Raw genomic sequence first — 230,686 nt, forward strand, 5'->3', positions numbered from 1 at the left:
TCTCCACCGGCAATCCGGTGCTCCAGGACGCGCTGCTGAAGAATCTCGGCAGTTGGTTCGCGGAAAGCGGGAACGGTGGATTCAGGGAGTTGCTCGGCGGGATTTCCACGAACAGCGGCAAGGACAACCTGCTCTCCGGCTACTGCCTGAAACTGGCCGAGAAGGATCCCGAAGCCGCGGTGAAGGACTTCATCGCGCTGCAACGGAAGGCCGCCGATTTCAGCGAGCTGTCCAACATCGTGCGCCGGATGCCGGATGACGCTCCATTCGAGAAAGTCTCCGCACTGCTGCCAGGGGACAACAAGTCGATCGCGAAGGGCATCCGCATGGTGATGTTCGAGAAGTGGGCGGGCCATGCCCCGGAGAGCGCCGCCGCCTTCATCCTCGCGACGAAGGAGATCTCGCCCTCCCAGATGGAGGTCGTGGTGGCGAAGTGGATCGAGAAGTCCAAGGAGAAGGCCTACGCCTGGGTGGACGCCGCGGAGCCTTCCCCGGCGCGGGACTATGCGACGAAGGCCTTCATCCTCTACACCGCGAAGACCGATCCGAAGACCGCCTGGTCCGGCTGCGGGAACGTGGAGGACGCCGCCATTCGTGCCGAGGCGCAGAAGGCCGTCCTCGAAAAGTGGAAGAAGTCCGATCCTGCCGCCGCACAGGCCGCGCAGAAACAACTCCAAGCCGCCCAAGTGCCTCCGGCAGCGCCCGCCGCTCCGGCCGTCCCCGCAAAATAGATTTCGCCCGATGAGCTGGACCGATATTTTCCCCGTCCTGGATGACGACATGGTGGCGGAGTGCCAGGAGGGCATGACCGCCGAGGAACGCCGCGAGTTCGACACGTGGTTCGGCGTGAAGGAGATTTACCGCGCGCCCCGTGAGACCACGGTGCCGGAGGGCGGCCTCCCGCACGTGGTCAGTGCCACGCTGTTCTGGAAGCACGTGAATGCCGCCGATCCGGATCTCCCGACTCCCACCCGCGAGCTGGTGGTGGACGCGAAACGGCTGGGCCTGGTGAAGCGCTTCTCGCCGTGGGAAAGCTACATCGAGCCGCTGCAGGTCCACAGCCCCGCGGCGATGGAACTTCACCCGGACGTGCGCTTCCGGCTCTATCTGGCTGCGGACCTGGATTTCCTGATCCCGGACCTGAACGGGCTGGGCTGGGACGTGTATCTCATGGAGAGCCCCTCGCTGCGCTACAGCCCAGGCGGGTTCTGGCGTTTCCTGGCGCTGGAGGACGAGGGCACGCTGGTGACCGTGATCGACACGGACCGGATGAACGAGGTGTCCAACGAGATCGGCCGCACGCGGGCGATGGCGGACATGGGCCTGGGCCTCTGGCGCGTGCCCGGCTACTACAATTCCAGTTTGCAGAAGCAGGTGCGCTACCGCCCGATCCTGGGCGGCCACTTCGGCGCCCGCGGCGGCTATCCGGTGAAGGCGATGATCGAGGCCTTCATCTGGCACTCGCGCCGTGAAACCCTGCGGAAGACCGCGTTCATCCCGGGGCTGGGCGAGCGCCCGATCCAGTTCGCGCAGTGGCCGTCCTACGGTTTCGACGAGTGGTTCCAGCTCGCCGCGCTCTATCCGCGCCTGGTGTTCTCCGGAACGTGGACGTTCATTCCCGCGGACTGCCGCTCGCTCCTGCTGCCGGTGGACATCGAGTACGCGATGTGGGCCCACTCCGGCAGCGAGATCACCTATTGCTGAACGGACTTTCCCGCCGCTTCCGGCCCATCCGCCATGATTGAAATGTCGTCTCCCTCCGAATCCATGTCCGCGCCCCGGCCGGATGCCGCGGAGCTTGTCAACGGCCTGTGGATCGGCGGGGACCTGCCGCCGCTGGCGGTCCTGACGATCCGCTCCTACCAGGACCACGGATTCACCTTCCGGTTGTTCACCTATGGTGCGGTCACGAACGTGCCAGAGGGCACGATCGTGGGGGACGCGTCCACCATCCTCGCGGAGGAAGACCTCTACACGCATGCGAATGGCAGCCTGTCCCCGGCGGCGGATTGGTTCCGCTACCGGCTGCTGGCGAGGGAAGGGGGCATCTGGACGGACATGGACGTGGCCTGCCTGCGCCCGTTCGAGTTGCCCGATGTCTGGTTCGCGTTCCAAAGCAGCGATGTCGCCGCCGTGGGTCTGGTGAAATTCCCCGCCGGTCACAAGGTGCCGGTGTGGCTGGAGAAACTGGCGGAAGATCCGGCGGCGGCGATGCCCTGGGACTCCCCGGCGGAGACCGCCGCGAAACAGGCGCTGCTGGCCTCCACTCCGGACGTGGTCCGCAGGCGGATCGAGGTGAAATGGGGCATCGCCGGGCCAAGTGCCTTCACCCGTGCCGTCGGCCACTTCGGCCTCTGGGACACCGGGGCGGACGCGAAATGGATCTACCCGGTCCACTACACCATCTGGCGGCATGCGTTCAATGGACGGATCGGCACGGATGATCCGGTGCTCGCCGGGGCCTACGGGGTCCACCTGTGGGGAGAAATGCTGCGCCGCGATCCGGATGCCTTCGAGAACATGGATTCCCGCAGCCTGGTGGCCACGCTTCTGAAGCGCCACCGCTGCCCCGGCTTCGAAGCGCCACCGCCGCCACGGATTCTGGTGGGCATCTGCAGCGCCCGGAAGTATGGCGACAAGCGGCAGGCGGTGCGGGACACCTGGATGTCCCGCCCCATGCCCGGCATTGAATGTCTCTTCTTCGTCGGTCGAGGTGAGGAGCCGGTCGAAAGCGGGCCGGACCTGGTGGTCGTGGATGCGGACGATGGCTATGAGGCCTTGCCGGAAAAGGTGCTCGGTTTCTTCGACGAGGCGCTGAAGCACCGCGAGTTCGATTGGCTCTTCAAGTGCGATGATGACACCTACCTGGCCCTCGATCGCCTCGGCGAGCTGGTCGATGGCGAACACGACTTCGTCGGCAATGAGTTCCTCGAACGCCGTGGTTCGCCAAGCGGCGGGGCCGGCTACCTGCTGTCGCGCGAACTTGTCCAGAAGCTGTCGGACGACACGGGTCTCGCGCTCTCCGGTCCCGAGGATGTGATCATCGGCGAGGCCGCGATGGGCTATGGCGCCAAGGCGCGGGCCACGACCCGGCTGTGCTGGAACCGGGAGCGCTATCCGCAGCCGAAGAACGACGTCATCACCTCACACTGGTGCTCGCCGGAGCGGCTCGACGCCATCCACCAGTTCCTGCACGGCTCGCCGGAGCGGGAGTTCCAGGTTTTCCACCGCCATTGGAACGACCACCTCGCGCTGTACGAAAACGGATTCTTCAACCGCCTGCGCAGCGGCTGCGGCGGACGCTGGCGGGAAGACGAGCCCGGTCACCTTGTGCTCGAATGGTTCCAGTGGCCCGCGGAACGCGTGACCAGGTCGGGCCAGGGCTACCGCAATGAGGCGATGTATCTCCATCCGATGCGTGGGCAGCGGACGAATCGGGACGCATCCGGCACCGGGGTGCGAAAAATCGACCTGCGGAGCCTGCCGGTGGTCGTGACCTCCGGATGGCGGTTCGAGCAGCGTCGTGAGGAGATCGCCTCGATGCTGGCGGATCACGGTTTTCAGCCGCCGCGTTTCTTCACCTCCGAACTGCGCGCCGGCGCGGGTCGGAACTGGTCCTCGATCACCTTCAACCACCTCGCCGCGGTCAGCAGCCAGCCGCCGCCGTTCATCCTCCTGGAGGACGATGCCCGTCCGACCCGATGGTTTGGCAGCGTCATCGAGGTGCCGGAGGACGCCAGCGCCGTGTGGCTCGGTGTCACGGAATATGGCATGGACGGCACGGTGCCGAAGGCGGGGGCCGCGAGATTGACGGGGCATCCACGCTGTCCCCGTGTCGAGAACATGCTGGGCACCCACGCGATTCTTTTCCTCGACACGGACTTCACCGAAGCCGTCCGGGACGAGTTGCTGCAAACGCTCCGCACCTCGCCGCAGACTCCCCACGACCGGATCACGGCGGCCATGCAGGAACGGTGGAACGTTCACGGAGTGAATCCTCCCTTGTTCTTTCAGGATGACGGGCACGTCCCGTGCGTGACGAACGCGGAGCTGGAGGTCGTGCCATGATCGACGGCCGCATCCCGATCCACTGGTGCTGGGTCCAGGGCGCGGAGGTTCTTCCAGAAACCTTCCGGAAGAACCTGGCTGCCTGGCGCGCGATCCTGCCTGAGGATTTCGTCCTCGTGGGCTGGGATCACCGGAGCGGCTCGGCGGCGTTTCCCTTTTACGCGGAGCACGCGGACCGGATGAGCCACCCTGCGATGCGGGCGGATCTGATCCTGCTGCATGCCCAGGTCCACCTCGGCGGGCTGGTGATCGGCACCGACATGCGGCCGAACCGCGGGGCACCCTTGTTCGAGCGCATGCGCCGCGGGAGTGGTTTCCTGGTGAAGGATCGCCGCGGGCATTTCTACAACGGCATGTCCTACGCGCCGCGGCCGTGGGAGCCGCCATTCGCCGAAATCCTCCAGCAGATTCTGATGGCTCCGGAGCGTTTCACGGAGCCCTACGTCCCGGGAGCCACCGGGCCGATGCGCTGGACCTCGATCCTCGGCGGAATGGACCACGGGCTGGACGTGCTTTCTGAAACCGATGTCTGGACGCGTTCCTATTGGGAGTCCGCGGGAGCCCGCCCCGATGCCTGGGTGGACCCGGGCTTCGCCGCGTCCCACGATGAGAGCCTGAATCCCCGGCCCTGACGCCACTTTCCACACACCATCATTCCATACCCCATCGCCCTTATGAATCTACCACTCGCGATCCTCAGCCCTGTTGAAATCGGTCTTATCCTGGTCGTCCTGCTGCTGCTCTTCGGAGCCAAGAAGCTCCCGGACCTGGCCCGTGGCATGGGCCGCAGCCTCACGGAGTTTCACAAAGGCAAGGAAGAAGGGGAGGCCGAAGTGTCCAAGGCTGGTTCCGACAAGGAATCCTGAACCACCGCCGTGTCCCGGAAAGGCCGGGACGCGTAAAAGCCCGGCCTTTGGATGAGGCCGCCAGCTCGCGTGGGCGGCGGCACCGATGGCGGAGATTGCTGGGCGGGAGCGCCGGGCGGGTGTCATATCGGGCAGGGGCACAGCGATGCCCCATGTCTTTTCGTGGCCGTGGGCATGGAGTGCCAACACGGCCATTCCGGGGGCTTTGTCCCGGCAAGGGTGGATCACCCGCTTGCCGACAAAAGGGGAGGTTCGGACGGAAAATCCGGAATGTCTTGAAAACCAGCAGGGTTTGTGATGTGAATGGCACGCTTGGCTTCATCGTTTCACGGTCCATCGCCGTGGCTTTGGAGGCAGGTCTCACCCCCAACGGCATGCCCCCCTCATGCTTTCGCCCCGCATCCTCGCCCTCGTGGCGGGGGTGACCGCCCATGTCATGGGCGGCCAGCTCCCGTCCGGTTCTCCTTACATTGAATCCTCCGGCATCGCCCAAGGGCAGGCGGAGGACTACCACGCCTTGCGTCCCTCCATCAGCGGAGGAACCTGGGCGGAAGCGAACAGTGGCCTGGCCTCCCCGGCGGGAGGCGCGTTCCTGCGCGTCGCCGAGGCGCGGAAGGCCGCGGCCACCTGGCAGGCGGGCGCGGCGGTGGATTACAAGATCCGCATCGCCACGCCCGGCGTCTACCGGCTGTGGCTGCGGTGGTCCGGCACGAACACCAGCTCGGACGCGCTCTACGCCGGCATCGTGGAGCTGGCGGACGGCAGCGGCGGCAGGCCGGACTACTATGAAGATAGTGGCCACACGGCCTCCAGCTTCGCCAATCCCGGCTGGGATGGCCACGGCCAGGCGGAGGCGGCGGTGACGAACGCGGCGCAGAACCCGATGCTCTTCACGCTCGGGGCAGGGGACATCACCTTGCGGGTGGTGTGCCGGGAGGACGGCGTGGCGCTGGATGAATGGCGGCTCCAGCTCGCGGTGCTGCCGCCGCCTGGCGGCAACGGGCTGGCGGGAAACCTCGCGGTCATCGGGCTGGAGGATTTCAGTTATCCGGACGGCGCGCTCGCCGGGAAGAACGGCGGCCAGTTCTTCGATGTCGACGTCTCCGCGGCCAATGAACCCTTCATCGGCCACGATGGCACGCGGTCCGCCTGGCTCAAGGCCACCGGTGCGCCGGCCATCCAGGCGGGGCGGCTGGTGACGAACAACGGCAGCATCCGGCGGCCGTTCAACGGCCCGTCCACCGGCAAGGGCAGCGAGGAGGAGGCCGGGACCATCGCGTCCGGAAGCGCGGCGAATGTCTTCTATTTCCGCGTGCGGATGAACCGGTCCACGAAAGCGACGTGGAGCGGCGTCAGCGCCTGCGCGCTGGGCACGGAGAAGATCCTCTTCGGCGTGCCGAAGTCGATGCAGGCCACCAACACCCTCGGCATCGAGGAAACCGGGGCGGGCAGCAGCACCGGCATCGTGACCGTTCCGGACGCAACCGACCACGATCTGGTGGGAAAATACGATGCTTCCAGTAGGCTGGCGACGTTGTGGCTGGACCCCGACTTCTCCCAGCCGGAGCAGGCGAACATCCCCGTGGTCGTCCGCACCATCGGGGCGTCCCTTTCCATCACCTCCCTGAAGATCGGCTCCGGCGGCCAGGCGACTTGGGACAACCTGCGGGTCACCACGGTGTGGAACGCGCTTTCGGACGGCGAGCCCGAGGCCCGCGGCGACCTTCTCGCGATGCACCGCGGCCAGAAGGTGAAGCTCGATGTGCTGGCGAACGACCTCGGGGCTTTCAATGCCCAGGGCGTGACGATCCTTTCTCGACCCTCCGCCGGGGCCGCCACGGTGCAGGAGGATGGTACGGTGCTCTACGTCCACAATGGCGGACCGGCGGGTCCAGATGCCTTCACCTACCGCGCGCCATCGCTGGTGCCGGGTGTGTTTTCGGACGCGCAGGTCACGCTGGACATCACCGAGACCCTGCGGGTGGCCAGCCCCACGATCACCATTCCCACGGAGCCGCCAAGCGCCGCCTACGCGGTGGTGCCTGCCTTCACGGGGGTGTCGTTTTACCATCCGGTGTCGCTCATGCGCGTGCCGGGGGATGCCCGACGGTTGTTCGTGGCGGAGCGGGGCGGCCGCATCTGGCTGATCCCGGACGTGACCGCCACTTCTCCCGCGCGCCAGCTCTATCTCGACGTGGCCGCGGCGCTGAACGGTCGCGCGAACGAGCAGTTCGACGAAGGCATCCTCGAAACCGGGGTGAAGAGCATCGCCCTTCATCCGGACTTCCTTCGAAACGGCCGGATTTTCGTCACCTACTGCCCGCTGGTCGGCGGAGTGAAACAGGTGCGGATGTCGTCGTTCCAATCCACCGCGGGCAACCTGTGGGCCGGCGATCCGGCTTCGGAAAAGGTTTTCCTGACCCAGAACAACGACGGCCACAACGACCACAACATCGACTGCCTCGCCTTCGGTCCGGACGGCTACCTGTATCTTTCCTGCGGCGACCAGGGACCGCAGTATGACGGCAGCAACAACAGCCAGCTCATCGACAAGAATCTCTGGTCCGGCATTTTCCGCTTCGACGTGGACCGGAAACCCGGCTCGGTCGAGCCGAACGCGCATCCCTCCGTCGCCATCGATCCCGCCACCGGCAAGGCGCGCTACGCCATTCCCCCGGACAATCCCTTCATCGGCGCCACCTCGTTCAATGGCAAGGCGGTCAACCCGGCTTCGGTCCGCACCGAGTTCTACGCCCTGGGGTTTCGCAATCCCTGGCGGATGAGCTTCGACAGTGTCACCGGCGAGCTGTGGATGGGGGATGTCGGCCAAGACACCATTGAGGAGGTGAATCGGATCGTGAAGGGCGGCAACTACCAGTGGGGTTTCAAGGAAGGCCTGCTCGATGGGCCGAAGACCGCGCCTGCGGGGGGCGGTGGGATCCCTCCCGTTTACTACTATTACCATGGTAGCGGCACCTTCCAGGGGAACTCGATCACCGGCGGCTACTTCCTCCATGGCGGCCGCTACCCGCAGCTCGAGGGCCGCTACATCTTCGCGGACTACGTGTCCGGCCACATCTGGACCCTGAAACAGAACGCCGGGGCCGCGCCCACCGTCGAGCGCATCGCGGGCAAGAGCGGGCTCGCGTGCTTCGAGGCGGATCCCTCGAACGGCGACGTGCTGATGCTGAGTTTCGACGACGGGCAGATCCACCGCCTGAAGCAGACGCCGGACGCCACCACGTTTCCCGACCGCCTGAGCAAGACCGGCCTCTTCGCCGAGCTCACCGGGCTTTCGCCCAATCCCGGCATCCTGCCGTATGAGGTGAACCTCACGTTCTGGTCAGACCACGCGCGGAAGCGCCGCTGGTTCTCGCTGCCGGATGGCGTCACATCCGCGGGTTTCCAGGCCGAGGGGCCATGGACGTTCCCGACCGGAGCCGTGTGGGTGAAGCACTTCGACATGGACCTCGTCCGCGGCGATCCCTCCACCGCCAAGCGCTTGGAGACCCGCGTGTTGGTGAAGACCGCGGCCGGGGCCTACGGCGTCTCCTACCAATGGAATGACGCCGGCACGGAGGCTTTCCTCGTGCCGGATGGCGGGGCTTCCATTCCGCTCCAGATCAACGATGGCGGGGTGATCCGCGCGCAGACGTGGTCGATTCCCAGCCGTGGCCAATGCGTCACCTGCCATTCCCCGGTGGCCGGGAACGTGCTGTCGTTCAATACCCGTCAGCTCAACCACTCGGGCGAGATCGCGGGGCTCCAAGGGAACTTCCTCACCCTCCTGGACGCCGGCGGCTTCATCGATCCGATATCGCCGGGCACCTATCCCCGGCACTATGCGCCAGCGGAATCGGCCTACTCGCTGGAACTCCGCGCCCGCTCGTGGCTGGCGGTGAACTGCTCCTATTGCCACCAGCCGGGCGGCAGCGGCGCGGGCTTGTTCGATCTCAGGGCGGCCACCGATCTTTTCCAGACCGGCATCCTCGATGGCATCGTGAGCGGCGTGGCCTCCGATCCGGCGGACCGCCTGATCGTGCGTGGCGACCCCGTGCATTCGGTGATCCTTTCCCGGATGGGCGGGACGAATGGCTACGGCCGCATGCCGCCGCTCGCCACCTCGGTGGTCGATCAGGCCGGTCTGGATGTGGTCCGCGATTGGATCCTCCAGGAGCTGCCCACGCGCCAGTCGTTCGCGGAGTGGAGCGGTGGCGAAGAGGAGGGGCTCGTGACCCGATCCGTTTCGTCCGGCAGCGACGAGCACCGGTTCGCGTTCCTCACCCACGGCGATCCACGAAACCCGGCCGTGCGTTGGAATGCTTCGCTTGCCGCGCACGGTGCGGGCCTGCGGCTCAGTTGGCCGAACCTGCCGGATCGGTCGATCCGGGCGTGGGTCTCAAGCGACCTGAAACACTGGGAGCCGTGGGACGTTCCGGGCAACGATGGCATCCCCAGGGCTGGCACCGGACCCAGGGTGTTCGAGGTGTCGGCTGCCGATGGTGCGCGTTTCTTCCGCTGCACCATCGAGGAATGAACTCACTGCCCCAGCGTGCGCGCGGGTGCCGGGGCCGGCACGCGGTTGTTCGCCGCGTTCTGGCGCCGCTCGGCGCGGTATTTCGAGGCCGATTGCCCCATGTGGCGCAGGAAGTGGCGGGCGAAGTCGCTGTGGTCGTAGAAGCCGGACTCCAGCGCGATGTCGGTGATCGGGAGATTGGTGCGGGCCAGCAGCTCGCAGGCCTCGATCACCCGCATGCGGATCAGATACTCGCGCGGGGTGGTCTGGAAGGTGGAGCGGAACTTGCGCTCGAATTGACGTACCGAGAGACCGGCCATCGAGGCGAGCCGCGGCACGTCGAGCTTGTCGCGGAAGTTCTCCTTCAAATGGTCCGCCACGGTGGCGAGTTCGAGGTAGGGCTGGATCGCCGCGCGCTGGGCCTCGATGCTGCGCACCGTGCCGCAGACCCCGCACACCTTGCCGTTGAGGTCGTAGAGCGGGAGCTTGTCCGTCACATACCACTCCGGCTTCCCGTCGGAGTTGGGGAACAGCTCGATGATGCCGAGGATCGGCTTGCCGCTCTCCATCACGCGCTCGTCGTCGCGGTGGTACTTGGCGGCGAGGCGCGGCGGGAAAATGCGTTCATCGGTGATGCCGATGATTTCCTCCTCGCTGTGGAAGCCGCAGCGGCTGACGAACGCCGGATTCCCGGCCATGAGACGGCAGTCCCGATCCTTCGCGAAGAACAGGGTGCCGGGAAGATGGTCGAACAGAAGCCGGAATTGGCCCGGGGGCAATTGCCGGAGCCACGATTGGCGCGAGTGGTCTGCGTCCATGCGGCGTAATCATACAGCAAAATGGTCCTCCTTTGCAATCGAATAGAGTTAGGGATGTTCTCCGATTGGGCTCTTTCCTAACGAAATCGGGGTGTTTCGAGACAACAAAGGCGTAAAAAGCCCACGAATGCGCCCGGCATGAAAAGTTTTTATCAAAAACGCCTGTGTCGTAAACATACACTATTTGGGCGAGTCGCTACAAGCGGTTTGCTTCCAGTTGTGGCAAGTTCACGTCAGTTTCTATGCAACCGACTTTTGGCGCCAGCACTTGGCTTTGGACTTCGCCCTTCGACTCCAAGCAAACCGATCTCATCGAATCGATCGCGGCCCTTGGCTTCGGCGCGGTGGAGCTACCGATCGAAGATCCCTCAATCGTCGATCCGAAGGCGCTTGCGCCGGTGATCAAGGCCACCGGCCTGAAGGTCCACGTCTGCGGTGCCTTCGGCCCCGGCCGTGACCTCACCGATCCGGACGCGGCGGTGCGGAAGTCGACCCGCGGCTACCTTTCCTCCCTCATGGACATCGCCGAGGGCCTCGGCGCGGAATTCGTGGCCGGGCCGATGTATTCCCGCGTCGGCAAGGCCCGCCAGCTCCCGGTCGAGGAGCGCCAGCGCGAGTGGGACCTCGCCGCCTCCGAACTCCTGATCGTGGCGAAGGAAGCGGGCGATCGCGGCTTGGCCCTGGCGATCGAGCCGATCAACCGCTTCGAAACCGACCTCGTCAACAACACCGCCGATGCCGTCCGCCTGGTGCGTGACATCAACCATCCGGCCGCGAAGGTGATGATCGACAGCTTCCACATGACCATCGAGGAGGCCGACCTCGGCGCCGCGATCCGCCTCGCGGGCGAGGATCTCATCCACGTCCAGGTCAGCGAGAACCACCGCGGCGTGACCGGCACCGGCCTCACCCACTGGACATCGTTCCGCGACGCCTTGCGCGAAATCCGCTATACTGGTTCAGTTGTCATCGAATCCTTTACCCCCGACAACCGCGACCTCGCCGGCGCGGTGTGCATCTGGAAGCGCTTCACCGCGGACCAGAACGAGTTCGCGTCCCGCGGCCTGTCCTTCCTCCAAACGCTCTTTGCTCATCCGTAACCACAACCAAACCACCTCCATGTCCGGAATCAACATTGCCATCGTGGGCCTCGGCTTCGGCGCCGAGTTCATCCCGATCTATCAGCGCCACAAGGACGCGAACATGTATGCCATCTGTCAGCGGACACAGTCCAAGCTGGACGAGGTGGGGGACAAGTTCGGCATCGAACACCGCTACACCAGCTACGAAGAACTGCTCGAGGACCCGAACGTCCACGCGGTCCACATCAATTCCCCGATCCCCGACCACGCCGCCCAGACGATCAAGGCGCTGAAGGCCGGAAAGCACGTCGCGTGCACCGTGCCGATGGCGACCAGCGTCGAGGACTGCCGCACCATCGTCGAGCTGGTGAAGGAAACCGGCCTCAAGTACATGATGATGGAAACCGTGGTCTACGCCCGCGAGTTCCTGTTCATGAAGGAGCTCTACGACAAGGGCGAGCTGGGCAAGGTCCAGTTCATCAAGGCCTCCCACCAGCAGGACATGGACGGCTGGCCGGGCTACTGGCCGGGTCTCCCGCCGATGCACTACGCCACCCACTGCGTGGGCCCGGTGCTCGGCCTGACCCGCGGTGAGGCGGAGTACGTCTCCTGCTTCGGCTCCGGCACCATCCGTGAGGAGATGCACTCCTGCTACGGCTCGCCGTTCGCCGTGGAGACCTGCCACATCAAGTTCAAGGACAGCGATCTTTCCGCCCAGGTCTACCGCTCGCTCTTCGACGTCGCCCGCCAGTACCGCGAGTCCATCGAGGTCTACGGCTCAAAGAAGTCGGTCGAATGGCCGCTCATCGAACACGAGCCGCTGGTGATGCACACCGCCAAGCTGCCGGAGCCGGAGATCCCGTCCCGCGTCGAGACCCCGGACTTCGCCCACTACCTGCCGGAGGAAATCCAGCTCTTCACGAAGGGCGGCGTCTACGGTGGCGACACCGGCGAGGATCACCTCTCCTTCACCCAGGGCGCCGGCCACGGTGGTTCCCACCCGCACCTCGTCCACCAGTTCGTGAACATGCTGAAGACCGCGAAGGATGCCTATCCGAACGCCATCGAAAGCGCGAACATCACCTGCACCGGCATCCTCGCGCACGAGTCCGCCCTCAAGGGCGGCGAGCTCATCCGCCTGCCGGAGTGGTCCTTCCGCCCGGCCTCCAAGGAGTCCCGCCCGGTCCGCGACCTGCAAACCGTTTCCTGAAGCGCGGTTACTCGTTGGAATCTCCGGCCGGTTTGAGTTCCCGGCCGAAGAGTTCCGCGAGATCGACGGCGATCGTGTGGTGGAGTTCCACCGCCGGTCGCCGTCCTGCTTTGGCGAGGCGGGGGATGGGTGAGAGGAAGATGCGGTCGCTGAAGGACTCGTGGCGGGTGCCATTGAGGATGTGGCGCTGGCTGCCGGCTTCCTTCATGCATTCCCGGATCAAGGCGTCGGAGCGCCGGATGAGCCGTCGCTCCGGAGTTTCATCCGGGCCCGGGGGGTGGAGGAGCCAGGCGGGCATCTCGTCATCGAGAAACAGGAAGGCTCCGAGCGGCGCTTCCGTGCCGAGGAAGAAGCCGTCCTCGTCCGCGCCCGCGTGGAACCACGGATCGCGCGCGCAGAGGCGCAGCGCGGTGGTGCCGCCGAAGGAGAAGCCGAACACACCCACGCGATCGAGCGTCAGGTGGCCTTTCCATTCCGGAATGATGTCCGCGATCAGCCGTTGTTTGACCCGCGCGAGGTCCCGTTCCCGGCTGGCGAGATAACCATCCGCCCTCGCTTCGAAATCCACCGCCGCCTCGTTCGTGGAAAGATCCGGAATGGAGGGCAGGGTGCCGGGTGTGATCGTGCCATCAGGATGGCGGACGCGGGAGGCTTGGCCCGGATGATCCACCGCGATCACCACGAAACCGCGGCTCGCCAGGTCCTCCACCTGGGCCACGTTTTCCGCGCGGTGGCCCATCCACGCGTGTTCGTAGAAGACCACCGGATAGCGGGCCTGCCGGGTGGAAAGGACCGCCTCGTTCCATGCGCGCGATTTCGCTCCAGCCAGCCGGTGGAAGGGAAACGCGGGTGCCAGCGCCGGGTCGGGGAGCCAGGGCGCGAACGCGGGATGCGGGCCCCCGTCGTCCGATGGGTACCACACTTGCAGCATCAGGGCGGGAGTATCCTTGTCCCCGGGGATTTCGAGTGTCCGTGTTCCGACTCCGTGGGGGCCGGGCAAAGGAGGGGCCGCGGGTTCCGGAAACAACCAGCACGCGGCCGAGCTCCCGGCGATCAGGCAAATAGCCGCTGCCACGGCGGGTGGGCGTTTCCATCGTAGCGTGAGCGCCACGGCGAGCAGCGCGGGAAGCAGGAACCAAGTGGCCGTGCCGGTGACCATCACCGCCAGCAGGATCAAGGCTCCGGCGAACGACCGGAGGCGCGCGTATCGCAACCCCGGAGCAATGGAGACCGCGGCAGCCACGCAGGCGGACCATTCGGGCCAAGGAACGTTCACGATCGAAAGATGCCGGGAGGGCGTGCTGGCGGCAATGGCAAACGGGAAGGGCGTGTTTCCTTGCTGCGGGTTGACCCGTTTCGCGGTAGCGGCACGGCGTTCGGTCAAAAATTCAGGCTTCATCCGCTGCGGGCTAGAACTGGCGGAGCGGGGACGTAGGGTTTCCCCGTTAACCGTTTGTTTTCATGAAGATCCGTCCATACCTGCTCGCCGCGCTGGCGGCCTTGTCTCCCGTCGCCCGTGCGGCGGATGCCCCCGATTCCCCGCCCGCGCCTGCCGCCGCCAAGCTCCCGGGCCTGCCGTGGCACATGGTGAACCTCTGGTGGAATACCAAGGGTGAGGTCGCCGATTTCTCGGAGTTCTCCGTGGACATCGACATTTCCACGGACATTCCCGCGGAGAAATACAACCTCTACATCTCGCCCTTCTTCGGCGCGATCAATGGCTCCTCGATCTACGGCGGCATCCAGACCAACTGCAACGGCTGGGACGCGATGAAGCCCGACAACCACAAGCGCCTCCACGGCGGCCACGGCTTCATCTTCTCGCGCTGGAGTGAAAAACCGGATCTCACGCTTGCCGACGTGCGCGCCACGCCCGGCGGCTTCGTCGAGGCGGCGGGCTACGAGGGTAACTTCGTGTCCGGCCGCCGCCCGTATCCATGGACCGCGGGCAAGTACACGTTCTCGCTGCGCCGCATGGACACCCAGGTCACCGATGGCAAGCCCTACACCTGGGTCGGGGCCTTCGTCCACGAGCACGCCACCGGCAAGGACATCTTCGTCAACGCGCTGCGGTTCCCCGGCGACAAGCTCGTGCACAATGGCAAGAGCGCCGCGTTCCTGGAGTTCTACTCCACCGAGAAACTCCACGGCCCGCCCGACATCGCCACCCTCCCGCCACTCGAGGTGAAGTTCTCCAACCTCCGCTTCAATGGCGGCCCGGCCGATCTCACCAAGGTCGATGCCGCTTTCATCCGAAAGGCGATGAAGCGCTCGGACAACCTCGATGCGCCGATCTCGCCGAACCTGGTGCGAGTGTCCGCCTCCGAGGATGGCCGGGAGATCACCTGCAAGCTCCAGAACCAGGTGTTCGCGGACAGCGAGGAGCCGAACCGCACGCTCTGGAAGCTCCAGAAGTGACGCGCGCCTGACTGCTTCTTTCGATCCAGCCGCCGGGCCGTCCGGCGGCTTTTTCGTGTTAGAGACTCATGGATAACGGTTTCTAACAAACCGGGGGATGCAATATGCACGCCGGATGTATGTTAGATTTCACCGCGCGGCTATTGACAGATAGCGGGAGTTTATTAAATGGTCTTAATTATAAACAGCGGCTAACGGATTCGCTCCGCCTCCGGCCGCTCCCCCTGAAGCAATGGATTTGCCGCGGTTTTCCGCGTTCGCGTGCTCTCCCCCCAAGGAATCGGCCGGAACGCCATGGAAGCCGCCGCAGGCGTTGTCTCGCACCTACCCCGCAAGGAACGTTCACGATGATATCCCCTAAACGAAATACCCTGTTGTCCCTGGCCGCGGGACTCTTGTCCGTCGGTTTCGCACAGACGGCGATCGCGGCCGTCGGGCCGGAGATTCGGGTCACCGGCAGCTCGGTGACGATCAATAACAACGACATCACCCCGTCTTCCACGGATGGCACCGATTTCGGTTCGGTGGCGTTGGGCAGTTCCGCCCAGACGCGGGTGTTCTACATCTACAATGAAGGCACCCAGCCGCTGAGCATCTCCTCGCTCACGGTCACCGGTGCGGCCTTCGCTCTCACCATTTCGTCCTCCAGCACCGTGCCTGCGGGTGGTGCCTCCAGCTTCGAGGTCAGCTACCAGCCCACCGCGGCCGGGCTCCAGACGGGCTCCGTGACCATCGGCAACAACGACTCCGACGAGAACCCCACCACGTTCTCGATCCAGGGCTTCGGCCTCGCGCCGCAGGTCAGCGTGGCGGGGAAGGGGATCACCATCGCCAACAACGACACCACCCCGTCCACCGATGACAACACCGACTTCGGTTCGCTCACGGTGGGCAGCGACATGTCGCGCTCGTTCTCGATCCACAACAACGGCGACGCTCCGTTGAACGTCAGCAACGTCCAGGTCACCGGCACCGGTTTCTCGCTGGATGGCGGGTTCGCGGGAGCGATCCAGCCCGGCGGCACCCAGAGCTTCGGCGTGCGGTACGCGCCGCTCGCCGCCGGCACCACCACCGGCACGGTCACCGTTTCCACGAACGATCCCAACGTGGCGAACTACACCTTCCAGGTGAAAGGCCTCGCCACCCAGCCGGAGATCGACATCCAGGGCAACAGCCTCTCGGTCGCCAGCGGTGACAGCACTCCGTCCGCGGGTGATGGTACCTTGTTCTCCACGATTTCCAACGGCTTCCCCGGCGGTGTGTCCCACTTCACCGTGAGGAACACCGGCAACGGCAACCTGCTGTTGAAAGGCATCACCCTTTCGGACAGCACCAACTTCAGTGCCGATTTCACCGGCAGCCCGGCCCCGATCGTGGCACCCGGCGGCACCGCCGAGCTGAACGTCCGCTACGTTCCGAAGTCGGCCGGCACCCACACCTCCACCGTCACGATCCAGAACAACGACTTGGACGAGGGCAACTACGTCTTCACCGTGCAGGGTACCACGCTCGGGTCCTCGATGGACTTCGGCGGCATCACCAACGGCGACAACACTCCCGACCCCTCGGACAAGACCGGCTTCGGCAATGTCATCGTCGGCGGCCCCTCGAAGACGAACAACTTCGTGGTGTCCAACGCCGGCCCCGGCGTCCTGCTCATCACCTCCGTCGATGTCAGCCCGAACACCCACTTCACCTTCCCCGGCACGGTGCCGATGACGGTGCCGGCGGGCAGCACGCTGCAGGTGCCGATCGTGTTCTCGCCCCAGGCGATGGGCCTCCACACCGCCGTGGTCACCGTCCACACCAATGACACCGCCCACGAGCCCTTCACCTTCACGGTGAATGGCACCGGCCTCCAGCGCAGCCTCGCCATCGGCGCGGCGGGCAATGTGGTGGCCAATGGCGACGCCACTCCCTCCGCCCTGGATGGCACCGACTACGGCTCGATCGCCGTGGATGGCAGCCAGCTCGACCACACCTGGCCGCTGCGCAATACCGGCAACGTCCCGCTCACCATCTCGTCCGTCACCTCCAGCCTCCCCGGCGACTTCAGCATCGTGGCCCCGTACCCGGGAGCCATCGACGGCGGCAGCTCCACGAACCTGATCGTGCGTTTCAATCCCTCCGCCATCGGTGTCCGCACCGCGGTGATCACGGTGGTGAGCGATGATCCGTCCTCGCCCTACACCTTCACCGTCACCGGCCGCGGTGCCCCGCGCATCGGCCAGCCGATCGATGACCCGATCGGCCCGGTCATCACCGAGTGCCCGTGGGATCCGTCCATCGCGGGGGATTTCACCGGCACCATCATCGAGGACGATGGCCACGGCAACCCGGGCGACACCATCCGCGGCGGCTTCGACAGCTTCAAGCTGAACTCCGATGGCACCTTCACCGCGAAGGGCAATGTCGACGGCCTCGACATCACCCTGAAGGGCAAGCTCAACCCGGATGGTTCCTACGATGGAACGACGAAGCTCTCCGACGGCAGCACCGCCGTGGTGAAGTTCCGCCTCTACCAGGGCAGCGACGGCTCGAACCGCATCATCGGCACGCTCGTCCACAACAACGAGACGCTCCACATCGACGTGATCCGCTCCGGCGCGGTGGCTCTCCCGGCCTCGCTCACCGGTCCCTACACGATGGTGATCCCGGGCAATGACGCGGCCCCGCCGACCGAGCCGCATGGCGATGGCGTGGGCTTCCTCACCGTCCGCATCGATGGCTCCGTGCGCTGCCAGTACATCATGGGGGATGGTTCCACCACCACCCGTTCCAGCAAGATCAGCCCGCGCTACGTCTGGCAGTACCAGTTCCCGATCTACAATGGCGGTTGGAAGAAGGGCTACGTCGCCGGCCGCATGGTCTTCCGCGATGTGCCGGGTGTCAGCGACTTCGATGGCAAGGTGTTCTGGAAGAAGTATGCCTCCAGCAACAGCCAGGACTACTACCCGGGCGGCTTCGCCGTGGAGCGCAACTGTGTCGGCGCGAAGTACACGCCCCCGGCCAAGGGCAGCTCCGCCATGCCGGGCCTCGCCTCGGGCGCGGACAACGCCGAGTTCAAGATCGGTGCCGCCGCTGAAGGCGTTCCCGCCCAGTCGTTGTTCTTCACCTGGAACAAGGACGATACCATCAAGTCCGGCAACAGCCCGAAGGTCGCGCTGCGCGTGGTCCGTAGCACGGGCAGCGTCTCGGGCACCTACACCGATGCCATCAGCCGCTCGAAGGTCCGCGTCTACGGCGCGATCCTCCAGAAACAGCAGCTTGTCGGCGGTCTCTTCAAGGGCTATCAGATCACCGGCTTCGTGACGATCGCGCCGAAGTCGAACTGATTCTTTTTTCCGAGTGTCCCGTTCCCGGTTCACCATCCTTCTCGCGACGGCGCTGTTGATCGGCGCCGTCGTTTTGTTGTCGCGTGGCTTCAAGAAACCGGACGTGCGGAACCCCGCGCCGGGGGAGCCGCCGAAGACCGTGTCGGTATCACCGCGTGGCTCCCACGCCGCTGGCAGCCCGGAAGGACCCGCTGTCCGCGATTCGCGTCCCACCCCGGCGGCCACCCGGGATCAGATCAGCGGCTGGATCGCCGATGACTCGCTGTCCACCGAGGAGGCGGCCACGAAGCTGTGGGGCGTGTTCGCCGACCGCCGCCAAACCACGGCAGTCCGGCAGGAGGCCATGGCCCATGCGCTCAATCTCACCACGGACAAGCGTCTGGTCGCCGATTTCATCCCGCTCTACGCGCAAGCCGATCTTTGGAACGGTGAGCTCGGGGAAGCGGCCCTGGATGAGCTCTACAACCGTGGCAAGGGGGCCAAGCTCGCGGCCGGTGCCGCCCTGCTGCCCCATGCGGGCGGGGAGTTCCGCGAGCACCTGCGGGACCTACTGAGGTTCGAGCTGGATGAGCCGGAGGCCGACGATGCCAAGCTGATCCAGGCGGCGCAGAACAAGCTTTCGGGCAAGGCGGCTCCGGAGACGGAGTGAGATCCGGGCGGCGGGTGGCCCCCGGTCGGTTTCCAAAGAAATCAATCGGGGAATCGATTCGTCACAAAAAGGGAATGGATTTGTATTCCCATTTTGGGACGGATCGCTAGCTCTGGTCGATGGTCATTGCATCGCCTACCTGGTTCAACATCAGCGGTATCCGCTGTTTGATATTGTGGTTTTCCCTCCTTTTATGTGACTTGCAGGCCCAGACAGGCGGTCTGAATGCGCCACAAGCGGTAGGGGCTTATTTCAACGGGACCTTTCCCACCACCTCCCCCGGCTCGGCCACGGGATGGACGACGGCGAACGCCTTCCCCAACCTCACTTTCGTCGATCCGCTGTGGATGACGGAGATTCCCGGCACCAGCAACTTCCTGCTGGTGGGCAAGGACGGCCGCCTCTGGCGCTTCGCGAACAATCCCGCCGTGACCCAGGCCCAGGTGGTGCTGGCGCTCGATTGGTCGACGAAGACCCAGACCTCGGAGGACCAGGGATTCTACAGCCTGGCCTTCCATCCCCAGTTCGGCCAGGCCGGGTCGCCGAACGCGAACTACGCCTACGTCTGCTACAACCACAAGCCGGCCCTCACCGGCGCGGACCTCGACCATTCCTACTGGCGCGTCTCCCGCTTCACCTGGCTGCCCGCCAGCGGCACCTTCGATGCGAACAGCGAGTATGTGCTCATCAACCAGTTCGACCCGGACCGCTGGCACAATGGCGGCGCGATGTTCTTCGATGGCGCGGGCTTCCTCAACATCACCTGCGGCGACGGCGGCGACAGCATCGGCCTGTCCCAGGCGCTGGCGAACACCCAGAAGATCGACGGCGGCTTTTTCAGCGGCGTCTTCCGCATTGACGTGAACAACGACCCGGCGAAATCCCACGCCATCCGCCGCCAGCCGACCAACCACGCCTACAAGCCGGCTGCATGGCCAAACAGCTCGACCCAGGGCTACGGCATCCCGAATGACAACCCGTGGCTCGATCCCGCGGGCAGCGTGCTGGAGGAATACAACTCCATCGGCCTGCGCAGCCCGCATGCCGCCCACTACGATGCCGCCACCGGCGATGTCTGGATCGGTGACGTGGGCGAGGGCAACCGGGAGGAGATCACCGTGCTGCCGAAGGCCGGCAACGCGCAGTGGGGCTTCAAGGAAGGCACCGCCACCGGCCCGGGCACCAAACCGGCCAACGTCATCGGCATCGAGGTCGCGCCGTTCTACGATTACGGTCGTACCATCGGCTCGTGCGTGATCGGCGGCATGCGCTACCGCGGCACGAAGTGGAACTCCTTCCTCGGCGGCAAGGTGCTCTTCGGCGACCACGTCCGCGGCATGATCTGGAGCGCCACGCCGGGCGTGGGCGGAGCCGCTCCGGTGATCGAGCAGATCATCACCGGCTTCCACACCGGCACCAAGGCGGGGCTCGCCAACTTCTGCACTGACAGCACCGGCGAGATCTACCTGATGGACATCAACGGCACCAACCAGACCGGCGGCGTGATCCGCAAGCTGGTGGTGCAGGGGGCCTCCGTGGAGCCGCCCGCGCTGCTGTCGCAGACCGGCGTGTTCACGAACCTGTCCACGCTCGCCACCGCGCCCGGGTTCGTGCCCTTCGACGTGAACACCCCGCTGTGGTCGGATGGCGCGCACAAGCAGCGCTGGATCATGCTGCCGAACGATGGTTCCCACGACACCGCCGCGGAGAAGATCACCTTCAGCGAGAAGGGAAACTGGGTGTTTCCGGCGGGTACCGTGTTGATGAAGCACTTCGAGATCCCGCTCGATGAACGGAACCCGTCCGTGACCCGGCGTCTGGAGACCCGCTTCATCGTCTGCATCGCCGGTGGCGGGAAATACGGCCTGACCTACCGCTGGAACGCCGCGGGGACCGATGCCCAGCTCCTCACCACCGGCGATTCGCTGGACTACGATGTGACCCTGCTCGATGGCACCACCGTGCAGCGCCACTGGGACTTCCCCTCGCGGTCGGACTGTCTGCTGTGCCACAACACCGCTGCCGGTCAGGCACTCGGTTTCCGCACCCACCAGCTCAACCGCGACTACACCTACCCCGCCACCGGTCGCACCGCGAACCAGCTCACGACCTTCAACGCGCTGGCGATGTTCGACCGCACCCTCACAGTGGACGAGTTGAAGAATTTCCTGAGTTCGCGGGCGATCGAGGATGAAACCGCGCCCATCGAGCACCGCGTCCGCTCGTATCTCGATGCGAACTGCTCGCACTGCCACCAGCCCGGCGGGCTGGTCGATTACTTCGACGCCCGCCTGGTGACCCCGCTGAACACCCAGGGGCTGATGGACGCCGTCATCCAGGGGCATTTCACCGAACTGGGATCGAACGGCCGCTACCTGAAACCCGGTGATCCCGGCCTCTCCGCCGTGCATCTCCGCATGTCCCACGTCGGCGATGGCACCGCGATGCCGCCGCTGGCGAAGAACGTGGTGGACCAGACGGCGGTCGAACTGGTGGAGGACTACCTCGCGGGCACCACCGTCGCTGAGTTCCAGAACCAGGTCCTGCGCCAGGCCCGCTACCTGCGCCTCACTTCGACCGCCGAGGTCAATGGCAACGCGTGGACGTCCGTGGGCGAGCTTTCCATCCTCGATGACAAGGGTGTGGCCATGCCCACCAACCAGCTCTCGGTGGCCGCCGTCGACAGCGAGGAGACGGTGGATGAAACCGCCCCGGCCACCCGTGCCATCGATGGCGACGTCAACACGTTCTGGCACACCGGCTACGGCACCGGCGGGATCGCCGCGCTGCCCCACTACATCACCATCGACATGGGGCTGGTCCGTCCGCTCGGCGGCTTCGTTTACGTGCCGCGTCAGGGCAACCAGAACGGCCGGATCAAGGACTACCAGGTCCACACCAGCACCGACGGGGTGAACTGGACGCTTCTTACCTCCGGCACCTGGCCGAACTCGACGGCGACCTTCCGCTACGATGCGCTCGCCGGAGCCCGCGCCGCCCGCTGTGGCGTCGCCGGTCCCACCGGCTTCGTGACCGGGGCCTTCGAAACGACGATCACCTTCGACATGGACGTCACCGATTTCACCACCGCGGACGTGCAGGTCACCGGCGGCTCGTTGCTCGCCCTGCGCGGCAAGGGCCACTACTACGTCGCCACGATTTCGCCGACCTCTCCCGTGGTCTCCGTGTCCGTGCCGCAGAACGCGGTGAGCCCGAAGGGGCTCGGCAGCACGGCCTCAGCCACGCTCCAGGTGTCGTTCCACGACATCCAGCCGCCATTGCCAAGCTTCACCAATGTCCCGGCCAGCGTGAACGGACCGTTCCAGATCGGTCTGACCTTCAATGAAGCGGTGACCGGGCTCACCGCCGCGGATTTCCTGATCACGAATGGCACGCTCGATGGCATCACCCCGAGCGGGATCAACTGGCTACTCTCCATCACTCCGGGATCGATCGGGTCGGTGGGCATCGAGCTGCGTTCCGGTGCGGTGGTGGACGCCGCGGCGAATGTGATGGGCACGGGGATCGCCACCTCCGTTTCCTACGCGCCCTACATCCTCGCCCGCGAGGCGGAGGCCGGCACGCTCTCCGGCGGCTTCGTGCAGGTCGCGGATGCCACCACCAGCGGCGGGGCCTACATCTGGGTCCCGCAGGACAGCCGCGCCGGAGTGCTGACGCTGAACACGGCGATGAAGGCGGAGTACACCTTCGTCGTGCCGCGCGCCGGCCAATACCGCGTGCGTGGTCTCGCCCGCTCCGATGACCAGAGCAGCGATTCGTTCTACATCGGCTTCGATGGCGCGACGCCGTCCGATTGGCACACCAACCAGACCGCAGGGCAGGTGGGGGCGCTCCAATTCTACTGGGACGTCGCCAACAGCTCGCGCCAGCCGCTCACCAATCCCACGCTCTTCACCCTCACCGCGGGCAGCCACATCCTCCAGATTTACGGCCGGGATGATGGCACGCGCCTCGACCGCCTCGAACTCCAGCCCGTGCGCCCGCTGCCCACCTGGTCCGGACCCGCGGTGGCTTCGGGCGGGGTATTCAATGTCAACCTGACCTTCACCGAATCGGTGACCGGCCTCACCGCCTCGGACATCACCATCTCCGGCGGCACCGTCCAGTCGGTGACCGGCAGCGGGGCCACCTACATCGTCGCGGTCAATCCCACCAGCTCCCTGGTGACGCTCGGCCTGCCAGCGGACACCGTGGCCAGCGCTACCGGCAGTGGCAATGACGCCGCGGACAGCTTCAACGTGCTTTACCGCACGGCCTTCGAACAGTGGGCCTTCAGCGGCAATGTCGACGGTTCGCCCGCCGGTCGCCTCGGCGACGAGGATCAGGACGGCGTGCCGAAGCTCATGGAATTCGGCTTCAACCTTAATCCGGCGAAGTCCGACCGCACGGGCTACGATCCGGTGAACTCGCCCGTTTCCGGCCTGCCGCGCATGATCGTGAACCCGGAATCGGGCGGGAAGCGACTATGGTTGCAGTACCTGCGTCGGAAGAACGTGCCGGGGCTGACCTACGAACCGCAGTTCGGTTCGTCCCTGAGCGACTTCACCGCCGCGGGCGGCACGCCGACCGTCGAGAGCCTCGATGCCGATTGGGAGCGCGTCAGCATTCCGGACACCGCTCCCGCCGGCTCCGCCAGCCGCTTCGGCCGCGTGAAAATCACGCTCAGCCCGTGAAGTAGCGCGAGGCTCCCGCCTTGCGTGCTGGGGAAATTCGCGCAGTCCTTCACACCTCCAGTCCATCCATGAGTGACCGGTGATTCGAAAGAGGGAGGAAGAGTCGCATCCGGCTCTTCCTCTTCTCTGATCACTATTCACTGATGACTGATCACTCCAAAATGGCCTGACTTCGTGGAGGAGTCGGTAACCTTCACCGCGTCTGCCCCTCGCCGCGGATGCGGTACTGGTAGCTCGTCAGCTCGCGCAGGCCCATCGGGCCGCGGGCGTGGAGCTTGTCGGTGGAGATGCCGATTTCCGCGCCGAACCCGAACTCGCCGCCATCCGCGAAGCGCGTGGAGACGTTGTGGAAGACGCAGGCGGAATCCACCTCGCTCAGGAAACGTTCCGCCGTGGCGTGGTCCGCGGTCACGATGCAGTCGCTGTGATGCGAACCGTATTCGTTGATGTGGGCCACGGCTTCTTGGAGAGAGGCCACTACTTTGATCGAGAGGATCAGGTCGAGATACTCGGTGCTCCAGTCCTCCTGGGTTGCGTGGATCACGTCGATGATCGCCGCGGTGCGGGCATCGCCGCGCAGCTCCACGCCCTTGGCGCGGAGGGCCTCGGCGACTTTCGGCAGGAAGGTGGGCGCGACGGCTTCGTGGACCAGCAGGGTCTCCAGCGCGTTGCACACGCCGGGCTTGTGGGTCTTGCCGTTCACCGTGAGGTCCACCGCCATGTCGAAGTCCGCGGCGGGATCCACGTAGAGGTGGCAGATGCCGTCGTAGTGCTTGATCACCGGCATGCGTGCCAGCGAGACCACCGTTTCGATCAGGCCCTTTCCTCCGCGGGGGATGATCAGGTCCAGCCACTTGTCCATCCCGGCAAGGATGCCGACGCTCTCGCGGTCGGTGAAGGGAATGAGCTGGATCGCGTGCTCGGGCAGGCCCGCGTGTTCGCCACCGGCCTGGAGCGCGTTGGCGATCGCCTGGTTCGAGTGGATCGCCTCGCTTCCACCGCGGAGGATGGTCGCGTTGCCGGTCTTGAAGCACAGCACCGCCGCGTCCGCGGTCACGTTCGGGCGGCTTTCGTAAATGATGCCGATGGTGCCGATGGGCACGCGGATCTGCTCGATGCGGATGCCGTTCGGGCGGCTCCAGGAATCGAGCACCTGGCCGACCGGATCGGGCAGGGAGGCCACCTGATCGATGCCCGCGGCCATCGCCTCGATGCGCGCGTCATCGAGCTTCAGACGGTCGAGCATGGCCTTGGACAGGCCCTTGGCCTCACCGGCCTCCAGATCGAGGGCGTTCGCCGCGATCAACTGCGGCGCGCGCAGGCGCAGCTCCCCGGCCATCGCGTGGAGGATGCGGTTCTTCGCTTCCGATGGCAGTTGGGACAAGCGGTGCGCGGCGGCACGGGCTTGCTGGCCCATCTGGTGGATCGTCTGGCGGAGCGCTTCGGACATGGCGGCAGTAAACGGCGGATTTGGAAAATGCCAACCCCGGATCCGGGGTGGGGGAGGAGGGGTCAGAGCTTCGGCGCGAAGCGGGTGGACAGGCCGGTGCCCGCGAGGATCGCGGCCAAGCGCTCGGGATGACGCCCGTGGGCGATGTGGGTTTCGATGCCGTTTTCCACCGCATGGCGCACCGCGGTGAGCTTCGAGGCCATGCCGCCGATCGAGAATTTCCCGCGGTCATCGCGCACGTGGCCCAGCACCTGGTCGATGTCCGCCACCTCCGGCACCAACTCGTTGGTCTGGGGATCGAGCAGGCCGTCCACGCTGGTGAGCAGCACCAGGCGCTTCGCTCCGGCCAGCACCGACACGCGGGCGGAAAGCATGTCGTTGTCGCCGAATTTCAGTTCCTCGACCGCCACCGAGTCGTTCTCGTTGATGATCGGCAGGATGCGCTTCTCGGCCAGTAGGCGGCGCAGCGTGTCGGACACGTAGGCCGCGCGTTCCGGCGTGGAAAGGTCCCCGGCGGTCAGCAGCACCTGGGCGACGGTGATGTCGAAGTTCGCGAACAGGCTGCCATACACGTGCATCAACCGCGCCTGGCCCACGGCCGCGCAGGCCTGGCGGGTGGCCGTGTCGGACGGGTAGGCGTCCAGTCCCAGCGAGGACACGCCGGAGCCGACGGCTCCGGAGGACACCAGCAGGCAACGGTGGCCGGCATCGATCAATCCGGCGATGCCAGCGACGAAGTGGACGAGCTGCGCGCGGTCGAGTGTGCCATCGGACGATTTCGTCAGCACGCCGGTGCCGGCCTTGAGAACGGTGAGGTCAGGAAGCAGGGAGGACATGGCAATGGGAGAGGGTGTCATTTCGCGTGTTGCAGCGCCTCGCTCACGGCGGGGAAGATCTGCTTCTTGCGGCTGACCACGCCGGGGGCGTCGAAGAGCGTTTCATCCACCGGGGCGAAGGGCAGCTTCGCGAGGATGTCCGGATCCCCGGCGGCGAGGATGATGCTGTGGTGGCGGGAAACGTCCGTCACCGCGAGCACGGCGAGGTTGTAGCCATGCCGGGCCACGAGCTGGCGCAGCGCGGTTTCCACCTCCTCGCGGCGCGGGCCGAAGCCGTGCAGGCCGCGCTCCTCCACTTGGGAGATGCTGACCTTGTGGCCGTCGTCGGTGAATTCCTTGCGGTCCGCGTTGAGGATCTCCCCGGCGGTGCCGGTGGCGATCAGCGAACCGACGGCGAAGAACTGCTCGGTGAAGGATTCCGCCTCGATGCCCGCGATCTCCGAAAGCCACTTCAGCATCTCGCGGTCGAGATCGGTGGTGGTCGGGCCGGTCAGGCAGAGGGTGTCGGAGATGATGCCCGCGCTCAGGCACATCGCCACGCCCGGCTCGGGGGCGAGACCGCGGTGCACGAACTTGCGGGCCACCAGCGTGGAGGTGGAGCCCACCGGCTCGTTGAGGTAACGGATCGGCTCGCGCGACACCAGGTCGCCCGCCAGGCGGTGGTGGTCGATGACCTCCACGACCTCCGCTTCCTCCACGCCATTCACGGCCTGGGCGTATTCGTTGTGGTCCACCAGCGCCACGCGCAGGCGCGGCGGGTCCACGAGGTCGGACTTCGAGATCACGCCCGTCATTGTGCCCTCGCGGGGATCGATCACCGGGAACAGGTCCTGGTCCTCGGAGGCGAGGCGCTTCCGCAGGCGGGACATGGGTTCCGAGGGAGCCACCGTGATGAACTTGGTTTCCATCACGTGGCGCACCGTGCGGGAGCACCGGACCAGCGTGGAGCAGCTCGCCGTGTCGTGGTGGCAGGTCAGGACCACCACACCCTTTTCGGCGGCCAGCTTGGTCAGCGAGGCGTCGATCGGGTTGTCACCGGTCACCAGCAGCGCGCGGGCTCCGGCTTCGATGGCGTAACGCTGGACGATCGGGCGGTCGCCGCAGATCACCAGCATGCGGCCGATCCGGCCATCCTTGGCCGCGCTTTTGAGACGGGCATTGACCGAGTTCTGCGAGGATGCGCCGACCAGCAGGATGATGTCCTCCTCGTCCTCGCCGGTGATCGGGGCACCCAGCGATTCCGCGCCGAGCGTGTCCGCGATCTTCAGCAGGGAGGCCCGCACCGTGCGGAAGGCCATCTCTTGGGACTCGTTCGGCAGCAGCAGTTCGAGCAGGTCGATGTAGCGCAGGATGCCGTGGACATGGCCGGTGGCGTCCGTCACCGGCACGCAGCGCACGCCGCTGGAAAGCATCCGGCGGTAGGCGATGAGGAAGGTGTCGGAAAGGTCCGCCTGGATCACCTCGCGGCGGCAGATCATCCCGGCCGTGGTGCGCACGTCGGTGACCAGCTCCGGGGCCTCCATGCCGGCTTTCTCCAACACCCAGGCCGTGCGCTGGGGCACGTCGCCGCAACGCGCGGCAGTCGCGTCCTCCTCGCCGGTGGCACGCAGCAGGGCGGCGTGGCCGATGGCGGAGCAGATCGCGTCCGTGTCGGGATTCTTGTGGCCGATCACATAGAACGGCAGGCGGGTACGGTCGAACATATCAGCAGCAATGAACAAACGAATGGAAACCCCTCACATGCGCTCCGGCACCTTGATCCCGAGCAGGCCGAGACCGGTGGAGAGCACGCGGGAGGTCAGGTCGCACAAGGCGAGGCGGCTGGAGCGGGTAGGCTCATCCGCCTTCAGCACCGGGCAGGCTTCGAAGAACGAGTGGAACGCGCGCGCCAGCTCGAGCAGGTAGTTCGCCAGCAGGTTCGGGCGATGGTCGTCGACCACCGTCGGCAACACTTCCGCGAAACGCACCAGCAGGCGGGCGAGGTGAATCTCCGCGTCTTCGCCCAGCACGATGGAGGCCGCGGCCGCATCGAACGGGCCTTCCAGCTTGCGGAAGATCGAGCGGATGCGGACGTGGCTGTACTGGAGATACGGGGCGGTGTCGCCCTGGAGCGCGAGCATGCGGTCCCAGGAGAAGACGTAGTCGGTGAGGCGGTGCTGCGAGAGCTCCGCGAACTTCACCGCGCCGATGCCGACGGTTTCCGCGATCTGAGCCGCTTCCTCGCCCTGGAGGTCCGGGTTCTTCTCGGCGATCGCCTTGGCGGCGCGCTCGACGGCTTCCTCGAGCACGTCGATGAGCTGCACGTTGTCGCCCGAGCGGGTCTTCATCACCTTGCGGTCCTCGCCGAGGATCGAGCCGAAGGCCACGTGGCGGTAGTCGTGCTTCTTGCCCCAGCGTTCGGCGGCGTCGAAGATCTGGCGGAAGTGCAGCGACTGCGGCACGCCCACGACGTACCAGACATGGTCGGCCTTCCAGGTGTCGACGCGATATTCCAGCGTCGCGAGGTCGGTGGTGGCGTAGAGGAAACCGCCGTCCGCCTTGCGGATGATCGCCGGGTTGTCCGTCCAGCCATCCTCTTTGTGGACGCGGAAGGGGTCCTGCTCGTCCGGCACGTTGCCCGAGGCGAAAATGCAGGTCGCGCCATCGCTCACGCGGGCGATGCCCTTTTCCACGAACTCGTCGACGAGGCCGCCCAGGCGGTCGTTGTAGAAACTCTCGCCCAGCCAGTGGTCGAAGGTGACGTCGAGGCGGTCGTAGATCTTCTGGAGACCCTGCTTGGAGACCTCGATGCAGCGGTGCCAGATCGCCTGGTTCTCCTCGTCACCGGCCTGGAGCTTCACCAGTTCCAGCTTGCAGGCATCGAGCACGGCGGGATCGGCCTTGGTCATGGCGTTCACCTCGCGGTAAACGCGCAGCAGCTCGGCGATCGGGTCGGTCACGATCGCGGTGTTGTCCAGCAGGTGCTTCCACCCGTAGATGATCATGCCGAACTGGGTGCCCCAGTCGCCGATGTGGTTGTCGGTGATGACATTGAAGCCCAGGAAGCGGGCGATGCGGGAAAGCGCGTCACCGATGATGGTGGAGCGGATGTGGCCCACGTGCATCGGCTTCGCCACGTTCGGCGCGGAGAAGTCGACCACCACCGTGCGGCCCGCGCCGACGTCCGGCACGCCCAGCTTGGCATCGCCCAGCAGGCGGGTGACCGCCGCGGCATAGGCCTCCGGCAGGATGCGGAAATTCAGGAAACCGGGGCCGGCGATCTCGGCGGTGGCCAGTCCGGCCAGGTCCACGCGGTCGATGATCTCCTGGGCCAGCGCGCGCGGGTTCGTCTTGCGCTGCTTGGCCAGCACCATCGCGGCATTCGACTGGTAATCGCCGAAGCGGAGGTCGGTGGCGGCGGTGACGGGCGTGGCGGCGGCCTCGCCGATCACGGCGGCGACGGCGGCGGAGAGGCGGGATTCGAGGTCCTGCTGGAAGGTCATGGCGGTGGAACGCGCGGCGTATCAGTTGCCTGGCGCGGCCACACGGGACGATTTTGGATCGAGAATGGCGAGTATTTCCTCGCGTGAATCCGCGGCGGCGATCTGGCGGCGGATTTCGCCGTTGGTGAACATCTTCGCGATCGCCGCGAGCGTCCGCAGGTGGAGGTGATACTCCTTCCGCGGCACGATGAAGAGGAACACGAAGTGGACCGGAGCCCCGTCCAAGGCTTCGAAATCGATGCCCTCCTTCGAGCGGCCCAGCACCGCGATCACCCGGTCGATGTTGTCCGAGAAGGCGTGGGGAATGGCCACTCCGGCGCCGATGCCGGTGCTCACCAGCTCCTCCCGCACCTTCAGCGAGGCCAGAGCCTCCTCATGCAGCGGGCCATCCAGCATCCCGATGTCCCGCAGGTGGTCCACCAGCTCCACGATCGAGGGCCAGTGCCCATCCGCCCTCATTTCGGGCAGGATTTGATCGGTGGAGATGAGCTGGCTCAATTTCATGAACGAGGAGGAGAAGACGCGATGATGCGTTTGGGAGGTCGGCGATTACCGATGTGATCCAGCCTTGGCAAGCGGATTCGCGGGGCGGGAAGGATGCCTTGTTTGCTGGAGCTTTGCAACTTGCCGCATCATGGCTGCCTCCGGTAGCGTTGCGACATGGTTCGTACCGCTTGCCGTTTCCTCGCCGTGGTGTCCGCATGCACCGTGTTGACCCAATGTGGTGGCCCGATGGGCACCGGCAACATGGGCGGTCCCACCCCCGCCGAACGCTCCGCGAAGATCGCCGCCGAACCGACCGGGGACTTCTATTACGGCCGCCGCTACTACGTCCACAAGACCCGCTTCTGGGGCTACCTGCGCAAGCCTCACGACTCCTGGAGCCGCGCCAAGCTGGTCGTCTTCCAGGAAGCCGTGAAGACCAATCCGGACCGCCTGCCGGAGAATGGCCCGGACGGTCAGCGCTACGGCTTCGACAACAACTACGACTATCGCATCCGTGGCAGCTACACCGGCCGCCAGGTGTATGAGCCGAACAGCAACCAGTTCCTGCCGGAATTCCGCCTCACCGGCTACGAGGTGGTCGACCGCAATCCCGGCTGGCTGTTCCGCCCGGATGACCGTTACGAGCCCACCCGGATCACGCTCGTTCCGCGCTGATTCCTAGCAGCTTCCCTTCCGAGCTTCCTCCCCCCCCCATGGAAATCCGCTCCTTCCCCCGCCAACCACGCGACAATCCGGAGAACGGTCCCGCGGGGAATGCCGAAGCCCGGCCGTATGCGGTGCCCGATGGTCCCCGGACCCGGGTCCGCAGTCGCCGTCGCGTCAAGCGGGAGAATCGCCGCAAACTCCTGCTTCTGAGAACCATCGTGCTGGTCGCCCTGGCCGGGGTAGTCCTGGTGGGGGTGATCGGGGTCGGCATCCTCAAGGAAAAAGAGGCGGGCGGAGAGGGGTGGAAGGACCCCGATGCGGCGTTTCGCGGCCTTCATGCCGCCGGGACCAAAATGGAGATCCCGGTACCCACCAGCGAGGAGGCGGAAGCCTTGGTCCGCAAGGTGCTCGCGATGCGCTCGGCGGACGAATTCCAAGGGCATGTCCGCCTCCGCGGCATGAGCGAGGCCGAGGCCGTGGAGTTTCTCACCACCCTTCCCGAGCGGGAAGGAAAGATCCGCAGCCTGCTCTGGCAGGGTTCCCAGAACGCCAATGGCCTCCAGATCGAAGGGGTGGTGGTGCAGTTCGCCAAGGAGGGGCGTCCGCTCCGGATGGCCTTGCTTACGCCGGATGGCGCCGGGCATTGGCAGCTCGATCTCGCGTCATTTGCCTGGCACAATGACGTCGATTGGCAGGATTTTTACGACGGGCGCGCCCGTGTGGCGGACTATCGCCTGTTGGTGGCCAAGGATTCCTACTACAATGGCGGCTACGCCGATGAAAAGGCGTGGAGTTGCTACGGCATCAGCCATCCCGGCTCGGATCTGGTGATGATGGCCTACTGCCCGCGAAGCGGAGCGGAGGATGTCTCCCTGCACCGAATCCTGAAGGACAAGAAAGGATCGCGTGTGACCCTGCGCTTGGAGCGGACGGGTGATGGAAACAACCGCCAAGCCGAAATCCGTTCGGTGCTGGCGGAGGACTGGGTGGTCACGGACGCCCCGTTCGACGGGAGCTCCCGGTTGGGAGTCCCGTCGTCCGGTGAATGACGGGGGGCGGAATCAACCGCCGTAGGAGGACTCCACGCGGGAGGCCACGTCGCGGTAGCCGTAGTCGACCTCGTAGATCTGCTTGAAGCATTCCAAGGCGGCGACCTTGTCGCCCATGTCGGCGTGGATCACGCCCTTTTCGTAGAGGACTTCCTTCTTGGTGTTGTCCATCGCGTGCAGGTCGGCGAGCGCGTCGCTGAGCTGCTTGATGGAAAGGTCGAACATGTTCTTCGCCTTGAACGTGCGGCCCAGCAGCAGCAGCACCTTGGTGCGGATGTGCGGGTTGCGGGTCGCCTGCTGGAGGTGCGGGATCGCGCCGGTGTAGTCGCCGGCGTTGTAGAGCGCCTGGCCGAGGTCGAAGCGGAGCTGCGGGTCGGTCGGATTCTGGTCCACGCGGCGCTTGGTCTCCTCCACCTGTTCGGCGAGGCGGGCGGCCTTCCGTTCCTGGAGCTGGGCCTGGAGATCGGCATTGTCCGGATCGAGGGCCGCGGCGTCCTCAAGGGCGCGCATGTGGGCCTCGTTGGCCCGGTCGTTCATCTGGGAAGCCTTGTTCTGGAGCGCCACGTCACCGTTGCTCAGGGTGTGGGCCCAGGAGTAGAAGGCGTGGGCGTTGGCCCAGTCTTCAAGCTGCTCGTAAACGCCAGCCAGTTCCTTGACGGTGCCGAGGTGGTTGGTGTCCTCGTTGTACTTCAGGATGATCTTGTCGCGGCGCTCCTCGAGCTGGTCGCGGGTCAGGCCGGTGCGGGAGGCCTTCTCCATTTCCTCGAACTGGGCCTGGTCGCGCATCAGGTCCCGCATGTTCGAATTTTCGTCCCACTTCGCCTTCTGCATGGACGCCTGGGCGGCGCAATCCTTCGCGCCCTTCACCGCCTCGGAGTCGGTGGGGGCGATCTTGAGGATGTCGGTGTACACCTCGCCGGCCTGCTGCGGCATGTTCCGGGTCAAATAGTGCTGGGCCAGCTTGTGGAGCAGCTTCGGGGTCTCGGGCGGGCCCTTGCGCACGGTTTCCAGCGCGAAGGCCGCGCTGTCCGGCATTTCCAGCTTCATGAAGCATTCGAACAGCAGGTCGTTCGCACCTTCGTTGAACGGATCCTTCTCGAGTTCCTTCTCCAGCAGGACGATGGTGCCGGCCGGATCCTTTTTCACGCCGCCGGAGTACTTCATCGCGCTGAAGCCGCCGCCGCCGAAAAGGCCGCCCTTTTTCTTGGCACCGCCGGTGTTCTGGATCTCGACCTTGCGGAGCACCTTGCGGCCATCGAGGAATTCCGGCAGGTCCTTGAGGATCGCCTGCAGGATGCTGATCGCGTAGGGAAGGTTCTGGGTTTGGATGGCGCTAAGGGCTCGCAGCCAGAGGGCTTTCTGGCTCTGCGGGAGATCCTTTTCAGTGATTTCAGGCATGGCTGGCGTGTGGGATTTAAGAAGGGTTTTCTCCGGATGGCGCTGCTCCGCGTCTCCGGTGCCGGAAAATGAGACGGATATGATGGATTGGCAAGCGCTCCGTGCGCGAGTCCGGAGTTCGGTTTTTGGGATTGATGCTCGGAAACGAATCGGCATTATCCCGGCTCGGGAGCCCACGGCTCATCCGTTTTCGGGCTCCGCAGCCCTCCTTTTGTTCCTCCGACCGCCCATGCCTCCACGCCCACGCAAATCCTCCGGTTCCCGCTCCAGACGCAGTGGCCCCGGCCCCCGTCGCCCCGGCAAAGAAAACGAGGAAAAGGCGGTGGAAGTGGACGGCGAGATCTCCGCGGTCCTCGCCGGCACCATGTTCCGCGTCCGCATGGTCAGCGGCCACGAGGTGCTCGCCCACATTTCCGGCAAGATGCGCAAGCGCTTCATCCGCCTCGTCGTCGGCGACAAGGTGAAGATGGAAATGTCCCCCTACGATGTTTCCAAGGCCCGCATCGTCTACCGCCTGGGCTGATCGGTCACCCGGACCTTTCCGATTCACGTCAGGCCGCGGCGATCGCCGCGGCTTTTTCGTGTCCGGGAGGCGGGAGCTCAGTCCTCCGCGCCGACGTCTTCCAGGTCGATGGCGGTCGCGGCGCCCGGGGTCCGGCGCTCCACGACGATCTCGCCCAGGGTCTGGGTCTGGCGGATCATGAACTGGTTGAGCTTCATCAGCTCGAGCACCGCCAGGAAGGTGACGATCACTTCCGCCTTGGTGGTGGCGCCGTCGAAGAGATCCTCGAAGCGCCGTGCCTCCCCGCAGGCGAAGTGGCCCAGCAGGAACTCGATCTTGTCCGCCACGGTGTAGCGGTCGTCGATGATGTCGCCGAAATCGTGAGCCTCCTCGAAGCGCTTCAGCACGTTCTGGAACGCGCGGATCAGGTCGAAAATCGACACCTCGGCCAGCGGGGCGGGTGACACTTCCGCCTCCTTTTCCGGCTTGTCCGCCTGGTGGGCGAAACTGCCCTCCTGCTCGATCTCGCGCAGCGAGAGGAAACCGGCGGCATCCTTGAACTTCTTGTACTCGATGAGCTGCCGGATGAGTTCCCAGCGCGGATCGTCCTCCTCCGCGTCCTCCTCGGGCGGTTGCTCGGTGCGCGGCAGCAGCGTCCGGCTCTTGATATACATCAGGTTGGCCGCCATCACGATGAACTCGGAGGCGAGGTCGATGTTCAGGAGCTTGAAGGTGTCGATGTAGTCCAGGTACTGGCGCGTGATCCGCTCGATCGAGATCGTGTGGATGTCCACCTCGTCCTTTTTGATGAGGTAGAGGAGGAGATCCAGGGGGCCTTCGAAAATCTCCAGTTTGACCTTGTAGTCGGCGCTTTCCACGGCGGGCTAGGTAGGCGATTGGTTCCCGCCGGGCGAGGGAAATTTGACTCGCTCGCCTTGAAATGGACCGCTTGAATACCGGCGCCCGCCAGCCCCCAATGGAAAGCGAACAACTCCAGGCCTTCAACGAGCGACTCAACCAGTGGATTTCCAGCCAAGGCTTCTGGTTCCAACTGCGTTACTCCATGGCGGGCGGCAGCTACTCCTCCGCCACCTTCCATCTGCTGTGGCTGATGTTCCGGATTTTCCTGTTCCTGCTCGTTATCGGGGCAGGATGCGGCGTCTATCTCGTCAAGCGGGTCGACGCGAAGGATTTCCCGAAACAAATGGCAGCCACCCTGGGCAAGCATCTCAGCGCGTCCCAATCCAAGGTGGAGGGCTTCCAGCGGGTGCAGGGGCACCTCAACCTCCGGAAGCTCGCCCTCACCGGTGGCCCGGACGCCTATTATTCGAGCATCAACGCCTACAACGTCCGCTGTGACATGGGGCTGCTGGATGGATTGGTGGGCAAGTGGAACCCCGGTTCGATCTTGGTGAGCCGGATGGACGCGGAGATCCGCGCCGGGGCCGAGGATGCCGCGGAGGCGGGCCGCCATGCGGAATCCTTCCTCAAGGAGTTTCCGGCGTTCGAGGCGAATTCCCTCGAGGTGGCCGATGCCACCCTCCGCTGGGGGTTCTCCGAATACACCCGCGGAAAAATCGAAAACAGCCATCTCAACGCCCAGCGTTCCAGCGATGGCTGGCGGCTCCAGTTCCACGGCGGGCGGTTCACCCAGAACTGGCTGCGTGGCCTGGAGATTGAACGACTGGTGATTTCCGCCAATGCCGCCGGGCTGACGGTTGAAGAAGGAGAGTTCAAGGTGGGGCAGGATCGCGAAGGATCGGTGGCGGGCTCGGTGGTGTTCCGGAATGTGAAGCTGGCCTCGGGTGACCGTCCGGCCGTGTCGGGGTCCGTCCGCCTTCACCGGGTGTCCCTTGAGTCGGTGTTGCCCGAGCGCCTCGCCGGGTTTGTCGAAGGGTCCATTTCGGGGGATTTCAAGTTGTCGGGATCCACCAATTCTCCCGACGGCATCGGCCTGGCGGGGCAGGTGGTGTTGGATGGCGGCGATGTCCTGACCCTGCGGGACCGGATCCATCTGTTGCGGGCCCTGTCGGTGGTGGATGCGTTCAACAGCTACCGCAAGGTGTCGTTCACCGAGGGCTCGCTGTTCGTCAAATCGGGCGGTGGCACCCTCGATGTCCGGGACGTCAAACTGAAGGCGAAGGGGGACGTCATGAACCTCGCCGGGCGGCTGAGAGTCCGGCCACCCACCGGCGCGGAGGTGGAGAAAGCTCTCAGCCGCGGCCCCACCAGCGAACTGGCTCCGGTGTTTGCCAGCGACGTCACTTACGGAGGGGAGGGAGATACCCGTTCGCCCGATTCCTCAGAGGATGAAAAATCCGATCTGAGTCTGAAAAAGGCAGGTGAGGCGTCCCAAAAACCGGCCCCCGTGGATACTGGCTACTTCGCCAAGGCTGGGATGGGGCAGGTCGATACCTCAAAAACGGTGAATCAAGGCAAGGATGCGATCTCGCGCACCCTGCGCTACGAAGGAGCGTTCCAGATCAGCATCCCGGGAGATTCCTTCACCCGCGCGCCGGACCTCCGCTCGCTGTATCCGGCGGACCCGGCCACGAACCGGATCACCATCGATGTCCCGATCGAGGGCTCGATCTACGAGGTCACCCTCAAGCAGGCGGAGGACATCTACGTCAAAGGCCGCCGCCGGGAGTGATCCCCGGCGGGGCGGGCCCAGCGGGATCAGACTCCGGCCGGAAGGCCCAGGGACTGGTAGATCTCGCGGGTCGCGCGGCTCTTGTTGAGCGTGTAGAAGTGGATGCCGTGCACGCCGGCGTCGAGCAGCCCGGCGCACTGCTGGGCGGCGTAGTGGATGCCCACCCGCTCGACCGCTTCCGGGCCATTGGCGCGCTCCAGCGCCCGCAGCAGGGCGGCCGGGAAGCGGGCTCCGGCCGCCAGCTCGGCCATGCGCTTCATGCTCTGGAGCGAGCTCACCGGCATGATGCCCGCGAGGATCGGCACGCCGATGCCGACGAGGTCGCAGCGGTCGCGGAAATCGAGGAAGTCGCGGTTGTCGAAGAAGAGCTGGCTGCAGATGTAGTGCGCGCCCTCGTCGATCTTCGCCTTCAGGTGGTCGAGTTCCAGCAGCCGGTTCGGGGTGTCCGGGTGGCCCTCCGGGAAACCGGCGACCCCGATCGCGAATCCGCGCGGGTCCGGATGGCGTCCGCTTTCATTGAATTCGCGGATGAAGCGCACCAGGTCCGAAGCGTGGCGGAAGTCGCCCTTCGACCAATCGTAGTTCGTCTCGCCGCGGGGCGGATCGCCGCGCAGGGCCAGGATGGCGGTGACTCCGGCCGCCGCGTAGCGGGTCAGCAGGGCATCGATCTCCGCCCGGGTGTGGCCCACGCAGGTGAGGTGGGGCACCGGTGGGATGTCCGTGGTTTCCTTGATCCGCACCACCAGGTCGTGGGTCAGCTCCCGGGTGCCGCCGCCCGCGCCGTAGGTCACGGACACGAAGGTCGGGTTCAGCGGCGCCAGGTCCCGGATCGTCTGGTACAGCTCCTCGGACGAGGCCTGCGTGCGCGGCGGGAAAAATTCGAAGGAGAAGCCGGGGCGGCGGGTGGCGAGCAGGTCGAGCAGATGCATCAGGTGGAGTGGGGAAAATCGGGATGGAAGCCGAAACTTCCCGGGGTTTGAGGAGTTTCACCTTCGTATTCCCCGGTTGCCGGGCTAGAAAAACGCCGAACTCTCATGAAGACAATCCCCGTTTCGCTGGTGCTCGCCGGATCCATGCTGGGTGCGTGGGCGCTGCCCGGACCACCGGACGACCCGCAGACTCCCGTGGCTGCCGAAAAGCGCCCCGGCCCGCCAGATGGCGAACGCCGCCCGTGGCATCAAGGGGTGGAGTTCTGGAAAAAGGCGGACACCGATGGCGACGGCTTCATTTCCAAGGACGAGTTCGTGGCCTTGGAGCGCATTTCGAAGCTGCCCGAGGAGAAGCGGGACAAGATTTTCGAGCGCCTCGACAAGGACTCCGATGGCAAGCTTTCGAAGGAGGAACTGGAGAAGTTCGGCCCCAATGAAGGACCGCCCCGTGGATTCCCCCGCCTGGCCGAGCTCGATGTCGACCACAGCGGTGGCGTCAGTCTGGAGGAGTTCAAGGCTTCCGAATTCGTGAAGAAGCTCCCCGTCGAACGTCAGGAGGCCCTGTTCAAGCGTCTCGACAGCGATGGCGACGGTCAGATCACCCCGAAGGATCGCCCGGCCGAGCCACCCCGCCGTGACGGCGAAGGTGGGCCGCGCGATGGTGAAGGTGGCCCGCGTGGCGAAGGCAGGGGCGGTCGCGACGGCGGCCCCGATGGCGGCCTGCGTCAGATCCTCCGTGGCTTGGATGCCAATGGCGATGGAGCCGTGACCTTTGAAGAGTTCCAGAAAGCACCGTTCGCGGAGAAGCTGGGCGAGGACGCCCTTGAGAAACGTTTCGAGAAACTCGACCGCAATGGCGACAAGAAACTGACCGCGGAGGATGTTCCGCCGAAGCCGGAAAAGCCGGAGGGCGAAGGCGGTGACAAGCCGGAGATGCAGGACCGCCCGCATCGCCCGGGGCCGCCGCCCGGAGCTGCACCGGCTCCAAAGGAGTGACCTTTTTGATCCAAGCCCCGTTCGCCGAAAGGTGGACGGGGTTTTGCTTTTCATGCGGCCGCGGCCGGGTTGGTGCCGATTTGTGCGATCCTTCTTTTCAGGCAGTCATGTCCATGCTGATCTCACGGTCACTGCGTTTATGTCCAAGTACAAGCTGATGGTGAGTGGTGTCGTGGGTCTGGTGGCCTTGGGCTGCATCGGGCTGCTGTCCCTGAAGACCGGTCCGGGTTCGGGCCCTTCCGGAGGTGATGAGGTGAAGCCCCTGGTCCCGAACCGCAGTGGATCGACGGCCGAAAGGACGGGAGGTTCGCGGCCTGCTGGCTCACGGATCAAACTGGCGCGCCCCGAGCTCTCCGATGCCCGCCGTCTCAAGATGCTCGATGACATCGCCTTGCACTGGGACGAGAACACCCGGGACTTCAAGGGGGAGGAGCTGGATCAGAAGCAGCAGGATTTGGTGCGGGAGGCGGTGCAAAAGCTTGGCGCGAGCGAGGAGATGCTCGGATTCCTCCAATTCCTGAAGGAGAAGGGCCTCAGCGTCAGCAAAACCGCGGACCTGTTGATCGGCGGGGAGATGCCCGGCGTGTTTTCCGGGGTGCTGGGGAAGGATGCCCGCGAGTGGTTGTTGGGCGTGAAGGACGCGAGGCTGAAGCAGACGCTCTCGTTTTCCGCGGGCGTCGGTTACACGGGGGGCGGGTTGAAGGAGTTCATCGATGCCCTGGGAGACATCCACTGCCAGTCGGCGGTCCTCTCGGGCTACTGCCGCACGTTGGCGAGAACGGAACCGGAGAATGCCGTGAAGGTCTTCATGGATCTGCGGCCCGCCAAGGTGGATTTCACCGCGATGGCGTCCATCGTGAGGGAGGCTCCGCCGACCGCGGATTTCGGGAAGATCTCGGGAATGTTTCCGGATGATGCGAAGGGTGCCCGAAATATCCGGACGTCGTTGATGCAATCCTGGGCGGCGGTCAGTCCGGTGGAGGCCGGCCAGTATGTGATGGCCAATACCAAGCTCGCCGGCCCTAGCCAGATCGGCACGGTGGTGGATGTTTGGGTGGGCAGTTCGCCCGAGGGGGCATCCGCCTGGGTCGGTTCGCTCCCGGCGGGTCCGTACCGTGATGAAGGGAACGCCTCCTTGGCCAAGGCGACGGGCGCGTCTGACCCGGTGCTGGGGTGGGCCTATGTCACCCGCATCGAGGATCCTCAAAAGCGGAAGGATGCCGCGACGAAGGTGTTCGCCAGTTGGGACAAGAGCGACCACGCCGCGGCCGCCCAGGCCTGGAGCGAGATGTTTCCGCAGGCGGATTGAGGGCTGGTTGTCCGGGGCGGGCTTCTGGCTTCAGAAGTTCGCCTCGAACCAGAGGCCGCCGAAGAGGCGGTTGGTCTCCGGGTCCGCGTCCATCGGGATCGAAACGCCGACGAACGGGGTGAGGGAGATGGTCTTGTTCAGCGCGTAGGTGAAGGAGGCGCGGGCGTAGAGGTCGTTCCAGCCATCGCGGCCGTAGTAGTCGCCCACGAAGCTGGTGCCGCCCTGCAGGGTGACGAAGGAGGAATCAGTGACCGGCTTCGACCACTTGCCTTCCAGCCAGCCGTAGACTCCCTCCGCGCCGGTGTCGTAAGCCGCGCCCGCGATGAGGTCGAGGTCCTTGGTGGCGTGCCAGGTGAAGCTCGGGGAGAAATCGACGCCGCTGTCCAGCAGCGGGTGGTCGAAGGCGTGGCCGGTGATGGAGAAACCGGCGGACCACTGCTTGGTGTCGTAGTTGAGGTCGACGAAGAAGGTGCCCTCGGTGTTGTCACCGTCGCCGCCCTCGGTGGCGTAGGTGCCGCCGATGTCCAGCGCCCACTCGTTGCTCAGGGCGATTTCGCCCTGGAGCTGGAAGTCCATGATGCCGTCGCCGACCTTGAAGCCGCGCCAGATGTATTCCGAGCGGTAGCCCGTGACGGCCTCGATGCCGAGGGGGATTTCCCGCTCGACCTCGGCTCCGGCCGGCAGCAGGGCGGCGAAAAGAAAAAGGGGAACGGCGCGCATCATGGGCGGATGCTGGCGTTCCCCTTCGGCCCGGTCAATGCCGGGCTCAGTTAGTTGAGCGGGCTCAGTTGGTGGTCGGTTTCGCTTCCGTCACCACTTCCGCCTCGATGCCATCGTCGCGGAGCTGGTTGTTCCGGCCGCGGCTCCACCAGAGCACGAACGGCGAGGCGACGAAGATCGAGGAGTAGGTGCCCACCACGATGCCGATGAGGATCACCAGCGAGAAGTCGCGCAGGGCCGCGCCGCCGAGGATCGCCAGCGAGAGCACCGACACCAGGGTGGCGGTGGAGGTCAGGATCGTGCGGGACAGGGTCGAGTTGATCGCCTCGTTCATCACTTCCTCCAGCGTGTGGCCGCCGAAGCTGTGGCGGAGGTTCTCGCGGATGCGGTCGAAGATGATGATGGTGTCGTTGATCGAGTAACCGGCGATGGTCAGGATCGCGCCGACGTGGATCAGCGAGAGCTCGCGGCCCAGCAGGACCACCACGCCGATCGAGATGATGCAGTCGTGGACGATGGCGACGAAGGCACCCACGGCGAAGGAGATCTCGAAGCGGATCCAGACGTAGAGGAAGATGCCCACCAGGCCGAGCGCCAGCGCCATGCCGGAGCTCATCAGGAGACCGCTGCCGATCAGGGCGGAAACCTCCTCGTGGTTCGAGGCGATCTTGTAGATCTCCTGGCCCTTGTCGTCGGTGGTCTTCTCGGCGAGCTTCGGATAGTGCTCGCGGAGCTTGGCGATCACGGTGTCGGTGTCGCGGCTGTCGCAGCGCACGGTGAGGAGGTGACCGCTGGTCGGGTTCGTCTCATCCTGCACGTAGGCGGCCTTGTGCAGGTTCAGGTTGCCCTCGGCGAGGAACTTCTCGGCCTCGACGTTGGAGATCGGCTCGTTGCCCACCAGGAACTGGATGCGGGTGCCGCCGGTGAAGTCGATGCCGAAGGCGCGCTCCTTCTTCCAACCGAAGGCGCCGATGGAGATGATCGTCAGCACGATGGAGGCGACCACGCAGGTGACGCGCTTGCCGAGGAAGTCGAAGTGCTTCGACTGGATCAGGTTGAGGAAGGACAGCTTCTTGAGGATGCCCAGGTCCACGCCCCAGCGGAAGAGCACGCGGGTGGCGAGGATGGCGGAGAACATCGAGCACAGGAGGCCGATGGTCAGGGTGACCGCGAAGCCCTTCACCGTGCTGCTGGCCAGCCAGAACAGGATGATGGCGGTGATGAGCGAGGTGACGTTGGCGTCGAGAATCGCGCTGAAGGCCTTGTCGTAGGCCGCGGAGATCGCGGTCTTCAGGGACTTGCCGGCGGCGAGTTCCTCGCGCAGGCGCTCGTTGATGAGCACGTTCGCGTCCACCGCCACACCGATGGTGAGGACCATACCGGCGATGCCGGGCAGGGAGAAGGTGAAGCCGAACATGGCCATGATGCCGAAGAGCATCACCGTGTTCAGGATCAGGCCGATGATGGCCACGATGCCCGCCACGCGGTAGTAGACCAGCACGAAGAGGAAGGTGAGGGCCAGGCCGAGGACGCCGGACCAGATGCCCTGCTTGACGATCTCGGCGCCGAGCAGCGGGGAAACGGAGCGCTCTTCCTCGACCTTCAGGCCGTTTTCGAGCGGGTTCATCAGGGCGTTGGCGAGGTCCTGGACTTCACCGGGCTTGTCGAGGCCGTCGATCTGGAACTGGCTGCCCAGCGGCACCGTTTTCACGGAGGGGGCGCTGATCACCTCGTTGTCGAGCACGATGGCGATGCGGTCCACGCCCGGCTGCATGTGCTCGGTGAGGGCGATCATCTTGTCGCCGCCCTTGGCGTTCAGGGTGATGGAAACGGCGTCGTGCTGCGTCGGGGAAGGGGTGGCGTGGGCCACATCCGGGCCGCCGAGGGCCACGCGGCGGCTCAGCAGGATCGGGGAGGTGAAGGTCTTGCCTTCGGAGTCCTTCAGCTTCTGCTGGAACACCTTGTAGCCCGGAGGGGCGACCTCGGTGTTCGCGGCGATGGCGCCGACGAGCTCGTTGCTGCGCGGGTGGACCTGGCGGAGCTCGAGGTGGGCCACGCGTTCCAGGGTCTCACGAATCTTCTTGGCCTCCTCGGGAGTCACGCCCGGCATCTGGACCAGGATCTTGTCCTCGCCCTGGGCGGCGATGAGCGGCTCGGAGGTGCCGGCACCGTTGAGGCGCTGCTCGATGACCTTGATGGCCTGCTCGACCTGGCTCTTGGTCACGGAGGTCTTTTCGCCGGTGGTCTCGTCCTCGTGCTGCTGGACGCGGAGGCTGTAGGAGGAGCCGCCGAGGATGTCGATGCCGCCCTTCAGGCGCTCCTTGAGCGGGAAGACGGACACCAGGCAGAGGGCGGTCACTCCGAGCAGGAGGACGGTGCCGACGTTGCGCTTGCGGCGTTCGATTTCAGTGGCGAAGTACCAGACGAACAACACCAGCAGGAGCAGGCCGATGATGAAGAGCGTCTGCGGATCCTCGTAGAACGGGATGGAGGCGGCGAGCATGGATGGAAGCATGGCGGATGGACGCGAAAGGAAATCTAAAGGGGGAAGGGGGCGTTACTTCTTGTCGCCGTCCTTCGGGAACACACGGCCGATGGCCTGCTTGTCGAATTCGACCATGGTGCCCTCGGCGATCTTCAGGACCACGGTGTGTTCCTTCACCGAGTGGACCAGGGCGTGGATGCCGGCGGTGGTGATGACCCGGGAGCCCGGCTGGAGGGAGGCGATGCGCGCCTGCTGCTCCTTCTTCTGCATCTGCTGGGGGCGGATCAGGAGGAAGTAGAACGCCACGACGATGAGCAATGGAGGGATCCAGTTCGCCCCCATGGGATTCTGTCCGGCGGGAGCGTCGGCGGCGAGGAACGAAACAAAAGCAGTCACAAGGGTCATGTCGGATCAGTCTGGGTGTAACGGCGGATAAAGGAGTCCTTGAATTCAAGGAAGTTCCCGGCGGCGATGGCCGCGCGGGCTCCTGCCACAAGGCGGAGGTAGAAATGCAGATTGTGGTAGGAAAGCAACCTCAAAGCCAGTATTTCCCCGGCCCGGAAGAGGTGCCGGAGATAGGCCCGGGAGAAGGCGGAGACATGGGGCGGGGAGGTTTCGCAGAGCGGGCGGTCGTCCCGCTCGTGGACCTTGTTCTTGATCTGGATCGGGCCGTCCAGGGTGAAGGCCATGCCGTGGCGGGCCACCCGGGTGGGCATCACGCAGTCGAACATGTCCACGCCGCGGGCGATCATTTCCAGGATCTGCGGGGGCGTTCCCAGGCCCATGGCGTAGCGCGGCTTGTCATGGGGGAGGAAGGGCACGGCGTTCTCGATGGCGCGGAACATTTCCTCCTCCGGCTCGCCGACGGAGACCCCGCCGACCGCGTAGCCGTCGAAGCCGATGTCGACCAGCTCGCGGGCGGATTGCTCGCGCAGGTCGGCGTAGATCGAGCCCTGGACGATGCCGAAGTGGCGCTGGAGGCCGTCGCCGGACCGCGGCTGGTGTTTTTCCGTCCAGGCCTTGCAGCGGCGGGCCCAGCGGGTGGTCATGGCCAGCGATTTCGCGGCGTAGTCCTTGTCGCAGGGGTAGGGCGGGCACTCGTCGAAGAGCATGGCGATGTCCGAGCCGAGCGCGGCCTGGATCTCCATGGAAAGCTCCGGGGTGAGGAGCATTTTCGAGCCGTCGAGGTGGTTGCTGAAGCGGACCCCCTCCTCGGTGATTTTCCGCAGTTTCGCCAGCGACCAGACCTGGAAGCCGCCGGAATCGGTGAGGATCGGCTTGTCCCAGGTGGTGAACTTGTGGAGCCCGCCGAAATCCCGGATCAGCTCATGGCCGGGGCGGAGCCAGAGGTGGTAGGTATTGCCCAGGATGATCTGGGCCCCGAGCTCCTCCACCTCCCGCGGGTGCAGGGTTTTCACGCTGCCCTGGGTGCCCACGGGCATGAAAATCGGGGTTTCCACCGTGCCGTGGGCGAGTTCCATCCGGCCGAGGCGGGCGGACGATTGGGGATCGGTGGCGAGGACGGAAAACATGCGCGGGGGCGCTGATTACCATGGGATCGCGAACTTCCAAGCCCAACTTGCCGTCCGGTGAAACCGGCGGACCCGGGAAAGGTGACGGATTTCTTACCCGTTTGGCGATGTTAGGGATTGGCCGGGGGCACGTGAACTGCTCACACTGGCCGCGATGGCGCAGTGGCACTACGGCGAAAACGGACAGCAGCACGGACCGGTCGATGACGACGGGATCCGCCAGGCGATTGCCTCCGGACAGGTCCATGCCCAGACGATGGTCTGGCGGGAGGGCATGCCGAACTGGCTGCCGCTCGCGCAGGTGCCGGAGTTGGCCTATCCGGCGGCTCCAATGGGCTACCAGCAGACGCCCTACCCCTACGCCATGCCCTACGGGGTGGTGCCGACCGCGCCGACCAGCGGCCTGGCGATCGCCAGCATGGTGTGCGGGATCGTGGGTTTTTGCATGTGCTGGCTGGCGGTGCTGGGCGGGATCCCCGCCGTGATCTGCGGCCACATGGCGCTCAGCCGGATCAATGAATCCGAGGTGCCCATGGGTGGGCGCGGCATGGCCATCGCCGGATTGATCCTCGGCTACATCGCGATCGGCCTGTCGGTGATCGGCCTCGCGTTCATCGGATTCTCCATCGCTTCCGGTACTCCCTGACTTTTCATCTCCCATGCAGTGGTATTATTCGAAAAACGGCACGCAGCTCGGTCCGATCGGCACCGAGGACATCAAGGCGAAACTCGGCTCCGGTGAAATCTCGGCCACCGACCTGGTGTGGAAGGAAGGCATGGCCGATTGGGTGCCCGCCGGCCAGGTGGGCGAGCTGCGCACCCTGATCGCCACCCCGAGCGCCGCGCCGCTGGGTGGGGCTCCGGTTTCCACGCCGGTGGCTCCGGCTTCGCCCTATGCTCCGCCGGTGGCCGCGACGGCAGCCCCCGGTGCCTATCCCATCGGTGCCGGTTGCCCGAAGGCCTCCACGGCCAAAACCCTTGGCATCTGCGGTCTCGTCTTCGCCCTTTGCTGCAGCATCGTCGGCGTGGTGCTTGGCATCCTCGCTGTGGTGAATGGTAACCAAGCCCAGCAGCAGATCGCACAGAATCCCGCCTGGGCGGCGGATCTGCCGAAGGCGAAAGCGGGTGTGACTATGGGGTGGATCGCCATCGGTCTTGGAGTGGTGTCCATGATCGTCAGCGTCGTGATCAACGTGGGTCGATTCGCGGTTCAGAGCAATCTCCAGCACTGAGGAGATGCCGGACCTCGTCCAGCCGGAGTCCACGCGCGCGTCGTCGGCGTGGACGGCCCGGCTGGGGTCGTTAATGGCTCCGGCGGGCTTGCTGGCGCTTTTGATCGGAATCGCCGTTTCAAAACCGTGGATTGCGGCCAATGCGCCCCAGTGCGTGTTCCACCGGTTGACCGGTTTGGAATGTCCGGGATGCGGTGGCACCCGGGCGTTTTTCGCGCTGTCCCGCGGCGATCTCAGCGCTTCGCTGCGCTACAATCCCTGGGCTTTGGTGCTTGTGGCCGGTCTCGGCATCTGGAGCGCCAAACGGGTGATCCGGGTGTTTGCTCCCTGGAGCCGCTGGGGAGAGCCCTTGGTGATGCGATCCTCCACCCTTTGGGCGATCCTTGTACTTTTGGTGGTCTTCGCTGTCCTGAGGAACCTGCCTTGGTGGCCGTTCACGTTGCTGGCTCCACCGGCGTGAGCGGAGGGGGAGCTTGGGTTCAGCCCTGAAAGGGCGTCATGCGATAGCCCGGGGCAACGCCCCGGTGTTAGACGTGAAGGGGGGGGCGAGCCCTGAAAGGGCGGGATGACGAGGGGGATGCGGCTTCTTGCCCCGACATTCCGCCCTTTCAGGGCTCGGCCCTCTGGGCATTCGGGTCCCAGGGCGATGCCCTGGGCTATCGCATGACGCCCTTTCAGGGCTGGCTTGAATGGCGATTCACCCCGGTATTGCCCCGGATCAGCGCTTCACCAGCCGCTCGACGTATTTCGCCAGCAGGTCGGCCTCGAGATTGACGCGCTGGCCGGCTACGCAGGCGTGGAGGTGGGTGTGGGCGTGGGTGTGCGGGGTGATCCAGAACACGGCGCTGGATTCCTTAAGCTCGGCGATCGTGAGCGAGATGCCGTCGATGCAGGCCGAGCCCTTGTCGATGCACAGGCGGTGGATTTCCGGTGGCAGGGCAACCTCGAAACGGTGGTCCTGGCCGTGCGGTTCCAGGGCGATGATGGTGCCGGTGGCGTCGACGTGGCCCTGCACGAAATGGCCGCCGAAGCGGGAGGTGGCGAGCATGGCGCGTTCGAGGTTGACCTCCGAACCGGCCTTGAGATCGCCCAGCGAGGTGACCTTGAGCGTTTGCATCAGCACGTCGAAGACGGTGCCTTCCGGCAGCAGCTCGGCGACGGTGAGGCAGCAGCCGTTGATGGCTACGGAATCGCCGAGGGCGAGTTCGGCTTGGAACGGGATGCGGACGAGCAGCCGGGCCTGGTCGCCGCGGGATTCGAGCGAGACGACGGTGCCGGTGGATTCAACGAGGCCGGTGAACATGGTGGGAAGAAAGCACTAAATTCTAAATCCAAAATTCAAAACGGACGATGGGCTGCCGGTGGCGGATTTTCGGGTGCGTGGGCGCTTTTGTCGGGGATGAGCATGAAGCACATCGCGACGATGATCGTGGGCAGCAGCGCGGCGGCGAGGAGCTTGAGCGGCGAGACGCCGTCGCCGAAATAGCGGGCCAGCAGGGCTTGGCCAGCCGGGTTGGGGGCATTGGCAATGACCGTGAGGCCGCCGCCGGTCACAGCTCCGGCGAGCACGGCGTATTTCAGGGCCGGGGTCAGTCCATCCACCTGGCTGGCCAGGAAGGTGATGGCGGCGTTGTCGTTGAAGGAGGTCAGGATCGTGGAGCCCGCGAACAGCGGCCACTCGGTGAGGCTGGCGATGATCGGCTGGAGCCACCAGCCCTGGAGCCCGCCGTGGACCACCAGCCCGCCGAGGAAGAATCCGACGAGGATGGGGCCCTTCAGCGAGATCGGGTTCTGGTGGTGCTGGGTGGCCTTGGTGAAGGCCAGGAAGAACAGGAAACCGCCGATGAACAGCGGCGGGTAGTGGGCGAACACCACCGTCGCCAGCATGAACAGCAGGTGGGTGAGGGTCACGAAGAACGGTACCGGATTGTCGCGCTGGGTCCAGTCCGCGATGCCATCGCCATCCAGGTCCGGGACCTGTGCGGCCATGGCTTTCAGGTCCTTCCGGAAAAACGCGAAGTAGGCGGCGGTGGAGAGCAGGATCGCCAGCACCGCCTTGTCGCCGTAGTGGACCAGCATGTGGCCGGTGGTGAGGTTCCATTTCTGGGCGACCATCAGCACCGGCGGCGCGGCGAAGTTCGTGAGCACGCCGCCTACCGAGATGTTCACGAACAGCAGGCCGAGCGTGCCGTAGGCGAAGACCGGCCGCGGTTTCAGCCGGTAGAACTTCCGGCCCAGCAGGATCGCGGCGATCGTCATCGCGCCCGGCTCGGTGATGAAGGAGCCGAGGATCGGCGCGATGACGAGGATCGAGAGCCACCAGGCGGCGGGTGATTCCTTGCCGAAGCGGGCGAAGAACCGCAGGCAGCCCTCCGCGAACCGCAGCACCGGCCGGGTGGAGGCCAGTGTCATGATGATCACCACGAACAGCGGCTCGGTGAAGTTCACCCCCATCATGTAGCCGGTCACGGCGGCGGGGCCGTGCATCGCGGCCATCGCTCCCAGCAGCACCAGCACCCAGATGCCGAAGATCGCCTCCACCTCGCCGAGGAAATGGAGCATCGTGCCCTTGAAGGACACCCGCTTCAGGTGGTCGGGGTCGCCCTTCACCTTCTCGTCGTGCTCATGCTGGACGCGGTGGGCGTATTTCGTGATCGGGACGGCGACGAAGGTGTGGAGGATCGCCAGCACGAAAATCACGGTGGCCACCACCAGGAACGGCTCCTCGTGGGCGCGGAAGGCGATCCGTTCCCCGATGCTGGTGAGGCCGCGGGCGGTTTCCAGGGTGGGAAACGCCTCCGCTTTCTCCAGGAAGGCGGGTTTCGCGGCCTCCGCCCCGGCCGCCGGCAGCGCGAGGGAGCCGGTCAGGAGCAGGAATCGGTGGAGCAGCCGCATGGCCGGATTAAACGCGCGGCATCCTGCCCGGGCAAGGGCAACCGGCCTGGTGAGCCTCCGCACTTGGAGCTTGGAAGACGCCGCGGCGCTTGCACACTGCCCGGCATGATTCCATGGCTCCGGCTGTCCGTCCTGCTGCTCCTGTTCCTGCCTTCCTGTGCCCGCGTGGGCTCCCTGGTGAAGGGGAAAAAGGGCCCCGATAAGTCGGAGAAGCCGTTCGGGCCGAGCGGCATCCCGCCGGAGCTGCGCGGGGCTCCGGCCACCACCACCGTCACCGGTGGCACGCCGGTGGTCGCGGGTGGCAATGTCGTTGCCGGGCCGGTGGGCCACACCTCCGGCATCACTCCGCCGGACCAGATCCTGTGGACCGATGCCGACCACCCGGAGAAGGGCATCCCCGAGCTGGCCACGCTGATGTCCGCGCCCAAACGAGGGTTGTGGGAGGACAATGAGACCTTCGCCCGCCAACTGGCCGTGCGCGAGGGCAAGCCGCTGCTGATCTGGTTCACCGATTCCCAGCACAGCCCGGGGTGCAAGCAGCTCTCGGCGGAGCTGTTCGACAACAAGAACTTCGAGAGCTGGGCGAAGGAGAAGTTCGTCCGTCTGCGGGTCGACGGTTATCCGCGGGTGAAGGACCCGGGAATGTCCATGGACGATGCCGCCGACAAGGAGGCCCGGAACCGCGAATACGCCGCGGAAATGAAGAAGCGCTACAAGGTGCTCGGTTACCCGACCCTGCTCGTCCTTTCGTGCAGCGGCGACGTGATCGGCCGCTACAAGGGCTACAAGGGCGGGGACGGCGACTACACCTGGGGCCTGCTCAAACAGGGCGAGGGTCTGGCGGCGAAATCCTGCAAGGACTGGCGCGACGGCCTGATGAAGAAGGGCTACCGCGAATGGCAGGACCGAAGCGGGAACAAGGTATTCGCGAAGCTGGCCTCCTATTCGAAGGGGACGCTGGTGTTCGTGGAGCCGGATGGCCGCCGCTCGAAGACCAGCGAGACCCGGCTTTCCGACAACGACCGGGACTGGATCAAACAGCAGAAGGCCCTGCGCGGGATCGAGTAGGCGCGGCTCCGGCACTCGTCGCTTGCCAGCGGGGCGTTCCCGGTGGAATCTCCGCCGCTCCCGTCCCAAGCTTTATGGAAAATGTCATCATCATCGGCACCGGATGCGCCGGTTACACCGCCGCGATCTACACCGCCCGCGCGAACCTGAACCCGCTCCTGCTCTCCGGCACCCAGCCCGGCGGCCAGCTCACGACCACCACCGAGGTGGAGAATTTCCCCGGTTTCCCGGAAGGGATCCAGGGCCCCGAGCTGATGATGAAGATGCAGCAGCAGGCCGAGAAATTCGGCGCGCGCATGGCCTGGGCCACCGTGAACTCCATCGAGCGCCGCGCCGACGGCACCTTCAAGCTGAACTGCGGTTCCGAGACCTTCGAAACCAAGACGATCATCGTCGCCACCGGTGCCGCCCCGCGCCACCTCGGCCTGCCGAATGAGAAGACCCTGATCGGCCACGGCCTGACGTCCTGCGCCACCTGCGACGGTGCCTTCTACCGCGATGTGCCGGTGGCCGTGATCGGCGGCGGCGACAGCGCGGCGGAAGAGGCCACCTTCCTCACCCGTTTCGCCAGCAAGGTCTATCTGATCCACCGCCGCGACGAGCTCCGCGCCTCGAAAATCATGGCGGAGCGCGCGCTCGCCAATCCGAAGATCGAGCCGGTCTGGAACTCCACCGTCACCGAATACCTCACCGACGAAGCCGGCGAGGTCCGCGCCGTGACGCTCAAGAACCTCGTCGATGGCGGCGAGAGCGAGCTGGAAGTGAAGTGCGTGTTCGTCGCCATCGGCCATGTGCCGAACAGCGCGTTCCTCGGCGACCTCGTCGACAAGGACGAGAACGGCTACATCCTCCAGGTCGGCGGCAAGACCGAGACCAAGACCCCGGGCCTCTTCGCCGCGGGCGACGTGGCGGACCACTACTACCGCCAGGCGATCACCGCCGCCGGCCAGGGCTGCGCCGCCGCGCTGGAAGCCGAGCGCTACCTCGCCGACCAGGAAGGTTGAGCTGCCTGTCAGTCTTTTGCGAAAAACCCGCGCCGGACTCCGGCGCGGGTTTTCTGTTTCAGGGGGCGTTTACGGGTTGAACTGGAAGGTCACCAGAATCGAGGCGTGGTCGCTCGGCCAGGTGTTGTCGCGGGTGGCCGTGATGGAATCGCCGTAGACATAGCCGCTGTGCTCGACCGGGGTGGTGAACGTCTGCGCCGCCACGGGCGTGACGCCGGTGCCCTTGTGGAAGACGAAGTCGATGCGGTCCTGCGGTTCGTTCGTGCTGCTGTAGAGCGGGGACCAGGTGATGAAGGGCTGGGTGACCGGGTTCGGGGAAACCTGTCGCACGGAGTCGGTCATCCCCGCGTCGGTGACCGCCTTGGTTGCGGGCCACACCACCACCTTGCCGTAATGGGCGGAGGCGTTCGCCGCAGTCCAATCGAGGTGGGAGGGGCAGTTGAAGTCGCCGGTCAGAAACACCGGCGTGGTGTTGGCCGCCGTGAGGTAGCTGGAGATGCCGGACAGGATGGCGGCGATCTGTTCGTCGCGCTGGGACTTGAGTTCCTCGGTCAGCACGCTGGCGTTGGTGGAGCCGGCCAGCTTCGCGGCATAGGGGCCGTAGTAGAGGTAGTCGAGGTGGGTGTTGACCAGCACCACCTCGCGCAGCGGCGAGGTGCAGATCCGGATGCGCACGCCCTTCGCCACGCCCGCGGTGAAGGTGTCGACGATCGGGTAGCGGCTGGCGATGCCGGAGTCCCCCGCGCCGGTGGGGCTGTAAAACCAGCCGAGCTGGTTGGCGATGGTCTGCACCTGATAGGCGTTCGAGCCGCTGACGTTGTCCACGGTTTCCTGGGTGCCGATGATGTCGGCGCCGGAGAGGATCACGGAATCGAGGCCCTTGTTCTGGCCGTCGTTCATCTGCCCCCAGCCGTGGAAGAGGTTGTAGGACATCACCTTGATCTGGGAGACTTGCTCCTGGCCGGTGGCGAAGACCGGGAGGGTGAGTGTGGCGTTGGTCGAGTTCCCCAGCAGGTCGGTGGCTTTCACCACGAAGTTGTTGGTGCCACTGTCGCCGGCGGACGGGGTGCCGGTCAGGTCGCCGGAGGAGGACACCGAGAGCCACGCCGGACCGGAGACCTTGGAGAAGGTGAGGGAATCGCCCGCGTCCGGATCATAGGCGTAGGCGCTGATGCGGCCGGTGTAGGCCGTGGCCTGCACCGCGTGGCGCAGGGAGAAGGGGGACGCCAGCCACACCGGCGGCGTGGGGCCGCCGACCGGGGTGACGCTGAAGGTGGCGGGGCCGGCGAGGATGCTGTAGCCGTTGTTGGCGAGGAACCAGGCCTTGTAGTTGCCGGGCGGGAGGTTCGCCGCGTTCGGGAAGGTGACCGATCCGCTCTTCAGGTTTCCGGACGGCGTCTGGGTGCCGTTGGTGTAGAGCCACGTCAGGTAGGTGCCGGTCGAGGGAGTGGTGACGGTGGAGGGGAAGATGCCGATCCAGTCGTTGCTGTTGCCCGGACCTCCGCTGAAGGAGGCCACGATCGGCGTGTTGGCCGGGTAGCTGGATTGGTTGAGGGTGATGCTCTTCGGCGCGGCCGTGGCGACGCCCGACAATGTTAGAACGCAGCTCGCTGCGAGGATCAGGGTTTTTATCATGGCTCCTTAGCGGAACCCGGAACACTCACGTGGGACAACGGGCATATTCGTCATGGAGGTGGCAATATCGTCATCATTCCCGTGGCCCTCATCGGTATCTGTTAGATCGGATGGACGGGTGGGAGGAACGTCCTTCCCCGGAAGAGCGGGCGGTGGCGTGTTTTGCAAATGGTTTGGCGTCATCGGCGATTTCGGGGAAATGCCTCCGATGCCAAGGTGGTTCCGTCACACCACTCTCATGAACGCAACCACCCGCAAGCCCGTCGCCCTCGTCACCGGAGCATCGTCCGGCATGGGGAAGATCATTGCCAGCCGCCTCATTGAGAAAGGCTACCATGTCATTGCCGCTGCCCGCCGCACGGAGCAGATGGCCGGTCTCGAACGGCTCGGAGCCACCATTGTCCACATGGACCTATCGAAGGAGGAGAGCATCGAAACCGCGGTGACGGAGATCCTGGCCTCGTTTGGCTCCGTTGATGTCCTCGTGAACAACGCCGGTTTCGGTCTCCAGCCGAGTTCGTTTTTCCGCGCCTTCAACGAATGGACCGGGCAGACTCCGGAGCAGGTCCGGAATCCCACGGCCGGATAATCACCTCATCCCATGAACCCGTCCGACATCATCGAACCCACCGCCCGCAGGATCGTCATCGCGGGGGCGAGCGGACTCGTCGGCGGGCATCTGCTCGCCGGGCTTCTCGCCGATCCCACGGTGGTGGAGATCCACCTCCTTGCCCGTCGCGAGATTCCTCTCCGTCATGACAAGATCCGCCTGCATGTGGTGGACTTCCGTGACCTGCCCGAGCTCCCGCCGGTGGATGAAGCCTATCTCGCCCTCGGTACGACCATCAAGGTGGCGGGCAGCCGGGACGCCTTCCGCGCGGTCGATCTGGAGGCGAACCTGGCGGTCGCGAAGGCCGCGTTCGAGACGGGCGCCCGCAGGATCGGCCTGGTGAGTGCCATGGGTGCCGACAAGGAATCCTCCGTGTTCTACAACCGCGTGAAAGGCGAGTTGGAGGTCGCGCTGCGCGATCTTCCCACCGATGCCACCGTGATTGTCCGCCCGTCGCTTCTGCTCGGCGACCGCAAGCGGCTGGACCAGCCGCCCCGTCTTGGGGAAGCGCTGGCCACGCTGGTCATGAAGCCCCTCGGGTTCCTATTGCCCCGTGACTACCGCCCGGTGGAGGCCGGGAAGGTCGCCCGTGCCCTGCTGGCGGAGGTGCCGCGTGCCATGGGATGGCGGGTGATGGGTTCGGGGGAGCTGCAGGGCTATTGAACGGAGCGCATGGGGATCGGTTCCATCCACGTCCTTGATGAGGGGACGCCGCTCGCGTCCCTGCCGGGACGCCTTCAGATGGCGTGTTCTCGATCCGGTGGTTTCACCCTGATCTTTATACACATCTGGCGCGTGTCTGCGGAGTAGCGGAAGTGGTGACACTTCCGGTTGGGCAATTCCGCGCTGACCTTCCGACGCCATGACTCTCGATCTTCCCCGGGGAGAATTTTGGATCCCGAAGGGATCGCAGCTCCGGTAGCCGGTGGTTGAGGAGCCTTGGCGACGACACCACCGGACCGCCCGGATCAGGAAATGCACCCCGAAGGGCGTGCCAGCCATGCACCCCGGCTCCGCGGGTGGAATGGAAAATGGAATTCCGCTGGCCTCCGAACTCGGCTGCGATCCCCTTCGGGATCGAATGACCCTTTCGGCCCCACCGGAGGTGTCGTCGCCAAGGCTCCTCAACCTCCGGCTACTTGGGCTGTCATCCCCTTCGGGGATACCGAGCAAGGATCAGGGTTTCACACCCGCAGGAAGATCTTCCGGCGATAGAGGAAATAGAGGACCATCCATTCCAGCAGCAGCACGCCGCAGGCGAGGACCACCGGGGCCGCGTCGCCGCAGGCGGTGGCGAGACGGCCGAAGAGGAGCTTGGCGGGCTGGCTGAAATCGAAGAACCGCGTGAGCAGGTAGATCGTCAGGGCGTTCATGCCGATCATCCGCAGCGGCAGGGTCCAGCGCTGGAGTTTCGCCACGTCGATCACCGCGAAGAACAGCGCGAACACCATCAGCGAGATGCCGGTGGCGAGCAGGTCGAAGGTCGGCGTCCACAGTGCCTTGATCGGCGGATAGCCCGCGTGCCAGCACAGCCAGCCCGCGGCGGCGACGGCGGCTCCTGTTAGAAACACCATCCCCGCCGCCCGCCAGGTGCATGCGTCCGGTTTCCGCAGGAACGATCCGAGCACGGAGCCGGAAAGCGTGAGCGTGGTGGCGGAGAAGATGCATAGCAGGCCCTCGGGATCGAAGGTCTTGCCGTTGAGTTTGCCGGGGACGAGCAGCCGGTCCAGCCAGGCGTTGATCGCGCCGGTCTTGCTGAGATCACCCGCGCCGAATTCGGGCACGGGCACCAGCAGTTGGAGGATGGTGACGATGCCGAGGATCGCGGCGATGCAGGCGAGTCGACCCTTCGTGCCGCGCACCATGAGGTTGACGGTGGCGGCGGCTCCCCACGCCAGACCGATCTGGCCGAGCACGCTCAGCAGCCGCGGCGGCCCGGGTTGGTCGGAAAGCAGTCCGTTGTAGAGCATGCCGAGAATCACCAGCACCAGCGTGCGGACGGCGATCTTTCCGGCGAGCCGGGCCTTCGAGTCGCCGCGGGCGAGCCGCGATTCGAACGAGAACGGGATCGCCACCCCGGACAGGAACATGAACAGCGGGAAGATCAGGTCGTAGGCGTGCAGGCCTTCCCAGGAGACGTGCGAGAGTTGGTCGGCCCAGCTTTCCAGCCACGGGGTCTTCTGCCACGCGGCGAGCTGGCGGACGAGAACGTTGGCTCCGATGATCCAGAGCATGTCGAAGCCGCGCAAGGCATCGAGCGAGAGCAGGCGCGGCGGTTTCGGGTCGGAAAGCGTGTCGGTCATTCGAGGAGGGTGACTAAACGGTAGAAGCAGCGGGGAGTTTGCGCGGGGAAGGGAACTTCCTTCCAGGAGCCATCGGCATCGCCCTGCCAGGCCGGGGTCCAGATGGCGAGATCGGTGGAAGACTCCAGCCGGTAGCGGCGGTGGAGCCCGGCATAGCCGGTGCCGGCGGCGGGGCGGGTGGGGAACTTCACCGTGCGGGCGGCGAGGTCCACGGCCAGGGCGGGCGCGTCCGCGGTCTCCGGAGCGGTGCCGGTGATGTATTCCGTGAGAGCGTCTGCGCCGTCGCGATCGAGATCCGCGTGCGGGGCCAGGGTGCCGGTGAGAGGCGAGTGGAGTTTTTCCCAATCGTCCGGCAAGCCGTTTTCATCGAGGTCCAGGTTGAGGTTCTCCAGGAAATCGCGCTTCGCCCAGCCGGTGTAGATGGTGCCGTTCACGGTGAAGGCCGGGGCCACGGTATCGGTGCCGACCTTGGAGGAATGGAGTCCCCACAGCTCCGAAGGGTGCGCGTCCCAGGTGCTCTGGACCTCGCCGGTGAGATAGGCGGTGGAGACATCCGGCTTGCTCTGGGTGACGTGGAAATCGAGGCCGGTGTTCGTGACCTGGCGGGGTGTGAGGCCGGCGAGCTCCGGGAAGGCGGTTTCCCAATGATCGTGGAACAGGCGGTTCTGCGGCCACTCGTGGAGGTAGAGCTTCTTCACCTGCCACGGCGGCAGCCCTTCCAAATCGGTGGCGGGGTCCGCGGCCAGCGTGTAGGCGTCGATGGTGGCGAGCGCGGTGGCGATGTGGTTCTGGTGGCCGTATTCGCCGGCGGTGCTGTGGGTCACCACGATCTCGGGCCGGTAACGGCGGATGGCGGTGGCGACGAAACGCGCGGCCTTCACGCGGCCCTCGGCGATGCCGATGCCATCGACCACGCCATCCGCCCACACGTCCCACGTTTCATTCACGGTGGAGGTGGGCTTGTCCCGGAAGCGGCCGAAGATTGGCTGGCAGCGCTGGCCATAGGCCCAGAGGGCATTGCGGAGCTCCGCCTCGCGGACGGGCGGGGCCAGCGAGTTGTCGCCGCTGGTCATGCTCAGGGAAACGACGGGCAGCTTCTTGACCTGGGTGTAGTAGGGGTAGGTGCCGCCGAAGAAGATGCCCTCGTCATCCGGATGGGCGTTGATCACCAGCATCGCGGCCTTGGCGGGGCGGGGTTGCCAGGCCTTGCCGGATTCGTTCGCGCGCGGGTTGCTGCCGAGGCGGTATTCCTCGCTGTTGGGCAGGCCGTCGTGGTCGGGATCGCCGTCCGGGCCGTTGTCTGGGTTCAATGATCCGTTGTCGCCGTAATCGAGGCCATAGAGGCCTTCCCATTGGTCGGGCAGGCCATCGTGGTCGGCGTCCGCGTTCGGGTCGGTGACCAGCACGGCGGTGATGAGCGTGCCCTTGTTCGAGGTGCCGGTGGCGGGGACGATGGAGACGCCGTTTTGGAATTTCAGCGTGCCAGCGGCGGCGGTGATCGTCGCGCCGCTGGCGTAGCTTGAAAACGTCGCCGCGCTGGTGACGGCGTTGCCGCTGTCCTCGAGCCAGAGCTGCCCGCGCGGGGAAACGGTGACGGCGATGCCATTGAGGCGGCGGGTGGAAAGTCCGGACAGCACCTCCATCCGGCCATTGAGGATCTCGATGGCGGGGGACGGGCCTTCGCCGTGGATGTAGCCGCATTGGAGGCGCGCGCCGCCATCGATCCGCAGCGTGCCGCCGCTGCCGGTGGAGGCCTGGCCGAGGCGGATCGAATCGCTGGTGCTGAGCCGCGCGCACCACAGGCCCGGCATGTCCGGGGTGCCGGTGGTGAAGGTGAGGGTGGCGCGCTTGCCATCGCCGGTGCCGATGAAGAACCGGTTGTAGGCGCCGGTGCTGGTCTGGGTGCCGATGAGGGTGGCGGCCTGGTCGAGATTCCACACCGAGGACAGCCCGCCATTGAAGGCGAAGTCCGCGGGCGTCCGCGAGACACCGTCCGGAAACAGGAAGGGCGTGGTGCTGGCCGGGACGGTGGCGGAGGTCTTCCACGCCGCGGCTCCGGTGAAGCTGAGGTTCTCATACTGCGCCGCCACGGCGGTCCGACCGGCCACGAGGGCGGTACACAGGACGACAACCGGGCGGGGGGACGGCATGATTCAATACCAGTTCCTGAAATCGCCGAAAGCTGACCGGATGTCAGGCGGATTTTTTGGCTACGCATCGTAGCTGCGTTGGTGACAACGCAGGCTGGGTGGATTCGCGGAGGTCCGCGCACGTTCCATTCGCCTTGGAAGGACAGAGGGGAGAAAGGCGAGGATAGGTGAGCGGATGGGGATCGGAGGGAGGGCGTGGATTTGCCCCGCCGGAAGTGTCACCACTTCCGCTACGCGGAGCTTTCAGCTACATCGAAAAAAGCCCGGGGGAGCGCCCCGGGCCTTTTGGAAAAAGCGGCGTGTTCGTGCCGGTTAGATCTCGGCGGCGGCCGGAGCCTTGTGCTTCGAGCGCAGCTTGAGGTTGAGCAGCTCGACGGCCAGCGAGAAGGCCATCGAGAAGTAAATGTAGCCCTTCGGAAGGTGGAAGTGCAGGCCTTCCGCGATCAGCGCGGTGCCGATCAGGATCAGGAAGGACAGCGCGAGCATCTTCACCGACGGGTGCTTCGAGACGAAGTTGCTGACCGCGCTGGAAGCCAGCATCATCACGCCGATGGAGATCACCACGGCGGTCATCATCAGCGACACGCGGGTCGGATCGTTCACCATGCCGACGGCGGTGATCACCGAGTCCAGCGAGAACACGATGTCGATCACGGCGATCTGCACCAGCATCGCGCCGAAGCTGGCCGCGGCCTTCTTCGTGGCGCTCTGCTCCTCCTCGCCGTCCAGCTTGTGGTGGATTTCCTTCGTGGACTTGTAGATCAGGAAGCCACCCCCGACGAGCAGGATGAGGTCCTTCACGGAAACCCCGAGGCGTCCGCCGTGCGCCGCGGCATCCGGCATCATGTCCCAGAGGGTCGGGTGCACGGAGAAATGGAAGAACGGATCCTTCAGGCCCATGATCCAGGTGATCGAGAGCAGCAGCAGCAAGCGCGCGATCATGGCGAGACCGAGGCCGAGCAGGCGGCCCTTTTTCCGCTGCTCTTCCGGCAGGCGGTCGACCAGGATCGAGATGAAGACGATGTTGTCGATGCCGAGGACGATCTCGAGCAGGCTGAGGGTCAGCAGCGCTCCCCAGGCTTGGGGATCGGAGAACCAATGGAAGTCCAGGAGCGAGGCAATCATGCTTGGTTGGCGAAGTGCAGGGCGCGTTGTTTCATTTGGGTGGCCATCAGGTTGAGGGCATTCGCGCGGGTCGGCGCGAGGTGCTCCTTCAAGCCGGTCTGGTCGATGTAGGAGAGATCGGCGGTGAGGATCGCATCGGGCGTCTCGTCATCGAGCACCCGCACGAAGAGGGCGATCATGCCCTTGGTGATCACCGAATCGGAGTCCGCGAGGTAGCGGACCTTGCCGTTTTCGAATTTCGCGTCGAGCCAGACCTGGGACTGGCAGCCCTTGATCAGATGGGCCGGGTCGCGGGAGTCCTCCGGCATCGGGGCCATCTTTTTCCCGAGGCCGATGACGTATTCGTAACGCTCGGTCCAGTCCTGGAAGAGGCCGAGTTCGTCGAGGAGTTCCTGTTGCTTGGCGGCGATGCTCATGCGCGGGAGGGTTTTCCCCCGCCCGCCGGATTTCCGCAACCCCGCAGTTCCGCCGTGGGAATTCCGCGGGGTTTTGGAATCGGTAGTAGCGCTGGGCTTGGCCCGGCGTGTTTCTGGCGGCACGAAGGTAAAAGGATCCGCCCCAGCCGGTCCGCTTCATCCCACACGCGAAGCCAAGCTTCGCGCTACGTCGCCGAGGCCACGCCCTGCAAGCGCCGCCCGGCCATGAAGGCGAGGGCGGGCAGGACCAGCGTGTTCATCAGGATCGGGTAGGTGAACACGCTCTCACCGGCGGGAACCATCGCCATCGCGATCGGCAGCGAGGCCATCCATTCCACCAGCGGGATGCCCGCCAGGAAGCCGGACACCGTGACCGGCACCGAGTGGCGGCGCACCAGCAGCGGGATCGACCACGCCAGGAACGGCACCAGGCCGACCAGCGCCAGCAGCGCGTGATCGCGCAACCACCAGCCACCGATCAGCACCACCGGCATGAACAGCAGGATACGGGCGAGCCGTTTGGCCGCTACCGGCGGATTCGGGACGCTCTCGTAGCGGGCGTTCAAGGACAGCCCCATGATGTAGCACAGCAGCCCGGCGGTGTGGACCGCGATCAGGCTCCAGGCGTGGCCGCTGAGGGCAAAGGGGTGGGGCTTGGAAGTATCCACCATCACCGCCAGGAATCCCATCACCGGCAGCAGCGCGCGGCACAGGCCCATCGGGATCACCGGCCACACGGCTTTCTTGTGCCAGCGGGTGTAGATCACGATCAGCACCGCGATGGCGGCCGCGACCACCGCCGCGGGCACGCTGATGAGGAAGGCGAAAACCACGCCGAGGCCGATGAAACGGATCGCGCGGAGCTGGTAGGACAGCGGGGTGAACAGGCCGCTGGGCAGGGCCCGCTCCGGACGGTATTTCGCGTCCCACTCGCGGTCGTGCCAGTCGTTGAAGAAATTCCCGCCGATGTAGAGCAGCACGCCGGAGAGCGCCAGCACCGCGCCCTTGATCATGAGCGCGCGCGGGTCATCGGCCCCGCGCAGCCACACGGCCAGCGCGATGCCGAGCCAGACATTGGAAATCACGCTCGGCACGTTCGCGATCCGCGCGGTGGCCAGCCAGCCATGGAGTTTCGAATTCATCCCTCTTCTCTTCTAACCAATAACCTCTAACCAATAACCCTTAACATTCTTCCATCACCCAGCGGTATTCCGCCGCGATCTGCTCCACCACCGGGCGATGCAGGTTCCGGGGCAGCACGCCCCAGGTGTAGGTCTCGATCTCGTAATGCGTGCACGCGTCCGGGTGGTCGCGGCGCCAGGCGAGCACGTCCCGCACCTGCTGGCGGGTGGAGCGCAGCGGCGGCGCGGGCTCGGCGTCGAGCGGGATGTGGAAATGGACGCGCCATTCCTCCGCCTCCGTGCCCCCGCTTTTCCGCGCGGCGAGGGCGTCGGGGAGGTCGACGAAGCGCTGGATGCCGCCGTCCGCGTGGCGGGCGAGGACCTGGTGGAAATACACCGGCTCATCGAAGGCGGCGAGCGCGGCCACGGCCTCACGATCGCGCGGGTCGAGCGCGAGGGCGGAGGAGAGGTGGATCTTCGAGATCCGCAGGCCGGCGGCCACCAGGGCATCGAGCGAAGTACGGGCCTCCTCGTACTGAAGTGCGAAGTGGCAGGCGTCGTAGTTGATGCCGAGCCGCCGCAGCAGCCGCGCCGGCTCCGGCGAGACGGCCTTCATGCGCTCGAAGAACGCCAGCGTTTCCGCGGTGTTCTCGAAGTGGCCCAGCGGCTCCGGTTCCAGCCCGAGGTGGAAGTCGCGGCCGGTCTTCGCGGCGAGGTCGTCGAGAAACACGGCCAGCTCCTCCAGGTGGGCGAAGATCGGGGCCTCCTCCGCGTGGAAGGTCTTGTGGGAACCGGGCAGGGTGGACACCGAGCCGTCCACGCCCTGCGGCAGGATTTCCGCCAGGATGGTGAAGAGGCGCTTGGTGTAATCGAGCCGCTCGCGGGTGGTCCAGTCCGGCTGGAACACCTTCTCCTTCACCCGCGTGCCGTGGAAGTCGCCGTAGGGGAAGCCGTTGATGGTGAAGACGTAGGCGTTTTCCTCGTCCAGCCAGCGCTTGAAATCGGCCAGCCCGGAACCTTCCAGCAATTCAAGGGAGGCGCGGGCGGACAGCCGCAGGCCGATGGCGTAGGGCTCGCCCTTTCCGCCCACCGAGTCCCGCACCGCCATGGCGTGGGAGGAGATCGCTGAAAAGGTGTCCGCCCAGCTTTCCGCCGGATGGATGTTGGTGCAGTAGGCCAGATGCCCGGAACCGAAACGCATGCCACAGGGTGGGAGAGGATTCCCGGGGCGGCAAGCGCGGGAATGTCCGGGGAATCACCCGTCCTGTGGCTTGTCCTGCAAGGTCTCCGCGATGTCGGCGAGGATCCGGACGATGTAGCGCACGCCGAGGGCTCCCAGGCACCAGAGGCTGACGGACCCCAGCGCCGACCACGCGACGGTGGCGAAGGGAACACCCGGAGTCATTGCCAGGTAGAGCTGGAACAGCGCGTTGCCAATGGCGAAGGCGATCACGTAGCGGGAAAGCCGGTCGATCCACATCCTCTCCGATGCATAGCGGGAGGGGGCCTTCGAAGGGATTTCGATCTTCGGAAACAACGTGGCCAGCGGCACCCAACCCTGGGATTGCGGGAGGTTTTCCGGGCGCGTTCCCCGGTCCGCCAGGGCCATCCACGGCCTGCGGTCGATCTCGCGGGGGAGCTGGGCTGCGATTTCCTCGCGGGAAAGCGGGCCGCGGAGGTCGCCGGAATCGGACTGGCGGATGTAGAATTTCATGTCGGGTGGGTGGTGCTACCGGAGGTTGGCAGGGGTGACGATGGTCAGATGCTTGAAATGCTTTCGCGAGAATCCGGCGTCCCGGGTCAGGAGGCGGTCCGCGTGATGGTGGGCATGGGCGGCGATCAGGAAGTCCGCCACGATCCGGCCGCGCTTGCCGCCGCTTTTCAGCCATGAGGTGAAGAGGGCTCCGGCGTGCAAGGCCGCGTCCCGTGAGCCGGGGACATGCTCCACCTGCCAATCTTCCAGGAGCTCGGGCAAGGAATCCCCGAGCACCGGATGCAGCTCCGCGATGACGAAGTCGCTGATCACCAGTCGCCCGTCGCGATGGGCCCTCTGGATCGCGGCCAAGGAGGCGTCCCGATGAACGGGATCGGCCATCACCACATCCAGGATCACCGAGCTATCGAGAGCGGTGATCATCGTTCGCGGATCTGATGGAGGTAATCATCCACGGAGGCGATCCCCGCGGGCAGTTTGCCCTTTCCGCTCCATTTCGCGAAGGGATCGGCATCCGCGCGTTTTTCCGCGACGAGCCGGCCATTCTCTTCATGGAAATCCAGCACCACTCCGGGAGCCAGGCCCAGGCGGTCACGCAGCGCCTTGGGAATCGTGACCTGCCCCTTCTCGGAGACCGTGGTTTTCATGGAGTCAAAGTAGGAATGTTTTCGGTAAAAGTAAAGAAATGGGGTGGGGCATCCGGTGGGGGGATCGTTGCAAAAAGTCGAATCCCACCCTCCGCACTTGCCCCGGTGATTTCTTTGTGTAAGCGTGATATAGGGCACAAAGCCCTTTATGGTCATGAAAGAGCTCCTGGACGCCTGGCGGTCGGTGGATCGCAACAAAATCGCGGTGCTGCTCAGCGTGATCCCCGGTCTGGGGCACCTCTACAAGCACCACTACCTGGACGGCCTGTCGATCCTCGTCATTGGCAATGCCATGATGATTTTCGTCGCCCTATGGCTGGCGATCGCCACCCTCGGCCTGTCTTTGATCCTGGTGCCCGCCATCTGGATGGCCGGGGTCGCCTATGCCGCCTACTACGCGGAGGACAAGCACGGCGCGCACCCGTACCTCCACGTGTGGGAAATGAAGCTGTCCGAGTTCTTCCACCGGCGGTGAAAGAACCCGGATTCCCGACGATCCCGATCAGTCGCCGAAGAGGTTGCCGAGTCCACCGAGCACCGAGCCTTCGCCCTTGCCTGACGCATACATGCCGGTGATGCGCTGGGCGAGGCGGGAGAAGGGCATGCTCTGGAGCCATACGGTGCCGTGACCCTGGAGGGTGGTGAGGAACAAGCCCTCGCCGCCGAACACCATCGACTTCAGGTTTCCGGCGCGCTGGATGTCATACTGGATGCCGCGGGTGAAGGCCACCAGGCAGCCGGTGTCCACCATCAGGCGCTCGCCCTTGAGTTCCTTCCGGATGACCGTGCCGCCGGCGTGGACGAAGGCCATGCCATCGCCCTGAAGGCGCTGGAGGATGAAGCCCTCGCCGCCGAAGAGGCCCGCGCCGAGCTTCTTGTTGAAGGCGATTCCGACCTGGGTGCCGAGCGCGGCGCAGAGGAAGGCATCCTTTTCACACAGCAGCTCACCGCCCACGGTGGAGAGGTCCACCGGGACCACCGTGCCTGGGTAGGGGGCGGCGAAGGTGACCTTCCGCTTGCCCGCGCCACGGTTGGTGAAGTGGGTCATGAAGATCGATTCGCCGGTGAGCGCGCGTTTGCCCACGGCCATCAGCTTGCCCATGAAGCCGCTGTCCGGCGTCGAGCCATCGCCCATCTTGGTTTCGAAGGCGATGCCGTCCTCCATGTAGTTCATGGCCCCGGCCTCGGCGATCACGGTTTCGTTCGGATCGAGTTCGATCTCGACCATCTGGATCGACTCGCCGTGGATCTCGTAATCGATCTCATGTGAGCGTTTGCCGTAGGCCGACGCGCCGCCCGGTGGCAGCGGCGGCGGGGCGACCGCGGCCTGGAACAGCTCCGGCAGGACCTTGCCCGCCGGTTCCCATCCGGCCATGCCCTGGGTCCACACCACGGTGGCGGCGGTGAGGGTGCCGGATTCGATGAGTTCGTTGAGATTCTCCTCCGAGGTGGAGGCGGTGCTGCCGGAGGCGGAGTGGTAGTGCCACGTTTTCATGATCGCGCCATGCTAGTGCGATCCGGCGGCGCGGCAATTGGGAGAATGCGGCGAAAATGGAATCGGCCCCCAAGGAGTAGGGACATTCCTGTCCCGCTCTTCCTCTTCTGCGTATCCAGAAACAGGGCGAGAAAGCCCTACTCTTTGAGGCGCTCCCTTCGATCCAGTTCCCTCCTGACGTGATCCGATTCGTGTAATAAGTATCGTCCAACGGGAAGGTGGGCCTTGATAGGATTTCGACGAATGTAGCGTGCGCAGTTCCAGAAATGTTCACCGTCCCGCACAAGGCGGTCGAAGTAGTTGGCCTGCCACAATTCTCCCGAGCGTTCCAAGGCGAGGTTGATCCGACGGGCTGAAACGCCTTTCCAGATCTTCAATAGATCGTCGAGCGATTCATTGGGACCCAATGAAACCAGTGCATGCGCGTGGTTGGGCATCACGACGAAAGTGTGCTGGAGGAAGCGTTCCCCGTCTTTGCCCAGCAGGACCTCGCGGACAATCGAGGAGGCGGATGAGTGTTCCAACAAACAGGAACCCTCTCCTGCATCCAACCAATGCTCGATGGCTTGGGAAAAGCGGTGGTGGTATTCCATTTCGTCCGCGTCCGACCACGGTCGGGGATGAAACTTCATCCAGATCGCCCGCTCTTCCTTCCACTTGGCGATTTTCGAGTGCGGAATCGAGTCCGCCTGACGGAACGTGAGGAAGTAAGTGGAGTGGTCTTGCTGCCAATGAGGGAGTTTGAGGCCGTATTTCGCGATGTCTTCGTCCGGCTTCAAGAAGTGCGGGGAGCCATCCATAGGGGGGCGTGATCTCGGATGAAGAACGGGACAGGAATGTCCCTACTCCTTGATTTACCCCAGCGGATAGTCAGTGACCTGCACCAGCTTGATGCCGTAAAGCTCGGCGATCAGCGGGGCATCGGAGGCATGGTAGGCCTCACGGTAATAGATCTCCTTGATGCCATAGGCGCACAGCGTCTGCATGCAGGCGGTGCAGGGCATCGTGGTGGTGGCCACGATCTTCGCCTCGCCGCGGCGGAACAGGCTGCACAGGTTGATCTCCGCGTGGAGCATGAACTTCTGCCGCGCCTCGCGGTCGTCCCAGAACCCCTCTGGCGCGTCGAACCCGGGGGCGAGGCCGTTGTAGGCGGTGCCGATCACGCGATTGTCGAAATCGAGCGCGGCGGCGCCGACCTTCCGGTAGGGGTCTTCCGAGCGCAGGCTGGCCACATGGGCCAGCGCCATGGCGTATTGCGGGATCGACAGGCGGGACACGCCTGAGAAATAGGGGGGAATCGGCGGTTCCGGAAATCGAAATTTGCCAGAACCGCTCCCGCGGCCTTTCCTCCCGGCGTGGACCGCACCCGCTCCGGAGTTTTCGCCGCCCTGATCGCGTTTTTCCTGTGGGGCGTGCTGCCGGTGTTCTGGAAACACCTGGCCTTCCTGCCGCCGGTCTCGATCGTGGCCCAGCGCACGCTCTGGTCGCTGCTGCTCCTGCTGCCGCTGGTGGTGTTTTCAAAGCAGAGGGGCGAGTTTTTCAACGGGCTGCGGCAACCACGGGCCTACGGCTGGCACGCGCTCTCCGGCCTGATGCTGTCGTCGAACTGGTTGCTCTACGTCTGGGCGACCCTCCACGACCACGTGATCGAGGTGGCGCTCGGCTATTACCTCAATCCGTTCCTGAACATGCTCTTCGGCACGCTCTGGTTCAGCGAGCGGCACAACCGCTGGCAGCTCGCCGCGATCGGGCTGGCGCTGGTCGGCCTGTGCCTCCAGATCCCGGCGGTGAATGGGTTCCCGTGGATCACGCTGATCATCGCGCTCACCTTCGCCCTCTACGCGGTGGTGAGGAAGGTCGCGCCGCTGGGTTCGTTGAGCGGCCTCACCTTGGAAACGCTGCTGCTGGCCCCGATCGCGCTGGGCTGGCTGGTGTGGCACTCGCCCTCCCTGCCGGAGTCCTTCGGCGGCACCTGGCCGCACGCGTGGCTGGTGATCGCCTCCGGGGCTGCCACCGCCACGCCGTTGTTCTTCTTCGGCTACGCCACCCGGACGATCCGGCTCACCACGCTGGGTGTGCTCCAGTTCCTCGCGCCGACGCTGCAATTCCTGATCGGCTGGCAGGTCTACCACGAACCGATGTCCCCGGTGCGGCTGGCCTCGTTCAGCTTCGTGTGGCTGGCGATCGCGGTGTATGCCCTCGATGCGTGGCGGGGGAATGCGGGCCGGGTGAAGGGGTGAGCGGGACTTCGATTGAGCCCTGAAGGGGCGGGATGAGACAGCCCAGGGCATCGCCCTGGGAATGGACGTGATAAGGTGCTGAGCCCTGAAAGGGCGGGATGAAAGGAGGGGCGGATCTTTGCTCCCAATCCTTCCGCCCTTACAGGGCTCATTTCCTTCCATGTCTCCACCCGGGCCGTTGGCCCGGGCTATCGCATTGCGCCCCGTTGGGGCTTTTCCCCACAGCTTGCAGTGCAAGCCAACGGTCGTGGTGACCCGAGTTAACGATTCCGCTGCTCGATCCTGAGATTCCGCACCAGCAGGTGGCTCTTCACCGTGCGCAGGGCGAACCAGCCGCGCTGCAGCGGCGCGGGGTCCTTGAACTGGAACACGCGCGCGCCATTGCTCCAGAACTCCGCCGTGCCGTCCCGCGCCACCAGGCGGAGATGGTAGGTCGTGTTGGCGGTGAGCAGAGGGGCTTTCAGGTCGTGCTCCGGCAGCAGCGGCCGCTCGGCGGAGCCATCGTAGCGGCGGAAGCGGGTGGTCGTGTTGTTGTTCCCGCCCATGCCCACGTAGTAGGTGAGCAGCGAGTTGTATTCGGGGAACTTCCCGCTGCGGCGGTGCTTGTCGGAAAACGGCGGCTCGTCGGCGGGTTCGCGCGGATCCTTGGCCATCCAGAACACGTTCACATCGGACACCCGGTCGGTGGGCCCGCCTTTCGAAACGACGGTGACGTCACAGGTGATCTCCACCGGGGCGGCGAGCGGCGCGCGATACCACACCGTGCAGCCACCCTCGTCGATGATCTCCAAGGCATCGCCGTGGACCGTGACGCTGCCACCGGACATCTGCTCGATGGCCCAGAGCGAGAGGTCGGTGGTGGGCTCGGGTTGGGTGACCGGTTTCGCCGGTTCTTCCTGGCCGTATCCCGCCGCAGTGAGGGCGAGGCCGATGCAAGCGGCGAGGCGATTCATTCGGCCTGTTCGTTGGAATGGGCCATGACGAGGGTACAAGGACGGGCATGGGTCATGACACCCACGAAAAAGATCACCAGCAAGCCGAGCAGGAGGTAGCCCGAGAGCACCGTCCAGCGGGTGGTCCAATCGTGGGTTTTTTCCTCCCAGCGGATGACGGTCGTGGCCCAGATCGCCGGAATCACGAGCAGCAGCAGCCCCCAGTTGCGGATGAAAACCGCCATGAAGTTCCATTCGATTTCCGTATCCGGATAGCCCCACGCCTTCATCGCCATGAACACGCCGACGATCCCGCCGAAGATCGCGAAGACCTGCATCAGCACGATCCGGGTTGCGGGATGGACGGCTCTCATGACGGGGTGGGAGACCCGGCCATTACCAGAATTCCCTCCGGCGTGCGATGGGGAAATGAGCCGGGTTGTCCACGTGACAATCCTCCGGCGTCTGGCGTATCCCGATGGCGGAGATCCTGATGAACACGTTTGATAAAATTTGTGCGGTGGTGAGCATTCCGATTGGTGGAGCGCTGATGATCCTCGGGGTGATCGGTATTTTCGCCGGTTCCTCGGCGAACTTCAACCTGCCGCCCATCCTCGGAGGCCTTCCGTTCCTCGTCGGCTGGGGAGCCTGTGTCATCGTCCTCCGCCATTGGAGGCAATCGGGTGGCGACGGAGGCGCGGGAAACCTCGGCTTCGCCAAGGACCTCTATCCTGAATACAGCTACCAAGCTTTTCTCGCCGAGCATCCGGACATGATCGGCCATCCCGCGGCGGATGGCGCGTTCAAGGCGTGGCTCCGCGCGCGGCTCGGGTGACGATGGAGATCACCAGACGCTGGTGAGGGTGCGGCTGAAGAAAACCACCAGCACGGCGAGCAATAGCAGACCGCTGGCCATGGACCAATGGGGTGTCCAGCGGCTATCCGGCTTCGCCTCCAGACGAATCGAGATCACCGCCCACGCCGTTGGCACCAGAAGCAGCAGGCCACCCACGTTCCGGATGGTGGTGTGCAGGAGGTCCGGTTGGTAGTCGTCATCGAAGCCCCCCACCTTCATGGCCATTCCGGTGCCGAATACGCCGACAAGCACCACGCCCATCTGAAGGATGGCGAGGAACACCGGAGGACGTGTGAAATGGTCACGGGTCAGGGCTTTCATCCATGGGCGGAGGTAGCAGAGCGCATTTCCGGCGGCGAGCCGGAAATGTCTGCGTCTCTTTTTGGAGTGCGGCGAGGCATCGCCGCTTTGAGCGCCGGAGAGTGATCGACGGGTGACGGGGTGGCCGCGGGATGGGAGTTTGATCCAGAGGAGAGGTCGCCTTGGAACGTGGGAGCGTGTGAGCGGAAGCAGGATTTCTTTCCGGCGATGGCTCGCCTCCGCTCAAAGCGGCGATCGCTCGCCGCACTCCACATTCAGACTGCTGGCACCGCGCGGCGGAGCTGTTCCTGCACGTCGTCCATCGACCGCGAGGCGTCGATGACCCGCACGAAGGGCTCGTTCTGGAGCGAGAGGAAGATCCCGCGGCAGCGCTCGAGGTCCTCGCGCTTTTCGAATTCGTTCGTTTCATCGCCGCGGCCGCCGATGCGGGCCAGCGCGGTGTCGGTGTCGAGATCGAGGATGAAGAGCAGGTCCGGCACCGGCGCGAAGGCCTCGTTGCGGCGGCGGATTTCCTGCGGATCGAAACCGATCGCGCCCTGGTAGGCCATGTTCGAGAAGTAGTAGCGGTCCAGGATCACCACCTTGCCCACCGCCAGGGAGGGCGCGATGACCTGGGCGACGTGCTCCTCGCGGTCGGCGAGGAACAGCGCCAGCTCCTCCTCCGCGGGCAGCCGCCCGGCGGTGAAGCTCTCCCGCAGTTTCATGCCGTGCGGGCCGCGGGTCGGCTCGAAATCGAGCACCACCTCGCGTCCCTGCTCCCGGAGCCATTCCGCCAGCCGCGCGGCCTGCGTCGATTTCCCGGTGCCGTCGATGCCTTCGATGACGATGAACATGGCGGTCAGATGGCGGCGGCGCAGTAGCGGGCGAAGAGGTGGGACAGGTGCGCGTCCGCGGACGGCGGCGCGCCGGTGGCCTTCTCGACGAGCACCGCCGGATCGTAGGTGCCGCCGTGGGCGTGGACGTGCTTCCGCAGCCAGCCGAGCAGCGGCTTGTACTCCGCCTTCGCCAGTCCGGCGGCCACGGCCGGATCGGCCGTGGCGGCGGCGAAAAGCTGGGCGGCGTTGAGGTTGCCGAGCGTGTAGGTGGAGAAGTAGCCGAGGCCGCCCATCGACCAATGGATGTCCTGGAGGCAGCCGTTGCGGTCGTCCGGCGGGGTCATGCCGAAGGATTCCTCGAAGGCCTCGTTCCACGCCGCCGGGATGTCCTTCACCGCCAGCTCGCCGGACATCATCCGGCGCTCCAGGCCGAAGCGCAGCAGGATGTGCAGGTCGTAGGTCGCTTCGTCCGCTTCCACGCGGATGAAGGACTTCTCGGCGCGGCGGATTGCGGCGAGGAAATCATCGAGGCTGAGCGCGCCGAGCTGCGGGAAGCACTCCACGGCATACGGGAACCAGCGCTCCCAGAACGCCTGCGAGCGGCCGACGTGGTTTTCCCACAGCCGCGATTGCGATTCATGGATGCCGAGCGAAACCGAGTCGCCGGACGGCAGGCCGACATCGCCCTCGGGCAGGCCCTGCTCGTAGAGCCCGTGGCCGGCCTCGTGCATCACGCCGAAGAGGGACGAGGTGAAGTCCTCCAAGTCGTAGCGGGTGGTGAGGCGCACGTCCTTCGGGCCGAGCGTGGTGCAGAACGGGTGGGTGGTGGTGTCGATCCGGCCGGCGTTGAAGTCGAAGCCGAGCGATTCCGCCACCGTGGCGTTGAACTTCATCTGCGCCTCGATCGGGTAGGGTCCCGCGGGCAGCTTCGCGCCGCGTGCCTCGGAGTTCGCCACCGCCAGCTTGCCGATGTTGATCAACTGCGGGCGTAGTACTTCGAACAGGGCGGAGATCTTCGCCGCGGTGCTGCCGCGCTCGTAGGTGTCCAGCAGCACGTCGTAGGGCTCGGACTCGTAGCCCCAGCGGTCCGCCTTCTCGCGGGCGATGTCCAGCAGCGTCTGGAGGTGCGGGGCGAAGGTGGCGAAATCGGAGGCCTGGCGGGCGGACGCCCACGCGTGCTTGCCCATCGAGGTCGCCTCGGATTCACGGGCCACGAGTTCCACCGGCAGCTTGGTGGCGCGGTCGAACTGGCGGCGCATCTCGCGCAGGTTCGCGGTGAGGGTCACGTCGCCACCCGCGTCGGACGCCTCGGCCTCCTCCAGCGCGCGCTTCCACTCGTCGGAGGTGGCCAGCGTGTGGGCCTTCGCCGTGAGCCAGGAAAGCTGGGCGGCGCGGTAGGGATGGGCGGAGTCCGGCAGGTAGGTCTCCTGGTCCCAGCCGAGCGTGGCGGCGGTGGAGTTGATCAGCGCGCGTTCGCGTGCGAGGTCGAAAAGTTTCACGCCGCAGCTTTCACGCAAAGCGGCGGAGGCGCAAAGGAAGAAGTTAGGGAAAGGGGGTGGTCACTGCTCACCACCCGTAGTGGTAATATCCCGCCAGCAGCAGTTTCTGTGTAGCCGCGCTCGGGAGAGCGTGGGCGGGGTGAGCTTACTCACGCCCATGCAGTTCCGGTCTTCCAGTTCGCAAGCCATGTGTCCGAGCCCGGAGGGCGACGCTCTGCAAGCCGGGGGTGCGGCAGCCCCCGGGATGGGACGGCGATGAGTTCCAAGCCCCGGTTAGGGGCGACGCAAACGCAGGCCGGACGACCATTCCAGATAGGAGTTCGCGTCCGACGTTCGAAGAGTTCCGGATTCATCCAAACCGCGGGAATGGTGGATCCGCTGGAAGAGCGCAGGCGGCGTCGTCCCTAACGGGACTTGGATCCTCTCTCGTCGGGGTCCGGTGGCTTGCGCCACCGGCTAGCAGAGCGTTGCCCTCCGGGCTTGGAGAGGGGCTGATGGAGGGCCGGGCGTGCGAGGGACGAGGGTGAATCCACCCCGCCCACGCTCTCCCGAGCGCGGCTACACGGATACCGCTGCTGCGGGAACCCGCGTGCCACGGGGAAATTCGGACACGCTCAATCCAACAGATTCCCGTAGTACTTCCGCGCCAGCGATAACGACAGGCCGAGGATCTCGTAGCTGTGCGCCTTCTTCAGCGCCTCGTCCGACATCGCGGCGCATTCGGCGTGACTGAGCGAGCGCACGGCCTGGCCGACGCGCGGGACCTGGTGCGGGCCGACGGAAAGTTCCTCCACGCCGAGGCCGATGAGCAGCGGGGTGAGGCGGATGTCACCGGCCATTTCACCGCAGACGCCGGTCCAGATACCGTGGTCGTTGCCGGCGTCGATGGTCTTCTTGATGAGCCGGATCACGGCCGGGTGGGTGGGCCGGTAGAGGTCCGCCACGTGCGGGTTCACGCGGTCCACCGCCACGGTGTACTGGATCAGGTCGTTGGTGCCGATCGAGAAGAAGTCGACTTCCGGCGCGAGCAGGTCGGCGCAGACGGCGGCGCTGGGCACCTCGATCATCACGCCCACCGGCAGCTCGTGGTTGAAGGGGATGTTCGCCTTGTCGAACTCGTCCATGCACTCGCGCAGGATGGTGCGGGCGCGCTTCACCTCGGACAGGCCGGAAACGAGTGGGAACATCACGGCGATCTTGCCATGGGCGCTGGCGCGCAGGATCGCGCGGAGCTGGTCCTTGAACATCGCGGGCCGCGAGAGCGAGACGCGGATGCCGCGCCAGCCCAGGAACGGGTTCGGCTCGGGATCGGTCAGCGGCTCCACCGGCAGCTTGTCGCCGCCGGCGTCCAGCGTGCGGACGATCACGGTGTGCGGGGAGAGTTCCTTCGCCAGCTTGGTGTAAACGTCCGCCTGCTGGGCCTCGTCCGGCATTTCCTCGCCATTGAGCAGCAGAAATTCGGTGCGGTAGAGGCCGATGCCCTTGGCACCGCTGCGTTTCACCAGCGGCAGTTCGTCGATGAGCTCGACGTTCGCGGAGAGGGTGATCGCGCGACCGTCGGTGGTGTCGGTGGCCGCGCCTTTCATCGCCTCCAGCGCGCTGCGGACCTTCGCCTTTTCGGCGCTGAGGGTCTCGTAGCGGGCCAGCGTTTCCGCGGTGGGATGGAGGATCAGCTTGCCGGCGTAGCCATCGAGGATGCCGGGCGTGAGCGTCTGGAGATCGATCACGGTGCCGTCCAGGCCGAGCACGGCGGGGATGCCGAGCGCGCGGGCGAGAATGGCGGTGTGGGAGTTCACGCTGCCCAGCTCCGCGGCGAAACCGAGGATGTGGCGGCGGTTCATCGCGGCCGTGTCGGACGGCGAGAAATCGTAGGCGACGAGGATGTGCTGGCCATCGGACGGAGCCACATGGCGGACCTCGGCTTCCTCGGCCTTGAAATTCCGCAGCACGCGCTGGCAGACATCCTCGATGTCCGCGGTGCGCTCGCGCAGGTAGGGGTCCGGGATGCGGCGCATCGCCTCCAGGAAGTTCTGCATCACGGCGTAGAACGCATACTCGGCGTTCTGGCAGCGCTCCGCGATGGCATCCGAAACACGGTCGACCACGGCGCGGTCTTCCAGCAGCATCTGGTGGGCCTCGAAGATGTCGCTTTCCTTGCCGCCGGAGAGGGATTCCAGGCGTTGCTGGAGCTCCGCGAGCTGGCGCTTCGTCACATCCAGCGCTTCGTGGAAACGCTCCTGTTCACGGGAGACATCGGCTTCCTCGATCTCGTACACTTCCGGCGCGGAAAACCCGCGGGCCATCACGTGCAGCGGACCGATGGCGATGCCCGGCGATGCGGGAATCCCCTGATAGATGACTTCCGGTTCAACTGCGGTCTCTGCCATGTTTCGGGCAGATCATGGAGCGGCCCGGGGAGGCGTGAAAGAAGAATCCACAAGGCTCCCAGATGGCTGAATTTCAAACGGAAACGGACATTTTCCGGCGTCGGGAGGGCAATTTCCGGGTATAAATTCGTCGTGATGCCGAAACCGGTTGCCCCGCCGGGACATCGTTGGTTCGGTGGGCCCGCACGGTTTTTTCTCCACCTCTTTCCTGTCTATGCACGCGTCCGCTTCTCCCGCCCGCCCGGTGGTGCTCATCGCCTCCTGCAAGCGCGAACTCGACGGCTTCCCGACCTACACGATCCGGAACAACTACATCGAGGCGCTCACCCTCGTCGGCTGCCAGGGGCTGATCGTGCCGGAGCCCGCGGCGGGGGATTTCTCGACGTTGCTGGCGGTGGCGGACGGCATCCTGTTCAATGGCTCGCCCTCCAACGTCCATCCTTCCCACTACGGCGAGGAAGTCCACGACCCCTCGCTGCCGCAGGACCGCGACCGCGATGCCTGGACGCTGCCGTTGATCCGGCTGGCGCTGGAGCGGGGGATTCCCCTTTTCGGCATCTGCCGCGGCTACCAGGAAATGAATGTCGCGCTCGGCGGCAGCCTCCACCAGGCGGTGCACGAGGTCCCGGGTTTTTTCGACCACCGGCCGGACGATGGTGACCCGCTGGAGAAACGCTACGCCATTGCCCACTCCGTGGAGGTCGTTCCGGGCGGTTTGCTGGAGGGCATCCTCGGGGCCCCGAGCATCGAGGTGAACTCCGTGCACGGCCAGGGCGTGAACCGTCTGGCACCTTCGCTCCGCGCCGAGGCGAAGGCTCCCGATGGCTTGGTCGAGGCCTTCACTTGCCCGGGCGCGAAGGGGTTCAACCTCGCCGTCCAGTGGCATCCGGAGTGGCGGCCGCAGGACCATCCGGCGTCGCTGAAAGTGCTCCAGGCGTTCGGCGATGCCTGCCTGCGCCACCATCAAGACCGCGCCAGCGTCACCGCCGCCCATGAGGCGGTGTTTCCGGGATGAACCCGGAGCCTGGTCAATCGCGGTTGCTGTGGCGCGGGCTCGCGCTCGGCATGGTGGCCGCGGCGTTTTTCTCGGTCAGCTTCGTAATCAGCCGCCAGATGGCGGAGGCGAACGGCCACTGGGCGTGGACCGCCGCGCTGCGGTTCCTGATGATGCTGCCGATGCTCTTCGGCATCCTGCTGGTGCGCCGGAAGTGGGGCGAGTTTTGGGAGACTTGGAAGGCCGCGCCGCTGGGGTGGATCGTGTGGGGAACGGTCGGCTGCGGGATCTTCTACGCCGCGCTGGTGGCGGCCTGCGCCATTTCCCCGGCGTGGGTGGTGGCGGGTTCGTGGCCGGTGGCGATCGTGATCGGTATCGTGCTCGCGCCGTTTCTCTACACCGATCACCGTCGGCATATCCCGCGGCGGGCCTTGGTCTATAGCTCGCTGATCGTGGTGGGCGTGATGCTGCTCCAGGTGGGCGAAGCGCGTTCGATGGACTGGCGCGCGGTGGTGGCGGGGCTCGTGCTGGTGCTCGCCAGCGCCACGGCCCACCCGATCGGGAACCGCATGAGCATGCAGCTCATGGAAAAGCGGCACCTGCGTCCGGACGCGGTGATCCGTCTCACCGCCCTCACCGTGGGCAGCCTGCCGGGATGGCTGATCCTGTGCGTGTGGGGCTATTTCCGCGCCGGGTGGCCGCCGCCGGACCAACTCACCGGTTCGCTGGTGGTGGCCGTGTGCGGGGTGATCGCCACGCCGGTGTTCTACGGGGCCACGCAGTTGGTCAGCCGCGATCCCGAGGCGCTCGCGGCGGTGGAGGCCACGCAGGCGGCCGAAATTCTCTTCACGCTGGTGTTTGAGGCGATCCTGATCGGCATCCGTCCGCCGGACGCCTTCGGCATCACAGGGCTGGTCGTGATCATCAGCGGCATCCTGCTGCACGCCGCTCCGAAACGGCGGCGGCTCTGATATGGAGTGCGGCGAGTGATCGCCGCTTTGGGCACCGGAGAGGATCGACGGGGATCCAGCGGAGCTGAGGAGCAAGAGCTTGAACCAGAGAGGAGGTAGTTCTGGAACGTGGGAGCTGCCCGTCGGATGCAGGCGCTTTTCCCGGCGATGGATCGCCTCCGCTCAAAGCGGCGATGGCTCGCCGCACTCCAAAAAAAATTCCCGTGTATGCGGGGCAAACACGGGAACGAAATGGGCCGCGCAGGTGCACGACCCTCGATATGAAAAGGGGCTTACTTCCCCGAAGAAACCCTCAATCCTCCTCGAACTTGCGGGTGATCAGGTCGCCGATCGCGTCGAGCGCGGCGTCCGCATCCGGACCATCGGCGGTCACGGCGATCACGGAACCATGGCCGGCGGCGAGCATCATCAGACCCATGATGCTCTTGCCATCGACTTCCTCGCCATCCTTCTCGACGCGGATTTCCGACTGGAACCGGTTCGAGGTTTTCACGAACTGGGCCGCGGGCCGGGCGTGGATGCCGAGCTTGTTGATGATGGTGAAGTCTTTGCGAGCCATGGAGGGTAGAACGCCTGGGCGGCGACGGGCGGAGTGTAGGGAGCCGTTCCCGGAGACTCCAAGGTAAAAATGAAGGTCCGGGCGGGTGGAGCTACGAAGCGTCTTCGGGGACACCTTTGACCGGAAGTCCGAGTTTCTGGCCGAGCCGGATGGCGAAGTCCACGGACGCGTCGCGGCGATGGCAGTCCAGCATGCTCATGAGCGTCATGCTCCCGCGCAGGCTGACGAGGTGGCGGGTGGGTCCTTTCGATCGGATGGACCGGAAATGGACGTGATCGAAGTCCGCCAGCGGCAAGCGTTTCCGCCACAGGGTGAATCGACCGGCTTTTCGACGCACTTCCAGCCGCTTTGCCGGGAGGTCGAAGTGGAAATAGCGGCGGGTCAGGCGGCGGACCGCGAACAGGCCGAAGCCCACAAGGAACGGGGAGGATTGAGCCAAGGTGACTGGCCCGACATGCACCAGACCGATGGCCAACAACGTGCCCCCGAACGCACCGGCGGGCAGCATCATGAGGGCCCGGCCCACCAGATCCCAGCGGGTGTGGTTCTCCGTGACGACGAATCCTTCGTCCGGATCGGTCGAACCGGGCAATAGCTCGGTTCGAAACAGCGGTCGCTCCTGATTCAGCTCCGCGATGAAACGCTCCAAGGCGGTCATGCCTCAGAACCCACCCGCCATGTGGTTGAGCAGCTTCTGGTTGAACTCGTCCGCCATGTTGTAGCCGAGACGGCGGAGCTGCTGGTCGAGCGCGGCGATCGCCACCATGCGGGCGGTGTCGCGGCCGGGGGCCACCGGGATTTCGACGTGCGGGATGTGCTGGCCGAGCACCTCGTAGGTCTTCGTCTGGAGGCCCAGGCGGTCCACCTCGTTGAGGTCGGCGTGCGGCTTGAGCGTCACGACGAGGTCGAGGCGCTTGTCCGGGCGGATCGAGGCGAGGCCGTAGAGGTTGGCGGCATTGATGATGCCGATGCCGCGGATTTCCATGTAGCCGCGGGAAAGGTCCGGCGCGGTGGCGATCAGCTCGCCGCCCACCAGCTTCAGCCGCACCATGTCGTCCGCCACCAGCGCGGCGCCGCGCTCGAGCAGGCCGACGGCGGTTTCGCTCTTACCCGACCCGCTTTTGCCGACGATCATCACGCCGATGCCGCGCATGTCGACCATGCAGCCGTGGATGGTCACGCTCGGGCCGAAATCGTGCTCCAGCCGGATGGTGGCGGCATTGAGGAACTTCATGGTCACCTGCGAGGTGCCGAAAACGGGGATGTGGTGCTCCTTCGCCACCGCCATCAGGTCGTCGCCGAGCGTCGCGCCGCGGGCGACCACGATGCAGGGGATGTCGCGGTCGCAGATCCGGCGGAAACGGTCGGCGCGCATCGGGTCCGGCAGCTTCTTTAAATAGGCGAGTTCGGAATTGCCGAAGACCTGGATGCGCTTGCGGGCGAAGTAGGAGAAGAATCCAGCCAGCGCCAGGCCCGGGCGGTTGATCGCGGGCTCGCTGATCAGGCGGTCGAAACCGTGGCTCTCGCCGTGGAGGGACAGGCCGAGGACCTCGGCATGGCGTTCGAAAAACTCCCCGACGGTGATGGAGGCGACGGTTTTGACTCGCGGCGTGGACATTGCAGGCATTCGGAAGCGGCCCCGGCCAACATGCAAGTTCCAATCGTGTCGGGTGGCCCGCGCGCCGGAGCTCTCCCGATTTTTCTGGTGTTAGATCCGCCGGTGCCGGTCACTGGACGTCCCGCGGCCCGTGCCGCGGGGTGGCTCCCTCCCTCCGATGAACCGGTTCCTTGCCTGCTGGTGGCTCGGGCTCGCTCCTGCCATGGCGATCCCCGGGGGCGGCACGCTCACGCTGGTGAACCAGACCGGCTTCAACAAGCTGACCGTGACCTTCGATCCGGGGCTGGCCTCGACCTCCACCTCGACCCTCACCGGCACGCTGCCGATCACCCTGGATGCCGATCCCGCCACCGGCCGGGTGTCCGCGCTCACGATCGTGAATGGGCGGATCTCCGGGACCACCCTCACGTTCCACACCTTCCTCTATAATCTCACGATCACCGGCCTGGGCGCGGCGGTGACCACGCCGACCCCGCCGGGGGTGGTCACGCCCGCCACGGGCCAGTTCGACGCCACCCAGTATCAGACCGCGATCGACCAGGGCTCGATGACCGGCACCGTCTTCGGCAGCCCGGTGGACTGGACCTTCACCCCGCAGGAGCCCGCCATCGGCAGCGGCACCGGGACGGGCACGATCGCACTGACCAATGGCGTCGATTCCGGGATCTACCGGAACTTCACCGCCACCCTCACCCTGCCGGTGAGCGTGGATGACACCACCGTGACGGACAGCGGCACGGTCCGGATCACCTCCACCGGCACGATCAAGGCGACCGGCACCGTGCAGATTCCGAAAACCTCCTACCTGGCGTGGACCGTGGCCCAGGGGGCGGCGGGCGCGTCGTTCGCCACCGTGTCGAACCGGCTCCCGAACGGCCTGCGCTGGGCGCTCGGCATCGGGATGACCGCCGATCCGCTTCTTTATCTACCGAAGTCCCGTGCGGGCGTGCCGCAGGGATTCAGCCTGCCATTTCCCGCCACCGGCACCGGCGGCCCGGTCACGGTGCTCGTTTCCACCGGCCTCGGCACCTGGACCACGCTGCCCGCCAGCCGCTTGTCCACCGGCGTGAACCCGATCCCGGCCGGGACGGTGGGGGAGGTGACCGTTTCACCGGGCACGGCGGCGAAGGAATTCATCCGGCTGAAGGCCACCGAGCCTTGAGGTCGCGGCGCGAGCCGGTCCATGCTCCCGCCCATGCGCCACTGGTTGATCAAGTCCGAGCCCGACGTCTTCTCCATCGACCACCTGGCCGCCGTGAAACGCGAGCCGTGGACCGGCGTCCGGAACTACCAGGCGCGGAACTCGATGTGGAAGGACATGCAGCCCGGCGACCTCGCGCTCTTCTATCATTCCAACGCCGTGCCGCCGGGCGTGGCCGGGGTCGCCCGCGTGGCGGGGGACGCCTACCCGGACCCGACCCAGTTCGATGAGGCCAGCGAGTACTTCGACCCGAAGGCGACCAAGGAGAACCCGCGCTGGTGGCTCCGCGATTTCGAGTTCGTGGAGAAGTTCCCGGCCTACGTCCCGCTCCAGCAGATGAAAGAGGACGACGCCCTCCAGGGCATGGTGGTCCTCCAGAAAGGCACCCGCCTTTCGATCACCCCGCTCGAAGCCGTGCACTTCAAGCGCGTTCGGAAGCTGGGTGGGGTGAAGTAGCGCAAGTTTCCAACTTGCGAATCGGAAGAGCGACGAAGTCCCTGACCAATCCGGTCCGCCGATGAGTGGCTAGTGATCAGTCATCAGTGATCAGAGAAGAGGAAGAATCTGAGGTGATCTTCTCTGGCCACCAACCACCGGCCACTTGAGAGCGGACTGGATGTGCGAGGCCGGGCGCGGGCCTCCCCATCCGCAAGTTGGAAACTTGCGCTACTTCGCCGCCACGATCCTCTCCAGCTGCCGCCGGTGCAGCGCCTGGTGGAACGCGTTCAGGACCACCCACCGCCGCGCGTCGAGCGGCCCGAACCACGGGTGCGGGAATTTCGGCTTCGTCGGAAACGTGAGCGCCGCCACCGCCGCCGGGTAGCCGTCCAGCAGCCGCCCGAATTCCTCCAGCAGCTCCGCGCCCGCCTCGCCCTTCGGCTTCACCGCCGCCGTGCTGACCGCCCGCCCGGGCACCACCCCGGCGGAGAGCGACCGCGCCGCGCCCAGCATCGCCGGGCCGGTGATGAGCAGGTGCTCCACCACCATCAGCGGCGACCACTCCCGCGAGCTGTCCTCCATCCCGCGCAGCCGCTCGATCCTCACCCGCGTCCGCTGCCGCTCCGGCTCCAGCGCCCGGACTCGCTCCACGATCCACCGGCCGTCCGCGACGAACCGATCCACCGCCTCCGCGGTCGTCGTCTTCCGGACGAACCGCGGGAAGATCACGTGCCTCGCCAGCCATCCCTCGACGGCCGGCAGCCCCGCTCCCGGCGCGGCCAACGGTTCAGTTTTTGAGCTCATTTTTGGCGATTTTCAGTTGTGAAAAACCGGTCAACAACCGGCGCAAAACCCTGTGAACAACCTGCTGGCAACCAGTGAGCAGTCGTGCGAATAACCCGCGCATAACCAGTTGATAGTGCTGTGAATTCTTTCCAAATAACCGGTTTGCAACCGGCGAAAAACCTTGCGAGCAACCTGTGGAAAAGCCATCGGCAAGCCGTGGACAAGTGTGTGGAAAATCCCTCGATTTTCCCGTGGTATCCTGTTAACAACCTGTGAGCGGGTGTGGATGAGATTGAGGATCAATCGCTTGAATCCATCATTTCAAAGGATTGCGTAGGGTTTCCAAGTAACCCTCCAAGGCTTTCAGGCTGAGCTGGAAGATCCTAAAATCACGGGCGGTCTTGGCCTGGGTGGCGGTGCCGGTGAGGCTGGCGACCACGAAAACCGCCTCCGCCTCGGGATCGATCGAGGCATGCACGATTCCGGCCTTCTGGCCGCGCCTCAAAGCCCCCGAAATGGCCTCGCGCCAAGCGGTGTAAAGCGCGTCCAATTTTCCGCGTAGCACGTCATCCAACGGGGCCATTTCGGTCGCCAGATTTCCGATCGGACAGCCATGAAAAAGGAAGCCTTCCGGGCCCTCCTTCTCGATCCTGGCGACGTGCCCGCGGATCAAATCCCGCAGCGTGGTGACCGGATCGGCGGTTTCCTGAAGCGGCTGGAACCAGCGCGTCTCCATGGCCGGGAACAGGCGCTCGTCGACCAGCGCGATGGCCAGCGCGGCCTTGTCCGGGAAGTGGTGGAACAGGGCGCCCTTGGTGAGCTCGGCCCGGTCGACGATCCGGTTGAGGCTGCCGCCTTGGAAGCCATTCCGGTAAAATTCGTCGAATGACGCCTGCAGGACGGCGCTGCGGGTGGCCGATGGATCACGCGGGCGACGGCTCATGGGCTTGAACATGCCAACCGGTCGGTATGTTTCAAGGAGAAAAGGGAACAGTGGTGGAGGATGGTGTTTCCAAGGAGTAGGGACATTCCTGTCCCGTTTTTTATCCCGCGTGCAGACTGGTCCGGCCGCGGGCGGCTTCACTTTGGGTACCGAAGAAGGGAGGGAGGATTGGGGGGCGTTTCGTGATTCACGCTGGCGGGTATGAATGTGACGATAGGGCGATAGCCCGCCCTTTCCCCCAGGATACAGGTGAAGATCGCGAGAACGATGAAGAACGGGACAGGAATGTTTGCCAGCGAATGGATAGACCAAGTGGCTGGCCATGTCCGCTTCGCTCCCATTCTACTCCTTGAATGGGTTCACCTTGCCCCGCGCCTTCCGGCATTGCCACCCGTCACCGGCTTCGCGAAGAACAGGTCATGCCAATCGATTTCGTTCAGGTGGACGCCTTCACCCATCGGCCGCTTTACGGAAATCCGGCCGCGGTGGTGTTTGACGCCGACAACCTCCCGGCGGAAACCATGCAGCGGATCGCGCGTGAGATGAACCTATCCGAGACGGTGTTCCTCCTGAAGCCGACCACGCCGGACGCCGATTACCGGGCGCGCATTTTCACCCCGGCGAGCGAATTGCCCTTCGCAGGTCACCCGACGGTGGCCGCGGCGCATGCGGTCCTGACCCGCGATCCGGAAAAGGCCGGTGCCACCTTGCTCCGGCAGGAGTGCGGGATCGGCATCGTGCCGGTCGAGGTCGTGCCGTCCACCGCAGGTAGGCTGCTGCGCATGACCCAAGGCGCTCCGACCTGGCGCGAGGCGGAGCTTTCCCGGGAAACCGTGGCGGCGATGCTCGGCTGTGCGGCGTCGGATCTTTCCGACCTGCCTTTCGAGGTGGTTTCGACCGGCGTGCCGTGGTTGATCGTGGAACTGTCCCGGTTCGAGGCGATTTCGGCGCTCCATCCCGACCAGACGCGGATCGAGAGCGCTTGCAAGGCGCTGGGTGCTGTCGGGATGACGGTGTTCGTGGAACGCGGGGATGGAGGTCCGGTGCGGCTCCGGGTGCGGACCTTCGCACCCGGCGAGGGAGTGGTGGAGGACCCGGTCTGCGGCTCCGGCAATGGCTCGGTGGCGGCCTTCCTCGCCCGCCACAAGCACGCGGAGGAAGCGTCGGGCGGTTACCTCGCCGAACAGGGCATCGAGATCGGCCGGGACGGAATCGTGCAGGCTTCCTGGGACCGGGATGGCGGAGCGTTGCGGGTGCGCGTCGGTGGGGAGGCGGTCATCGTCGCCAGCGGGCAATTGTTCCTGTGAACGCGACCCGATGGAGCGGTGGCAGTGGCGTCGCGAAACTGGAGATCCGTTCTAAGAATCCATCGTCAAACGTGTCATCCCGGCACATGTTCACGCTGCCATGAAGTCCGCCATCCTCTCCCTTGCCGTGCTGACCGCGCCTCTCGCGGACGCCATGTTCGCCCTGCCGCAGTTGGTGCCGGTGGCGACCCTTGAGAAAAACGCCACCACCTACACGGTCGACCAGCCCCGCGATGCGAATGGCTGGTACGTGCTGGCACGGATCCATTACCTCGCGTTCGTCCAGAAAGCCGGGGAGTTGGCCGCGTATCCATCGCCGCAGAACGACCAGCCGCCGGCGGTCGACCAGGCGGCAGGCATGGGAAAGGGGGCTTACCTGGCCCTGCGCAAGGAGGCGGAGCGCCGGGCCATGGAGAAACTGGGCATCACCTCGAAGCCGGATGACCTGGCGGACAACCGCAAGTTCCAGAACGAGGTCGAAATGATCGCCACGGATCTGAAGAACAGCGGTTGGAAGCCCCCGGTGCCCGCGCCAGAGGAGCTGGCCCGGCACGTCCGCGAGTCGCTGGCGGCCTTCGCGAAGGCACAGGAGCTGGAGCCGAATAACGCGCTTTACCAGCTCGGGAAGGCCTCGCTCCTCGATCAATACGCGCTCGGCAAGCCGGAGTTGGAAAAGGCGGGCGTGAAGGATCTGCCTGCCGCGGTGGAGGTCAAGGAGCGGGCGGCGGCCTACCATCTCGCCTTCACGCTTTCGAAGGACAAGGACGCGGCCCGTCCGAGCCTGCCGCTGCGGGGGCTTTCCGATCTGGTGAGCTACGAGGCAGGCATGGCCTATTTGAAATTGGAGCCGGAGGGGGCGAATGCCGCCGGGGTGAAGGAGCATCTGGCGAAGCTCGACAAGCTCCCGCCCGGGCCGATCACGCCGATCGTGTTCTCGATGGAGGAGGCGGCCACCTCGTTGGAATCGCTGCTCGATCCGGGCCGAACCGCGACCTTCGATCTGACCGGCTTGGGTCGCGCCGATGCCTGGCCGTGGTTGAAGCCGACCACTTCGCTGCTGGTGTGGGATCCAAAGCACGGCGGCTGTATTCGCGATGGGCGCCAGCTTTTCGGCACCTACACCTGGGGCATTTTCTGGGAAAACGGTTTCCGCGCGCTGGCGATGCTGGATGACAACCACGATGGGGTGTTGAGCGGAAAGGAGCTCGAAGGTCTCGCCGCGTGGACGGATGCGGATGGGGATGGCGTTTCCTCGCTGGCGGAGGTGGTGCCGTTGTCGAAATTGCGTGTCCGCTCGATCGCGACTCATGAACGCGGCACGGACGGTGTCCATCCGCATCATCCGGAAGGGATGGTGCTGGAGGATGGCTCGACGCGGCCGTTGTGGGATTGGGTGACGAAGGGGATCGAGCCGTGAGGGTAGGGTCGCACCGCTTTGGCTGGGAGTAGGGACATTCTTGTCCCGTTCTTTTTCACCAAACAGCCCCGTCCGCTGCCACGGGGCGCCCCGTCCCTTGGTCCAACGGGACGGCGTTCTTTTTGCGAATGGCCCCGTCCGCTGCCAATGGCTCACCCCATCCCCTCGTCTGTGGGGACGGCGTTTATCCCGCGAACGGCGTCCACCGCCCGGTCATCTCGGCGAGATGACCCTACCTCCGCGGCGATCCGCGAAGGCAGGGTCTCACGCTCATTCCCGTTTAGGGAGAGCTCACCTTGGCGCGGATGAAGCCCTTCGCGGCGGAACCCACGGTCGGGCTCAGGCGGAAGGTGTGGAAGGTCCAGCCGGAGTTCAGGGCGGGCAGGCTCAGGCCGGTTTGGATGGTGGTGGCGTCGGCACCGGTGACTTCGGTGACCGTGACCGGGAAGCCGCTCAGGGTGGCGCTACCTTCGATCACATAGGTCACGGTGTCCGCGGTGGCGGTCATGGTGGGGGCCGCGGCGGTGAAGGTCGCGGTGGAGCGAGCTGGCAGGGTGAGCGTCAGCACCTGGTCGGGGCCGATGGTGACGATCTTCGAGACGATCTTGCCGCTGGGGAAACCGGACAACGGTTCGTCGTCGAAGGCGAACTCGCCGAGGTTGTTCAAGCCGTCGTTGTCCGGGTTGTCACCCTTGCCGTTGTTGCCGGTGGTGAGGCCCTTGCTGGTGGCCCAGGCGCCGAAGGCATCGGTGAACACCAGTTCGACCTGCTTCGCGCCGGAGTTGTAGTTCACCGCGTAGCCGGCGGGCAGGCCGGTGACGGTGCCGAAAGTGCCGGTGAGGGTGCCGGTGTAGCTGGCGATGACCAGCGTGCCGGTGGCTCCGGTGGCGGTGATGGCCAGGGTGGAGCCGGTGAGGTTCAGGTTCCCGGTCACCGCGATCTTGTCAGTGGTGGCGCCACTGACCTCGCAGGCGTAGGTGCCGGCCAGGGTGAGCGCGCCGGTGTTCAGCGTGCCGACGCTGTTGCCCGGGGCGATGGTGGCGCCACTGCTGATGGTCACCGCGCCGCTGGCCCTGCCCACGCCGCCGAGCTTGGCCCCGCTGCTCACGGACACCGCACCGGTGCCGGTGGCGGAGTCGGTGGGGGAGATCGTGCCGCCGGAGTTGACGGTGACAGCCCCGGGGACCGGCCCGGTTCCGGCCAGGGTGCCGCTGGGATTAACCGCGACGGCTCCGGTGCCGGTGGGAGAGGTGATATCGGTGATGAGCAAGGTGCCGCCGTTGACCGTGGTGGTGCCGGTGTAGGTATTCGTCCGGGTGAGAGTGAGCGTGCCGGTACCGGTTTTCGTCAGTGTCCCGGTGCCGGAGATGACCTCGGAGCAGACTTGGTTCGACGAGGAGTTGAACGTCAATGAGCCCGCGTTGGCGATGGGACTGGGAGCCGGAGTGCCGGTGAGAATCAGCGATCCGCTGCGGATGCTCGTGCCGCCGGTGTAGGAGTGGTTCCCCGCGAGGGTGACCGTGCCACCGCCATCCACCCACACGCTGGCGGAACCGGAGATCCCGGCTTGGTCCGGGCTGGTTACCGTGTAGGGAAGCGCAGCGGTGTTCTGAAAGATGACAGCGGCTCCGGAGACCCCGCCAGCGGAGAGGGTGATCGTGTTCTGGGTGACGGCCAACTGGGCTCCGTTGTTCGAGTAGGTGTCGCCGAAGATGACCGTGCCCAGTGAAGTCCGGAGGGTATCAAACGTGGCCGTGGTCAGCGGCGCGGCGGCGAGGTTGGTGGTGAAATTCGCCGTGCTGGAGGGGTTCCAGGTCGAGCCGCCGGTGCCGGTCCACCAGCCGATGCCGGTCACGTCCCGGAGCTGGATGGCATTCATCTGGGCATAGGCGGCCTTGCTGAAAATCGAGAACGCCTGGCTGGTCCCGGTGGCTCGGAACCACCCCTTGGAGTATTGGCCAAGGCCGCCGAGGGCGTTCGTGGTGTTGTAATCGATGGCGACGTTGTTCGCGCCTCTGAGCTCGCCCCCCGGGCCAGAAGCATTGGCCCGGCTGTCGTTCATCCAGACCTGGACCGCGTAACTGCGTCCCGCGGTCAGGTTGTTCAGCGTGACGCTGCCGCCCGCATAGGTGTCATTCAACCAGATGCCTCCGGTCAGGATCGATTTGTAGGCAGTGGAGAGGGATTCGAACGGATTGGTGGCCGGAGCGCCGAAAATGGAGTTCGAGAGCTGATTGAAGATCGTCATCGAGATCGCTCCGCTTCCGAGCGTGGTGTAACTGTTGCCGCCGGTGAAGGACACACCATTGACCACCACTGGAGCGGCCGGGTTCGACTCATTGAAGGCATAAACCGGCGAGCCGGCGGTCATGACATCGGAATCCGAGGAGATCGTGACGGCCGGGCCAAAGACCACGGGGGCGGCATCAAGCGGGGTCCCGGCCATCGCGATCACGGTGGCGGAGATGTAAAAACGCAGGGCTCCCGTGAGGCTTGCGGGAGTCAGGAAGGACGGGTTTTTTTGCATCATGGGACAATCAGGAAGATGCGAATGGCATATCCCCCATGATTAATGATGACAATGTATTTACGTATTTATTTTGTGGTGACAAAAAACCCGCTTCCGGAGCTGGAAGCGGGCTTTTCGAATCGATCTTGAGCTGGCGTCAGCCGACGCGGCCGATGAGGTGCGCGCCCTGGGACGGGCGGGAGGCGAAGATCTGGGGATCGAGGCCGGTGTCGGCGAGGTATTCCTCGCGGAGGCGGGTGGCGATTTCCTTGGCCTTGCCGGACTCGCAGAGGGTCACGGTGGAGCCGCCGAAACCGCCGCCAGTCATGCGCGCGCCGATCACGCCGCCTTCACGGCCGATCTTGCGGGCGATGTCCACCAGCAGGTCGAGCTCCTTGCAGGAGACCTCGAAGTCATCGCGCAGCGAGTCGTGGCTGGCGGCCATGAGCGGCCCGAGGGCCTCGAAATCATTGCGGGCCAGCGCGGCGGCGGCGTCCTTGGTGCGGGCGATTTCGCCGACCACGTGGCGGGAGCGGCGGTTCACCGGATCACCGAGCTGGTCCCACACGGCCTCGACATCGGCCATCGTGACATCGCGCCAGGAGTCCTTGCCGATGATGGCCAGGCCGTCCTCGGTGTTCTTGCGGCGGGAGGCGTAGCCACCGTCGGAAAGCTGGTGGTGAACGGTGGTGTTCGAGATGATCACCGTGAGGTCGGGATTTTCGAAGGGCACCAGCTCCGGCTCACCGGTCTTGCAATCGATCAGCACGAGGCGGTTGGTCTTACCGAAGGCCGAGGCGAACTGGTCCATGATCCCGCACGGGACGTGGGCGAAATCGTGCTCCGCCTTCTGGCACAGGAGCGCCTTCTCGCGGGTGTCCAGCACGGTGTCGAGCAGGCCTTCCAGCAGGGTGGCGGTGGCGCACTCGAGCGCCGCGGAGGAGGACAGGCCGGCACCACCGGGGACGGAGGACACGATGAAGGCATCGAAGCCGGGGATGTGGTGGCCGCGCTGTTGGAAGCCCTGGACCACGCCGCGCAGGTAGTTCGCCCACTGCGGCTCGCCTTCCTCCTGCGGCTTGTCCACCGCGAAGGTGGCGATGCCGCCGCCATGGGAACTGGCGACCCGGGCATTGCCGGTGCCGTTCAACGCCGCGGCGATGACAATGTAGCGGTCGATGGCGAAGGGCAGCACGAACCCGTCACAGTAGTCGATGTGCTCGCCGATCAGGTTCACGCGGCCGGGAGCGGCGGCGGTGACGGTCGGCTCCACGCCGAAACTGCGGTGGAGTCCGGTGGCGGCGTCGGCAACGAGGTCGGCGAGGGGTTCGTTCAATTGAAGCATGAGCGGCACGAGGAATAGCGGGCGAAAGGGCGGGTAGGAATGGTAAACTGCACCCCGTGAGTGAAATCAGTCATCGGATGCAGGGGTAGGTTTCACGGGCGGCGCGGGTGTTACCGGAGGGGCCGGAGGAACCGGCGGCACGCCGGGCACAGGCTGGCCTGGAGGCCGCGGCAGGGGGCGCGGCATGCTCCCCTGTGGCGCCATCGGCGGCGGCTCGGTACGGGTGGTGCCGAGCTGGAACGACCAGTGGTAGCTCTTGTCGGCGGTCAGGACGTGCGCGGGATGCGGGCTGGCGGTGTCCGGGTCCCCGAGGCCGCGTTGGCGGTGATCGAAGTGGAGGGTCACCCGGTCCGGTTTCGGAACGTCCGAGAGATGGGCTGCTGCCTCGTAGGAGGACGGCGTTCCGACCAAGGCGGACACCTCCAGCAGGGAATCTCCGGTGGCATCGATGCGCAGGCCATGGCCGCCGCCTGGGTTGTCGAAGGTTGCCCAGCGGACGTCGGTGCGGTTCCCGGATTCCTGCGGCACGGGATAGCGGTGGATCAGATTGGCCAGCAGCCCGGTGTGGATCGTGGTCCAGGCACCCCGGTTCTGGTCCACGTAGTTGTCATGCGGCCCTTTGCCGAACCAAGTCCATTTGGCCAAGGCGGGAGGCACCGCACACGAGAAACCGATGCGTGGGATCTCCGGCTGCGTGGGGTCCGGTTTGAAGTCCACCTTGGCTGAGATCCCACCCGTGCCGGTGAAGGTCCAGGTGACCGTGGCGGTGCTTTTCCCGGCGGGAATGTCCATGAAGGCGGTGAGGGTCACATCATTGCCCGCCTGTGCCACCTCCACCTTGCGCGCGGTGGCCTTGGCCCCGGCGTCCCGCCAAACGGCGGATTTCTTGTCCAGGCCCAGGAGCTTGTCCGTCTGGGTCGGCACCCGCCAGAAGTCCATCCGCAGCGGGGAGAGGAGGAGTTCCGTGTCGCCGCGTTTCAGGGACAGGAATTGGCCGCTTGCGCGGTCGAACGTGGCCGTCACGTCACCGGTCTTGAGATGGATGGATTGGCCCTCCTGGGTGAACGTGGCCGTGGAGTCGGATTGGACCGGGGTGGCGGGCGTGCGCTTGCCCCACGGCAGGGGGATCTCCTCCCAGGCCACGGGCATGCCTGCCGGAAACCATGCGGTTTCCGCCTTTTGGTCGTAGCGGACACGAAGGATATACTCCGAAGCCGGCTCCACGGGGGCCAGGGTGGAGATGGTCAACTCCTGGCCCTGGCGGGGAGCGATGGCCAGCGGCGGGAGCTCGCCTTGGGCGATGTCCTTGCCGTCCTTCAGCAGTTTCCAGCTTCCCTTGAGATCCCCCAGGTCTTTGAAGAAGCGGTCGTTCGCCACGCGGATCTTCACCACGGCACCGGTGCCATCCACCAAGCTGGTGGAAACTTCCTGGAGGGTCTTCTTGAGTTCCTCGAAGGTGGGGGTGGGGCCCAGGTTGACGGTGACGATCCCGCTGGCGCAGGCATTTCCGGCGTTCGGTTGATCGCCGAAGTCGCCGCCATAGGACAAGGTCACGCGGGGGGCGGCGGCGTCCGGCTTGCGGAACAGCAATTCGTCCCGCCAGCTCGCGAGGAAACCGCCACGGATCTCAGGCGCTCCCTTCAGCACCTTCGCCAAGGTCTCGCGGGAATTTCCCGGCGTCCGGCCCACGGTGCCGACGATGATCGCGGGCCTCGCCTTGTCCCCTGGGTAGGCCAGGCCATCGGTGGTGCAGAAATCCCCGGCGAAGAACGAAGAACCCGTGGGGCGGGTGCCTTGCTCGCGGAGCCAGGGGACCAGATCGTCATCGGGCACGCTCCATGCGATCACCGAGGGATGGTTCTTGTCCCGTTCGGCCAGGTTTTTGACCCGGGCCAGGCGCGCTTCCTTCCACTCCGGCAGATCGTTGAGGGCGTTGCGCGGCTGCATGCCGTCGGTGTCGAGGTTCGGCTCGTCCAGGACATAGAGGCCGAGTTCGTCGCATAGATCGAGGAAGCGGGGATCGGTTGGCGCGTTGCCGGTGCGCACGGCATTGAGGCTCGCCCGCTTCATCATCAGCACCTCGGCCCGCAGGTCGGCGTCGGACATCACGTGGCCGCCTCGGAGGTGGTGGTCGTGGCGGATCACGCCCTTGAGGACGACCGGCTGGCCGTTGTGGAGGAACTTGCCGTCCTTCACTTCGTCCGTCCGGAAACCGGTCTTGCCGCTGAAGCAGGCGAGTGGTTTGCCCGCGTCATCGGCCACCATGAGGACGTAGCGGTAGAGGGCCGGGTTTTCCGCGGACCATGGGGTGACGTTGAGATCCCCGGTCGCGAGTGGAACCGCGGCCTCGGCTCCGGGGGCGAGATCATAGGTGGCTTCCGTCAGGGCGGTGGGATTGCCGGCGGCGTCCACCAGCTCCAGCAGCACCTTGCCCTTGCGCGGGGCGGCCTCGTGGTTCTTCACGGTGGCCTTCAGGGCGAGCGTGCCCTTGCCATCCGCGGCTAGACCGGCTTGGAGGAAATGGTCCGTCAGTTCGATCCGCGGGGACGAGACGAGATAGACATCGCGGTAGATGCCGCTGAGTTTCCAAGTGTCCTGGGATTCCAGGTAGCTCCCGTCCGAATACTGGTGGACCTGCACCGCCACGGTGTTCTCGCCGGGTTTCACCAGCGCGGTGATGTCGAAGCGGGCGGTGGTGCGGGAGTCCTCGGAGTAGCCGGCCTTTTCGCCGTTGATCCAGAGATCGAAGGCGGAGTCGACGCCATCGAAGGCGATCACGGTGCGGCGGTCCTTCCAATCCTCCGGCAGGGTGAAGGTCCTGCGGTAGCTGCCAACCGGATGACGGGCCGCGGCGGGGTGGTTCGTGTAGTTCGCGGGCGGCTCGTCGGTGACCTTCGGTGGATTCTTCGCGAAGGGGTAGGTGTGGCCGGAGTAGAGCGGGATGCCGTAGCCCAGCATCTGCCAGTTGGAGGGAACGGGGAGGTCCTTCCATGCCGCGGCATCGAAGCCGGGTTTCTCGAAGCCCGCGGGCAGGCCTTCCAGGCTACCGGTGTAGTGGAATTTCCACGGGCCGTTCAGAAGCTGGCACCACGGCGATTCCTGGCGTGCCTTCGCCAGCGCGGTGGCGCGGTCCGGATAGGGCATGGCGGTCGCCTGCGCGGGAAGGCGGTTGCGTTGGAACACCGCGGGGTTTTCCCAATCCGGCGCGGCGGCACACAGCAGCGGGGAGGACGCGAGGGCAAGCAGGAGCGAACGGTGCATGTGAGGGGAATACTAACGGCAAATGCCGCGATGGGGAGAGGGATTTGAGGTCGTGAAACGAAAATGCCCCACCGGCGCACGCACCGGTGGGGCATGGAAAAAGCGTCGTGGAGGGTCAGGCTTTTTTGCCGAACTTTGCGAGCAGGAGCATGATCACCCCGAAGACGAGGAGCACGAGGCCCCACTCGAGGTTCATGTTCTTGCCGAGCGATTTGGCATAGAGCTCGGTGTTGCCCTTGGTCGCGAAGCCGTAACCGGTGAGGATCACGCCGAAGAGCGAGAAGAGCAGGCCAATCGGCAGGCGGAGATCGAAGTTCATGGGTTCGGTCGGTTTGGGATTACCAGAAGATGATGTTGAGGACCACGGCAACGACGAGGACGACGCTGCCGACGACGGCCGGACGCTTCCAGAGTGGCTCGTCCTCTTCCTTGATCTTCGGCGTGAGCGAGTAGACCAAGCCGGTGAGCTCGGCGTCCGTCTTGGTGCGGGCGGTGGCCAGCGAGATGCCGATGGTGAGGATGAAGCAGGAGCTCCAGGCGACGATGGCGAGCCAGAAGTTCTGGGCCATGCTGGAGGTGAACTGGAATTTCGGAGCGAGCCAGGCGCCCTTCACCCACGGCACGGTCGCACCTTCCTTGAGGATTTCCGGGGCGCTGAGGCCGTGGAAGAGTGTGGCTGCGAGGGTGCCGAGCAGCAGGCCGAAGAAGGCACCGTGGCCGGTGGCCCGCTTCCAGAACATGCCGAGCAGGAAGGTGGCGAACACCGGGGCATTCACGAAACCGAACACCAACTGGAGGAAGTCCATGATGTTGTTGATGTTCTTCGCCACGTAGGCGAAGGCCACCGAGATCAGGATGCCCGCCACGGTGGCGACCTTGCCCATCCACATGTAGTGGGAGTCGGACTGGCCCGGCTTGATGTAGGACTGGTAGATGTCGTAGGTCCAGACGGTGTTGAAGGCCGTCACGTTGCCGGCCATGCCGGACATGAAGGAGGCCATCAGCGCGGTGAGGGCCAGGCCGAGCAGGCCGGTCGGCAGGTAGTGGGCGATCAGGGAGGGGATCACCATGTTGTAGTCCGGGTTGCCGTTCTCGGCGCCGGGGATGAGGTAGCCGGAGCCGGCCTTCTGCATCAGGCCCAGGGCGATGAGGCCCGGCAGGATGACGATCACCGGGAAGAGCATCTTCGGGATCGCGCCGATGATCGGCGTGCGGCGCGCGGCGTTCATCGAGTTCGCGGCCATGGCGCGCTGCACCACGAGGAAGTCGGTGCACCAGTAGCCGAAGGACAGCACGAAGCCGAGACCGAAGACCATGGCGAACCACTCGACGCCCATCGGGTTGGCGGTGGTGCCCATGTATTTCCAGGAGTGGGTGAAGGCGGGGTTCACCTCGTTGATCCGGCCGAGCAGGCCGTTCCAGCCACCCATGTCATTGAGACCGAGGATGACCAGCGGGGCGAAGCCGAGGACGATGAGGAAGAACTGGAGCACCTCGGTGTAGATGGCGGAGGTAAGGCCACCCTTCAGCACGTAGGCGAGCACGACCACTGAGGACACCAGCAGCGAGACGTTGTAGTCCCATTTCAGCAGCAGTTGCAGCAGGGCCGCCAGCGCGTGGAGGGAGGCACCGGAGGAGGCCACCGTCATCACCGCGAAGGAAATCGAGTTCAGGCCGCGGGTCTTCTCGTCGAAGCGCAGCTTCAGGTATTCCGGCACGGAACGGGCACGGGAGCCGTAGTAGAACGGCATCATGAAGACGGCCAGGAAGATCATCGCCGGGATCGCGCCCACCCAGTAGAAGTGGGAGGTCATGATGCCATACTTGGCACCGGAGGCGGCCATCCCGATCACTTCCTGCGCGCCGAGGTTGGCGGAGAGGAAGGCCAGGCCGGTGACCCATGCGGGGATCGAACGGCCGGAGAGGAAGAAGTCCTCCGCGCTCTTCATGTAGCGCTTCAGGGCGAAGCCGATCCCCACGACAACGAGGATGTAGGCGGCCAGGATACTGTAATCGACCATGTGCAGGTCGATCTTCGGTGCACTCGCTCCAGAGCTTTCCGCGGAACCCACCGCGGAAGCCAGGAAGTCAATCGGGTATTGCAACATGCTGGGGAAGCTGCGGATTCCCCCTGTTGGAGTCAAGAAAGCGGTTCATCCCCCCACCCGTTTGAGGGGACTGAAATTCATGGAGTTGGAGGCTTTGTGTGAACTATTTCGCCAAACCGGGAAGGGTGGGTCATTGATGGTCAATCATCTGGTGGGAGATGTGTCGCAAAAATACTCATGGGGGATTTCCGGGGCTCCCGGGGCCGCGGTGCTGATCGGATAGGGGAATGCCCGCTTCCGGGGGGATTTGCGCCACCTTGACGGCCTTCCCGATTCCAAACAAGCGGTCGGATTCCAATGATCTCAGTCGGCCTTGCCCGGCTTCCGGTCCGGCAGGGCCTTGAGGCTTTTCCAAGCGCGGGAGAGCAGGGCGAAGTAGACGCCCAGGACGAACAGGTTCCAGACCCACGAGAAGAATCCCAGGAAGTTGGGAGAGGCGTGGGTGTAATAGAGGACCGCGTTGAGGAGCAGGCTGAGAAGAAAGCCGGCCACCAGGACGATAAGGCCGCTGATCCATGGATAGCGGGCGGCTTGGCGCGGATCGGTGCCTTTCGCGGAAGCGGCCTTGGCGAACTTCGGGGAAGCGATGAAGGCGACGAGGAGGATGACGAGCATGCTGGCCGGTGAAATGGCCCCGGATCACCTGGAACGCAAGCGGGGGATGTAGCTGAAAGCTCCGCTTTCAGGATGTAGGGGGAAGCTCCAGCTTTCCCTCTTCGCGGGGTGGACGTCATTCGGCCTCCCCGCGCCCCGCCAACGGAGCTGGCGGATACATTTCGAAAGCGGAGCTTTCGACTACGACCTCACTCGACCCCGAAGCGATGGACCATCACGTGGCGGTAGGTTTCGCCGGGGCGTACCAGGCTGTCCGGGAAGGCGGGCTGGTTCGGGGCATCCGGGAAGTTCTGGGTCTCCAAACACAGGCCGGTGCGGTAGTTCGGAAGGAAATTCCCGGCGTAGAACTGGATGCCGGGCTGATCGGTGATGACTTCCATCACGCGGCCGCTGCCGGGGTGACTGAGGCGGGCGGCCGGGCGCAGGGTGCCGGGCTCGCCATTGACCACCCAGCAGTGGTCGTAGCCGCCAGCGAGGTGCAGCGGCTCGAAGTCCGCCTCGATGCGCTCGCCGATCACGCGCGGCTCCTTGAAATTCATCGGGGTGCCGTCCACCGGGGCCTTCTCGCCGGTCGGGATCAGGCCGGAATCGGTGGGCAGGAAGGTATCGGCGTCCAGCGCCAGCAGGTGGTCCAGGATCGGGGTGGAGAGGTCGCCGCCGAGGTTCCAGTAGGTGTGGTGGACCATGTTGAGCGGGGTGGTGGCGTCGGTGGTGGCCTCGGCTTCCCAGATCAGCTCGTTGTCATCCGTCAGGGTGTAGGTGACGCGGGCGGTGAGGTTGCCCGGGTAGCCTTCCTCGCCATCCGGGGAGAGGTAGGTGAAGGTCACGGAGTGGCCGTCGGCAGACGGCTGGGCGTCCCACAGGCGCTTGTTGAAGCCGACCACGCCGCCGTGGAGGTGGCAGGGGATGCCGCCCGGGGTGTTGTTGGTGGCGAGGGTGTATTCCTTGCCGTCGACGGTGAACTTGCCGTCGCGGACGCGGTTGCCGAAGCGGCCGACGGTGGCGCCGAGGTAGCAATCGTCCTTCAGCCAGCCTTCCAGGGTGTCGAACCCGAGGGTGATCGGGGCGAGGGTGCCGTCCCGGTCCGGGGTTTCCATGGAGACGAGGATCGCACCGAAGTCGGTGACCTTGGCCCGCAGGCCATGGGAGTTCACGAGGGTGTAAAGGCCGACTTCGCGACCGTCAGGAAGGGTGCCGTAGGATTCCACGGCGGGAGAATCGGGCGGGGCGGGGGAGGGTGCCAAGTTCCAAGTCGTCCGGCGGACGTTTCGCCTGTATGCGATGGCGGGATTCTACAGGGCCAAGGAGCAGGGACATTCTTGTCCCGTCCCTTGAATACTTGCCAGCGTAGCTGGGTGACTTTTGAAAAACGGGACAGGAATGTCCCTGCTCCCAGCCAGATGCGAACGGGACAGTTGCTGTCCCTACTCCTTGCACCAGCTCCGACTCCCGCTAGGGTGGTCCCATGCGCATGGAATACTTGGACCCGCGGGCGTGGATAAATGGCGTCCTCGCCGATTTCAACTGCCAGACCGGCACCCTGCATCGGGCGGACGAGGCCCGGGAAACGCTGTCGCTGGTGGCCCAGGTGGGCGTGCCGGCCTTCCTGCTGGACCGGATCACGAAGATCCCCTTCGGAAAGGGCATTGCCGGAGTGGCCGCTGCCACCCGCGAGCCGGTGGAGCTGTGTAACTTGCAGCAGGATCTCGGCGGGATCGCGAAGCCGGACGCGCGGAAGACCGAGGTCTCCGGGTCGCTGGCGGTGCCGGTGTTTTCGAAGACCAGCGGCGAGGTCATCGGCACTCTGGGGGTGGGGATGGTGGAGCCGCACGAGTTCTCCGAGGCGGAAAAGGAGCGCCTGAAGGCGGTCGCCGAGTCGATCGCGCCGTGGCTGGAGGCGCAGCAGCCCGCGAAATGAGGAAAGGTTTCCAAAAAGTCTATGCCGGACGGCGGCATCTCGTTAGATTGGGCTCATGACTCCGGTGGACGCATCCAAAAAGATCCTTGATACGATGCTGGGCCATCTTGGTTTCACGGCGAGCATCGAGATCGAGCAGACCGACGATGGTCCGGCGCTCCAGGTGACAACCAGTGAGAGGGACCTCTTGATCGGCGATGAAGGCGAGCGGCTGGACGACCTCCAGTATCTCGTGAACCGCATCCTGCGCCGCCATTTCCCGAAGGCGGAGCGCGTGAAGGTGGACTGCGGCCATTTCCGCGCGATGCAGGAGGACAAGCTGGCCAACGAGGTCCGCGGCATCGCCGAGCGGGTCAAGGCGACCGGCAAGACCTTCAAGATGCGGCCGCTCAACGCCTACTACCGCCGCCTCGTCCACAATGCCCTGATCGGCAACGACGAGGTGGTGTCCCATTCTCCGGACGGCGACGACCGTCTCAAGCGCATCATCATCGAGCCGAAGAAACCGGCCGAGCCCCAGGCATGAAAAAACTGTTCTTCGATTGTGGCACCCGTGATGCCACCGCTTCCGTCGGCCTCTTCGTGCTCCGCGCGGGCACCGGCCTGATGATGCTGCTCGGTCACGGGCTGCCGAAACTGCATGCCTATGACAAGCTGAAGGCGAACTGGCCGACGGCGAACATCTGGCCGCTGAGCCACCTTTCCAGCGAGATCAGCCTGATCTGCACGCTGGTGGCGGAGATCGGCGCGGCGGCGCTGCTGGTGCTGGGCCTGATGACCCGCCCGGCGGCTTTCATCTTCGGCTTCGCCATGGTGGTGGCGGCCTTCCAGATCGGGGCGCACGAGCCATGGTTCATGGGGCCGGACGCGCCCACGGCGAAGGAACCGGCGCTGCTCTACCTGCTGCCGGCGGTGGTGCTGATCCTCACCGGCGCGGGTTCGTGGTCGTTCGATGCCGCGCTCTACCGCGAGGGCAAGCGCAAGCGCTGGTAAACCGCCATGGAAACCCACCGGCTGATCCTTCCGGAGGACCTGAACCAATACGGGTTCCTGTTCGGCGGACGGCTGCTGGCGTGGGTGGACGAGGCTTCGTGGATCGCGGCCTCGCTGGAGTTTCCGGCGGCGAAGTTCGTCACCGTCGGCATGGACCGGGTGGAGTTCCACCATTCCGTGAAGGAGGGGACGATCCTGGCGATCCACTGCGAGCAGGCGCGCCGGGGAACCACCAGCGTGACCTACGCGGTGACGGTGCGGGACGGGAAGTCCGCGGGCGCGCCGATTTTCTCGACGCGCGTGACCTTCGTCAGCGTGGATGAGGGCGGGCGAAAGCTGGCGCTTTAGAGAGTCCAGAGTCCAGAAACCAGAGTCCAGAGAAGACCCGGATTCGGGGCGTCTCTTCCAATTGGACAGCGGACTTTAGTCCGCATCTTTCTGGGAATAGCGGACTCGAGTCCACGGTCCAATTGCAGCATCCGGCCCTCTTTCTCTTCTCTGGATTCTGGTTTCTGGACTCTGGATTCTCCCGCGCAGCGGAGACAGGCCTACGGCCTGGCCTCCAGCACGAGATTGAACGGCGTCTCCGTCGCTCTGCGGAAACGGGTGAAGCCGCCTTCGGTGACGACGCCGCGCAGGCGCGCTTCCCCGGCCTGGGCACCGAGGCCGAGACCCACTTCCTGGGAAAGCGAGGCCGGGGTGCAGATCAGGGTGGAGGCGGAGTAGTAGATGCGGCCCACGGGGTTGAGGTTGTCCTCCAGCTTGTCGTTGGCGAAGGGCTCCACGATCATCCAGGTGCCGTCCGGTTTCAGGGTTTTCAGGACGTGGGCGGAGGCCCCGACCGGGTCGCCCATGTCGTGGAGGCAGTCGAAGAAGGTGACGAGGTCGTAGTCCTTTCCCGGGTAGTCCTTCGAGGCGGCGACCTCGAAGGTCACGCGGTCCTCGACCCCGGCCCTGGCGGCGGAACCGCGCGCCCACTCGATGGACGGGGCGTGGTAGTCGAAGCCGATGAAGCGGGATTTCGGGAACGCCTGGGCCATCAGGATGGTGGAGACGCCGTAGCCGCAGCCGACGTCCGCCACGGTGGCCCCGGCGAGGAGTTTTTCCTTCACGCCATCGAGGGACGGGATCCACTCGCCGACGAGGTGGGCGGAGTAGCTGGGGCGGAAGAAACGCTCGGTGCCTTCGAAGAGGTTGCAGTTGTGCTCGTGCCAGCCGACGCCATCGCCGCTCTGGAAGGCGGCGCGGATTTTCGGCTCATCGAGGATGGTGGCGGTGACCACCTGGTAGGCGCCGGGGATGAAGGCGGGGCTGTTTTCCACGGCCAGTGCCAGCGCCTGCTCGTCGGGTAGGGTGAACTTGCCGGTGGCGGCATCGTAGTCGAGGTAGCCGCCGGCGGCCTGGGCGGAGAGCCACTCGCGGACGTAGCGTTCGGCGGTGCCGGTTTTGTCGGCGACCTCGCGGGAGGTCATCGGCCCGGCTCCAGCCATGGCCTTGTAGAGGCCCAGCCGGTCGCCGATGAGGATCAGGCTGGTGTTGATGGCTCCGCCCATGTCGGCCAGCGCCTTGCCCATGAAGGCATTGAGCTTGGCCTCGTCCACATTGAGATTCATCGGGTTCATGACGAAGGAGGGGTAGGGGTTTCCGGACCACGAGCCGGAATGCCACCATACGACCGGCGGGCGCGGATTCAAAGGAGGGAGTTTCGAGCGCGGGTGAAGGTTCCGTCGCAAAGGGGATTGATCCGCCGCCCCGGCTGGTGGAAAACACGGGTCCGCCTGCGGTCCGCCATTGGGGTGGTTTCTCTCTTCGCTCATGACTCCCAGCCTCGAAACCGTCGACATTGTCCTGCCTCTCGATTCCTCCGAGGACGAGGCCGCGTGGAGATCCGCCGCGGCGGAGAAGCTCGGCGTGGCCGTGGAGCGGATCGGCGGCGTGCGGTTGCGGAAGCACTCGATCGATGCCCGCCACCGCCGGGTGAAGGTGCAGCTCCGGCTGGACGTGGCCCTCGATGGTCCGCTGCCGGACGAGGCCGCGCCGGAGTGGCACGCTCCGGCCTTGCCCGCCGCCGCGAAGACGGTGGTGATCGTGGGCGCGGGGCCGGCCGGTTTGTTCGCGGCGCTGCGTTGCCTGGAGCTGGGGATGAAGCCGATCGTGCTGGAGCGCGGCAAGGACGCCAGCGCCCGCCGTTTCGACCTCGCTCCGATCCTGCGGGAAGGCCGGGTGATCGAGGATTCGAACTACTGCTTCGGCGAAGGCGGGGCGGGGACATTCTCCGATGGCAAGCTCTACACCCGCGCGACCAAGCGCGGGCCGGTGGCGAAGGTGTACGAGGTGCTGGTGGCCCACGGCGCGCCGCAGAAGATCCTTACCGACGCGCACCCGCACATCGGATCGAACCTGCTGCCGAACGTGGTGAAGGCGATCCGGAATTCGGTGATCGCCGCGGGCGGCGAGGTGCGGTTCCTCGCGAAGGTCACGGATTTCATCATCGCGGGCGGTCGCATGAAGGCGGTGGTGACGCAGGAGGGAGAGGAGATCGCGGCGGACGCGGTGATCCTCGCCACCGGCCACTCGGCGCGGGACATTTACAAGCTGCTGGCGGCGAAACAGGTCTTGATGGAGCCGAAGCCGTTCGCGGTCGGGTTCCGCATTGAGCACCCGCAGCCGTTTGTCGACCGCATCCAGTATCACCTCCAGAAGGACGAGAAGCGCCCGGACCTGTTGCCCGCCGCGCGTTACCGGCTGGCGACGAAGATCCGCGGCCGCGGCGTGCATTCGTTCTGCATGTGCCCGGGCGGCTGGATCGTGCCCGCCGCGACCGAGAACGACGAGGTGGTGGTGAACGGGATGAGCCTGGCACGGCGCGACTCGCCCTTCGCGAACTCCGGCATGGTCGTGACCGTGGAGCCGGAGGACGTGAAGCGTTTCGAAAAGGAGCACGGCGTGCTCGCGGGCATCGCCTACCAGAAGGAGCTGGAGCGCACCGCGAAGATCGCGGGCGGCGGCGGCCAGGTGGCCCCGGGCCAGCGCGTGACGGATTACCTCGCGGGCAAGATCTCCGCGGACCTGCCGGAGATGAGTTATTTCCCGGGCGCGAAATCCGCGCCGCTGCACGAGCTGCTGCCGCAGGGGATCACCAGCCGCATGCGCGAGGGGCTGCGGCTCTTCGGCAGCCAGATGCACGGCTACACCAGCAGCGAGGGGCTTTTGTTGGGCTTCGAGACGCGGACCAGTTCGCCGGTGCGGATCCCGCGCCGGGATGACACGCTGGAGCACCCGGAGATCGCGGGTTTGTTCCCGTGCGGAGAAGGCGCGGGGTATGCAGGCGGCATCGTCAGCGCGGCGATGGATGGCATGCGGTGTGCCGAGGCGGTGGGGGGTTAGAGGTTAGAGGTTAGAGGTTAGAGGTTAGAGGTTAGAGGTTAGAGGTTAGAGGTTAGAGGTTAGAGGTTAGAGGTTAGAGGTTAGAGGTTAGAGGTTAGAGGTTAGAGGTTAGAGGTTAGAGGTTGTGGTGGGCGAGGGGAGCCAGGGCCTCGGTCTTCAGCCCCAAAGGGGCGTGACGCGCATGGGGCGTTGCCCTGGGCTGTCACATGACGCCCCTTTGGGGCTGGAGAGGTGTAGTCGGAAGCTCCGCTTTCGAAATGTATCCGCCAGCTCCGTTGGCGGTGGCGGCCAGGCCAAACGATCTCCTCCCTGCGCAGAGGGAAAGCTGGAGCTTCCCCCTACATCCTGAAAGCGGAGCTTTCAGCTACGTTTTTAGAGTCCACCTTTTCATTTGACATGCAACCAAATGGTTGCCTATTGTCCCGGCAGATGGACGCGGTGTTCAAAGCCTTGGCGGATGAAAGCCGCCGCACCTTGCTCGACGTGCTGTATCGGGACAACGGCCTGTCACTGGGCCGCCTGTGCGCGCACCTCGACATGACGCGGCAGGCGGTCACCAAGCACCTCGCCATCCTGGAAGCGGCCAATCTCGTCACGACCGTCCGGCACGGGCGGGAGAAGCTGCATTATCTCAATCCGGTGCCGCTGCAGGAGATCCACGCGCGCTGGATCGAAAAGTATGAACGCCCGCGTCTGAAGGCGCTCGGCGATCTGAAACGCGATCTCGAACAGGACGAAGAACCCTAACCGAATACCACCATGGAAAAGCCACAGTTCGTTTACACCACCTACATCCGCAGCACCCCGGAGAAAATCTGGGAGGCGATCACGAAACCGGAATTCGCGCGCCAGTATTGGGGCGGCAACGGCAACCACTCCGATTGGCAGCCCGGTTCGAAATGGCAGCACGTCTCCGAGGCCAAGGGCACGGCCCACATCGTCGGGGAAGTGCTCGAAAGCAATCCGCCGAAACGCCTGGTGCTGAGCTGGATCGATCCGGACGACACGGCGGACCGTTCCAAGGTCACGCTGGAACTCGAAACCGTGGAGGACATGGTGCGCCTGACCGTGGTCCACGGCGAGTTCGAGGCGGAGACCAGCATGCTCCAGGACATCTCCGGCGGCTGGCCGAAGGTGCTTTCCAGCCTGAAGTCGTGGCTGGAAACCGGCACCGCGCTGCAGATCGGCTGCAAGCAGTCGTGCGCGGAGGTGTGAGGATTCCTAGGCCGCAAAAAGGCGCAAGAGGCGCAAAAGGAAGAGGCTTTCGGTCTGAACCCTTTTGCGCTTTCTGCGCTTTTTTGCGGCTGAAAACAAAAGGTTTCCCTGTTGGAATTCCCGGTGGAAATTGGAGTGGCGGGGAATGGTTCGCACCCGCTACAACAGCGTCGTATGGATCATTGGTGGCAGGCACTCGATGGAATGGCGCGGTTCTTCTGGATCGTGGCCATCGGGGCGAGTTTGTTCCAGTTGCTGCTGTTCGCGGGTTCGCTGTTCATGGGCCATGAGTTCGACCACGGCGGCGCGGATGCCCACGGCGGCAGCGCGGCGGAGGGGGTGAAGGTGCTTTCGGTGCGGGCGATCACCGCCTTCCTGGTGGGCTTCGGCTGGACCGGGGCGCTGCTCACGCAAGGCGGCTGGTCGATCCTGCTGACCACGCTGCTTTCGATCATCGTGGGCGCGGTGTTCATGGCGATGATCTTCCTCATCATGCGCCTGCTGGTTTCGCTGAAGGCGGATGGCACGCTCGATTACTGGAACGCCGTCGGCCAGTCCGGCCACGTGTATGTCACCATCCCGCCGAACCGCACCGGCGAGGGCCAGGTGGAGGTGCTGTTCCAAGGCCGCCTCGTCACCGCGAACGCGATCACCGACGCGGATGCCCCGCTCGCGCCCCGCACGCCGGTGCTGGTCCACTCGGTGGAGGGAAAGACCACGCTGGTTGTTTCCCCCGCCCGTTAGATTTTTCCCAAGACCCCATAGAACACACACGACATGCCTGACATCCCCATTCCGATCCTGGCCGACATTCCGGCCGCGATGATCCTCGTCTTCATCCTCGTCATCATCGGCTTCGGCACGCTGATGTTCATCGCCAGCCGCTACCGCCGCTGCCCGTCCGACCGCGTGCTGGTCGTGTATGGTAAAGTGGGCGGCCAGAAATCGGCGCGCTGCTACCACGGTGGCGCGTCCTTCGTGTGGCCGGTGATCCAGGACTACGCCTACCTGAGCCTGACGCCGATCCCGATCGACATCCAGCTCCGCGGCGCGCTGTCCCAGCAGAACATCCGCGTCAACACGCCCTCCACCTTCACGGTGGGCATCAGCACCGAGCCCGGGGTGATGGAAAACGCCGCCGAGCGCCTGCTGGGCCAGAACCTCGGCCAGGTGCAGGAGCTCGCGAAGGATATCATCTTCGGCCAGATGCGCGTGGTGATCGCCACCATGCCGATCGAGGAGATCAATGCCGACCGCGACAAGCTGATCGCCAACATCGCCAACGGCGTGGAGGTGGAGCTGCGCAAGGTGGGCTTGCGCCTGATCAACGTGAACGTCCAGGACATCACGGACGAGTCCGGCTACATCGATGCCCTCGGCCGCGAGGCCGCCGCCCGCGCCATCAACGAGGCGAAGGTGAAGGTGTCCCAGCAGGAGCGTGACGGTGACATCGGTTCCGCCGAGGCCGACCGCGAGAAGCGCGTGTCCGTGGCTGCCGCCCAGGCGCTGGCCGTGAAGGGCGAGAACGAGGCTGCGGTGCAGATCGCGAACTCGAACGCCGCGCGCCGCGAACGCGAGGCCGAGGCCACCCGCCTGGCCATCGCCGCCGAGAAGGTCGCCACCGCGAAGGCGCTGGAGGAAGCCTATGCCTCCGAAGAATCCGCCGAGCGCCAGCGCGCCAAGCGCGACGAGGCCACGCAGATGGCGACCATCATCGTGCAGGCCGAGATCGAGAAGAAGAAGATCGAGGTGCTCGCCGAGGCCGAGAAGACCCGCGTGCGTCTCGCGGCGGAAGCGGAGCGCTTGAAGATCGAGCTCCAGGCGGAGGCCGAGAAGCGCCGCATCGAGCTGGTCGCGGCCGGTGAAGGGGAACGCCAGCGCCTGACCCAGCAGGGTGAGGCCGATGGTCTGCGCGCCGTGATGGAAGCGCAGGCGCAGGGCACGCTGGCCCAGCTCCAGGCGAAGGCCGATGGTTTCCGCGCGATCGTGGTGGCCTCCGGCGGTGCCGAACAGGCCGCCCAGCTCATGGTCACCGAGCAGCTTCCGAAGCTGGTGGAGGAGCAGGTCAAGGCGGTGTCCAATCTCAAGATCGACAAGGTCACGGTGTGGGACAGCGGCGCGAACGGCGCCGATGGCAAGACCAGCACCGCGGGCTTCCTGTCCGGCCTGGCCGGATCGATCCCGCCGCTCCACGACCTCGCGAAGAACGCCGGCGTGCAGCTTCCCGCGTTCCTCGGCAAGCCGGCCGAAAAGCTCGCTCCGAAGGTGGAGCCGGTGGTGCCGCCGCAGGAAGGGGTGTGAGATTCGCCCGCGATTTGAAAAACCCGCGCCGGAAACGGTGCGGGTTTTTTTGTGGGCGGCCTTCTGGATTTGGAGTGCGGCGAGCAATCGCCGCTTTGGGTGGAGGCGAGTGATCGCCGGGTGGTGGCCTGCTTTCTTCAGGCAGCACCCACGTTCCAGAACGCCCTCCACTCTGGTTCAAGCTTCTACTCCGCGGCGGGACGTTTCCCCGTCGATGGCTCTCCGGCGCCAAAAGCGGCGATCGCTCGCCGCACTCCAAAAAAAGAGGCACCGGTTGCCCGGTGCCTCTTTCGTGAAAAGACGTTGGTTCGCCGATCAGTGGCGGAAGTGGCGGTGGCCGGTGAAGATCATGGCCATGCCGGCTTCGTCGGCGGCGGCGATGACTTCCTCGTCACGGATCGAGCCGCCGGGCTGGATACAGGCGGTGGCACCGGATTCGATCGCGGCCTTGAGGCCGTCGGCGAAGGGGAACATGGCGTCGGAGGCGACGATCGAGCCCTTCAGGCTGAGGCCGGCTTCCTGGGCCTTCCACACGGCGATGCGGGAGGAGTCCACGCGGCTCATCTGGCCTGCGCCGATGCCGAGGGTGCGGTCGGAGTTCGCGTAGACGATGGCGTTCGACTTCACGTGCTTCACCACGCGCCAGCCGAAGCGCATCGCGCGCATTTCCTCCTCGGTCGGCGGGCGCTTGGTCACGACCTTGCTTTCGAGGTTGTCCAGGCCGAGCGCGGTGTGGTCGCGGTCCATGACCATGAGGCCACCCGGGCAGGAGCGGATCACGGGGGCCTTCTTCGCGGTGAAGTAGGCGTCGTTGATCTTCATCAGGCGGAGGTTCTTCTTCTTCTGGAGGATCGCGCGGGCTTCCGCTTCGAACTCCGGGGCGATGATGACATCGGTGAAGATCTCGGAGATCACGCGGGCGAGGCCCTCGGTGAGCGGGCGGTTGCAGACGATCACGCCGCCGAACGGGGCCTGGCGGTCGGTTTCGAAGGCCTTCTGCCAGGCGATGCGGAGGTCCTCGTCGTCCTGGCCCACGCCGCACGGGTTGGTGTGCTTCAGGATGGCGACGGTCGGGCGCACGAAGTCGAGGATCAGGTCGGCGGCGGCCTCGATGTCGAGGATGTTGGTGTAGCTCAGTTCCTTGCCCTGGATCTGGCTGAAGCAGCTACGGAAGTCCCCGTAGAGCGAGCACTTCTGGTGCGGGTTGTCGCCGTAGCGCAGCTCCTGTTCGAGCGGCAGGCTGACGGTGAAGTTGGTGCGGGACATCTCGTTGGACTGGCCCAGGAAATTGGTGATCGCGGAATCGTAGGAGGAGGTGCGGAGGAAGACCTTCACCGCCAGCTCCTGGCGCAGGCCGCGGGTGGTGTCGCCCTTGTTCTCCTTCATCTCCTCGATCACGCGGGTGTAATCGGAGGGATCGGTGACGACGGTGACGCTGGCGTAGTTCTTCGCCGCGCTGCGGAGCATCGAGGGGCCGCCGATGTCGATGTTCTCGATGGCGTCGTCGAGGGTGACGTCGGCCTTCGCGATGGTTTCCTCGAAGGGGTAGAGGTTGACCACGACGAGGTCGATGGGCGGGATGTCGTGCTGCTTGGCCTGGGCGACGTGCTCCTTGTCATCGCGGCGGTGGAGGAGGCCGCCGTGGACCTTCGGGTGGAGGGTCTTGACGCGGCCGTCGAAAAGTTCCGGGGCACCGGTGTAGTCGGACACGTCGGTCACGGGCAGGCCGGCGTCACGGAGGGCCTTCGAGGTGCCGCCGGTGGAGAGCAGTTGCACGCCCATGGCGTCCAGCTCTTTGGCGAATTCGGCGAGACCGGTCTTGTCGGAGACGGAGAGGAGAGCGCGGGTGATCGGCATGGCGGTGGCGCGTGTTTGGCGACGCGGACCACCCCGGTAATGGAGCGCCCGGACCGGGGCAAGCCCGGAATCGGGGCGGTTCCGGTAAGTCGTTTGGGATGAGGGCTTTGACTGAACGCGAATGGGCGGCGGATCTAACGAGCGTTTGATGGGGCAAGTAGCGCGAAGCTCAGCTTCGCGCTACTTGCCTCACCCCAGAGCCACCACGCGCTGGCGCAGTTCGCCGAGGCCCTCGATGCCGCATTCCACGGCATCGCCGGGGACGAGGTAACGGGGGATCTCCATGCCCATGGCCACGCCGCTGGGGGTGCCGGTGGCGATCACGTCGCCGGGCAGCAGCGTCATGAACCGGCTGATGTAGCTGATGAGGAAGGGGATGCGGAACATCATGTCACCGGTCCAGCCGTTTTGGCGGACCTCGGTGTTCACCTTGCACCACAGGCGCAGGCCGTGGGGATCGGCCACCTCGTCGGCGGTGACGAGGCACGGGCCCATCGGACCGAAGGTGTCGGCGCTCTTGCCCTTCATCCACTGGCCGCCCATGTCCTTCTGGAAGGCGCGCTCGGAGTAATCGCAGAACACCGAGTAACCGGCGATGCAATCGAGCGCCGCGATTTCATCCACGTAGGACGCGGTGCTGCCGATGACGACGGCGAGCTCGACCTCGTAATCGAGCTTCTCGGAGCCGCGCGGGCGGATGACCTCGTCGTTCGGCCCGGCCCAACAGGTGGTGGCCTTCATGAAAAGCGGCGGCTCGGTGGGGATGCCCTCGCCGAACTCCTTGGCGTGGTCGAGGTAGTTCTTGCCGACGCAGACGATCTTCGACGGGCGGTTGACGGGCGGGCCGAGGCGCGTGTCCGGCGGGATCTCGGTGCCGCCGGGGCAGCCGTCCTTCACCCATTCCGCCAGCGATTCCAAGCCGCCCAGCCCGAAGAAGCCCTCGTCGTAATCATTGAACTCCCCGCTGGCATCGATCCGCCGGCCATCCGGCAACAAGACCCCCGGTTCCTCGCGACCGGCTTCTCCAAAACGTATCAGGCGCATTCCTGATCCTTACGCCATGATGAGAATCCGCTCACGTGAAAAATGTCATGCCGCGGGTCAAAGCAGCACCCCGATGCTGATCTTGCGGACCGGGATGCCTTCCTTTTAGGGTGGGACATGCTCTCCTTGGCGAAAGTCGGCATGATTGCGGCGTGCCTGATGTCCGTCGCATGCTCGACATCGGGGTTTTCAGCCAAAGCCGCCGACCGAGCCAAATTCAAGGAGCTGACAGCGGGGCAGAATTCGCCGATCTCCCGCCAACGAATCACCACGGTCTTTTCCGCGGCGAGTGCTCATGGAGCCATGCCCGGCTTTTATCGCAACCATCTGCCGGTTGCGGTCGTGTGGCCCGAGCCCGGAGAAGGTTGGAAGCTACCGAGCGGGTTGGTTTTGGAGGCCCGCTGCATCTCCCAGCCTTATAATATCACCTTGCTCGTCAGAAACCGGGGAGACTGGTCCTTCGTGTCGATCAAGGAAGCGACAGGGCTCTATCTGACGAACTCCCGTGGCCATCTGCTCGAGGCGTGGACCGCGGATGGCACGAAGAAATTGCCCTGGGATCTTGATCGGCAGAATCGCTTGGTGACTTCTCGACCGTAACCAGATTGGTCGGCCATCTCCTTCTGGATGGCTTGCCCGGAGCAGTCATCGAACAAGCCACCTGTTCGTGGGCCTGAAGGTCCCATACCACGATGGAGGTCCGCTCACGTGAAAAATGTCATGGTGTGTGGGAGAGGAGCACTGCGATGCCGAAGGTGCCGGCCAGGGTACAGATGATCGAGATGCCGAGGCGGCCGGTGTTGCTTTCGTTCCACGGGTGGATGTTGAGGTAGGCACGATCGGGGTGGGTCGGATCATAGTGGACGATGACCCGGCCGTCCTGCGGATAGCGGTCGGCCATCCGGGGCATGGAGCCGTTCCACTCCCGATCGCTGCCGGGAAAAACTTCGCGGCCGATGAGGGTTTCGCCATCGACCACGTAGACGTATTCGAGGCGGAAACGGTAGGTGTTGCCATCGGCATCTTCGCGCTCCGAGAGTTCCGCTTGCCGCACGATGCCGGTGGTGGTCGGCCAGGAGCGGGCGCGGTAAAGCAACCGGACGTTGCGGAGGGTGGCGAGGAGCAGTGAACCTCCGCCGAGGAGGAGCAGGGCGAAGAAGCTCCAGCCGAAGATGAGTCCGGGAGTGAGGGCGATGAGCACGCGGCGGGGTTTATCGCATCAGGGAGTCATGGGCACGCGAATATGGGGGAAGGCGTGCGAGGGTGTTCGCGGATCTTCCCTACCCACGTTCTCACGAACGCGGCTACGAAACGGAGGGCGCGGTGGCTTGTGTTTCGCGGGGCGGTGGCGCATGATGGTAAGGATGAAGAAGACTTTCGTCATCCTAGCATGTGGGATCCTTGGGTTCCTGCTGCTGCTCGGGATCGGGGTCGGGGTGCTGGTGAAGAAGGGGATGGCGGTGGACCAGACCAGCCAGGCGGAGGCCGAGGGGATCATCCGCGCGGTGGCGGCGGATTGGGACACGAAGGCGCTGCTGGACCGGGCCAGCCCGGAGTTGAAGGCGGTGGCACCGCCCGCGGACCTGGAGAAGTTGTTCGTGTTGTTCCGGCGGTTGGGGAAACTCCATGACCTGGAGTTGAGCGGACAGGGCGGACTGCATTACTCGATGACCACGGACAACGGCAAGGTGGTGACGGCGTCCTATGTGGCGAACGCGACCTTCGACGGCGGCCCGGCGACGGTGAGCATCGATCTGATCCAGCGCGCGGGGAAGTGGGAGGTGATGAAGTTCTACATCCACTCCAAGGCGCTGGTGGAGGCCGCGGCGGAGGGGAAGATGTAGCTGAAAGCTCTGCTTTCAGAATGTAGGGGAAAGCTCCGGCTTTCCCTCTTCGCGGGGTGGGGATCATTCGGCCTGACAAGCCACCGCCAACGGAGCTGGCGGAGACAATCCGAAAGCGGAGCTTCCGGCTACATCGGCGGATTTGAATCCCGCGCTTCCTTTCCAATTGGCCGCGGGCGCTGTCCCGAGCATAACAAGCGCCCGGCCATGTCCAGAAAGCGTTCCTCCCTCTCCACACTCCGGGAGATCAAACAGGAGGTGGTGAAGTTTGCCGCGCTGGTGTTCGGCGGGGTGGTCGCGGTGATCCTCGGGATCGCGCTCTATCTAATAGCTACCGATGACACCGAGGAGACCCGGCGGGCCTATGCGGATCAGTCCGTGGTCGACATCACCGCGAAGTGGGATGAACAGGCCGTCTGGCAGCGGGCTTCGCCGCGATTCGAGCAGGCGTTGATCCGGGAAAGGAAGCTCCTGAACCGCTTTGACCGGTACCGGGAACTGGGCAAGTACCGGAGCCACTGGTGGACCACCATGGTCGAGCTACACAAGAGATCGGCGATGTATGCCGGCGAGGTTCGTTTCGAACACGGCACCGCCACGATCGTGATGACGGTGGTCAGCGAAGCGGGCGGTTGGAAGATCGAGAGTATGGAAATCGGTGGGTCGCGGGAGAAGTAGGCTGAAAGCTCTGCTTTCAGAATGTAGGGGGAAGCTCCGGCTTTCCCTCTTCGTGGAGTGGGGATCATTCGGCCTGACCAGCCGCCGCCAACGGAGCTGGCGGATACAATCCGAAAGCGGAGCTTCCGGCTACATTGCGCGAATGCAAAACCGCCGCGCGCGGCGGGGGCCACGGGCGGCGGGGAAATGGGATGCGGTCGCGCCGTGCTCAGCGCTTCTTCCGGAGGAAGGGCGGGATGTCGAGGTCCTCGCCGTCGAAGACGTTCGGGGACTCGCCTTCGAAACGACCGCGCGGGCCGCCTTCGAACGAGAGTTCACCCTGGCCGGCGGGGGCCTTGGTGCGGAGCTTGAGCGGCTCGGCGGCGGCCAGCTTGGGCGTGGCTTCGAGCGGTTCGTGGGCTTCCGGGGCTTTCGCTTCGACCGGGGCGGGGAAGGTCGGCTCATCGTCCAGCCAGTCCGGCTCGACTTCCTCGAGATCCTGCGGCTCCGGCTCGGAGAAGGTGAAGGGATTGTCCTCCTCGCCTTCCGGCTCCTCCTCGCGGGCAGGCGCGGGCGGCAGCGGCGGCGGGGTCAGGACCGGGGTTTCGGCCACCGGGGCTTCTTCCTGTTCCTCTTCCTCCTCGTCATCGGCGAAGTAAACGGTCTCCTCCACCGGCTGCGGGCGGACGGGCTCGGCGATCACTTCCGGCACCGGCTTCGGCTGCACCGGCTCGACGACCTCGACCTTGCGCGGTGCGACCGGGATCGACTCGGCGAACGGGCGGTCATCGAACAACGAGGCGGCGGTGGCCACCACGGCGGGCTTCGACACGGGCTCGGACTTGGCTTCAACCTTGACCACCGGCTCGGGCTGGCGCGGCTTTTCGACCACCACCGGCTTTTCGATGACGGGCTCGGGCTGGCGTTCCACCGGCTTGAGCACCGGCTCGTCCACCAGGATCGGCTCGCGCAGGACCGGCTCCTTCACCGGCTCGCGGAAGATCGGCTGGGTGGAGACGACCACGGGCTCGGCGAGCACCGGGGTGAGCTTCTTCGGCGGCGCGGGCGGCACGAAGCTCTCGGACGGCTCCAGCACCGGTTCCTCGGAGGCGCGGCTCAGGGAATCGCGCGGGCCGCCGGTGAGCGAGTCTTCCGGCAGGGCGCTGATGAGCGTGATGCTCAGGCTGTCTCCCATGGTGGGATCGACGGCCGCGCCGAAAAGCACGTGGGCGCGCTCCGGGATGAACTTTTGCAGGCGCTGCATCAGCAGCTCGATTTCATAAAGGGTGAGGTCCTCGCCGCCGCAGAGGTGGACGAGCACGGTGCGGGCGTCCTTGAGCAGCGCGCCCTGGTCGAGCAGCGGGCTGGCCAGCACGTTGCGCAGCGCGCGGCTGGCGCGGTCCTTGCCCTGGGCGATGCCGGAGCCGAAGAGGCAGCGGGAGCGGGTGGTCCGCAGCGCGCTCATCAGGTCATCGAGGCCGACATTGATCAGGCCGGGGCGGACGACGAGGCGGATGACGGCCTTGATCGACTCGGAGATCATGCGGTCCGCGGCGGAGAAGGCCTCGTGGATGCCCTGCTTGGCGAGGACGAGCTCGCCCATGCGGTTGTTGTCGAAGGTGACCAGCGCGTTGGAAAGGACGGCCAGCTCGTTGAGCGCGGTCTCGGCCTGCTCGCGGCGGCGGCGGCCTTCGAAGGCGAAGGGCATGGTGGCGAAGACCACCACGAAGGCACCTTCCTCGCGGGCGATGCGGGTCAGGATCGGCGCGGCGCCGGAGCCGGTGCCACCGCCGAGACCGGTGCAGAGGAAGACGATGCGGCGGCCTTTCAGCGAGGCGCGGATCTCGTCCTCCGCCTCCAGGATCGCCTGATGGCCGAGATCGGGATCGCCGCCGGAGCCGAGGCCCTTGGTGAGGTTGCGGCCGAGCTGGATCTTCTCACCGGCCACGCAGGCGGAGAGCGTGCGGATGTCGGTATTGAGGGCCAGCAGCTCGGCGCCTTCGAGGCCATCGAGGGCCACGCGCTCGAGCATGTTCGCGCCGGCGCCACCGAGGCCGACGATCTTCACGGAAGAGGTCGGGATGGTGGTCTGGGGTTCGCGGGAATAGGAGATCATGGACGTAAAAGGGAAAGCAGCTTGGGAAATGGAAAAGCAGGCGGGGGATCAGCGGCCGAAGGGCCACAGGGCACGGCCGATGCGGCCGAAGAATCCGGGGGTAGCCACGCGTTCGGCGTCCAGCACCTGGGCGTAGCGGATGAGACCGAGGGCGGTCGTGTACTGGGGGTCCTTGAAGTTCGACTGGATGCCGCTGACTTCCGGCGGCTCGGGGCGGTAGATGTCGCGTCCGAAGACATCGAACGCCAATTCCCCGAATCCTCGCATGAGGCTGGTGCCGCCGGACAGGAAAATCCCGGTGCCGATCTTCTCGACGGAGCCCTCGGGCAACCGGCGCTTCACCAGCCGCAGGGTTTCCTCCAGGCGCTGGCGGATCACCTCGTTGAGCACCTGGCGGCGCACCTCGGCCTCGGCGAAGCCTTTTTCATCAATGACTTTCACCGATCCCACCGAGCGGGCGGGGTCGGCGGAGGCGTCGCCCTCCTTGATTTTCAGGCCCTCGGCCTTGGTGAAGGGCAGGCCGGTCACCAGGTGGATGTCATTGGTGATGTGGTCGCCGCCCACCGGGATGCTGCCGGAGGCCGCGATCGAGCCGCCGAGGTAAAGGGCGTAGTCGGTGGTGCCACCGCCGATGTCGATCACCAGCGCGCCGCGCTCGCGGTCCTCGCGGGACAGCGCCACTTGGGCCACGGCGATCGGGGCGAAGACGACGTCATCGACGTCCAGCGGCATCTCGCGGACGCACTTGATGCTGTTCTGGATGCGGCTGCCGATGCCGTGGATGACATGGAAATCCGCTTCCACGGTGCGACCGAAGAGGCCCACCGGGCTGGTCGCCTGCTCCAGCCCATCGAGGCGGAACTGGCGGACAATGCTGTGGAGATAGACGTGGTCGGGCGGGATGTGGACCTCGCGGGCGATGTCCTTGGCCTCCTCGACGTGCTCCGGCGCGACCTGCTGCTCACCCTCCGGCAGGCGGAAGGTGCCGAGGTTGTTCTCGCCGAGGATGTGGGAGCCGGTCACGGACAGGAACACGCTGCCGATCTCGACATCGCTGGCGTCCTCCGCCTTCACCAGCGCGTCCTTCACGCAGGCGCGGGCCTGGGGGAAATCGTAGATCTCGCCCTTCCGCACGCCGGCGGACTTCGTCATGCCCACCCCGAGGATTTTCACCGCGCCGTCGGACTTCACCTCGCCGACGACCATACAGGTCTTGCTGGTTCCGATTTCGAGTCCGACGTGGATTTTCGTGCGAGGCATTGGGGCGATGGAAAGCTAAGGGCGGCGGTCAGTTCCGGTTGAGCAGGGACTTGAGATCCTTGGAGCGGCGGTCGTTCCGGATCTCCTCCCTGGTCGGTTCCGGCACCGGAGTGGCGCGGGGTGGAACGGGTTCCTCGCGGAGGGTAATGGGAATGTTGCGCTGCGGGATCAAGCTGATCGTGGCGATCCCGTAACCCTCGCGTGACGCGTGATCAAGCGCGGTGACAAAATCCGCGATCTGACGCGTCTGATTGTCGAAGCCGAAGGTGGCCACGGTGCCGCTGCGGGTGGTGAGGTGCATCGACCAGGCGTTCGGCTGCTCGATGCGGTCGATCCAGCGGGTGGCGTCCGGATCGGCGGCGATGGCGGAATCCAGCAGGCGGAAGCAGCGTTTCACCTCCGGGTGGGACAGGGTGGCACCGGTCGCCAGCGCGGCCTCATCCTTCTTCGGTACCATCACCACGGGCAGGTCGCGGGCGTCCTGCCATTGCAGGGCCGGGCAGGCGTAGACCACACCGGTGGCGTCCACCAGCAGGCCGCCGGTGCGGCGGATGCCGGTCGGCTCGGTGCCGCTCACGGCCACCCACGCGCGCGGGGTGCGGGCAGTGACGGTCACGGCGAGGGTGGAGGGCAGGTGGCGCTCCACGCTCACGGCGGCGATTTCCGGGCGGGCGGCGAGGCGGGCGCGCATCTCCTCCACGTCCAGCTTGAAGAGATTGGCATGCAGGTCGATGCCCGCGGCGTCCACCAGCCCGGCCTCGTCGAGCGCCTGGTTGGGATTGAGGGAGAGCTGGCGGAGCTGGAACTCCGGATTGCGGAGGAAGGCGCGCTGCACGCCATACCATCCGCCGTAGATCAAAGCGCCGAGCAAGGCCAACAGCACCAACAGCTTGGCGCTCTTCCCGCAGGCCCGCAGGAACCCGAACCACGCGATGCGCGGCGACATGACACGGACCTCCAGCCGCTTCATGCGGGATTTCTGGCGGGAATGGGTGGTGCGGCGTTTCATGGTCGTCGGAAACGCTTGAAAGTTAATGATCGTTTACAAAAAAGTCGAGGGCCGGGTGCCGGAGCGCTGCTTTTTGGGGGAGGGGGAGCCTGTTGGGGAGATTGGCTGGGAGTAGGGACATTCTTGTCCCGTTCTTTTCTTCCTCTATACAAAACGGCCGCGCCCAAAGGGTGCGGCCGTTTTTCGTAATCGTTTGAAGAACGGGACAGGAATGTCCCTACTCCCAGTCAAGCCCGCAGCTTCAGCGAGATCTCGGCGATGCGGATGCAGAGGTCGTCGAAGGGGATGCCGGCGGCGGCGGCGGATTTCGGCATGAGGCTGGTTTCGGTCATGCCGGGGATGGTGTTGGCTTCCAGCACGAAGGGCTGGTTGTCGGCGTCGAGGAGGACGTCGACGCGGGAGTAGATCTCGATGCCGAGCGAGCGGTGGGCGGCGAGGGCGGCCTTCTGGACGGCCTGGGTGGTTTCCTCATCGAGGTCGGCGGGGCAGAAGTAGTCGCTGCCGGCGCCGCCGCTGAGCCACGGGTACTTGTTGGCCATGTCGTAGAAACCGGAGCGCGGGGCGATGTGGACGATCGGCAGCGCCTGGTCGTCGAAGATGCCGACGGTGAGCTCCTTGCCCTGGATGAACTGCTCGACGAGGATGTCGTTGCCGTACTTGGCGGCGTCTTCCATGGCGGCCTGGGCGTCGGCCTGGTCGCGGACGATGTGGACGCCCACGCTGGAGCCCTCGCGCGGGGGCTTCACCACGAAGGGGGCGGGCATTTCCGGGAGGGCGGGGCCGTTGGAAACGTCGACGATCTCGGAGAGCGGGGTGGGGACCTGGTGGGCGAGGAAGCGGACCTTGGCCTTGTTCTTGTCGAAGGCGCGGCGGCTGCTGGCGGCACCGGCGCCGGTGTAGGGGATGCCCTTCGCCTCGAGGATGTCCTGGAGCTGGCCGTCCTCGCCGAAGGTGCCGTGGATGACGTTGAAAGCGAGGCCGGTGCCTTCCGGGAGGTTCACCTCATGATCGGTCACGTCCACGCCGACGGCCTTGAGGCCGCGGCCCTGGAGGGCTTTCACGACCGCCGCGCCGGAGGCCAGGGAGACATCGCGCTCGGAACCGGGGCCGCCCATCAGGACGGCGATGAGGAGATTGGGATCGATCATGGGAAAGTTTTCAGTTTGGAAGTTTTCAGTGTTCAGCAAGAGGCGCTGAAGTTTCCGCAGGTTTGGTGAATTCGGGCCGATGGGACAGAATTCACAAAATTATTAGAATTTACGTTGGCCCATGGGCCCATTCAGAAGAGCTCTTTGCGATACCTGTTAATTTTGCAAATTCTGTAAATTCTGTCTCCAAGAAGCGATTAGGCCTAGCGATTGGAAGAGGGTTAGAAGGTATATTCGTCTTCGCCGAGGATCTTGACCTCGGGTTCGAGTTCCACGCCGCGGGCGGCGCGGGCTTCGGCGCGGATGGTTTCGATCAGGCCGAGGACGTCGCCGGCGGCGGCACCGCCGCGGTTGACGATGAAGTTGCCGTGGACCTCGGAGACCTCGGCCTTGCCGTTGGTGGAGCCTTTGAAACCGAGCTCGTCCACCAGCTTGCCGGCGGGGGTGGTTTCCGGGTTCTTGAAGATGCAGCCGGCGCTGGCGGCCACGGGCTGGCTGATGCGGCGCTTGGCGCGGGAGGCGTCCCAGCGCTCCTTGATGCGCTCGGCGTGGTCGGGCTCGCCCTTGAAGGTGGCGGCCAGGGCGAAGTTGCGGCGCAGCTCGGGGACGTTGCGGTACTGGGCCACGATCTCGGCGCGGGTGCGGGTGCGGATCACGCCGTCCTCGTCGAGGAAGGTCACGCTGACGACCTGGTCGAAGGTTTCGGTGCCCATCGCGCCGGCGTTCATGCGCAGCGCGCCACCGACGTTGCCGGGGATGCCTTCCATCCACTCGAAGCCGCCGATGCCGGCGTCCCCGGCGAAGCTGGCGAGCTTCTTCAGGCGCACGCCCGCGCCCGCGGTGACGAGGCCGTCCTTCACGCTGACGGCGGAGAACACGCCGCCTTCCGGGTGGATCACCGCGCCGCGGATGCCGCCATCGCGGACGAGCAGGTTCGAGCCGCGGCCGACCACGCGCACCGCGATGTTACGATCCCGGCAGTAGTTCACCAGCGCGCCGAAGGCCTCGAAGGTGTGGGGCTCCAGCCAGAACTGCGCCGGGCCGCCGACGAGCATGGTGGTGTGGCGCTTCATCGGCTCGTAGATGCTGCCGTCCATGTCGCCCTTCGGGGCCAGGGCGAGCATTTCCTCGAGCGTCTTGAGATCCTTGGCGATGCGGGTGCCGGCCTCGTGGACATTGCCCGCGCCGAGGGTGATGAGCAGGTCGCCTTCTTCCAGCGCGTTGCCCACGGCGTGGTGGGCGGTGGCGAGGTCCGGGGTGGAGGTGACCTTCACGTCGCCGTGGCGTTTCATGGCCTCCACCAGCGTCTCGCCGGAGATGCCGGGAATGGGCAGCTCGCTGGCGGGGTAAACGTCGGAGATGAACACGCGGTCCGCGGCCTGGAGCGCCTTGCCGAAATCATCGGCCAGCGCCTGGGTGCGGGTGTAGCGGTGCGGCTGGAACAGCACGACGATCCGGCCCGGATTGAGCGAACGCGCGGTCTGGAGCGTGGCGGCCAGCTCGGAGGGATGGTGGCCGTAATCGTCCACGATCCGGTGGTGCTTCGAGAGATACTTGGTTTCGAAGCGGCGTTTCGCCCCGGCGAAGGTGGCCAGCGCGCGGGACACGAGCGCGAAGTCCGCGCCGCAGCCATCGGCCAGCGCGATCGCGGCCAGCGCGTTGAGCACGTTGTGGCGGCCGGGAATGCCGAGCTCCACCCCGCCGAGGACCTCGCCACGGCGGATCACGGTGAAGGCGCTCGCGCCGCGCAGCTCGCGGACATCGACGGCGGTGTAGTCCGCGTCGCTCCAGCCGTAGGACACGCCGTTCGGGTGGGTGCCGCAGTGTTCCGCGGCCACCGGGTCCTCCTTGCAATACACCACGCGGCCGGTGGTCTGGGACATCATGGTGGCGAAGACCTCCTTGATGTGGTCGAGATCGCGGTAGAAATCGAGGTGCTCGGCCTCGATGTTGAGCACCACGCAGTGCTCCGGATGATAGAGTGCCAGCGTGCCGTCGCTCTCATCGCCCTCGGCGACCATGTGCTCGCCGTCCTCGGACCAGCGGGCGTTCGCGCCGAGGATCGGGATTTCCGCGCCGACGTAGTGGCAGGGATCGAGCCGGGCCTCGCGCAGGATGTGCGCGGTCATGGCGGAGGTGGTCGTCTTGCCGTGGGTGCCGGAAACGACGATGCCCTTCTTCGTGTGGAGGATCGCGGCCAGGCACTCGGCGCGGCGCAGCAGCGGGATGCCGGCGGCATGGGCGGCGGCGCGGGCCGGGTTCTCCGGGCGGATGGCGGAGGAATAGACCACGATGTCCGCGCCGTGCACGGATTCCGCGGTGTGCGGGCAGGAGAATTGCAGGCCGAGCGTCTGCATGCGCTCGGTTTCATCGGACGTCACGCGGTCCGAGCCGCTGACCTTGTGGCCCATGCCCAGCAGCAGCAGGGCGAGGCCGCTCATGCCGGAGCCCGCCACGCCGATGAGGTGGATGTTCAGCGGGTGGGTGCGGTCGGTGAGGCGCTGGCGGAGATCGGTCATGGTCGGTGGAGAGTCGCTTCGATGGCGTCGCAGATCCGGGCGGAGGCATCCGGGGTGTCGAGCGCACGGGCGGCTTGTGCCATGCGCTCGCGCGTTTGCAAGTCGTTGAGGATGCCGGAGGCGAGGTTGGCCAATTTCGTGGCGTCCAGGTCGCGCTCGTGGACCAGTTCGGCGGCCCCGGCATTCGAGAAGACCTCGGCATTGCGGATCTGGTGGTCGTCTGCGGAATACGGGAAGGGAACCAGGATCGAGGGCAGCCCGGCGTGGGCGATCTCGGTGAGGCTGGAGGCCCCGGAGCGGGCCAGGATCAGATCGGAAGCGGCGTAGGCCAGGGCCATCTTGTCGCAGAATCCAACGACCACGTAGCCCTCGCGTCCGGCCACGGTGGCCTTCACGCGGTCATGGTCGAGCGTCCCGGCGATGTGCAGCACCTGGATGCCGGCGGGGAGTTTCGCGGAACTTTCGGCCGCCAGCTCGTTGAGGCGCTTCGCCCCCTGGCTGCCGCCCATCACCAGCAGGACCGGGCGGGCGGGATCGAGCCCGAAGGCCGCGGCACCCTCGGCCCGGCTGGGGAGGGTCACCATTTCGGCGCGGACCGGGGTGCCGGTGACCACGGTATCGCGGCCCTGGAAGAACGGCTGGCCTTCCTTCACGCCGAGGAAGACGCGGGTGCAGAAGCGGCTGGTAAGGATGTTCGCGCGGCCCGGGCGGGCGTTGGAATCGTGGACGAAGGTCTTCAGGCCGAGCCGGTGACCGCCATAGACCGGCGGCAGCGAGGTGAAGCCGCCCATGCCGAGCACGACGTCCGCCTGGTGCTGGCGGAGCAGGCGCTTGCAGGTCCCGGCGGTTTTCCACAGCCGCCACAGGAAGGGGATCATCCGCAGCGAGAGCGTCTTCGGTTTCGCCACCGCCTCGACCGTTTCGAAGCGCAGGTCGCCGTATTTGGCGGACGCCTCGCGGTCCACGGACTTCTTGGAAATCAACAACATCACGTCGTGGCCGCGGGCCTTGAGAGTCTCCGCCACCGCGATGCCGGGGAACAAGTGGCCACCGGTGCCACCACATGCGATCACGACCTTCAGGGACTTCGACACAGCGCTGCTACAGGGGAAAAAGATCTCGGCGCGGTCCGGATCGCCCCCATGTGGAACACCCGCCGCGCCCGGCCGGATTAAGGGAATTTCCGTAGGATCGGGCAATGGCGAAAACGGGGATTCCGTTGGAGGTAGGGTCGCACCGCCGGGGCGACCGGGCGGTGGACGTCGTTCGGGGAGAAGAGACCGTCCCCACAGACGGAGGCGCCCATGGCAGCGGACGACGCTATCAGGTGAAGACGAAGAACGGGACAAGAATGTCCCTACTCCCAGCTAGGGATGGGACGCGCGCGTGGCAGCGGACGTGGCCCTTTCTCCCCGGTCGCCCCGGCGGTGCGACCCTACCATCATCCGCCTTGCCATCGGTATCCCATGGTGTAATACTCCATGCGTCAGCCGTTCCGGCCCCGATGAATTCCGCGATCGTTCAAACCCCGGCCAAGCACCGCGCGCGCGTTGAGTTCCGCGCCGGTCACCGGGGCTCCGTCGTCGTCCGCAGCTTGCGTGCTACCTGCCCACGAAACCGACCGTTTCCGGGCGACGAAGGAGGTGCCAGAAGAGGCACGAACTTGCCGGAGGGGGGGTGGAACCAGGGTGGAGGTGGTTTAACCGTTTCTCCATCAGTTTGTTGGAGGGTTCGTATGCCCGGCAAGGGCCCACCCGGGGCCCAGCGAAGGCCCAGGCAGGGCCCAAATAAGAAGAAAGGAAAGAAAGGAGAGAATACGTCACTCACACAGGGCCTGCCTGTACCGCGGGGCGGTGGCATCGTGCCCTCATGGCTGGAACTCCACGAGGGTCATGTCGTTGCCGATGAGACCGGCTCCGACCCGCGGCAGCAGTCCGATGGAAAGAACTTCCTTTGTCCAAGGGGGACTGGGGCTGCGCTGGCGTTGGTGGGTGCACCCACTCGCAAGTTGGAAACTTGCGCTACTACTTCAGATCCTTCGCCAGCTCGGGGGCGTGCTTGCGGATCTCGGCGGCGACGAGCTTGGCGGTTTCCTCCGCGCCTTTCGGGGAGAGGTGGGTCTTGTCGGGCTTGGCGGGGTCCTTGGTCTTGGCGTCGTAGGCCTTCGCCTTCTCCGGGCCGAGCTGGTTCATCTGTTCGATGCTGCGGGCGTTGAGGTCGAGGAGTGGCACCTTCTGGTCGGCGGCCACGGCCTTGGCGGCTTCGACGTAGTCGTTGAGGAAGTCCTGCGCGACCTCGCTCTGGCCTTCGGTGCCGGGGGCGAGGAGGTGCTTCGGGTCGATCTTGCCCCCGGCGTTGAAATTGCGGCGGGTGAGGGAGGTGACCAGCACGGGCTTGCCACCGGCGGCGCGGACCTCGGCGATGTAGCGGACGAGGTTGTCGCGGAAGCTGGTCTTGGCGCCGGTCTCGCGCTTCTCCCCCTTGCCGGGCTGGTCGTTGTGGCCGAACTGGATGAGGACCCAGGTGGGCTTGGCCTCGAGGACTTTCTTCCAGTGGCCTTCATCGCGGTAGCTCTTCGAGCTGCGCCCGCCGAGCGCGAGGTTCTTCGCCTCCACGCCGGGGGCAAGGAGCTGGATGAAGGCGTCACCCCAGCCGCTTTTCGATGCCACGGTGGAGTCGCCGACGAGGACGATTTTGTCGGCCGCGGGGGCATCGGCGGCGATGGCGCTGGCCGGGAGCAGCAGCGCGCAGAGGGCGAGGAGGCGGGATTTCATGAAGGGAATAGGGAAACGCCGGGAGGGATGGAGGGTCAATACCTCAAGCGGTGGGGGATGCGGGTCTCCGCCGCAGGCGAAGTAGCGTAAGTTTCCAAACTTGCGTGTGGGAAGATTCGCGAAGTCCCGTGCAGGTCCGGTCGGCCTTTGAGGGGCTGGGTGACAGGGGCTGGGGGTCAGGGAAGAGAAGAACCAGAGGAGCGCTCTTCTTCTTCCCCCAAGCCCCCAGCCCCTCAAGGGCGGACTGGACGCGCGAGGGACTTGGCGGATCTTCCCACCCACAAGCAAGGAATGCTTGTGCCACTTTCGGAAGCTCCGCATCCGGCGGCATTCATGATGGCTTAATGAAGGGCTGTTAGGGTGGCGGCATGTCCTCCACCCTTGCGTTCCCTGCTTTCATCGCGCTGACCCTGAGCGCGCTCTCTCCGTCCGCCTCAGCCGCGTCCTATTATTGGGACGGCGCAGACACCGGTGCGAACGCCAATGGCGGCACCGGCACCTGGGACACGACGTCCACGAACTGGGATACCGCGCTCAACAGCGGGGCGAACTCGGTGTGGGGAAACACCATTTCGGACACGGCCAATTTCGTCGGAAACTCCGGCACGGTGACGCTGGGCGGCACGGTTTCGCTGGGCGGGATGGCCTTCAGCAGCGGCAATTATTTCATCGGCAGCGTGGCCGGGAACGGCACGCTTGATTTCGGCGGGGCCACCGGCTCGATCAACAGCTCGACCCAAGGGACGGGCATCACCAACACGATCAACAGCAACCTCACCGGCAGCGGCGGCATCACGATCGCGGCGAACGGTGACATGACCGCGACGGGAAACTCGGCGAGCGGCAAGCTCGTGCTGGCTGGCACCAACAGCGGCCTGACCGGTGGCATGACGATCACCGCCGGCCTGGTTTCCTTCAATACCGCGGCGGCAGCGGGCAGCGGGACGATCACGCTCAATGGCGGCGGGATCGTGGATACCATCGCCAACACCCTCACGCTCACCAATGCGGTGTCCCTCAATGGCACCAGCACCCTGCGGGTCTACAATGGGAACACCCTGGCGCTGAGCGGCGTGGTCAGCGGCAACGGCAGCGCCACCCTTTTCAAAACCGACTCCGGCACGCTCACCCTGAGCGGCGCGAACACCTTCACCGGTCCCGTCAAAATCGGCGCGGGCATCGTGAGCGTGACCTCGCTGAACAGCGTGAACGGCGGCACGCCGCTGCTGGCCACCAGCTCGCTGGGTGCGCCCACCACGGTCGCGAACGGGACGATCGTGTTCGGCAGCGGCACCAGCGCGGGCACGCTGGCCTACACCGGCAGCGGCGAAACGTCCGATCGCGTGATGGAGGTGGCGAGCACCAGCGTCGGCCCGATTTTCAACGCGGGCGGCACCGGGTTGATGAAGCTCACCGGTGCGTTTTCGATGACCGGCATCGGTAGCAAGACCATCACCCTGCAGGGCTCCACCATGGGCGAATTGGCCGGGGTGATCGGGGACAGCGGCCCGTCCGGCAGCACGGTCACGACGGCGGCGTTTTCTTCCGGTGCGACCAGCGTGACGCTCGCCTCCGTGGATGGCGTGGGCGTGGGCAGCGCGATTTCCGGCACGGGGATCGGTGCGGGCACCACCGTCACGGCGGTGAACACCAGCACCCGCGTGGTGACCATCAGCCCGGCGGCGACCGGTGCGGGCACCAGCGGCCAGACGATGACGGTGGCCGGGGTGATGAACCTCACCTCGGTGCAGAAGACCGGCAGCGGCAGCAACAGCATCTGGGCGCTCTCCGGCGCGAACACCTACACCGGCCAAACGAAGGTCAGCGGCGGCACGCTTTCCGCCACTTCGCTGAACAGCGTGAACGGCGGCACGCCCCTGTTTGCCACCAGCGCGCTGGGCGCTCCCACCACGGTGGCGAATGGCACCATCGCCCTGGGAGCCAGCACCACCGGCGGCGTGCTCAATTACACCGGCACCGGTGAAACCACCGACCGCGTGTTGGACATGGCGGGCACCACCGGCGTCCCGGGCGTGAACCAGTCCGGCACCGGATTGCTCAAGTTCACGTCCACCATCACTAGCAGCGGCCTGGGCAGCAAGGCCTTCACGCTGGGAGGCTCCACCACCGGCACCGGTGAGATCAGCAGCGCCATTGCGGACGGGGTTTCGGGCACCACCCAGATGATCAGCGCGATCTCCAGCGGCAGCACGACGGTCACGCTGGCCTCGGTGGACGGCGTGACGGTGGGCAGCACGATTTCCGGCACCGGCTTCGCCGTGGGCACCACCGTCACCGCGATCAATACCAGCACCCGGGTGGTGACCTTTTCGCCCGCGGCCTCCGGTGTGGGCAGCAATGGCCAGGTGGTGACGGTTTCCGGCGTGGTGAATCTCACCGGCATCGCGAAGAACAACAGCGGCACCTGGACGCTCTCCGGCGCGAACACCTACACCGGCGTGACCACCATCAATGCGGGCACGTTGATGTTCCCCAAACCGGCCAATCTCTATCAGGGCAACTCCGCCGCGTGGAACACCACCAACCTCGTGGTGAACTCCGGTGGCACGCTCGGCCTGAACGTCGGTGGCAGCGGGGAGTTCACCACCGCGGATGTCGCGTACTTCGACAGCCTCGGCTCGTCCACGGGCGGCTTGAAAACGGGGGGCTTCCTGGGGATCGACACCACCAACGCCGGTGGTTCGCTCACCTACTCCGGCAATTTCGTCAACGCCGGCACCGCCACCTCCACCGGTCTGGCGAAGCTCGGCACCGGCACGCTCGTCCTGACCGGCACGAACACCTACACCGGCGGCACCCGCATCGATGGCGGCACGCTGGTGGTGACCGCCTTGCCCTCGTCCGGCACGGTGACGGTGAACAGCGCGGGCACGCTGGCGCTTTCCGGGGCGGTCAACTACGCACCGGCGATGTCCGGAGCGGGCAAGATCACGGTGGCCACCTCCACCACCTCGGACACCACCACGCTGGCCGGCTCGTTCAGCGGCTTCACCGGCACGATGGAAATCTCCCCGGCCACCAGCGGCGGCAAGGTCCAGCTCAACAGTTCCCCGGCGAGCTCCGCCACCATCAAGGTGCTTTCCGGCGGCACGTTGTTCGTGTCCACCGCCACCACCTACAACGGGGCGGTGCTGCTCTACGGCGGCACCACCGGCGAGGCGCTGGGTCAGCTCCGCGTCCAGAGCGGCACCTGGGCCGGTCCGGTGACGCTGAAGGCCACCACCACCCTCGGCGCGAACAATAATTTCAACGGCACCATCAGCGGCGCGATTGGCGACGAGGGCAATGGCTTCGGTTTCACCAAGCTGGGCAACGCCGCCCTGACCCTCACCGGCGCGAACACCTACAGCGGACCGACCATCATCGCGGAGGGCTCCATCAAGGCGAACACCTTCAACCGGGTCAGCGGCGGCACCGCCAGCAGCGGCTTGGGCGCTCCCACCACGGTGGCGAACGGCACCATCGCGCTGGGCTCCACCACCCTCACCGGCACGCTGGCCTACATCGGCACCGGCGAAACCACCGACCGCGTGATCAACCTCGCGGGCACCACCGGCGGTGGCATCCTCGACCAGGGCGGCACCGGCCTGCTGAAGTTCACCAGCGATCTCACCGCGACCGGCGCGGGCTCGAAGACGCTCACGCTCCAGGGCAGCGGCACCGGCGAGATCGCCGGTGCGATCGTCAACGGCGCGGGCACCACCGCGCTCACCAAGACCGGCGGTGGCACCTGGACGCTTTCCGGCACCAACACCTACACCGGCGCGACCTCGTCGAACGGCGGCATCCTGGTGTATGCGAACGCGGGAGCGGTGTCCGGCACCGGACGGAATATCAGCACCTCGGGCAATGGCGGCGTGGCCTTCGATTTCAACACCTCGCTCCAGACGCTGCTCACCACCCGCATCACCTCCGGGTCGACGGGCGGGCTGTCCCTGACGGCGAACAACAACCTGGCGGAGAACCTCGACTTCGCCGCCGCGGGCTACACCGGCTACCTTGGCGCGAAGGACAACGTCACCTACACCGGCACGCTCACGCCGAACGGCGGCAACGTCCGCCTCGGCAACCAGGGCGGCGGCGTGCTCACGCTGAATGGATCGAACATCGTCACCGGCACCAACAACCTCTCGATCAACGGCAGCGTGACCTTCACCTCGCCGCAGACCTACACCGGCACCACCACCTTCACCACCAACACCGGCACCTTCAACGGCGGTGGCACGCAGATCGACGTGAGCAAGCTCTCGCTCAGCGGCGGCACGCTGACGAATGTCGACCTCACCGGCAGCGGCACGCTGACGAAGCCGAACAGCAGCACCGTGACGCTCGCCAGCGCGAACAGCTACATCGGCGGCACCTCGGTGACGGATGGCTTGTTCATCCTCTCGAACAGCGCGGCCTTCGGCACCGGCGCGGTGACGCTCAATACCAGCGGCTCCACCACCGCGCGCATCCAGCTCACCAACGGGGTGAACGTGGCCAACACGCTGAACCTCGGCGTGAACGTCGGCATCAGCGGCCGCGGGTATCTGGAGATCAACAACACCAGCTCCGCCGCCACCTGGTCCGGCCCGATCAACATCACCGCGAGCCCGACCAACGGCGGCCACTTCTACACCGATGCCACCTCGACGCTCACGCTTTCCGGCCCGATCACCAGCTCGGTGATCGTCAGCTTCCGCGCGGGGAATTTCATCATCCCGTCCGCCTCCACCAGCAGCTATTCCTCGATCTTCATCTCCGGGAACATGCAGATCGGCAGCAACGATTCGCTGGTGAAGACCGCGGACGTGACGCTCGGGAACTCGGCCGCCACCACGCTCGACCTGAGCGGTTTCAACCAGACGGTGAACACCGTGGTGAAATCCACCAACGCCGCCACCATCACCAACACCGCCGCCACCGCGGCCGTATTGACGATCAACAACGGCAGCGCCAGCACCTACGGCGGCACGATCGTGAACGGCACCGGCGGCGTTTCGCTGGTGAAGAGCGGCGCAGGGGATCTCACCCTCGGCGGCGCGAACACCTACACCGGTAGCACCACCGTCAGCGCGGGCACCTTGATCCTCGGCGCGTCCACGCTGGCGGACAGCTCGACGGTGAACATCGCCAGCGGCGCGAAGATCACGGTCACCACCGCTTCGGACACCGTGGCCCACCTGTTCCTCAATGGCGTGGAGGTCCTGCCCGGCACCTACGGCGCGACCGGCTCCGGCGCGACCCACATCGATGACTCGCATTTCTCCGGCACCGGCACGCTCAACGTGGTCACGGGTCCCAGCGGCTACAGCGCGTGGTCGGCGGCGAAGGGCCTGACCACCGCGAACGTTTCCGTGTCCGCCAATCCGGACAACGACAGCCTGAACAACCTCGGCGAGTTCGCCTTCGATGGCTCGCCCGCCAGCGCGTCGTCCGACAACCGCATCGTGACGAAGGTGGCGACGGTGGGCGGCGTGCAGGTGCTCACGATCACGCTGCCGGTGCGCACCGGCGCGGTGTTCTCCGGTGCCACCGAGCAGGTGTCCGCGGCGGTCGATGGCATCGTCTACCGCATCCAGGGTGGAGCGGATCTTTCGACCTGGACCGGTGTGGTGGCGGAGGTTCCGGCCGGGGATCTCGCCGCGGTGCAATCCGGCATCGCCGCACCGGAGACGGGGTGGACGAACCGCTCGTTCTACCTCACCGGCGGCGGCACCACCGGCTTCCTCCGCGCGAAGGTGCAGGAGTGAGGGCTGGGGGGGATGGCTGGGGAGCGATGGCTGGGGAGCGATGGCTGGGGAGCGATGGCTGGGGAGCGATGGCTGGGGAGCGATGGCTGGGGAGCGATGGCTGGGGAGCGATGGCTGGGGAGCGATGGCTGGGGAGCGATGGCTGGGAGTAGGGACATTCCTGTCCCGTTCTTCCTCTTGGCTGGCTGGCATGGAAGCAGGGACGGGACATTACCTGCGGCCATGCCAGTCAGCGGCTTTGCCATGTGGATTAGGTCGCTATCGTTCCCGCCGCATTCCTGTCCCGTTCTTCATTCCTTCATCCGCTCCCTCCGGTCCAGTTCCCTCCTCACCATTTCCGACTCATGAAGGAGATACCGATCCGCTGTCAGCCTGGCCTTGGTCGGATTCCGACGGATGTATTTCGCGCAGTTCCAAAAGTGTTCACCATCCCGAATCACCCGGTCGAAGTAGTTCGCCTGCCACAGTTCGCCGCTTCGCTCCATCGCCAGATTGATTCGCCGGGAGGAAACTCCTTTCCAAATCTTCAACAGGTCATCCAGTGCCTCGTCCTGCCCCAGTGATACCAGAGCGTGGACGTGATTGGGCATCACCACGAAAGCGTGCTGGAGGAAACGTTCTCCGTCTTTCGCCAGCAGCACTTCCCGCACAGCGTCCGCTGCCCGTTGCTCTTCCAACACACAAGCTCCTTCCCCGCCATCGAGCCAGCGCTCGATGGCACGGGAAAAGCGCTTGTGATACTCCATCTCGTCTTCCGTGGACCACGGTGGCGGATGCACCTGCATCCAGATCATCCGTTCCTCCCTCCACTTCGCTAGTTTGCCGTGAGGAATGGAGTCCGCCAATCGGAAGGTCAGGAAATAGGTTGAGTGATCCTGCTGCCAGTGCGGGAGCTTCAGGCCGTATTTCGAGATATCCTCCTCGGGTTTGAGAAATCGGGGGGATTCGTCCATTGCTTGTTGGGAACGTGTGGATTTCCAGTTGGGTTGAACCGGCACGTCCAGAAAATCCGGGGGCTTGGTGGAATTGAAGAGGAAGAACGGGACAGGAATGTCCCTGCTCCCAGCCAGGGTGCTCCCGCCAAAATCGAAAAAATCTCCTAAGAAATCCCCGCGCCGCGTGTCTGTCCGGATGAAACCCGACATCACGCGATGCAAACCCCATCCGATTCCTCCGATTTCCATGCGCCGCACCCGCCGTCGATCTGGCGGAAACTGGGCGGCGGCTCCTTGTCCGTCTCACTCATCGTTCATGCCGTGTTGCTCGGCGTGGGCGTGGCGTGGGTGTTCCAGGTGATCCCGGCGACGCCTACTCCCGAGTTCTCGACGGGAGGCGGCCCGTCCGGCCCGCAAGGCGTGCGCAGCCAGATGGAGCAGCGGAAGAGCGCCCGGAAGGTGGATCTGAACTCGCGGATCGTGATGCAAGGCTTTGGGGAAATCGTCCTCCCGAAAATGGAGCCCGGCGAGGCCATGACCAACATCGGCGGGATGGGAAACTCCTTGGAGCCGGGAATTGGCAAGCTGGGTCCGGGCGGAAATGGCCCCGGTGGCCCCGGCAATGGCCCGGTGGGCGCGCCCGGCCTCAACAAGATCGAGATCCCGATGTGGGGCTCGCCGGATCCGAACGCGAACTCGCTGGTCGGCACCTTCTACGACACCAAGCTGGATTCCCACGGCAAGGACACCGGCATGACGGCGGACAAGCTGCGCGAGGTGATCCAGGACTTCACCACCCGCGGCTGGAACGAGCGCACGCTGGAATCGAAGTACTACAAGGCTCCGAAGACGCTCTACCAGACGAAGCTCTACATCCCGGAGATGTCCGCGGACGCCGCCCCGTCGGCCTTCGGTTGCGGGCCGGAGATCAAGGCGAGCCGCTGGATCGTGCTCTACCGCGGCCAGGTCAGCGCGCCGCAGTCGGGGAAGTTCCGTTTCGTCGGGGCAGGGGATGACGTGCTCGTCGTGCGCTTCAACAACCAGAACGTCTTCGACCACGGCTTCACCCAGGGCACCACCGGCCTCTATGTGCCGGGGAAGGTGGACTTCCTCGCCGGGCGCAGGGAGGACAAGGACCTCGCGCGGCAGGTGCGCGGTGGCGTGACGAAAACGCCGGTGACCTTCTACCAATACGAGACCACTCGGAATTGGAACCAGAACATCGGCGGCCTCGCGGTGGGGCCGGAGTTCGAGGTCTCGGCCGGGCGTTCCTATCCGATCGAGATCCTCGTCAGCGAGGTGCCGGGCGGGTTGTTCGGAGCCTCGCTGCTGATCGAGAAGGCCGGCACCGATTACCCGAAGGCTGCCGGCGGTGCTCCGGTACTGCCGCTGTTCCGCCTGGACAGCAGCGTCCCGGCCGCGACCCGCGCCGATAATGCGCCGCCCTACGATCCCGCCGGCCCGGTTTGGAAAGTGACCGGCCAGTCCGTTCGCCCCGGCATCTAATCCGCCCTCTCTACCTCATAAGGGTCATATCCCTCCGGCCGCCGTTTCTGTTGAAATGGCGGCCATTGCTCGTTCTCCACGAAGAAAACGCCCCATGGACCAGTCCCAGCCAGAAACCTACTACGATCCCCATCTCCAGGCGACCCACGCCGAGGAGAAGAAGCCCTCCATTTGGAAGAAGCTCGGCGGCGGTTCGCTCTCCATCTCGATCATCGTTCACGCCATCCTGCTGGCGGTGGGCGTGGTGTGGATTTTCCAGATCATCCCCGCGCAGGAGCCGAAGGTCGACTTCATGCCAAAGGGCGGCGGCGGCGGCTCGCCGGGGGTGAAGGACGTGAGCAACAAGAAGCAGCGCGCCACGATGACCAACCCGAACACGCCCCGCATGGCGGCGAAGGGTGTGGCCAGCTCGTTCACGCTGCCTGAGCCGGATGCGGCCTCGGCGATGTCCTCGGTGGGCTCGCTTTCCTCCGGTGGGCTGTCCGGCGGCCTCGGTGGCAGCGGTGCGGGCGGCGGCCGCGGCGATGGCAATGGCCCGGGTTTCGGCTCCGGCATGGGGCCGGGCCTCGGCGGTGGCGGCGGCAGCATGAGCCCCTTCGGCATGGTCGATCCGAACGCGAACGCGATGGTCGGCGTGCTTTACGACACCAAGCAGGACCCGAAGCGCAAGGAAACCGGCATGACCCCGGAGAAGCTCCGCGAGGTCATCCATGACTTCGTCTCCCAGGGGTGGAACGAGCGCACGCTGGAGCGGAACTATTACAAGGCCCCCCAGAAGCTCTACCAGACCCGGGTCTATATGCCGGTGATGTCGGCGGCCGAGGCGCCGAAGGCCTTCAACTGCGAGAAGGAAGTGCAGCCGAGCCGCTGGCTGGTCATTTACCGTGGCGACGTGGTGGCCCCGAAGTCCGGCAAGTTCCGCTTCGTGGGCGCGGGCGACGACGTGCTGGTCGTGCGCTTCAACCGGAAGAACGTCTTCGATTACGGCTACGTCCTCGGCACCACCGGCCAGCACGTGCCGGAGATCAAGGAGGTGCTGAGCGGCGCGAAGGAGGACCGGAACGTCGAGAAGGCCGCCCGCGGCGGCGCGATGAAACTGCCGATCACCTTCTACAAGTATGACGGCCCGACCAACTGGAACCAAAACATCGGCGGTCTGGCGGTGGGTCCGGAGTTCGAGGTCACGGCGGGCAGCACCTACCCGGTCGAAATCCTGATCAGCGAGGTGCCCGGCGGTCGCTTTGGTGCGATGCTGCTTCTCCAGGAAGAGGGCGGCACTTACCAGAAGACCTCCGCGGGCTTGCCGATCCTTCCCCTTTTCCGCACGGAAGGTTCGCAACCGAAGGCCGCAGCCAAGGATCTCGCCCCGCCGTTCGACTCCCAGGGCGCGGTTTGGAAAATGTCCTCCACCTCCCGCCGCGACATCTGACGCCCGCGCGGTGATTCATCTTTCCGAAGAGCCGGGGCCCAATGGGTTCCGGCTTTTTTCGTGTCCGGCGTGCTGGAAAAGCGGGGTGACTCTAACCGCGAAGATGTTCGCAGGCTTTCAAAAATTGCCTGCAATTAACAAAGGGCTTGCGTCTCGGGACGATGGGTTTTTATTCCAGTTGGTTAGCTCTTTTCATCTTTGTTTGCATGGACCCGCAACACCACGACTACACCGCCGATCCCCATCTCCACGCCAGTCATCCGGTGGAGGAAAACAAACCGTCCGTGTGGAAGAAGCTCGGCGGCGGGTCCCTCTCGATCTCGATCATCGTCCACGCGATCCTGCTGGCGGTGGGCGTGGTCTGGATTTTCCAGATCATCCCCGCGACTGAGCAGAAGGTCGACTTCATGCCGAAGGGCGGCGGCGGTGGTTCCCCGGGCGTGAAGGAAGTGAGCAACAAGAAGCAGCGCGCCACGATGACGAACCCGAACACGCCCCGCATGGCGGCGAAGGGCGTGGCCAGCACCTTCACCCTGCCCGAGCCGGATGCGGCGTCCTCGATGTCCTCGGTGGGCTCGCTTTCCTCCGGCGGTCTGTCCGGTGGTCTTGGCGGCAGTGGTTCCGGCGGCGGCCGTGGCGATGGCCATGGCACCGGCTTCGGTTCCGGCACGGGCCCCGGCCTCGGCGGCGGCGCGGGCACGATGAGCCCGTTCGGCATGGTCAATCCGAACGCGAACGCGATGATCGGCGTGTTCTTCGACACCAAGCAGGATCCCAAGCGCAAGCCGACCGACATGACGCCGGAGAAACTCCGCGACGTGATCAAGGAGTTCACCAACCAGGGCTGGAACGAGCGCTCGCTGGAGAACAAGTACTATAAGGCCGACCAGAAGCTGTACCAGACCCGCGTTTACATGCCGGTCATGTCCGCGAACGAGGCGCCGAAGGCCTTCAACTGCGAGAAGGAAGTGCAGCCGAGCCGCTGGCTGGTGATCTACCGCGGCGACGTGGTGGCGCCGAAGAGCGGCAAGTTCCGCTTCGTGGGCGCGGGCGACGACGTGCTCGCCGTGCGCTTCAACAAGAAGAACATCTTCGACCACGGCTACACCCAGGGCACCACCGCCCTCTACGTGCCGGGCAAGGTCGACGTGCTCGCCGGCAAGAAGGAGGACCGCGAGGTCGAGCGCATCATCCGTGGCGGAGCGATGCGCGTGCCGGTGACCCTTTACAAGTATGACACCACCGCGAACTGGAACAACGCGCTCGGCGGCGTGGCCGTGGGCCCGGAGTTCGATGTGACCGCGGGCAGCACCTATCCGATCGAGATCCTGATCAGCGAAATTCCCGGCGGCCTCTTCGGCGCGGCGCTGATGATTCAGGAGGAAGGCGCGACCTACCAGAAGGCTTCCACCGGCTCGCCGATCCTGCCGCTGTTCCGCACCGATGGCTCGCTGCCGGACGCCAAGGGCAAGGACAACGCGCCGCCGTTCGATTCCCAGGGCGCGGTCTGGAAGATTTCCCCGACCAGCCGCCGCGACATCTGAGCCGCGGTTGATGCGATTCCTTTTCAAAAGGCCGGAGCCCACTAGGGTTCCGGCCTTTTTCGTGTGGAGAGACACGCCGCAAAGGTAGGGTCGCACCACCGGGGCGACCGGGTCGTAGGGCCATGTCCGCTCCCTGCGGCACGTCCCATCCCTTCGTCTGCGGGGACGATCTCTTCTCCCCGGACGACGTCCACCGCCCGGTCACCTCGGCGAGATGACCCTACCTCTGGAGGCGCGCTGCAAGGGTAGGGTCACACGCCGGGGCGACCGGGTCTCACACCCACGTCCGCTGCCAACGGCGCGTCCCATCCCTTCGTCCGGGGGGACGATCTCTTCTCCCCGGACGGCGTCCACCGCCCGGTCATCTCGGCGAGATGACCCTACCTCCGGAGGCGCGCTGCAAGGGTAGGGTCGCACCGCCGGGGCGACCGGGGGGAAAAGGCCACGTCCGCTGCCATGGGCGCGTCCTTTTCCCGGTGTCTGCGGGGGCGGAGTTCCATTCGCGAACGACGTCCACCGCCCGGTCATCTCGGCGAGATGACCCTACCTTCGCAGCGATCCGTGGAGGTAGGGTCGCACCGCCGGGGCGACCGGGTCTCACACCCACGTCCGCTGCCAACGGCGCGTCCCATCCCCTCGTTTGCGGGGTACCGGATGCGCGAATGGTGAAAGGCTTTCCAAGGAAAGCTGTATTTACATTGGATAGCTGGTGTCCCTTGCGGTGACAAGGGGTTCCGGCCGTCCATTTTGAGCATCGTTCATCTATTGCCATGGAAACCCAAAACCCAACGTCGTATCCACCCGATCCCCATCTCCACGCCAGCCACGCCGAGGAGAACAAGCCGTCCTTCTGGAAGAAGCTCGGCGGGGGATCGCTGTCCATTTCGCTGATCGTCCACGCCATCCTCCTTGCCATCGGCGTGGTGTGGATCTTCCAGATCATTCCCGCGCAGGAGGCAAAGGTCGACTTCATGCCGAAGGGCGGGGGCGGTGGTTCGCCGGGGGTGAAGGAAGTGAGCAACAAGAAGCAGCGCGCCACCATGACCAACCCGAACACGCCGCGGATGGCGGCGAAGGGCGTGGCCGGCACCTTCACCCTGCCTGAGCCGGACGCGGCCTCCGCCATGTCCTCGGTGGGTTCCCTTTCCTCGGGCGGTTTGTCCGGTGGTCTCGGCGGCAGCGGTTCCGGCGGTGGTCGTGGCGATGGCCATGGCACTGGTTTCGGCTCCGGCATGGGGCCGGGTCTCGGCGGTGGCGGGGGGGCGATGAGCCCCTTCGGCATGGTCGATCCGAACGCGAACGCGCTGGTCGGCACCTTCTACAATCTCAATCACCGCGCCAATGGCGCCGATCTGGAGATGAACAACGACAAGCACTGGGACGCGGTCCACGACTTCGTGACCCGCGGCTGGAAGGACGCCGAGCTTTCGAAGTTCCAGCAGGCGCCGAAGAAGCTCTACCAAACGAAGATCTACATGCCGGCGATGGCGGCGGGCGAGGCTCCGAAGGCGTTCGGCGTGACGCCGGACCCGCATCCGCGCTGGATCGTGGTCTACCGCGGTATGGTGACCGCGGCGAAGTCCGGGAAGTTCCGCTTCGTGGGCGCGGGCGACGATTCGATGGTGGTCCGCTTCAACAACCGCAACGTTTTCGACTACGGCTACGTGCCGGGGACCATCCCGCTCGCGGGGTTTCAAGCGGCGCTGAAAAGCAGCGAGCGGCTGAAGGGCCCGCAGCGCGATTGCCCGATGGAGCCGCCGGTGACCTTCTACCAATACCCGAGCACCGCGGACTGGAACCGCGGCATCGGCGGCGTGGCGGTGGGACCGGAGATTTCGGTGCAGGCCGGGCAGAGCTACCCGATCGACATCCTCATCACGGAGGGCTGGGGCGGCTTGTTTTCGGCGGGCCTGATGATCCAGGAAACCGGCGCGGCCTACCAGAAGGCTTCGTCCGGCTCGCCGATCCTGCCGCTGTTCCGCACCGATGACAGCCTGCCGACCGATGTGAAGGGCGACAACCTGGTGCCCTACGAGCCGCAGGGACCGGTGTGGCGGATCAACCAGACCGGCCGGAAGGACATCTGAGCGGCGGTTTTTTCGCCCGGCCACTGCTTTTCCCGTCACATTCCCGTGGCGGGCGGTGAATGCTTGGAAAGATGACTCCGGATGATGCCGCGCTGCTCCAGCACTTCGCCACCTCGGGCGATGAGGCGGCGTTCCGTGCGCTGGTGCAGCGCCACCTGCCGCTGGTCCACACGGTGGCGCGGCGGGTGACGGCGAACGGTGAGCTGGCCCGCGATGTGTCCCAGGAGACCTTCATCCGGCTGGCCCGTCAGGCGGGGAGTATCCCCGCATCGGTGCCGCTGGTGACGTGGCTGCACCGCACCGCCCGCTCGCTGGCGGCGAACGTGGTTCGCGCCGAGGTCCGGCGGAAGCGGCGGGAAAGCGCCGCGGTGGATCTGTCCGGAGAGGGGACGGAGGCATGGCGGCACCTTTCTCCGGTCATCGATGCGCTGGTGGACCGTCTGCCCGCCACCGACCGGCACCTGATCCTGCTGCGGTTTTACGAAGGGCTGCCCCACGCCACCACGGCTTCGCGGCTCGGCCTCAATGAGGCGGCGGCCCGGCGGCGGACCCTGCGGGCGCTCGACAAGCTGCGCGTCCTCCTCGCGCGGCGGGGCATCACCACCACCGCGGCGGTGTTGGGAACGGCCTTGCCCGCGCATGCGGTGGCGTCGATTCCGGCCGGACTCGCCGCGCCGGTGGCCAGTGCCGCGATCGCCTCGCAGGGCACGGCTCCGGGCCTGGGGATCTTGAAACTCATGACCCTGAACCAAACCGCCAAAACCTCCGTCGCCGTCGTGATCCTGATCCTGCTGATCGGGGGGATCGTGTATCGAGTTGCTCCCGCTTCCGCACCGGATCGCGACGTTTCGCCCCGTGATCGGGACGGCGGGATCACGGCCGATGCCACATGGGCCGGCGAAGATGTCCCACCGCCGCCCGCGGCGCGTCCGAAGCGCCCGGAACTGGTGAAGAAGCCCGATGACCGCGTGCTGGAGACCCGGCCGGGGGACATCGCTTCCAAGGTGGAGACCCGGCTTGCCGCGGGCAGCTCGCTGGTGATGGGCGGGCAATTGACGGCTGCGGGCTTGCGGGAGTTCGTCGTGTTGTCCCCGGAATGGACGACGACGGACGAGGGCACGAAGGCGATCCTGATCCGCAGCAAGATGATCACGCTGGATGCCAAGGCGGTCGCGGCCGCGGGATTGGACACGCTCACGACCGACCAGCGGCAGGTGCAGCAGAACGGCGAGATCTGGTCGGCGGAGGACCTGTCCGCCACGCTCGGCGCGCTGGGGAAGGAAGATCAGGCGGGAAGCCAGGTGGTGGCCGCGCCCAATGTGACGACCGGGTCGAACCAGACCTGTGTCATCGTCGTCGGCACCTCCGAGGAGTTCATCAAGCTGGACCTGGTGATCTCCGGCACCGACGACGGCGGATTCGATGTGAAGTCCGACATCCTGCGAAGAGAGTAGGGGCTGGGCGTTTTGTTTTCCATCCCAACGGGATGGCCTATACCAGCCCGGGGTCCATGACCCCGGGGCAGGCGTGGATAGTGCATGCACCCTGAATGGGTGCCCTATGCAGGGGAGATCTGGAATCAATCCCAGAGGTAACGTTCATCCCCCTCCATCTGGTTTTTGGCCAGCAACCTTCGAAACTCATCCTGGAATCCAATCTTCCGATGATGCTCTTCCTGCCGGTCGATGTAATCGATCAACTTGGGGAGCTGGGGCTGCCCGAGCGTGAACGCTCCATAACCCGCCTGCCATAGGAAAGCGCGGTGTTCTCGTGAACGATCCCGCAACCAACCCGCGCTGGATAATTTCAACTGACGGACAATGCCCGCCGTGGTGACTGTCCTGCCTAAATCGATGGCGAGATGCACGTGATCGATCACGCCGCCCACGCGGTAGACTTCGCAACCGTTGCTTCTCCCAACCACCGCCATGTAAGTGAATAGCTCCGGACGCAAGGCGTCGTCCAACCACCGTTCACGGTTCTTGGTGGAAAAGACGATGTGGACCAACAGGCGCGAGAGGGATTGGGGCACGCCTTCTTCTAACACGGACCGCAAGACGCATGGGGCACCCTTTCAGGGTGCATCCGCGTGAGACCGTCACCCGGGGTCGTGGACCCCGGGCTGGTATAGGTCATCCCGTTGGGATGAAAGAAGGGACGAGGCGACGTGGGTTTCGCCTGATGGATTCCCCCTCACTCGAAACTGATCTTGATGCCCTTCTTCTTGAAGGCGGTGGAGACTTCCTTCTCCAGGTCCGCGTAGCTGCGGCCGGAGAGCAGGACCTTGAGCGCCTCCTCGCGGGATTTCCCTTCCTGGCTGGCCTTGATGCAGTCCTTGAACTTCGCGCCGGTGCCGTCGCCGTCGAGCAGGATGAAGTAGTAGACCAGCAGCATGCCGAGGCCGTAGTTCTTGTTGCCGTTTTGGTAGAACTGCGGCTGCGACCAGTTCATGATCTGCTCGAGGTGCGGCATCGAGAACTCCTTGCCGAGGCCGCGGCCGCCCTCGTCCTTCTTGCCGAAGCCGGTGGCGTATTCGAGCGCGTAGGACGGCTGCTTGATGAAGGAGAACTTGCCGTTGCTATACGGCGCGCTGGCCACGAACTCGGCGAAGCCCTCGATCATCCAGATGCCCGCGTAGTCACCGAGGTCCGCCCAGAGCTGGTGGGTGATCTCGTGGTAGACGGTGTGGAAATTCCCGCTGTAGTCGAACATGTAGCCGGAGCCGACCTTCTTCACGCCGAGGCCTTCGAGCGGGACCAGGAACTTGTCCTCGCCGCCCATGTAGACGCCGGAGCTGCCGCTGGGGCCGCCCGCGGTGTGGTACTCCGCCATCGTTTCGAAGAGGTAGGCGCGGAGCTTCGGGGCCTTCGGCGAGCGGGTGCGGCGGTTGTTGAAGGGCAGGTCGTGGTGGGTCTGGTAGCAGGCCTCGAACATCATCGCCACCTTCGCCACCAGGCTGGGGCGGAGGACGACGTTGCTTTCGAAGCGGAAATGCGGGCTTTCGTAGATGAAGCGCTTCTCACCCGCGTTTTCCTCCACGGTGGTGATCTCCGGCTCCTTGTCGATGCCCGCGTCCTTCGGCCACGGCGCGTTGAAGTTCGGGCTGGTGCCCTCGTAGCCGGCCAGCATCTGGGCGCGGTAGTCTCCGGGGATGAACTGCGGTTTCGCCGCGGTCGGGGCCGAGGTGGCAGGCGCTGATTTCGCGGCGGTGGCGAGGTAATCCTGGTCGTCCTTCGAGAGCCGGGCGCGTTCGACCTCGAAGACCTTGCCGTCTGCGCGTTTGATCGTGACCTTGGCGTCGGTGGCGGAGACGTAGCTGCCCTCGAAACTGCGGCCGGTGGTGTCGGTCCACTTGCGCGGGGCCTCGTCGGCTCCGGCGAAGGAGGGGATCAGGCAGAGCAGCGGCAGGAATCGGGACAAACGCATACGGATAGGAAGTGTCCCCAGAGAGCGTCACCCGGACAACGATTTTTCCAAGGAGTAGGGACATTCCTGTCCCGTCTTTTGAATATTTGCCAGCGAAGCTGGGTCGCTTTTCGAAACGGGACAGGAATGTCCCTACTCCTTGGTGTCTTTGAACGTGATCTGCACGCCCTTCGCGCGCAGGGCGGTGGCGAAGTCCTTCTCCAGCGCGGGGTAGTCCCGGCCGCCGAGCAGGGCGCGGGTGGCCTCGGCGCGGGAGCCGTCCTGGCAGGCCTTGATCGCGGCCTTGAAGCGCGCGCCGGTGCCATCGCCATCCAGCAGCAGGAAGTAATACACCAGCAGCAGCCCGAGGCCGTAGTTCTTGTTCGGGTCCTGGTAGAACTCCGGCTGGGACATGGCCATGAACGTCTGCAGGCGCGGCATCGTGATCTCCTTTCCCAGCGCGCGGCTGGCCACGCCCTTTTTCCCGCCGATGGCGAACTCCAGCGCGGCCTCCGGCTGGCGGACGAAGTTGAACTTGCCGCTGTCATACGGCGCGCAGGCCATGAACTCGGCGAAGCCCTCGTTCATCCACACGCCCGCCATGTTCCCGAGGTCGCCCCACAGCAGGTGGCATTGCTCATGGTAGACGTTGTGGAAGCCGGCGCTGAAATCGAACTCGAAACCCGACCCGGATTTCTTCACGCCCAGTCCCTCCAGCGGCACCAGCAGCCGGTCGCCGGGGCCGAGGTAGGAGCCCACGGTGCCGGGCAGTCCACCGGCCTCGCGGTAGTCCTCGATCGTGCGGTAGAGGAAGACCTTCAGCTTCGGTGCGCCGGGTGAGCGGGTGCGGCGGTTGTTCAGCGGGATGTCGCGGTGGGCCTGATAATTCGCCTCCAGGATGGTGGCGATCTTCACCGGCAGGTCCTGGAGCAGCGGCACATCGCACTGGATGCGGAAGTGCGGGGACTCGTACACAAACCGGTGCTCGGCGGGGTTCTGCTCGCCGGGCGTGACGACCGGTGGCTTCGCGAGGCCGGAGGTCTTCGGCCACGGCGCGGCGAAGTTCGCCTGGGAGTCCTCGTAGCCGGTGAGCATCGATTCCAGCCGGCCGCCGCGGCGGAAATCCGGCGGGCCGTCCGGGCGCGGTCCGCGGTCGGGTGGGCCGGGGTGTTTCTCCAGGCCCGCGAGGTAATCGAGATCGGGCTGGGAGAGCTTCGCGCGCTCGACCTCGAAGACCTTGCCATCGCTGGCGCGGCGGATGGTCACCTTGTCCGGGGTGGCGGACACGTGGCTGCCCTCGAAGGTGCGGCCGCCGGTGTCGGTCCACGAGCGCGAGGATTCCTCCGCGGTGGCGAGGGCGGCGAGCAGGATCAGGATCGCGGCGGGACGCATGGGGCTGGATCAGTCTCCGCGCGATGCCGGGCCGGGACAACGGGATTTTGATGCCGAAAGGGAGGGTCGCCCCGGCGTGTTCGGACCGGATCCATCGTGAACGTGACTTCGTCCAGCTCGCCAGCCGCTACCGGGCCTCCGGGCGCCAGTTTCACATCCGGTCCCAGTCCGCCCAGAACGCCTTCGTTTCCGCAGCATCCGGCAGGACCTCCAGCAGCACGGTCTCATCGCCCTGCTCCAGCGCGTCGAAATCGTCGGCATTGGTGATCCGGACGTGACGCATTCCCCACAGCTTCGCCCACCCGGAGAGGTCGGCGGCCTGGGGATTGGTGAAGCATTCCGCCGCCCGCGGGCTCATGTCGGCGAGGCGCGGCAGGCGTTCGAAAATCCGGCCGCCGTGGTTGTTCACCACCGCCAGCACCCGGCCCTTGGTTTCGAGCTGGTCGAGCACGAACGGGGCAGCGAGATCGTAAAGCGCGGTGAGGTCGCCGAGCACCGCCCAGGCGCCGGATTTGTCCGCCGTCCAGCCGAGCCAGGTGCTCGCCTGGCCGTCGATCCCGTTCGCGCCGCGGTTCGCCCGCACCTCGGTGACCGGGCGGTCCCATTGCGCGAAGAGGTTCCACTCCCGCACCGGCATGCTGTTCCCGAGATACACGGAACTCCCGTAGGAGGCATACAACGACAGCGTCCGCACCATCGCCGGCTCGCTGTCCGGATGGGCCTCCAGCAACTCCTCGATCCGCGCGGTCCGCCGCGAGCGGTCGACCAGATGATCCAGCGCGTCGCCGATCTCCTCCACGTCGCCGATCGCGCGCAGCACGCGCGCCACGCCGCCGCGGATCACCTTCGATTCGCGCGCCAGCCCGCTGAAGCCACCGCGGCACACCGACCAGACCTCGACCTTTGGCAGATCTTCCAGATCGCGCCAGAAGCGCCCGCTCGGGACATCGCCGAGGCGCAGGATCTTGCCCGGCGGGCTCGCTTTCAGCGTGCGGTCGGCATCCGGCAGCGCCAGCTCCTGGAGCGCCTCGCGCAGGCCGCTGGTGCCTTCCACGACCACCGGCACGCCGAGATCGCTGCAGAAATGGAAGACCTCCTCGTGGTCGGACGGTTCCAGGCCGCCGATCATCACCACCAGCCCGCGATAGACGTCCTCGCGGAGCCAGCGGGCCAGTTCACCGACCAGCGGGCTCTTTTCCCGGGTCACGAATTCGGCGGGCTCGGCGAACTTCACCTCGCCGATCTTGAAATCCTCCTCCAGCTCCACGTTCAGGTGCAGCGGCCCCAGGCCGGTCCACTCCTCATAGCTGGAAACCGCGTGCGGCCCGAAAATCCCCGGTTGCTCGATCGCCTGCGGGGCCCCGGTGCCGCGGAAACGCGCCGGGCGGTCGGCGGTGATCGCCACCAGCGGGCGGGCTTGGTAGTGCGCCTCGATCATCGCGGGCAGCAGTTCCGCCGCGGCCGTGCCGCTGGTGGTCACCACCGCGCAGGGGGCATCGATCGCCAGCGTGCGGCCCAGCGCGAAGAATCCGGCGCTGCGTTCCTCGAAGTGCCGCCAGACCTTCACCCGGCCCTGCGATTCCGCGCGGGCGAGCACCTCCAGAAGCGCGGCGTTCCGCGCCCCGGCACACACCACGAACTCGCGCACGCCGGCCCCGAGGGCAGCGCGCACCGTTTCCACCGAAATCGTCCAAGCGTCCACGGGGCAGAGCTATGCTCTGAAAGCACTAAATCCAAAGCACTAAATCCGAAACGAAGAGGAGGTCTGGCGAATCCACTCCTCTTCGAATCAAGGGCCCATCTGGACAGAATTAACAGAATTAACAGAATTCACGATTCCGGGCAATTCCGCGGAAACCGGACACATATCCGGCCTCCCACCGTTAATTCTGAAAAATTCTGTTAATTCTGTCTTTAAAAAGACCCTTCGCTCACACCGCCACGGCGGCGTGTTCCTCGCGCAGGACGTGGGCGGCGGCGACGAGGTTTTTCAGCGAGGCCTTGGTTTCCTCCCAGCCGCGGGTCTTCAGGCCGCAGTCCGGATTCACCCACAGCCGCTCGGCCGGGATCACCGCCAGCGCGCGGCGCAGCAGGTCGGACACCTCCTCCACCGCGGGGACGCGCGGCGAGTGGATGTCCCACACGCCCGGGCCGACCTCGGAGAGGATGCCGCCTTCAAGGACCGCGCCGAGCGCCTTCATCTTGCTGCGGGAGGCCTCCAGCGTGATCACGTCCGCGTCCAGCGCCGCGATGGCTCCGGCGACGTCGGTGAATTCCGCGTAGCACATGTGGGTGTGGATCTGCGTTTCATCCCGCACGCCGCTGGTCGCGATCTTGAACGCGCGCACCGCCCACTCGAGGTAGGCCGCGCGGTCCGCGTCATCGAGCGGGAAGCCCTCGCGCAGGCCCGGCTCGTCCACCTGGATCACGCGGATGCCCGCGGCTTCCAGGTCCACCACCTCGGCGCGGACCGCGAGCGCGATCTGCGTGGCCACGGCGGAACGCGACAGGTCATCGCGCACCCAGCTCCACTGGAGGATGGTGATCGGACCGGTGAGCATGCCTTTCATCGGCTTTTCGGTGAGCGATTGCGCGCGCTTGGAAACCTCCACCGTCATCGGTTGCGGGCGGGTGATGTCGCCCCAGATCACCGGCGGCTTCACGCAGCGCGAGCCGTAGCTCTGCACCCAGCCGTTCGCGGTGACGGCCACGCCTTCCAGCTTCTCGCCGAAGAACTCGACCATGTCCGTGCGCTCGAATTCGCCGTGCACCAGCACGTCGAGCCCGAGTTTCTCCTGGTTCCGGATCACCTCGCGCAGCGCGGCGTCGAGACCCGCCTGATAGGCCGCCTCGTTGTCGATGCCCTTGCGGTAGCGGGCGCGCAGCGCGCGGATCTCCGCGGTCTGCGGGAAGGAGCCGATGGAGGTGGTGGGGAACAACGGCAGTCCCAGTCGTTCCCGCTGGAGGGCTACGCGCTCGGTCACCGGCTTGCCGCGGCGCGCCGACTTCTCATCGAGCGCGGCCACGGTGTTGCGCAGGGCGGTGTTGTGGACGCCAGGGTGCTGCTTGCGCGAGGCGATCGCGGCACGGGCCGCCGCCAGCGCGTCCACCGGGGCCTCGCCCGCGGCGACGATGACGAGTTCCGCGAGCTTCTCCTTCGCGAACGCCAGCCACGAGCGGAGCTGCGGATCGATCGTGGTTTCCTCGCCGAGATCGTGCGGCACGTGCAGCAGCGGGCACGAACTGCCGAGCCACAGGTTTTCCTGCGGACGCTGCTCGCGGAAGGTCGCCACCACCGCGCGCCACGTTTCCGGATTCGTGCGCCAGATCGAGCGACCGTCGATCACGCCGAGCGACAGCACGCGGTCGACCGGCCAGTTCTTCAGCAGCCACGGCAGGTCGCCCTGGCCGCGGGTGGCATCGACCTGGAGGCCGTCCACCGGCAGCGCGGCTACGGTTTCCAAGGCGGAGCCGATCGGACCGAAGGCCACGGAGAGCAGGAACTTCAGGCCCTTCACGGACGCGAGGCCGTCCTGCTCCGACCACACGCGTTGCAGCGCGGCGAGCACCTTGGCGTCCTTGCGCGTGGACAGGATCGGTTCGGCGATCTCCACCCACTCCGCCCCGGCGGCGGCCAGCGCCTCCAGCAGCGCGCGGTAGGCGGGCAGCAGCTTTTCCGTGAACTCGAGCGGGTCGCCCTCCGGCGTCTTCGACAGCGCCAGGAACGTCACCGGCCCGATCAGCACCACCTTCGCGCAGTGCCCGGCCTCGATCGCCTCCTTCAGCTCGCGCACCGGCTTGTCCCACGCGAAGCGGAACTCCTGCCCGGCCGCCAGCTCCGGCACCAGGTAGTGGTAGTTGGTATCGAACCACTTCGTCAGCTCCAGCGGGGCCACATCCGGGCGACCGTCCTTGCGGGCGCGACCGCGGGCGAGGCGGAAGTAGCGGTCCAGCGTCACCGGCTCATCGGCCTTGCCGAAGCGCTCCGGCACCACGCCGAACACGCAGGCGAGGTCGAGCATGTTGTCGTAGTAGCTGAAATCGTTCACCGCCACGAAATCGAGGCCGGCGTCCTTCTGTTCCTGCCAGTGGCGGAGGCGCAGCGAACGCGCCGTTTCATCCAGCGAGGCCGCGTCGAGCCGCCCGGCCCAGAACGCCTCCAGCGCCTGCTTCAGTTCCCGCTTGCGGCCGATCCGCGGATAGCCGCCGACGTGGGTGGTCAGATTTGGATTCATCGCCGCGCAGCATGCCCCGGGAATCATCATGAACAAAACGCATGCTCTAAATGTTGATCCCGCACTCAATTCATGATTCCATTCCGTCCATCCGAGCCAGAATGGAGAAACCACGGATGCAGAGGATCCACACGGATGGATCTGAACAAGTTCATCCGAACCCTGTTTCCGAACCTCTTCCATCCGTGCCCATCCTTTTCATCCGTGGTTCCATCTCCTCTTCTCTGATCACCGCTCACTGCTCACTTTGATTCATGCTCGAAGTCCGCCACCTCCAGTCCCTCGTCGCCCTCGCCGAAACCGGCAATCTCACCCGCGCCGGGCAACGCGTTTCGCTCAGCCAGAGCGCGCTGTCCCACCAGGTCCGCACGCTGGAGGAGCACTACGGCGTCGAGTTGTTCGAGCGGAAGACCAGCCCGCTGAAGTGGACCCGCGCCGGGGAGCGGCTGCTGGTCCTCGCCTACGACGTCCAGCGCCAGATCGCCGATGCCGAGCGCGACCTCGCCCGCCTCGAGCAGGGCGTGGCCGGCACCCTGCGGATCGCGGTGGAGTGCCACTCGTGCTTCGACTGGCTGATGCCCGCCATGGATCTCCTCCGCGAGGGCTGGCCGGACGTGGAAATGGACATCGTCTCCGGCTTCCACGCCGATCCGGTGGGCCTGCTCGATGAGAACCGCGCCGACCTTGTCATCGTTTCCAGCGCCAAGCGCCGCAAGGGCATCGAGCACCATCCGCTGTTCGAATACGACATGCCCGCGCTGCTCGCGCACGACCACCCGCTGCTGCGGAAACCCCACCTCACCGCCCGCGATTTCGAGCGCGAGACGCTCATCACCTACCCGATTCCGGACAACCGCATGGACCTCTTCCGCCAGGTGCTGGAACCCGCGGGCATCGAGCCGAAGGAACGCCGCACCACCGAGCTCACCGTCGCCATCCTCCAGCTCGTGAAGAGCAAGCGCGGCATCGCCGCCCTGCCGCGCTGGGCCGTGCAGCAGTATCTCGACCGCGATTACGTCGCCGAGCGACCGATCGGCACCCACGGCCTGCGCGCCAGCCTCCACGCCGCCACCACCCGCGAGGGTGCCTCGCAGGCCTACATGAAGGAGTTCATCGAAACCGTCCGCCGCACCGCTGAGAAGCAATTCCCCGGCATCCGGTTGTTGTGAGGATGTAGTCGAAAGCTCCGCTCTGCATCCCGAAGGGATGGCAGCCCCGGTAGCCGGTGGTTGAGGAGCCTAGGCGACGACACCACCGGTTGGGACGTGTGAATGATTCGATCCCGAGCGGGATCGCAGCCGGGCTCTTACGCGAGGTAGCGTTCGTCGTAGCGGACGTCCGCTTTTTTCAAGAACTCCAACAGTTCCTCGCGGAAGGTTTTCACGCGGTGGTGTTCCTCTTGGTTGGCAATGTATCGCCGGACTGATTTCCGCGCCGAGGGGCTGACGGTAAGCGCGCAATATCCCTCCTGCCACGCGAAACCCGGTTGCCTGCCTTCGTGATGCATCCAGAGACTGGACGCCTTTTTCAACTCCCGCATGAAATCGGCGAGGCAATGGGTGGCTTTGAGGGTGACCTGCAGGTGGACGTGATCCGAGATGCCGCCGATGCCGTGGGGCTCACCGCCCAGACCGTGAACCACTCCGCCGAGGTAATCATGAAAATCCGCCAGCAAGGTTCGCGGGATGGAGGGTTCGCGATCCTTGGTGCCGAAGATGAGATGGTAGTGGAGCCCGAGATAGGTGGACACCCTGTGATTGGAGCTTGAGGACTATTGGATGTCGATGATGGAGCGAGCCCGGCTGCGATCCCGTTCGGGATCGAATCATCCAACCGGCCTGACCGGTGGTGTCGTCGCCTAGGCTCCTCAACCACCGGCTACCGGGGCTGCCATCCCTTCGGGATGAAGAGGGTCGCCGGTCGAAGGCCCTCTTCCTTTTGCGCCTTTCCTGCGCCTCCTTGCGGCTGAAATCTCCCGAGACTCCGCCTCCCGGAAGACCTTCCTCGCCTAAAGGCTCGACTCCTCAGAACTCGCAATGCCCGGGCGTGCGGGCGAAAGGGATCACATCGCGGATGTTGCCCATGCCGGTGACGAACATCAGCAGGCGCTCGAAGCCCATGCCAAAGCCCGCGTGCGGCACGGTGCCGTATTTACGAAGGTCGGCGTACCAACCGTAGTCCTCCATCGAGAGCCCGTGCTGCGCCATGTTCCCGAGCAGCACGTCGAGACGCTCCTCGCGCTGGCTGCCGCCGACGATCTCGCCGATGCCGGGAACGAGCAGGTCCATGGCCGTCACCGTCTTGTCATCGTCGTTCAGGCGCATGTAGAACGGTTTGATCTCCTTCGGGTAGTTGAAGACCGCGACCGGGCGCTTGAAATGCTCCTCGGTGAGCCAGCGCTCGTGCTCGCTCTGGAGGTTGAGGCCGTATTCCACGGGATAGTCGAAGGTCTTCCCGGACTTCTTCAGGATCTCCACCGCCTCGGTGTAGGGCAGGCGCTCGAAGGCGTTCTCCGCCACGAACTCGAGGCGCTCGCGCAGGCCCTTGTCCACGAACTTCTCGAAGATCGAAAGGTCGCCGTCCTGCTTCTCCAGCGCCTCCTTCACCAGGTACTTCACCATCGCCTCGGCCAGGTCCATGTCGCCCTGCAGGTCGCAGAACGCCATTTCCGGCTCGATCATCCAGAACTCCGCGGCGTGGCGGGAGGTGTTCGAGTTCTCCGCGCGGAAGGTCGGCCCGAAGGTATAGATGTTCCCCAGCGCGCAGGCGAAGGTCTCGCCCTCCAGCTGGCCGGACACGGTGAGGTGCGCGGCCTTGCCGAAGAAGTCGTCCGCGAACGACTTCGCGCCCGCCTGCGTGGGATCGAGCGTGGTCACGCGGAACATCTCGCCCGCGCCCTCGCAATCGCTGGCCGTGATGATCGGCGTGTGGATGTAGTGGAAGCCACGCTCCTGGAAGAACGTGTGCACCGCGTAGCTCATCCGGCTGCGCAGGCGGAACATCGCGCCATACAGGTTCGTGCGCGGGCGCAGGTGCGCGATCGAGCGCAGGAACTCGGTGGTATGCCCCTTCTTCTGCAGCGGGAAATCATCCGGCGCGCCGCCGAGCAGGCGGATCGAGCTCGCCTGCACTTCCCACGCCTGGCCGCCGCCCTGCGAGGCCACCAGTTTCCCGACCACCGCCACCGAGGCCCCGGTGCTCATTTTCGCGAGGTCTTCGGTGCCGGGAATGCCCGCGTCCGCGATCACCTGGAGGTTCCCCAGGCACGAGCCGTCGTTCAGCTCCAGGAACGAGAACGCCTTCGAGTCCCGCCGCGTCCGCACCCATCCGGCGGCATGGATTTCATCACAGGGGCCGGTGGCTTTCAGGATCTCGCGGATGGACGTGCGCATGGGGAATCCTCTAACCACCGCGCCGCCGCTCCGCAAGCGTGCCCTCCGTCACGGTTCCAATGCCACCTCGACCCGGCCGAACAACCGCGGTGTCACCGCCGGATCGCACGGCGTTTCCACCACCACGCGCTCCCAGGCCGATCCCACCGCCGTCACCACCGGGGTGCCGGAAAAGACGCTGAACGAACCCGGCAGGAGCGTGGCGGACTGGACCGCCCGGTAGGTGAGCCCGCTGTTCTTCCGACGCAGGTATTCGATCCGCAGCACGGCACCCGCGCCGCTGCCGGAACGCGTCACGCAGGGCAGCCCCGCCGTGCCGGTGCCGGGCACCAGCGTGCGGCAGTCCGCCACCGATGGATCGAGGTTGAAGGCATACTTGAGCAGGTTCTTCACCCCGTCGCCACGCGGCACCGCTCCCGCGGCGGCATCGCCCCCGGTGAGCCCGGCGGCGGCCGCCCAGGCATCGAAACCGGACCCCACGGCCGTTTCCATCACGCACAGCGGCGCGATGAGATAGGTCTGGTAGCGGGAGAAGTAGAGCTTCGTTCCCACGGCGGTCAGGTTCGCCACCCCGGAGCCCGCCGCTCCCGGCACCACATCCGCCGCCAGCACCGTGCCGGTCTCCGTGCCATCGCTCCGCCACAGCTCCAGGCCATGCACGCCATCGTCGGCGGTGAAATAGAGCACGCCGTTCACATCGGTGAGGTTGCCGGGCAGGGAGGTCGCGCCTCCCGGGCGGATGTCCTTGAGCATCCGCGTGCCCGCGGCGGTGCCATTCGTGCACCACAGCTCCTCGCCGTGCCCGCCGTCGTTCGAAATGAAATACACCAGCCCGCCGGACGCGGTCAGGCTGCGGGGGGCTGGCACGGAAACCGGAAACTCATCGCCCGTCTCCACCGCCACGGTGCCGCCATCCGTGCCATCGCTCACCCACAACTCCCCGCTCGCGGGAAAAAACAACTTCCCGCCGCTGACCACGATCCGGGTGGCCTCGGACAATCCAGCGAGCCAACCGCTGCCGAAGGCGTGGACGCGGGTCGTGCCCGCCGTGGTGCCATTGCTCTTCCAGAGGTCGAAGCCGTTGCCATCGGCGGCCCGGAAATACACCAGCCCGCCCAGCGGGGTGAAGAGCCCCGGAGAGCCCCAGTTGGAGCCGCTGGCGATGTCCTTCACCCGCTGAGTGCCGGAAGCAGTGCCATCCGTCTTCCACAGCTCCGCGCCATTCTGCCAATCCCAGGCCTGGAAGAACGTCGTGCCAGCCGCGGCCGCGAAGCTCTCCGGACCGCCGCCTTCACCGCCGGAGACATCGGTCTTCACCAGCACGGTTCCCTGCGGGGTGCCGTCGCTCTTCCAAAGATCACCGCCATAGCCAGTGTCCTGCGGGTTGAAATAGAGCACGGAGCCCACCGCGGTGAGCGCCCTCAGCGAGTAGAGCTCGCGGTCGACATAGAAATCATCCTTCACCAGCACCGTGCCGGCGGAGGTGACATCGCTGCACCAGAGTCCGATCGGCCCATCGGGGACGCGAGCGGGGAAGTAAAGCTTCCCATTCATCACGCACAGCGCCCCCGGCTCGGAGAACCGTTCTTCCGCCACATCTCCCTTCAACACCGAGACCACGCCCGCCGAGGTCACCCGGCACAGGGCGAAGCCACCCGCCGCGCCGGTCTTCCAGAAATACAAATCCCCGCCCATCGGCATGAGATACGCACTGCCCGGCACCAGCGCGATTTCCTGCGCATACACGGAGACCACGCCGCCATTGAGCGCGAGTTGCTGCCAATCCGCGGCACATGCGGGTGACACCATGGCCGCGAGGCCCAATCCAACCAACCATCCGGAAACGCGGGTCATAAGGGGGGCAAAGAAGGTGAACCGCTTCCCGAGTGATTCCAACAGGAAGCGCCCGCCCCATGCCCGGACTTCATCCGCCGGGCAAGCTCAATCCATCAACTCCTCCACCATCTTTGACTCAACTCGCCTCATCCAGCACCAGCACCTCGAACACCGTCTCGATGCCCGTCGTGTCGAGGTGCGCGTAGACCGTCGCCTTGCCGATCGGGAGGCGTTCCTCCAGCGGGAATCCCGGCCGACCCAGGTTCCGAGCCACGTGGTTCCATGCCTCGATCCGCTCCATCGCAAGCCGGCCGCCGAACCACGCCGCCGCTTCCTCATCCGTGCCCGCGGCCGCGGAAACGATCTCGTCCTTCGTGAGGCCGAACGCTTTCAGGAACTCGCCATCAACCCCGACCGGGTGGCAGAACCGCGGTTCATACTCCGCGGGAAGCCCTCCGGAGCGGAACAGGCGGGCCTTGGCGAGGATCCGCGGCAGCCACAGGCAACCGGCCAGCGTGTCGTAAGGCGATGGAAGTTTCATGCCCTGCATGCCACCGGATGCCACCCGCGATGGAAAGCGGGATGTGATCGAACCGAGTCGATTGACAGCCCCCAGCCAATCACCTCCCATTCCTTCATGGCCCGCCTCACCCGTCGCCACCTGTGTCTAACCGGAGCCGCCCTGCTGCTGCTCGCCGGAGCCGTGGCCATGGTCCGGATGCGGGCCATCGGTTCCACCACCGGGCCCGACGGCACCTCCTCCGCTCCGCTGGCCCGCCGGTCGCAGGCGGACGCCCCGGAGATGACCGCCACCAGCCGCGCCAGCCACCGGCCAGCCCTCGTCCGCGAGGATGACGGCTGGCGAACCTGCGTGACCCTTCCCGCGCCTCCGGCCGATGCCCGCTGGGGGACGGCGGTGGCCGCGGGCTTGAAAGCGGTGGTCAGCGAGCCGCTGCTGGAGGAACGCTCGAAACGGCTGAAGGAAACCACCGCCATGGTCGACCCGGCCGATTTCCCCGCCGTCCTGGCCTGGCTGGAGCATCTCCAGTCCGCGGATCTCGCCGACGCGCTCGCGATGGACATCGTCCTGCGCTGGAAGCTCACCGATCCCGCGGCCCTGGACCGATGGCTGGAAAGCGCCTCCCCCGGCCATCTCGCGGAAGCCATCCGTTTCGCGCGCGATAGGCTCCCTCCCCTGGCGGAGGAGTAGCAAAATCCGGCGATCGTCCGGACCTCCGCCGCCCCAGGGTGTCGCATCCCGGAGGCATCCCCCTCGGGAGCCTACTTCCGGGCAAAGCAGATTGACCACGATCCCCAGGAAATCGGGAAGGCCCATACGCCGACCCAATCAGTTTGTTACAAGCAACTTACCCCAAGCCAATCCAACCGCTTGAGGACCATCCGCGGATTCTGTCCACGGGTTACACAAGACTTGGCGCAATCTACCCGAACATGTCGGAATTTTAGGCTAAGAAACCCGACAAACCCGCGTATGATCCCACCTGCATGATCCGAGCCGTCCTTTGTTCGATTGCCGTAACCACCGCGTTCCTCACCGCGCAGGAATGGAAACCCGCCAAGGACCCGCAAAGTGTCCCCACCGTGGAGTTCAAGGTCCCGTCCGACCTTGAGGTCACCGTCTTCGCCTCCACGCCCCAACTTTTCAACCCCACCAACCTCGACGTCGACGCCAAGGGCCGCCTGTGGGTGACGGAGGGCGTGAACTACCGCGGCCACAAGGGCCGCCGCCCGGAAGGCGACCGCGTGGTGGTGCTGGAAGACACCAATGGCGACGGCAAGGCCGACACCTCCCACACCTTCGTCCAGGACAAGGAACTCATCGCCCCGCTCGGGATCGCGGTCTTCGACAACAAGATCGTCGTTTCCCAGCCGCCGAACATCATCGTCTACACCGACGTGAACCGGGACCAGAAGTTCGATCCCGCCGTGGACAAACGCGAGATCCTGCTCACCGGCTTCAACGCCATCAACCACGACCACTCGCTCCACTCCGTGACCGGCGGTCCGGATGGCAAGTGGTATATCAACAACGGCAACTGCGGCGCCGTCTTCACCGACAAGTCCGGCAAGACCTTCCGCATGGCCGGTGACTACTACAAGAACGGTGGCGGCGAATGGCCGGTCAACACCCAGCCCGAGATCGGCAAGAAGAGCGACGACGGCCATGTCTGGACGCCCGGCTTCACCGCCCGCATGAACCCGGACGGCACCAATGTCGAGATCGTCGGCCACGGCTACCGCAACAGCTACGAGAACTGCGAGAACTCGCTCGGCGAGGTCTTCCAGAACGACAACGACGATCCGCCCGCCTGCCGCACCTCCTACATCCTGGAGTATGGCTCCGCCGGTTACTTCACCCGTGAGGGCCGCAGCTACACCACCGTGAAGCGCTCGTCCTACTCGAAGAACCCCACCGTTTCCACGGTGATGCCGATTTCCGACTGGGGCCGCACCCACTGGCGCCAGGACGACCCCGGCACCTTCGACATCGGCGACCTCTACGGCGGCGGATCGCCCACCGGCATCGCGTTCTATGAGAACGGCGCGCTGGGCAAGAAATACGCCGGCACGCTGCTGAGCTGCGAGGCCGCGCGCAACGTGATCTTCGGCTACCAGCCGGAGCCGGTCGGCGCGGGCTACAAGCTGGAGCGCTCGGATTTCATGACGTCGAACACCACCGGCGAATTCTCCGGCGCGGACTACACCGGCACGAAGAAGGGCGCGGATGACCGCACCCTGTTCCGCCCGTCCGACGTGGTGGTGGGTGCGGATGGCGCGCTCTACGTCACCGACTGGTTTGACGCCCGCGTCGGCGGCCACGGCGACCTCGACGAGTCCTGCTCCGGCACTGTCTACCGCATCGCGCCGAAGGGCTTCAAATCGAAGGTTTCCCCGGTCGATCTCGCCACCATCCCCGGCAGCATCGCCGCGCTGCGCAGCCCGGCGAACAACATCCGCTGGACCGGCTTCAACAGCCTCCAGCAGAAGGGTGCCGCCGCTTTCGACGCCGTGCTGGCCCTGACCAAGGACTCCGATCCGTGGATCGCCGCCCGTGGCGTGTGGCTCCTGCCGCACCTCGGCCCGAAGGGCGTGTCCGCCTGCGAGAGCCTGCTGGAATCCTCCGACACCCGCACGCGCCTCGTCGCCTTCCGCGCCCTGCGCCGCACCGCCAAGGACATCCTGCCCTACGCCTCGAAGCTGGCCACGGATTCTTCCGCCGCCATCCGCCGCGATGTGGCGCTCTCGCTCCGCGATCTCCCGGCCGACAAGACCGCCCCGATCCTCGCCCAGGTGGCGAAGGGCTGGGACGGCAAGGACAAGAACTACATCGAGTCCATCGGCCTCGCCGCCGCCGAGCAGGAAAACGCCGTCTGGACCGCCCTGCGCGACTCCCTCGGCCAGAAGGACCCGCTGAAGTGGAGCGACAACTTCGCCAAGCTCACCTGGCGCCTGTGGCCGTCCCAGGCCGTGGCCGACCTGAAGACCCGCGCGCTTTCCACCGCCCTGACCAAGGAGCAGCGCGCGCTCGCCGTGGAATCGCTGTCGTTCATCGATGACAAGTCCGCCGCCGACGCGATGCTGGAACTCACCGACGACAAGTCCCCCTCGAAGCCGGACGCCGTGAGCTGGCTCTTCGTCCGCGGCACCGGTGCCTGGGCCAAGTTCAACCTTCGCGACGAGCTGAAGAAGCGCGGCATCTACGACCCGGACAAGATCGAGCTCACCGAGATCACCGTGCCGGGCAAGCCGGAGAAGGCCAACTTCACCCCGGATGACGTGATGAAGCTCACCGGCGACGCCACCAAGGGCAAGGCCGCCGCCATGCGCTGCGTGATGTGCCACCAGATCGGCGACGCCGGCCCGCACTACGCGCCGGATCTCAAGGGATGGGTCGCCCGCCAGGGTCCAGCCATGGCCGCCCGCTCGATCGTGGATCCCTCCGCGGACATCGCCCACGGCTTCGAAGGCACCGCCATCCAGCTCAAGGACGGCAAGTGGATCGACGGCCTCGTGACCTCCACCGGCGATCCGACCGTGATCACCTCCACCGGCGGCGTGACGCAGATGGTGCCGAAGAACCGCATCCAGTCCACCAAGCACATGGACCGCTCGCTGATGCTCTCCGCCGACCAGCTCGGCCTCAGCGCCCAGGACGTCGCCGACGTCATCGCCTGGCTGAAGACGTATAACTAACTGGGAGATCCTAACTGGGAGTAGGGACATTCCTGTCCCGTTCTTCCAATCAAAACGGCCTCACCTTCCCGGTGAGGCCGTTTTTTGCATCGTAGCTGAAAGCTCCGCCGCAGGCGAAGTAGCGTAAGTTTCCAAACTTGCGCGTGGAAAGATCCGCGAAGTCCCTCGCGCGACCAGTTCGCCTGTGAGTGGCCAGTTGCCAGTGGCAGGAAAGCATCCAGAGGACGCTCTGGATTTGGAGTGCGGCGAGGCATCGCCGCTTTAGGTGCCGGAGAGAATCGACGGGATTTGCAGCGGAGCTGTGGAAGAGGAGCGGGAGCCAGAGAGGAGGTGGTTCTGGAACGAGGGAGCGGATTGGCGAATGCAGGTGTTGCACCCGGCGATATCTCGCCTCCGCTCAAAGCGGCGATGCCTCGCCGCACTCCACATCAGAGGCATCCGCCCCTCCAAGGCGGACCGGCCGCGCGAGGGATTCCGCGGATCTTCCCACCCACAAGCAGGAATGCTTGTGCTACTTAGCCCACCGCCAACCGCTGCCAGTTCCGGAACACGTAACGGTGCACGCATTTCAACCCCGCCAGCATGATGGCCGCCTTGAGGGGCCGTCCCACGCCCGCGACCGTGAGGGTGGTGGTGCGGGTCACACGGGTGCGATCCGTCCCGACCGGTTCGAGGACAAACTCCTCCTCGATGGCCGTGACACAGGGCCGGAAATAAAGGGTGGTGTCCTCCATGCGGAACCTCAGGCAGCGGGGTTCCTCCCAATGGGTGATGCGTTGGTGGATCACCCCGCGGTTGGAAACGCACTGCCGCTCCCGCCCCACGCCGCCCTGCCCTTCCGGCAGGCGGCATTCCACCGGCTTGGGAATCCCGAGGCGGAAGGCACAGGGAATGGCCGTGTCCATCCGCGAGGAACACAACAACGGCCACACCACCGCCGGAGGCGCGTCGATCACCCAAGCCGTGCGGACGCTTCTCACAGGTAGCGCGTCAGCCCCTCCACCGTCGCGGCATCCAGCCTGCGCGCCAGCGCCACGGTGAGCGCGACCAGGTGCAGGTAGTCGTTCAGGTCGATGATGCTGTTGTGGGAGTGGATGTAGCGGGCGGGCACGCCGAGCACCACGCTGGGCACGCCGCTGTTGGAAAGATGGTAGGAACCGGCATCCGTGCCGCCGCTGCGGCGGACCGTGACCTGGTGGGGAATTCCCTCCTCCTTCGCGACCTGGATCGCGAGGTGCGCCAGCCGCGGGTTCATGATCGCGCTGGGGTCGAACATGCGGATCTGCACGCCGCCACCGAGGCGGCCCTGCGATTCCGAGCGCGCGAAGCCCGGGGTATCGTCCGCGGGCGGCCCTTCGAGGATGATCGCCACGTCCGGTTTCGAGTGGAAGGCCGCCGTTTTCGCGCCGCGCAGGCCCACCTCTTCCTGCACCGTGCCGGTGAGGATCAGGCGGTTCGGGTGGCTGGATTGGCTGAGGATGCGCCCGGCCTGGATCGTCCCGGCCATGCCCACGCGGTTGTCGAAGGCCTTCGCCATGAACCAGTCCTCGCGGGCCATCGGCGTGAAGAGCGACACCGGTGCGATCGGATCACCGAGCGAAATGCCGAACTCCTCCTCCGCTTCCTTCCGCGAGGTGGCGCTGACATCGATGAACAGCTGGTCCACCGTCATCACCTGGCGGCGCTGGGCTTCCGGCAGGAAATGCGGCGGCTTCGAGCACACCACACCCATCACCTTTTCCCCCGAGCGGGTGCGGATCTCCACCCGCTGGGACAGCAGGCTGTGTTCCCACCAGCCGCCCACGGTCACGAACTGGATGAAGCCATCCGGGGTGACGTTCTGCACCAGGAAACCGATCTCGTCCATGTGCCCGGCAATCGCCACCCGCGGGCCGCTGCCGGTCTCACAGAACACCGAGCCGTTCCGGTCGGTCGAGAGTTCCCCGCAGCTTTCGAGTTCATCCACGAAAATCGCCCGCACCTCGTCCTCGTGGCCCGGGACGGAATGGGCTTCGGTCAGTTCCTTCAACAAGGACAAGGCATGGTCACGCACGCAGGGAAGACTAGCGGCACCGGCGTTGGAGGCGAGAGGAAAGGTCCGCATGCGGGAGGTCGGGTAGCCGCCCCCGGATTTCCACGTATCCCGCCGCGCTTGCATGACTCGTTGGGTTGGCATACGCCTCGCTTCGTTTCCCTGCAACCGGATGAAGACGCTCGATACCTTGATCGATTACTCGCTCTGGCCGTTGTTGTTCGGCGGGGCGGCCACGGCGATGGCCTTCGGCATGGCCCACGGCCACGGGCCGCTGGTGTTCAACATCACCTACCTGATCCTCGCCGCCATCCTGTTCGTGCTGGAAAAGGTCCGCCCGCACGAGGAGGACTGGCATGAATCGGATGGGCAGGAGATCCCCGATCTCGCCCACACGCTGCTCACGAAACTCTCCGTGCAGGTGCTGGTGGTGTCCGCCACGGTGCTGGGCATCCAGACCCAGATGGGGGACAAGCCGGGCAGCAGCCTGTGGCCCTCGCAGTGGCCGATGTTCTTCCAGGTGGTGCTCGGGCTGGTGGTGGCGGAATTCGGCCTCTACTGGGCGCACCGGGTGGCGCACGAGTGGATGCCGCTGTGGCGCTTCCACGCCGTGCACCACAGCTCGAAGAAACTGTGGTTCTTCAACACCGGCCGGTTCCATTTCATCGATACCTTCAAGAGCATGCTCTTCACCGTGCCGTGCGTGGCCATCTCCGGCGCGCCGGGACCGGTGACGGTGTGGGTGGGCGCGATCACCGCCTTCATCGGCATCCTCACCCACTGCAACATCCGGATGAAATTCGGGTGGCTCAATTACATCTTCAACACCCCCGGCTTGCACCGCTGGCATCACTCGATGGACCTGCGGGAGGGCAACAAGAACTACGGCGAGAACCTGGTGCTGTGGGACCTGATTTTCCGCACCTACTACGATGACTCCCGTCGCCGCCCGCCGGTGCGCATCGGCATTCACGAGGCGATGCCGAAGGATTTCTTCGGCCAGCTCGCGGCACCGTTCGTGTGGAAGCGCTACCAGGCCGAGCAGAAGCGCCTGAAGCAGGAAGCGAAGGCCGCGAGGAAGAAGCAGAAGGAACGCGAGACGGCGGGGGTGTAGCAAGGAGTAGGGACATTCTTGTCCCGTTCTTCATCCATGATCGCCCACCCATATGGACGACTCCCCGCGCTTCTTGAAGCCAGACGAAGACATCGCGAAATACGGTCTCAAACTCCCTCACTGGCAGCAGGACCATTCCACCTACTTCCTCACGTTCCGCCTGGCGGACTCAATCCCCCACGCGAAAATCGCCAAGTGGAAGGAAGAGCGCGCCATCTGGATGAAATTTCACCCCCAACCGTGGTCCGACGCGGACGAAATGGAATACCACCGCCGCTTTTCCCAGTCCATCGAGCATTGGTTGGATGAGGGAGAAGGCTCGTGTTTATTGCGACACGAAAAGGCATCCACCGTTGTCCGCGACGTACTGCTGGCCAAGGACCAGGAACGCTTCCTTCAACATGCCTTCGTCGTGATGCCCAATCATGCTCATGCGTTGGTTTCGTTAGGGCCGGATGAATCACTCGACGATCTCTTGAAGATCTGGAAGGGCGTTTCCGCCCGCCGAATCAACCTTGCCTTGGAGCGATCGGGAGAATTGTGGCAAGCCAACTATTTCGACCGCCTTGTGCGGGACAGCGAACATTTTTGGAGCTGCGCACGCTACATCCGTCGAAACCCCACCAAGGCCCGCCTCCCCTCCGGACGGTATCTGTTATATGAATCGGATTGCGTCAGGAAGGAATTGGACCGAAGGGAACGCCTCAAGGAGTAGGGACATTCCTGTCCCGTTTCTGAAAAAAAGATGAAGAACGGGACAGGAATGTCCCTACTCCTTGCTTTTCATCCGCAGCGAGAGCACGAACAGCACCAGGAACCCCGCGAGCACGCCCACCGCCAGCACGATCCAGAAGCTCGGCATGTGCAGGATGTCCTCCGGCTTGTTGATGCCGAAGACCGCCACCAGCGTGGCGATCGGGAAAAAGAACGCGACGAGGCGGTTCAGCCGCCGCGCCTCGATGCCCGCCTCGTAGGCGAACTGCGCCTGCTGCTCGGCATTCTCCGCCATCGTGAAATCCATGCCCGATTTCGCATCCGCAGCCACCAGTTCGATCGCGCGGTCGATCGCCACCGCCTGGTCCCGCATCACGATCAGGAAGCGCGAGTCCGGTCGCGCGGAGCGGGCTTCCTCCAACACGATGAGCTGGTTCCGTGCGGCGCGCAGCAGCGGGTTCGTCTGCTTCATCACCTCGAAGAAATCGCGCGGCGTCTTCGCGGCCTCCACCTGTTCGTCCAACCGGTGGGCGAGATCGGCGTAGCGCTGGAGGTGGTTTCGCAGCGCCTCGCGGCCGCCTTCCTCCGGGTGGCTTTCCCATTCGTCCTCGTGGTCCTGCCAGAACAGGATTGCGCGCCGCAGCTCGTCATCGTCCGGCGTCGGCGGGGCATGGAGGATGAGCAGCAGGTGGTTGTCCTCGTCCATCACCCGCTGGCGGCCGGGCTCGACCCCGAGACGGTTGCGGATCGAGGCCGGCAGGTTCCAATGCTCGGGGATCGGGCTCGGACACGGGTTGCTCATGGAAAGGGACTATCAGGGGGCTCCGGGGCGGGGAAGGGGGAAGATTGTAGCGCATTCAGCGCCGCCGGATTCGGTTCTTGTCAGTGGCTTCCGGCGACCGAACCTAGGCCCGCCGGATGAAGGGAGCGATATGGTGCCTGCATGGAGCGGTTGGTCACGCGGCCGATTGGAAGGGCTTCGCCGTGCCCGGCCATGCGGTCCAGCGCGTCGACCTGTGGCGGTTCATCGATTGCTGCCCGATGACGATGCCGGAGTTCGGCCGCGCCCTCAATGACGAGGCCCGCCGTTCCGCCGGGAAGAAGATCCTGCTGGGCTACTCGATGGGCGGTCGGTTGGCCCTGCACTCCTTGCTCGGAAACGATCCGCCGTGGGAGGCCGCGGTGATCGTGTCCGCCCATGCCGGACTGGAAAACGCGGACGAGCGTTCGGCCCGCCGCGAGGCCGATGCCGTGTGGGCCGCGAAGGCCATGCGTGGGGAGTGGCCCGATTTTCTAGCGGAATGGAACGCCCAGCCGGTGCTCGGCGGGGCGGGGGAGGGCATGGCGGACCGCCGCCTGTTGGCCCAGCGCCGGCGCGAGGTCGGACGAAGTTTCGTCGATTGGTCGCTGGGCGCGCAGGAGCCGTTGTGGGATCGCCTATCGGAGGTCCGCGTGCCGGTGCTGTGGGTCTGTGGCGAGCGCGACGCTAAATTCCGCGCCCTCGCCGAACGCGCCGTGCCCCTCCTTGCCAAGGGAACCTTGGCCATCATCCCGGACTCCGGCCACCGCGTACCGTGGGAGAATCCGGCGGGTTTCCAGACGTCGGTGAGCGATTGGCTGTCCTCCCTCGGCTAACCACGAAACACACGAAGGATCACGAAATCAGAGGAGGCTCCCGGCCGCTCGCGAACAGGTGGTGCCCCAACGGGGCATGATGAGATAGCCTAGGGCGAGCGTGGGCTTCGAGACGAGCCCTGAAAGGGCGGGATGAGGAGGGGGATGCGGCTTCTTGCCCCGACATTCCGCCCCTTCAGGGCTCGTCTCCTTCCGCCTCCACCACCCGGGGCGTTGCCCCGGGCTGTCCCATCACGCCCCGTTGGGGCTTTCTGAATGTCGATTCAGCCTAACCACGAAACACACGAAGGACCACGAAATCAGAGTAAGCTCCCTGCCGCTCATCCTTTCGTGTCATTTCGTGCCTTTCGTGGTTCCTCTTCCCCGGGTGGTTGGAAATCCCTTGAGCCTCGCCCTCGGCAGGACAGAATCCCGGCGCCATGTGGACTCCAGTGCGCGAATTCGAAGACATCCGTTACGAAACGACGGATGAAGGCCAGATTGCCAAGATCACCATCAACCGTCCGGAGGTCCGCAATGCCTTCCGCCCGCAGACGGTGAAGGAGATGCTCATCGCGCTGGAAATGGCCCACGAGGACCCGGACGTGGGCGTGATCATCCTCACCGGCGAGGGCCCGGACGCGTTCTGCTCCGGCGGCGACCAGAAGGTGCGCGGCCACGCGGGCTACATCGGCAGCGATGGCGTGCCGCGCCTGAACATTCTCGACGTGCAGAAGAAAATCCGCGGCCTGCCCAAGCCCGTCGTGGCGATGGTGGCCGGTTACGCGATCGGCGGCGGCCACGTGCTCCACGTGGTCTGCGATCTCACGATCGCCGCGGACAATGCGAAGTTCGGCCAGACCGGCCCGAAGGTCGGCAGCTTCGATGGCGGCCTCGGCTCCAGCTACCTCGCCCGCATCGTCGGCCAGAAAAAGGCCCGCGAGATCTGGTATCTCTGTCGTCAGTACGACGCCCAGCAGGCGCTCGACATGGGCCTGGTGAACACCGTCGTGCCGCTCGCCGACCTGGAGAAGGAAACGCTCCAGTGGTGCCGCGAGATGCTCGCCCACTCGCCGCTGGCGCTGCGTTGCCTGAAGGCCGCGCTCAATGCCGATTGCGATGGCCAGATGGGCCTGCTCGATCTCGCCGGAAACGCGACGCTCCTCTACTACATGAGCGAGGAAGCGAAGGAGGGCAAACAGGCCTTCGTCGAAAAGCGGAAGCCGGACTTCAAGAAGTTCCCGCGGGTGCCGTGAGGCAGAGCGGGGCGCCTCTTCGTACGTAGTTCCTCCTTCAGGAGGGTGGGGGAGACGACGCGCTTCCCCACAGGCCACCAGACCTATACGGGCATTTTGGAATTAGGGATCGGAACTCGCGGATCTGGCAGCTTCCGCTGTGAACCCGTGCCCGAGACCACCCTCCTGAAGGAGGAACTACGTACGAAGAGAAGAGTGACCCGTGCCATGGTCTATCCCGTGGACCAGTTCTGGCACTGCGCCCGGACTTTCGGCGAAAAACGCGTCAGATTCCGGCGGTCGGGGAGATGTAACTCTTACGCCGACCGTCCGCACCCATGCCACATGGGCGGGTGCGGCGTTTTGAACCCTGATCCACGATTCTCATGACCACCCGCCGTGATTTCTTCCGCCAGGCCGCCCTGCCCGCCGTGGGCCTTAGCCTCCTCGGTTCCAATGCCGCCTCCGCCGCGCCCGGTGCCGCCAATCTGCCTGCTCGCCTCGCCGGGGCGAAGCCGGTCCACGACCTGACCACCAAGCGCCTGGAAAAGGTCCGCGTGGCGGTGATCGGCCTGAGCCGCGGCATGGCGCTGCTCGATGGCGCGCAGCGTGCCGACTTCGCCGAGGTCACCGTGGTCTGCGACCTTCGCCAGGACCGCTGCGCGAACGCCGCCAAGGCGGTGAAGAACAAGCGCGGCGTGGACCCCGTGGTGATCTGCGGCGGCCAGGACGCGTGGCAGGACATCGCGAAGCGCGACGACGTCGATGTGGTCGTGATCGCCACCCCATGGTACCTGCACGTGCCGATGGCGGTGGCGATGATGAAGGCGGGCAAGCACGCCTTCGTCGAGGTGTCCGCCGCCGTCACCCTCAAGGAATGCTGGGAGCTGGTCGATACCTCGGAGCGCACCCAGCGCCACTGTGTGATGATGGAAAACTGCTGCTACGGCGAGAGCGAGCTGCTGGTGTTGAACATGGTCCGCGAGGGCGTCTTCGGCGAACTCACCCACGGCGAGGCCGCCTACATCCACGACCTCCGCAGCATGCTCTTCGCGCTCGGCACGGAGGGCGACTGGCGCCGCGAGTATCACAAGAAGTACGACGGCAACCTCTACCCGACCCACGGCCTCGGCCCGGTGGCCCAGTACATGGGCATCAACCGCGGCGACCGCTTCAAGTTCATCGTTTCCGTGTCCTCGCCGGAGATCGGCCTGACCAAGTGGCGCGACGAGAAGAAGCCGAACGGCGGCAAACACGCCGACGAGAAATACGTGACCGGGGACATGAACACCTCGATCATCAAGACCGAGCAGGGCCGCACCATCATGGTCCAGCACGACATCATTTCGCCGCGCCCCTACAGCCGCATCAACATGCTCTCCGGCACCGGCGGCACCTTCGTGGGCTACCCGGACCGCATGGCGCTGAACGATCCCGGTAAGTATGGCTTGAAAACCGGCAGCCACGAATGGCTTCCCGGCGGCGAGTTCAATACCCTCCGCGAGAAGTTCAAGCACCCGCTGCTCAAGCGCCTGGAAAGCTCCGCGAAGGGTGGCGGCCACGGCGGCATGGACGTCGTCATGATGATCCGCCACCTCGAGTGCATCCGGAATGGCGAAACCCCGGACAGCACCGTCTACGATGCCGCGGCCTGGTCCTCGATCCTCCAGCTCTCCACCCAATCGGTGGCGGCGGGCAGCCAGCCGATGGACATTCCGGACTTCACCCGCGGCGCGTGGAAGACCCTCAAGCCGCTGGGCGTGGTGGCGTGAGGTAGCGTAGCTGAAAGCTCTGCTTTCAGAGTGTAGGGGGAAGCTCCGGCTTTCCCTCTGCGGGGGTGGTGGTTGTTCGGCCTGTCCGCCCCCGCCAACTGGAGCTGGCGGATACAATCCGAAAGCTGGAGCTTCCGGCTACACTTGGTCCCGGCATCGACACAGGCTTCCCATCGGAAAATCCGTGCCGTAAACAGCCGCCGTGCCCGCCACTTCCCTGAAATCCGTGATCCTGGCCGCGCGGCCGAAGACCCTGCCCGCGGCGATCGTGCCGGTGTGGGCGGGCTGCGTGCTGGCGTGGAAACTCACCGGCCACTTCGATGGCTGGCTCGCCTTTCTCACCCTGGCCGGGGCCATCTGCATCCAGATCGCCACGAATTTCTTCAATGACGCCATCGACGCGGCCAAGGGCGCGGATACGGAAAAGCGGCTCGGTCCGGTGCGCGTGACCTCCAGTGGCCTGATGTCGCGGAAGGCGGTCATGGGCTGGGCGGCGGTGTTTCTGCTGCTCGGAGCGGCTTGCGGCGTCGGCCTGATCGCGGCGCGCGGCCCGATCATGCTCGCCATCGGCCTGCCCTCGCTGTTCCTCGCCTACGGCTACACCGGCGGTCCGTGGCCGCTGGCCTACCGCGGCCTGGGCGAGCTGTTCGTGATCCTGTTTTTCGGCTTCGTGGCGGTGACGGGCACCGTGTTCGTGCAGACTGGCGCGTGGCCGCGCGAGGCGCTGCTGCTCGGCGCGCAGATCGGATTGCTCTCCGCGGTGCTGATTTCCATCAACAACCTCCGCGACCACGAGGAGGACGCCACCACCGGCAAGCGCACGCTGGCGGTGCGTTTCGGTCCGAAGGTCGCGCTCGGTGTCCTGTGGGTGGAGGTGAATGCCGCGGCCCTGCTCGGCATCGTGTGGGCGCTGTTCCACCAGGTGCAGTGGATGATCGCCAGCGCGCCGGTGTTCCTGCTCGGGATGCGGATTCTCTTCGGGCTTTTCACCACGATGCCCGGCAAGGCCTACAACCGCTACCTCGCGATGGCGGGCGTGCAGCTCATCCTCTTCGCCGCCGCCTTCCACGTGGGCGCGGTCTTCCAGCCCGTCGCCCCGCCCTCGGCGATGCCGTCATACAAGGAGTAGGGACATTCCTGTCCCGTTCTTCATGTTCTATGTATTCAGAAACGGGACAGGAATGTCCCTACTCCTTGATTTATGATTCTCAACGACCGCCCGCCCGTCTCGATCTCCCGCTACCGCTTGAAAAGCCGGGCGCGGCTCAATGCCGTGTCCACGCGGCGGGAATTCGATGGCGTGCTGATCCGCATCGGCGCGGGTTACGGCTGCCTCCACCCGTGGCCGGAGCTCGGCGACCCGCCGCTGCACAAGTGCCTGGAGGACCTCGCGGGCGCACGGCGCTGGCCGATCGTCCGCCGTGCCGTCCGCTGCGCGGAAATGGACGGCATTTCCCGCACCAATGGCGAGTGGCTGTTCGAGGACATGGAGATCCCCGCCAGCCACGCCACGCTCACGCTGCCGGACGCCGCCACCGTGGCGGAGGCGGTCGAGGCCGGGTTCGGGACCGTGAAACTCAAGGCGGGCCGTGATTTCGACAAGGAAGCCGCGTTTCTTACCGCGATGGCCACCGAATATCCGAAACTCTCGTGGCGTCTGGATTGCAATGAAACCGCCTCCGCCGAGCAGGTGGCGGCTTTCCTCAATGGCCTCGACCGCGAGGTGCGCCGGAAGATCGACTTCGTGGAGGACCCCTGTCCGTATGCAGACAGCACCTGGACCGAGCTGAAGAAAACCACCGGCGTGCGGCTGGCGGTCGACCGCGAGGCCGCGCCGAATTGCGACGCCGCCCAGGTCTTCGTGCTGAAACCCGCGCTCGATGAGCCGTGGCTGATCGGCGAGGCGGCGGCGAAGCGCGGCTGCAAGGTGGTGGTCACCAGCTACATGGATCACCCCTTCGGCCAGACCTTCGCGGCCTGGGAGGCGGCGCGGCTGGCGCTCACCTTCCGCGGGCTGGTTGGCACGTGCGGCGTCCAGACCCACCACCTGTTCGAGCCGAACGCGTTTTCGGAATACCTCGGCGCGTGGAAACCGGATTTCCAACCTCCCGGTGGCACCGGCCTCGGATTCGACGATCTTCTGGGGGAACTCGTATGGACCCGGCTCGACTGATCAACCCCACCTTCTGGACCGATCCGCGGCCGCTCGCCGCCGGCGATCCGGAGGTGACCGCATGGTGCGAGGGCGAGCCCGCGCTCGACGGCCATGTCCTTTTCCAGACCTCCGGCTCCTCCGGCGCGCCGAAATGGATCGCGCTGAAGAAGGACGCGCTGCTGCTGTCCGCCGCCGTGGTGAACCGCCACCTGGGCGTCACCGGGGATTCGTGCTGGGGGCTTTCGCTGCCGCTCCACCACGTCGGCGGCTTCGGCGTCGCGGCCCGCAGCTACGAGGCCGCCAGCCGGATGGTCCGCCTCGGCGGGAAATGGAATCCCGCGGAGTTCACAGCGTGGATCGAGCGCCACGGCGTCACCCATGTCTCGCTGGTGCCCACCCAGGTCCACGACCTCGTCACCGGCGGCCACCGCGGCCCGGCGTGCCTGCGCGCCATCGTGGTCGGCGGGGGGCGCATGGAGGACGCGCTGGGGCAGGCCGCCCGGGACCTCGGCTGGCCGGTGCTGGCCAGCTACGGCATGACCGAGACCGGTTCGCAGATCGCCACGCAGGCGCTCGAAGTACTGGATCAGCCGTATCAACACGCGCCGCTGCCGTTGCTCGATGCCTGGAACGCGCGGACCGATGAAGACGACCGCCTGCACGTCGGCGGGGCGGTGCTTTTCAGCGGGAGCGTGGTGCCGGAGGGCCGGGGACTGCGCTGGGTGCCGAGGGTGGGGGAGTGGCACGCCACCGGAGACCGCGCCACCGTGGACGGACGCTGGATCACGCCGCTCGGACGTCTTGATGCGGTGGTGAAGATTTTGGGCGAACTGGTTGATCCGGAGTCGGTTGAGCGCGAGGTTCTGGCGCTTTCCGCGGGCCGTCTGAGCTACGGAGACATTGCCATCGCGGCCGTGCCGGATGAGCGCGCGGGTCACCGTCTCGTGCCCGTGATTGCGGAAACCGCCGCCGGTGAGGCCACCATCGCCGTCCTAAATGCCTACAATGCAACGGCTCCCGGTTTCCGCAGGCTGTCCGAGCCGGTGGTCGTCGACGCCCTGCCCTTGAGCGAGCTTGGCAAAATCCGGCGCGCGGAGGTGCTCGGAGCCCTGTTGGCCTGAAAGTTTTTTCTTTTGCGGCGGTGTCCGGGAAGGCTTGGAATCCTAAAAAAACGGGACGTTCCATCGCAGCGGCAAGCGGGTGCCGGGAACGGGTTTTGCAAAAAACCGGCGATCTACTGGATCCATCTTATATTGTTTTGAACCGCGGTCCGGCCGGTTCCGCTTTGATGTTGTCATGCCGTCTTCGAGGGGGATACTGACGCTATCTTGAGTAAAAGGTTGCTCAGAATGCCGTTGATGGACGGCTTGGCGATGACCGGCGGCGGGCCGGGGCATCACCCCCTGTTACCCGCCTCGTGAAACCCTCACCTCCCGATCCCATGATCCAGCGTGTCGACGAATCCACCCAGGTCCCCATGTTCGACGAATACAGCCAAGCCGACGGCAACAACCGCAAGCGATCATCCCAGGGAGCGAAACCCGTGGACTTCGGCCTCAAGGCCCCGTCCCAGGTCGTGAAGAACTTCGTGCTCGATACCAACGTGCTGTTGCACGACCCCGCCTGCCTCGAGCGCTTCAAGGACAACCACCTCTGCGTGCTGGTGGACGTCCTCTCCGAGCTGGACAAGTTCAAGTCCGAGCAGACCGAGCGCGGCGCGAACGCCCGCCGCGTCCACCGCCGCCTCACCGAGATGTTCTCCTGCACCAAGAAGGTCACGCAGGGCGTCAGCACCTCCGGTGGCGGCACCGTCCGCCTCGTCATCTACGATCCCTCCAGTTGCCCGAAAAACTCGGAGGTGCTCAACCGCTTCTACCGCATCTTCCCGGACCGCGAGCGCGTCGATCACCGCATCCTCGCCGCCTGCCTGCTGATCGCCGAGAACAACAGCGCCCCGGTCGTGCTCGTCACGAAGGACATCAACATGCAGCTCAAGGCCCGCGCCGTGGGCATCGATTGCCAGGACTACCTCAATGACAAGGTGGACGTCCGCGAGGTCTCGAACTACGAGACCCGTCGTATCGAGGTGGACGCCACCGAGCTCCAGCGTTTCGCCAGCGGCGGCGAGATCCAGCTCGATGAACAGCGCTGGCTCGGCGTCGCCGTGAACGAGTACGTCCTCCTCGGTTCCGGCGAGAAGCAGACCATTCCCGCCCGCCTCGGTGCCAGCGGCCATTTCCTGCGCCTCCAGCTCCCGGAGGCCCTGAAGATCCCGGACGGCCAGTCGCTCAAGCCGATGAACCTCGGCCAGCGCTGCCTGATCGACGCCCTGCTCAACCCGGACATCTCGCTCGTCACCTGCTACGGCCACGCCGGCACCGGCAAGACCCTGGTCGCCGTCGCCGCCGGTCTCCACGAAATGTTCAACCGGAAATACACCGGCCTCACCGTCAGCCGCCCGGTCGTCGCCATGGGTGACCAGCTCGGCTACCTGCCCGGCTCGCTCGATGAGAAGATGCGCCCGTGGCTCCAGCCGATCCACGACGCGCTCGACCTGCTGATGCGCCCCGCCGCCCCGCTCGGGCCGCGCCGCAAGCAGCAGAAGAAGGACGCGCCGGACTCCGGGGCGAAAAAGCCCTACGAGGTGCTCATGGACCAGGGCATCCTCGAAATCGAGGCGCTCTGCTACATCCGCGGCCGCTCGATCCCGAACCGCTTCTTCATCCTCGATGAAGCCCAGCAGCTCACCCCGCAGGAGGCGAAGACCATCGTCACCCGCATGTCCCGCGGCTCGAAGCTGGTCCTCGTCGGCGACCCCGCCCAGATCGACAATCCCTACGTCGACAGCCGCAGCAACGGCCTCGTCTACACCCGCAACCGGCTCAAGGGCCAGCCCTTCGCCGCCCACGTCGCCCTCAGCCGCGGGGAACGCTCCGAACTCGCCGAGGCCGGCGCGCAACTCATGTAACCGGCCGCCCGTTGACAGCCGCCGGTCGACGGGCTTAATTCCCACGCAATGAACTTCACCCGATGGATCCTGGCAGCCGGCATGGCGGTGGCTGCCAGCGGGTGTGCGTTGCAGGAGCAGCCCGGCAGCAATTGGAAGTCGGCGGTGGCCACCCAGGTCAACCAGCTCGGCTACCGGAACTGGATTGTCGTCAGCGAGGCCTCGTTCCCCGCGCACAGCCGCACCGGCGTCCGCCAGATCAGTGCTCCCGTGGAGATCCCGGAAGCCGTCGATTTCGTCCTCCGCACCATCGAGGAAACCGAGCACGTCAAACCGCGGGTCTATGTTTCCCGGGAAATGCGTTCGGTGGAGAACGATTACGCCCCGGGCGTCGATGACCTCCGCAAGAAGATCGCCGCCTCCCTCCATTCGCGGGAAACCACCGAGCTCGACCACGAGGCCTTGCTCACCCTGCTGGAGGACGCGAACCGCAGTTTCAACGTCCTCGTCATCCGCACCACCACCGCCCTGCCGTACTCCAGCGTCTTCATGGAACTCCAGCCCGGCTACTGGGACGGGGACTCCGAGGCCCACCTGCGGGAGAAGATCCAGCGGGAACGCGACCGCGCAAACAAGCTGGCGCGCCCGCTGTGAGGCGTGCATCTTGCCGCCGTGAGCCGCAAAGACGAAGAAATCCGGTTGGAGCGCGAGAGCGCGTGGGTGGGGGACGCCGTGTTGGCCTTGTTCGCCCGTGAGTTCGTGCTGAGGGAGCGCCAGACCATGGACGGCGTCTGGTTCACCCGCCTCACCTCGAATGATTTCCTCAGCGCCTTCGGCAATCCCACCCGCGTCGAGGCCTCCATCGGCAAGCTTTACCGCGAACAAGGCCTCGCCGCCGCTTTCGCCTGGATCGAAAGCGAAATGCTCCCGCTCTTCCGCAAGCAAATCGCCAACAAACCCTAGCTGGGATACTTGGCTGGGAGTAGGGACATTCTTGTCCCGTTCTTCTTCTTCTCTCCAAGCCCGTCGCACCACGCGACGGGCTTTTTCTTTTTGGGGACTCTTCCTCTTCGTAGCCGCGCTCGTGAGGTAGCGCGAGGCTCCCGCCTTGCGTGTGGGGTGGAGTTCGTTCCGCTGGAAGCGTCCGATCCTCCGAATGGAGCGTCAGAAACACGCAAGGCAGGAGCCTCGCGCTACATTGGATGCAGCTCTCTAACAGACAGCGTGTTGGGGTGCTTTAGTGCTCTTAAATCACCCCGGTGGAGCGCGTCATCTCCATCGTGATTTCCACCGCGAGCCGACGTCGCAATCCACTTACCCACAGCGCATTACTATCGATTTAACAATCCCCTCCGCCCGCTCTAACAGCCCTCTGTTAGGCATTGCGGTCCGTTTCACGCCCGATTCGTCCCCAAACCCGCTTTTGGGGCCCTGTTGGAGCCCGTTTTGGGGTCGGATTGGGCCGTTTCGGTGACCATTCCGTCAGAAAAAACCGGAATTCTTCCTGTTGATTTTGAATGGTTTGGGGTAATCTTGCGGGTTCGTCGTGAAAAAACATCACGAAAGGCATTGACCCGCGGGGTCCGTTCAGGGTAGCTTGCGCCCGTCGCCGCTACGAAGCGCGACACGAGAGACCGACAGCCGGTCGCGGTGGAAACACCCGATCGGCTTCTTAGTCCCCTCGAAACGGATCTTTGACAATGCGGCTCAGCACGAACGGTGCCAACACTCTGCAAAGAGTCTCTGGTGCGGCGGTTTGAGGCTGAGCGGAAAAGAAAAAGGCTAAATTGTGTGCTGCGCGCCTTGAGAGGTGCGCAGGCTGAACCAGGGAAACCTGGTCAGTAGGTCCAATTTAAGCAGGTTCTTTATAGAACCTAGCACTATATTTTTACGGAGAGTTTGATTCTGGCTCAGAACGAACGCTGGCGGCGTGTTTAAGACATGCAAGTCGAACGGGGAGAATGAGTAGCAATATGATTTCTCTTAGTGGCGCACGGGTGAGTAACACGTGAGTAACATGCCCTTCAGTGGGGAATAACCCAGGGAAACTTGGATTAATACCCCATGGTCTCGCAAGAGTAAAGGCGGCCGCAAGGCTGTCGCTGGAGGATTGGCTCGCGCCCTATCAGCTAGTTGGTGAGGTAACGGCTCACCAAGGCAACGACGGGTACCTGGTCTGAGAGGACGATCAGGCACACTGGAACTGAGACACGGTCCAGACACCTACGGGTGGCAGCAGTCGAGAATAATTCACAATGGGGGCAACCCTGATGGTGCAACGCCGCGTGGAGGATGACGGTCTTCGGATTGTAAACTCCTGTCATCCGGGAGTAAGACCTGGCTGTGAATAGCAGACAGGGTTGATAGTACCGGAAGAGGAAGGGACGGCTAACTTCGTGCCAGCAGCCGCGGTAATACGAAGGTCCCAAGCGTTGTTCGGAATCACTGGGCGTAAAGGGTGCGTAGGCGGTTAGGTAAGTCAGATGTGAAATCCCGGGGCTCAACCCCGGAACTGCATCCGATACTGCTTGACTTGAGGACTGGAGAGGTGACTGGAATTCTCGGTGTAGCAGTGAAATGCGTAGAGATCGAGAGGAACACTCGTGGCGTAAGCGAGTCACTGGACAGTATCTGACGCTGAGGCACGAAGGCCAGGGTAGCGAAAGGGATTAGATACCCCTGTAGTCCTGGCAGTAAACGGTGTGCGCTTGGTGTGAGGGGATTCGACCCCCCTTGTGCCGGAGCTAACGCGTTAAGCGCACCGCCTGGGAAGTACGGCCGCAAGGCTAAAACTCAAAGAAATTGACGGGGACCCGCACAAGCGGTGGAGTATGTGGCTTAATTCGATGCAACGCGAAGAACCTTACCTAGGCTTGACATGCATCTCTAATCTCGTGAAAGCGAGTGACCCTTCGGGGGATTTGCACAGGTGCTGCATGGCCGTCGTCAGCTCGTGTCGTGAGATGTTGGGTTAAGTCCCGCAACGAGCGCAACCCTTGTGACTAGTTGCCAGCGGGTAATGCCGGGAACTCTAGTCAGACTGCCCAGATCAACTGGGAGGAAGGTGGGGACGACGTCAGGTCAGTATGGCCCTTACGCCTAGGGCTGCACACGTACTACAATGCCCAGTACAATGAGAACCGAGACCGCGAGGTGGAGGAAATCTATAAAACTGGGCCCAGTTCGGATTGGAGGCTGCAACTCGCCTCCATGAAGCCGGAATCGCTAGTAATGGCACATCAGCTACGGTGCCGTGAATACGTTCCCGGGTCTTGTACACACCGCCCGTCACATCATGGAAGCCGGTCGCACCCGAAGTGTTCGCGCCAACCGCAAGGAGGCAGAGCCCTAAGGTGTAGCTGGTAACTGGGATGAAGTCGTAACAAGGTAGCCGTAGGGGAACCTGCGGCTGGATCACCTCCTTTCTACGGAGAATCTCAAATGGCTAGTCCATCCCTGAGAAGGTCGACTCCCACCAGCATGCAAATGTTGGCTTGGGAGCGAGAAGCGAGCAATCGCCCTCACAACATTCAAATCCTTTAACCTGAGCAAACCAGCATGGTTCGCAGCATACGATTTGGCTTTTTTCTTTTCAATTCGCACCTCCAGAGAGGGGGTATAGCTCAGTTGGTAGAGCGCCAGCTTTGCAAGCTGGATGTCCAGGGTTCGAGTCCCTGTGCCTCCACCAACTTCAATTGGGCATGAGTCCAATACTTTGGGCCTGTAGCTCAGTTGGTTAGAGCACGCGCTTGATAAGCGCGGGGTCGCTGGTTCGAGTCCAGCCAGGCCCACCACCTCTTGCCTAGCAAAGGAACTGGGAGAAGCGAGTTTAGCATTGTAGAAGAGAGTCCGCTCTTTGACATCCGCATGGAGAAATAAGTTTTTCCTGACTGCATATTGATTGCTCATATGAGCGCTCTTTACGTGGTCTTGGAATACTCTAAATTCCCAATTAATGTTTATGGCAATTTTGTTGAACACTCAGAAATGAGTGAAGACTCAACGATGGCTGATTTCGAAAGGAATCAAGCTACGAAGGGCACACAGTGGATGCCTTGGTGCTAACAGGCGATGAAGGACGTGATAAGCTGCGATAAGCTTCGGGGAGCGGCAAATACGCTTTGATCCGGAGATTTCCGAATGGGGTAACCTGGTGGTGTTAATACGCCATCGTTTCTTTCTGAATCAAATAGGGAAGAAGACGCGATACCCGGTGAAGTGAAACATCTCAGTAACCGGAGGAAAAGAAAGAGAATCGATTCCGTCAGTAGTGGCGAGCGAAAGCGGAAGAGCCCAAACCGGGGACTTGTCCCCGGGGTTGTAGGACCCCGACGTGGGAGTGGTGACGATAGGAGAAGTGCATGGAAAGGCACGACACAGAGGGTGACATCCCCGTATCCGAAATCCGATCTGCCCCTAGGGTGTTCCTGAGTAACACAGCACACGTGGAACGTTGTGTGAATCTGCGCAGACCACTGCGTAAGGCTAAATACTAGTTAGCGACCGATAGTGAACCAGTACCGTGAGGGAAAGGTGAAAAGAACCGCTGTGAGCGGAGTGAAATAGAACCTGAAACCGTGTGCCTACAAGGTGTCAGAGCCCATTCGTGGGTGATGGCGTGCCTTTTGCTTAATGAGTCTGCGAGTTAGTATCTGTGGCGAGCTTAAGTTCTTCTGGAACGGAGGCGAAGCGAAAGCGAGTCCCAATAGGGCGAATTAGTTGCAGGTGCTGGACCCGAAGCGGAGGTGATCTACCCTTGGCCAGGTTGAAGCGTAGGTGATACTACGTGAAGGACCGAACCGGTGAATGTTGAAAAATTCTCGGATGAGCTGAGGGTAGGAGTGAAAGGCTAATCAAACCCCGTGATAGCTGGTTCTCCTCGAAATGCATTGAGGTGCAGCGTTATGTGCTGATGAGTGGGGGTAGAGCACTGAAAGGGCTAGGGGGCATACCCGTCTACCAAACCCTATCAAACTCCGAATACCACTCAATGGAGCATAGCAGTGAGACGGTGGGGGATAAGCTTCATCGTCAAAAGGGAAACAACCCTGATCAGCAGCTAAGGTGCCTAAATTACGCTAAGTGGAAAGGATGTGGAATTTCACAGACAGTGAGGATGTTGGCTTAGAAGCAGCCACCATTTAAAAAGTGCGTAATAGCTTACTCATCGAGAGATTCTGCGCCGAAAATGATCGGCGATAAGCGTAATACCGAAGCTCTGGGTGTCATTCTTTTGAATGGCGCGGTAGAGGAGCATTCTCAGTGCCTTGAAGCAGGAGGGCGACCGACTGTGGAGTGCTGAGAAGAGAGGATGCAGACATAAGTAACGATAAGACCGGTGAAATCCCGGTCCGCCGTAAACCCAAGGTTTCCAGGGCTACGTTTTTCGTCCCTGGGTTAGTCGGGACCTAAGGTGAGGCCGATGGGCGTAACCGATGGACAGCAGGTTAATATTCCTGCACTTGCGAACCTTAAGCTAGGATGACGCATGGATGGAGGTAACTAAGTAATTGAATTCCGAGGTGAGGCTACGGCCGATCCGCATTACCGAAGTCTGTGCCTAGAAAAGCCCTAGTGCATGCTAAGCAACCCGTACCGCAAACCGACACAGGTGGGTGGGTAGAGTATACCAAGGCGTAAGAGTGAACCCTGGTTAAGGAACTCGGCAAATTGGCCCCGTAACTTCGGGATAAGGGGTGCCTGATTTCCAGGCCGCAGTGAAATGGCCCAACCGACTGTTTAGCAAAAACACAGCATTGTGCCAAGACGTAAGTCTACGTATACGATGTGACACGTGACCAATGCGGAAAGATTAAGGTAAGAGGTTAGCCGCAAGGCGAAGCTTTGAGCCCAAGTCCCCGTGAATGTCGGCCGTAACTATAACGGTCCTAAGGTAGCGAAATTCCTTGTCGGGTAAGTTCCGACCTGCACGAATCGTGTAACGAGTTGGGCGCTGTCTCAACCAGGTGCTCAGTGAAATTGTAATGGCGGTGAAGATGCCGCCTACCCGCAGAAGGACGGAAAGACCCTATAGACCTTAACTGTAAGCTGTCATTGGTTTTTCGATTTTCATGCTCAGCATAAGTGGGAGGCTTTGATGTGGTCCTTTAGGGGATCGCGGAGCCGCCAGTGAGATACCACCCTTGGGTGTTGGAAGATCTAACCTCGACCCGTGAATCCGGGCGGGGAACAGTGTCAGCCGGTCAGTTTTACTGGGGCGGTATCCTCCTAAAGAGTAACGGAGGAGCGCGAAGGTGGGTTCAGCACGGTCGGTAACCGTGTGTCGAGTGCATAGGCATAAACCCGCCTAACTGTGAGGCCAACAAGCCGAGCAGATACGAAAGTAGGCCTAAGTGATCCGGCGGTAGAATGTGGAATTGCCGTCGCTCAACGGATAAAAGGTACCTTAGGGATAACAGGCTGATTTCGCCCAAGAGTTCATATCGACGGCGAAGTTTGGCACCTCGATGTCGGCTCGTCGCATCCTGGGGCTGGAGAAGGTCCCAAGGGTCCGGCTGTTCGCCGGTTAAAGCGGCACGCGAGCTGGGTTCAGAACGTCGCGAGACAGTTCGGTCCTCTATCCTCTGTGGGCGCAGGAAAATTGAGGGGTTCAATTCCTAGTACGAGAGGACCGGAATTGACGCACCTCTGGTGCACCAGTTGTTCTGTCAAGAGCATGGCTGGGTAGCTAAGTGCGGAAGAGATAAGCGCTGAAAGCATCTAAGCGCCAAGCTCCTCCCAAGATGAATTTTCCCTGAAGGATCGTGGAAGACTACCACGTTGATAGGCTGGAAGTGCAAGTGTAGTAATATATTCAGCTTACCAGTACTAATCATCCGTTCGGCTTGATTCCATCGGAATCGTTGCCGTTGTTGAAAGGGATTTGGATCCCGAGGCCATAGTGAGAGGCTCGAGTGGATCGGTTAAGTTAGGAAAATGAAGTTCTCCGTGTGGATGTCAGGGAGCGGACCGTGTTGAAGGTCCGCTGTTCTGAAGAAGATACTGAAATGACGAAGCTGAAGCTGTTCGTCCTCAGAGTCCCAGTTTTGATCATCATCAACGAGTGATGAACCAAGATTGCCCTCTGGTGACCACAGCGCGGTGGAACCACCCGGTCCCATTCCGAACCCGGAAGTGAAACGCTGCAGCGCCGATGGTAGTTGGACGATAGGTCCTGTGAGAGTAGGTCGTCGCCAGGTATTTGCCCGTCCTTGTCGAAAGATGAGGACGGGCTCTTTTTTTGTTTGGGGGTGGGGTGTGTGGATGGGTGTGGGTGTGAGGTGGTTTGCGGCCTGTGGGGTGTGGCGGAGTGTTTTGGGGGATAGGGCCTATAGGTCTTATAGGTCTTATAGGTCTTATAGGTCTTATAGGTCTTATAGGTCTTATAGGTCTTATAGGTCTTATAGGTCTTATAGGTCTTATAGGTCTTATAGGTCTTATAGGTCTTATAGGACGTATAGGACGTATAGGACGTATAGGACGTATAGGACGTATAGGACGTATAGGACCTATGGGACCTATGGGACCTATGGGACCTATGCGACCTATGGGAGAGACGTGTGGTGCGTGCGCAGGTGAGCGGACTGGCGGTGGTGGGATTGGGGTGAGTGTCCCCACTCACAAGCAGGAATGCTTGTGCTACTTGGGGCGGGTGCCACGTTGGGGCATGGGCAGTCCGTTAGAGTTGAATGACACCCTGTTGCTGGGAGAGGCTCAGGGGTTTCCGGTGGAGGTTTTCGATCTGGAACGCCACAGGGTTTCGCCGGTGACGCTTGCGGACGTGCAGGACCGGGTGTTTTCGTTCCACGGGAAAGACGGGGCGCGGATCTTCCACCTCGATCCGGTGCGGGTGTTCCTGGTGCAGAACCTCGGCGGCAAATGGCTGATCTGGGGCAAGGCCCTGATCCAGTCCCAGACGATGGAGAAAAAACTGAATGCGGACGGGAGCTGGACGCCGGGGGAATGGACGATGTCCGGGACCTACCGGGTCAGCGAGGTGTATGACCCGGATTACCAGGAACTGTTCACCCGGCGCGAATCAGCACCGGGGAAGAGTTTCTTTTCCTAGCGACCGCTGGCCGGGAGTTTCCAGGATTTCAAAGGGGTGTCCCCTGATCATTGGAAACCACGGGAACGGGGCGGGTTGTCCCAGCCCACGTTCTCCCGAACGCGGCTACGAAGAGGGAAGCGTTACGGCAGCACGAAGCGCGGGGACTGGCTGAGGAACTTCTTCGGGTTGTCGTAGAGGACGCGCTCGATGGTTTCGGCGGAGTATTTCCGCTTCTTCATTTCGAGGCCGCATTTCACGACGGCGAGGGGATCGGAGACGCCCCAGTCGCAGGCGCTGTTCAGCCACAGGCGCTCCATATGGTACATTTCCAGCATGTCGATGGCGCGGTTCGGGGAGCACTTGCTCTCCGGGTAAAGGGTCATGCCGGCCCAGTAGCCGCTGTCCAGGACCATGCCGACGGTGTGTTCCTCGACGTGGTCGATGATGACGCGGCCGCGGTCGAGCTTCGAGAAGGAGGCGAGGGAGTCGAGGATGAGGCGGGTGCCCTTGCGCTTGTCCTCGAGGTGCGGGGTGTGGATGAGGATGGGCAGGTCGCGGTCCAGGGCTAGCTGGACGTGTTCTTCGAAAATGGCGAGCTCGCTGCGGCTGTTCTTGTTGAGGCCGATCTCGCCGATGCCGAGCACGGTGGGCTTGTCGAGGAACTCGGGGATGATGGACATCACCTCGCGGGCGAAACCGGCGTCCTCGGCTTCCTTCGGGTTGATGCACAGCCAGCAGAAATGGGGGATGCCGTACTTGGCGGCGCGCTTCGGCTCGTAGTCGGTGAGCTGGCGGTAGTAGTCGTAGAACCCGGCGGGCGAGGAGCGGTCGAAGCCGGCCCAGAAGGCGGGTTCGCAGATGGCCTCGCAGCCGGCGAGCGCGAGTTTCTCATAGTCATCCGTGGTGCGGCTGACCATGTGGCCGTGGGGTTCGATGTATTTCATCTCCAGAGTAAAAAGTGATCAGTGGGCAGTGATCGGAGGAAGAGGTTTCAGAGTGGGACGCCGGCGGGGCGGGGGGCGCCGGAGGCTCCCTGAGTGGTGGCTTTTTCGATCGGCTCGGTGGAGGGATCGGAGAGGGCGTCGAGCACGGCCTTGGCGCGGCCGCCGGGTTGGGCGGAAAGGAGCAGGGGGAGGGCGGCTTTCAGGGCTTCGAAACGGAAATCGGGCTCGCCGGGGTGGCGGTCGACGCGGTCGAGGAAGGCGGCGAGATCGATGAGCTTGAAGCGGGCGTCCATGAAATGGAGGTCCAGGATTTCCTGCTTGGTGGGCATGGGGAGAAGCTAGTGCGGGTGGGGCGGAATCCCAATGGGAAAAGCGTGGAATGGAAACGGGTTCGCCGCTTGCGGGGCGGGCGGGGATGGTGTGTGCTGCCGCCGTGTTCGCCACCTACGTCCACCACCTCGATCCGATTGCACTGAAGGCGGGATTTCTCACACTGCGCTGGTATGGGCTGGCGTATCTCGGGGGCTTCGCGGCGGGGTATCTGCTGCTCAAGTATCTGGCGACCAGGAAGCTGTGGGTGTTGAAGCCGGAGGAGGCCGGGGATTTCATCGCGGCGGCGGCGCTGCTGGGGGTGTTCATCGGCGGGCGGCTCGGCTACGTGCTGTTCTATCAGATCCTGGAGTCCGCGCAGAAGCGGGCGGAGGTGTTCCATGATCCACTGAGCATCCTGCGGGTGTGGGAAGGCGGCATGGCGAGCCACGGCGGGATCCTCGGGCTGTTCATTTTCACGTGGTTCTACGCGAAGAAGAAGAAGGTGGCGTGGACGGCGCTGGGCGATGGCCTGTGCGTGGTGGCACCGGTCGGGTTGTTTTTCGGGCGGATCGCGAATTTCTGGAATGGCGAGCTGTATGGGCTACGGGTGAAGGAAGGCGCGGTGCCGTGGGCGATGAAGTTCCCGCTGGCGCTCAATGATGGGAAGGCACCGGAGTCCGCGAATTTCTACGAGGCGCTGAATGCCGGAACGGTGAAGGTGATGGAACTCGCGTCATCGGGACATCTGCCCAAGTCATTGATGACGGAGGGAGGGGGTAACCCCATTCTGGTGAACGCCGTGGATGCCATGAACCGGGTGCCGGTGCAGGACGATGCTTTCCGGGTGGTCTCCCACCAGGCGTTCGACGCGCTGCTGGAGGCAAACCGGCAGCTTCCGGAGATGCGGACGGTGCTGGAGCCATACCTGGAGCCGCGGCATCCGTCGCAGCTCTATGAGGCGGGCCTGGAGGGCGTGGCGTTGTTCGCGATCCTGTGGTTCGTGCGCTTGAAGTTTCCGAAGGCTCCGAATGGTCTGCTGACCGGGTTGTTCTTCGCGCTCTACGCGTTGTTCCGGATCATCGGGGAGAATTTCCGTGAGCCGGATGCGGCGATGTTCGGGCCGCTGAGCAAGGGGCAGTTCCTGTCGTTCTTCATGTTCGTGTTCGCGGCGGCGTTCTTCGTCCACGCGTGGCGGGGGTGGAAGAAGATGGAAGACTCGAAGACGTAAGAAGTAAGAGAAGAGGAAGAGGGGAGCGGGCGTGTGAGGGGGGGGCTGGAGGCGCGTGGGTTGGCGTGAGTTTTCCCACTCGCAAGTTGGAAACTTGCGCTACTTCGCGAGCTTGCGGATGCCGTCGAGGGCGGCTTGGCTGACGCCGAGCTTGAAGTCCTTGCGGTTGCGGAGGTGGAGCTGGCGCAGGGCGATGGTTTCGCCGCCCTTCACGGCCCAGGCGAGCCAGACGGTGCCGACCGGCTTGTCCTCGCTGCCGCCGTCCGGTCCGGCGATGCCGGTGACGGCCACGGCGATGTCCGCGCCGCTGGCGTTGAGCGCGCCCTCGGCCATGGCGCGGGCGACCGGTTCGCTGACCGCGCCGTGGAGTTTCAGGAGTTCCTCGGGCACGCCGAGGAGGTCGCGCTTCGCCTCATTGGCGTAGGTGACGAAGCCGTGGGTGAAGACGGCGCTGGATCCGGCGACGTCGGTGATGCGGCTGGCGATCAGGCCACCGGTGCAACTTTCCGCGGTGGCGAGCTTCCAGCCGCGGGCCTGGCACAGGCGCAGCACGGTCTCGGGCAGGGAGGTGCCATCGTCGCTGATCAGGAACCGCTCGAACTCATCGAGCGCGATTTTGCGACCGGCCTCGCGGGCGGTTTCGTCGCCGATCAAGCGCAGGTCGACCTCGCCGATGTGGGCGCAGTAGCCGTATTCGAGGCCGGGCACGAGGGCGAGGCGGGCGTCGATGGCCTGGTTGAAATCGCTTTCGCCGACGCCTGTGAACTTCAGCTCCAGCGCGCCGGCGGCGGCCTCCACCCCGGCGAGCGCGCGCAGGCGGGGGACGACTTCCTCGCGGAACATCGGGTGCAGCTCGCGGGGCGGGCCGGGGAGCAGGAAAACGGCGGCATTACCGCGGCCATTGAGGCGCGGCGGGACGTAGACGCCCGGGGCGGTGCCGTTCGGGTTCGGCAGCACGTCGGCACCGACCGGAATGAGGGCCTGCTTGCGGTTCGAGTCCGCCATCACCTTGTTGCGGGTGGCGAAAAAGGCTTCCAGCGAGCGGATCGCGGCCTCATCGGTGATCAGGTCGATCCCGAGCACCTCGGCGGTGATCTCGCGGGTGAGGTCGTCGCTGGTGGGGCCGAGGCCGCCGGTCACGATCACGGCATCGGCGCGGGAAACGGATTCCGCGAGGGATTCGCGGATGGCCTCGCCATCGGGCACGGTGGTCTGGCGTTCGATGCGCAGGCCGAGCTTGAACAGCTCGCGGCCGAACCACGCGCCATGGGTGTTGAGCGTGTTGCCGAGCGTGAGCTCGGTCCCCGTGTTGATGACTTCAATGCGCACGCCGGAGACTCAAGACGGGAAGACGGAAGACGCAAGAGCGGAGAGGGGAAAAGCGCCTGATGGGCTCTTCCTCTTGCTTCTTACTTCTTCCAGTCTTGCGTCTTCAGGCGTCGGCCTGCGGAGCTTCGGTGGCAGTCTTCCACTCGACCTCCTTGGCGTCGCCCCACAGCTTTTCGAGGCCGTAGTAATCGCGCAGCTCGTCGTGCATGATGTGAACCATCACGTCGATGTAATCGAGGACCACCCAGCGGGTATCGGCCTTGCCTTCGGCGTTCGCCGGGCGGGAGCCGGTCCATTCCTCCACGTGGGCGGAGATGTCGCGCAGGATCGCGCGCAGGTGGGGCATGGAGTTGCCCGAGCAGACGATCATGTAGTCGGTCAGGTTCGACACGCCGCGCATGTCCCAGACGCGGATGTCCTCCGCTTGGATTTCATCCGCCGCCTTGGCGCATGCCTTGGCCAGTTCCAGTGCTTCGATTGCCATGAGTCGTTTCCCCGCTCGGGGGGCGGGATCCTAGGGGGGAATGGCGGATTGGCCAATCGAAATCGAAAATGGGCGATTTGGGGGGCGAAAGCCAAGGAGCAGGGACATTCTTGTCCCGTTTGTAATCCACCCGGCATAGCCGGCAAATTTGCAAAGAACGGGACAGGAATGTCCCTACTCCTTGTTTATCTTCCCCTCCCACCACGGCTTGTCTAATTAGATGGACCATGCGTCCTGCCCTCGTCGCCCTGGCCCTGTCGATGCCCGTGTATTCCGCGGATCTGGAGTTCAAGGAACGGTTTGCCGATCCGGCGACCCGCACTGAGGCGCTCGGGCGGCTGGTGCCGGAGACGCGGGACTGGTTCTTCTACCGGGCGCTGGACCACCAGCTCGCCGGGCGGGCGAAGGAATGTGAGGCGGTGTTGGCCGAGTGGCGGGTGGCGATCGCACGAAAGGAGCGTCCGGTGGACGGGGATGGCCTCCGCGAACTGGAAAACCGCACGCTGCTGCTGGCGTGGCAGGGGAATCCGGACAAGACGGCGGACGACCTGATCCGTCACCTGGAACTGAAATTCGACGACACCCGGCCGGACGCGGCGGCGGATGAAAAGCTGCCGACGGCGCTGGCGGCGGACGCCATTTCGGTGGCGGCTTTCGAACAAGAAGCGGCGGCGCAACGCCGGGACAACCCGTGGGAGGGATATGGCGCGGCCCGGCTTTATGCGGAGCTGGACAAGGCCGAGTCGTTTTCCGTGGCGAAGCGCCGGTGGGTGTTGGGCCATCTGAAACGGGCGGACCATCCGGCGGTCCCGAAATTGATCGCGGCGGAACTGGCCGAGGGGGCCAAGCGGTCGGCGAACGGTTTGCCCAACCCGATCCCGCTGCTGGACTTGCTGACGGTGGCGCAGATGGACGAACTGGTGCGGCTGGAACCGCGCCTCAAGGGGCAGGCGTCCTTTGTCCTCCGCTATCTCGGGGCGCTGCGGCCCGCCGATCCGGTCGCCCTCCGCACCGATCGAGCGGTGCAGGCCGCCTATGCGAAACGGTGCTTGGAATTCACCCGCACGCTGTCCCCGGCGCTGGCCGGGCTGCACCTCGCGGCGCTGGAAAGCCATCTCTCACTCCAGAGGGAACTCGGTAACTACCCGCAGGACGATTTCCTCACGCTGCTGGCGGTGCCGCGGAAGGCGCACCCGTTGCTGCGGGCGGTTCCGGAGAAGGGGCTCTCGGTGGACGAGTCGTTTTGGAACGCCACCGGTCTGCCGGAAGTGCCGGACGATATGCGGCTGCTCCAGGACTACCTCGATCATTTCCTCGGTGCGGCCGATTCACCGGCAGCCTTCGCGCCCTTCATCGAGGACAAGCGTCTCGCGCTCCTGCATGCCGAGGCCCGCTTGCTGGCCGGGGCCGATCCAGCGAAATGGGGCGCGGCGCTCGATCCGGTGGCATTCCGCGAGCTGCGGGAGCGCACCACCCTCGGCTTCGCGCCCGGCCAGCCGGAACGCCTCGCCGCGGATGCGCGGGTGAAGCTGGCGCTGGACCTGAAGAACACCCCGGAACTGCTGGTGCGGGTGTATCCGCTGGACCTGGATTCGTGGTTCTCGACCCATGACAAGGAGCCGGAGGCCGATCTCGACCTCGACGGATTGGTGCCCGCCCAGGAAACCCGGCTGACCTATACCCAACCCGCGCTGGTGCGCCACCGCGAGTCGATCGACCTGCCGGAGCTGAAAGGCCGCGGTGCCTGGATCGTGGAAACGGTGTCGCGTGGCGTGGCCGCGCGGGCTTTGATCCGGAAAGGCAGCCTGGCCACGGTGGCGGAGCCGGTGGAGGGCGGGGTGGCCGTGCGGGTGTTCGATGAGACTGGGACACCGGTGCCGGACGCGGTCCTCACCGTGGACGGCCAGATGCTGAAACCGGGGGCGGACGGACGGATCGCGGTGATGGCGGGGTTTCATGCCGATTCGCCGCGGGCGGTGGCCAGCGGTGGGGGATTGGCCACGGCGGTGAAGCTTTCGCTGCGGCCCTCGGCCCCGTACTTGGACGCGCGTTTCCATGTCGACCGCGAGCAATTGATCGCCAACCAGCGGGCCACGCTGCGGATGGCCCTGCGATTGACCGACCTGGGAGCGGAAGTGCCGCTGGAGCGCCTGAAGAACCTCACGCTCACCCTCACGGCCACGCTCGGCGATGGAGTCACCACCCAGCGGGTGATCTCGGACGGGCTGAAGCCGCTGGCCGAGCAGACGGTCGATTTCCTGGTGCCGCCGGACGCGCGGAAGGTCGGGCTGAAACTCACCGCCAAGGTGGACCCGAAATCCGGCGGCGAGCCGGTGGAGCAATCGGCGTCCCGGGAGTTCGCGATCAACGGCGTGCTCGATACCGACACCACCGGCATCGCGCAATTGTCCCTCACCACCCGTGGCTACCGCCTCGACCTGCGTGGGCGGAATGGCGAGGCGCTGGCGAACCGGGCGGTGGAGATCGAGTGGACGCACCGCGATTACGCGGATCCGGTAACCACGGAACTGCGGACCGGCGCGGATGGCCGCATCGAGCTGGGGGAACTGAAAGGGATCGCCAGTCTCAAGGTCAGCGGAAACGACATCCAGGCGACCACGATGAGCCCGGAGAAGGACACGCGGGAGGGTTCGCTGCCCCGCGCAAGGTTCGAGCTCGGCGTTCGCGACGTGCTCCGTTTGCCCGTGGCCGGTGGCGCGGAAAGGATGGACCGCGCCCGGTTCCGGTTGCTGCGGACCGCCAAGGACGGGGTGGCCGAGGATTTGACGGATGGCCTCGCGGTTGAGGACGGGCGGCTGGTGGTGAAAGGGCTCGCGCCCGGGGAATATGCGCTCCAGGTCGATGACGAGGACCGGACGCTCAAGGTTCATGGCGGGGTGGAGCGGGATGGCTTGATCTTCACGCCCGAGCAGGTGGTTCAGAAATCCGTGCCGGTCCTGCCGGCGGTGGCTGAGACGACCACCGCCGGGGACACGCTCACGCTGCGGTTGTCCGGGGCCACGGCGAATACCCGCGTGACTCTGGTGGGCACGCGCTACCTCCAGTCCGGGTGGCGGTGGTCCGATCTTGCGGCCTTCGATCCGAGGACCTCGATCACTTGGTCCCGCGGGGAATCGGCGTGCGGCTACCTCACGGAGCGGAAGCTGGATGATGAAATGCGTTACATCCTCGACCGCCGGAACGCGGTCACGTTCCCCGGCACGCTGTTGCCGCGGCCCGGCCTGCTGGTGAACCGCTGGACGGAGCAGGAGACCACCGCGAACGAGGAAACGGCGGCGCGTGGTGACGATGGGCGGCTGGGGAGCAGCGGGTTGGGTGCGGGTGCCGGCGCCTCGACTCCCTTCGGCATGGAAGGCCCCGGGAAGGCGGGTGGGGGATTCCCGTGCTTCGATTTCTTGGCGAGTGGCTCGGTGGTCCGCTACACGCTGACGCCAGATGCGCAGGGCGTGGTGCGCGTGCCGCTGGCGGACTTCCGCACCAGCCAATCGATCGCGGTGGTGGTGACGGACCAGGGTGCGCTGAGCCGCACCACCGTGCCACTGGCTCCTTCCGAGCCGCCGCTGCGCGATCTGCGGCTGGCGCGTCCGCTCGATCCGGCGAAGCATCACACCGGCACTCGCGGCGCGAGCTTCCTGGGCACTGGCGGCGAGACCACCATCGATAACATGCTGGATGCCGATTGGCGCGCCTTCACCACGCTGGAGGAAGCGTGGTCGTATCTGGCCGGAGCGACACCGGCGGCGAAGCACGGCCTGCAGGATTTCGCGTTCCTGCACCATTGGTCGGAGCTTTCGGAAACGGACAAACTGGCGAAGCTCTCGGAGCACGCGTGCCATGAGCTGCACCTGTTCTTGGCCCGCAAGGACCGCGCGTTCTTTGACAAATACGTGAAGCCGGGCCTCGCCGGGAAGATGGAGCCGACCTTCCTCGATGACTATCTGCTGGAGCGCGATCTCACGGCCTACCTGCGGCCGTATGCGTGGAAGAAGCTGAACGCCGCGGAGAAGGCGCTGCTCGCACGGGCGGTGCCCGCCGCGCGCGATCGGGTGGTCACCGAGCTGCGCCAGCGCTGGGAGCTGGAGGCCCCGGACGCGGATACGGAAAATCGCCTGTTCCTCGCCACGCTGCGGGGCGAGGGACTTTCGGAAAAGGACTCGCTGGGGCTGGCAAGGAACGAGGTGCCGATGGCTCCGACCGTGGCTTCCGGGGCGGCGCTGACGGGTTCGGCCTATGAGATCAACAAGCTCCAGGCCATTGTGATCCCTTCGATCTATTTCGAGGACACCACGGTGGAGCAGGCGCTCGAGTTTCTCCGCGTGCGCTCGGCGGAGCTGGACCCCACCGAACTCGATCCTGCGAAGAAGGGCGTGAACTTCATCGTTCGCCGACCGGCCGGGGGCGGAGGCTCCGGGATATCGGGAGCGGAGGAGCCGGGCAACTTGCGCATCAAACAGCTCCGTCTCCGCAACGTGCCGCTCGCCGTGGCCCTGAAGTACATCTGCGATGCCACCCGCTTGCGCTACAAGGTGGACGAATACGCGGTGACGCTGGTGCCGCAGACGGAGACCGGCGAGGACTTGTTCACCCGTGCCTTTGTGGTGCCTCGCGATTTTTCGGGGATGCTCGATAGCGGCGGCAGCGACGTCGGAAACGCCGCCGCCGATCCCTTTGCCAGTGCGGCCGGGTCCAGCGGGTCGGAGGCCCGGATGACGACGCGTCCTCCGATTTCCGAGCTGCTGAAGCGGGCGGGAATCGCGCTTCCGGAAGGTGCTTCCGCCACCCTGGAGGGGAACCGCTTGCTGGTCACCAGCTCTCCCACCGAGCTCGACAAGGTGGCGCAATTGACCGACACGTTCAAGGACGCGAAGGTTGCTTCCGCCGATCCCTTCGCGGCATCGGACGGGCCGACCTCCGGCGTGCTGCCGCTGCCCGTGCCATCGGTCGATCCGGACACCACCCGCGTCTGGCGGGAATCGAACTACCATGAACATCGTGGATCGAGCGACGAGGAGTTCATCCCGCTCAACCGTTTCTGGATCGACCTCGCGGCGTGGGATGGCAAGGGGCCGTTCCTGTCGCCGCATTTCAACGAGTGCATCCACCACGCGAACGAGGCGCTGATGTGCCTGGCGCTGCTCGATCTGCCGGAGCGCGCGGAGAAGCCGGAGGTGCGCGCCGAGGCGGCGAAGCTGCACGTGAAGGCGCGCGCGCCGATGCTGCTGTTCTACAAGGACACGCGCGAGACCGACAAGGTGGCCGCGGACGCGCCGGTGCTGGTGCGGGAAACGCTGCACCGCCTCGGCGATGACTTCCGCACCGTGAACGGGCGGAAACAGCAGGCCACGGTGGGGGACAAGCTGGTGGCCGGGGAGCACTACGGCATCTCGCTGGTGGTCACCAATCCGGGCGGCGACGAACGCCGCGTGGACGTGCTCGCGCAGATCCCCGCCGGGGCGATGCCGCTGAAGGGCCTGCCGGTGACGCTCTCGAAGACCGTCACGCTGAAACCCTATGGCGTGGCGAACCTCGACCTGGCATTCTATTTCCCCGCCGCCGGATCCTTCACGCTCTATCCGCTGCACGTCACCGAGGGCGAAACCGTGCTCGCCCACGCCGGGAAGCGAACGCTGGAGGTGGCGGCGGAGGCCGCCGAAGCGGACACCACCTCGTGGCCCGTGCTCGCGCGCGATGGCACCGCGGAGCAGGTGCTGGAACGCCTGCGCCGGGACAACCTGCACACGCTGGACCTCCACCAGATCCTGTGGCGGCTCCAGGACAAAGGCTTCTTCACCGCCGCCACCGCGGTGCTGCGGGAGCGGCTGGTGTTCTCTCCGGAGATCGCGGCGTATGGCTTCAAGCACCGCGATGTCACCGCGATCCGCGAGTATCTGGAGAACTCGCACACGCTCACGGAGGTCGGCGGCTGGCTGAGCAGCCCGCTGCTCGATGTCCGGCCGCAGGAGCACCTCGAATTCGAGTCGCTCGAGTTCGATCCGTTGGTGAACCGCCGCGCCCACCGCCATGGCGACAACCCGCGGCTCTCGAACGTGGAGGCTGCGAAGTTCCAGGAAACCGTGCTCGACCAACTGGCGTGGAAGCCCGCGCTGGACGATGGCGACCAGCTCCGGCTGGCGCTCCTGCTCCAGCTCCAGGACCGCACCGGCGAGGCGATCGAGCGTTTCAACCAGATCGACCCCGCGAAACTGCCGGGCCGCACGGCCTACGATTACCTCCACGCCGTCCTGCTCTTCGCCATGCAGAAACCGGAGGACGCGCGCACCATCGCCACGCGCTACGCCGGGCATCCGCTGGCGCTGTGGCGCGGGCGTTTCGCCGCCGTGGTGGCGCAGGCCGATGAGATCGCCGCACTGGCGAAGGGCCGCCCGGCCGCTCCGCCGGCCACCGCTACCGAGCCCTCGCTGGAGATCGCCTCCGCCGCCGATGGCACGCTGCAATTGAAACACCGCGGCCTCCAGCAGGCGCGGCTCCAGCTCTTCCATGTCGATTTGGAAGTGCTGTTCTCAAAGGACCCGTTCCTGAAGGGCGGCATGGACGGCCTGCCGCCGATCCGCGCCAACGACACCCGCGAGGTGACGCTTGCCGCCAACGGTGAAACGCGGGTCGAGCTACCGGAATCGTTCCGCCACGGCAATGTCCTCGTCGCCGCCGACGCGGGCACCAAGCAGGTGCTCCAGGTGCTGGACAGCCGCGCCATCGACCTGCTGCGGAACCCGGCCGAGCGCACCGTGCAGGTGCTCGACACCGCGGGCAAACCGCTGGTGAAGAGCTACGTGAAGGTCTACGTCGAGACCCGTGGCGGGCAAACGCGGTTCCTCAAGGACGGCTACACCGACCTGCGCGGGAAGTTCGACTACCTCACCCACTCGTTCGATCCGGACCTGCGGATCAAGCGCGTGGCCCTGCTCGTCGTCCACCCCGATGCGGGCGCGAAAACCCTGGTGTTCGAGCCGTGAGCGCGGAGGAAGAGAAGGCGGATCACATTCCATTTGCCACCTTGGCCACGGGCGCGGTCTCAGGCGGTGTCACGACGGCCGCCGGCGGTCGGGCAGGCTCTTGCCATCCACCCAGCTTCCCTGGACCAGGATCTGGCGGAAGATGGTGGGAATGCCGCGCGCGCTGTCGTTGAGCAGCGAGTTCAGAAGCAGGAAGCCGACCCGGCCGATCTCCTCCGGGTGCTGGTCCATGCCGCTGTCCGCGCCGCCATCGAGCACGCTGGTGACCGCCACGGCCACGTCCTCCGGCACACGGTAGCCGGCCTTTTGCAGCAGGATCTTCTGTTCCACGGTGCTGAGCAGCGCATCCGGTTTTTGCTCCGCCATCCAGGCCCGGAACGAATCGATCGTTTCGGCGGTGACCGGTTCCTTGATGCAAAACATCGGGAGTGCGTCCACGTCATGGAGCAGGGCCCGGGCACTCAGGAAGCCAGCGGTGAAATGGGGGCCGCGGGGATCGAGATCGGTTTCAAAGGTGATCAGGCCGATACGCTTGTAGCCCCGCTCGATCATCTTCTCCACGGCGACGAACGTGTTGGTGAGTTGGTCGGCGGTGACCAGGTGGGCGGCCGGATGTTTAAGGGAGCGCCCGAAGCGGGCGACGGAGTAATCGCTCCAGGGGAAGTCCTCCCATGCCGGTTGGTAGGGACCGTGCGGCGGCAGTAAAATCCCGCGGATACCCCGGGTCTGGAAGATCCGGTGGAGGCGAAAAGTCGTCATGGTCTTGTCGATCCGGAATTCTTCGAGTCGGTAGCCGAACTTCTCCGCAGCCTGGCTGGCTCCCTTCCAATAGCTGTCGAATTCCTTGTAGCCGCGGAGTTCATCAGGCCGCTCCCAGGCGTTGATCCAAGCCACCACCGAGTGGATGGTGGTGGTGGTTTTACTCTTCCGGTAGGTGGCGAGGGCGCTGAGCAGCGGATCCCGCCGGTAGCCCCATTCCTCGGCCGCCTTCTTGATCTTTTCCCGTGTCGCCAGGGAGACCCGGGGGTTGTCCCGCAGCGCCATGGAGACCGTGACGTGGCTCACCCCCAGCCGGGCGGCGATTTCCCGCATGCTGACACGTGGCAGGCTGTTCTCGGGCTCCATGAGGGGGTGGATCGTATGCGGGGTGTTTAACAGAATACCACAGGTAAACACAGGTATCTACCATGGAAGACAATGCATTCCGTTGATGAACGGGGGCAAGAATCATCATTACCACTCATAGCACGAGATCGACAAGCTGAACCGTTGGCCCATGCGGCGCGCGTGACCTCCGCCTGCGGGCAGGCTGCCGATCATCCCTCCCATCCGCTCCACCCCCATTCGTTCAAGCCCATGAAACCCAGCCGCCTCGCCATTCGCACGATCGCTTTCTACTCCGCCACCCTTCCCGTGGTGGCGGCCTTCTTCACCGTCTCCACGGCCCAGGCCCAGTGGATCGGTGCCGCCACCGGTACGGGCAACGATGCCACCCATGCCTACCTGACGACCACCAACTGGACGGCGGGCACGGTGAGCGACACCTTTGGGGCTGGCCTCACGCTGACCGGGGCCACCACCAGCTACCTCGCCGGGCCGCGCACCACCACGGGTGACCTGACCTTCACCTATACGGGGGCCTTCAATCTCACGGTGCAGGGCGGCGGCGTCCTCAGCCCCGCCGGTGCCGCCGTGACCGCGGCGGACCAGACGCTGACGCTGGCTGGGAATGTCACGGTCAATCCGGTCTCGAACCAGACGGTCACCCTCGGCAGCGGGACGGCGAACAACGGCCTGCTCATCGACCTCGGAGCTGGCACGCGCACGCTCGACGTGGCGGCGAACAAGAGCCTCACGGTGACCAACATCGTCTCCAACGGGACGTTGCAGAAAAACAGCGCGGGCACGCTCACGCTGGTGGGGCAGAGCACCTATGCCGGTGGATTCACCTTCAATGCCGGCACGGTCATCCTCCAGCGCGATTCCGCCGGGGCGGTCGGCGCGGTGACCAGCGGCCCCTTCGGCACCGGCACGGTGACCCTCAACGGTGGCACGTTGTACGCGAACAGCACGAACAATGTGAACAACACGAAGGTGGTGCTCAACGCCGTCAACGTGGCATCCGGCACCACCATCCTCGGCGCGAACTCCACCCTGGCCAACATCCTCTTCTCCGGCCCGATCACCGGCTCCGGCACGCTGGCGAACCTGGTGACCGGTTCCATCGCCAACTCCACCGTCTTCGCGGGAGACCTTTCCGGTTTCACCGGGACCTTCAGCTACGACAATACCAACGCGCAGTCCAATTTCCGCATGGGTGCCGGCACCGGCACCGCGGCGGTGCCGCTGACCGGAATCACGGTCGATGGCTCGCACGCGAAGTTCGCGATCAACGCGAGCAACACCAACACCATCACCCGCAACCTGGCCCTGACCGACAACATCGGCAACTCCACCCTGAAAATGGGCGAGCTCTCCGGAAATGGCGTGCTCATGGGTTCCTTCAACAACAGTGCCCAAGCCACCAACACCTATGAGGTTGGCGCGCTGAACACGAGCACGACCTTCTCCGGCCGCCTGTCCAATGCGACCGCGGGCCACCAGGCGGACTTCAACCTCGTGAAGGTGGGCACCGGCACGCTGACGCTGAGCGCCACCAACAGCCTCTACACCGGCACCACCGGCATCCAGGGCGGCACGATCATCGCGTCCGGATCGGGTGCGCTCGGGGCCACCAGCGCCGGCACCACCGTGAGCAGCGGGGCCACGCTCGACGTGCAGGCGAACATCGGCACGGAGGCAGTGTCCTTCGGCGGCACCGGTGCGGGTGGAAACGGGGCCCTCGTGGCGGGTGCCGGCACCGGCACCTTGGGCGGCGTTCTCACCCTGACCTCCGGTGCCTCCCTCGGCGGCGCGGGAAGCCTCAATCTGAATGGCGCGCTCGGCGGCGCGTTCGGCATCACCAAGGTCGGCGCGGGGACGACCACCCTCGGGGCGGCGAATGGATACACCGGCACCACCACCGTGACCGCGGGCACGCTGGTGCTGGCGGTTGGTTCCACGATCAACGCGTCCTCCGGCATCACCATCAATGGCGGCACGGCCAAGTTCCAGCAGCTTGCCACCGCCGCCACATCACCCGCGGTGACCCTCACGCAGGGAACGCTGGAGGCCACCGGTTCGATCGCCGGTCTCTCGGTGGCGGCGGATGTGGGCAACAAGGTCGTCGCTTCCAATGCCGGCGGCAGCGCGCTGTCGATCGGCGGCTCCACCAGTTTCAGCGGCGCGGCCACGCTGAACCTCACCACCGGCTCCCAGTCGACCAGCGTCATCTCGACGCCCGCCCTGACCACGACCACCAACGGGATCGTCGTCAATGCCTCGAACACCTCCTGGAACAACGGCACCTACCCGCTCATCAGCTACGGCACCTTCAGTGGAACGCTCGCCAACTTCACCAAGGGAACGATTTCGAACCTCGGTGCCCGCCAGAGCGCGACCCTCAATGACACGGGCTCCGCGATCGAGCTGGTGATCGGCGGCGATGCTCCGATCTGGACCGGCAACACCAGCGGCGAATGGACCACCAATGCGATTCCGGGCATCAAGAACTGGGTGCTGCTGACTTCCCAGACGCTCACCGATTTCCTGCCGAACGATTCGGTGACCTTCAATGACGTCGCGCTGGGCGGGGTGACCACCATCGATATCTCCACGGCGAATGTCAGCCCGATCACCACCACCTTCGCCAACAACGGCGTTTCGAACGGCGGGGTGGACTACACGCTGACCAGCACCGGTGGCTTCGGCATCGCCACCGGCTCGCTGGTGAAGAGCGGCACCGGACCGGTCACGATCGAGACCGCGAACACCTATTCCGGTGGCACGTTCGTGAACGGCGGCACGCTCAACCTGAACAACGCCTCCGCCATCGGCACCGGCACGCTGACCCTCGCGGGAACCAGCCCGGCCCTCGGCAACACCAAGGGCACGCCGGTCACCCTTTCGACAAACAATGCCCAGGCGTGGAACGCGGACTTCTCGTTCGCTGGCACCAGCAACCTGAACCTCGGCACCGGTGCGGTGGTGCTCGGCGGCAACCGCACGGTGAACACGACCGCGGCCGAACTCGCCGTGGGCGGGGTGATCTCCGGCAGCTTCAGCCTGACGAAAACCGGTGCCGGGACCCTGGTGCTGACCGGCGCGAACACCTACTCCGGCGGCACGACCGTCAGCGCGGGCACCTTGAAGGGCACCACCGGCAGCCTCCAGGGCACGATCACGAACAACGGCGCGATCGTGTTCGATCAAGGCACGGCGGGCACCTATGCCGGGAGCATCGGCGGCAGCGGTTCGGTGACGAAGGAAAACTCCGGCGCGCTGACTCTGACCAATGACAGCACCTGGAGCGGCGGCACCACCGTCAACGCGGGCACGTTGATCCTGGCAAACACCGACAACGATGGCGACGGCACGGTGGTGGGCACCCTCACCGCCAATGCCGGCACCACCGTGAGCCTCACCGGGGCGAATTCCTTCGGCTACAACACCCTCGCCTCGTCCACCACCACGGTGAACCTCAACGGGGCCACCCTGGATCAGGCCGTGGACGCGAACCAGGGCTACCGCACCAATTTCGTGCTGACCGGCGGGGCCATCACCGCGTCCGTCGCACAGACCGGCAGCAATGGCCTCCAGTTCACCCCTGGCTTCAGCATCACCAGCCATGCCAGCGCCACCACCTCGACCATCGCCGGCATCGTCCGCCTCCGCGACACCATCACGCTGCCGATCACGGTGGATGACGGCGCGGCGGCGACCGACCTCCAAATCTCGGCGGTGATCAACCAGCAGAACGCGCTCAGTGGTATCACCAAGGCGGGCGATGGCACGCTGCTGCTCACCGGGGCGAACAGCTACACCGGCACCACCACCGTCAATGGCGGCACGCTCACCGTGGGTACCGGCGGCACGCTCGGCACGACCACGGCCCGTCTCACGGTCAACAATCCGAACACCGGTGCTGGAAACAACGTCACCGTCAATCTGCCGACCGCGGTGGACACCGTGATCGGCTCCCTGGCGGGAGCGATCTCCGCGCCTACCAGCGGCGTGAACACGGCGGTGATCAACAACGGGGGAAGCGGCCGGAACTTCGCCGTGAACCAGACGGTGGCCGCCACCTACGCCGGGGTGATCGCCGGTGCGGGCAGCTTCACGCTCGGCGGTTCCAGCACGGCGGCCCTCACGCTCACCGGTGTGAACACCTACACCGGCGTCACCACGGTGAGCGCCGGAACGTTGGAGGTGGATGGCAGCCTGGCCACCACCGGATTGACCGTAGCCTCGGGGGCGACCCTCCGCGGCACGGGCACCATCGCCGGTTCGGTGATTTCCAGCGGCATCATCGCTCCGGGAGCGGGCGTGGGCACCTTGAACACCGGGGCCGCCAGCCTCACGGGCACGCTCGCGATCGAGATCGATGGGGCCACCGGGGACAAGCTGCACTCCACCGGTGCGGTCAGCCTTTCGGGCGCACTCACGGTGACGGAGCTGACCGGCGGATTCACCCAGCCGTCCTACGTGATCGCCGAGGGCACCAGCCTCACGGGCACCTTCAGCAGCGTGCCCGCGGGCTATCAGGTCACCTACTCAGCCACCCAGGCGACCCTCACCAAGCTCGGCGGCTACGCCTCGTGGATCGCCGGCTACCCGGCGGCGGGTGCGCTCGTGGGTCCGAAGGATGATCCGGATGGCGATGGCATCGTGAACCTCCTGGAATACGTCCTCGGTGGCGTCCCGGCGGGCAGCGGCGCGGCGGACCGCTCGATCCTTCCGACCAGCACGCTGACGGCGACGGACCTGGTGGTTTCCTTCAAGCGCTCCGATCTCTCCGAGAACGACACCGTGCTGAAGGTGCAGTGGTCCACCGACCTCAACACCTGGGGCGCTCCGAACGAAGTCACCATCGGAGCCACCAGCTCGGGCATCGTCACGGTGGCGGAGGACACCCCGACCGCGGCGCTCGACACGATCAGCGTGGCGATTCCCCGCACCAATGCCGCGGGCGGCAAGCTCTTCGCCCGCGTGATCGTGACCCAGCCGTAAGGGCCGCGGACTGAATTCCCCCAAGATCCCCATGAAGTTCAAAATTCATTCCACCCGGCGCGCGCTGCTCGCCACCATCATGCTGACCGGTCCCGCATGGGCCGCCGATGTCTATTGGGACATCGACGGTGCCACCGCGGGGGCGGGCGGCACCGCGCCAGCGGGCACCTGGAGCACCGCGGCCACGAACTGGTCCGCCGATTCCGCGGGAGGCGCGGCCACCGCGGCCTGGGTGAACGGTGACAGCGCCATTTTCTCCGCGGGCACCAATGCCACCGGCACCTTCACCGTGACCAACAGCGGGGTGACGGTGGACAACATCACCCAGCAGGAGGGGAAGATCACGATCAACAGCAGCACCCTCACGCTGGCGGACACCTCGATGACCCTCGACGTGCAAACCCGCACCACCGGCGACTATGACCTCCGTATCAATTCGGTGATCGCGAACTCCGGGGCGGGAGCCTCGGGCATCATCAAAAACGGTGCGGGCATCCTGCACATGGGGACGGGCACGAACACGTTCTCCGGTGGCCTCACGTTGAACAACGGCACCGTGGCCATCGAGAGCAGCGGCGGCGCGCTCGGCACGGGCACGCTCACCTTCGCGGGCGGCAATTTCGTGAAGAGCTGGGGGACCAGCGGCAGCGCGACGGCGACGGTCTCCAACGCGATGAACGTCACCGGCACCACCAATGTCGGCATCGTCCAGGGCCAGCCGGGGAACCTTGAGTTCACCGGCACTTGGGGAGCGGGCAGCACCAGCGGCAACTTCAATGTCGGGAACACCAGCATCAACGGGTTCGCGGTTCAATCGTCCACCATCCAGGTGCGAGGCGACGTTTCCGCCTACACCGGCACCTTCTCCCACAACAACCTGGCATCGGGTGGCAACCGCCTCCGCTTCGGCAGCACCAACGGGGGCAATGTCGGATTCGATGCCGCGAAGGCCAGGTTCGTCCTGTCCGGATCGACCACCGGCACCAACGTGGTGGACCTGGCGGACGGGACCTACGGCACCTTCAAGATCGGGGAGCTGTCCGGCACCGGCGGCCGCCTTCGCGCGGGGTTCGCTTCCGCGGGCAACACGACCTTCGAGGTCGGTGCGCTGAACACCTCCAGCAGCTTCGCCGGTTTGCTCGACAACAATGCCAACGGCGCCAACGGACTGGCGGCTCTCAAAAAGGTGGGCACGGGGGCGCTCGCGCTTTCGCTGGCCGGTGGCAACAGCTACTCCGCGGGCACCACCGTCACCGAGGGAACCCTGCTCGCCGCGAACACCACGGGCTCGGCCACCGGCACCGGTGCGGTCACGGTCAATGGCGGCCGCTTGGGCGGCACCGGCGTGATTGCTCCCACCGGGACCAATGGCATCAATGTCACGACGGGGGTCATCGCTCCGGGTGGTGTGGTTTCCAGCGGCGCTTACAGCGACTCGATCGGAAACCTCGGTTTCAATCTCGGCGGCACCACCGGCACCATCACGATGGCGGCGGGGACCGGCCTGGAATTCGAACTGGGCACCGCGGGCGTGTCATTGACCAGCGTGGGCAATGGCGACCTCGTGACCCTGCTCGGAGCTTCCGCGGGCGACTTCACGTTCAACGCCAACTCCGTCGATTTCAAAGGCACCGGGGGCACGGGGTTCTACAAGCTCTTCGACACCAGCCTGGATGGCACCACCTGGTCGGGCCTGACCTTCGATGGCACCACCGGCCTCGTTTCCAGCGGCCTCTCGGTCACGAACCTGACGTCCGGCTTCACGGGCAATTTCATCGTCGGCACCGCGGGCAACGGCGGCAACCTGGGTGACATCTATCTTCAGGTGCAGGCCGTGCCGGAGCCGGGAACGGCGCTGCTGGGGGGAGGCGCTGCCTTGCTGGTGCTCCGCCGCCGCCGGAATGCGGCAGGTGGCTGATTTATACGGGTAGGGGCCGCCGTGAACCATTTGGGTTATGCACACACGGCGGCCCGTTTTCCGGATGCGCCGTCAGTGATCGGGCTCTTCAAGCCCCGCCAGGGGCGATGTAACAAAGCCGGTGGCTTGCGCTCTGGTCCTTATCCGTATCTTGAACTCTGCATCCCGAATGGGATGACAGCCCCAGTAGCCGGTGGTTGAGGAGCCTAGGCGACGACACCACCGGACAGCCCGGATGATGAACCGCACCCCGAAGCGGGTGCCAGCCTCGCACCCCGGCTCCGTGGCTGGAATGGAACATGGAATTCCGCAGGCCTGTGAACCCGGCTGCGATGCCCTTCGGGATCGAATGACCTTTCCGCGCCAACCGGAGGTGTCGTCGCCAAGGCTCCTCAACCTCCGGCTACTGATGCTGCGATCCCTTCGGGATCCAGAATCTCCCCGGATAGCTCCAGAGCCACAAAGTCGGAAGGTGAGGGAGGGATTGCCCAACCGGACCTGTCACCAGTTCCGCTACCCCGCGGACGCGCGCGAGATGTGTATAGGGATCAGGGCTTGCGCCACCGGCTTTGTTACGTCGCCCTGTCGGGTGTTTGATCCGCACGGGAAGGCGGTCAATCATCCACGGTGCCGGTGGCCCGGATCTCGGACAGCGCGGCGGCTTTGGGATCGGGGAACGAGACGCGCACGTAGCGGCCGTGGGTGCCGGGGGGCGTGGGGATGTCCCGGGTGCCGCGCGCTTCGAATTCCGGCAGCGAGGTCCAGCGTGCCTGGTCGGTGGAGACTTCCACGCGGCAGAGGCGAGGTTGGTTGTCCGGGAACGTGAGACCGATCTGTGAGAGCAGCAGGCCCTTTTCGGTATCAAGCGTGAGGGCTGGCGCGCGGTCGGCGGGATCCGGTTGCCAGGCCGTGTCGGACTTGCCATCGGCGGCGAGGCCGGAGGCGGAGCCCGGCGCGGACGAGGTGGCTAAGGTCGGGTTGTTCGGACCGTAGGTGGCGGCGACCTTGGCGGCTGGTGTGGTATTGCCGCGGAGGTACGGCCGGGCTTTGGCCGTGGTGCCGGGGATGTAGGCGACCGGACCGGTGAAGGTAAGGGTGAGCCGCGCTTCCTTCAGGCCGGGCGAACTGGCGCTCACCACCGTGGTGCCCGCCTGCCAGGCGCGGAAGGCGATGGCGGCCTGCCCGTCCTGGATGCGGATGTCGCTGCCGTTTTCGAAGCGGATCGAGGGACCGGTGGGGAATTCACCGGGGCCGGAGACGATGGTGAGCTCAAGGGGCGGGGAGTTGCTCAGGTGGTGGCCCTGGTCATCCACGATCGTCGCGGTGAGCAGCGTGTCATCGGTGCCATCGGTGAGGATGCCGGAGGTCTTGTCGGCGGTCAGCGTGATGCCCGCCGGTTTTCCTTCCTTCGGCCATTCGGGCGGGGCGAGGTGGAGGTTCTCATTGCGATACCAGAACCAGGCGCGTTTCGGGATACGGAAGTAATCGACGATGCCCATCTTGCCGAGCGCGGCTCCGGCGATGCTGCCGTGGTCGAATCCGCACCAGATCGCCTGCCCAGCCCGCCAGGGATACACCGGCTGGCCGTTGTCCTTGGCGAGCGATCCCCAGTTCGGAGCATACTTGCCGGGGCGGTCGGCGGTGACGCTGCCATACTCGGAAACCACAGTGGCGAAGCCGGGGTTCTGGAAGGCCGGAATGGTGGCTCCGTCGCCGTTGTAGCCCGCGATGTCGCCGAGGCGGTCGATGCGGCCCTTGTCGTCGATGGGACGCTGTGCGCCGCCGATCGCGGCCGGGCGGGTGGGATCGAGTTCGCGGCTCAGGGCCACCAGTTCCTGGAGCAGCGGCCCGATTTTCGGCGCGACCTTGGGATCGCTGAAGAACGGCTCGTTGCTCATGCTCCAGGCGATCACGGAGGGATGATTGCGGTGGACGCGGATCATCGCGCGCAGTGAGTCCTTCAGGCTGTCCGCGAAGGGCTTTTCATCCACCTCGCGGATGGGATAGGCGCTGGCGTTCCAGCCGCCCTCCTTCGGGCTGCCGCCGATGCCCCAGAAGCAATTCTCCGCCCAGTAAAGCATGCCGAGTTCATCGCAGGCGCGTGTCCGGGCCGGTGGCGGCGGATAGTGTGAGCCGCGGAGGAAATTGAATCCCGCGTCCTGCATGAGCTTCACATCCCGCCGGTGGCCGGAGTCCGGCACGGCATCGCCCCAGCCGGCCTGGTCCTGATGGACGTTCGCGCCGCGGAGATAGACGTGCTTGTCATTGAGGAAGAATCCCTGGTCGGCGGTCCAGCGGATCGAGCGGATGCCGAACGGGGTTTCGTAGTGGTCCACCGCCTTGCCGCCGATGGAGAGTTGGCTGATGGCGCGGTAGAGGGTCGGGGTGCCGATGTCCCACCGCTTGGGATTCGGGATCGCGGGCGGGGTTTGATCGAAAACGACGGTGGTTCCTCCGGCGATCGGGAGTTTGGATTTGGTTCGCGCGGCCACCTTGCCATCGGGATCGAGAATGACGGTTTCCAGTTCCGCCTGAACCTCGGCGGCGAGGTGGTTCGTCACCTCCGTCTTCACATTCACCTTCGCGGTGGTGGCGGAAACTTCCGGGGTGGTGACGAAGGTGCCGAACCAGGTGACGTGGACCGGATGGGTGGCGACCAGGCGGACATTCCGGTAAAGCCCGCCGCTGAAGACGTGCTCGCCCGCGCGTGGCGCGAGGTCGGACTGCCACAGGTTGTTCAATCGGATGGCCACGGTGTTGGCTCCGGGTTTCACGAAGTCCGTGATGTCCAGAGGGAAACCGCTGTAGCCTCCGCGGTGGCGACCGGCCTTGCGGCCATTGACGAAGATCTCGGCTTCCTGGAAGGCGGCCTCGAATTCAAGCGCGACGCGCTTCCGCTCCCAGCCCGCGGGCAACTCGAAGGATTTACGATACCACCCGTAGCCGACGGGGAAATCCTTCGCCATGAAGTAGGGCGTGCTGAACGAATGGGGGACGCCGGTCGTGTCCCACAGGTGGTCGTCGAACGCGGGGGCCTCGGCTCCGTTCGGATCTCCCGTCTGGTATTTCCAATCCCGGTTGAAATTGATCGTTTCACGGAGTTCCGGCACGGCGTGGGCGACGATGCAGGTCAGGAACGTGGATAGGAGCAGCGGATGAGGAGACATGGGGCGCTCGGGGAAGCATGTCGCGGCTTGGCGTCCATGGCTGCTGTCTTGGTGTCTTCCTTGGTAGACAGCGGTTCGCGCGGATCTCGGTTCGCGCGGATCTACCAAGGTAGATTGTCGGTCCGGTTGTCTGGCGGGATGCCGGCGTCAGTCTATGGGGTCGTAAGATGAAGAGAATCGTTTCGCGTGTGTGGTTCGGTGTGACGGCGATGGCGTTGTCGTGGCAGTCGTTCGCGCAATCGGAGGCGCACGCGAAATCGCGGTTTGCGATCATCGATCCGGCGTATGACGCGCTGGCGGTGAAGCCCTCGCTGGAGACGCGGGAAGGCTCGGCTCCCTGGCTGTATGGCGCGTCGGAGTTGGAATGCTGGCGGCTCCAGGTCCTGCGGCAGAGGTCGCAGCAGGCGGGACTGAAAGTGGGCTACCCGGGCACGTTCCATTCCGCATCGCCGCGGGCCGTGTTCCGGTTGCCCGTCGGTGGCGTGAAGCCGCCCGGGGTCATTCAGCTGCGTGCCGTCGGAGAGGTGACGGTCACCTGGGACGGGCGCGAGGTTTACCGGGCAGCCGCCACCGAGGCCATCCATCGCATCACGCTGCCCGGTGACCTGAAACCGGGTGGCGATCTGGAAATCGCGCTCGTCACCGGCGGCGAGCCTCCGGCGCTGTGGATCGAGGACGTCCCGTTGGCGACTGGAAAGGCCGCGTGGCGCTGGTCCGCCGATGGAAAGGAGTTTTCCGATCCCCGGACCTTTCCCCAGACCGCGGGAGGTGTGCCGCCCCACCGCGTGGAGCCCGGCGAAATCGTGCTGGCTCCCGCGGGGCGGGACGGCGAGCTCCACGACATGGGGCGCGTGGTGTTCGGGCGGATCGCGTTCGCATGCAAGGGGAAGCCTTCGTTGATCGTGGGCGAATCGACCGCGGAAGCCCGCAATGGAGATCCGCGGCACTTCGAGCAATCCACCGCGCTCAGGGACCTGGGTAATGGCTCCTGGATCAGCGAACACCCGCTGGCCTTCCGCTATTTCCGTGTCACGGGAGGCGAGGTGTCGGAGGTGAAATGCCATGCCCTCTTCAGTCCGGTGCGCTACCGCGGGGCCTTCGCGTGCTCGGACGAACGGCTGACGCGCATCTGGATGAACAGCGCCTACACGCTGCGCCTGTGCCATCTGGATTTCCTGCTCGATGGCGTGAAGCGCGACCGCCTGCCATGGGTCGGCGATCTTTCGATGAGCCTGATGGCAAACGCCTACACCTTCGGTGATGGCGAAATCGTCCGCCGCAGCCTGGTGGCGCTCGGCAGCGCAGGCATCGGCAAGACCCACCTGAATGGCATCGTCGATTACTCGATGTGGTGGGTGGTCGCGCAGGATTACTACCAGAGCTACTATGGCGATGCCGATCACCTGCGCCACGAGTGGCCGCTCATCCAGGACACCTTGGAACGGCTCGCCGCGGGCAGCGATGCCAATGGCTTCTACGTTGTGAAGAAGGGGGATTGGATCTTCGTCGACTGGGTCTCGCAGGAAAAACAGACGGCCCTGCAAATCGTCTGGTGGTGGGCCCAGGCTTCCGGGGCCAAGCTGGCGGAGCGCGTCGGTGACACGAAGGCCGCGGCCCGGTGGCGGCAGCGCGCCGATGCCTTGGCCAAGGTGCTGAACCAACAGGCATGGGATCCCAACGGCGGCTGGCGCGAACGCCCTGATGGGAAGTCCGGTCCCTCTAGGCACGCGAACGCCTATGCCACGATGTCGGGGCTCTCCACGCCCGCGCAACAGCGACAGGTGCTGGCGGTGCTCGCGGGCGATCAGGCCAAGCCCGTCGGCACGCCCTATGTCGCCGGATTTGAAAACATGGCGATCGCGCGGCTCGGCGATACCGCGACGTTCTTCAAACGCGTCGATGCCTGCTGGGGCGGGATGCTCGACCGCGGCGCGACCACCTTCTGGGAAGCATGGGACCCGAACCAGCGCGGCGACGATGCCTACTCCTTCTACAAACGGCCCTATGCCAAGAGCCTCTGCCACGCGTGGAGCGCGGGCCCGGCGGCTTTCCTCCCGGCGGAGATTTTCGGGCTCCGACCGGTGGCCGATGGCTGGCAGCGCTTCTCCGTGGAGCCACGGCTGGGCTCCTTGAAATGGGCCTGCGCCACCGTGCCGACCCCGCAGGGCGAGATCCGGATCTCCGTGGCAGGGAGCCGCATGACGCTGGGCGTGCCGGCCGGGACCACCGCGGTCTGGCGCGGAAAGAGCCTCGCGGGACCGGGGCATTTCACCCAGTCGCTTTGATCCAATACCACCACCGTTGACATCCGCAGCATTCCCGCCGCCTGGCTCCCGGCGGGCAGCGACGTTTTCGTCCATTGCGATGGGAAATCGCAGGCCCGGGATGTTATGGGTGCCCCGAACAGTTGCCCAAAATGCACCGTTTTTCGGATTTCGGCGGACACCCGTGGGCGCTGGCGGAGTGGATGCAGAACGAGCGGAGATTCGAAATCTCCTCTACAGCAGCCTGATGCACGGAAATACCATCCTGGAGGATGGTGGAGCATAGGAGATTCGAACTCCTGACCTCTTCATTGCGAACGAAGCGCTCTACCAACTGAGCTAATGCCCCCTTGCGGTGACGGCCCAGTGGTTGCCAGTCCGGAGCCGCCAAGGCAAGGCGAATTTCCATCGGTTTTCCTAGGGAAATCGGATCGGCCCCCCAATCTGGCTTTGCCAACGGCGGGGGATTGACCGTAAATCGCGCATGCGTTTCCCGCGTCAGGTCGCTCTCCTTTCCCTGCTGATTCTCCCCGCCCTCCTCCCGAGCTGCAAAAACGGTCCGGGCTCCAATCCCGTCCCGGGCAAGACCACGGGCCCGTTCGACAGCCGCGGCAATTACGTCGAGGCTTGGGCCGACAAGCCCTCGATGTGGGGCAAGTCGAAGCCCGCCAACCAGCCGGCACCCGATGCCGATACCCCGCTGGTGGCCGCCAACGAGCAGCCGCCGGACAGCGCGGTGCCGCTCGCTCCCGGCGGTTCGCCGACGCTGGGCAGCTACAAGCCGTCCTCGAAGCCGAGCCGCTCCGAAGTGGAGGTTTCCAGCCGATCCAAGGTCCGCGAGCGTGAAGCGCTGGCGGCCAAGTCGAAGACCACCACCAAGGGCTCCACCGCTTCCACGACGAAGTCGAAGACCGGTACGAGCACCTCGAAGGGCAGCACCGCCTCCACCAAGTCGAAGACCGGCACGACCACCAAGGGCAGCACCGCTTCCACGAAGTCGAAAACCGGCACGACCACCTCGAAGGGCAGCACGGCCTCCACCAAGTCCAAGACCGGCACCACGACCACCAAGTCGAAGACCGCTTCCAGCCGCTACACGGTGAAGAAGGGCGACTCGCTGTCCTCCATCGCCGCGAAGAACAAGACCAGCGTGGCGGCCCTGAAAAAGGCCAACGGCATCAGCGGCACGACGATCCAGCCGGGCAAATCGCTGACGATCCCGAAGTAGCGGTCAACGTAGCTGAAAGCTCCGCTTTCAGAATGTAGGGGGAAGCTCCAGCTTTCCCTCTGTGGGGGAGGAGGTCGTCAGGCCTCCCCGCCCCCCGCCAACTGGAGCTGGCGGAGACGATTCGAAAGCGGAGCTTTCGACTACACGGCTTCCTCTGGAAAGGTGTTTGCCACCCGCCTGGATTTCTTGAAGTAGGAGAACCAGATCGCGAAGTGGATCAGCTCGCGGAACACCATGGTTCCTCCCGCGATGGTCACCGTGGTAGCGACTTCCGGCGCCAAGCTGGAACACATGATCAGGATCGTCGTGGCCTCCAGCGCCAGGGTGGCGACCACGCGGAACACCAGGAATTTCCGGACGATCCGCACGGCCCGTGGTTTCCGGGTCCAGAGCATGACTCCGACCACGATTCCGGCGATCACGAGCGCCAGGAAACCGGCACTCTCAATCAGGATTCCGGCCCGGAGCGCAGGTGGGGTGTCGGAGGTGAGGGTGGCGAGCGAATCGGCCAGTCCTTTGAGCACCATCAGCGGGGTGAGGATGGTCAGCGAGACGCAGTAGAACAGCAGCCAGCCGCCGATGCCGGTGGGACCCGTGCGGTATTCGGCCTGCGGGAGGCTGCCGGCATGGACCGGGGGGGCGTAGGGATTGAGCGGCGCGGCGGAGGCCGCTTCCGGCGTGGAGGGGGACACCGGGAGCAGGGTGTCGAGCGGCTGCCAGGTGGCCATGCCCTGCGTCCACGCCAGGGTTTCTCCGGTCACGCGGCCGGAGACCAGCAGGGCTTCGATTTCATCGCGATTGTGCGGGCCGGATGGGGCACCATCGAGTTGGACGTGGATTTGCATGGGGAGTGGGTTTCAGGCGGAGGGCACCGGTTGATACGTGTTCGCCACCCGCTTGGATTTCTTGAAGTAGAACCACCAGATGACGAAGTAGAGGGCTTCGCGGATCAAGACGATGCCGAGATTTCCGAAATGGCGTGTGTCTGGCATCAAGCCGAATGCGGCGCTGACAAACAGGAGGCTGAAGACGCCGAGTAGCCGGCTGAGCATGAAGGCGCGGACGGCCGCCAACGCGCCTTTTCTCCGAGCCCACAGCCACAGTCCCACGACCACTCCGAAAACCATGAGGAGTCCCCATATCGCGATTTCGAGGGTCAGGAGGAGACTGAAACGGGGATATTGGCCTCGATTGGCGACGATTAGCTGGCCATAGACCTTCAGTTGCCAGGTCCACAGCAGCGGTCCGAGAACGGTGAGGACGATGCAGTAGAGCCTCAACCACCCGCCCACGCCGACCGGGGCATCGGGATGGGGCAGGTCACCGGAAACCTCCACCGGAGCGGAGACTTCTTCCACCAGCGGCGGGGCATAGGGATCGGACATCGGGCTCAACGTCCGTGCCGTTTCACCTCGAAGGCCTCGTGCGTCTCCACCACCTCGCTGCGTGGAAACACATCCGCAAAATCGGGAAAGCGGGTGTCACCCGCATGGGCCTCGAACACGTGGGAGACCAGCAGCTCATCGGTGAGGTCCATGAAGGCGGCGTAGATTTCCGCGCCGCCGATGATGAAGACCTGTTCGCCGAGGCCATCCAGCGCCAGCAGTTCGTCCGGCGCGTGGATCACTTCCACGCCGGGGGCGCTCCAGCCGCGGTCGCGGGTGAGCACGATGTTCCGGCGCTTCGGCAGCGGGCGGCCGATCGATTCATAGGTCTTGCGGCCCATCACGATCGGATGGCCGCTGGTGGTGCGCTTGAAGAAGGCGAGGTCCTCGGGCAGGTGCCAGGGCAGGGTGCCGGCGCGGCCAATGATGCGCTCGGGCGTCATGGCGACGACGGCGGTGAGTCGGGGGCGGGTCATCAGGAGGATTTCTCGTCGTCTTCGTAGTGGAACTTGTGCAGCAGCCGGTGCGCCACGGGCAGGAACAGCAGACCGGCCAGCCCGATGAAGGCAAGGCCGGAAAACAGCGCGTAGCAGCCGGCGAAGATCTTCCCGGCCTCCGTCTTCATCGGGTCCACCGGGCCCATGCCGCCGAGGATCATCGAGGCATTGAGGAACGAGTCCGTCCACGCCAAGCCCTCCAGCAGGTGGTAGCCCAGCATGCCCACGAACAGGGCCACGGCCACCAGCCCGAGGGCGAACGCGATCGAGCGCAGCATGCGCTTCAGGAAGCGCTCGCGCGGGATCGGCCGCTGGCGGCGGTGTTCGAAGCGGAACATGCTCAGACGGCGATGGGGGCCTTGATCGCGGGGTGCGGATCGTAGTTCTCCAGCCGGAAATCGTCGTAGGTGAAGTGGTCGATGTCCGTCACCGCCGGGTTGATCCACATCGTCGGCAGCGGTCGCGGTTCGCGGCCGAGCTGTTCCTTCGCCTGCTCCAGGTGGTTGCTGTAGAGGTGGAGATCGCCGAAGGTGTGGACGAAATCGCGCGCCTCGTAACCGCAGACCTGCGCGATCATCATCGTGAGCAGGGCGTAGGAGGCGATGTTGAAGGGCACGCCCAGGAACAGGTCCGCGCTGCGCTGGTAGAGCTGGCAGGACAGGCCCGGCTTCCCGCCTTCCTCGGCGGCGTGGACGTAGAATTGGAACAGCAGGTGGCAGGGCGGCAGCGCCATGCGGTGGATCTGGCCCACGTTCCAGGCCGAGACGATGTGGCGGCGGGAATGCGGGTTGCCGACCAGGCCGTCGATGAGCAGGTGGATTTGGTCGATGGTGCGGCCGTCGCCGGCTTCCCAAGCGCGCCATTGTTGGCCGTAGACCGGGCCGAGATCGCCGTTCTCATCCGCCCACTCGTCCCAGATGGTCACGCCGTTGTCCTTCAGATAGGCGATGTTGGTGTCGCCTTTCAGGAACCACAGCAGCTCGTGGATGATGGAGCGCAGGTGGAGCTTCTTGGTGGTCACACAGGGAAAGCCCTTGCGGAGGTCGAAGCGCTTTTGGTGGCCGAAGATGGAAAGTGTGCCGGTGCCCGTGCGGTCGGAACGGGATTCGCCGTTTTCCAAGACATCCCGGAGCAGTTCATGGTATTGGCGCATGGGAAGAGAATCCTCCATTCCGGTCCCGGACGCAAGAAGAGCCGGAGAGAAGTCTCCCCGGCTCTTTTTGAAAACAGGCGTTGCAAGTTCCGCTCAGCGGCGGCGGCGCAGCAGCGCCAGCGAGCCGAGGCCCAGCAGCAGCGCCGAGGACGGCTCGGGAACGCTGCTGATCACCTTCAGGTCGATGTTGGTGAGCTGGAGGCTGGACAGCGACGAGTTGTTGCCGTTGGTGATCGTCCCGTTGTTGGAGATCGCGCCGGTGAGGGTGAAGGTGTAGGTGCCGGGGGTGGAGATCGTGGCCGTCTGCTGGGTGATCGACTGGGTCGAACCGGTGCCGGTGGTGATCGTGCCGGAAATGGCGGAGACGGACTGCGGGCCGGTGACGCTCCAGGTGACGGAGGCGTTTTCCTGGGTGTTCAAGATGTAGCTCAGGTCGAAGACGACCTGTGCACTCTCCGCCGCGCCGAGCGTGAAGGCCACGGTGTAGGTGGCATTGCCCGAGAAGGTGGTGGTGTCGCCGCCGGAGGAGGTCTTGGCCGCCGTCAGCGAGGCGAAGGTCGCACCGGAACCGGCATACTCCAAACTGTTCAGGTTCAGCCCGGGATTGGTGAGGGTCAGGCCGCCCGCGGAGGCGGTGGCCGTCACGCTGCCGGTGGTGACCGTGTTCGGGTTGGTGGTGCTGGTGGTGGTGTTGACCGTGGTGGACACTGCCCGGGAGTTCGTCACCGAGGTGGCGGCGGACGCGGACAGGCTGGTCAGGACGAGGGCCGCAAGGGCACGCGCTTTCATCGTTTTCTGTGGGGGGTACGGGGGATCGGCCTTTGGGGGCAAAGGCGGGGGAGGAAACCGGCGGGGGCCGGTCACTATATGGGGGAAGGGATATGGAACGTGTCCATATCGGGCGGCCCGGTGGGGCCACCTTCTAACAGTTAGAGGGTGCCGGGCCTAATGTTCGGGGAAAGATAGTGGAATGGGGGTGCCCCTGGGGAGGATCAGACGGGGGGAGGGGCGGGGAGAATCCCTTGAGTTTTCAAGGGAGGTGGGGGCGAAAATCGGACTCAGGGAATCACGGAAACCTGAAATTTGTCAACTTGTTTCGATGCTATGAATGGCCGTGAGTCATGGGGGATTCTTTCATGAGTCCGGCTCATTTTTGGGATATGGGTAATACCGCGTACAGGGATGGGTTAATTGGATAGCCTTTTGTGGATAATGATCCGATATCGGATTCGCGCTATTCTGGTCGATATTCGCCAGTAAAAGGCCAATAAGATACCAGCGGGTATCGATCAAATGCCCTTCAATCGTCCCGGCCGGGAGAGCGGCGCATGGACTTTTTCTGGGAGAGCTTGCGCTTGTCCGCCACCGAGCGGCGTTTCGAGCCCCGCGAGCGCTGGCGGTTCTGGCGGCGGTATTTCTCGATCTGGTCGCGCAGCTCGGCGGCTTTGTCGCGGCGGAGGGTTTCCAGTCGCTCGCACAGCTCCTGGCGGGCGAGGAAGCGGTTCATCTCCCGCGAGCGGTGGGCCTGGCACTTGATCTCGATGCCGGTGGGGCCGTGCTTCAGGTAGACGCAGGAGGAGGTCTTGTTGATCTTCTGGCCGCCGGAACCGGAGCCGAGGATGAACTTCTCCACGAGGTCATCGTCCTCCACGCCGATCGCGGCGAGCCGGGCCTCGAGGGCGGCTTGTTTTTCGGGGGAGACCATGGGGGTGTGCCTAGTGCCGAGTGATCAGTGATCAGAGGAAGAGGAGTGGACCCGGTCGATGTAGGCGCGGGTGGCCTTGCGGATTTCCCCGGCGACGTCGGCTTCGACGCGGGCGAAGGGGGGGACGAACCACGGGTAGGAGCCGACGAGGTCGCTGACCACGGTGACCTCGCCATCGCAGGTGGTTTCGCCGCAGCCGATGCCGATGGTGGGGATGGAGACGGCGGCGGTGACCTCGGAGGCCACGGCGGGGACCACGGATTCCAGCACGGTGGCGAAGGCTCCGGCCGCCGCGACGGCGCGGGCATCGGCGAGGAGGGCTTCGCGCTGGGCCGGGGTCTTGCCCTTTTTCTTGTAGCCGCCTTCTTCCAGCACGCTCTGCGGCAGCATGCCGAGGTGGCCGCAGACGGGGATGCCGGCGGCGACGAGGGTGCGGATGGTTTCCGCCTGGGAAACGCCGCCTTCCAGCTTCACCGCGTCCGCCCCGGCGGCGACGAGCGCGCGGGAGGTGGCGAGCGCCTGCTCCGGGGTATCGTAGGTATGGATCGGCAGGTCGCCCACGATCAGGGCGGCGGGCTTGGCGCGGGCCACGGCGGCGAGGTGGTGGAGCATGTGCTCCAGCGTGACATGGGTGGTGTCCGGAAAGCCGAGCACCACCATGCCGAGGGAATCGCCGACGAGGAGGACGTCCGCGCCGCCTTCATCGAGCAGCCGGGCGGTGGGGTAGTCGTAGGCGGTGATCGCGGCGATCGGGCGGCCGCCCTTGCGGGCGAGGATCGCGGAGGATTTTTCGGAGCCGGTCATGGGAGACAAAGGGAAAACCTACCAGTGCGCCTGCACCAGGGCGAGCGGCGCTTCGGAACTGTCGAGGTGGCGGAGGTGCTCGGCAATCGGAACCTGGTCGCGGGGCAGCACCAGCTCCGGGCGGATGTCCGCCAGCGGCTGGAGCACGAACCGGCGGGAGGTGAGGCGCGGGTGCGGCAGCACCAGCAGGCCGGCATCGAGCGTTTCCCCGCCGAAGTAGAGGATGTCCACGTCGATCACGCGCGGGGCATTGCGCTCGGCGGCGACGATGCGGCCGAGCTTGAACTCGATCGCCTGGGTGTGGTCGAGCAGCTCGAAGGGGGTGCCCGAGAACTGGATCTCGACCACGGTGTTGAAGAAATCCGGTGAGCCATCCGGGCACAGCACCGGCTCCGTTTGATAGACCGGTGCCTGGCGGATCGCGGTGCCGGGCACGGCGATGTTTTTCAGCAGGTCGCGGGCGATCTGGAGGTGGGCCAGCTTCCGGCCGAGGTTCGACCCCAGCGCGATGCCGACGGAATGGGAAACGGACGACTTCAAGGCGGCGGAAAGGAAAGGGCGGAGACGCCGCGGATCAAGTGCCAATCCTTGGCCGCCATCTTCGTACGTAGTTCCTCCTTCAGGAGGGCGGGGACAACACCGGATCCTCTTTTCAGCGACCAGACCCGTGCAGTTCCATCAAAAGGCGGTTCAGGCCTGGCGGCTCGATGGGGTAAAGCGGAGTCCTTTTCACCCTTCCTGAAGGAGGAACTACGTACGAAGATTCCCCGCGAAACGAAGGCCGGGTAGGGAGGTTCCATCGGCATGCGCTTTCCCGTCCGTCAGTTGTTAGGTTGCCTGTTCCCGCTGGTGGCCGGGGTGTCGGCTGCGCAGTCCCTATCGATCACGCCCGCGGCAGGCGGCTACCAATTGACCTACCCCAGCACCTCCGCCCGGCCGTGGCGGGTGAGCGCCAGCGCGAATCTGGGCGATTGGCTCTACGAACCCACGGTGACGGTGGGCAATGGCCAGCTCCAGACCGCCAGCGTCGCCGCGTCCGGCGCGAAGCGCTTCTGGCGGGTGACGCAGTTTCCCGTGGATGCCGCCTACAAGGCCACCGCCGGGCCCTTCAGCGTCGCACCCTATCAGGATGAAACGTGGACGGACCCCGCGCGGAACTACCCGATGCCGGTCCGCATCTACGCCCCGGCCACCGGCCAGGCGGGCGTGCCCTATGCCACCGTGGTGCTGTCCCACGGCATCTACGGCAGCATCGGGGCCTTCGATTGGCTTTCCACCTACCTCGCCAGCCATGGCTACATCGCGGTGATGATCCAGCACGACGATAGCCGGAACTTCAGCCGCGAGGAACGCCCGGCGGATGTGAGTTTCGCGCTGGACCGGCTGCTCGGCTCGCCGACGAACCCGTTGCTCGCCGGCCGGGTGGATGCCACCCGGCTCGCTCACGGCGGGCATTCGTTCGGGGCCTTCACCTGTCTCGCGGTGATGGGTTCCACCTACCAGCGCGCGGGCGCGAACTCCCAGGTGGTGACCCATCCGGACGCACGGCTGCGCTGCGGCTTCGCCATGTCGCCGCAGGGCGAGGGCGTGGTCGGGCTGTCCGCCGATTCATGGAATGCGATCACCCGCCCGGTGATGACGATGCAGGGCACCGATGACACCGATCCATGGGTGACCGATCCCGCCACCCGCCGCGAGCCGTATGCGAAGATGCCCGCCGGAAACAAAGCCCACCTCACCCTGCAAGGCGCCACGCACGGTTCATTCACCGACAATGGCATCGCGGTCGATGGCGCTATCTACACGCAGTGGTACTTCCCGGCCATCGTCGCGTTCCTCGATGCGAACCTCAACGGCAACGCCACCGCCCGCGGCTGGCTCGATGCCCTGACCGTGAGCCGCCTCAGCGCGAATGCCGCGGTGCTGGAGACGAAGTAGGGCAAGTTTGCAACTTGCCAATGGTAAGAGCTGACGCGTCTCCAAGGGGCGCGAAAATCGTGGGACCACCGGACAACACGATGGGATCTACTGGATTGTGAACCGCGATTGAACTCTCCAACCTCTGGCCATGGGTCACCACATCTCCGGCATCATCGGCGCTCCTGCCATTCTGCGGGATTTCGCGCGGGAGAACTCCCTGCATGCTCCAGCCGCGTTGAAAGGTGGACTGGCCTTCCTGCCATTGGACGATGACCATCTGGAGGCGTTGTTTCCTCGTCCGGGAGAATTCGATCCGGCGATGACCTATCTGTCCGCAGCGCTGAAGGACGTGCTGGCGGTCCTTTCGTCGCTCGGTCCGGTCGCGTACGTGGAGACGGATTATTTCGGTGGGACCGGGGTGCAGGGGGCCACGGTCTATCGGGATGGCCGTTGCGTGCTGGAGCCGAGAACGGAGGAATACGGCGTGGTTTCCGAGGCCCTGCGCTTGCTGGGAGTGGCTGCGGAGTGGGGTGAGGATGAGTTCGATGCCGTGGGGCTGGGAAGGCACCGGAGCAACGAGGGTTGGGTGGAGGCGGGGAAAAAGTAGCGCTGGGCTTGGCCCGGCGTGTTGCGGTAGCGCGATCCTCTTCTGGACTCTGCCTGGTGATGGGATTCAAATCAGCGAAACGATGGAGAGTCCCAATCAGGTTTCGAGAAACGAGGATGAGGAAGATCTTTTCCTTTCCCTGGGCAGTGAAGCCAGCGGGCGCGCGGCCGTGGTGGAGGGAGATGGTTATTCCGTGTGGCTTTATCTCACGGCTCCGGGCCAACAGAGGCCGGTCGCGGATGGGATCGTCTGCTCGCTGGTGCCACCCACGGATGAACTGGTTTCACCATACGGAGACGGCGGGCCGCCCGTTTTATTGCGGAAACACGCCAGCGACATGGCGGTGCAGACTGGATTTTCAGCCGGGGATATCGGCCTGTTGTTTTCCCAGGATGGCCATTCGGTCGCCGTCATTCTCCGAGGCGAACCTTGGGCCTACATCAGCCACACGGAAAACCGCGGGTATAGCAAGGGACTTTCCCTTGATGGACCCTTCGGGCATCCGTGGGATCAGGAGGAGTTCGACCGCCTTTTTGAGAGAGGCGTCTGATCGGCTGCCCTCGGCTGGAAGGCGCGGGATGGAGCAAAAGTAGCGCTGGGCTTGGCCCGGCGTGCTTCTGGTGGATCGAAGAGGAAAGCACCTGCCCCGGACCGATTCGCTCACCCCACACGCGAAGCCAAGCTTCGCGCTACCTCGCGGGCTCCGGCTTTTCTGGCTCCACGGTCCGATCCAGCCACACCTTCAGAGTGCCGGAGGATGCCATGCCCTTTCGATCGATGCGTTCGAAGAGGACGCTTGGCCCACTGGACTTGGTGGTCGTTTCCGTCGCTCCTTCTGGCACCTCATAGCTGGCGGTGAAGGTGGCAGCTTCTCCGTTGGGGCCCTTTGCGAGCATGCGGAGAAGGATCGTTTCGGGGGCGTCGACTTGGCGTGGTCTGGATTGCAGTCCTTTGCCGGAGATGACGATCACGGTCAGGTGATTGTAGCGGTCGAGAGGGAAAGAGCCGGTGTCCTGGCCATTCTTGTGGATGCGGAGGGTGCAGCCCTTGCCTTCGATCGGCACCTCGAACGAACTCACCCGCTCGTCCAGCTCCTTGCCGATTTCCTCCAGGATGTCCGGTCGCAGGGTGGGCTCAGCGGCGGCGAGCGTGGTGGGAACGATGCAAGCGGCCACGAATGCCAGGGCGGTGACAAGACTGGGCATGGAACGACCGGAGCGAGCGTGGACCGTTTTCATCGGGAGGTAGGTTCGATTGATATCCGTTCCCCAAGGGGGAATCGAGGTGAAAGGTCGACTCAACTCCCCGCACCCGCTAAGCATGAATGCCGATGTGCTTCGTCCTCCATCTTGCTTCACCGGTGCCACTGCCTTTGGTGTCGTGGGATGAAAACGCGCCGGCGTTCAACGTCGCGCCGGTGCGGGAGTGGGGTCGCGAGGCACTGGTGCACTTCACGCTGCCGCACGTGGTGGAACTCGGATCGGACAAGTGCTGCGGCTGCGGGTTCCGGAATGCCTCCTACCAAGGCGGCTCATGGCCGTGGGAAGAGTGGCGGCCGGACGATGACACCGAGGATGTGGACGCGCAGCCGAACCACGAGCGGATGGTCGCCTACCTGCGGGCCCATCTTCCGCCGGGAACCGTCTGCGAGATTCACGGCGGTTGGAATGGCGAGCTGGGGCTGGAGTGTCGCTCGGATCAGGAGATCCCGCTGTCCCGGCTGTTGGAACTTGATTTCTTTTTCCGCCACCGCGGCCGCTACACGGTGACGGTGGATTGAAGGGCGTCGTGCCCACGTGATGTCGCGCTACCTTCCGCCCGGAAAAGGGGGGAACCGCACTGGTGCGAGGGGCGGTTTGATTCCGGTTCGTCGCCTTGAAGAGGGTGTTTCCGCGGTGGATAGGAGAGCGCCTGCCCGGTCCGGGGTGGTTCCTGTTTCGGGGTCCGCGCCGGGTCGGCCGGTTCATTTGCCGCCACCCAGCACCCCAGCCATGAGCCTCCCGTTTCCGACGCTTCAGACTCCGGATCTCCCGGCCTTTTCCCAATCGATGGCCATCGGAACGGATGCCCGGGGGCTGCCGCCGTCTGGTCACGGCTGGCTCGAGGCGCGGTGCTGAGCGCCGTCACCCATTTCCCCGCCCTGAACAGCGTGGTGGAGATGGCGCCCTTTCCCTGGGCTGCCGTCGGGGTCCGGGCAGCCGGGGGGCCGCCCGGACCCTTTCACTCTCCATCCCTTGCTCATCGGCACCGGGATGATGTCGGTCGGTTGGGGGGCTCTCCGCATCTCCTTTTCCCTTTTCACCCACGTCCTATGAATCGCCCCATCCTCGTCTCGATCCTGTCCGCCTTGCTTGCTCCATCGGTCGGCACCGCGGAGCAACTCACCGCTGATCCCGCCATCCCGGTGGGGTCGCTGACGGTGCAACCCAACGTTGTCCGCACCGGCACCTATCCCACGTTGAAGTGGAATATCACCTACCCTTCGGTGGCCGAGGATCTGGTGAAGATCAGCCCGGAGGGAACCCTGACCGCGACGTGCGATTGCCACGTGGATGTCCGGGTGTTGGGAGCGGCGGTGTCCAATTCGGTGACCTATGCGCCGGTGGAGGCGCAGGTGAGGATGGATTCCGGTTCGTGGGCACGGGTGTTCTACGGGCAACAGAAGGATGTGCGGTCCGAGACGATCGTGTGGTCACGGCTGATGCAGAAGGGGCAGCGCCTGGACTTCGGCGGGCGCTACCTGAGGACCTCCATCTGGTCGCCTTTTTACGACACCACGCAGAAGGGTTCGCCGCAGTCGATGGCGCTGGTGAACGGGGCCGTCCTGCCTCCGTATCTGCCGGGTTACGACCAGCCGTCCCTTGAGAGCTTCCTTCGTCCGTATCTCGGCACCTCGAAGCAGGTGAAGATCGGTCCGATGGACGTCATCTACCTGTTCGAGCTCACCCACAAGAAGGTGGGCAACCAGTTCTTCGGCTCCATCTCCAATGCCCTGATCGGCAGCGAGGGCTTCGACATGCAGGATCTCTGCCTTCTGGTCACGCTGCGAAAGGCGTGAGGGGGGATGTGGGCTCCTCCGATGCGCAAGTTGGAAACTGACGCGACTTCGCAGAAAAGGCGCGCCGTTTGCCCGGCGCGCCTCTTGCTGAAAACTGAACACTGAAAACGGACAAACTCACTTCAACCCCAGCACGTCCTGCATGTCGTACAGCCCGGCGGGCTTGTCGGCGAGCCAGGCGGCGGCGCGCACGGCACCGGCGGCGAAGGTGAGGCGGGAGCTGGCCTTGTGGGTCAGCTCGACGCGCTCGCCATCCGCGGCGAAGACGACGGTGTGGTCGCCGACCACGTCGCCACCGCGCAGCGTGTGCATGCCGATCTCGCGCGGCTTGCGCGGGCCGACGTTGCCGACGCGGCCGTGGGCGATGTCCGTCTGGTAGGAGGTGCCGGTTTCCTCATTGAGGATCTCCAGGATGCGGCGGGCGGTGCCGGAGGGGGCGTCGATCTTGTGCTTGTGGTGCATCTCGATCACCTCGATGTCGAAGCGGTCCTGGTTGAGGATCTGGGCGGCCTTCTGGGTGAGCCAGAACAGCGTGTTCACGCCCACCGAGTAGTTCGAGGCGAAGATGATCGGGATGGTCTTCGCGGCTTCGGCGATGAAGGCGCGTTCCTCATCGGTGTGGCCGGTGGTGCCGATCACCAGGCGGGTGCCGGTCTTCAGCGCGGTTTCCACCACCTCGCGGGTGAACTTGTGCATGGTGAAATCGATCACGCAGTCCACGCCGTTGAAGGCCTTGGCGAGGTCCTCGCCGGCATCGTGGGTGGAGGTGACGGTGACGGCGGGATCGGCTTCGGCGGCCTGGAGGATGGCCTGGCCCATGCGGCCGGACTTTCCGGTGACGAGGAGATTGATCATATGGAATGGGAAAGTGGGGGATTCAGCCCAGCAGGCCGTTGCTCTTCAGCAGGGCGGTGAGCGCGTCCTTGTTCGGGGCGCTGAGCGGGACCAGCGGCAGGCGGAATTCCTCCAGGCACTGGCCGAGCAGGACGGCGGCGGACTTGATCGGCACCGGATTGACGTCCAGCGACATCAGGCCCTTGAGCAGCGGATAGGTCTGCTTGTGGAGGGCGGCGGCGGCGGTGAAATCCCCGGCGAGGCAGAGGTTCACCAGCTTGCTCATGGTTTCCGGGATGATGTTGCTCGCCACGGAGACGAGGCCGACGGCCCCGCAGACCATGAACGGCAGCGTCAGCGGGTCATCGCCGGAGAGGATGGCGAAGTCGGCCGGGAGGGCGGCCACGAGCTGGTTCACGCGCTCCACCGAGCCACCTGCCTCCTTGATGGAGACGATGTTCGGGCAATCCGCGGCGAGACGGGCGGTGGTTTCCACGCCGATCTCGATGCCGGAGCGGCCCGGCACGCTGTAAAGCATGATGGGCAGGGAGGTTTCCGCGGCGATCTTCTTGAAGTGCTGGTAGAGGCCTTCCTGGGAGGGCTTGTTGTAATACGGGCAGACTTGGAGGGTGCCGGTGGCACCGGCCTTTTCGGCGGCCTGGGTCAGCTCGATGGCCTCGTGGGTGGCATTCGCGCCCGTGCCCGCGACCACCTGGCAGCGGCCGGCGGCGAACTCGACGGCGAGGCGGATCACCTCGATGTGCTCGTCGGTATCGAGGGTGGGGGATTCACCGGTGGTGCCCACCGGGACGATGCCGGTGACGCCGCCGGCGATCTGCCGTTCGATGAGGGCTTGGAAGGCGGGAACGTCGACCTTGCCGTCGCGGAAGGGGGTGATGAGGGCCGTGTAGGTGCCGGAAAAACGCATGACTGGATGGGAGTGTGGAGATTGGAGGACGGACGTCCAACCTTTGAACGTCCGAAAAAGCGAAAAAATCGGCGGCCGGGGAAACATCCGGTGCCGGGAGGGTGTGCGGAGCGCGCCGGGGCGTTCAGGGCTGCTCTTCGACCACCATGCCGTCTTTCCAGACGATGATCGGCAACCCCAGCCTGCGGTGCTCCGCGCGTGGTTTTCGCGCCGCCCGTTTGTGCGCGCGCAGGGCCAAGCGAGCGAACTCGGGGAGCTCGCTTTCTTTCATGTGCCGGAACTGGTGCGGGGCGATCATGTGGAGCGCGCGGCAGCGGTAGCACGGGACACGCGGTTTGCCAAGGGGCGGATTGCCGGGGGGCTGGGTGTGGAGTGCGGCGAGGCATCGCCGCTTTGGGTGCCGGAGAGAATCGACGGGATTTGCAGCGGAATTGTGGAAGAGGAGCGGGAACCAAGGAGGAGGTGATTCTGGAACGTGAGAGCCGGTTGGCGAATGCAGGCATTGCCCCCGGCGATGTCTCGCCTCCGCTCAAAGCGGCGATGCCTCGCCGCACTCCAAACAAGAAGGCCGCCCTCAGAGCTCCTTGAAGGACTTCGCGATCTCCGCCCAGGTCTGGCGGGTGAGGATGCGGCTGCTCACTTCCTGGATCACGTAGATCCGCTTGGAGGTGCGGATCACCACGCCGCTGAGGTAACCGCGGTCGCCGCTGGTGGCCTTCATCACCACCGAGAAATACGAGCGGTCCTTGTCGCCGGAGGCGAGCGGCTGGAAATCACGGGATTCGAGCGAGGCCCCGCTCTTCTCCAACTGCGAGACGATCGGCTCCGCGACGGCGCTCGGGTAGGTTTCCAGCGCCTGCTCCGAGGTCTTCTTGGTGGCGTCCTCGAAGGCCATGTAGATCAGCATCCCGCTGGCACCGAGCTGGGCGTTTCCGGCGTAGACCTCGCGGCCGCCCTCGAGCTCGCTCTGGGGCAGATCGACCGCTTTCCAATCGCCCGGCATGGTGAAGCTGAACAGGCCGTGGCTCTTGATCGGCGTGTCCGCCATCGGCAGCGTGAGCCGGAGGTAGTGGATCTTCACCTCGCCCGCTTCCGTCTTCTTGAAGGTCACGGAGAAGGAGCCCTTGAAATCCCCGCCGGTGCGCGGGATGCGCAGCGTGCCCTTGGCGCTGATTTGCCCGCACTCGGCGGTGTAGGTCACCTCCTCGTAGCTGCCCGGGGTTTTCGCCTTCTGGTCCAGCGCGGCCTGGACACCGGCGCGGAACTGCTCCTTGGAGAGCGGGCTGGTGATCTCCACCTTGCCATCCGTTTCCACGATCGCTCCGGAGCAAAAGGGCGTGAGTTGGTCCAGAATCCGCTTGTCCGCGGTCTGTTGGAAGCCGGTGTAGGCCTCGAAGGTTTTGCGCGCCTGATCCGCGTCATTCGCAAGCGCGGGCAGTGCTAAACTCAAAGCGGCGGCTATCAACAGGCGCGTCACGCGAAAAACCTGTCAGTAAAGTTGCAACATTACAATTGAGAATCGTTCGCAATTTGCATGAGGCTTTGGCAATAAATGGGAAATTGCATGGTTAAGGCCGGTTTTCGGCGATTGGGCCCTTGCTGTTAGTAGATTTACGAGCGGTGGGCTCTATTAACTCGAAAGTGAGTTGGTCGTCGGCCGGGGAGGGCGGCGCGTTTGGCGAACGTGACAATTGAGAATGGGCCACGGGAGCCGGGCACGAAAAAGCCCGGCGGTGGGGCCGGGCTTTGACTGGGAGCACGGACATTCCTGTCCGTGTTTCGGGAAGGAAGAAAGGGCTCAGATCTCGATCTCGCCTTCGAAGACGAAGTCGGCGGGACCGGAGAGGGTGACATTGGTGAAGCTCTGGTCACCGGTCTTTTCGAAGCCGATCTCCAGGGTGTCGCCGCCTTCCACGTCCACCTGGATCGGGGACGGGGCACCGGTGAGGAGGTGGTGGATCAGCGCGCTGGCGACCATGCCGGTGCCGCAGGCGAGCGTTTCATCCTCCACGCCGCGCTCGTAGGTGCGGATGGCGATGTGGCCGGGCTCCAGGACCTTGGCGAAGTTCGCGTTGGTGCCGGCCGGGGCGAAGGCCTCGTGGAAACGGATCGCCGCGCCGTGCTCGACCACGTCGGTTTCATCGAGGTCGTCGACGAAGACGACCACGTGGGGCACGCCGGTGTTGAGGAAATGGAGGTCGCCGACGAGGTCTTCGATCTCGACGCCGGTGTTGAGCTTCAGGTCCTTCGGCTCGGACATGGCGATGCGGACGTTCTCGCCGACCATGTCCGCGGCGAGGGTGCCGGCGATGGTCTCGAAGGTCACGCGCTCCGCCGGCTCGTCGCCGAGGTGGGCGGTGAAGCGGCCGAAGCAGCGGGCACCGTTGCCGCACATCTCGGCCTCGCCGCCATCGGCATTGTAGTAGCGGAACTTGTAGTCCGCGCCGTTCTCGGCGGGTTCGACGGCCAGCAGGCCATCGGCACCGATGCCGCGGTGACGGTCGCAGAGCGCGGCGATGATGTCGCCATCGAGTTCAGCGGAGAGGGACAGGTCGCGGTTGTCGACGACGATGAAATCGTTGCCGGCACCGTTCATCTTGTAGAAGTGGAGGAGCATGGGAAGAGAGACGGAAGACTTGAAGAAGGAAGACGGAAGAGAAGAGGGTTTCAGACCGACTTGGTGGCGGCGATGAGCGGGGCGGTGAACTCGCGGACGGCCGCGGCGGCGCGGTCCGGGTGGAGCTCCACCTGCTTGACGATCGCCGAGCCGACGATCACGCCATCCGCGGATTCCGCAACCATTTTGGCCTGGTCCGGGGTGGTGATGCCGAAGCCGACGCAGACCGGGGTTTCGGTGTGGGCCTTGATGGCGGCCACCTGGGCGGCGATGTTCGCGGAGGGGGCGACGTGGCCGCCGGTGACGCCGGTGCGGGAGAGGGCGTAGATGAAGCCCTCCGCGCTCTTTGCCAGCAGGCCCACGCGGTCGGCGGGGGTGGTGGGGGCGATCAGGCGGATGTGCTTCAGTCCCTCGCCGCGGGCGAGCTCGGCGTTCTGGTCGGCCTCGTCCGGCGGCAGGTCCAGGAGCAGGATGCCATCGGCCCCGGCGGCGGCGGCGTCCTGGTGGAAGCGCTCGTAGCCGTAGGTGAAGACCGGATTGAGGTAGGTGAAGAGGACGATCGGGGTCTCGTTCGTCTCGCGGAAGCGGCGGATGAGTTCCAGCGACTTCGCGGTGGTCATGCCGGCCTTCAGGGCGCGGTCGGCGGCCATCTGGTTGACGATGCCATCGGCGAGCGGATCGGAGAACGGCAGGCCCAGCTCGATGATGTCCGCGCCGGCGGCGGCGAGGTCCTTGAGGATTTCCAGCGAGGCCTCGAATCCCGGGTCACCGGCGGCCACGTAGGCGACGAAGGCTTTTTTCCCTTCGGAACGGAGGCGGGCGAATGCGGCGTCGATGCGGTTCATGGCTGGATGGGCGGTTTCCCGAGGCGGGGCGGGAGCATTCGCGGTTTCGACGCCGGTGGCAAGCGCGAGGGTGGGCTGCGGAACGCGCCGTCAATCCTCCGCGATCAGGTGGCCGGCCACGGTCTGGTCCCGCAGGCCATTTCGGTGGCGGATGACCGACACGTGATCCTTTCCTCCTGAAAGATCGCGATGCAGTGTGAAATGATCTCCCACCCGGGCGTCGAACGCCAGGCTGCCGCCGGGCCGGAATCCAGCTCTTGTGCTCCGAGAGCTGAGGATGACTCCGAGCGACGTCCGTCCGGGCGGAATCAGAAACCGAGTGCTGGACCGCCAGAAGGACGTCGGCTGGCCATTGATCTCGATGATCTCGAGATTGTCCGCGAAAAAATGGACGGGCTTTTCCGCTTCCACCACCGCATGGGGCGTGGCCTGCGGGGTATTCACGAATTGGTTCGGATACGAGCAGGATGCCGCCATCAGGGCGGTTGCGGGGATCAAGGCCACGGTGAAGGGGCTTGATCGGACTTTGCGATTCATCCCTGCATCATGGGACTCCCCATCGGAATGGATCAAGAGGGCAACGTGCCCCGCGAATGGATTACAGCTCCAAAAACGAAGCGGTCCGACCGATGATCCACAGGAAAAACCCAAAAACCTGGAGGACCTTCAGTCGGACCGCCTTATCGTGTCGCGACATCGACCATTACGCGGGCGATCGGGTGTTTTATCACAAAAACACGTTTTTTTGGTCAAACGGGTGGGAGCCTACCCGTTCGGCGGGCGGGTGACGATGGCGGCATCCGGGGCGCTGCCGGTGAGCTTGAATTGGTAGGGCCATGCCTCGTCCACGGGCTGCTTGTCGTCGCGGACCCAGTGTCCGGTGGGGGCTCCCATCACGACCAGCCAGAGGAATTTCGTGTCCGCGGGCACGACGTAATCGGCGGTGCCCTGGGCGGCGGAGTAGATCGGGCTGTAGGTCCGGGTGCCGTTCTGAAGGTGGGCGAGGAAGCCATAGCGCCAGCCAGCCTTTTTGAGGTTCACCTGGCTGGCCCCGTCCTGGCCGGCGGTGCCCTTGAAGCCCAGGTGCACGGTGGTGCCGGCCGCGGGCACGGTGAGCTTGATGGCATTGTAGCCGTAGTTTTGCGGTGCGAGCTTCGGTGCGATCCGGAACACGCCGTCGGGCAGGGGTTCGACGGAAGTCGTGTCCTGGTCGGCGTAGCGCGCGGCGGTCTTCTCAATGCGAGGCATGTCCCAGGTGATGAAGCGGCGGGCGGCGTCGAACATCTCGTCGTTGAACCGCGTCTGGTCGATCTTGGTGAGGCGCTGGTAGGTGAGCACCGGGTCCTCGTTCTTCGCGACCTCCCGCCACATCCGGCCGATGAATTCCGGGCCGTGGCGGAATGACCAATACTCGAGCGGGTAGCAGGTGTGGTACCGGTTGTCCGGGTGGAGGAAGGCGAGGTGGGTGGCCTTCAGGTAAGCCTTGAGATGGTAGTTCTCGAAGGTCTGCCACTCCGGGAAGACCTGCCAGAGGACATACTGGGAGGTCATCTCGGCGAAGATGCCGCCATTGGCGAAACGCTCCGCGCCATCGGCCCGGGTCAGCCCCTGGAACGAGTGGCCGAGCTCGTGGGCGACCACGCCGTAGGGACCGCGGTTGATGCGCACCGCGGGCGTCCACAGCACGCCCACCTTGTCCTCCGCGCAGCCGCCGTAGGCGGTGCCGTTGTCGCCGCCGGTGACGATGATCAGCATCTTGTAGCGGTTCGCCCGCGAGTTCGGATCGGGGGCCCACTTCAGGCGATTGAGGGTGACCTCGTAGGACAGCTCCGCGGCTTGAAGAACCTCGTCCGCGTTGAAGCGGCGGTTCGGCTTGGTGTTCGCCATCGGATCGTCGCCGTATTCCTTCGCCCACAGGATCAGGAAGTGGTTCGAGGACTTGCTGCGCTTGAAGCAGAACTCGCTTTCGGGATCGCGGAAGTCATTGCCCGCCGGAACCTGGCCGAGCTTGGCGGGGATGAAGGTGTCCTTTTCCCCGGGCTTCGTTGACGGGAGGGTGAGGGGCGCCAAGGACTTCGGGGGTGGTGCGGGCGCGGGCTCCTGGCCCATCGCGGGCGGCAGGCCGGAAAGCAGCAGGGCGCTGCCGAAGGTGGCGAGGAGGGACGGGTGGAGGTTCATGGCGGATCCGGTTCCTGGGGCGCGGTGGGCGAATGGAAGGATTGGGTAACGCTACGGGTGGGCACGGGCTTTCATGTGCGCCGGCCGTGTGGGCGCTCGAAGACCGTACTGAAAATCAGCGCGGTTTGGCCCCTTTCCGCTCAGGGGCCGTCCGCCAATGGGATCGGGCGTCCGGTGGCATCCACGCGCTCGCTGTTGCGGACCACGACCACCTTGTGGCCATCCGTGCTCTTGCCAATGGTGACGTTGTGGTTGCCGCCGGGAACGACCGTCTGCCCGGCGATCTGGACCAGAGGCTCTCCGGCGGGGCTGTCCGCGGTGGTGGCGGGGGTTTGTTTGAAATTGAAGGAATCCTCGCTGCCCAAGCCCAGCGGTTGGGACAGCAGATTGAGATGGAGCCCGCTCTGGGGGACGCCCTGCGAGTCTTTCGACCCACTGATCTCGACGGAGGCGGAGTGGCCGTAACGGGTGAGTACGGAAGGCAGCGTGAGGATGTCCGTTCCCTCCATCGAGGCGAACTGGCCCATCATCGCGTGATAGGCGTCGGGATTGAGATTGCCGGAGGCGATGGTGCTTGTGTCCAGGTCCTCGGGCAGCTCGATGAGGGTGGTGGTGAGCTTTGCCTGTTGGGGCGCGGACAGGTCGGTCCGGGTGACTTCCAGGGCCGCGCGGAGCAGTTCGAAGTCCGCGGCGTTGCCATTGACGGTGGCGGTCGAATTTCCGCGCCCGGGATCGTCGGGAGTAAAACTGAATTCGGGGCTGAAGGTGTAGCCAGCCGAGGTGAGCTGGGACACGAGGTCTTGAGTCCAGGAGTTCGGGGTGCCGGTTTGGCCCGCGATTTCGAGGCCCGGGAACGACAGCTTGTCCGCGCTCTCTTCGGGGGGGCGGAGCCGGTTGGTATCGAGTTGCCCGATGTCGAGAGTGAGTTGCTCCCTGCGGTTTTGGTTCGGAAGCGCTTCCATCCGGAAATCCGGGCCGGTGCCGGTCAGGCGGTTGCCGGTGGCGGCGGCGATCAGGCGCAGGACGGAGGTGACGGGCAGGCGGGCCACGCGGAAATGAACCGGGCGGGCGAGGTTCGCGGCGGTGAGATCGATTTCCAACGGTAGCGCGGGCTCGCCGGTTTCCTTGGCGATGGCGGCGTATTCGGATTTCACCCACGCGACCGCCTCCTGCAGGGTGATGCGAGCGGGTTGGTCTGTTAGATGGAGGATGCCGCGGGTCTGGAGGCGGAGCACCACGTCGTTGGAGCCCAGATCGACCGGGCGCAGGTAGAAATTGCGGAAGTGGCGGGCCTCCGGCGATTCCGGATCATCGGCCGCCTTTTTGGCCGGGATTCCGCGGGGCGCGGCGGATCGGCGGGCGGTGTTTGGATCGGCCGGGGAGGCCGGGCGGGTGGGGCGGGCGGGGACCGAAGTGGTGGCGGATTCCGTTTCCGGGCGCTTCATCATCAGGAAGGCGATCAGCGCGATCACCAGCAGCACGGCGAAAAGGGCGGCTTTCCGGGACGATGACATGGGAAAGCAGATAACAAGGCGGGGCCGGTGAGTCGACTGCCGTTCGCCTTTTCGTTCGTAGTTCCTCCTTTAGGAGGGCGAGGAAAACATCGAATCACTTTCCCGGCGACCAGACGCATGCAGCTCCATGGAAAATGGCGGAGGAGCCCGACCGGTCTGGTTGCCCGGAGGGTGAAGGCGGAATTCACCTCGCCCTCCTGAAGGAGGAACTACGTACGAAGAGGGTTGCTGCCCGAAGGTGGAGGGGGCGGAAATTGGGAATTTCTGCTAGTTTGTGGGAATGTGGGCGTAAACTGGAGGTTTCCCTATGGATCATTGCAAAAAACTCCTTCTCCTGGCGGCTGTGACGGTCGTTGGGTCCGCGCGTGGCGCGGACGCTTCCGCGCTTCTCAAGCTCCTCCATGACAGCCCCGGGCGGGTGGTGCTGGAGGATGGCTCTCTGGCTCCGGCGGAAGTGGCGCTCGTTCGCAAGGACGAAGGTCTGGTCTCGCGGTGGGCGGTGGTGAACAAGGGCAAGGCCGCGGTGAAGATCCGCGAGGTGGTGCTCTATGATGGTGACCACGGCTTGCCCGGGGAGACCCCGCTGCACGGCGAGGGCTTCACGAAGCTGTCCCAGACCGCGGGCACGCTGGCAAAGCCGGTGGATCTCGATACCTACACCGACCGCGCCCATTACAAGATCCCGGAGCCGGACCAGCTCCGCACCGTTTACAGCGTGGTGACCCTCGCGCCTGCCGGGCAGCCGCGGCTGCTGCTGGGCTTCTCCTCGTGCCGGCGTTTCACCGGGCGCTTCGGCTTCGATGGCAAGCGGCTCCGCATTTCCGAGGACACGGAGAACCTCATGCTGGAGGCGGGCAAGACGTGGCAGCTCGAGGACTTCGTGGCCTCCGCCGGGGAGGATCGCGAGGCGCTCTACGACGGGTTCACCGCGGCGGTTTCGACGAACCATCCGCGGCTGAAACACGATCCGGTGCCCACCGGCTGGAGTTCGTGGATCTGCTTCGGCCCGCGTGTCACCGCGAAGGACGTGTCCGACAATTCCCGCTGGATGAAGGAGAACCTGCCCGGGCTGCGTTACGTCCAGATCGACGACGGCTACCAGCCGTGGATGGGCGATTGGCTGGAAACCGGCAAGGCCTTCGGCGGCGGCGTGCAGGAGGTGCTGAAGGATATCCGCAAGGACGGGCTCGAGCCCGCGTTATGGGTCGCGCCCTTCGTGGCCAGCCCGCAATCGAAGCTCTTCAAGGAGCATCCGGAGTGGTTCGTGACCGGGGACGATGGCAAGCCGCTGCCTTCGAACAAGATCGGCTTCGGTGGCTGGCGGATGGGGCCGTGGTATGTGATCGACGGCACCCATCCGGGCGCGCGGAAGTGGCTGGAGGACACCTTCCGCACGATGCACCGCGAGTGGGGCGTGACTTACTTCAAGCTCGACGCGAACTATTGGGGCGCGATCCACGGCGGCCACCACCACGACCCGAACGCCACCCGGGTGGAAGCCTATCGCCGCGGCATGGAGGCGATCCTGCGCGGCGCGGGGGACAGCTTCATCCTCGGCTGCAATCATCCGCTGTGGCCGTCGCTCGGGCTGATCCACGGCTCTCGCACCAGCATGGACGTGGCGCCTTCATGGAAATCCTTCAAGAGCACCGGCCGCGAAAACCTCTACCGGAATTGGCAGAACGGCCGCCTGTGGTGGAACGATCCGGACAGCCTGCTGCTGGGGACCAAGAATGCCGACGTGATGGGGCCGGACGGCAAGCCGGTGAGCAAGGGCGGGGTCACGCCCGATGAAACCCTCTTCCACGCCACCCTGCTCCGCGCCACCGGTGGCATGCTGCTGAGCGGCGACAATCTGCCCTCGCTCCCGCCGGACCGCGTCGCGCTGCTGAAGAAATCCATCCCGCCGACCGGGCGGCCATTCCGCTTCGCCGACGAGTCGTTCACCCTCGGCCGTCTCCAGGAGACAGGGCGCGAATGGGTGGCGGTTTTCAACTGGGACGACCAACCCGCCGACCGTGAAGTGCCCCTCGGCGGCAAGGCGAAGCTCGCCGATTACTGGAGTGGCGGCGACCTCGGAGTCCATGAGGATTCCTTCAAACTCACCGCCATGCCGCCCCATTCCGGGCGGCTGTTGGAGATCGTGCCGGCGAAGTGAGGGAGGCTCAGGGAGCCTCGCGCGACCTCACCCGGCGCGGCGCTGTTCGAGGGCCGGGTCCAGCAGGTGCCGGCGCAGGAACGCGAGCACCGGGACGAGCAGCGGCAGCGAGAAGAAGCCGTGGCCCGCGCCAGCTACGGGGACCAGCGTACTTTCCACCCCGGCCCGGACGAGCGCGGCGTGCATCTCCTCGGATTGGGAGAGCGGCACGACGTCATCGAGGGTGCCGTGGATGAACAGGAAGGGCGTGGTGTTCGCGGTGATGCGGTGGACCGGCGATGCCTCCCGGGCGGTTTCCAACAGGTCCGCCACCGGGCCGAAGATCCGCGCGGCGGCTTCCGCCTCCTGCGGTTCCAGCGACTCGGGATTCCCCACCAGCGTCAGGAAATTGGTGGGGCCGTAGAGGCTGATCACGCCGCGCAGGCCCTGCGGCACCTCGGTGCCGAGCATGCCCGCGAGGTGCCCGCCCGCGGAAACCCCGATCACCGCGATCCGCTCGGGATCGATGCCGTAGGTGGCGGCGTGGGTGCGGAGGTAGGCGAGCGCGGCGCGGGTGTCGTCCAGCTGCGCGGGCCAACAGGCCTCGCCGACGAGCCGGTAGTTGAGGGTGGCCAGCACGAACTCGCCGGTGGCCAGCAGGCCGAGCGGGCCGAGGCCGTCTTCCTTTTCCCCGGAGTCCCACGAGCCGCCGTGGATGAAGACGACCACCGGCCGCGGCCCGCCATCGCGCGGCGGCGGGATCAGCAGGTCGAGCGTCTGGGACGGCTGGCCGTTCCCGGCGTAATCGATGTCCCGCAGGTGGGTGATCGTGCCGGGGGGAGCCGTCTGGGGCTGGCCTTGGGAATGGGTGTCTTCCCGTGACATATGGCAGTATCGCCCGGAACGGAGTTTCCGCAAGGGGCAGACTGTTAGCTAGCGGTTGGAGAGCGGGCGGTCTTGTGCCGGGGCGCGCGACCGGCTAGCAGGAGGGGGATGAAGATCGCGGGGCTGAACTGGAGGTGGCAGGTCGGCTGGTTGCTGTGCTTCGCGCTGTTCGCGGCGAGCTTTGAGTTTCCCCTGTGTTCGAGGGTCTTCACTTCCTCGGTGATGGGGGCGACCTTGGGAAGTGGACGGAGCTCGTTGGCGTTTTTCGTGTATCTCGACAACGCATGGGGAGACCTCCGCACGGCCTCTTGGTCGAGCCGCCACACGTTTGCCCGGGCGGACCTGATGGACGGCGCGAAGTGCCTCATCGGCTGGTGGGGGAGCGGGCTGGTGATGGCCGCGGCTCCGTTCTTCGGCGTGGGGCTGGCCGGAAGCCGGATCGTGCGTGGGTTGATGGCTCTGCCGTTGCTGATGCTGTCCGCGTGGTTGACGGGGCAGGGGACCACAGGTTCTCCGGCCAGCGGTTGCATGTGGATTCCCGAAACAGGGGCGTGGTGCGTGATCCTGGCCCTCCTCATGGGATTTTCCCTGCTGGTGTTGGTGCCGCGGGCCGGGGTGGTTTGGGAGCAGGGGGATGGCCCCGCGCATGCCGCGGGCATGGCCAATCCCCGTTACCGCCGTGGGCTGGTGGCGATTCTAGTGCTGGCGGTGATCGCCGTGACCGGCTGGGTGGGGATGAGCCGCCGGAAGTTCGAGGACATCCAAGCCGGCCAGTTCGCGGTGTTCCGGCGGTCTTCACGGCAGGATGCCCGTTATCAGGCGATCTACTATTGCTCCCCGGAAAGCATCCGCGGCCTCCATTTGAAGAAGCGGAGCCTCATGACCATCGGGCTGCCGGAGCGGGATTGGGTGGTGGATGCGCAGGGGCGGCTCACGCCGGAAGCGATCGCCCGGACGGGGCTTTCCGGGGAAGAGGTGGCCGCGGTGCACGCGGTGTTCGCGAAGTTCCGGGAGCGGCAGGCGAAGTGCCTGTGGTCCCGGTTGGCTGTCGTGCCGGAGCTCTCGACCGATCCGGATCATTTCGGCATCCGGGTCCAGCCGATGTTGTTCGGCCCGCAGTGCCAGGCCTTGGAGCTGTGCCTCTATGTGGACCTCGATTTCGTGAAGGACAAGGCGGCCCGTGAGTATCTGGTGTCCGGCTATCCGCTCGACCCATGGCCCGGGCGCACGGCGTGGACCGGCATCACGGGTGTCCGCTCCGGCGGGGTGTGGAGGTTCACCACGCCCGACCACCCCGCGCCGATGACCGCGGCGGAGTTCAACCGGGTTTACCTTCCGGTTTTCGAGGAAGAATGAGGCCCATTGGCCGCTGAAATAAGGCCCATGGGTCTCATAGGGCCTATAGGACCGATGGTTTGTGGACGGAGGCCCCCTTGTGAAATCCTTCACAAACGGCTTGAGGCGGCGGCGGCGCGGAGTCAGGGTGCTCGTATAGCCACCATGGTCACTCCTTCCCAGCAGCCGCTCCATGCCGCCTACGATTCGAAGATCGAGGGCAACGTGATCTTCACCCGCGTGGATGCGGCGATCAACTGGATGCGGAAAAACTCGATGTGGCCGATGCCGATGGGCCTCGCCTGTTGCGCGATCGAGATGATGGCCGCCGCTTGCAGCCGCTTCGACCTCAGCCGTTTCGGCGCGGAGGTGATGCGCTTTTCGCCGCGCCAGGCGGACGTGATGATCGTGGCCGGCACGGTGACCTACAAGATGGCGCTGGCCGTGAAACGCATCTGGGACCAGATGCCGGAGCCGAAGTGGTGCATCGCCATGGGCGCCTGCGCCTCCTCCGGCGGGATGTACCGCAGCTACGCGGTGCTCCAAGGCATCGACAAGCTGATCCCGGTGGACGTTTACATTTCCGGCTGCCCGCCGCGCCCCGAGGCGCTGATCGAGGGCCTGATGAAGCTCCAGGCGAAGATCGAGGGCCAGCCCGCGCTCCAGCAGCAGAAGCAGGAGTTCTTCAACGAGATGGCCTGAGCCAGACCCTTTCCCCTTTTTTCGAAACGATGTCCGCGGAAGACGTGAGCAAGGTGCGCGAGAAATTCGGCGCGCAGGTGAAGTCCAGCAACGAGTTCCGCGGCGAGCACACCGTGACGGTGGAGCTGGCGGCGCTGCACGAGGTGATGGCCTTCGCGAAGAACGAGCTGGGCTACGGCATGGTGATCGACATCGCCAGCCTCGACCACTTCGGCGACGATCCGCGGTTCGAGATGGTCTATGAACTGGTCACCGTGGACGACTCGAAGCACCTGCGGGTGAAGTCGCCGGTGGGCGAGGACGAGTCCGTGCCGAGCGTGACCGACCTGTGGGCCGGGGCGGATTGGCACGAGCGCGAGGTGTACGACATGATGGGCATCCGGTTCACGAACCACCCGGACCTGCGCCGCATCCTGATGTGGGAGGGCTACCCGTTCTACCCGCTGCGGAAGGATTTCCCGCTCCAGGGGCGTCCTTCGGACATGCCGGACGTCGCCTTCACGGGCATCGCGCCGCTGGAAGGCGGGCCGTTCGTGACCTGCGCGGGCGGTGACGACACCATCGGCCGCGAACCGCGGGCTCGGGTGGTCGATTGATTTTTTCCTCCCCGTCCCCACCCGCACCCCTCCTGCACGATGAATCGTCTGGTGGCCCGTGCCCATGGAGTGAGGCGGGGGCTGGGCCAGCTCCGCGAGGCGCGGATGCCGTGGCTGATCGCCGCGCTGGTCCTCGCCATCCAGGCGGGCGTGGAAGCCGGGGGCGGCTACCTGCGGCACCCGGAGTGGTTTGAATGGTTCGGCCTGAGCCGGGCGGGCGTCCTGCGCGGGTGGCTGTGGCAGCCGCTGAGCTACGCGCTGCTCCACGGGAGCTGGGCGCACGCGATCCTCAATGTCGTCTGCCTGCTGCTGCTGGGCACGCGGGTGGAGCACGTGCTCGGCTCGCGGAGGCTGGTGCGGGCGATGGTGGCCTCGATCCTCGGCGGGGCGGCGGGCCACCTGCTGCTGGCGGTGGAAAAGGATCTGACGCTGGTGGGGATCTCCGGGGCGGCCTACGGGCTGCTGCTGCTGGTGACCACGCTGTCCCCGGACTCCAAGATGTGGCCGCTGATGGTGTCCGGGCGCTGGCTGGGAGTCGGGCTGCTGGTGACCACCGGCTTGCTGGCGTTGATGGACCCGGCGCTGGGCGTGCCCGGGCTGGCGGACCTCGGGCGCTGGATGTCGGCGCAGGGGATGGAGGCCGGGTGGAAGTTCAGCCACGGCTGCCACTTCGGCGGCGGCCTCGCCGGCTGGCTCTACGGCCGCTGGCTGCTGCGCCCACGGGTGACACTGGCGAAGCTGCGGCGGGAACGGGAACGGCGGGAGAAAGCTCTGAGCACGAAATCCAAAATTCCAAACGGGGAGTAAGCGGAAGGAGTTGAGCCTTTAGGCGAGGAAGGTCTTCAGAGGGGGGCGGAGGCTTGAAAAGTTTGCTGGTTTTCAGTGTTCAGTTTTCAGGAAGAGAAGACGGGCTTACGCGGGGCTTATTCCACGACCTCCGCTCTTCCTTTTGCGATTTCTGCGCCTCTTTGCGGCTAAAACCTCCCCAGCCTCCGCCCCTCCCTGAAGACCCTCCTCGCCTGAAGGCTCGACTCCTCAACACCTCGGACGGATTCCGGCAACTGCTTGGCACATAGGCCCAATGGCATTACAGGATACGAAAGGTTCATCCCATGGCCATCTCGCTCCAATTCGCCGCTTCGATCGACCGGTTTCACGGGCTGCTCACGACGATGTTTCCCCATGAGGGGCTGACGGCGATTGGCGGGCCGGGAAAACTGCTCCATGGCTCTTTCCTCCGGAAGCTGGAGGAGGTGATGGAAGACCTCCGGGACGTTGCTCCGGCGGAGGCAGGGGTGACAGGTGGGGGGGGGGGAGGGGATTCTGGACGAGCATCGCCGGTGGTTCCAGCGGCTGCTTGGATTGGGCCATCGCGGTGATCCGGTGGTTCTCGGCGAGTGTGTCCGGGTGTTGTTCCTGCTCACCGCGATGTTGTGGGACCGATGTGTGGAGCAGGAAGGGGGCACCAACCTGCGGCCGATGAATTGCATCGCGCCGTTGAAGCCGATGTTCGCGTATTGCGGATTTGAAGGAATGGCGGATTGGCCGGTGGCTGACGTTTTGGCTGAACTCTCGAAGCGGAGGGATGAGGCGATGCAGTGGAATGACGTCCAAAATCCGAAACAGGACGTGAAGACGAGGCGGCGATGGTTGGGTTGGATCGATCGAGGTTTGGGAATGGGAATTGTGGCCTTGGCTGTTCTTCCGGGGTGCGATCGTCGGGCGGGGAACGAGGTGAAACGGGAGCTATGGGCTCCGGATGGTTCGCGTCGGCTGGTGGTGTTTTGCCGGACGGTGGACGCGACGACGGGGTTCAACACGCAGGTTTCGATGCTTGGGCCGGGGGAGTTGCTGCCCGACGACGGCGGTAATGCGTTCATCGCGGATGACGGTGACGTGCGGGTGTCGTGGAAGGCGGACGGGGGAATCCTGATCGACTATCCGGGCGACCTGCGGGTCTTCAAACAGGAAGCCGTGGTGGGTGGGGTGGCGGTGGAATACCGGAAGCGCCCGTGAGCGGAAGGAGTTGAGCCTTCAGGCGAGGAAGGTCTTCAGAGGGGGCGGAGGCTGGAAGAGTTTGCTGGTGTTCAGTTTTCAGTTTTCAGCAAGAGAAGAGGGGCTTTCGCGGAACCGATTCCACGACCTCCGGTTCTTCCTTTTGCGATTTCTGCGCCTCCTTGCGGCTAAAATCCCCCCAGCCTCCGCTCCCCCCCCTGAAGACCTTCCTCGCCTGAAGGCTCAACTCCTCACGAAAAAGCCCGCGCCGGTGAGGGCGCGGGCTTGGTTCGAGGACCCCGGAAATGGGTGGTGCTGGGCTCAGCGGTTGCGAGCGTTGTCGACCTTTTCGCGCCAGGCGGCCTGGCGTTCGGCGGCGGCGGCTTGGTTGGCCTGCACCTTGGCGGAGAAGTTCGCCTGGTTCTGGGCGCGGGCCTCGGCGAAGTTCTGCTGGCGGGCATTGGAGGCGGAGCGCCAGGAATCGAGCGTCTGCTGGCGCTGCTGCTGGTTGTCCTGCAGGCGTTCGCGATACTGCTGCTGGTTGAACTGGAGCCGCTGCTGGTACTCCTGGCGGTTGTCCTGGTAGCGGTTCTGGTTGTATTGCAGGCGTTCGCGGAAGTCCTGCTGGTTGTTTTGGAGGCGGTCGCGGTAGGCCTGCTGGTTGTAGTTCAGGCGGTCGCGGTATTCCTGCTGGTTCGCGGCGAGGTTGCTGCGGAACTGGGCGGCATTGGCGTCGCGGCGCTCGCGGAAATCATTGGCCCAGGCGTAGTTGCGCTGGCGGAGTAGATCGAGGCGGTTCTGGTAGTTCGGGATCTGGCCGTAGTGGATGTTCCGCGGCGGCGGGCAGACGCCGCCACCCGGGCGCCAGCCGTAGGGGTGGGGCACGCCGTGGCAGAGCGGCGGGCGGTAGCCGACCGGGTAGTAGCCGTAGAGGTAGGGGTCGTAGTAGCAGCGGCGGCTGTAATCGTAATAGCAGTAGCGGTAGGGGTCGTAGCCCCAGCGGCTGTCGCTGGTGGCCACCAGCGAAACGATGGCGGCACCGGCGAGCGGCGCGCCGTAGTCGACGCCCGGTCCATAGCCACTGTAGCCGGGGCTGTAGGGGTCGTAATAGCACGACACCAGGGAAAGCGAGGAGGCGGCGGTGATCAGACCGGCCGCGAGGCGGAAGAGTGGGGTCTTCATGGTTCCTAGGACTCGAATGTGCGGAAATTTATTCACGCGGCCCCAGGCCAGATTCAAGAGCCCAGATTCCAGAACCCAGAGAAGAGGAAGAGTCTGAGGAGCGCTCTGTCCCACCTATAGGTCCTATTCTCCGGCTGGGAGGCCGTGAAGAGTGGAAAAGAACCTGAGGAGCCCTCTTCCTCCTCTCTGGACTCTGGGCTCTGGATTCTTGTGTCTGGCCGAAGGCCTCTTGACACCCCCATGGCCGGTTTCGTTTCTTCCGTATAGCTCATCCCATTGCATGCCTGATTCCATTCTCGTGACCGGCGGAGCCGGCTATATCGGTTCCCACACGGTTCGTTTGCTCGCTTCCCAAGGTCGGAAGATCGTCGTTCTGGACAATCTCGTTTACGGCCACGAACAGGCCATCGTCGATGAGTCCGTGGTGCTTGTGAAAGGTGACGTGGGCGACCGCTCGCTGGTCGAGAGCCTTTTCGCCGAGCACGGGTTCGCTGCCGTGGTCCACTTCGCCGCCTACGCCTACGTGGGCGAATCGGTGACCGATCCGCTGAAATACTACCGGAACAACACCGCCGAGCCGCTGGTGCTGCTCGAAACGATGCAGAAGCACGGCTGCAAGACCTTCGTCTTTTCCTCCACCTGCGCCACCTACGGCGTGCCGGAGAGCATCCCGATCGTGGAGAGCAATCCGCAGCGCCCGATCAATCCCTACGGCCGCAGCAAGCTGATGCTCGAGTGGGTGCTCGAGGATTGCGGCCGCGCCTGGGGCCTGCGCAGCGCCTGCCTCCGCTATTTCAATGCCAGCGGCAGCTCCGCCGATGGCCTGATCGGCGAGGACCACAACCCGGAAACCCACCTCATCCCGCGCGTGCTGATGGCCGTGACCGGGGAAATCGAGCACGTCGAGGTCTTCGGCACCGACTATGACACGCCCGATGGCACCGGCATCCGCGATTACATCCACGTCGAGGACCTCGCCGAGGCCCATGCGCTCGCCCTGGACCACCTGGTCGGCGGTGGGGAGTCCGTGAAAGTGAATCTTGGCACCGGCGTCGGCGTTTCTGTTCGCCAAATCATCGATGCCGTGGAAGAAATTACAGGCAACAAGGTGCCGGTGAAGTATGGTCCGCGTCGTGAAGGCGACCCGGCGATGCTGATCGCGGACCCGTCCCAAGCCAAGGCGGTCCTTGGCTGGGAAGCCCGCCGCAAGGACGTGCGCGACATGGTTCGCCCGGCCTGGGCGTGGGCGAACGGCCCCCGCAAGGGGCGTTATGACCGCTGAGCGCGTAAACCCACGTAATCGCGATGTAATGACATTCGGGCTTGCAAGGCCCGATAAAACAAGCAAGTTCTCGTAGAAAACCCAACGTACATGAACAGCCGATCCTTTTCCCGCGCGGGGAAGTCCTCCTCGCGTCCCCCCACTGGCTTCTCGCTGGTGGAGTTGCTCACCGTGATTGCGATCATCGCGATCCTTCTCACCGTGGGAGCGGTTGGATTGGGCGGCATGACGGGCGGTAAGAACGTCAACAGCGCCGTGACCACGGCGGAAGCCCTGTTTGCCCAGGCGCGTGCGGAGGCCACCGGCCGCGCCACCCGCGCCTGCGTGCTGGTGGACATCAACGACCCCTCCGACCGCGTCAACTACCTGCGCCGCATGGTGGTGGCCTACGAGGAGATCGATCCCGCCACCAACCAGCCGGTGAAGGACAAGTGGGTGGTCACCGACCGCGGCGCGGTGCTTCCGGACCAGGTGTATTTCAGCAAGACCTACAGTAAGGGCGGCGATGGCCAGACGCTCGAGGAAATCACCCTCAGCGAGGACAACGTGAAGAAGCAGTTCGCCGGGAAGTATCTCAGCTACAAGTTCACCTCGGAAGGCATCAGCTCGGCCCCGGGTTCCACCTTCGTCGTCGGCTTCGGTGTCCGCCCGGGCACCAATGGCGAGCCGCGCGTGACCGGCAGCGCCAAGCGCGACTTCGGTGGCTTCGTCGTCTGGCGGAATGGCACCACCTCGCTGTTCCGCTCGCCCGACCAGGCCGGCATTCCTTCTTCCGTGACCAATTTCTAAGTCCATGACCACTCGTCCCAACCCACGCCGCGGTTTCACCTTGATGGAAACCGTGATCGCCATTGGCGTGCTGGCCGTGCTCCTGACCGCGTTCCTCGCGGTCTTCGGCCCCGCCACCGCCGGCATCCGTCGCGCGATCAGCGCCCAGGAAGCCGACCGCCTGTCCTCGGCGCTCGAAAAGGAGCTCGCCACGCTGCGTCCCAACGAAACCTACTCCGGCGCGTCCGGCAGCAAGGGAACCGCCTTCGACAAGGCCTTCGACTGGATCAAGAACGGCGCCGACAGCAACACCAAGCCGCTGCAGGGCACGATCCTCATCTACCAGTACCGCGCCGATCCGACCAAGATGCGCGAGGACGGCACGCTCTCCGCCTACGCCAGCGCTTCCTCCGGCATCGCCGGTTCGGACTACGTGATCCAGTCCGGCGTGCGCCGCCGCGAGGATTCGAAGAACCCGAAGAACAAGGAGTATCTCCAGGAGGACCTCAAGGCGCTGGAAGGCCGCGTCTTCGCCATCCGCACCACCCAGCTCGTCTATCAATCGGGCGGTGGCCTCGGCCTCGGCACTCCGGGCACGATCAAGGATCCGAAGCCCGGCGGCTCCGGCGGCGGGGATTCCGCCAGCTACCCGGAGGCGGTCATTGCCTTCTCCGCCGAGTTCTACGGCATCCCGAGCACCGCCTACCAGTACATCACCGGCAGCGGCTTCGAAAAATCCACCCTGAAGAATCCGATCTTCACCCGCAACCTGGCGGCCCGCCGCTGAGCCCCGGCTCTTTCCACCGATCATGAAAACCCAATTTCGAGCATCGCTCCGCCGCGGTTTCACCCTGATGGAGCTCATGGTGGCCATGGCCATCACCACCATCATCGTCACCATCCTGGTGGGCATCACCTCGGTGTCCGTCGAGGCCTGGCAGCGCTCCCGTTCCGAAGTCCGCGCCACCCGCCAGGGCAAGGCGATGACGGACTCGATGGCCGCCGACTTCCAGGCGATGGTCACCCGCCGTGGCAACACCTTTGAATGGGTGTACGCGAACCTGAAGAAGGACAGCGACCTGCCGGGCAACTCGAAGGTGAAGAGCAACAACGCCGCCAGCCTGATCTTCTTCACCGCCGCCACCGACCGCTACGCCGGCACCAACGCCAAGGACATGGGCGGCGACGTTTCCTGCGTGTCCTACAAGCTCGACTTCAAGGACCCGGTCTCCGGGAACTCCTCGAACTACGATACCTTCGCGATGTACCGCCTGCTGGTGGAGCCGAACGAGACCTTCACCTCGCTGCTCGGCCAGGCGGACCTCTACACCGCCTTCGGTTCCCGCGATGTGGCGCAGAAGCAGAACTTCGTCTGCGAGAACGTCTATCAGTTCACGCTCAAGTTCAACGTGGAGGTCTCCGTGACCACCGGCAGCGGCGCCACCGCGGTGACGACCAAGCAGATCGTGCCGGTGACCCTGTCCCGCGGCCCGTCCTCCTCCGGCAGCGGCGGCACCGGCACCACGGTGAACACCGCCCAGTCCTTGGAAGTCTTCGGCAACACGCTGAAGGTGATGGATTCCAGCAACTCCGATTTCAAGACCGGCACCGTGACCGCCGACCAGATCAAGGCCGGCCGCCTGGTGTCCGTGGACATCTCGCTCACCGTCTTGACCGACGCCGGCATCA

General features: G+C 65.1%; 186 protein-coding genes, 3 tRNA genes, 3 rRNA genes and 2 pseudogenes (2 of these 194 cut by a window edge). 94 read left to right on the forward strand and 100 right to left on the reverse strand.

Annotated elements, in window-relative coordinates; all coding sequences use genetic code 11:
• The 6 genes from llg_RS11860 to llg_RS11885 form a co-directional block, all read left to right on the forward strand.
• A protein-coding gene (locus llg_RS11860; RefSeq protein ID WP_338290162.1) for a hypothetical protein crosses the window boundary here: on the forward strand, positions 1-731 show its 3' portion. The gene continues 406 nt to the left of window position 1, outside the view; only the last 731 of its 1,137 coding nucleotides appear in the window; its start codon lies beyond the left edge, outside the window; the stop codon is at positions 729-731.
• Between the two features lie 10 nt (positions 732-741).
• Entirely contained in the window at positions 742-1,704 is a 963-nt protein-coding gene (locus llg_RS11865) for a hypothetical protein (RefSeq protein ID WP_338290163.1), read from the forward strand.
• 63 nt (positions 1,705-1,767) lie between these two features.
• Positions 1,768-4,068 carry a glycosyltransferase gene (locus tag llg_RS11870; RefSeq protein ID WP_338290164.1) on the forward strand — a complete coding sequence of 767 codons (2,301 nt, stop codon included), beginning with the start codon at positions 1,768-1,770 and terminating at the stop codon, positions 4,066-4,068.
• Entirely contained in the window at positions 4,065-4,700 is a 636-nt protein-coding gene (locus llg_RS11875) for a hypothetical protein (protein ID WP_338290165.1), read from the forward strand. Before llg_RS11870 ends, llg_RS11875 begins: the two co-directional genes overlap by 4 nt.
• Before the next feature lie 42 nt (positions 4,701-4,742).
• Positions 4,743-4,934 (forward strand): twin-arginine translocase TatA/TatE family subunit, encoded by a 192-nt coding sequence (tatA, locus tag llg_RS11880; protein ID WP_338290166.1) that lies wholly within the window; start codon positions 4,743-4,745, stop codon positions 4,932-4,934.
• 385 nt (positions 4,935-5,319) lie between these two features.
• A complete protein-coding gene (locus tag llg_RS11885) occupies positions 5,320-9,471 on the forward strand; it encodes a PQQ-dependent sugar dehydrogenase (RefSeq protein ID WP_338290168.1) in 4,152 nt (1,383 codons plus the stop codon).
• A gap of 2 nt (positions 9,472-9,473) precedes the next feature.
• On the opposite strand, the gene llg_RS11890 is transcribed toward llg_RS11885, so the two are convergent.
• On the reverse strand, positions 9,474-10,268 hold the full coding sequence (locus llg_RS11890; protein ID WP_338290169.1) for an AraC family transcriptional regulator: 795 nt from the start codon (positions 10,266-10,268) through the stop codon (positions 9,474-9,476).
• Positions 10,269-10,510: 242 nt separating this feature from the next.
• Here llg_RS11890 and llg_RS11895 point away from each other — a divergent pair, with 242 nt between their 5' ends.
• Both llg_RS11895 and llg_RS11900 read left to right on the forward strand, forming a co-directional pair.
• Positions 10,511-11,368: a sugar phosphate isomerase/epimerase gene (locus tag llg_RS11895; RefSeq protein WP_338290170.1), complete on the forward strand. Its 858-nt coding sequence runs from the start codon at positions 10,511-10,513 to the stop codon at positions 11,366-11,368.
• 19 nt (positions 11,369-11,387) lie between these two features.
• Complete coding sequence (locus llg_RS11900; RefSeq protein ID WP_338290171.1) at positions 11,388-12,560, forward strand: Gfo/Idh/MocA family oxidoreductase; 1,173 nt, start codon at positions 11,388-11,390, stop codon at positions 12,558-12,560.
• A gap of 7 nt (positions 12,561-12,567) precedes the next feature.
• Here the strand turns inward: llg_RS11900 and llg_RS11905 are convergent, their stop codons facing one another.
• Entirely contained in the window at positions 12,568-13,959 is a 1,392-nt protein-coding gene (locus llg_RS11905) for a dienelactone hydrolase family protein (protein WP_338290172.1), read from the reverse strand.
• A gap of 62 nt (positions 13,960-14,021) precedes the next feature.
• Between llg_RS11905 and llg_RS11910 the strand changes: the two genes are divergently transcribed.
• From llg_RS11910 to llg_RS11925, 4 genes are all read left to right on the forward strand, one after another.
• Complete coding sequence (locus tag llg_RS11910; protein ID WP_338290173.1) at positions 14,022-14,978, forward strand: hypothetical protein; 957 nt, start codon at positions 14,022-14,024, stop codon at positions 14,976-14,978.
• Positions 14,979-15,352: 374 nt separating this feature from the next.
• Complete coding sequence (locus llg_RS11915; RefSeq protein WP_338290174.1) at positions 15,353-18,313, forward strand: choice-of-anchor D domain-containing protein; 2,961 nt, start codon at positions 15,353-15,355, stop codon at positions 18,311-18,313.
• 13 nt (positions 18,314-18,326) lie between these two features.
• Positions 18,327-18,962 (forward strand): hypothetical protein, encoded by a 636-nt coding sequence (locus llg_RS11920; protein WP_338290175.1) that lies wholly within the window; start codon positions 18,327-18,329, stop codon positions 18,960-18,962.
• A 200-nt stretch (positions 18,963-19,162) separates the two neighbouring features.
• Complete coding sequence (locus llg_RS11925; protein ID WP_338290176.1) at positions 19,163-23,656, forward strand: Ig-like domain-containing protein; 4,494 nt, start codon at positions 19,163-19,165, stop codon at positions 23,654-23,656.
• A gap of 193 nt (positions 23,657-23,849) precedes the next feature.
• Here the strand turns inward: llg_RS11925 and llg_RS11930 are convergent, their stop codons facing one another.
• The 5 genes from llg_RS11930 to llg_RS11950 all read right to left on the reverse strand — a co-directional run bounded on the left by llg_RS11930 (position 23,850) and on the right by llg_RS11950 (position 29,928).
• Entirely contained in the window at positions 23,850-25,106 is a 1,257-nt protein-coding gene (locus llg_RS11930; protein WP_338290177.1) for a glutamate-5-semialdehyde dehydrogenase, read from the reverse strand.
• A 62-nt stretch (positions 25,107-25,168) separates the two neighbouring features.
• Entirely contained in the window at positions 25,169-25,942 is a 774-nt protein-coding gene (proB, locus tag llg_RS11935) for a glutamate 5-kinase (RefSeq protein WP_338284895.1), read from the reverse strand.
• Between the two features lie 17 nt (positions 25,943-25,959).
• On the reverse strand, positions 25,960-27,645 hold the full coding sequence (locus llg_RS11940) for a putative manganese-dependent inorganic diphosphatase (protein WP_338284896.1): 1,686 nt from the start codon (positions 27,643-27,645) through the stop codon (positions 25,960-25,962).
• Positions 27,646-27,678: 33 nt separating this feature from the next.
• Positions 27,679-29,424, reverse strand: coding sequence for an arginine--tRNA ligase (gene argS / locus llg_RS11945; RefSeq protein WP_338284897.1), 1,746 nt, complete (start codon positions 29,422-29,424; stop codon positions 27,679-27,681).
• 21 nt (positions 29,425-29,445) lie between these two features.
• Positions 29,446-29,928 (reverse strand): PTS sugar transporter subunit IIA, encoded by a 483-nt coding sequence (locus llg_RS11950; RefSeq protein ID WP_338284898.1) that lies wholly within the window; start codon positions 29,926-29,928, stop codon positions 29,446-29,448.
• A gap of 156 nt (positions 29,929-30,084) precedes the next feature.
• Between llg_RS11950 and llg_RS11955 the strand changes: the two genes are divergently transcribed.
• A complete protein-coding gene (locus llg_RS11955) occupies positions 30,085-30,585 on the forward strand; it encodes a hypothetical protein (protein ID WP_338284899.1) in 501 nt (166 codons plus the stop codon).
• A 38-nt stretch (positions 30,586-30,623) separates the two neighbouring features.
• Positions 30,624-31,625 carry a hypothetical protein gene (locus llg_RS11960; protein WP_338284900.1) on the forward strand — a complete coding sequence of 334 codons (1,002 nt, stop codon included), beginning with the start codon at positions 30,624-30,626 and terminating at the stop codon, positions 31,623-31,625.
• A gap of 12 nt (positions 31,626-31,637) precedes the next feature.
• Here llg_RS11960 and llg_RS11965 read toward each other — a convergent pair whose 3' ends face one another.
• Complete coding sequence (locus llg_RS11965) at positions 31,638-33,023, reverse strand: tetratricopeptide repeat protein (protein ID WP_338284901.1); 1,386 nt, start codon at positions 33,021-33,023, stop codon at positions 31,638-31,640.
• 229 nt (positions 33,024-33,252) lie between these two features.
• Here llg_RS11965 and infA point away from each other — a divergent pair, with 229 nt between their 5' ends.
• Complete coding sequence (gene infA / locus llg_RS23030; protein ID WP_345789178.1) at positions 33,253-33,546, forward strand: translation initiation factor IF-1; 294 nt, start codon at positions 33,253-33,255, stop codon at positions 33,544-33,546.
• Between the two features lie 77 nt (positions 33,547-33,623).
• Here infA and llg_RS11975 read toward each other — a convergent pair whose 3' ends face one another.
• The gene (locus llg_RS11975) at positions 33,624-34,403 is read right to left on the reverse strand and encodes a segregation/condensation protein A (protein ID WP_338284902.1); all 780 of its coding nucleotides are present in this window, start codon (positions 34,401-34,403) and stop codon (positions 33,624-33,626) included.
• Positions 34,404-34,465: 62 nt separating this feature from the next.
• On the opposite strand from llg_RS11975, the gene llg_RS11980 reads away from it, so the two are divergent.
• On the forward strand, positions 34,466-36,178 hold the full coding sequence (locus llg_RS11980) for a hypothetical protein (protein WP_338284903.1): 1,713 nt from the start codon (positions 34,466-34,468) through the stop codon (positions 36,176-36,178).
• 26 nt (positions 36,179-36,204) lie between these two features.
• Here the strand turns inward: llg_RS11980 and metF are convergent, their stop codons facing one another.
• On the reverse strand, positions 36,205-37,107 hold the full coding sequence (gene metF, locus llg_RS11985) for a methylenetetrahydrofolate reductase [NAD(P)H] (RefSeq protein WP_338284904.1): 903 nt from the start codon (positions 37,105-37,107) through the stop codon (positions 36,205-36,207).
• A gap of 105 nt (positions 37,108-37,212) precedes the next feature.
• On the opposite strand from metF, the gene llg_RS11990 reads away from it, so the two are divergent.
• Both llg_RS11990 and llg_RS11995 read left to right on the forward strand, forming a co-directional pair.
• Positions 37,213-38,103 carry an EF-hand domain-containing protein gene (locus llg_RS11990; protein ID WP_338284905.1) on the forward strand — a complete coding sequence of 297 codons (891 nt, stop codon included), beginning with the start codon at positions 37,213-37,215 and terminating at the stop codon, positions 38,101-38,103.
• A gap of 139 nt (positions 38,104-38,242) precedes the next feature.
• The gene (locus llg_RS11995) at positions 38,243-39,412 is read left to right on the forward strand and encodes a hypothetical protein (RefSeq protein ID WP_338284906.1); all 1,170 of its coding nucleotides are present in this window, start codon (positions 38,243-38,245) and stop codon (positions 39,410-39,412) included.
• A 30-nt stretch (positions 39,413-39,442) separates the two neighbouring features.
• Here llg_RS11995 and llg_RS12000 read toward each other — a convergent pair whose 3' ends face one another.
• The 4 genes from llg_RS12000 to tgt form a co-directional block, all read right to left on the reverse strand.
• Positions 39,443-40,135 carry a hypothetical protein gene (locus tag llg_RS12000; RefSeq protein WP_338284907.1) on the reverse strand — a complete coding sequence of 231 codons (693 nt, stop codon included), beginning with the start codon at positions 40,133-40,135 and terminating at the stop codon, positions 39,443-39,445.
• Positions 40,136-40,196: 61 nt separating this feature from the next.
• Entirely contained in the window at positions 40,197-42,635 is a 2,439-nt protein-coding gene (secD, locus tag llg_RS12005) for a protein translocase subunit SecD (RefSeq protein WP_338284908.1), read from the reverse strand.
• Between the two features lie 54 nt (positions 42,636-42,689).
• Positions 42,690-43,022: a preprotein translocase subunit YajC gene (gene yajC, locus llg_RS12010; RefSeq protein ID WP_338284909.1), complete on the reverse strand. Its 333-nt coding sequence runs from the start codon at positions 43,020-43,022 to the stop codon at positions 42,690-42,692.
• Positions 43,019-44,149, reverse strand: coding sequence for a tRNA guanosine(34) transglycosylase Tgt (tgt, locus tag llg_RS12015; RefSeq protein ID WP_338284910.1), 1,131 nt, complete (start codon positions 44,147-44,149; stop codon positions 43,019-43,021). Before tgt ends, yajC begins: the two co-directional genes overlap by 4 nt.
• A 154-nt stretch (positions 44,150-44,303) precedes the next feature.
• On the opposite strand from tgt, the gene llg_RS12020 reads away from it, so the two are divergent.
• Genes llg_RS12020 through llg_RS12030 form a run of 3 tightly spaced genes read left to right on the forward strand, consistent with a single transcriptional unit; the run spans position 44,304 to position 45,841 of the window.
• Positions 44,304-44,795, forward strand: a complete 492-nt coding sequence (locus llg_RS12020; RefSeq protein ID WP_338284911.1) for a GYF domain-containing protein — start codon at positions 44,304-44,306, stop codon at positions 44,793-44,795.
• Positions 44,796-44,808: 13 nt separating this feature from the next.
• Positions 44,809-45,381: a DUF4339 domain-containing protein gene (locus llg_RS12025; RefSeq protein ID WP_338284912.1), complete on the forward strand. Its 573-nt coding sequence runs from the start codon at positions 44,809-44,811 to the stop codon at positions 45,379-45,381.
• Positions 45,382-45,385: 4 nt separating this feature from the next.
• A complete protein-coding gene (locus tag llg_RS12030; RefSeq protein ID WP_338284913.1) occupies positions 45,386-45,841 on the forward strand; it encodes a DUF2752 domain-containing protein in 456 nt (151 codons plus the stop codon).
• Between the two features lie 258 nt (positions 45,842-46,099).
• Here the strand turns inward: llg_RS12030 and llg_RS12035 are convergent, their stop codons facing one another.
• Together llg_RS12035 and llg_RS12040 are read right to left on the reverse strand one after the other, a co-directional pair.
• Positions 46,100-46,684, reverse strand: a complete 585-nt coding sequence (locus llg_RS12035; RefSeq protein WP_338284914.1) for a riboflavin synthase — start codon at positions 46,682-46,684, stop codon at positions 46,100-46,102.
• Positions 46,685-46,719: 35 nt separating this feature from the next.
• Positions 46,720-48,276 carry a putative Na+/H+ antiporter gene (locus llg_RS12040; protein WP_338284915.1) on the reverse strand — a complete coding sequence of 519 codons (1,557 nt, stop codon included), beginning with the start codon at positions 48,274-48,276 and terminating at the stop codon, positions 46,720-46,722.
• Between the two features lie 105 nt (positions 48,277-48,381).
• Between llg_RS12040 and llg_RS12045 the strand changes: the two genes are divergently transcribed.
• Both llg_RS12045 and trxB read left to right on the forward strand, forming a co-directional pair.
• Entirely contained in the window at positions 48,382-49,344 is a 963-nt protein-coding gene (locus tag llg_RS12045) for a thioredoxin family protein (protein ID WP_338284916.1), read from the forward strand.
• Positions 49,345-49,418: 74 nt separating this feature from the next.
• Positions 49,419-50,348, forward strand: coding sequence for a thioredoxin-disulfide reductase (gene trxB / locus llg_RS12050; protein WP_338284917.1), 930 nt, complete (start codon positions 49,419-49,421; stop codon positions 50,346-50,348).
• 69 nt (positions 50,349-50,417) lie between these two features.
• On the opposite strand, the gene llg_RS12055 is transcribed toward trxB, so the two are convergent.
• A complete protein-coding gene (locus tag llg_RS12055; RefSeq protein WP_338284918.1) occupies positions 50,418-51,983 on the reverse strand; it encodes an endonuclease/exonuclease/phosphatase family protein in 1,566 nt (521 codons plus the stop codon).
• Between the two features lie 238 nt (positions 51,984-52,221).
• On the opposite strand from llg_RS12055, the pseudogene llg_RS12060 reads away from it, so the two are divergent.
• A pseudogene (locus llg_RS12060) lies at positions 52,222-52,491 on the forward strand (SDR family NAD(P)-dependent oxidoreductase); the annotation flags it as partial.
• A gap of 93 nt (positions 52,492-52,584) precedes the next feature.
• Complete coding sequence (locus tag llg_RS12065) at positions 52,585-53,256, forward strand: oxidoreductase (RefSeq protein WP_338284920.1); 672 nt, start codon at positions 52,585-52,587, stop codon at positions 53,254-53,256.
• A gap of 521 nt (positions 53,257-53,777) precedes the next feature.
• On the opposite strand, the gene llg_RS12070 is transcribed toward llg_RS12065, so the two are convergent.
• The 9 genes from llg_RS12070 to llg_RS12110 all read right to left on the reverse strand — a co-directional run bounded on the left by llg_RS12070 (position 53,778) and on the right by llg_RS12110 (position 62,069).
• Positions 53,778-54,896, reverse strand: coding sequence for a DUF5009 domain-containing protein (locus tag llg_RS12070; protein ID WP_338284921.1), 1,119 nt, complete (start codon positions 54,894-54,896; stop codon positions 53,778-53,780).
• On the reverse strand, positions 54,893-57,046 hold the full coding sequence (locus llg_RS12075) for a PIG-L deacetylase family protein (protein ID WP_338284922.1): 2,154 nt from the start codon (positions 57,044-57,046) through the stop codon (positions 54,893-54,895). Before llg_RS12075 ends, llg_RS12070 begins: the two co-directional genes overlap by 4 nt.
• 312 nt (positions 57,047-57,358) lie before the next feature.
• Complete coding sequence (locus llg_RS12080; protein ID WP_338284923.1) at positions 57,359-58,171, reverse strand: TerC family protein; 813 nt, start codon at positions 58,169-58,171, stop codon at positions 57,359-57,361.
• Positions 58,168-58,587 (reverse strand): SufE family protein, encoded by a 420-nt coding sequence (locus llg_RS12085; RefSeq protein ID WP_338284924.1) that lies wholly within the window; start codon positions 58,585-58,587, stop codon positions 58,168-58,170. Before llg_RS12085 ends, llg_RS12080 begins: the two co-directional genes overlap by 4 nt.
• A 185-nt stretch (positions 58,588-58,772) precedes the next feature.
• On the reverse strand, positions 58,773-59,729 hold the full coding sequence (locus llg_RS12090; protein ID WP_338284925.1) for a UbiA family prenyltransferase: 957 nt from the start codon (positions 59,727-59,729) through the stop codon (positions 58,773-58,775).
• Positions 59,730-59,769: 40 nt separating this feature from the next.
• Positions 59,770-60,909 (reverse strand): metabolite traffic protein EboE, encoded by a 1,140-nt coding sequence (gene eboE, locus llg_RS12095; protein ID WP_338284926.1) that lies wholly within the window; start codon positions 60,907-60,909, stop codon positions 59,770-59,772.
• Between the two features lie 54 nt (positions 60,910-60,963).
• A complete protein-coding gene (locus llg_RS12100) occupies positions 60,964-61,422 on the reverse strand; it encodes a hypothetical protein (protein ID WP_338284927.1) in 459 nt (152 codons plus the stop codon).
• 15 nt (positions 61,423-61,437) lie between these two features.
• The gene (locus tag llg_RS12105; protein WP_338284928.1) at positions 61,438-61,845 is read right to left on the reverse strand and encodes a type II toxin-antitoxin system VapC family toxin; all 408 of its coding nucleotides are present in this window, start codon (positions 61,843-61,845) and stop codon (positions 61,438-61,440) included.
• On the reverse strand, positions 61,842-62,069 hold the full coding sequence (locus llg_RS12110) for an AbrB/MazE/SpoVT family DNA-binding domain-containing protein (protein ID WP_338284929.1): 228 nt from the start codon (positions 62,067-62,069) through the stop codon (positions 61,842-61,844). Before llg_RS12110 ends, llg_RS12105 begins: the two co-directional genes overlap by 4 nt.
• A 154-nt stretch (positions 62,070-62,223) precedes the next feature.
• Here llg_RS12110 and llg_RS12115 point away from each other — a divergent pair, with 154 nt between their 5' ends.
• On the forward strand, positions 62,224-62,544 hold the full coding sequence (locus tag llg_RS12115; RefSeq protein ID WP_338284930.1) for a hypothetical protein: 321 nt from the start codon (positions 62,224-62,226) through the stop codon (positions 62,542-62,544).
• Positions 62,545-62,571: 27 nt separating this feature from the next.
• Here the strand turns inward: llg_RS12115 and llg_RS12120 are convergent, their stop codons facing one another.
• From llg_RS12120 to llg_RS12135, 4 genes and pseudogenes are all read right to left on the reverse strand, one after another.
• The gene (locus llg_RS12120) at positions 62,572-63,297 is read right to left on the reverse strand and encodes a TIGR00266 family protein (RefSeq protein WP_338290182.1); all 726 of its coding nucleotides are present in this window, start codon (positions 63,295-63,297) and stop codon (positions 62,572-62,574) included.
• Positions 63,298-63,474: 177 nt separating this feature from the next.
• Positions 63,475-63,564, reverse strand: a pseudogene (locus tag llg_RS12125) (hypothetical protein); the annotation flags it as partial.
• 137 nt (positions 63,565-63,701) lie between these two features.
• Positions 63,702-64,343 carry a transposase gene (locus tag llg_RS12130; protein ID WP_338284931.1) on the reverse strand — a complete coding sequence of 214 codons (642 nt, stop codon included), beginning with the start codon at positions 64,341-64,343 and terminating at the stop codon, positions 63,702-63,704.
• Between the two features lie 75 nt (positions 64,344-64,418).
• On the reverse strand, positions 64,419-64,841 hold the full coding sequence (locus tag llg_RS12135) for a deoxycytidylate deaminase (protein WP_338284932.1): 423 nt from the start codon (positions 64,839-64,841) through the stop codon (positions 64,419-64,421).
• A 78-nt stretch (positions 64,842-64,919) separates the two neighbouring features.
• On the opposite strand from llg_RS12135, the gene rarD reads away from it, so the two are divergent.
• On the forward strand, positions 64,920-65,804 hold the full coding sequence (gene rarD, locus llg_RS12140) for an EamA family transporter RarD (protein ID WP_338284933.1): 885 nt from the start codon (positions 64,920-64,922) through the stop codon (positions 65,802-65,804).
• A 260-nt stretch (positions 65,805-66,064) separates the two neighbouring features.
• Here the strand turns inward: rarD and llg_RS12145 are convergent, their stop codons facing one another.
• A complete protein-coding gene (locus llg_RS12145) occupies positions 66,065-66,757 on the reverse strand; it encodes a DUF6250 domain-containing protein (protein WP_338284934.1) in 693 nt (230 codons plus the stop codon).
• On the reverse strand, positions 66,754-67,110 hold the full coding sequence (locus llg_RS12150) for a hypothetical protein (RefSeq protein ID WP_338284935.1): 357 nt from the start codon (positions 67,108-67,110) through the stop codon (positions 66,754-66,756). Before llg_RS12150 ends, llg_RS12145 begins: the two co-directional genes overlap by 4 nt.
• A gap of 149 nt (positions 67,111-67,259) precedes the next feature.
• Here llg_RS12150 and llg_RS12155 point away from each other — a divergent pair, with 149 nt between their 5' ends.
• Positions 67,260-67,571: a hypothetical protein gene (locus llg_RS12155; protein ID WP_338284936.1), complete on the forward strand. Its 312-nt coding sequence runs from the start codon at positions 67,260-67,262 to the stop codon at positions 67,569-67,571.
• Positions 67,572-67,580: 9 nt separating this feature from the next.
• Here the strand turns inward: llg_RS12155 and llg_RS12160 are convergent, their stop codons facing one another.
• From llg_RS12160 to ptsP, 4 genes are all read right to left on the reverse strand, one after another.
• Positions 67,581-67,913: a hypothetical protein gene (locus llg_RS12160; RefSeq protein WP_338284937.1), complete on the reverse strand. Its 333-nt coding sequence runs from the start codon at positions 67,911-67,913 to the stop codon at positions 67,581-67,583.
• A gap of 254 nt (positions 67,914-68,167) precedes the next feature.
• A complete protein-coding gene (tmk, locus tag llg_RS12165; RefSeq protein WP_338284938.1) occupies positions 68,168-68,746 on the reverse strand; it encodes a dTMP kinase in 579 nt (192 codons plus the stop codon).
• A 5-nt stretch (positions 68,747-68,751) separates the two neighbouring features.
• On the reverse strand, positions 68,752-70,227 hold the full coding sequence (locus tag llg_RS12170; RefSeq protein ID WP_338284939.1) for a carboxypeptidase M32: 1,476 nt from the start codon (positions 70,225-70,227) through the stop codon (positions 68,752-68,754).
• Between the two features lie 614 nt (positions 70,228-70,841).
• The gene (ptsP, locus tag llg_RS12175) at positions 70,842-72,614 is read right to left on the reverse strand and encodes a phosphoenolpyruvate--protein phosphotransferase (RefSeq protein ID WP_338284940.1); all 1,773 of its coding nucleotides are present in this window, start codon (positions 72,612-72,614) and stop codon (positions 70,842-70,844) included.
• A 214-nt stretch (positions 72,615-72,828) separates the two neighbouring features.
• Here ptsP and llg_RS12180 point away from each other — a divergent pair, with 214 nt between their 5' ends.
• Both llg_RS12180 and llg_RS12185 read left to right on the forward strand, forming a co-directional pair.
• Positions 72,829-73,629 (forward strand): gamma-glutamyl-gamma-aminobutyrate hydrolase family protein, encoded by an 801-nt coding sequence (locus tag llg_RS12180; protein WP_338284941.1) that lies wholly within the window; start codon positions 72,829-72,831, stop codon positions 73,627-73,629.
• The gene (locus tag llg_RS12185) at positions 73,626-74,579 is read left to right on the forward strand and encodes a multidrug resistance efflux transporter family protein (RefSeq protein WP_338284942.1); all 954 of its coding nucleotides are present in this window, start codon (positions 73,626-73,628) and stop codon (positions 74,577-74,579) included. The genes llg_RS12180 and llg_RS12185 overlap by 4 nt, the downstream gene beginning before the upstream one ends.
• Positions 74,580-74,871: 292 nt before the next feature.
• Here the strand turns inward: llg_RS12185 and llg_RS12190 are convergent, their stop codons facing one another.
• The 3 genes from llg_RS12190 to hprK all read right to left on the reverse strand — a co-directional run bounded on the left by llg_RS12190 (position 74,872) and on the right by hprK (position 76,756).
• Positions 74,872-75,138, reverse strand: a complete 267-nt coding sequence (locus llg_RS12190; protein ID WP_338284943.1) for an HPr family phosphocarrier protein — start codon at positions 75,136-75,138, stop codon at positions 74,872-74,874.
• Between the two features lie 91 nt (positions 75,139-75,229).
• Positions 75,230-75,796 (reverse strand): hypothetical protein, encoded by a 567-nt coding sequence (locus llg_RS12195; protein WP_338284944.1) that lies wholly within the window; start codon positions 75,794-75,796, stop codon positions 75,230-75,232.
• Positions 75,797-75,799: 3 nt separating this feature from the next.
• Complete coding sequence (gene hprK / locus llg_RS12200; protein WP_338284945.1) at positions 75,800-76,756, reverse strand: HPr(Ser) kinase/phosphatase; 957 nt, start codon at positions 76,754-76,756, stop codon at positions 75,800-75,802.
• A 157-nt stretch (positions 76,757-76,913) separates the two neighbouring features.
• Here hprK and llg_RS12205 point away from each other — a divergent pair, with 157 nt between their 5' ends.
• Together llg_RS12205 and llg_RS12210 are read left to right on the forward strand one after the other, a co-directional pair.
• Positions 76,914-77,918: a hypothetical protein gene (locus tag llg_RS12205; RefSeq protein WP_338284946.1), complete on the forward strand. Its 1,005-nt coding sequence runs from the start codon at positions 76,914-76,916 to the stop codon at positions 77,916-77,918.
• A 33-nt stretch (positions 77,919-77,951) separates the two neighbouring features.
• Complete coding sequence (locus tag llg_RS12210) at positions 77,952-78,413, forward strand: EVE domain-containing protein (RefSeq protein WP_338284947.1); 462 nt, start codon at positions 77,952-77,954, stop codon at positions 78,411-78,413.
• A 210-nt stretch (positions 78,414-78,623) separates the two neighbouring features.
• Here the strand turns inward: llg_RS12210 and llg_RS12215 are convergent, their stop codons facing one another.
• Both llg_RS12215 and llg_RS12220 read right to left on the reverse strand, forming a co-directional pair.
• Positions 78,624-79,199, reverse strand: a complete 576-nt coding sequence (locus llg_RS12215) for a DinB family protein (RefSeq protein WP_338284948.1) — start codon at positions 79,197-79,199, stop codon at positions 78,624-78,626.
• Between the two features lie 298 nt (positions 79,200-79,497).
• Positions 79,498-80,124, reverse strand: coding sequence for a TetR/AcrR family transcriptional regulator (locus tag llg_RS12220; RefSeq protein WP_338284949.1), 627 nt, complete (start codon positions 80,122-80,124; stop codon positions 79,498-79,500).
• Between the two features lie 419 nt (positions 80,125-80,543).
• Between llg_RS12220 and llg_RS12225 the strand changes: the two genes are divergently transcribed.
• Positions 80,544-81,431 carry a PhzF family phenazine biosynthesis protein gene (locus llg_RS12225; RefSeq protein ID WP_338284950.1) on the forward strand — a complete coding sequence of 296 codons (888 nt, stop codon included), beginning with the start codon at positions 80,544-80,546 and terminating at the stop codon, positions 81,429-81,431.
• 100 nt (positions 81,432-81,531) lie between these two features.
• A complete protein-coding gene (locus llg_RS12230) occupies positions 81,532-82,848 on the forward strand; it encodes a hypothetical protein (protein ID WP_338284951.1) in 1,317 nt (438 codons plus the stop codon).
• Positions 82,849-83,128: 280 nt separating this feature from the next.
• Here the strand turns inward: llg_RS12230 and llg_RS12235 are convergent, their stop codons facing one another.
• The 7 genes from llg_RS12235 to llg_RS12265 form a co-directional block, all read right to left on the reverse strand.
• The gene (locus llg_RS12235) at positions 83,129-85,378 is read right to left on the reverse strand and encodes an autotransporter-associated beta strand repeat-containing protein (protein ID WP_338284952.1); all 2,250 of its coding nucleotides are present in this window, start codon (positions 85,376-85,378) and stop codon (positions 83,129-83,131) included.
• A 136-nt stretch (positions 85,379-85,514) separates the two neighbouring features.
• Positions 85,515-86,702, reverse strand: a complete 1,188-nt coding sequence (gene galK / locus llg_RS12240; RefSeq protein WP_338284953.1) for a galactokinase — start codon at positions 86,700-86,702, stop codon at positions 85,515-85,517.
• A 66-nt stretch (positions 86,703-86,768) separates the two neighbouring features.
• Positions 86,769-89,963, reverse strand: a complete 3,195-nt coding sequence (locus llg_RS12245; protein ID WP_338284954.1) for a glycoside hydrolase family 2 TIM barrel-domain containing protein — start codon at positions 89,961-89,963, stop codon at positions 86,769-86,771.
• 115 nt (positions 89,964-90,078) lie between these two features.
• On the reverse strand, positions 90,079-90,282 hold the full coding sequence (locus llg_RS12250; RefSeq protein WP_338284955.1) for a hypothetical protein: 204 nt from the start codon (positions 90,280-90,282) through the stop codon (positions 90,079-90,081).
• Between the two features lie 19 nt (positions 90,283-90,301).
• On the reverse strand, positions 90,302-91,984 hold the full coding sequence (locus tag llg_RS12255; RefSeq protein WP_345789199.1) for a sodium:solute symporter family protein: 1,683 nt from the start codon (positions 91,982-91,984) through the stop codon (positions 90,302-90,304).
• A gap of 390 nt (positions 91,985-92,374) precedes the next feature.
• Positions 92,375-92,686 carry a hypothetical protein gene (locus tag llg_RS12260; protein ID WP_338284957.1) on the reverse strand — a complete coding sequence of 104 codons (312 nt, stop codon included), beginning with the start codon at positions 92,684-92,686 and terminating at the stop codon, positions 92,375-92,377.
• A gap of 188 nt (positions 92,687-92,874) precedes the next feature.
• Positions 92,875-93,894 (reverse strand): aldose epimerase family protein, encoded by a 1,020-nt coding sequence (locus tag llg_RS12265; protein WP_338284958.1) that lies wholly within the window; start codon positions 93,892-93,894, stop codon positions 92,875-92,877.
• Positions 93,895-94,151: 257 nt separating this feature from the next.
• On the opposite strand from llg_RS12265, the gene llg_RS12270 reads away from it, so the two are divergent.
• The 4 genes from llg_RS12270 to llg_RS12285 all read left to right on the forward strand — a co-directional run bounded on the left by llg_RS12270 (position 94,152) and on the right by llg_RS12285 (position 95,945).
• The gene (locus tag llg_RS12270) at positions 94,152-94,604 is read left to right on the forward strand and encodes a GAF domain-containing protein (RefSeq protein ID WP_338284959.1); all 453 of its coding nucleotides are present in this window, start codon (positions 94,152-94,154) and stop codon (positions 94,602-94,604) included.
• Between the two features lie 64 nt (positions 94,605-94,668).
• On the forward strand, positions 94,669-95,130 hold the full coding sequence (locus tag llg_RS12275; RefSeq protein WP_338284960.1) for a R3H domain-containing nucleic acid-binding protein: 462 nt from the start codon (positions 94,669-94,671) through the stop codon (positions 95,128-95,130).
• Complete coding sequence (locus llg_RS12280; protein ID WP_338284961.1) at positions 95,127-95,597, forward strand: DoxX family protein; 471 nt, start codon at positions 95,127-95,129, stop codon at positions 95,595-95,597. The genes llg_RS12275 and llg_RS12280 overlap by 4 nt, the downstream gene beginning before the upstream one ends.
• Before the next feature lie 6 nt (positions 95,598-95,603).
• Positions 95,604-95,945, forward strand: a complete 342-nt coding sequence (locus tag llg_RS12285; RefSeq protein WP_338284962.1) for an acyl-CoA thioesterase — start codon at positions 95,604-95,606, stop codon at positions 95,943-95,945.
• Between the two features lie 200 nt (positions 95,946-96,145).
• On the opposite strand, the gene llg_RS12290 is transcribed toward llg_RS12285, so the two are convergent.
• Entirely contained in the window at positions 96,146-97,210 is a 1,065-nt protein-coding gene (locus tag llg_RS12290; RefSeq protein ID WP_345789200.1) for a class I SAM-dependent methyltransferase, read from the reverse strand.
• 202 nt (positions 97,211-97,412) lie between these two features.
• Between llg_RS12290 and llg_RS12295 the strand changes: the two genes are divergently transcribed.
• The 5 genes from llg_RS12295 (at position 97,413) to llg_RS12315 (ending at position 102,500) form a co-directional block, all read left to right on the forward strand.
• Entirely contained in the window at positions 97,413-98,984 is a 1,572-nt protein-coding gene (locus tag llg_RS12295) for an FAD-dependent oxidoreductase (RefSeq protein WP_338284964.1), read from the forward strand.
• A gap of 396 nt (positions 98,985-99,380) precedes the next feature.
• Positions 99,381-99,731, forward strand: coding sequence for a metalloregulator ArsR/SmtB family transcription factor (locus llg_RS12300; protein WP_338284965.1), 351 nt, complete (start codon positions 99,381-99,383; stop codon positions 99,729-99,731).
• 12 nt (positions 99,732-99,743) lie between these two features.
• On the forward strand, positions 99,744-100,199 hold the full coding sequence (locus llg_RS12305) for an SRPBCC family protein (RefSeq protein ID WP_338284966.1): 456 nt from the start codon (positions 99,744-99,746) through the stop codon (positions 100,197-100,199).
• Between the two features lie 174 nt (positions 100,200-100,373).
• The gene (locus tag llg_RS12310; protein WP_338284967.1) at positions 100,374-100,943 is read left to right on the forward strand and encodes a hypothetical protein; all 570 of its coding nucleotides are present in this window, start codon (positions 100,374-100,376) and stop codon (positions 100,941-100,943) included.
• A 33-nt stretch (positions 100,944-100,976) separates the two neighbouring features.
• Positions 100,977-102,500 (forward strand): SPFH domain-containing protein, encoded by a 1,524-nt coding sequence (locus llg_RS12315; protein ID WP_338284968.1) that lies wholly within the window; start codon positions 100,977-100,979, stop codon positions 102,498-102,500.
• A 315-nt stretch (positions 102,501-102,815) separates the two neighbouring features.
• Here the strand turns inward: llg_RS12315 and purH are convergent, their stop codons facing one another.
• Together purH and llg_RS12325 are read right to left on the reverse strand one after the other, a co-directional pair.
• The gene (purH, locus tag llg_RS12320; protein WP_338284969.1) at positions 102,816-104,357 is read right to left on the reverse strand and encodes a bifunctional phosphoribosylaminoimidazolecarboxamide formyltransferase/IMP cyclohydrolase; all 1,542 of its coding nucleotides are present in this window, start codon (positions 104,355-104,357) and stop codon (positions 102,816-102,818) included.
• Positions 104,358-104,546: 189 nt separating this feature from the next.
• On the reverse strand, positions 104,547-105,401 hold the full coding sequence (locus tag llg_RS12325; RefSeq protein WP_338284970.1) for a fumarylacetoacetate hydrolase family protein: 855 nt from the start codon (positions 105,399-105,401) through the stop codon (positions 104,547-104,549).
• Between the two features lie 117 nt (positions 105,402-105,518).
• Between llg_RS12325 and llg_RS12330 the strand changes: the two genes are divergently transcribed.
• Positions 105,519-106,001 carry a hypothetical protein gene (locus llg_RS12330; RefSeq protein WP_338284971.1) on the forward strand — a complete coding sequence of 161 codons (483 nt, stop codon included), beginning with the start codon at positions 105,519-105,521 and terminating at the stop codon, positions 105,999-106,001.
• A 118-nt stretch (positions 106,002-106,119) separates the two neighbouring features.
• Here the strand turns inward: llg_RS12330 and llg_RS12335 are convergent, their stop codons facing one another.
• Positions 106,120-106,602 (reverse strand): DUF3592 domain-containing protein, encoded by a 483-nt coding sequence (locus tag llg_RS12335; RefSeq protein ID WP_338284972.1) that lies wholly within the window; start codon positions 106,600-106,602, stop codon positions 106,120-106,122.
• 163 nt (positions 106,603-106,765) lie between these two features.
• Between llg_RS12335 and llg_RS12340 the strand changes: the two genes are divergently transcribed.
• Complete coding sequence (locus llg_RS12340) at positions 106,766-107,245, forward strand: hypothetical protein (RefSeq protein ID WP_338284973.1); 480 nt, start codon at positions 106,766-106,768, stop codon at positions 107,243-107,245.
• A gap of 207 nt (positions 107,246-107,452) precedes the next feature.
• Positions 107,453-107,923 carry a hypothetical protein gene (locus llg_RS12345; protein WP_338284974.1) on the forward strand — a complete coding sequence of 157 codons (471 nt, stop codon included), beginning with the start codon at positions 107,453-107,455 and terminating at the stop codon, positions 107,921-107,923.
• A gap of 208 nt (positions 107,924-108,131) precedes the next feature.
• On the opposite strand, the gene llg_RS12350 is transcribed toward llg_RS12345, so the two are convergent.
• The 7 genes from llg_RS12350 to llg_RS12380 form a co-directional block, all read right to left on the reverse strand.
• Positions 108,132-110,018: a hypothetical protein gene (locus tag llg_RS12350; RefSeq protein ID WP_338284975.1), complete on the reverse strand. Its 1,887-nt coding sequence runs from the start codon at positions 110,016-110,018 to the stop codon at positions 108,132-108,134.
• Positions 110,019-110,066: 48 nt separating this feature from the next.
• A complete protein-coding gene (ftsA, locus tag llg_RS12355; RefSeq protein WP_338284976.1) occupies positions 110,067-111,278 on the reverse strand; it encodes a cell division protein FtsA in 1,212 nt (403 codons plus the stop codon).
• A gap of 28 nt (positions 111,279-111,306) precedes the next feature.
• A complete protein-coding gene (locus llg_RS12360) occupies positions 111,307-112,287 on the reverse strand; it encodes an FtsQ-type POTRA domain-containing protein (protein ID WP_338284977.1) in 981 nt (326 codons plus the stop codon).
• 227 nt (positions 112,288-112,514) lie between these two features.
• On the reverse strand, positions 112,515-113,435 hold the full coding sequence (locus llg_RS12365; protein WP_338284978.1) for a D-alanine--D-alanine ligase: 921 nt from the start codon (positions 113,433-113,435) through the stop codon (positions 112,515-112,517).
• 221 nt (positions 113,436-113,656) lie between these two features.
• Complete coding sequence (gene murC / locus llg_RS12370; protein WP_338284979.1) at positions 113,657-115,954, reverse strand: UDP-N-acetylmuramate--L-alanine ligase; 2,298 nt, start codon at positions 115,952-115,954, stop codon at positions 113,657-113,659.
• On the reverse strand, positions 115,951-117,048 hold the full coding sequence (gene murG / locus llg_RS12375; protein ID WP_338284980.1) for an undecaprenyldiphospho-muramoylpentapeptide beta-N-acetylglucosaminyltransferase: 1,098 nt from the start codon (positions 117,046-117,048) through the stop codon (positions 115,951-115,953). Before murG ends, murC begins: the two co-directional genes overlap by 4 nt.
• A gap of 930 nt (positions 117,049-117,978) precedes the next feature.
• The gene (locus llg_RS12380) at positions 117,979-118,728 is read right to left on the reverse strand and encodes a rhamnogalacturonan acetylesterase (protein WP_338284981.1); all 750 of its coding nucleotides are present in this window, start codon (positions 118,726-118,728) and stop codon (positions 117,979-117,981) included.
• A 368-nt stretch (positions 118,729-119,096) separates the two neighbouring features.
• On the opposite strand from llg_RS12380, the gene llg_RS12385 reads away from it, so the two are divergent.
• The gene (locus llg_RS12385; RefSeq protein WP_338284982.1) at positions 119,097-124,484 is read left to right on the forward strand and encodes an autotransporter-associated beta strand repeat-containing protein; all 5,388 of its coding nucleotides are present in this window, start codon (positions 119,097-119,099) and stop codon (positions 124,482-124,484) included.
• A 290-nt stretch (positions 124,485-124,774) separates the two neighbouring features.
• On the opposite strand, the gene llg_RS12390 is transcribed toward llg_RS12385, so the two are convergent.
• Complete coding sequence (locus llg_RS12390; RefSeq protein ID WP_338284983.1) at positions 124,775-125,629, reverse strand: transposase; 855 nt, start codon at positions 125,627-125,629, stop codon at positions 124,775-124,777.
• Positions 125,630-125,635: 6 nt separating this feature from the next.
• On the opposite strand from llg_RS12390, the gene llg_RS12395 reads away from it, so the two are divergent.
• From llg_RS12395 to llg_RS12415, 5 genes are all read left to right on the forward strand, one after another.
• Entirely contained in the window at positions 125,636-126,925 is a 1,290-nt protein-coding gene (locus llg_RS12395; protein WP_338284984.1) for a hypothetical protein, read from the forward strand.
• 94 nt (positions 126,926-127,019) lie between these two features.
• On the forward strand, positions 127,020-128,354 hold the full coding sequence (locus tag llg_RS12400; protein WP_338284985.1) for a hypothetical protein: 1,335 nt from the start codon (positions 127,020-127,022) through the stop codon (positions 128,352-128,354).
• Between the two features lie 206 nt (positions 128,355-128,560).
• Positions 128,561-129,898, forward strand: coding sequence for a hypothetical protein (locus tag llg_RS12405; RefSeq protein ID WP_338284986.1), 1,338 nt, complete (start codon positions 128,561-128,563; stop codon positions 129,896-129,898).
• Between the two features lie 770 nt (positions 129,899-130,668).
• A complete protein-coding gene (locus llg_RS12410) occupies positions 130,669-131,985 on the forward strand; it encodes a hypothetical protein (protein WP_338284987.1) in 1,317 nt (438 codons plus the stop codon).
• A gap of 71 nt (positions 131,986-132,056) precedes the next feature.
• Positions 132,057-133,439 (forward strand): sigma-70 family RNA polymerase sigma factor, encoded by a 1,383-nt coding sequence (locus llg_RS12415; RefSeq protein ID WP_338284988.1) that lies wholly within the window; start codon positions 132,057-132,059, stop codon positions 133,437-133,439.
• Between the two features lie 125 nt (positions 133,440-133,564).
• Here llg_RS12415 and tnpA (llg_RS12420) read toward each other — a convergent pair whose 3' ends face one another.
• From tnpA (llg_RS12420) to metE, 5 genes are all read right to left on the reverse strand, one after another.
• Complete coding sequence (tnpA, locus tag llg_RS12420) at positions 133,565-134,017, reverse strand: IS200/IS605 family transposase (RefSeq protein ID WP_338284989.1); 453 nt, start codon at positions 134,015-134,017, stop codon at positions 133,565-133,567.
• A gap of 161 nt (positions 134,018-134,178) precedes the next feature.
• Positions 134,179-135,411, reverse strand: a complete 1,233-nt coding sequence (locus tag llg_RS12425; protein ID WP_338284990.1) for an SHD1 domain-containing protein — start codon at positions 135,409-135,411, stop codon at positions 134,179-134,181.
• Positions 135,412-135,543: 132 nt separating this feature from the next.
• The gene (locus llg_RS12430) at positions 135,544-136,782 is read right to left on the reverse strand and encodes a hypothetical protein (protein ID WP_338284991.1); all 1,239 of its coding nucleotides are present in this window, start codon (positions 136,780-136,782) and stop codon (positions 135,544-135,546) included.
• A gap of 151 nt (positions 136,783-136,933) precedes the next feature.
• Positions 136,934-138,484: a thiamine pyrophosphate-binding protein gene (locus tag llg_RS12435; protein ID WP_338284992.1), complete on the reverse strand. Its 1,551-nt coding sequence runs from the start codon at positions 138,482-138,484 to the stop codon at positions 136,934-136,936.
• Between the two features lie 229 nt (positions 138,485-138,713).
• Positions 138,714-141,017, reverse strand: coding sequence for a 5-methyltetrahydropteroyltriglutamate--homocysteine S-methyltransferase (metE, locus tag llg_RS12440; RefSeq protein ID WP_338284993.1), 2,304 nt, complete (start codon positions 141,015-141,017; stop codon positions 138,714-138,716).
• A 254-nt stretch (positions 141,018-141,271) separates the two neighbouring features.
• On the opposite strand from metE, the gene llg_RS12445 reads away from it, so the two are divergent.
• Positions 141,272-142,186, forward strand: a complete 915-nt coding sequence (locus llg_RS12445; RefSeq protein WP_338284994.1) for a LysR family transcriptional regulator — start codon at positions 141,272-141,274, stop codon at positions 142,184-142,186.
• Positions 142,187-142,323: 137 nt separating this feature from the next.
• Here the strand turns inward: llg_RS12445 and tnpA (llg_RS12450) are convergent, their stop codons facing one another.
• The 4 genes from tnpA (llg_RS12450) to llg_RS12465 form a co-directional block, all read right to left on the reverse strand.
• Positions 142,324-142,767 (reverse strand): IS200/IS605 family transposase, encoded by a 444-nt coding sequence (gene tnpA / locus llg_RS12450; protein WP_338284995.1) that lies wholly within the window; start codon positions 142,765-142,767, stop codon positions 142,324-142,326.
• Positions 142,768-143,041: 274 nt separating this feature from the next.
• Complete coding sequence (gene asnS / locus llg_RS12455) at positions 143,042-144,409, reverse strand: asparagine--tRNA ligase (RefSeq protein ID WP_338284996.1); 1,368 nt, start codon at positions 144,407-144,409, stop codon at positions 143,042-143,044.
• Positions 144,410-144,457: 48 nt separating this feature from the next.
• Entirely contained in the window at positions 144,458-146,263 is a 1,806-nt protein-coding gene (locus llg_RS12460) for an ELWxxDGT repeat protein (RefSeq protein WP_338284997.1), read from the reverse strand.
• A 118-nt stretch (positions 146,264-146,381) separates the two neighbouring features.
• On the reverse strand, positions 146,382-146,786 hold the full coding sequence (locus tag llg_RS12465; protein ID WP_338284998.1) for a DUF5069 domain-containing protein: 405 nt from the start codon (positions 146,784-146,786) through the stop codon (positions 146,382-146,384).
• A gap of 96 nt (positions 146,787-146,882) precedes the next feature.
• On the opposite strand from llg_RS12465, the gene llg_RS12470 reads away from it, so the two are divergent.
• Together llg_RS12470 and llg_RS12475 are read left to right on the forward strand one after the other, a co-directional pair.
• Positions 146,883-147,455, forward strand: coding sequence for a hypothetical protein (locus llg_RS12470; protein ID WP_338284999.1), 573 nt, complete (start codon positions 146,883-146,885; stop codon positions 147,453-147,455).
• A gap of 296 nt (positions 147,456-147,751) precedes the next feature.
• A complete protein-coding gene (locus llg_RS12475) occupies positions 147,752-150,460 on the forward strand; it encodes a PVC-type heme-binding CxxCH protein (protein WP_338285000.1) in 2,709 nt (902 codons plus the stop codon).
• A 515-nt stretch (positions 150,461-150,975) separates the two neighbouring features.
• Here the strand turns inward: llg_RS12475 and llg_RS12480 are convergent.
• Positions 150,976-151,440, reverse strand: coding sequence for an SRPBCC family protein (locus llg_RS12480; RefSeq protein ID WP_338285001.1), 465 nt, complete (start codon positions 151,438-151,440; stop codon positions 150,976-150,978).
• Complete coding sequence (locus llg_RS12485; RefSeq protein ID WP_338285002.1) at positions 151,437-152,564, reverse strand: M42 family metallopeptidase; 1,128 nt, start codon at positions 152,562-152,564, stop codon at positions 151,437-151,439. The genes llg_RS12480 and llg_RS12485 overlap by 4 nt, the downstream gene beginning before the upstream one ends.
• Before the next feature lie 100 nt (positions 152,565-152,664).
• Between llg_RS12485 and llg_RS12490 the strand changes: the two genes are divergently transcribed.
• Complete coding sequence (locus llg_RS12490) at positions 152,665-153,606, forward strand: sterol desaturase family protein (protein WP_338285003.1); 942 nt, start codon at positions 152,665-152,667, stop codon at positions 153,604-153,606.
• A 52-nt stretch (positions 153,607-153,658) separates the two neighbouring features.
• Positions 153,659-154,321 (forward strand): transposase, encoded by a 663-nt coding sequence (locus llg_RS12495; protein WP_338285004.1) that lies wholly within the window; start codon positions 153,659-153,661, stop codon positions 154,319-154,321.
• Between the two features lie 54 nt (positions 154,322-154,375).
• Here llg_RS12495 and llg_RS12500 read toward each other — a convergent pair whose 3' ends face one another.
• Entirely contained in the window at positions 154,376-155,122 is a 747-nt protein-coding gene (locus llg_RS12500; RefSeq protein ID WP_338285006.1) for a hypothetical protein, read from the reverse strand.
• Positions 155,123-155,238: 116 nt separating this feature from the next.
• Here llg_RS12500 and llg_RS12505 point away from each other — a divergent pair, with 116 nt between their 5' ends.
• The 15 genes from llg_RS12505 to llg_RS12575 all read left to right on the forward strand — a co-directional run bounded on the left by llg_RS12505 (position 155,239) and on the right by llg_RS12575 (position 172,111).
• Positions 155,239-155,955: an alpha/beta fold hydrolase gene (locus llg_RS12505; protein ID WP_338285007.1), complete on the forward strand. Its 717-nt coding sequence runs from the start codon at positions 155,239-155,241 to the stop codon at positions 155,953-155,955.
• Between the two features lie 419 nt (positions 155,956-156,374).
• On the forward strand, positions 156,375-157,190 hold the full coding sequence (gene menB / locus llg_RS12510) for a 1,4-dihydroxy-2-naphthoyl-CoA synthase (RefSeq protein ID WP_338285008.1): 816 nt from the start codon (positions 156,375-156,377) through the stop codon (positions 157,188-157,190).
• Positions 157,191-157,555: 365 nt separating this feature from the next.
• Positions 157,556-158,941, forward strand: a complete 1,386-nt coding sequence (locus tag llg_RS12515; protein WP_338285009.1) for a Gfo/Idh/MocA family oxidoreductase — start codon at positions 157,556-157,558, stop codon at positions 158,939-158,941.
• A 202-nt stretch (positions 158,942-159,143) separates the two neighbouring features.
• Positions 159,144-160,070, forward strand: a complete 927-nt coding sequence (gene menA, locus llg_RS12520; protein WP_338285010.1) for a 1,4-dihydroxy-2-naphthoate octaprenyltransferase — start codon at positions 159,144-159,146, stop codon at positions 160,068-160,070.
• Between the two features lie 72 nt (positions 160,071-160,142).
• The gene (locus llg_RS12525; RefSeq protein ID WP_338285011.1) at positions 160,143-161,114 is read left to right on the forward strand and encodes an enolase C-terminal domain-like protein; all 972 of its coding nucleotides are present in this window, start codon (positions 160,143-160,145) and stop codon (positions 161,112-161,114) included.
• The gene (locus tag llg_RS12530) at positions 161,096-162,217 is read left to right on the forward strand and encodes an AMP-binding protein (RefSeq protein ID WP_338285012.1); all 1,122 of its coding nucleotides are present in this window, start codon (positions 161,096-161,098) and stop codon (positions 162,215-162,217) included. Before llg_RS12525 ends, llg_RS12530 begins: the two co-directional genes overlap by 19 nt.
• 320 nt (positions 162,218-162,537) lie before the next feature.
• A complete protein-coding gene (locus llg_RS12535; protein WP_338285013.1) occupies positions 162,538-164,064 on the forward strand; it encodes a PhoH family protein in 1,527 nt (508 codons plus the stop codon).
• Positions 164,065-164,112: 48 nt separating this feature from the next.
• Positions 164,113-164,697 (forward strand): RbsD/FucU domain-containing protein, encoded by a 585-nt coding sequence (locus tag llg_RS12540; RefSeq protein WP_338285014.1) that lies wholly within the window; start codon positions 164,113-164,115, stop codon positions 164,695-164,697.
• Positions 164,698-164,715: 18 nt separating this feature from the next.
• Complete coding sequence (locus tag llg_RS12545; RefSeq protein WP_338285015.1) at positions 164,716-165,006, forward strand: hypothetical protein; 291 nt, start codon at positions 164,716-164,718, stop codon at positions 165,004-165,006.
• 924 nt (positions 165,007-165,930) lie between these two features.
• A 16S ribosomal RNA gene (locus tag llg_RS12550) occupies positions 165,931-167,468 on the forward strand.
• Between the two features lie 187 nt (positions 167,469-167,655).
• Positions 167,656-167,731: transfer RNA gene (locus tag llg_RS12555), tRNA-Ala, on the forward strand.
• A gap of 29 nt (positions 167,732-167,760) precedes the next feature.
• Positions 167,761-167,837 (forward strand) — tRNA-Ile (locus llg_RS12560).
• A gap of 229 nt (positions 167,838-168,066) precedes the next feature.
• Positions 168,067-170,896: ribosomal RNA gene (locus llg_RS12565) — 23S ribosomal RNA — on the forward strand.
• 230 nt (positions 170,897-171,126) lie between these two features.
• Positions 171,127-171,242: ribosomal RNA gene (rrf, locus tag llg_RS12570) — 5S ribosomal RNA — on the forward strand.
• Together the 16S, 23S and 5S rRNA genes with 2 tRNA genes alongside form the textbook arrangement of a ribosomal RNA operon.
• 467 nt (positions 171,243-171,709) lie before the next feature.
• Positions 171,710-172,111 (forward strand): hypothetical protein, encoded by a 402-nt coding sequence (locus llg_RS12575; protein ID WP_338285016.1) that lies wholly within the window; start codon positions 171,710-171,712, stop codon positions 172,109-172,111.
• Between the two features lie 122 nt (positions 172,112-172,233).
• Here the strand turns inward: llg_RS12575 and llg_RS12580 are convergent, their stop codons facing one another.
• Entirely contained in the window at positions 172,234-173,037 is an 804-nt protein-coding gene (locus llg_RS12580) for a TatD family hydrolase (RefSeq protein WP_338285017.1), read from the reverse strand.
• A gap of 47 nt (positions 173,038-173,084) precedes the next feature.
• On the reverse strand, positions 173,085-173,366 hold the full coding sequence (locus llg_RS12585) for a hypothetical protein (protein WP_338285018.1): 282 nt from the start codon (positions 173,364-173,366) through the stop codon (positions 173,085-173,087).
• 104 nt (positions 173,367-173,470) lie between these two features.
• Between llg_RS12585 and llg_RS12590 the strand changes: the two genes are divergently transcribed.
• The gene (locus llg_RS12590; RefSeq protein WP_338285019.1) at positions 173,471-174,577 is read left to right on the forward strand and encodes a prolipoprotein diacylglyceryl transferase; all 1,107 of its coding nucleotides are present in this window, start codon (positions 173,471-173,473) and stop codon (positions 174,575-174,577) included.
• 99 nt (positions 174,578-174,676) lie between these two features.
• Here the strand turns inward: llg_RS12590 and llg_RS12595 are convergent, their stop codons facing one another.
• Together llg_RS12595 and rsfS are read right to left on the reverse strand one after the other, a co-directional pair.
• Positions 174,677-175,906: a competence/damage-inducible protein A gene (locus llg_RS12595; protein ID WP_338285020.1), complete on the reverse strand. Its 1,230-nt coding sequence runs from the start codon at positions 175,904-175,906 to the stop codon at positions 174,677-174,679.
• 103 nt (positions 175,907-176,009) lie between these two features.
• A complete protein-coding gene (rsfS, locus tag llg_RS12600) occupies positions 176,010-176,390 on the reverse strand; it encodes a ribosome silencing factor (RefSeq protein ID WP_338285021.1) in 381 nt (126 codons plus the stop codon).
• Positions 176,391-176,617: 227 nt separating this feature from the next.
• Between rsfS and llg_RS12605 the strand changes: the two genes are divergently transcribed.
• Positions 176,618-183,385 carry a hypothetical protein gene (locus llg_RS12605; protein ID WP_338285022.1) on the forward strand — a complete coding sequence of 2,256 codons (6,768 nt, stop codon included), beginning with the start codon at positions 176,618-176,620 and terminating at the stop codon, positions 183,383-183,385.
• Positions 183,386-183,454: 69 nt separating this feature from the next.
• Here the strand turns inward: llg_RS12605 and llg_RS12610 are convergent, their stop codons facing one another.
• A complete protein-coding gene (locus tag llg_RS12610; RefSeq protein ID WP_338285023.1) occupies positions 183,455-184,510 on the reverse strand; it encodes a LacI family DNA-binding transcriptional regulator in 1,056 nt (351 codons plus the stop codon).
• 231 nt (positions 184,511-184,741) lie between these two features.
• Here llg_RS12610 and llg_RS12615 point away from each other — a divergent pair, with 231 nt between their 5' ends.
• Entirely contained in the window at positions 184,742-189,493 is a 4,752-nt protein-coding gene (locus llg_RS12615; protein ID WP_338285024.1) for an autotransporter-associated beta strand repeat-containing protein, read from the forward strand.
• Between the two features lie 31 nt (positions 189,494-189,524).
• Entirely contained in the window at positions 189,525-191,411 is a 1,887-nt protein-coding gene (locus llg_RS12620) for an autotransporter-associated beta strand repeat-containing protein (RefSeq protein ID WP_338285025.1), read from the forward strand.
• A 614-nt stretch (positions 191,412-192,025) separates the two neighbouring features.
• On the opposite strand, the gene llg_RS12625 is transcribed toward llg_RS12620, so the two are convergent.
• A complete protein-coding gene (locus llg_RS12625) occupies positions 192,026-194,578 on the reverse strand; it encodes a glycoside hydrolase family 2 TIM barrel-domain containing protein (protein WP_338285026.1) in 2,553 nt (850 codons plus the stop codon).
• Positions 194,579-194,745: 167 nt separating this feature from the next.
• Between llg_RS12625 and llg_RS12630 the strand changes: the two genes are divergently transcribed.
• Positions 194,746-196,863, forward strand: coding sequence for an alpha-L-rhamnosidase C-terminal domain-containing protein (locus llg_RS12630; protein WP_338285027.1), 2,118 nt, complete (start codon positions 194,746-194,748; stop codon positions 196,861-196,863).
• A gap of 252 nt (positions 196,864-197,115) precedes the next feature.
• Here the strand turns inward: llg_RS12630 and llg_RS12635 are convergent.
• Positions 197,116-197,191: transfer RNA gene (locus tag llg_RS12635), tRNA-Ala, on the reverse strand.
• A gap of 135 nt (positions 197,192-197,326) precedes the next feature.
• Between llg_RS12635 and llg_RS12640 the strand changes: the two genes are divergently transcribed.
• Positions 197,327-198,070: a LysM peptidoglycan-binding domain-containing protein gene (locus llg_RS12640; protein ID WP_338285028.1), complete on the forward strand. Its 744-nt coding sequence runs from the start codon at positions 197,327-197,329 to the stop codon at positions 198,068-198,070.
• 140 nt (positions 198,071-198,210) lie between these two features.
• On the opposite strand, the gene llg_RS12645 is transcribed toward llg_RS12640, so the two are convergent.
• The 9 genes from llg_RS12645 to folK form a co-directional block, all read right to left on the reverse strand.
• The gene (locus llg_RS12645) at positions 198,211-198,915 is read right to left on the reverse strand and encodes a DUF2569 family protein (RefSeq protein WP_338285029.1); all 705 of its coding nucleotides are present in this window, start codon (positions 198,913-198,915) and stop codon (positions 198,211-198,213) included.
• A gap of 12 nt (positions 198,916-198,927) precedes the next feature.
• Positions 198,928-199,455 carry a DUF2569 family protein gene (locus llg_RS12650; RefSeq protein WP_338285030.1) on the reverse strand — a complete coding sequence of 176 codons (528 nt, stop codon included), beginning with the start codon at positions 199,453-199,455 and terminating at the stop codon, positions 198,928-198,930.
• Between the two features lie 5 nt (positions 199,456-199,460).
• The gene (locus llg_RS12655) at positions 199,461-199,931 is read right to left on the reverse strand and encodes a dihydrofolate reductase (protein WP_338285031.1); all 471 of its coding nucleotides are present in this window, start codon (positions 199,929-199,931) and stop codon (positions 199,461-199,463) included.
• On the reverse strand, positions 199,931-200,290 hold the full coding sequence (locus llg_RS12660; RefSeq protein WP_338285032.1) for a hypothetical protein: 360 nt from the start codon (positions 200,288-200,290) through the stop codon (positions 199,931-199,933). The genes llg_RS12655 and llg_RS12660 overlap by 1 nt, the downstream gene beginning before the upstream one ends.
• Before the next feature lie 2 nt (positions 200,291-200,292).
• A complete protein-coding gene (locus llg_RS12665; protein ID WP_338285033.1) occupies positions 200,293-201,105 on the reverse strand; it encodes a thymidylate synthase in 813 nt (270 codons plus the stop codon).
• 93 nt (positions 201,106-201,198) lie between these two features.
• Positions 201,199-201,894 carry a PEP-CTERM sorting domain-containing protein gene (locus llg_RS12670; RefSeq protein WP_338285034.1) on the reverse strand — a complete coding sequence of 232 codons (696 nt, stop codon included), beginning with the start codon at positions 201,892-201,894 and terminating at the stop codon, positions 201,199-201,201.
• Between the two features lie 511 nt (positions 201,895-202,405).
• A complete protein-coding gene (locus llg_RS12675) occupies positions 202,406-202,810 on the reverse strand; it encodes a peptide chain release factor-like protein (protein WP_338285035.1) in 405 nt (134 codons plus the stop codon).
• Positions 202,811-202,834: 24 nt separating this feature from the next.
• Positions 202,835-203,614: a 3-methyl-2-oxobutanoate hydroxymethyltransferase gene (gene panB, locus llg_RS12680; protein ID WP_338285036.1), complete on the reverse strand. Its 780-nt coding sequence runs from the start codon at positions 203,612-203,614 to the stop codon at positions 202,835-202,837.
• Positions 203,615-203,632: 18 nt separating this feature from the next.
• Positions 203,633-204,154 (reverse strand): 2-amino-4-hydroxy-6-hydroxymethyldihydropteridine diphosphokinase, encoded by a 522-nt coding sequence (gene folK / locus llg_RS12685; protein ID WP_338285037.1) that lies wholly within the window; start codon positions 204,152-204,154, stop codon positions 203,633-203,635.
• Positions 204,155-204,418: 264 nt separating this feature from the next.
• Here folK and llg_RS12690 point away from each other — a divergent pair, with 264 nt between their 5' ends.
• The 3 genes from llg_RS12690 (at position 204,419) to llg_RS12700 (ending at position 206,691) form a co-directional block, all read left to right on the forward strand.
• Positions 204,419-205,552, forward strand: a complete 1,134-nt coding sequence (locus tag llg_RS12690; RefSeq protein WP_338285038.1) for a hypothetical protein — start codon at positions 204,419-204,421, stop codon at positions 205,550-205,552.
• Between the two features lie 130 nt (positions 205,553-205,682).
• Positions 205,683-206,141: a hypothetical protein gene (locus llg_RS12695; RefSeq protein ID WP_338285039.1), complete on the forward strand. Its 459-nt coding sequence runs from the start codon at positions 205,683-205,685 to the stop codon at positions 206,139-206,141.
• Between the two features lie 337 nt (positions 206,142-206,478).
• The gene (locus llg_RS12700) at positions 206,479-206,691 is read left to right on the forward strand and encodes a hypothetical protein (RefSeq protein ID WP_338285040.1); all 213 of its coding nucleotides are present in this window, start codon (positions 206,479-206,481) and stop codon (positions 206,689-206,691) included.
• A gap of 139 nt (positions 206,692-206,830) precedes the next feature.
• On the opposite strand, the gene llg_RS12705 is transcribed toward llg_RS12700, so the two are convergent.
• A complete protein-coding gene (locus tag llg_RS12705; protein WP_338285041.1) occupies positions 206,831-207,346 on the reverse strand; it encodes a hypothetical protein in 516 nt (171 codons plus the stop codon).
• A gap of 155 nt (positions 207,347-207,501) precedes the next feature.
• Here llg_RS12705 and llg_RS12710 point away from each other — a divergent pair, with 155 nt between their 5' ends.
• The 3 genes from llg_RS12710 (at position 207,502) to llg_RS12720 (ending at position 209,199) form a co-directional block, all read left to right on the forward strand.
• Complete coding sequence (locus llg_RS12710; RefSeq protein ID WP_338285042.1) at positions 207,502-207,921, forward strand: hypothetical protein; 420 nt, start codon at positions 207,502-207,504, stop codon at positions 207,919-207,921.
• Between the two features lie 211 nt (positions 207,922-208,132).
• Positions 208,133-208,258: a hypothetical protein gene (locus llg_RS12715; protein WP_338285043.1), complete on the forward strand. Its 126-nt coding sequence runs from the start codon at positions 208,133-208,135 to the stop codon at positions 208,256-208,258.
• A gap of 194 nt (positions 208,259-208,452) precedes the next feature.
• Complete coding sequence (locus tag llg_RS12720; RefSeq protein WP_338285044.1) at positions 208,453-209,199, forward strand: hypothetical protein; 747 nt, start codon at positions 208,453-208,455, stop codon at positions 209,197-209,199.
• 117 nt (positions 209,200-209,316) lie between these two features.
• Here llg_RS12720 and dapB read toward each other — a convergent pair whose 3' ends face one another.
• From dapB to llg_RS12765, 9 genes are all read right to left on the reverse strand, one after another.
• Positions 209,317-210,054, reverse strand: coding sequence for a 4-hydroxy-tetrahydrodipicolinate reductase (gene dapB / locus llg_RS12725; RefSeq protein WP_338285045.1), 738 nt, complete (start codon positions 210,052-210,054; stop codon positions 209,317-209,319).
• 22 nt (positions 210,055-210,076) lie between these two features.
• The gene (dapA, locus tag llg_RS12730; protein WP_338285046.1) at positions 210,077-210,961 is read right to left on the reverse strand and encodes a 4-hydroxy-tetrahydrodipicolinate synthase; all 885 of its coding nucleotides are present in this window, start codon (positions 210,959-210,961) and stop codon (positions 210,077-210,079) included.
• Between the two features lie 124 nt (positions 210,962-211,085).
• Positions 211,086-211,259 (reverse strand): hypothetical protein, encoded by a 174-nt coding sequence (locus llg_RS12735; protein WP_338285047.1) that lies wholly within the window; start codon positions 211,257-211,259, stop codon positions 211,086-211,088.
• A gap of 276 nt (positions 211,260-211,535) precedes the next feature.
• Positions 211,536-212,411 (reverse strand): hypothetical protein, encoded by an 876-nt coding sequence (locus llg_RS12740; protein ID WP_338285048.1) that lies wholly within the window; start codon positions 212,409-212,411, stop codon positions 211,536-211,538.
• A 348-nt stretch (positions 212,412-212,759) separates the two neighbouring features.
• Positions 212,760-213,578 (reverse strand): diaminopimelate epimerase, encoded by an 819-nt coding sequence (gene dapF / locus llg_RS12745; protein WP_338285049.1) that lies wholly within the window; start codon positions 213,576-213,578, stop codon positions 212,760-212,762.
• A 50-nt stretch (positions 213,579-213,628) separates the two neighbouring features.
• Positions 213,629-214,423: a tryptophan synthase subunit alpha gene (gene trpA / locus llg_RS12750; protein WP_338285050.1), complete on the reverse strand. Its 795-nt coding sequence runs from the start codon at positions 214,421-214,423 to the stop codon at positions 213,629-213,631.
• Between the two features lie 90 nt (positions 214,424-214,513).
• The gene (locus llg_RS12755) at positions 214,514-214,927 is read right to left on the reverse strand and encodes a hypothetical protein (protein WP_338285051.1); all 414 of its coding nucleotides are present in this window, start codon (positions 214,925-214,927) and stop codon (positions 214,514-214,516) included.
• 261 nt (positions 214,928-215,188) lie between these two features.
• Entirely contained in the window at positions 215,189-216,601 is a 1,413-nt protein-coding gene (locus llg_RS12760; RefSeq protein ID WP_338285052.1) for a DUF6055 domain-containing protein, read from the reverse strand.
• 140 nt (positions 216,602-216,741) lie between these two features.
• Positions 216,742-218,115, reverse strand: a complete 1,374-nt coding sequence (locus tag llg_RS12765) for a hypothetical protein (RefSeq protein ID WP_338285053.1) — start codon at positions 218,113-218,115, stop codon at positions 216,742-216,744.
• A gap of 307 nt (positions 218,116-218,422) precedes the next feature.
• Between llg_RS12765 and llg_RS12770 the strand changes: the two genes are divergently transcribed.
• Positions 218,423-220,273 (forward strand): glycoside hydrolase family 36 protein, encoded by a 1,851-nt coding sequence (locus llg_RS12770; RefSeq protein ID WP_338285054.1) that lies wholly within the window; start codon positions 218,423-218,425, stop codon positions 220,271-220,273.
• 27 nt (positions 220,274-220,300) lie between these two features.
• On the opposite strand, the gene llg_RS12775 is transcribed toward llg_RS12770, so the two are convergent.
• Positions 220,301-221,137: an alpha/beta hydrolase gene (locus llg_RS12775; RefSeq protein ID WP_338285055.1), complete on the reverse strand. Its 837-nt coding sequence runs from the start codon at positions 221,135-221,137 to the stop codon at positions 220,301-220,303.
• Between the two features lie 108 nt (positions 221,138-221,245).
• Here llg_RS12775 and llg_RS12780 point away from each other — a divergent pair, with 108 nt between their 5' ends.
• From llg_RS12780 to llg_RS12800, 5 genes are all read left to right on the forward strand, one after another.
• Positions 221,246-222,493, forward strand: coding sequence for a hypothetical protein (locus llg_RS12780; protein ID WP_338285056.1), 1,248 nt, complete (start codon positions 221,246-221,248; stop codon positions 222,491-222,493).
• Between the two features lie 144 nt (positions 222,494-222,637).
• Positions 222,638-223,174, forward strand: a complete 537-nt coding sequence (nuoB, locus tag llg_RS12785) for an NADH-quinone oxidoreductase subunit NuoB (protein ID WP_338285057.1) — start codon at positions 222,638-222,640, stop codon at positions 223,172-223,174.
• A gap of 29 nt (positions 223,175-223,203) precedes the next feature.
• On the forward strand, positions 223,204-223,770 hold the full coding sequence (locus llg_RS12790) for an NADH-quinone oxidoreductase subunit C (RefSeq protein ID WP_338285058.1): 567 nt from the start codon (positions 223,204-223,206) through the stop codon (positions 223,768-223,770).
• Between the two features lie 39 nt (positions 223,771-223,809).
• On the forward strand, positions 223,810-224,577 hold the full coding sequence (locus tag llg_RS12795) for a rhomboid family intramembrane serine protease (RefSeq protein WP_338285059.1): 768 nt from the start codon (positions 223,810-223,812) through the stop codon (positions 224,575-224,577).
• 927 nt (positions 224,578-225,504) lie between these two features.
• The gene (locus tag llg_RS12800) at positions 225,505-225,786 is read left to right on the forward strand and encodes a hypothetical protein (protein ID WP_338285060.1); all 282 of its coding nucleotides are present in this window, start codon (positions 225,505-225,507) and stop codon (positions 225,784-225,786) included.
• A 300-nt stretch (positions 225,787-226,086) separates the two neighbouring features.
• Here llg_RS12800 and llg_RS12805 read toward each other — a convergent pair whose 3' ends face one another.
• A complete protein-coding gene (locus llg_RS12805) occupies positions 226,087-226,947 on the reverse strand; it encodes a hypothetical protein (RefSeq protein WP_338285061.1) in 861 nt (286 codons plus the stop codon).
• Positions 226,948-227,227: 280 nt separating this feature from the next.
• Between llg_RS12805 and galE the strand changes: the two genes are divergently transcribed.
• The 4 genes from galE to llg_RS12825 all read left to right on the forward strand — a co-directional run.
• The gene (gene galE / locus llg_RS12810) at positions 227,228-228,229 is read left to right on the forward strand and encodes a UDP-glucose 4-epimerase GalE (RefSeq protein ID WP_338285062.1); all 1,002 of its coding nucleotides are present in this window, start codon (positions 227,228-227,230) and stop codon (positions 228,227-228,229) included.
• A gap of 90 nt (positions 228,230-228,319) precedes the next feature.
• Entirely contained in the window at positions 228,320-229,018 is a 699-nt protein-coding gene (locus llg_RS12815) for a prepilin-type N-terminal cleavage/methylation domain-containing protein (RefSeq protein WP_338285063.1), read from the forward strand.
• Between the two features lie 4 nt (positions 229,019-229,022).
• A complete protein-coding gene (locus llg_RS12820; RefSeq protein WP_338285064.1) occupies positions 229,023-229,784 on the forward strand; it encodes a type II secretion system protein in 762 nt (253 codons plus the stop codon).
• Between the two features lie 22 nt (positions 229,785-229,806).
• Positions 229,807-230,686, forward strand: the 5' portion of a protein-coding gene (locus tag llg_RS12825) for a prepilin-type N-terminal cleavage/methylation domain-containing protein (RefSeq protein WP_338285065.1). 104 nt of this gene lie beyond the right edge of the window; only the first 880 of its 984 coding nucleotides appear in the window; the start codon lies at positions 229,807-229,809; the stop codon falls past the right edge of the window.

The organism is Luteolibacter sp. LG18, from assembly GCF_036322585.1.
Taxonomy (GTDB): Bacteria; Verrucomicrobiota; Verrucomicrobiia; order Verrucomicrobiales; family Akkermansiaceae; genus Luteolibacter.

Excerpts from the sequence above, each read along its gene's own strand:
- llg_RS11900 (WP_338290171.1), top strand. The coding sequence starts at position 11,388 with ATGTCCGGAATCAACATTGCCATCGTGGGCCTCGGCTTCGGCGCCGAG.
- llg_RS12025 (WP_338284912.1), top strand. The coding sequence starts at position 44,809 with ATGCAGTGGTATTATTCGAAAAACGGCACGCAGCTCGGTCCGATCGGC.
- llg_RS12445 (WP_338284994.1), top strand. The coding sequence starts at position 141,272 with ATGCTCGAAGTCCGCCACCTCCAGTCCCTCGTCGCCCTCGCCGAAACC.
- llg_RS11955 (WP_338284899.1), top strand. The coding sequence starts at position 30,085 with ATGGTTCGTACCGCTTGCCGTTTCCTCGCCGTGGTGTCCGCATGCACC.
- llg_RS12760 (WP_338285052.1), bottom strand. The coding sequence starts at position 216,601 with ATGAACCTCCACCCGTCCCTCCTCGCCACCTTCGGCAGCGCCCTGCTG.
- llg_RS12290 (WP_345789200.1), bottom strand. The coding sequence starts at position 97,210 with ATGAATCTCAATGTGGACGAGGCCAAGCTCAATGCCTTCATGGGCAAG.
- llg_RS12190 (WP_338284943.1), bottom strand. The coding sequence starts at position 75,138 with ATGGCTCGCAAAGACTTCACCATCATCAACAAGCTCGGCATCCACGCC.
- llg_RS12380 (WP_338284981.1), bottom strand. The coding sequence starts at position 118,728 with ATGAAATCCCGCCTCCTCGCCCTCTGCGCGCTGCTGCTCCCGGCCAGC.
- trxB (WP_338284917.1), top strand. The coding sequence starts at position 49,419 with ATGGAAAATGTCATCATCATCGGCACCGGATGCGCCGGTTACACCGCC.
- llg_RS12035 (WP_338284914.1), bottom strand. The coding sequence starts at position 46,684 with ATGTTCACCGGCCTCGTTGAATCCACCGGCACCGTCGTCTCGCTCGAA.
- llg_RS12325 (WP_338284970.1), bottom strand. The coding sequence starts at position 105,401 with ATGCGCCTGATACGTTTTGGAGAAGCCGGTCGCGAGGAACCGGGGGTC.
- ftsA (WP_338284976.1), bottom strand. The coding sequence starts at position 111,278 with ATGCCTCGCACGAAAATCCACGTCGGACTCGAAATCGGAACCAGCAAG.
- llg_RS12340 (WP_338284973.1), top strand. The coding sequence starts at position 106,766 with ATGAAGAAGACTTTCGTCATCCTAGCATGTGGGATCCTTGGGTTCCTG.
- llg_RS12225 (WP_338284950.1), top strand. The coding sequence starts at position 80,544 with ATGCCAATCGATTTCGTTCAGGTGGACGCCTTCACCCATCGGCCGCTT.
- llg_RS12765 (WP_338285053.1), bottom strand. The coding sequence starts at position 218,115 with ATGTCATCGTCCCGGAAAGCCGCCCTTTTCGCCGTGCTGCTGGTGATC.
- llg_RS12620 (WP_338285025.1), top strand. The coding sequence starts at position 189,525 with ATGAAGTTCAAAATTCATTCCACCCGGCGCGCGCTGCTCGCCACCATC.
- llg_RS12465 (WP_338284998.1), bottom strand. The coding sequence starts at position 146,786 with ATGAAACTTCCATCGCCTTACGACACGCTGGCCGGTTGCCTGTGGCTG.
- metF (WP_338284904.1), bottom strand. The coding sequence starts at position 37,107 with ATGCATCTGCTCGACCTGCTCGCCACCCGCCGCCCCGGCTTCTCCTTC.
- llg_RS12735 (WP_338285047.1), bottom strand. The coding sequence starts at position 211,259 with ATGATCGCCCCGCACCAGTTCCGGCACATGAAAGAAAGCGAGCTCCCC.
- llg_RS12040 (WP_338284915.1), bottom strand. The coding sequence starts at position 48,276 with ATGCGGCTGCTCCACCGATTCCTGCTCCTGACCGGCTCCCTCGCGCTG.
- llg_RS11960 (WP_338284900.1), top strand. The coding sequence starts at position 30,624 with ATGGAAATCCGCTCCTTCCCCCGCCAACCACGCGACAATCCGGAGAAC.
- llg_RS12525 (WP_338285011.1), top strand. The coding sequence starts at position 160,143 with ATGATTCTCAACGACCGCCCGCCCGTCTCGATCTCCCGCTACCGCTTG.
- llg_RS12090 (WP_338284925.1), bottom strand. The coding sequence starts at position 59,729 with ATGAATTCGAAACTCCATGGCTGGCTGGCCACCGCGCGGATCGCGAAC.
- llg_RS12395 (WP_338284984.1), top strand. The coding sequence starts at position 125,636 with ATGCAAACCCCATCCGATTCCTCCGATTTCCATGCGCCGCACCCGCCG.
- llg_RS12285 (WP_338284962.1), top strand. The coding sequence starts at position 95,604 with ATGGAAACCCACCGGCTGATCCTTCCGGAGGACCTGAACCAATACGGG.
- secD (WP_338284908.1), bottom strand. The coding sequence starts at position 42,635 with ATGCTCGCCGCCTCCATCCCGTTCTACGAGGATCCGCAGACGCTCTTC.
- llg_RS12640 (WP_338285028.1), top strand. The coding sequence starts at position 197,327 with ATGCGTTTCCCGCGTCAGGTCGCTCTCCTTTCCCTGCTGATTCTCCCC.
- infA (WP_345789178.1), top strand. The coding sequence starts at position 33,253 with ATGCCTCCACGCCCACGCAAATCCTCCGGTTCCCGCTCCAGACGCAGT.
- llg_RS12540 (WP_338285014.1), top strand. The coding sequence starts at position 164,113 with ATGAACTTCACCCGATGGATCCTGGCAGCCGGCATGGCGGTGGCTGCC.
- llg_RS12575 (WP_338285016.1), top strand. The coding sequence starts at position 171,710 with ATGGGCAGTCCGTTAGAGTTGAATGACACCCTGTTGCTGGGAGAGGCT.
- llg_RS12660 (WP_338285032.1), bottom strand. The coding sequence starts at position 200,290 with ATGTTCCGCTTCGAACACCGCCGCCAGCGGCCGATCCCGCGCGAGCGC.
- llg_RS12645 (WP_338285029.1), bottom strand. The coding sequence starts at position 198,915 with ATGCAAATCCACGTCCAACTCGATGGTGCCCCATCCGGCCCGCACAAT.
- murC (WP_338284979.1), bottom strand. The coding sequence starts at position 115,954 with ATGACCGATCTCCGCCAGCGCCTCACCGACCGCACCCACCCGCTGAAC.
- llg_RS12100 (WP_338284927.1), bottom strand. The coding sequence starts at position 61,422 with ATGAAATTCTACATCCGCCAGTCCGATTCCGGCGACCTCCGCGGCCCG.
- llg_RS12770 (WP_338285054.1), top strand. The coding sequence starts at position 218,423 with ATGGATCATTGCAAAAAACTCCTTCTCCTGGCGGCTGTGACGGTCGTT.
- proB (WP_338284895.1), bottom strand. The coding sequence starts at position 25,942 with ATGTCCTCCCTGCTTCCTGACCTCACCGTTCTCAAGGCCGGCACCGGC.
- llg_RS12485 (WP_338285002.1), bottom strand. The coding sequence starts at position 152,564 with ATGCGGACCTTTCCTCTCGCCTCCAACGCCGGTGCCGCTAGTCTTCCC.
- llg_RS12780 (WP_338285056.1), top strand. The coding sequence starts at position 221,246 with ATGAAGATCGCGGGGCTGAACTGGAGGTGGCAGGTCGGCTGGTTGCTG.
- llg_RS12715 (WP_338285043.1), top strand. The coding sequence starts at position 208,133 with ATGAGCCTCCCGTTTCCGACGCTTCAGACTCCGGATCTCCCGGCCTTT.
- llg_RS11875 (WP_338290165.1), top strand. The coding sequence starts at position 4,065 with ATGATCGACGGCCGCATCCCGATCCACTGGTGCTGGGTCCAGGGCGCG.
- trpA (WP_338285050.1), bottom strand. The coding sequence starts at position 214,423 with ATGAACCGCATCGACGCCGCATTCGCCCGCCTCCGTTCCGAAGGGAAA.
- llg_RS12495 (WP_338285004.1), top strand. The coding sequence starts at position 153,659 with ATGGACGACTCCCCGCGCTTCTTGAAGCCAGACGAAGACATCGCGAAA.
- llg_RS12310 (WP_338284967.1), top strand. The coding sequence starts at position 100,374 with ATGGATCATTGGTGGCAGGCACTCGATGGAATGGCGCGGTTCTTCTGG.
- llg_RS11995 (WP_338284906.1), top strand. The coding sequence starts at position 38,243 with ATGTCCAAGTACAAGCTGATGGTGAGTGGTGTCGTGGGTCTGGTGGCC.
- llg_RS12665 (WP_338285033.1), bottom strand. The coding sequence starts at position 201,105 with ATGCGCCAATACCATGAACTGCTCCGGGATGTCTTGGAAAACGGCGAA.
- eboE (WP_338284926.1), bottom strand. The coding sequence starts at position 60,909 with ATGCGTTTCGGTTCCGGGCATCTGGCCTACTGCACCAACATCCATCCG.
- llg_RS12505 (WP_338285007.1), top strand. The coding sequence starts at position 155,239 with ATGAAGGGAGCGATATGGTGCCTGCATGGAGCGGTTGGTCACGCGGCC.
- llg_RS12345 (WP_338284974.1), top strand. The coding sequence starts at position 107,453 with ATGTCCAGAAAGCGTTCCTCCCTCTCCACACTCCGGGAGATCAAACAG.
- llg_RS12150 (WP_338284935.1), bottom strand. The coding sequence starts at position 67,110 with ATGAGAGCCGTCCATCCCGCAACCCGGATCGTGCTGATGCAGGTCTTC.
- llg_RS12475 (WP_338285000.1), top strand. The coding sequence starts at position 147,752 with ATGATCCGAGCCGTCCTTTGTTCGATTGCCGTAACCACCGCGTTCCTC.
- llg_RS12195 (WP_338284944.1), bottom strand. The coding sequence starts at position 75,796 with ATGACCGCCTTGGAGCGTTTCATCGCGGAGCTGAATCAGGAGCGACCG.
- dapB (WP_338285045.1), bottom strand. The coding sequence starts at position 210,054 with ATGATCAATCTCCTCGTCACCGGAAAGTCCGGCCGCATGGGCCAGGCC.
- llg_RS12670 (WP_338285034.1), bottom strand. The coding sequence starts at position 201,894 with ATGAAAGCGCGTGCCCTTGCGGCCCTCGTCCTGACCAGCCTGTCCGCG.
- llg_RS12220 (WP_338284949.1), bottom strand. The coding sequence starts at position 80,124 with ATGAGCCGTCGCCCGCGTGATCCATCGGCCACCCGCAGCGCCGTCCTG.
- llg_RS12400 (WP_338284985.1), top strand. The coding sequence starts at position 127,020 with ATGGACCAGTCCCAGCCAGAAACCTACTACGATCCCCATCTCCAGGCG.
- asnS (WP_338284996.1), bottom strand. The coding sequence starts at position 144,409 with ATGCGCACGTCCATCCGCGAGATCCTGAAAGCCACCGGCCCCTGTGAT.
- llg_RS12790 (WP_338285058.1), top strand. The coding sequence starts at position 223,204 with ATGTCCGCGGAAGACGTGAGCAAGGTGCGCGAGAAATTCGGCGCGCAG.
- purH (WP_338284969.1), bottom strand. The coding sequence starts at position 104,357 with ATGCCGATCACCCGCGCTCTCCTCTCCGTCTCCGACAAGACCGGTCTC.
- llg_RS11870 (WP_338290164.1), top strand. The coding sequence starts at position 1,768 with ATGTCCGCGCCCCGGCCGGATGCCGCGGAGCTTGTCAACGGCCTGTGG.
- llg_RS11905 (WP_338290172.1), bottom strand. The coding sequence starts at position 13,959 with ATGAAGCCTGAATTTTTGACCGAACGCCGTGCCGCTACCGCGAAACGG.
- nuoB (WP_338285057.1), top strand. The coding sequence starts at position 222,638 with ATGGTCACTCCTTCCCAGCAGCCGCTCCATGCCGCCTACGATTCGAAG.
- llg_RS12070 (WP_338284921.1), bottom strand. The coding sequence starts at position 54,896 with ATGACCGACACGCTTTCCGACCCGAAACCGCCGCGCCTGCTCTCGCTC.
- llg_RS12245 (WP_338284954.1), bottom strand. The coding sequence starts at position 89,963 with ATGCACCGTTCGCTCCTGCTTGCCCTCGCGTCCTCCCCGCTGCTGTGT.
- llg_RS12430 (WP_338284991.1), bottom strand. The coding sequence starts at position 136,782 with ATGCGTCCCGCCGCGATCCTGATCCTGCTCGCCGCCCTCGCCACCGCG.
- llg_RS12065 (WP_338284920.1), top strand. The coding sequence starts at position 52,585 with ATGAACCCGTCCGACATCATCGAACCCACCGCCCGCAGGATCGTCATC.
- ptsP (WP_338284940.1), bottom strand. The coding sequence starts at position 72,614 with ATGGCAGAGACCGCAGTTGAACCGGAAGTCATCTATCAGGGGATTCCC.
- tgt (WP_338284910.1), bottom strand. The coding sequence starts at position 44,149 with ATGTTTTCCGTCCTCGCCACCGATCCCCAATCGTCCGCCCGCCTCGGC.
- galK (WP_338284953.1), bottom strand. The coding sequence starts at position 86,702 with ATGCTTCAATTGAACGAACCCCTCGCCGACCTCGTTGCCGACGCCGCC.
- llg_RS11890 (WP_338290169.1), bottom strand. The coding sequence starts at position 10,268 with ATGGACGCAGACCACTCGCGCCAATCGTGGCTCCGGCAATTGCCCCCG.
- menB (WP_338285008.1), top strand. The coding sequence starts at position 156,375 with ATGTGGACTCCAGTGCGCGAATTCGAAGACATCCGTTACGAAACGACG.
- llg_RS12000 (WP_338284907.1), bottom strand. The coding sequence starts at position 40,135 with ATGATGCGCGCCGTTCCCCTTTTTCTTTTCGCCGCCCTGCTGCCGGCC.
- llg_RS12530 (WP_338285012.1), top strand. The coding sequence starts at position 161,096 with ATGGACCCGGCTCGACTGATCAACCCCACCTTCTGGACCGATCCGCGG.
- llg_RS12260 (WP_338284957.1), bottom strand. The coding sequence starts at position 92,686 with ATGCTCGTCATCCTCCTCGTCGCCTTCATCGCTTCCCCGAAGTTCGCC.
- llg_RS12615 (WP_338285024.1), top strand. The coding sequence starts at position 184,742 with ATGAAACCCAGCCGCCTCGCCATTCGCACGATCGCTTTCTACTCCGCC.
- llg_RS12820 (WP_338285064.1), top strand. The coding sequence starts at position 229,023 with ATGACCACTCGTCCCAACCCACGCCGCGGTTTCACCTTGATGGAAACC.
- llg_RS12280 (WP_338284961.1), top strand. The coding sequence starts at position 95,127 with ATGAAAAAACTGTTCTTCGATTGTGGCACCCGTGATGCCACCGCTTCC.
- llg_RS11990 (WP_338284905.1), top strand. The coding sequence starts at position 37,213 with ATGAAGACAATCCCCGTTTCGCTGGTGCTCGCCGGATCCATGCTGGGT.
- tmk (WP_338284938.1), bottom strand. The coding sequence starts at position 68,746 with ATGTTCATCGTCATCGAAGGCATCGACGGCACCGGGAAATCGACGCAG.
- llg_RS12650 (WP_338285030.1), bottom strand. The coding sequence starts at position 199,455 with ATGTCCGATCCCTATGCCCCGCCGCTGGTGGAAGAAGTCTCCGCTCCG.
- llg_RS12655 (WP_338285031.1), bottom strand. The coding sequence starts at position 199,931 with ATGACCCGCCCCCGACTCACCGCCGTCGTCGCCATGACGCCCGAGCGC.
- llg_RS12305 (WP_338284966.1), top strand. The coding sequence starts at position 99,744 with ATGGAAAAGCCACAGTTCGTTTACACCACCTACATCCGCAGCACCCCG.
- llg_RS12500 (WP_338285006.1), bottom strand. The coding sequence starts at position 155,122 with ATGAGCAACCCGTGTCCGAGCCCGATCCCCGAGCATTGGAACCTGCCG.
- llg_RS12215 (WP_338284948.1), bottom strand. The coding sequence starts at position 79,199 with ATGAGCTCAAAAACTGAACCGTTGGCCGCGCCGGGAGCGGGGCTGCCG.
- llg_RS12205 (WP_338284946.1), top strand. The coding sequence starts at position 76,914 with ATGAACCGGTTCCTTGCCTGCTGGTGGCTCGGGCTCGCTCCTGCCATG.
- llg_RS12360 (WP_338284977.1), bottom strand. The coding sequence starts at position 112,287 with ATGAAACGCCGCACCACCCATTCCCGCCAGAAATCCCGCATGAAGCGG.
- llg_RS12535 (WP_338285013.1), top strand. The coding sequence starts at position 162,538 with ATGATCCAGCGTGTCGACGAATCCACCCAGGTCCCCATGTTCGACGAA.
- galE (WP_338285062.1), top strand. The coding sequence starts at position 227,228 with ATGCCTGATTCCATTCTCGTGACCGGCGGAGCCGGCTATATCGGTTCC.
- llg_RS12720 (WP_338285044.1), top strand. The coding sequence starts at position 208,453 with ATGAATCGCCCCATCCTCGTCTCGATCCTGTCCGCCTTGCTTGCTCCA.
- llg_RS12210 (WP_338284947.1), top strand. The coding sequence starts at position 77,952 with ATGCGCCACTGGTTGATCAAGTCCGAGCCCGACGTCTTCTCCATCGAC.
- llg_RS12045 (WP_338284916.1), top strand. The coding sequence starts at position 48,382 with ATGATTCCATGGCTCCGGCTGTCCGTCCTGCTGCTCCTGTTCCTGCCT.
- llg_RS12295 (WP_338284964.1), top strand. The coding sequence starts at position 97,413 with ATGACTCCCAGCCTCGAAACCGTCGACATTGTCCTGCCTCTCGATTCC.
- llg_RS11965 (WP_338284901.1), bottom strand. The coding sequence starts at position 33,023 with ATGCCTGAAATCACTGAAAAGGATCTCCCGCAGAGCCAGAAAGCCCTC.
- yajC (WP_338284909.1), bottom strand. The coding sequence starts at position 43,022 with ATGACCCTTGTGACTGCTTTTGTTTCGTTCCTCGCCGCCGACGCTCCC.
- llg_RS12630 (WP_338285027.1), top strand. The coding sequence starts at position 194,746 with ATGAAGAGAATCGTTTCGCGTGTGTGGTTCGGTGTGACGGCGATGGCG.
- llg_RS12235 (WP_338284952.1), bottom strand. The coding sequence starts at position 85,378 with ATGATGCAAAAAAACCCGTCCTTCCTGACTCCCGCAAGCCTCACGGGA.
- llg_RS12075 (WP_338284922.1), bottom strand. The coding sequence starts at position 57,046 with ATGCCGTCCCCCCGCCCGGTTGTCGTCCTGTGTACCGCCCTCGTGGCC.
- llg_RS11980 (WP_338284903.1), top strand. The coding sequence starts at position 34,466 with ATGGACCGCTTGAATACCGGCGCCCGCCAGCCCCCAATGGAAAGCGAA.
- llg_RS12365 (WP_338284978.1), bottom strand. The coding sequence starts at position 113,435 with ATGATCGATCCCAATCTCCTCATCGCCGTCCTGATGGGCGGCCCCGGT.
- llg_RS11910 (WP_338290173.1), top strand. The coding sequence starts at position 14,022 with ATGAAGATCCGTCCATACCTGCTCGCCGCGCTGGCGGCCTTGTCTCCC.
- llg_RS12460 (WP_338284997.1), bottom strand. The coding sequence starts at position 146,263 with ATGACCCGCGTTTCCGGATGGTTGGTTGGATTGGGCCTCGCGGCCATG.
- llg_RS12585 (WP_338285018.1), bottom strand. The coding sequence starts at position 173,366 with ATGCCCACCAAGCAGGAAATCCTGGACCTCCATTTCATGGACGCCCGC.
- metE (WP_338284993.1), bottom strand. The coding sequence starts at position 141,017 with ATGAATCCAAATCTGACCACCCACGTCGGCGGCTATCCGCGGATCGGC.
- llg_RS12390 (WP_338284983.1), bottom strand. The coding sequence starts at position 125,629 with ATGTCGGGTTTCATCCGGACAGACACGCGGCGCGGGGATTTCTTAGGA.
- llg_RS11885 (WP_338290168.1), top strand. The coding sequence starts at position 5,320 with ATGCTTTCGCCCCGCATCCTCGCCCTCGTGGCGGGGGTGACCGCCCAT.
- tatA (WP_338290166.1), top strand. The coding sequence starts at position 4,743 with ATGAATCTACCACTCGCGATCCTCAGCCCTGTTGAAATCGGTCTTATC.
- llg_RS12385 (WP_338284982.1), top strand. The coding sequence starts at position 119,097 with ATGTCCTCCACCCTTGCGTTCCCTGCTTTCATCGCGCTGACCCTGAGC.
- llg_RS12425 (WP_338284990.1), bottom strand. The coding sequence starts at position 135,411 with ATGCGTTTGTCCCGATTCCTGCCGCTGCTCTGCCTGATCCCCTCCTTC.
- llg_RS12795 (WP_338285059.1), top strand. The coding sequence starts at position 223,810 with ATGAATCGTCTGGTGGCCCGTGCCCATGGAGTGAGGCGGGGGCTGGGC.
- llg_RS12775 (WP_338285055.1), bottom strand. The coding sequence starts at position 221,137 with ATGTCACGGGAAGACACCCATTCCCAAGGCCAGCCCCAGACGGCTCCC.
- llg_RS12695 (WP_338285039.1), top strand. The coding sequence starts at position 205,683 with ATGGGTCACCACATCTCCGGCATCATCGGCGCTCCTGCCATTCTGCGG.
- llg_RS12120 (WP_338290182.1), bottom strand. The coding sequence starts at position 63,297 with ATGGTCGAGATCGAACTCGATCCGAACGAAACCGTGATCGCCGAGGCC.
- llg_RS12330 (WP_338284971.1), top strand. The coding sequence starts at position 105,519 with ATGCTCTCCTTGGCGAAAGTCGGCATGATTGCGGCGTGCCTGATGTCC.
- llg_RS11940 (WP_338284896.1), bottom strand. The coding sequence starts at position 27,645 with ATGTTCGACCGTACCCGCCTGCCGTTCTATGTGATCGGCCACAAGAAT.
- llg_RS12405 (WP_338284986.1), top strand. The coding sequence starts at position 128,561 with ATGGACCCGCAACACCACGACTACACCGCCGATCCCCATCTCCACGCC.
- llg_RS12105 (WP_338284928.1), bottom strand. The coding sequence starts at position 61,845 with ATGATCACCGCTCTCGATAGCTCGGTGATCCTGGATGTGGTGATGGCC.
- llg_RS12255 (WP_345789199.1), bottom strand. The coding sequence starts at position 91,984 with ATGGTCGATTACAGTATCCTGGCCGCCTACATCCTCGTTGTCGTGGGG.
- llg_RS12350 (WP_338284975.1), bottom strand. The coding sequence starts at position 110,018 with ATGATCTCCTATTCCCGCGAACCCCAGACCACCATCCCGACCTCTTCC.
- llg_RS12080 (WP_338284923.1), bottom strand. The coding sequence starts at position 58,171 with ATGATTGCCTCGCTCCTGGACTTCCATTGGTTCTCCGATCCCCAAGCC.
- llg_RS12160 (WP_338284937.1), bottom strand. The coding sequence starts at position 67,913 with ATGAAAGCCCTGACCCGTGACCATTTCACACGTCCTCCGGTGTTCCTC.
- llg_RS12580 (WP_338285017.1), bottom strand. The coding sequence starts at position 173,037 with ATGAAATACATCGAACCCCACGGCCACATGGTCAGCCGCACCACGGAT.
- llg_RS12315 (WP_338284968.1), top strand. The coding sequence starts at position 100,977 with ATGCCTGACATCCCCATTCCGATCCTGGCCGACATTCCGGCCGCGATG.
- dapA (WP_338285046.1), bottom strand. The coding sequence starts at position 210,961 with ATGCGTTTTTCCGGCACCTACACGGCCCTCATCACCCCCTTCCGCGAC.
- llg_RS12185 (WP_338284942.1), top strand. The coding sequence starts at position 73,626 with ATGAACCCGGAGCCTGGTCAATCGCGGTTGCTGTGGCGCGGGCTCGCG.
- llg_RS12085 (WP_338284924.1), bottom strand. The coding sequence starts at position 58,587 with ATGAGCATCGCCGCCAAGCAACAGGAACTCCTCGACGAACTCGGCCTC.
- llg_RS12110 (WP_338284929.1), bottom strand. The coding sequence starts at position 62,069 with ATGAAAACCACGGTCTCCGAGAAGGGGCAGGTCACGATTCCCAAGGCG.
- llg_RS12675 (WP_338285035.1), bottom strand. The coding sequence starts at position 202,810 with ATGGTCTCCCCCGAAAAACAAGCCGCCCTCGAGGCCCGGCTCGCCGCG.
- llg_RS12815 (WP_338285063.1), top strand. The coding sequence starts at position 228,320 with ATGAACAGCCGATCCTTTTCCCGCGCGGGGAAGTCCTCCTCGCGTCCC.
- llg_RS12490 (WP_338285003.1), top strand. The coding sequence starts at position 152,665 with ATGAAGACGCTCGATACCTTGATCGATTACTCGCTCTGGCCGTTGTTG.
- llg_RS11950 (WP_338284898.1), bottom strand. The coding sequence starts at position 29,928 with ATGAAATTGAGCCAGCTCATCTCCACCGATCAAATCCTGCCCGAAATG.
- panB (WP_338285036.1), bottom strand. The coding sequence starts at position 203,614 with ATGACCGGCTCCGAAAAATCCTCCGCGATCCTCGCCCGCAAGGGCGGC.
- llg_RS12700 (WP_338285040.1), top strand. The coding sequence starts at position 206,479 with ATGGCGGTGCAGACTGGATTTTCAGCCGGGGATATCGGCCTGTTGTTT.
- llg_RS12230 (WP_338284951.1), top strand. The coding sequence starts at position 81,532 with ATGAAGTCCGCCATCCTCTCCCTTGCCGTGCTGACCGCGCCTCTCGCG.
- llg_RS12020 (WP_338284911.1), top strand. The coding sequence starts at position 44,304 with ATGGCGCAGTGGCACTACGGCGAAAACGGACAGCAGCACGGACCGGTC.
- dapF (WP_338285049.1), bottom strand. The coding sequence starts at position 213,578 with ATGCTCCTCCACTTCTACAAGATGAACGGTGCCGGCAACGATTTCATC.
- llg_RS12145 (WP_338284934.1), bottom strand. The coding sequence starts at position 66,757 with ATGAATCGCCTCGCCGCTTGCATCGGCCTCGCCCTCACTGCGGCGGGA.
- llg_RS12705 (WP_338285041.1), bottom strand. The coding sequence starts at position 207,346 with ATGCCCAGTCTTGTCACCGCCCTGGCATTCGTGGCCGCTTGCATCGTT.
- llg_RS12300 (WP_338284965.1), top strand. The coding sequence starts at position 99,381 with ATGCAACCAAATGGTTGCCTATTGTCCCGGCAGATGGACGCGGTGTTC.
- hprK (WP_338284945.1), bottom strand. The coding sequence starts at position 76,756 with ATGTCCACGCCGCGAGTCAAAACCGTCGCCTCCATCACCGTCGGGGAG.
- llg_RS12055 (WP_338284918.1), bottom strand. The coding sequence starts at position 51,983 with ATGATAAAAACCCTGATCCTCGCAGCGAGCTGCGTTCTAACATTGTCG.
- llg_RS12470 (WP_338284999.1), top strand. The coding sequence starts at position 146,883 with ATGGCCCGCCTCACCCGTCGCCACCTGTGTCTAACCGGAGCCGCCCTG.
- llg_RS12250 (WP_338284955.1), bottom strand. The coding sequence starts at position 90,282 with ATGAACTTCGATCTCCGCCTGCCGATTGGCCTGCTCTTCTCGCTCTTC.
- llg_RS12605 (WP_338285022.1), top strand. The coding sequence starts at position 176,618 with ATGCGTCCTGCCCTCGTCGCCCTGGCCCTGTCGATGCCCGTGTATTCC.
- rsfS (WP_338285021.1), bottom strand. The coding sequence starts at position 176,390 with ATGGCAATCGAAGCACTGGAACTGGCCAAGGCATGCGCCAAGGCGGCG.
- llg_RS12690 (WP_338285038.1), top strand. The coding sequence starts at position 204,419 with ATGCGCTTTCCCGTCCGTCAGTTGTTAGGTTGCCTGTTCCCGCTGGTG.
- llg_RS12410 (WP_338284987.1), top strand. The coding sequence starts at position 130,669 with ATGGAAACCCAAAACCCAACGTCGTATCCACCCGATCCCCATCTCCAC.
- llg_RS12625 (WP_338285026.1), bottom strand. The coding sequence starts at position 194,578 with ATGTCTCCTCATCCGCTGCTCCTATCCACGTTCCTGACCTGCATCGTC.
- llg_RS12030 (WP_338284913.1), top strand. The coding sequence starts at position 45,386 with ATGCCGGACCTCGTCCAGCCGGAGTCCACGCGCGCGTCGTCGGCGTGG.
- llg_RS12270 (WP_338284959.1), top strand. The coding sequence starts at position 94,152 with ATGCGCATGGAATACTTGGACCCGCGGGCGTGGATAAATGGCGTCCTC.
- llg_RS12415 (WP_338284988.1), top strand. The coding sequence starts at position 132,057 with ATGACTCCGGATGATGCCGCGCTGCTCCAGCACTTCGCCACCTCGGGC.
- llg_RS11865 (WP_338290163.1), top strand. The coding sequence starts at position 742 with ATGAGCTGGACCGATATTTTCCCCGTCCTGGATGACGACATGGTGGCG.
- llg_RS11930 (WP_338290177.1), bottom strand. The coding sequence starts at position 25,106 with ATGTCCGAAGCGCTCCGCCAGACGATCCACCAGATGGGCCAGCAAGCC.
- llg_RS12610 (WP_338285023.1), bottom strand. The coding sequence starts at position 184,510 with ATGGAGCCCGAGAACAGCCTGCCACGTGTCAGCATGCGGGAAATCGCC.
- llg_RS12805 (WP_338285061.1), bottom strand. The coding sequence starts at position 226,947 with ATGAAGACCCCACTCTTCCGCCTCGCGGCCGGTCTGATCACCGCCGCC.
- llg_RS12115 (WP_338284930.1), top strand. The coding sequence starts at position 62,224 with ATGAAAGAGCTCCTGGACGCCTGGCGGTCGGTGGATCGCAACAAAATC.
- llg_RS12180 (WP_338284941.1), top strand. The coding sequence starts at position 72,829 with ATGCACGCGTCCGCTTCTCCCGCCCGCCCGGTGGTGCTCATCGCCTCC.
- llg_RS11895 (WP_338290170.1), top strand. The coding sequence starts at position 10,511 with ATGCAACCGACTTTTGGCGCCAGCACTTGGCTTTGGACTTCGCCCTTC.
- llg_RS12515 (WP_338285009.1), top strand. The coding sequence starts at position 157,556 with ATGACCACCCGCCGTGATTTCTTCCGCCAGGCCGCCCTGCCCGCCGTG.
- argS (WP_338284897.1), bottom strand. The coding sequence starts at position 29,424 with ATGACCTTCCAGCAGGACCTCGAATCCCGCCTCTCCGCCGCCGTCGCC.